This is a genomic window from Demequina soli (assembly GCF_000971195.1).
In the GTDB taxonomy this organism is placed as follows: Bacteria; Actinomycetota; Actinomycetes; order Actinomycetales; family Demequinaceae; genus Demequina; species Demequina soli.
This window is the reverse complement of the sequence record NZ_BBLZ01000002.1, coordinates 507315-687489: the sequence shown is the minus strand read 5'-3', so window position 1 is coordinate 687489 and position 180175 is coordinate 507315. Positions and strand designations below refer to the sequence as shown.

Below are 180175 nucleotides of genomic sequence, written 5' to 3'. Positions count from 1 at the left end.
CTTGTCCAGCCTACCCGATCTTCGCATTCTCACCAAATCGCCTTGTCGGCATCTGGTCAAGCGCGTCCTCTCGGGCGGCTCTCGATCTTACACCCTTTCGTCCGGTTTGTTGACCGCACTTCAGGTGGCTTCTCGAGCCTGTCACCTGGCGTTTCCCTCTCGGGCCCCGCCGCGGCGACCTGGAATAAGTTACACACTTGTTTCGGCGTTGTCCAACCGGATCGGCGATGACTTGGTTACCCCAGGTAACGGGCCGCACATCCGGCAGACTCCGGCTCCGCGACCCCTCAGCGCCCGTTCACACAGGTCTCGACGAGCCAGTCGAGGACCGTCTCCGCACGCAGGAGCACCGAGATGTGGCCGTCGTCGGGGAACAGCCGCCACTGCGCGCCCGGGATGGCCCGCGCGAGCCACTCGCCATGCGTGCACGGCACCACCCTGTCCCGCCCCCCGTGCGCGAGCAGCACCGGCACGCGCGCGGCATCGGCCGGATCGAATCCCCACGGGGAGACGTAGGCGAGGTCGTCGTCCACCATGCCGTCGGGGCCGTGCTCGAGCGCGGCGCTCACGATCTGGTCGAACCAGCTCCACTCCCCCGCCAGCGTCGCGTGGTCCTCAGGGATGAAGATCTCCGGGTCCCACTCCCGGGCGAGCTGCGCGCGTAGCGCGACCGGTCCGGAAGCTGCCGCCTCGAGCTCCCCGCGCCCTCCCGCGGCCATCCCCCCGTACCAGTCGAGCCCCTCGGCCCCCATGGGCGCCAGGCCGGCGATGCTCGCGCACGCGCGCACTCGTTGAGGTTGGAGCGCGGCACAGGCGAGCGCGTGCGGGCCGCCTCCCGAGTGCCCGACGACGGCGAAGCGCTCGATGCCCAACGTGTCCGCGACGGCGGCGACGTCCTCGGCGACGTCCGCCACGCATCGTCCCTCGCGGCGGGTCGAGCCGCCGTAGCCGGGCCGGTCGAGCGACACCCACCGGATGCCACGGTCGGTCGCGGGCCCCATGAGCGGGCCGGGCGGCTCACCGATGTTGGGGGTGCCGTGATGCCAGAACAGCACCAGCGACGCGTCCTCGGGCCCGTCGGTGTACCACCGCACCGCGCGGCCGCCGGGGCGGTCGAGCTCGCCGATGCGCATCATGAGCCGACGCTATCGCGGGTGCGGCGGCAAGGACCCGACCCTGCGCTTCCTGCACGCCGTGCGTCTTCACCACTGACAGGATGCAGTCCGAACAGGGGGGAGGAACCGTGAGCAGGTGGTCGGACACGCTCGACGCGCTGATGCGGGAGCGCGGCAGGGCCCTCTACGGGTACGCGTTCGTGCTCACGGGCAACGCGGCCGACGCCGACGACCTGCTCCAGGACGCCCTGGTGCGCGCGTTCAAGCGTGGCAAGGGCCCCGAGGACGTCACGGCCGCCCACGCGTACGTGAAGCGCGCGATCCAGACGACGTTCATCGACACGCATAGGCGCGCGAACGTCCGGCCCCGTCGCGACTCTCGTGAGGCGGACCGGGTGATCGCCGACCCCACGCAGGCGAGCGCCACCCGCGACGCCCTGCTCGAGGCGGTGCTGTCGCTGCCGCCGCGCGAGCGCACGTGCCTCGTCATGCGCTACTTCGACGGCCTCGCATCTCCCGCGATCGCCGCCGAGCTGGGCATCTCCCCCGGCACGGTCCGCGGCTACCTCGCGAGCGCCGTCGAGACCCTGCGCCGCACGCACGGCGACTTCGGGCTGGACCCGACCGACGCCCTGGAGGGCGGAGACGAGCACGTGGTGATCCTCACGAAGGGAGGCACGCGATGAGCAACGAGCTGATGGAGTCCCTCGCCCGCCAGGCGGAGTCCGGCGGCGCACTGTACGACACCCGCCCGGTGGACGATGCGGTGGTCGCCCCGGCACGGCGCCGGGTGCGCCGCGCCCGCACGATGCGCGCCGTCGGCACGGTGGGCGTCACGGCGCTCGTGCTCGCGGGCGTGACGGCGGCCGCGCTGCAGTGGGACGGCGGCCGCCACCACGTGGCGCCGGCCCTCCCGACACAGGATGCGACGCCCGCGCTGCGGGCCGACGACCTCCTGCACGGCATGTCGACGCGCGTCCGCGGCGAGACCAGCACCGCGCAGGCGGCGACCGTCTGCTACCTCGCCGACGGCAAGAACCCGTGGGTCGAGGACAACTACAAGGTCAGCACCACGGTCTTCGACAACTGCCCGGCCATGTGGATCGGGACGAGCCACCTCATCGAGCTCGAGTCCACGACGGTCGTGGTGGGCGGCGGAGGGTCGATCCGGGTCGAGTACCTGGTCACCAACACGTCGTCGGATCCGCTGATGATCGACCCCGTCGGCTCGACGGTCGCGCTGCTGACCGCACCGGACGCGGTGGTCACGCTCCCGTCCACCGCGGACGGGCAGTACGTCGGGACGTCGCTGTGGCAGAGCGACACCACGCGCTCGGCCGAGATGGGCGGCGACAGCGGCCCGATCCGGCTCGAGCCGGGCGCCCACTACGAGGGCGCGACCACGTACACGGCACAGGTCCTGCGGGGCTCGGACGCGAACGACATCGCGCAGCGGTTCTCCGCCGGCGAGCTCGACGCCACCGTGACGGTCCAGTTGCGCATCGCGCCCGACGGCACGCCGGGCACGCGCGAGCTGTTCCTCGAGGCGAGCGAGACCCTCGCCGCGAGCGGCACCGTCACCCCGTCGTCGTGGGTGTTCGACGGGCTCGAGCCGCGCACCCCGGGCGAGACGCGCGACGACGCGCAGGCGGCGCTCGACTGCCGCGTCGGCGGCGACCAGAACCCGCGCACCCAGGAGCCGCTCGACGCCGACACGCTCGGGACCTCGCCCACGTGCGACGCGGTGTGGATCCCCGGCGGCAAGGAGCTCCGCCTGAGCTCCCTCGACTTCGCCGTGAATGGCACGAGCCGCACGCTCGAGGTCTCGTGGACCCTCGAGAACGCCACCGCTGCGGCGCTGTCGCTCGACCGCGCGTCGACCGCGCTCCTCATGGAGACGGACCCGAGCACCCCCGCGGGCGAGAGCACATGGTTCCAGGCGGACACCGCGGGCGGCGTCTCCGGCGACACCCTCTGGCAGAGCCACACGACGCGCCATGGGTTCCTCACCAACCTCACGGCCGCGGACGGACAGCTGATGCCCGGCGGCACCCTCGAGGGCACGCACACCTTCGAGGGCTATGACGCCCCGCCGGACGGCGCCACCTACTCGGTCCTCATCCGGGTCGCGCGCGACGACGACGCCAACGGCGACCGCGAGCTCCTCCTCGAGGTGCCTTGGGAGGGTTGACGCCCTCCGCATGACCCTTCGCCGCTTCGGTGGGACCATCGAAGCGGCGAAGGGTACGGCCGTGAACCGCTGGGCAAGGACGCTCGACGCGACGACGCGCGCACACGGCGCCGCCCTGCTCGCCTACGCGACCGTGCTGACGGGCGACGAGCGGGCCGCCGCCGCGATGGTCGAGGACGCCCTCGTGGCCACCTTCGGCAGCGGGCGTGCGCCCGAGACCCCGGACGATGCGCTGGCGGCGGTGCGGCGCAGGGTCCAGCGGGCGGCGGTGCGCCGCACCCAGGCGGGGTGGGACGCGGAGCCCGCCGACGCATCGTCCACCGGCGAGGCCCTGCGCACCCTCACGGCCCGCGAGCGCGCGCTGCTGGTGATGCGTTATCGCGATGGGCTGGCCGTTCCGGCGATCGCGGCCGCGGCCGGGCTCCACGAGCGCGCGGTGCGCGAGGGGCTCGAGAGCGCGGTCGAGCGGATCGTCGCGGCGCGGCCCGAGGCGGGGCTGAGCGTCGAGGACGCGCTCGCGGGCGGACTGCTCGAGACCAGCGATGTCGAGGTCGGGCCGTGAGCGCGGAGCTGCGGGACGCGTTCGAGGAGGAGGCCGCTCACGCCTCGGCGGGCGAGGTCGACGGCATCCGGGAGCGCGCGGTCGTGCGGGTGCGACGGCGGCGCCGGCTCGGCGCCGGGGCCTATGCCCTCGCGGGGCTCGCGCTCGCCGGGCTGGCGGCCGCGACCATCGTGCACGCGGACGCGGGGGACCCGGCACGCGTGGCCGCGTCCTCCACGCACGCGGCGCCCGTGGCGCGCACGGCCCACCCGACGGTGCTGCACTCGCAGGACCTCGTGGGCACGGGCGTGCCGCGCGAGCGCGACCAGTACCCGGGTTTCATCGCGCAGCCCGCGATCGTGTGCACCGGGCCCGCGCGGACCGACGCCCTCGCGCCGTGCCCCGCGGTGTGGGTGGGCGACCGCGCGCTGCTGCGGATCGATCCGGGACGGTCGACCGTGACGGCCTACCGCGCGGGCGGCCACGCGCGCGTCGCTATCGATTGGACCGCGACCAACGTGGGCACCACCGCGCTCGCGCTCGAGGCCGACGACGCGGTCGCGGCGCTTCTCACCCACCCCACCCGGAATGCGGGCACGGAGCGCATCGTCGCGCATGGCACCTACCGCGGCGGGTCGCTGTGGGTGGCGGACGACTCGCGCCTCGCCCGCCACGTGGACGCGCTGTCGCGCACCGTCGTGGCCGCGGGCGACACGGTGAGCGGCACCGCGGTCTTCGACGCCGACCAGCCCGTCGCGGGCGCGCCGCCGGACGCCGTGTGGGACACGGTCACCGCGGCGGCGCGGGCGACCCTCACCCTGGAGATCGGGGTCGCGCCCGCCGGGTCGAGCCCGGGCTACGCGTTGATGCTCGAGACCTCCATGTCGCTGTCGATCCCGCCGCTGGGGGTCTCCGCCGACACCCTCGTGCCCTCGTGGTCGCCGCGCACCCGCGGCGAGGCGGCGCCCACGGACGCCCAGGCGGCGCTGCTGTGCGACGTGCCGCGGGGCATGCGCTCCTCGGCGTACGAGAACTACCACGTGCCCCTGCGCGCCGAGCAGGTGGCGTGCGAGCCCGGGTGGGTCGCGGGCCCGGTGGTGGTCGACGATGGCACGCTCCGGGTGATCCCGGGCACGCCCGAGCCGTCGGTCGAGTGGAGCGCGCGCAACGCGACCGGCCGCACGCTGCTGGTCGCGCGGACCGCGCTCATGCTCGAGCCGAGGCCCGCGGGTGTCCGGCGGACCGGCGACACGCTGTCGCTGCTCGGCTCGGTCGTCGTCACCCCCAGCAGCGCGTGGCTGCGCGACGGGCGGCGCCTCGCGTGGCTGAGCAACGTCACGTTCGACATGTCCGTGGCCGGCGGCACGCGCCTCGCCGGTCAGGACGCGCTCTATCCCGGGCTGCTCAGCTCGGGGCAGATCGTGGACGTCGACGCCGTCGCCGCGGCGCTCGCATCACGCGGCGCGGCGACCGTGGTGACCGCGGTGCCCTTCCTCGCCGACCGCAGCCGCGTGCTCATCCTCGAGACGCCGCTCGTGCTGCCCTCGGGGCCCGGCGCCTCACCCGGCGCGTCGCCGTGACACGCCGTGCCGTGCGCGCTCGCGCGGCCCGTTCCGCCTGGCAGGATCCATGCAGGCGAAGGGGGACGCGGTGGGGGCACGGCAGCGGATGCTCGAGGCGACGATGCGCGCGCACGCGTCGGACCTGCTCGCGTACGGGCGCGTGCTGACCGGGTCCTCGTCGGGAGCGGTCGACCTGGTGGAGGCGGCCCTTGCCCGCGTGGTCGGTCGCGGGCCGCTGCCCGAGACGCCGGACGATGCGGCGGTCGCCGTGCGCGCGGCCCTGCGCCGGGCGGCGGTGCGGATGGATCGCGGACCCGTCGAGACGCCTGCCACCGACGACCCGGACGAGGCGGCCACGCTCGCGGCGCTGGCGACACTCGCGCCGCGCGAGCGCGCGGTCCTCGTCATGCGCTACCGCGACGGGCTCGCGGTGGACGCCATCGCGATCGAGACGAGCCTGCGCGCGGGCGCGGTGCGGGAGGCCCTCACGCGCGCGGTGGAGCAGCTGAGCGCCGCACGACCCGGCCTGGGCCTGCGGCTCGACGACGTGCTCGAGGGCGGCCTGTTCGAGAGCACGACCATCGCGATCGGCGGTGCCCGGTGAGCGCCGCGCTCGAGCGGGCGCTCGCGCGCGAGGCGGAGGCGGGGCGGGAACGCGCCGAGGCGGAGGCCGAGGCGCTCGTCGCGCGCGTCGGGACGCGGCTGCGCCGCCGGCGGATGCTCACGCTCGGCGGTGGCGCCGTCGCGGGCGTCGCGGCGATCGCGCTGGTCGCTTCCGTGCTCGGCGGGGCGGGCCGGACGGCGGATCCCGGCGCGGCGGACGGCGACGCGCCGGCGTCCGCGACGACCGTGACGCGCACGACCGAACCCTCGCAGGCCCGGTCGGAGGCGGGCGCGGCGGCGTACGGCGACATCCTGCTCGCCAATGCGCGGCCGCGGACACGTGGGCAGGAGGTCGGGGAGCCCGGGCAGGAGGCGCTCCTGTGTCCCGACACCCAGGAGAACGAGATGCTGGCGCCGTGCGACGCGCTGTGGGTCGGCGATGGCTCCGTCATCGCGATCGACCCGGCACAGACACGGGTCTGGGCGACGGAGGGCAAGGACAGCGCGGTGGTCCAGGTCGACTGGCGGATCACCAACAAGACCGCCACGCCGCTCACGCTCGAGCTCGCGGACACCACCGTCGCGCTGCTCGCTGACCCGGACGCCGCCCCGGGACGCATGTCCACCCTGGACCTGGGCACCTTTGCCGGCACGTCGCTGTGGGCCACCGACGCGACGCGGATCGCGCACAACTCCCCCATGATCTCGGCGATCAGCCTCGGGGCCGGCGAAGGCTTCGGCCAGAGCGCCACCTTCACCGCGACCCGTCCCGGCACCGGCACCGGCGCGGACGCGGACCCGCTGTGGGACATCGTGACCGGCGCCGCGGGGGCGACGCTCACCGTCCAGGTCGGGCTGATCCACACCGCGGACGGCTCCGGTCTCATCCTCGAGGCCTCGGCCCCGGTCGAGCTCGGGCGGACCGTGAGCGCAGATGAGCTCGCGGCGACCTGGATGCCGCGCGCGATCGGCGACGAGGCCCCCGAGGACAAGCAGGCGGCACTGCTCTGCGACGTCCCCGAGTCCGCCGAGGGATGGCAGGACGGCGAGGCGGACGTGCCGAACGAGGGGATCGAGCTCGGCTGTGACGCGGGATGGGTCGACGGGCCCGTCCTGGCGGCGACCGATGGCGCGCTCACCACGGGCGCGGACATTGCCGCGGTGTCGTGGGGCCTTGAGACCGCGGGGTCCTCGACCGTCCGCGTGGAGGGCCTGCGCGCGGTGCTGGAGGCGGAGCCCGAATCGATAGGCACCGCGCGCTGGCCGCTCGTGGCGACCGAGGACGCGGTCGCCACGCTATCGAGCGCGTGGCGCGACGACCGGTCGCGCAGCGCGTGGCTGGGCGGCGGCTTCTCGTGGAACACGACGCTGTTCCCCGACCTCATGATCGGGACGTCGTCGACGGTGCGATCGAACGTTGACACCGTCGCGCAAGGTCTCAACCTTCCCGCACTCACCCGTGCTCTCGCCTCCGGCGAGGGTTCCGCGACGGTACAGGCGACCATGGCGTTCGTCGACGACCCCACGCGGGTGCTGATCCTCGAGGTGCCGGTGGAGCTCGGCGCCGGCTGAGGCGTCAGTCGACCTGGCGGCCGTTGAGCTCCGCGCGGTGCTCCTGCCAGCCCGGCAGGTAGCGGTCCATCACGGCGTAGAAGCCGGCGCCGTGGTTGGGCTCGATGAGGTGGGCGAGCTCGTGCACCACCACGTACTCGACCAGGTGGTAGTCCTTGCGGCCCAGCTCCACCGAGAAGGTCACGGACCGCTTGACCTTGTTGCAGCTGCCCCATCGGGTCCGCATGATGCGCATCTGCCAGGTCGGATGCGGCACGCCCATGCGCGGTACCCACTCGTCGAGCAGCGCGGTCAGGATGGGACGCAGCGCGCGGCGAAGCGCGTCGGCCTCCGGCCCGGGCGCGAGAGGCGCCGGCAGCACGACGGCCTCCGCCTGGCGCGCCGCGATCCACGACGCCTTCGAGCGCACCCACGCGTCGATGTCCCGCTGCGGCATCCTCAGCGGCGCGCTCACGCGCACCTCCCCCGACCCGTGCGCGACCGTCATCCGCACGTTCTTCATCCGCTTCCGGGTGAGCGTGTAGTCGGGGATCGGGCCGGGCATGCGACCACTGTAGGCGCGCCCTCCGACGCTCCCCACGCATCGTCCCCAACCCTGGACACACCGCGTGCGTACTACCCGGCATGACAGGTGGAGGAACCCGATGAGCGCCTGGGCGACGATGCTCGACAGGCTGGTCCGCGAGCGCGGGCCGGCGCTGTTCGGGTACGCGTACGTCCTCGCGGGCGACCGCGACCACGCGGAGGACCTGCTGCAGGACGCGCTCGTGCGGACGTTCCGGTCGGGGCGGGCTCTCGGCTCGCTCGACTCGGCGCACGCCTACGTCAAGCGCGCGATCACGACGGCGTTCGTCGACTCGGGCCGGCGCGCGAAGGCGCGACCGCTCGCGGCGGGTGTGGATGTCCGGGACCGGCCTGACCTGGCCCGCGTCCCCGACCCGTCGGGCGCGGTGGACGATGCGCTGGACCTCCGGGCCGCCCTGCTCACCCTCGCGCCGCGCGAGCGGGCCTGCGTGGTGCTGCGCTACCTCGAGGACATGACCGTCGCGGGCGTGGCGTCCACGCTCGGGCTGGCCGAGGGCACCGTCAAGCGCTACCTGTCCGACGGCGTCGCGCGCCTCCGCGAGGCGGCCCCCGGCGTCGACTTCACCGAGATCGAGACCGCACCGGTTCACCCCCAGGGAGGCGCACGATGACCACCGCGCACGACATCCTTCGCGACCTCGAGCGCTCCGGCGCCCGCGAGTTCGAGACCACGGCGCTCGCCGGCGACCTGTCCCCCGTGACGCGCCGGGTGCGTCGTCAGCGCGCCGCGCGCGCGGGGGTCGGCTCCGTGGCGGGACTCGCCGTGCTGGGCGCGGGCACCTACGGCCTGCTCCGGGCCGGCGACCACGGCGCTGTCGCACCCGCCGTGGACTCACCGGCACCCAGCACGTCAGCTGCCCCGACCCCGGACGCCCCCGTGCGCGCGCTCGGCGTCACCGCGGGCGAGCGAGCCGAACGGGTCGCCGAGGCGCTCGCAGGCGCCTTCGACGTCACGCCCGAGGAGGCGACCGCGGCGCTGGTCGCCTCGCTGCCGCCCGAGGCCGACGGCCAGGTCGAGGGCTGGCTCGCGCCGGGCAGCTACGCGGGCACCTCGCTCGAGGGGGCCGCGAGCGCCATGGTGGGCGGGCAGGTCCAGCGCATGTCCGACGCCGTGGAGCAGCGCGCCCGATGGCAGCACATCCTCACGATCGCGTCGATCGTCGAGAATGAGGCGCCCGACGCCGCGGTCGGCGACTGGCGGATGCTCACCGGCCTCATCGAGAACCGGCTCGCCGCAGGGATGACGCTCGACCTCGAGTCGCCGCTGGTCTACGTCACGCACGCCGACGAGCGCACCGTGTCCGACGACGGCTTCGCGGTCGACAGCCCCTACAACACGTTCATGTACGAGGGCCTGCCGCCGACCCCCATCGGCAACCCGGCCGAGACCGCGATCGCGGCCGCGGCCGACCCCCTCGAGTCGAACGCGCTGTACGTCGTGCGCACGGACGCGGGAGGCCTGCTGTTCGCGGAGACGTTCCACGACTTCCAGCTGCTGCTGGTCGACCAGGGGCAGCTCGACCCGAGGGACGTGCTGCCCGAGTAGGCCTCAGCCCTCGGGCGCGGGCACCACCTCGGTGGTCCAGCCGTGCGGGTCCTCCGCGCGGCCGTACTGGATCGCGGTGAGGCGCTCGAGGACGGACCGGGCGACCGACGCATCGTCCCCGTCCCGCTCGGGCACCGCGATGTCGAAGTCGTCGGAGACCAGGCGGGCGATCGGGGTGACCACGGCGGCGGTGCCGCACGCGAACAGCTCGACGATCTCGCCGATCTCGAGTCCCGCGATGATCTCCGCGAGCGCGACGTCGCGCTCCTCGACGGCGCGGCCCTCGTCGCGCAGGAGCGTGAGGATCGAGTCGCGGGTCACGCCCGCGAGGATGGTGCCGGACAGGCGCGGGGTGAGGATCGAGCCGTCGGCGCGCACGGCGATGAGGTTCATGCCGCCGAGCTCCTCGACGTAGGTGTCCTCCTTCGCGTCGAGGAACAGCACCTGGCCGCAGCCGTGCTCCTTGGCCTCCTTCTGCGGGAGCATGCTGGCCGCGTAGTTGCCGCCCGTCTTGGCCTCGCCGGTGCCGCCCGGGTTGGCGCGGTGGTAGCCGCGCGACACCCAGATCGACACGCCCTGCGTGCCGTCGCTCAGATACGCACCCACGGGCGACGCGGTCACGAGGAAGTCCACCTCGGCGGCCGGCTGGACCAGCAGGCTCGGCTCGGTCGCCATGACGAGCGGGCGCAGGTACAGGCTCGCGCCGGCGGTGGAGGGCACCCAGTTCCGGTCGGCCTCGACCACGCCGGTCACGGCGGCGAGGAAGTCCGCCTCGGACACGGTGGGCAGCGCGAGGCGCGCGCAGGACGCCGCGAGGCGCGCCGCGTTGGCCTCGGGGCGGAACAGGTGGATGGAGCCGTCCTCCCAGCGGTACGCCTTGAGACCCTCGAAGGCCTGCTGGGCGTAGTGAAGCACGGCCGCGCCCGGGTGCATGGGGATGGGGGCCAGGGGGACGATGCGGCGGTCGGCCCAGCCCTCGCCCTCACGCCACGTGGCGCGCGCCATGTGGTCGGTGAACACCTTGCCGAAGACGGGGTCCTCCATCGCGAGCCAGCGCTCCTCGTCCGTCGCGGGGCGACGGTTGGGGATGACGGTGAACGATGCGGTGGGCGCCTGCGTCTCCATGGGGCGAGCCTAGACCTCGGCGTCCGGGACCGGCACCGCCGGCGATCGCCGTGCGATGCCCTCCCCGAGCGCGCGATCGGCGAGGACCAGCGCGAGGACCAGCACCGACACGACCGCGACGGCGAGGCCGACGGCGTGCAGGCCCGCGTCGGTGGGCCGCTCCCCCACCGTCAGCGCGAGCACGGCCGAGGCCGCGATCGCGCCCATCTGGAGGGCGGTCCGGGACAGGCCCGCGGCGACACCCATCTGGTCGGGCGGCGCCTGCGTGTAGATGACGGCCTGGTTCGACACCGAGACGAGCCCCTGCGGCACGCCGAAGAGCGCGACGACAAGCAGGATCGCCCACAGCGGCGTCGAGACGTCGACGAGGGTGAGCAGCAGGCCGCCCGCGGCGGCGATCACCGCCGCGATGATGAGCGACCGGCGCACACGGGGGTGGCGGGCGACGCTCGCGTTGACCGCGAAGGCGACCACGACGGCGGGCAGCATCATGAGGCCGGCGGCATCGGAGCCGAGCCCGAGGACCTCCTGGTACCAGGGGCTCAGCGAGTACGTGATGAGGTAGACCGCGACGTAGCTGAGGAAGAAGCGCAGGTAGGTGCGGCTCAGCGGGCCGTTTGCCGCGAGCATCCGCACGTCGATGAACGGCCGGGCGGCGCGGCGCTCCCACCACACGAGGCCCGCGCCGAGCGCGAGGGCGAGCACGAGCACGCCCCACAGCGCGCGCTCGATGTCGAGGAGGAAGACGAGCGCCGCGGTGACGGTGGCAGCGAACAGCGCCATGCCGGGCAGGTCGAGCGCCCGGCGCAGCGGCACGCCGTCCTCGCGGCGCGACGGGCCGGGACGGCTGCGGTCGGAGGGCAGGAACAGGACGGCGAGCGTCGCGGCCGCGATCGCGACGGGCACGTTGACGAGGAAGATCGACTGCCACCCGAACCAGTGCACGAGCACGCCGCCGAGCACGGGCCCGACCGAGAGGCTCACGAGGCTCGCCTGCGACAGGCCCGCGAGGAGCGCGTGCGGCGGCTCACGACGCAACCGGGTCTGCTGCTCGGAGATCATCGTCATGACCGAGGGGTAGGCCGCCGAGGTCCCCAGCCCGATGAGCACGCGCGCCGCGAGCACGCCGCCGAAGGTCGGCGCCAGGGTCGGCACGATGCCGCCGAGCCCCGCGAGCGCGAGCCCGATGAGGTACGTCCGGCGCGGCCCGAACAGGTCGCCGAGACGCCCCCACGTCGGCTGGCCGATGGTGCTCGCGAGGTACAGGCCCGCGACGAGCCACAGCGCCGTCGCGGCGTCGACCCCGGTCGCACGGGCGATCGGCACGAGCGCGACGGCGATCATGGTGTTGTTGAGCGGGTTCATCGCCGGACCGATGAGCACGGGCACGGCGAAGCGCCACGAGAAGCCCACGCCGGTCGCACGCTCCGCGGGCGCGACCTCGACGCGGGTCACCTGTCCTCCCCCAGCCGCTCGAGCGCGGGCAGGGCGGCGAAGATCGCGGCGCGCTGCGCATCGTCCAGCCGCCCGTCGAGCAGCGCCTCGAGCGCCGCGTCGCGGCGCTCGCTCGCGTGGGCGAGGGTCGCGTGGCCCGCGTCGGTGAGCGCGAGGAGCTCGCGGCGGCCGTCGTCGGGGTCGGGGGTCTTGGACACGAGGTCCGCCGCGACGAGGTCGCGCACCACCTGGCCCATGGACTGGGGGCGCATCTGCTCGTAGGTCGCGAGGTCGGCGGTGGTGAGGGGGCCGCGCCGGTTGATGACGCGCATCGCGGACTCCTGCGCGCGGGACACGCCGGCGGCCGGGCTCGCGGTCTTGAGCAGGCGGTTGAGGCGCGCGATCGCGACGCGCAGGCGGTCGACGGGTTCCGGGGTCACCTTTCCACGGTAGAACTCAGAAGGTTACCTTGCAAGTTTTCCTGTCGTTTGTCGCAGTGTCGATCAGGCGCGCGCCTTGAGCGGCAACCGCGCCGCGATCTCCGCGACGTCGTCCAGGGTGCCGTCGGCGACGGACCACACCAGGTCGAATGCGTCGCGTTGCGTCATACGCACGCGGTACCCGTTGAAACCGACGAACACCACGGTCGCGAGCCATCCGATGCGCTTGTTGCCGTCCGCCAACGCATGGTTCTTCACGAGCGAGTGAAGGAGCGCGGCAGCCTTGAGCTCGAGCGACGGGTAGGCGTCCACCCCCATCAGCGTCGTGGCCGGCCGCGCCAGCGCAGACTCGAGCAGGCCCGCGTCGCGCACAGGGCCGAGCCCCGCGACGCGCACCATCTCCAAAAGCTCGTCGAGCTCGATGTAGTTCGTCACGCGCGATCACTCGCTGCCGAGGCGCGCCAAGGTCTCATCCCACTCGGCGAGGGCCTCGGCCGTCAGGGACGCCAGGCGATTGCGCCGACTCACCTTCTCGGCACGCTCGAGGACTGCGCGGCGGACGATCTCCTGACGCGACAGCCCCTCCTCGCGAACGAGAAGCTCGAGGGCCTCCTCGAGCACGGAGTCGGTGCGAAGTGTCATGGCCATACCCTCGACGGTATCACCGTGGTATCACGCGGGCAACGGCCTCCACAGCGACAGCGCCGTGCCCACCACCACCGCGAGCGCATGCGCCGCCACCAGCGCCCACGCGCCCAGGTCCGCATACAGCGGCAGTGCGGCGAGCAGCAGGAGCGTCCGTGCGACGACGGTCGGCGCCGGCGCGATGGGTCGGCTCGCGCGCGGCGACAGGTACACGCCCCACAGCGTCGCGACGGCGACCGGGAGGACCACGGCGAGCGCCCAGCTCGCCGGGCCGTCGAGCGCGGCCAGCGGCCACCAGACCATCGACGCGAGCAGCGACAGCTCCGCGAGGAACACGAGGGTCGCGCCGAGCCATCTCATGCGCTCAGGATCGCACCGCCCGCCGGACGGCGGCAGGGATCAGAGCTGGGTGCGCCCCGGGCGGGCGGCGGAGCCCGGCGCCTCGGGCGCCGGCGCGACCTCGCGCTGCGCGACGGGGGTGACGTTGGCGGCGGTGGCCTCGGCGAGGTCGGCGAGCGGGATCTCGTGGTCGATGCGGGCCCAGTTGCGCGCGAAGTCCGCCTCGATCTCGGCCTGCATGTCGCGCTCGATCGCCTTGGCGGCGCTCTTGCCGGCGTCGCCGCCCTCGTGACGCGCGGTCGCGAGCCGGGTCGCGGCGCCGAGCCGCAGGTCCCGCACGGTCCACCAGTGGTCGACGAAGGCATCGCGCGCGTCGTGCAGCAGCTGCTGTGCGCGGCGGAAGCGGACGATCTCGGCGACCAGCGCATCGTCCCCCGTCATGGCGGCATGCGCCTCGGGGTTGTCGATGCTCGGGATGACGTCGGCGGGCCGGGGGTCCTTGAGGACCGCCTGGCGCACGAGCTTGACCACGAGCTTGTGCTCGAGCGTCTGCGGAGTCTCGGCCATGACCGTGTCGATGCGCAGGTCGAGCGCGCGGCCGCGGACGGTCATGTCCTCGAGCGCGCGGCTGATCTCGAGCAGCATGTCGGTGGCCGGGACCGCCGAGCGCTGCCTCGAGGTGCCGCCCTGGAGGCGGACCACCTGCTCGCGCAGGCCGCGCGTGAGCTCGTCCGGCGGGACGAGCGAGGTGGGGTCCTTGGGCAGCGGCGGGATGAGCAGGTCGTGGGCGCTCGACAGCGCGACCGGCGCCTCCTCACGGAAGCGGCGGCGCCGGTGGCGGCGCTCCTCGACGCGGCGCGACAGGTCGAGGAAGCCTCCCACCGCCGCGCCGGCGAACAGCGCGACGATCAGGCCGGGGACCAGGAACGACCAGTCGATCGACATGCCTCGACCCTAGGCCAGCATGGGGGTCCGGACCAGGGACCCTGGGCGCAGCCGGGGTGTCGTCACATGTGCGGCGAGCGCATCGCGTCGAGGCGCAGCCAGGCGCGATGCTCGGCGAGCGTGACGAGGTGCTGGTGCACCATGGCGCCATCCTTGAGCGCGTCGTAGGACTCGCGGACGATGCGCTGGATCAGCGTGCGGTCGAACTCCAGGAAGTGCTCCTGCAGGTGGGTCACGGCGTCGTCGAGGGCCCGGTCGACATGCTCGTGGGCGTGCTCACGATCGAATCCGCTGGCCGGCGTGATGGTCATGGCGGTCTCCCTTCCGCGCCGTTGCGGAGGTCCCGGCGGACGGGTCGAAGCCCGTCGCGTTTACCTTTTGTTCATCTTCCCACCGCCGGAGCGGGCGGGGCAAGGCGTGTCACGCCCGCCCCGCCGCGCGGTCAGGCGACGGGCGCCACGCCCAGCTCGTCGAGCAGGGTGAGGATGCGGCCGCGGATCTCGTCGCGGATGGGGCGGACGGAGTCGATGCCCTGGCCGGCCGGGTCCTCGAGCTTCCAGTCCTCGTAGCGCTTGCCCGGGAAGTACGGGCACACGTCGCCGCAGCCCATGGTGATGACCACGTCGGAGGCCTCGACGGCGTCCGTGGTGAGCACCTTGGGGCGCTCCTCACGGATGTCGATGCCGTCCTCGAGCATCGCCTCGACCGCGACGGGGTTGATCTGGTCGGCCGGCATGGAGCCCGCCGAGCGGACCTCGACGGCGCCGCCCGAGAGGTGGCGCAGGTAGCCTGCGGCCATCTGGGAGCGGCCGGCGTTGTGGACGCACACGAACAGGGCGGAGGGCTTGGTGTCGGTCATGCGGATGCCTTTCGGGTCGGGGGAAGGGTGAGGTCGGGAAGGATCTCGGACAGCAGGTCCCGGACGCGGCCGTCGATGTCGTCGACGATCTCGGCCACGCCCTCGGCGGAGGCGAGCGCGGGGTCGCCCACCTGCCAGTCCTCGTAGCGCTTGCCCGGGTAGAAGGGGCACACGTCGCCGCAGCCCATGGTGATGACGACGTCGGAGGCGCGCACCGCGTCGTCGGTGAGGGGCTTGGGGAAGGCCCCCTCGCCGCCGCCGAGCGCGTCGAGGTGGGGCCGCACCGCGTCGTGCACCGACGCAGCGGGCATGGAGCCGGCCGACCGGACCACCACCCGCTCGCCCGCGTACCGGTGCAGCAGCGCGGCGGCGATCTGGGAGCGGCCGGCGTTCTGCACGCAGACGAACAGCACCTGCGGCGGGTGCGCGACGCCGACCTCGTCGACCTTACGCAGGTCCTCGAGGCGTTGGCGCGCGAAGTGGCGTGCCAGCGGCACCAGGTGGGCGCGGATGGTCGCGCCGCGCGCGAGGGAGGCGTAGGACTCGTGGACGATGCGCGCGACCAGCGTCGCGTCGAGGCCCGGGAACAGGGCGGCCAGTTCCGCGGAGACCCGGTCGAGCGCCTTGTCCACGTGCTCGAGGCCCTCGGCGTGGGGCCGGGGCGCCGCGTCCGCGACCGGCACGAGCGCGTCGAGCAACGCGCGCACGGCGGGCACGTACGGCTCGGCCACGCGGTAGTAGACCCACGTGCCGCGTCGCTCCGAGGCGACCAGGCCGGCGTCCTTGAGCGTCTTGAGGTGGTGCGAGACCGTCGGTCCGCTCACATCGGCGAGCTCATTGAGGTCGCACACGCAGGCCTCGCCGCCGGGAGCCGAGGCGATGAGGGCGATCATGCGCAGCCGCAGCGGCTCGGCGAACGCCTTGAGGACGGCCGCCGCGCGGTCGGCCTTGTCGGGCGCGACCGTGTGCGCCTCGATGCTGGTCGCGACGCAGCTCGAGTGCTCGGGGTGCGGCGCGGTGGCGGTGGACATGACCTCTCCCTCCGTGGGGATCCTCAGGCGGGCTCGCCGGCGAGCGCGACCTCGGCGTCGTCGATGGGCATGGCGGCCGCGAGGCCGTCGAGGTGGTGCTGGGCGTCGAGGGCGGCGGCGCAGCCCGACCCGGCGGCGGTGATGGCCTGCCGGTAACGGTTGTCGACGAGGTCGCCGCACGCGAACACGCCGTCGACGTTGGTCGCGGTGGTGCGGCCGATGACCTGGACGTAGCCGGCGTCGTCGGTGTCGATCACGCCCTTGACCAGCTCCGAACGGGGCTCGTGGCCGATCGCGACGAACAGGCCCGTCGCGGCCAGCGTCGACTCCTCGCCCGTGACGCGGTTGCGCACCTTCACGCCCGAGAGCTTGGCCTCGCCCTCGAGGCCGAGGACCTCGGAGTTCCACACGAACTCGATCTTCGGGTCCGCGGCGGCCCGGTCGGCCATGATCTTCGAGGCGCGCAGCTCGTCGCGACGGTGCACCAGGTACACCTTGGACGCGAAGCGGGTGAGGAACGTGGCCTCCTCGACGGCGGAGTCGCCGCCGCCGACCACCACGACGGTCTGGTCGCGGAAGAAGAACCCGTCGCACGTCGCGCACCAGGACACGCCCTTGCCCGACAGGCGCTTCTCGTCCTCCAGGCCCAGCTCGCGGTACGCGGAGCCCGTCGCGAGGATGACCGCGTGCGCCGAGAACTCCTTGCCCATGCCGGTCGTGACGGTCTTGACGGGACCCTCGAGGCTCATCGCGGTGACGTCGTCGAAGAGCACCTCGGCGCCGAACCGCTCGGCCTGCGCCTGCAGGGTCTCCATGAGCTCGGGGCCCTGGACGCCCTCGACGAAGCCGGGGAAGTTCTCCACCTCCGTCGTGTTCATCAGGGCACCGCCAGCGGTGATCGAGCCCGCCACGACCAGCGGGCTGAAGCCCGCCCGGGCGGCATAGATGGCGGCGGTGTACCCCGCAGGGCCGGACCCGACGATGATGAGCTGACGCTGATTCGACATGTTTCTATTTAGACAGACATCACATCAGAGCGCAAGGGGCGACACCGGATGTTCACCCGACCCGCGCATCGTCCCGCTACACGCGCGCGGAGAGCAGCTCCTTGACACGCGCGGCGGTGGGCACGAGGCCCGCGAGCACGACCTCCTCGTCGACGACGAGGCCGGGCGTGCGCATGATGCCGTAGGCGGCGATCTCGCCGTAGTCGGTGACCTTCTCCACCTGGGCGTCGAGGCCGAGGGCGTCGACGGCCTCGCGGGTCGCACGCTCGAGGTTGGCGCAGTTGGCGCAGCCGGGGCCGAGGATCTTGATGTGCATGGCGGTGCCCTTCTTTCAGAGGATGGCGTTGAACAGGTAGCCCACCGCGACGATGCCGAGGGCGACGACGCCCACGAAGATCGCGATGAGGCGGGGCTTGAGGACCCGCTTGAGCAGGATGGTCTCGGGCAGGCTGAGAGCGACGGTCGCCATCATGAAGGCGAGCAGCGTGCCCATGGGGACGCCCTTGGCGAACAGGACGTCGACGAGCGGGAGGATGCCGGCGGCGTTCGAGTACAGCGGGACGCCGAGGCCGACCGCGACGAGGACGCCGAGCGGGTTGTCGGCGCTCGCGTGCTGGGCGAACCACTCGGCGGGGACCCAGCCGTGGATCACGGCGCCGAGGCCGATGCCGACGAGCAGGTACGGCCAGATCTTGCGCAGGATCGCGCCGACCTCCTCGATGCCCATGCGGAGGCGGTCGTCCCACGTGAGCCCGTACGCGGGGTCGAGGGGCTTGCCGCGGAGCTTGGTCTCGAACACGAAGGGCTCGACGTAGCGCTCGAGCCTGAGGCGGCCGATGACCCAGCCCGCGACGATCGCGATGGTGAGGCCCGCGCCCACGTACAGCAGCGTGGGGCCGATCCCGAACAGGCCCAGGAGCAGGGCGATCGCGACCTCGTTGACCAGCGGGCTGGCGATGAGGAAGCTCATGGTGACTCCGAGCGGCACGCCGGCGGCGACGAAGCCGATGAAGGCCGGCACCGCCGAGCACGAGCAGAACGGCGTGACCACGCCGAGGCCCGCGGCGAGGACGTTGCCCACGCCCTCGCGCCTGCCGCCGAGCAGCGCGCGGGTGCGCTCGACGCTCATGAAGGAGCGGAGCACGGTGACGACGAAGATGATCCCGGTGAGCAGCAGCAGGATCTTGACGGAGTCGTAGAGGAAGAAGCGGACCGCTCCCCCGGCGCGCGAGTCGAGGTCGAGCCCCACGACGTCGCCGAGAAGCCAGTCCCAGAACGGCCCGTTCACGGCGTACAGCGCCCACCACGCGACGGCCGCGGCCGCGACGAGAGCCCAGCGCCGCATCCCCGCGCGGCGGGTGACGGCGGACGATGCGGCGGTCATCGCGCGCTCGTGAGCGCCAGGGTCGCGAGGGGTGCGGGGAGGGCCGCGCGGAGGCGGGCGAGCGCATCGTCCGCGAGCGCGTAGTCGATCCACCGGCCGCGGCGGGTGCCCTCGATCAGGCCCGCGTCGCGCAGCACCTTGAGGTGGTAGCTGAGCAGGTTCGCGGGGATCTCGGGCTCGGTGACGAGGTTGCACACGCACGACGGGCGCGCGGCGAGCTGGTCGACGATATGGAGGCGGATGGGGTCGGCGACGGCGGACAGCAGCGCGGCGTCCGCGGCGAACTGTTCAGGAAGTCTTGAACCGATCACTCTTGAAGTGTCGCGCCGGCGGGACGGCCCGAGCCGGGACCGTGGTCCCGGGGATCAGCCCAGGTCGATCGCGGAGCGCAGGGTGGTGAAGGCCTGACGGGCCTGCGTCGGGTCGATGCTGATCGCGGCGTCGGCGGGGGTGATCTGCCAGGCATGGTCGGGTGTGATCACGACCAGCGTGGCCAGGGGCTCGTACGTGAGGAACGCCTCCGAGTCCGGCGACCAGTGGAAGTCGTTCCACCCGTCACCGAGCGTGGGCCGGAGGTCCGTGGGCACCAGGTCGAAGCCCGTGCCGCCGAGCACGCTGCGTCCCTCCGCGTAGGGGTCGACCCAGATGCTGAAGCCGTCGTCGGTCTCTGTGACGGTGACGGCGCCGACGACGGGCTCGACGACGGTGATGCCCTGCGCGGCCGCGGCCTCGCGCGCCGCGGTGTCGTCGGCATTGGTCGCCACGCGCCACCACAGCACCGCCGCGATGGCGACGACGACGATGCCGACGAGCGCGATCCACGGGCGGTTCACGGGCTTGATCGGATCGGCACCCTCTCCGTGCTTGGTCACACCGGTGAGCAACGGATCCTGCGGCCCGACGCCCTGGTGCGCCGACGGCTGCTGGCCTGCGATCATCGCCTACCCCCCTGCTATCTCCCCTGATCGTAGGAGGGTGGCCGGGCGCGCGCATCGTCCGCGGGAAGGATCTACACCTGCTGGACGCGCTCCACGGTGGGGAGGATGAACTCGAGCTCGCGCTTGGTGGTGCGCTTGGTGTACGCGGGGGTGCCGCGCTCGACGCGCCAGGACTCGGAAAGCGGGCCGACGTCGACCACGTCGTAGCCGAGCACGTCGAGGAAGGACGAGACCATATGCTTGGCCGATGAGTCGTCCCCGGCGATCGGGAGCGCGCGGCGGTTGGAGGCGCCCGCCGGCTTGCCGTCCTGCGGGATCTCGGCGGCGAAGATGTTGTTGAACGCCTTCACCACGATCGCGTCAGGGATCAGGTCCTGGAGCAGCTCCGAGGTGGTGCTGAGGTTCGCGTCGAGGGCCTGGATGCGGCCGTCGCGCTGCGGGTAGTAGTTGTTGGCGTCGATGACGATCTTGTGCGCGAGCGCGCGGCGCGGCAACTCGCGGATCTTCTCGAGCGGGACGGCGACGAGCACCATGTGCGCGCCCTTGGCCGCGTCCTCCGCGGTGACCGCGGTGGCGTGGGGTCCGAGCTCCTCGACCAGATCCGCGAGGGTCGCGGGTCCGCGGGAGTTGGAGATGAGAACGTCGTAGCCGGCGCGGATGGCCGCGCGGGCGACGTTGGAGCCGATGCGGCCTGCGCCGATGATCCCGATTGTCGTCATAGGGGCGGAACTCCACGCGGGAGCCGGGTATTCCGGGGGCGGTCTACCTGGGGCTTCTTCGCCGGGTCCGGACGATGCGGCACCTACCAGTCCTCTGCCGAGTGGGAGACCTTGCCCTGCTTGCGACCGATGTCTGACCCCGGTGATGCGATGGCACCCATGAGCATCACGATCCTCGAAGGAAACGTGGCCGGCCAACGCCTCCGAACCCAACGATCCGAGCGCTCGCGATCAGCTAAGCTTGCGGGCATGCAGTCCGCCCCCGAACCCGCCTTCAGCTACGTGGACCTCTTCGCGGGCATCGGCGGCTTCCACGCGATGCTCGAGCACGCGGGCGGTCGGTGCGTGTACGTGTCTGAGATCGATCGCGCCGCTAGAGAGACATACACGAAGAACTGGGTGGACCCGCTTCCTGAGCCTGATCGCCCTGAGATCAACACCGACATCACCCTCGCCACACCGGAGTTCGGCGAGGTCACCGTGCCGGCGCACGAGGTTCTCGCCGCAGGCTTCCCGTGCCAACCTTTCTCGAAGTCAGGCATGCAGCGCGGCATGGACGAGGCGCGCGGCACCCTCTTCTGGAACATCGCACGGATCCTCGAGACACGCCGCCCGGCGGTCGTGCTGCTCGAGAACGTGCGCAACATCGCCGGGCCGCGGCACCGTCACGAGTGGGACGTCATCATCCGCACCTTGCGCGAGAACGGATACCGCGTCTCGGACAAGCCGACGGTGTTCTCACCCCACCTGCTGCCGCCCGAGATGGGCGGCACCCCGCAGGTGCGCGATCGCGTGTTCATCCTGGGCACGTACATCGGGCCCGAGCGCGTCGCGGAGGAGCTCGCTGCCGGGATTGAGATCGAGCCGCTGGTGCTCCGCGAGCCTGTCGATGGCTGGTCGCCCGACCGATGGGACACCGAATGGGTTCTCGACGACGACGCAACCATCGATCGTTTGGACGCCTACACCCTCACCGACGAGGAGAAGGCGTGGGTAAATGCCTGGGACGACCTGGTGAAGCGCCATAGGACTGCCACTGGCCAGAAGCTTCCGGGCTTCCCGCTCTGGGCCGACCATTGGGTCCCCGAGGCCGACCTCAACGAGAAGCTCCTCGACCTGCTGCCCTCGTGGAAGCGCGACTTCCTCGTGAAGAACGCCCGTTTCTATGACGCACACAGAACCCTGATCGACGAGTGGTTCGAGGACCACCCGGAATTCGAGGGATTCCCTGCAACGCGCCGCAAGCTGGAGTGGCAGGCACAGGACCTCGGATCTCTGTGGGACACCTTGATGCAGTTCCGTCCGTCGGGGATCCGCGCGAAGCCACCGACCTACCTGCCGGCGCTCGTCGCGATCACGCAAACCTCGATCTACGGTCCGCGTCGACGCCGGCTTACACCACATGAAGCCGCGAGGCTCCAGGGGCTGCCACTGGACTTCACCTTCCATACGCAGCCCGACAAGGCGTCGTACAAGCAGGTCGGCAACGGCGTAGCCGTGGGCGCCGCGTGGCACGTCTTCCGCACCCACGTCGAGGCGAACAAAGAGGATCTGCCGGACACCCTTGTGCGTGCGGTGCTCGGCGCACCCGCGTCGCCGCCGAGCTCGCTGCGAGCGACGGCTGCGGCGCGCGGCTGAGTTCAACTCGGAAGGAACCCGGCCTCCGTCAAGACTCGCCGCGCAGCATCGGGCAACCCAACGGTCGGGTTCAGATCCCCGTTCACCTGCTCGGGCAGGGTGATGCGGAACGAGAGCGAATCGACATCCAAGTTCTCGTACACCTCAAGATCCTCGGTCGAAGGCAGGCTGATCAACGGATCCGTCATGTCGTAGAGCCGCTCGAACGTCGTGGAGAAGCGGCGCATGAAGTGGGCCGACTCCTGCACGTTCTGCGCGGCGGTGGAGCCCCCTGCGGCCTGCCCGTAGGACTCCAGCGCCTCGATGAACGAGCCCCGCACCGCATCGTCCGAAATTGCGGCGCTGATGTGCTCGACGAGCGTCGCCAACGAGTCTCCGTAGGTAACCCCCGAGTCGAGCCAGGTCATGCCGATGCTCATCAGGTACAGGCCGGACTCGGGTTGGTCATCCACGGAGATGCCGAGCTCGATCTGGTGGAGCCCTTGTATGTGGTGCTTCGCAACCGACGCGGCCGTTGTCTTCGACTCGACTCCGACGGGACCGACCTGAAAGTCTCGGCTCGTGTGACCCGATCCCTTCCAAGCCCCCACTATCGCCGCCGCGGACTGAGGAGCCTGCGCGATCATCGCACGCAGAAACAGCAGCTCGCCGGCGAGGCCTACCAGGAACTGATTCCCCACACGCGCGCGTTGTAGCGCGAGGGCGATGATTGGCTCAGTCCGGGCGAATGCGGCGTCACGATGGTCCGCGATCCCGTTGTTCAGCAGTTCCGCGCAAATGAATGCCGCCACCTGATCGAAGTGCGGCGCCGCTGGCAGCAGCAAGCGCGATGCGTGCAGGACGGCACCACCACCCGTGGTCCACTCGTCGTGAGAGAGCGCTTCACGAACAACGCTGTTGGCCGCTGGCAGCGGGGCCCCCGCGATGAACACCTCAAGCCGCCCAGAGTCGTCTCGAGCGACTCCCACAGCGCCACCGGGTGCAGCCCAGATGAGCGTCCGCGCGTCTGGGCCCGCGGCACTCGGAAGTGCGACGACCTTCTGCCGAAGCAGCTCGTACTCCGGGGCAAGGTCGAACCCCAGCAAATCGTCAGTCGACATCTCGCCTCCTCGCCTGAACGAAGTCAGGGCCGCCTCGGGGGATCGAGTAGGCGACAGCGATCGTCGGCTCTTCGCCTGGGCGCTCGATCACGTGAAAGAGCACCAGGCCGTCGGCGCCCGCCGGTCTGCTTCGATCAACATTTGCCATGGGGACCTCGCTACGAGCCTCGTAGTCGAAGAAATCGTCGCCTCGCGGCCCGTTCTGGGACCCCCAAGCGGGATCAAGGCGCCGTTCAGACACCGCGCGCTGCATCGTCCCGACCGCGAACGGCAACTGCGATAGCGGCCCGGTCTCCACGATGGGACCGGGCCCGAACCTGACACCAACGGAGAACTCGACATTGCGCATCGCGCGTGCCGGCGCATCGAGCAACCTCCAGAGCCGCGGCGGTTCGTCGGTCGTGAACAACCCCGGAACTGCACGATTCAGGCACGCTTCCCAGTAGCGCAGATAGGCAGCCACGGCGTAGGGCGAAGCCTGGACATCGAGGTAGCCATCGTCGACTGTTGGCCCCCGGAACAGAGGCATCCGCGAGTCGCCAACGGGGATCCCTGCTACTCGAGCGACGGACGCCCATCGGCTTGCCTGGAAGCCCTCGCGATCGGCGCCGTGTCCGTGGTAGATCAGCCGATCAAGGAGTTCAGCGGTCGCGCCGAGTGAGAAGCGCCGCTCGAGCACCGCACCGCGCGGCGCAGCTGGCTCACCCACGAGAATCGACGGCTCGGACAGGAGCTCGGCTACGAGCTCCCGATTAGGCGAATCGTCGCGCGAGGCATTCACGTATGTGAAGAACGGTCGCTGTCCCGGAGAGAGGCTCACACCCCGGACATTTGCGATCTTGCCCGTCGCCAAGAAGTTGCGTCCTTGGAGGATCGCCGGGCTGGGGGGGCGGCCGCCCTCGTCCATTGCTCGGAGGATGTCAGATCGCAGGACTTCATCGTTCTCATGGAACTGCTTAAATAGCTCGATCTGCTCGGCACGCATGAAGATGCGACACAGGTCGATATAGCTGCCGCGGTAGCCGAACCACCTCTGCATCTGCATCTGGGTGTCGGCCAATGGATTCTGGGCAGAGCGGGTGAACACGGTGGTCAGCAACCCGTCCAGGGTGAGTCCACGCGACATCACGTTGCCGGAGACGAAGATCGTCGACTGGTTCGCCGGCGCCTTGTAGCCGCCGGCGGTCGCGGCGATCCCGAATTCAGGACGGTCGTCAGCGTTCTCGTCGCTGTTGATCACCGCGATTGTCGTAGCAGGAACGATGTCATTCAAGATGGACCGGCGCACCACCTCCCAGTCGGTAGTGCCGGGTACGTGCCGCGCACCGACGCCGAACTCAGCAGAGACCGCAGCCGCCGAACGGGCGTACTCCTCAAGCCAGCGGATCCACTCCTCGGGTCGGTCGTCCATATCCGCCGCGATGCCTTCGCTACGCAGATTGCGATCGGCGAGCGACGCGAAGTCAGCGGTGGAACCAGGTCCCATGCCAGCCGCCCATGCATAGATGCGTCCGGCCACCTCGAAGTGCTCGCCCATCGCGGATGCCGGGTTGACAAGCATCGTCGCGACCGCGGGCAGCGCGTCGCGCGCATCCTCGACGGTCTCGAATTCCATGTCCCGCGCGGCAGCAGGCGAGAGCCGTCCCTGCTGCCTGGCGTAGCGGATCGCGGACGCGACAAGGAACGCGCGCACACCGTCGACGAGCTCCGCATCGCTGTCGCCGCTGGGGACGCACATGGGAACTGCATCGAGTGCGCGGTAGTAGACGTCCCCACCGGTATAGAAGGCGTTGAGCCCCTCCGGCACCTTGTACGTGCTTGTGCGTGGCGTCATCGTGCCAGCGCTCCCTGGTCCCCGCAGGCCGATAACGAAGTCGCGAGGCGCGAGAGGATTCTCCTGGTCCTGGAGGAAGTTCGCCTGAGGCGTCGCGGTGTACGCGACGTACGTGGCGAAGAACTTGTCGTTGAACGTCTCGCCCGGCGTGCTGCGCGGTTCCCAGAGGTCGAGGATCCGACGCGGGACCTGCTTGACCTCCATCGTCAACGCCTCGCCTCCCGGCTCCTGCAACAGGTTGTCGATCGACGAGTCGTCGGCCTCATCATCTATCACGAGCAGATGGAAATTCCGGTCACTACCTGCGACCTCGGGAGCGATCGCACCGCGCATGATGCGTGCGACCTGTTCGAGGTGCGCGACGTTCTTCATCGCGACCGCGATGATCGGGCGCTTGACCTTCAAGGACGCCTTGGCGCGTGGTCGTTGCAGCACATAGAGTCCCGCGGGAGGCGGGATCGTCGCGCCAGGGTCCAAGACGCTCGGTGACGGCATGAGATCGCGGCGAGACATCCGATTCGGAAGCACGTCGATCTGCGCGATGAATCGCTCCAGCGTCTGGAGCCAAAGCGACCGCCGAGTCCCCGCGAGCACGACGATGCCGTCGACGCCGCTATCCAGCGCGAGCGCCGCGACCGCCATCATGGATGCCGTCTTGCCCGACTGCACCGCGCCCATCACGACTCCGGAGCGCTGCCGACATTCACCCCACGCCGCGGATCCTGGTTCCCCCGCGCCGAAGATCCCCTTCTCGACGATGTAGCGCGCGTCCGCCTCGATCACGGAACGACTTGTCGGCCCGATTCCGGAGGACGCGAGGACATCGGCGTATGCCGACCACCATGTGTGCGGCTTGGACTTGATGATCTCCACCGTGCCCAAGCCGTCCCCACCGGCTGCATCGACCATCAGTAAGGAAGCTCGGCGAGCGACAAGAGGTTGAGCAGGCCCGACTGCCCGAACCGATCGCTGAGCGCCGCATGGGCCGTCCGAGGCTCGACGTCAAAGACCTCGAGCAACGAAGCAACCACACGCGCCGTGTGCATCCACTGCTCTCGAGACTGCGTCTTCACCGGACGTTGCCACGCCTTCGAAGCGCTCGCTTCACGGATACGTTCCTCCACCTGCGGAAGCCTGTCCTCGATCGCGTCTTCGAGAACCGCCCTTACCGCCGCGAACCCGATCAACGTGCCAACCAGCTGCAGTTCCTGCCACTTGCCTTGCGCCTTGAACGCAGGCGCCCAGGACTCGTCCGAGGTCACCGCGTGCGCGTCGACCGCGTGGTCAAGGAGAAGCATCGCATCCAGGACGACAGCCTCGTCGTTGAGCTTGTTGCTCTTCTCTTCGCGCACAGTGTCGAACAGCAGATTGATATGCGCCGCGGTCGAGCGCGTGGTCGGGCCACCATCATCGGCCAAGAGCGCCGCCGCGACCCACGAGAGCAGCTTCGTCCTCTTGTAGCCCGCCTTGCCGAAGCCGTAGCCGTCCAGCGTCTCAGCCGTCGAGCTGAGGTCGTCCCACTCGTGGGCGAGGAAGGGCGCGACGATGTTCACATCGCCAGCGTCGCCCGCCGTGGCGAGCAGACCTCGCATGAGCGGCAGCTGGTGATAGCGCGCGTTGCGGATCTCCTCGGCATTGAGGTGCTTGCCCTGCTTGTTGTAGAGGCTGAACACCTCGTGCACCTGAGCGGGGGTGACCTCCTCGTAGACGATCACGGGGAGCTTGTAGTTGGTCTGCTCCTCGAACAGCGCCTCGACCCGCCGCTTCTGGCCAACGACGGTGATCTTCTCCTCCCGGATCTCCGAGTAGTACTTGCCGCGCAATGGTGCAAGATCTCCGCTCAACGGCTTCACGTCGCCCTTGCGAAGTGCGAACGGAAAGTACAGATTGCGTTCAACCTGGGCGGTGAGACTGTCCGGCTCGTGCTGCTTCCACAACTTCTTGAACGCCGGGTAGTCCCTCCGGAAAAGGACCTCGAGGCTTGACTCACCCCATTGCTCCGCCTTCGCACGCACGTGCGCGAGCGCGGTCGGGTGGTTGCCCGTGAACCTCAAGATCGACGTGAGGCGCTGTTTGCCGTCGACTGCCTCATAGCGCGTACCGTCGTCGTCGCTCTGCTGAAGCAGGATGATCGACGGGAGCGGGATCCCGCGGAGCACGGACTCGATGAGCAGCTGCGCGTCGCCGGTGGGCCAAACATCTGCTCGCTGGTACGAGGGGCTGAGCTCAAGCTCTTCGTAGTTCGCAAGACGTACGAACTGGTTGATGGGCCAGGTATCGGCGATCGCACGGATCGGTCCCGAGCCCTCGCTCGTCTCGTCATCCTTGATCTCGGCCCACGCTTCAGACCACTCCTGTGAGGCTGATCCCAGTGTGACGCCCCCCTCGGCCTCGCCTTCGAGTCGCTCATCGAACTGCGCGCGAAGTTCGACAGCCTTCTCGAGACGCCCCGTGAGCCGCGCCGCGACAGCCGTGGCGTCGGCGTCAGTGCCCGACAGCCCGAGCAACGCAACCAGGCTGATGTCGAATCCCTCGGCGGACATGACATCGAGGTCGCTGTCGAACGCAAGCCAGTCCTGAACAGAGGCGAGGTGCTCTCGCCATGAGCCGTCGTCGAACCGCACGGCGTCCGCGGCGATCTCCGTCGCGACGAACGAGACTCCGGCGGGCGCGGTACCCGCTGCCGACAGGCTCGCGATCAGCTCGGCGATGTTCTGCTTCGCCTCCGACGAGATCTCTTCCATGCTCAGCCTTTCCGGGCCTGGTACGTGAGGGCCGGGCGCAGGCGCCAGGCTCATCAGCTCATTGACAAGTTGTTCTTCGCGCGCGATGTCCCGTGCAACCAGGGCCTCGACCACACCGTCGACGAGGCGATTGAGCCCGAGCAACGTGATGGTGCCGCCAGTGCTGTGGCAGTCGTCATCCCACGCTACGCGCACGGCCTGCGCGAGGCGGCGGCCACACTCCGCCTTGCCGGGAATGGCGGTGACGTCGAGACCGATCGCGCCCGCAAGCGCCTCGAGAGCCGAACGCTTCTCCTTGGCACCCGGACCAAGAGGCTCGACGGGAGCCCCTCCCAGGTAGTACATGCGCGCAACGGCCTCCGCCTTGTTCGCGGCGCTCGCGTACTGCATCAGCCAGCATCCCCTCAGATCGCTGTTCGGACGACGTCCTAGTCTCCGCCCGCACTTCTCATCGAGGCTAGCGGTAAGCATGGTCTGCAGAGGGCACGCCACGTCCGGGACGGGCCGATACTGAGAGCTACAGCAACGCGGGCGCGGGGGACTACGCGCATCTCGATTGGACGAATGCAAATGCCCAGCCAGAGGCTTTCCTGGGCCTCCTCCCCCGGCGTCGCGCGCTCGATGCATGGCAACAAGATGCGCGACACCAAGCCCGAGCTCGCGGTCCGGCACCTGGTCCACGCGTCGGGCCTGCGCTACCGCGTCGCCGCGACCCCGATCAAGGGCGTCCGCCGCACGGCAGACCTGCTCTTTCGACCATCCAGGGTGGCTGTCTTCATCGACGGCTGCTTCTGGCATTCGTGCCCCTTTCACGCAACGAGCCCGCGAGTGAACGGCGACTACTGGCTCCCCAAGTTGCAGCGCAACCGCGAGCGCGACGCCGAGACCACGGCCACGCTCACGGAGGCCGGCTGGCTCGTGATGCGCTTCTGGGAGCACGAGGACCCGGCGCAGGTGGCAGCGACGATCGTCGCGACGGTCCGGGCGCGGCGCCCGCATGCCGCCGAATGACCATCTCGTTGCCACGCCTCGCGGCTGCGAGGCGTGGCAACGAGATGGCGTTCTTACCCGAGCCGGATGCAGTGCTCACACCTGCGGTAGCCACCGGTGCCGCTGGCACGGTTCCGCTGAGGGATCTGGCTGCCAGACACGCACGTGCTGTGATCATGGTAGACGTCGGGGTCGGACGGATTGGTCGAGTGGTAGGCGTATACCTTCATCGGAACTCCTTGCGCTAGCGGTGAACGGCGATCTGCCGACACACCAGGCACGTTACGACTGAGGTCCGACAGTCAAGCTCTGGCGTCGAGCCCCCGGCGCCGACGGCCCTGCACAACAACAGCGCCCGAGATGTCTAACCCCCGACCACGTTGGGGAGCACGTTGCCCTTCGCGTCGACCACCAGCCTGTCCCCGAGCGGCTTCTCGAGCGTGACGTCGACCATGTCGGCGCACATCGGCCCGGTCTCGTAGACCGTCGCCACGAGCGACAGGTACACCCGGTTCAGCTCTCCGTCCTCCGTGACCGTCACCTCGGGGTCGCCGTTGCACGACGGCGACATCACGCGCAGCGTTGTCGGGTCGAGCACCTCGACCTGCATGATCTGCTGCGTCCCGCGCCTGTGATCGGGCTTCAGCGCGACGTAGGCCAGCACGCCCGCGCCCACCGCGAGGACCAGGATGATCCCCCAGGTAGCGGCCAGCTTCGTGCCCATGCTCGCGATCGTACGCACCAAGCCTGCGCGACGCCAGGGAACCGCCCTACTGTGGCGGTATGGGCCGTCTCATCATCGAGCAGATCGTGTCCGTCGACGGGTTCGCCGCCGGTCGCGACGGCGAGCTCGACTTCATGCGCATCCCGCCCGGCGCCCACGTGCCGGACCCCGGGCAGACCACGATGCTCGAGGGAGTCGACGCGATCCTGCTGGGCCGCACCACGTACCGGTTGTTCGAGGCCTACTGGCCGGGCATGACCGTCGACGAGGACCCGATCGCGGACTTCATCAACCGGACCCCCAAGCACGTGGTGAGCAACACCCTCAGCCGTGCGCCGTGGGGCGACTACGCCTCGGCCACGGTGGAGACGGGTGAGCCGCGCGACTCGGTGCGGAGGCTGAAGCAGCGCTATCGCGGCGACATCATCGTGTGGGGCAGCCTGCAGCTCGCCGGGGCGCTGCTCCAGGCGGAGCTGGTCGACCGGGTGCGGCTGCGCATCGTCCCCGTGCTCATCGGGGAGGGCCGCACCGCGACGCCCGGCCTGCGCCACCCGCGCACGCTGCGCCTGACCGAGGTCGAGACCTTCCCCGGCGGGAGGCTCACGCTCGACTATGACGTCCTCTGAGGCGGCGTCGGCGTCCGCGGCCACGACTCGTGGCGTCGCGCTCCTCGCGCTGGCGATCGCGGTGGCCGGGATCGCGCAGATGGCGTTCGTCGGCGGCTACTACGCCGACAGGACCTCGCCCCTGGGGCACTGGTCCGACGCGTCCGCCCTGCTGCTCGGCGTCCTCACCGCGGCCCTCGTCGTGACCGTGGCGGTCACCGGCGGCCGACCGGTGCCACGCGTCGGCCTGACGCTCACCGCGCTGGCGGTGGCCGGGTGCGCCGTGGCCGTCAAGGGCTCGCTGCTCATCCTCACCGCGACCACCGACTGGTTCGCCGCCGGCGTGGTCGGCGGGGTCGGGTGGTCGCTGGCGGCACCGTGGATGTGGCGCGCATCGGCGGTGGACGATGCGCGGCGGCCCTTCGCCCCCGCGTCCCCCGCGCACGGGGTCGTCGGCCGGGTCACCGCGCTGGTCGTGGCGCTCGGGATCCTGGGCCTGCCGTTCGCGCTCAGCGGCGCGGACCCCTACGTCGCGGGCGTCGGCCTCGACGGCGCGGCCCCGTGGCCCGCCTCGGTCGCGTTGCTCGCGGGCGGGCTGGGCGCGCTCGCGCTGTGGCCGGCGTGGTGCGCGTGGTGGGGCGTCGCACTCCTCAGGCGCGCGCGCCGCGACGCCTGACGGCACGCGACCCCGGTGCGAGGAGGCACCGGGGTCGCGTGGTGGCCCATCCGGGCCGGAGATCAGAGGGTCAGTCGCAGTAGTCGCACAGGCCCGTCGACGGCAGGTTGGTGAAGCACGTCGCGCAGGTCGGGATGATCTCCTCGACGGGCTTGGCGACGGCGGCGAAGCCCTTGGCGGCGGCCTGATGCGCCGGCAGCTCGACCCAGTAGTTCTCGCCCTCCTCGGGGTGCACGGCGACGTAGCCGTGCGCGATGAACGCGACGGGGCGCGCGGCGCCTGCGGGCTCGAGCGCGATGAAGGCACGCGACTCGGGGATGTAGACGTGCTCGTAGCTCAGCCCGCGGACGGCGTCGAGGATCATCTCGACGTTCTCGGCCGGGGGACGGAAGTCGGCGAGTGCCGACTCGAGGGTGCGGAAGTACGTACGGGGTTCGATGTCCTGCGCGATTGTCACCGGAAAATCATTCCCTATCCGCAAAGCATCTGAGGCCACTTTGGTCCCGCCGGCGCGCATAACGCGCCTTCACCAGGGACGATGCGCCGCGCGAGGTCGCGCTCCGCGCCGCCATCGAGGCGCCCGCGCACCTTGATCGAATCTTGAGGTGATCCCGACGCGGCCCTGACGCGCGCTTGCGAGCCTGGAGCTCCCAGACGTCGTGCCGCCGCGAGGTCCCACCCCCGACCCGCGGCGGCACGCGACCACGAAGGAGTGTCCCCATGCCCCGCCGCCGCATCCGCACCGGCATCACCGTCAGCGCCACCCTCATGTCGCTCGCCCTCGCGGCGTGCTCGACCGACGCCGGCAGCACGTCGGCTCCGTCCGCCGACACGACCACGTCCACCATCCCCGCGCACAACGACGCGGACACCGACTTCGCCCAGATGATGATCGTGCACCACGAGGGCGCGATCGAGATGGCGCAGGTGGTGGTCGAGACGAGCGAGAGCGCGCAGATCGTGGAGCTCGGCGAGAGGATCCTCGCCGCCCAGCAGCCCGAGATCACCACGATGGAGCGCTGGCTCGCCCAATGGGACGAGGACAACCCTACCGAGGCCGACCACTCGATGATGGATCACGGCGGGATGACCATGGACGGCATGGACCAGGCGTCGGCGATGGCCTCGCTCGAGGACGTGCCGGCCGACGAGTTCGATGCGAGGTTCCTCGACCTGATGATCGCGCACCACGAGGGCGCGATCGAGATGGCCGAATCCGAGCTCGAGAACGGCGAGAACCCCGAGGCTCGCGCTCTCGCGACGGCGATCATCGACGCGCAGCAGGAGGAGATCGCGGAGATGAAGGCGCTCGCGGCAGACTCGGCGCTATGACCGTCGCGGTCCCGACCGTCACGGCGCGTCGGGACCGCCGCACGGCAGCTCGACCGTGAACGTCGCACCCCGACCGGGGCCGTCGCTCTCCGCCGCGACGCTCCCGCCGTGCGCCTGCGCGATGGCTCTCACGATGGCGAGGCCGATCCCGGATCCGCCGTGCGCGCGATCACGCGCGGCATCGACGCGGTAGAAGCGCTCGAACAGGTGCGGCAGGTCCCGTTCATGGATGCCGTCACCCGTGTCGGCGACGGCCAGGACGATGCGCCCGGGGCCCGCTCCGGCGGCCGTCACCGTGACGCCGCCTCCCGCGGGCGTGTGGGCGAGCGCGTTGTCGAGCAGGTTCCCGAGCACCTGGGCGAGCCGCGCGGGATCCGCGCGCACGGTCGGCAGCCCGTCCTCGACGTGTGCACGGAGGGAGACGCCACCGTCGTCGGCGCGCGGCCGGACCGCGAGCACGGCGAGGCGGACGGCCGCTCCCGGATCGACGTCACGCAGGTCGAGCGACAGCCCTCCGCCCTCCGCCCGGGTCACCGCGGCGAGATCCTCCGCGAGGCGCGCGAGACGCTCCCCCTGGGCGCGCAGGAGGCCGATGGTCTGCGGGTTCCACTCGGCCACGCCGTCCTCGATCGCCTCGAGATACGCGGTGAGGGTCGCGACCGGGGTGCGGAGCTCGTGGGCCACGTCCGACAGGAGGCGCGCCCGCAACGCCTCGCCGGCCTCGAGCCGGTCCGCCATGCCGTTGAACGCGTGCGCCATGGCGGCGAACTCGCCGCCGAGCCGCGGTTCCGGCACGCGCACGTCCATGCGCCCCGCCTCCAGCTCGCTCGCCGCGCCCGCGAGCGCGGACAGCGAGCCCCCGATGCGCCGCGTGAACGCGACGGCGACCGCGAGCGCGGCGAGCGTCCCGAGCGCGAGGCCGATCCCCAGCGCCAGCGCACCCGCCTCCCGGAACGCGATCTCCGCGTGGCCCGCCGCATCGTCCCCCGCGCTCGCGCCGGCCTGCACCAGGTGGTCGTGGAACACGATCGGCCCGATGAGGGCGGCGACCAGCCCCGCCGTGAGCGCGGCGGTCGCGAGCACGGCGACCAGCCCGAGCAGCAGCCGCGCCTGGAGCCCCGGACGCCTCATCACTCGCCGGAGCCGATGCGGTAGCCGACGCCGCGCACGGTGCGCACGAACCGCTGGAGGTCGGGCGTGTCGCCCAGCTTCTGGCGCACGTGCTGGACGTGCACGTCGACCAGGTGCGTGTCCCCCACCCACGCGCCTCCCCACACCACCTCGAGGAGCATGTCGCGCGAGAGCACGCGGCCCGGCCGCTCCGCGAGGGCGGCGAGGATGTCGAACTCGGTGCGGGTGAGCGGCACGGGTCGCCCCTGGAGCGACACCTCGCGGGCGGCCACGTCGATCTCGAGCGCACCGACGCGGATGGCGGGCGAGCCGTCAGCGTGAGCACCGGCACGGGTACGCGGCCGGCGCAGCATGGCGCGGACGCGCGCGACCAGCTCCCGCGGGCTGAAGGGCTTGGTGACGTAGTCGTCCGCTCCGGCGGACAGCCCGACCAGGGTGTCGACCTCCTCGGCGCGCGCCGTCACCATCACCACGTAGCAGTCGGAGAAGGTGCGCACCTGACGGCACACCTCGAGCCCGTCGAGACCGGGCAGCCCGATGTCGAGCACCATCACGTCGGGATCGAGCTCGCGGGCACGCCGCACCGCCGTCTCGCCATCCGCCGCCTGGGCGACCTCGAACCCGTCGCGCACGAGGTAGTCCGCGACCAGCGCGGCGAGCGCGGGCTCGTCCTCCACGACGAGCGCGCGGAACACGGGCGAGGGTGCTGACTCCATGGCTCCATTGTGGTGAGCGTCGCCCCGGGAGCGCCCGGCATCGTGCCCACGCACGGAAACCTTCATCGAATCTTGACGCGACCGCGACGGTACGTGCGGGACGCGGACGTCAGCCTGGACGGGACCCGTATCGGAAGGACCTCCCGTGCCCCCTGCCCCCGCCCTCACCCTGGTGCGCACCGCGACCTGCCACCTCTGCGACGATGCGCAGGACGTGCTCGACACGCTCCGGCGCGACGGGCGGATCCAGGTGATCACGCTGGACGTGGAGTCGCCCGTGGGACGCGCTCTGCTCGCGGAGCACCGCCCGGCGCTGTATCCCCTGGTGCTGGTCGACAACGAGTTCTTCAGCGCGGGCCGCCTGCCGCGCAAGAAGCTGGCCCGGCTCCTCGAGCGCGTCGCGAGCGACGCGATGCCGCCCGTCCGCTGACATGGGATCCGAGCTCCTCGTCACCGGAAGCATCCTCGCCGCCTTCTTCGCCGGCGGGGTGGCGTTGTTCGCGCCGTGCTGCATCGTGTTCCTCGCGCCCAGCTACCTCGCCGCGGCCGTCAAGAGCCGCCGGTGGCGCCTGCTGCCCCTGACGTTCACCTTCGCCGCCGGGCTCAGCGTGGTCCTGCTCCCCCTCACGCTCGGCGCGAGCCTCCTCGCCGGCGCCATCGCGAGGTATCACCTGGTGCTGTACTGGGCGGGCGGGCTGCTGATGATCGCCCTGGGCGTGCTCGCCCTCACGGGCCGCATGTGGTCGCTGCCGTCCTTCATCAAGGCGCCCGACACCTCGCGAGGCGACTCCGCGACGTTCTTCTCGCTGGGCGTGTTCTCCGGCATCGCGTCGAGCTGCTGCGCACCCGTCCTCGTGGGCGTGATGACGCTGTCCGCGCTGTCAGGGTCCGCCGCGGGCGGGCTCCTGCTCGGCCTGGCGTACGTCTTCGGCATGGTCTTCCCGCTGTTCGTGATGGCGCTCGTGTGGGACCGGACCGGCCTCGGCACACGTCCCCGCCGGGCACCGCGCCCGGTGCGCTGGACTATCGCGGGTCGCATCCTCACCACCACCCGCATGAACGTCGCCCTCGCCGCGACGTTCGTGATCATGGGCATCGCGGTCATCGCGCTCGCCGGATCGCCCGACATGACCGGCGGCACCGAGGCCCAGGCCGCGATCGCCGACTGGCTCACCGCGACCTTCGGCGCCGTCGAGAGGGCCCTGGCACCCGTGCCCGAGTGGGTGCAGGCCCTCGGGCTCCTCGCCGTCGCCGGCGTGTTCGTGTGGGCGACCCTCACGCGCCGTCCGTCCCGCCGCGAGACCCGAGCCCGCATCGTCCCCGACGCCGACGCCGGCACCGAACCCACGACGCCCCCGACCAGGAGCACCCGATGACCACCACCACCGCCCCCGCCCGCACCAACGTCCGCCGCATCGCCGCGATCGCGCTCGCCGTCGCCGCCGTGGCCGTGATCGCGTCGGCGCTGCTGTCGGCACGCCCACGGACGGACGACACGGTCGCCTCCGCCCCCGCGTTCACGCTCCCGCTGAGCACCGGCGGCGAGGTGTCGCTCGACGACTACGCGGGATCGCCCGTCATCCTCTACTTCAACGAGGGCGCCGGCTGCGACTCCTGCCTGGTCCAGATGGCCGCGATCGAGGACGACCCGGCGTTCGCCGACGCGGGCATCGAGGTGCTCCCGATCGTCATGAACAGCGCCGACCAGATCAACGCCGAGCGGGAGCGCCTCGAGGTCGCCACCCCGTTCGCGCTCGACGACGGCACCGTCTCGGAGGCGTACGGCATGCTCGGCACGGGGATGCACGCGGGGCTGCCGGGACACGGCTTCGTCCTCATCGACGGCGACGGGGTGCAGCGGTGGTCGGGCAGCTACCCCTCGATGTGGCTCGACCCCGCGGAGCTGTTCGACATCGTCGAGGGCGAGCTCGCGGCCGCGTAGCGGCCGCACCGGTCAGCGGGGGTCGCGGTAGCGCCACATCGCGAGCGACCCGAACACCGCGACCAGGCCCGCGCACCAGCCGAAGGTGATCCACAGCTCGACACCGGGCGAGGTGCCGTCCATGAGCGCTCGCAGCGCCGTGACCAGGTGCGACACCGGGTTGACGCTCACCCATGCCTGCAGCCATCCCGGCATGGTGGACGGGTCGACGAAGATGTTGGACCCGAACAGCAGCGGCATCATCACGAACCCCGCGACGCCCATGATCGCGCTCGGCGTGCGCAGGATCATCGACAGGAACGTCCAGATCCATCCGAGCGAGAACGCGAACACGAGCAGCACGAGCACCCCGAGCGTCACGCCCGCGACGCCACCCGCGGGCCGCCAGCCGATCGCCACGCACACGAGCGACGTGAGCACGGCCGCCACGCTGAAGCGCACCGCGTCACCCAGGAGCATCCCCACGAGCGGGCTGGGCCGCCAGATCGGCAACGACCGGAAGCGGTCGAACACCCCGCGGTCGATGTCGGTGCGCAGGTTCGCGCCCGTGTACATCGTGATGAACAGCACCGACTGCACCAGCACGCCCGGCGCGATGTACGCGATGTACGCGCTCACCGAGCCCGCGATCGCGCCACCGAACAGGTACGTGAACAGCAGCGTCATCACCACCGGGAACACCGTGACGTCGATGAGCTGCTCCGGCACGTGCTTGATCCGCAGCAGCGCCCGCCATCCGAACGTCAGCGAGGTCGACACGGCGCTCGGCCGCTTCGGCCGTCGGGCCACCGTGGTGAGGGACGATGCGATCGCCGCCGGGTCGGGCGCGGTCGCCTCCGTGCGGCGCGCGGTGGTCGTCATGCCGCCTCCTCCGCGCCGTCGCCCTCCTCCGCGCGGTGGCCGGTGAGCGCGAGGAACACCTCGTCGAGCGTCGGCTGGCCGAGCGCGAACTGGGCGAGCTCGATGCGCGCCTCCTCGAGCGCCGTGATCGCGCGCGTGACGCCGGCGCGTCCGTCGAGCGCGGCGACGAGCGCCTGCGGGTCGTGCGTGGGCTCGACCTCCACCCCGAGCTCGCGGGCGAGGATGGCCCGCGCCGCGTCCCGGTCGGCGCGATGCATCACGCGGACGTGGAGCGTGCCCGACCCGACCGACGCCTTGAGCTCGCTCGACGTACCCTCCGCGATGATCCGGCCGCGGTCGATGACGGAGATGCGGTCGGCGAGCTGGTCCGCCTCGTCGAGGTACTGGGTGGTGAGCATCACCGTGGTGCCGTGCCGCACGAGCGCTCGGACGATGTCCCACACCTCGTTGCGGGCGCGAGGGTCCAGGCCCGTCGTCGGCTCGTCCAGGAACAGCAGCTCGGGGCTGACCACCAGCGACGCGGCGATGTCGATGCGCCGCCGCATGCCGCCGCTGTACTTCTTCACGGGCCTGTTCGCCGCATCGTCCAGGGCGAACGCCTCGAGAAGCTCGTCCGCGCGGCTCGCGGCCGCGGCCCCGCCGAACCCGTACAGCTTCGCGATGAGGCGCAGGTTCTCACGTCCGGTGAGATCCTCGTCGACGGACGCGAACTGGCCGGTGAGGCTGACGCGGCTGCGGACCTCGTCGGCGTGGCGCTCGATGTCGTGGCCAAGCACGCGCGCGCGGCCGCCGTCGGGACGGATGAGGGTCGCCAGCATGCGGATCGCGGTGGTCTTGCCGGCACCGTTGGGGCCCAGGAAGCCGTGGACGCCGCCGCGCGGGATACGCAGGTCGATCCCGTCGACGGCGCGCGTCGCCCCGTAGACCTTGACCAGACCGTCGGTCTCGATCGCCAGATCCGCCATGCGAGGCCTCCCCTGCGTCGCGGCGAAAGGCTCAGCGTACGTCCGGCACGCCAGGGCCGGAACCCCTCACCGGGAGGTCTGCTCCCACCAGTCGGCGAGGAGCCGGGCATGCTCGCCGGGAGCGTCGAGCCACGGCTGATGCCCCGAGCGCTCCCGCACCACCACGGTCGAGCCCCGGGCGTGGGCCGCCCACGCGCGCACCCGCTCGGGCGACGCGAACGGGTCCAGGTCGCCCACCACCCACAGGCTCGGCGCCTGGATCGCCTCGAGGGTCTCCTTGCCCGCGACCCAGCCGGGGCGCAACCCTCGCCACGTCGCGACCCGCGCCATGAGCGCGAGCTCGTTCTTGAGGGTGTCGGTCGCGCGGTTGAGAGCGGTGCGCCACGCGATCTCGGGCTCGGTCAGGCGGCCCTGCGCGATGAGGTCCGCGTGGCCCATGAGGCGGAAGGAGCGCCGCAGCTCGGCCTCGCTCATGGGGTGCCGGGTGACGATCTGCGCGACGGGCCGCATGGAGCCCAGGCGGAGGGGCCGCGGCAGGTGCATGCCCTGGATCGCGGGCACGCCCTCGACCACGACCGAGCGGACCAGGTCGGGCAGGCGCGCGGCGGCCACGAGCACGGCCATGCCGCCGGCGGAGTTGCCGAGCAGGTCGACCGGGCCGCCCGCGAGCTCGCGGATGACGGCGGCCAGGTAGGTCGCGACGGAGACGCGCAGGTCCTCGGGGGTCATGTCCGTATAGTCGAGCGGGTCGCTCAGCGCGCAGCCGGGGCGGTCGACGACGATCGCGCGCACGCCCTCGAGCCGCGCGACCAGCGGGATGAAGACGTTGCCCGCCGTCGGGGTGCCGTGCACGAAGACGACCGGCCTGCCCTCGCCATGGACAAGCGTGCGGACGCGGATCCCGAGCTCCGCCACGTCGACCCACCGCTCCTCGGGCGCCATCCCGTAGGCCGCCCAGGCGGCGCGTTCCGCCTCCCTGTACAGCGCATCGTCCCGGTGCGAATGCGAGCGGAACCGCGACAGCGGCGCGAGGGTCATGCTGCACCTCCAAATGCGTGGGGGCCGACCTTCAGGATGCGCCCGCCGCCTCGGAGTCGCCAGGCCAGGAGGGGGTCGCGTCGCTCTCCGTTTTCACGTGGTTGCGAATCGCGCACGGCGGATTCGAGCGCGCGGGTGGACGATGCACGCGATCCGTGCGCGTCTGGCCCCCATGCCAGGGGGCCACGTGGGCGGATCGCCGCGCATCGCGGTCCGGAGGCATTCGCAACTACGTGAAAACGGAAAGCGTGGCGGCAGGGGCCGCCCGCTCCCCCGCCGGCGCCTACAGCGGGTGGGAGAGGCGGCGGATGAACTGCCTGGTGCGCTCGTGCTCGGGGGAGCCCAGGACCTGCGCGGGCGGGCCGGACTCGAGCACGCGGCCGCCGTCGACGAACGCGACGCGGCTCGCCACCTCGCGCGCAAACTGGAGCTCGTGCGTGACGACCACCATGGTCCAGCCCTCGCGCGCGAGGTCACGCATGAGCAGCAGCACCTCGCCGACGAGCTCGGGGTCGAGCGCGGACGTGGGCTCGTCGAACAGCAGCAGCTCGGGCCGCAGGGCGAGCGCGCGCACGATCCCGACGCGCTGCTGCTGGCCGCCCGAGAGCTGGTGGGGGTAGGCGTCGGCCTTGTCGGCCAGCCCGACCCGCTCGAGCAGCGCGCGGGCCTCCGCGCGCACCTCGTCCTTGTCGCGCCGCTGGACGACCACGGGCCCCTCGGCGACGTTCTCGAGGACCGTCTTGTGCGGGAACAGCTGGAACTGCTGGAACACCATCGCGGAGCGGTCGCGCAGCGCGTGCAGCGCCTTGGGCGCGGGGCGTGTCGTGAAGTCGACCCGAGCATCGTCCACCGCGACGGTCCCGGCGTCGGCGACCTCGAGGCCGTTGAGGCAGCGCAGGAGCGTGGTCTTGCCGGAGCCGGACGCGCCGATGACGGCGAGCACCTCGCCGCGCGCGACGTCGAGGTCGGCGTCGGCGAGCACGCGGGTGTCGCCGAAGCTCTTGGACAGGCCGCGGACGGTCAGCAGCGGGGTGCGGTCAGCGGGCGACATAGCGATCCAATCGGGTCTCGAGGCGGCCCTGAACGGCGGACAGCGCCAGGCAGATCACCCAGTACACGGCGGCGGCCTCGATGTAGACGAGCATGAACTCCTGGCTGAACGCAGCGATCTGCTGGGCCTCGCGGAACAGCTCGGTCACGAGCACCACGGACGCCAGCGACGTGTCCTTGACCAGGGAGATGAAGGTGTTGGACAGGGGCGGCACCGACACGCGCGCGGCCTGTGGCAGGACGATGCGCCGCAACGCCGTGCGGCGGTCCATGCCGATCATGTACGCCGCCTCCCACTGGCCCTTGGGCACGGACAGGATCGCGGCGCGCACGATCTCCGCCGCGTAGCCGCCCACGTTGAGCGAGAACGCGATGATGGCGCTGGGCCACGGGTCGATCGTGAGGCCGACGGACGGCAGCCCGTAGAAGATCACGAACAGCTGCACCAGCAGCGGGGTGCCGCGGATGACCGACACGTACGCGCGTGCCAGGCCGGACAGGAGGCGGTTGTCCGACAGGCGGGCCAGCGCCACCGCGACCGCGATGACGAGGCCCGCCACGAACGACACCGCCGCCAGGGGGATGGTGCCCGTGATCGCGCCGCCGACGAGCGGCCCGATCGAGTCGAGCGCCAGCCCCCAGTCGACGGATCCCATCAGGAGGCGACGGAGACGTCGGCGCCGAAGTACTTCTGCGAGAGCTCCGCGAGGGTGCCGTCGGCGGCGAGCTCGGCGAGGGCGTCGCTCGCCGCCGCGGCGAGGGCGTCGGAGCCGCCGCGGAACGCGAGGGCGGACTCGGCCACGTCGGCGCCCTCGGCCGCGACCTTCACGGCGTCCGAGCCCGTCGAGTTCACGTAGTCGAGGAACGTCAGCTTGTCGTTGATGGTCGCGTCGACGCGGCCCTGCTCGACCAGCGCGATCGACTGCGCCCAGCCGTCGACGGCCTCGATGGTCGCGCCGGCGGCCTTCGCCTCCTCGCCGTAGTTGCTGGTGAGCGACTGCGCGGCGGTCTTGCCGGCGAGGTCCTCGTACGAGTGGATGTCGTCGTTGCCCGCCTTCACCACCACCACGCCCGTCGAGTAGGTGTACGGCGTCGAGAACGTGTACTTCTCCTGGCGCTCGGGGCTGATGCCCACCTGGTTGGCGATCACGTCGAAGCGGCCGGCCTCGAGGCCCGCGAAGATCGCGTCCCATGCGGTCTCCTCGAACTGGACGTCGACGCCCAGCTTGTCGGCGACCGCGGTGATCACGTCGACGTCGTAGCCGGTCAGGTCGCCCGAGCCCTCGTCGTGGAAGGTGAAGGGGCGGTAGGTGCCCTCGGTGCCGACCACGAGCACGCCGGCCTCCTGGACGTCCGTGAGCGAGGTGTCGACCGCGGACGCGGCCGTGCTGGCCGCCGACGAAGCCTCGGTGTCGCCGCCGTCCGCGGAGCACGCCGTGAGCGCCATCGCGGTCGCGGCGGCGGTCAGGGCGAGGGGGACGATGCGGGTGCGGATCATGAGGGTGCCTTTCGGGGTGAGCACGGCCCGGGGCTGGCGCGGGGCGCGTGGCGCCGGGCGTCGTGCGAGGGGACCGCCCGCGATGCGGGCGTGGGTGATGCTCGGCTGCTGCCGATGCGGCGTCGGGTGCCGCGGTCCGCTCGGGGGCCTCTCAGGCCTCTCGCGAGGGGACGGTTCTCAGGCGCGACAACACGAGCGGGTGGCGGCCTGAGGCGCGCGCATTCGCATCGTGTCGGCGGAGATCATGGGATTGATGACACCACAACTGTTCGGATATGCCAAATCACCTGGTGCGGGCGCCCGCGTCAGCGCGAGTAGGTCGCCGTGAACCTCGCCTGCTCGATGATGGCGCCCTCGTAGGCGTGCAGGAACGCGTCGCGGGTCGGGGTGCCCTGGACCGGACGGCTCAGCGCGTAGACCCAGAAGTAGTAGCGGTGGTCGCCGTGGCCGTAGGGCGGGAACGGGCCCACGTAGCCGTGGCCCCCGTCGTCGTTGGGGCCGGGCCGGCCCGCCTCCGCGTCGATCTCACCCTCGAGAGGGGGCAGACCGTACAGCGTCCAGTGGGTGAACCCGTGCGCCATCGGCGCGTCGGGGTCGTGGCACACGATCGCGAGCTCGACCGCGTCCGCCGGGACGCCGGACACGCTCAGGCGCGGGGCATCCGCGCCGAACTCGCCGGCGAAGCGGTCGTCGATCCGCTCCCCCGCGGCGATGTCGGGGCTGGTCAGGGCAAGGTCCTTCACGGGCACGGGCGTCTCCTTCGAAGCGGGCTCCGTGACCCATCCTGCAGGCGCGACGCGCCCGACGCGAGGGGTCGGCCGAAGCCGACCCCCGCATCGTCCCCTCAGAGGATGCGGTGCATCCAGCCGTAGGTGTCCTCGGCGCGGCCGTACTGGATGTCCGTGAGGCGCTCGCGCACCGCGAGCGTGACCGGGCCGGCGTCGCCGGAGCCGACCGTGACCTCGAAGTCCTCGGCGCCGATGCGGCCGACCGGCGTGACCACCGCGGCGGTGCCGCACGCGAAGATCTCGGCGACCTCACCCGACTCGATGCCCTCGCGCAGCTCGGCGAGGGTGATGTCGCGCTCGACCACCTTGAGGTTCTGGTCCTCCAGCAGCTGGATGATCGAGGAGCGGGTGACCCCCTCGAGGATGTTGCCGTTGATGATCGGGGTGAGGACCGTGCCGTCCTTCTGGACGATGAAGACGTTCATGCCGCCCAGCTCCTCGAGCACCGCGTTGGTGCGGGCATCGAGGAAGAGCACCTGGTCGTAGCCGCGCTCGGACGCGCCGATCTGCGGGCGCAGGGCCGCGGCGTAGTTGCCGCCGCACTTGGCCGCGCCGGTGCCGCCGGGGCCCGCGCGGTGGAAGTCGCGCTCGACCCAGATGCTCACGGGCTTGACGCCGCCCGTGAAGTACGGGCCGGACGGGGACGCGATGAGCAGGTACTCGACGCGCTTCGAGGGGCGCAGGCCGAGGAAGATGTCGGTGCCGATGAGGAACGGGCGCAAGTAGAGCGACGTCTCGGGGGCGGTGGGGATCCACGCCTCGTCGAGCGCGACGAGCGCGTGGAGCGAGTCCATGAAGTCCTCGGTCGACAGCTCGGGCAGCGCGAGGCGCCAGGCGGAGCGCTGGAGGCGCTCGGCGTTCCTCTCGGGACGGAAGGTGCGCACGGAGCCGTCGGCCCAGCGGTACGCCTTGAGGCCCTCGAAGACCTCTTGCGCGTAGTGCAGCACGGAGGCGGCGGGGTCGAGCAGGAGCGGGCCGTAGGGCTCGACGCGGCGGTCGGTCCAGCCCTCGTCGGCGGTCCACGTGACGCGCGCCATGTGGTCGGTGAAGCGGGTGCCGAACGCGAGGTCCTTGAGACGCTCGGCGCGCTCGGCGTCCGTGGCCGGGTTGGGATTGCGGACGACGCGGAAGGCCTCCGTGGTGGACGATGCGGCGGTGTCGGTCACTTCTCAGCCTTCCTGTGCGGGGTATCGATATGAGGGTAGTGCTCGGGCGGGTTGCCCCGGCGCGCGTGGCGGCCCGCCGGGCGATTGGTACCAATCGCCACGAGATCCTGCGAACTCGTAGCGATTGGTACCAATGCGCGCGTTGCGGCTCGGGTCAGCCGCGGATGCGGGCGGCGAGGGCGTCGCCGACCTCGGCCGTGGTGCGCGGGCCCCAGCCCTCGGCGGACTTGGCCGCGGCATCGTCCGCCACGGCCTTCTCGACGCAGGCGGCGAGCTCGGCGTGGCCGAGGAAGTCGAGCATCATCGCGACGGACAGCACGGTGGCGGACGGGTCCGCCTTCTGCTGGCCGGCGATGTCGGGGGCGGAGCCGTGGACGGGCTCGAACATCGACGGGCCGGTCCTGTCGGGGTTGACGTTGCCGGACGCGGCGAGGCCGATGCCGCCGGAGATGGCCGCGGCTTCGTCGGTGAGGATGTCGCCGAAGAGGTTGTCCGTGACGATCACGTCGAAGTCCGCCGGGGCGGTCACGAGCTTGATGGTGGCCGCGTCGACGTGCAGGTAGTCCCACGTGACGTCGGGGAACTCGGGCGCGACGGCCTCGACCGTGCGGCGCCACAGGTGGCCCGCGTGGACGAGCACGTTGTGCTTGTGCACGAGCGTGACGTGCTTGCGCTCGCGCTTGGAGGCCACGTCGAAGGCGTAGCGCACCACGCGCTCGACGCCGTGACGGGTGTTGACGCTGACCTCGGTCGCGATCTCGTGCGGGGTGTCGACGCGCAGCGCGCCGCCGTTGCCCACGTACGGGCCCTCGGTGCCCTCGCGGACCACGACGAAGTCGACGTCGCCGGGGTTGCTCAGGGGCGACACCTCGCCCGGGTACAGGCGCGACGGGCGGAGGTTGACGTACTGATCGAGCTCGAAGCGGAGCTTGAGGAGCAGGCCGCGCTCGAGGACGCCGGACGGGACCGTGGGGTCGCCGATCGCGCCGAGCAGGATGACGTCGTGGCCCTTGATCGCCTCGAGGTCCGCGTCGGTCAGGGTCTCCCCCGTCGCGTGCCAGCGCTTCGCGCCGAGGTCGAACTCGGTGGTCTCGAACGTGATGTCGGTGCCCTCCGTCGCGGCGGCGAGGCACTTGAGCCCCTCCGCCACGACCTCCGGGCCGATGCCGTCGCCGGCGACCACCGCGAGGCGGTACGAGGTCATGGGATCTCCTCTTCGAAAGTCGTGTCGACCACTTATCCTAGGGGCGTTGTCCACCATGCGACAACCGCGTCTCGAAATGCGAGACGACCCCGAGGGCAGCGAAGGGGAGGCCCCGGAGGACCTCCCCTTCGCGTGGGATCAGGCGTGGATCAGCGCGCGGCCGAGCCGTCCACGTAGTCCTTGTCCTGGGTCGCGGCCGACCAGGAGAACAGGGCGCGGAGCTCCTTGCCCGTCTTCTCGATCGGGTGGGTCTCCTCCTTGGCGCGGAGCTCCTTGAACTCGACCGCGCCGTTGTCCTGGTCCGCGATGAAGCGGGTCGCGAAGGCGCCGGACTGGATGTCCGCGAGGACGGCCTGCATGTTGGCCTTGACGTCCGCGGTGATGACGCGCGGGCCGGAGACGTAGTCGCCGTACTCGGCGGTGTCGGAGATCGACCAGCGCTGCTTGGCGATGCCGCCCTCCCACATGAGGTCCACGATGAGCTTGAGCTCGTGCAGCACCTCGAAGTAGGCGATCTCGGGCTGGTAGCCGGCCTCGGTGAGGACCTCGAAGCCCGCCTGGACCAGGTGCGACATGCCGCCGCAGAGGACGGCCTGCTCGCCGAACAGGTCGGTCTCGGTCTCCTCGGTGAAGGTGGTCTTGATGACGCCGGCACGGGTGCCGCCGATCGCCGCCGCGTAGGACAGCGCGAGCGCCCAGGCGGTGCCCGACTCGTCGCGCTCGACGCCGATGATGTCCGGGATGCCGCGGCCCGCGACGTACTCGCGGCGCACCGTGTGGCCCGGGGCCTTCGGCGCGATGAGGATGACGTCGACACCCTCGGGGGCGTCGATGTAGCCGAAGCGGATGTTGAAGCCGTGCGCGAACGCGAGGGCCTTGCCCGCGGCGAGGTTGGGGGCGATCTCGTCGGCGTAGATGCCGCGCTGGTGCTGGTCCGGCGCGAGGATCATGATGACGTCGGCCCACGCGGTGGCGTCGGCGACGTTCTGGACGGTGAAGCCGTCCTCCTCGGCCTTCGCGATCGACTTCGAGCCGTCGCGCAGCGCGACGTGGACCTCGACGCCCGAGTCGCGCAGGTTCTGCGCGTGGGCGTGGCCCTGCGAGCCGTAGCCGACGATCGCGACCTTCTTGCCCTGGATGATCGAGAGGTCGGCGTCCTTCTCGTAGAACAGCTCAGCCATGCTTGGGTTCCCTTCGGGTTCTTTACTGACGAGTAGAAAAGCTTCGGTGAGGGACGATGCGGGGCTCACCCGCGCATCGTCCGGAGGCTCACGCGCTGACGACGCGATCGAGCGCGCGCTCCGTGATGGAGCGGGCGCCGCGGCCGATGGCGACGGTGCCGGACTGGACGATCTCGCGGACGTCGTGCGGCGCGAGGGCCGACAGCAGCGCCTCGAGCTTCTCGGGCGTGCCGACGGCCTCGATGACCACCGAGTCGGTGGACACGTCGACCACGTGAGCGCGGAACAGGTCCACGATCTGGAGGACGTCGGTGCGCTGACGCGCGTCGGCGCGCACCTTGACCAGCAGGAGGTCGCGCTGGACCGAGCGGCCCGGCTCGAGCTCCACGATCTTGAGGACGTGGACCAGCTTGTTGAGCTGCTTGGTGACCTGCTCGAGCGGGAGCTCGTCGACGTCGACGACCACGGTGATGCGCGAGATCTCCGGGTGCTCGGTCTGGCCCACGGCGAGCGAGTGGATGTTGAACGCGCGGCGCGAGAAGAGGCCGGCGACGCGCGCGAGCACGCCGGGCTTGTTCTCGACGAGCACGGACAGGGTGTGCTTGGTCATGGGTCAGTCCTCCCGGTCCCACTGGGGGGCGATCCCCTGGGCGTACTGGATCGAGTCGTTCGAGGTGCCCGAGGCGACCATCGGCCACACCATCGCGTCGCGCGAGACGGTGAAGTCGACCACCACGGGCTGGTCGTCGATCTCGTTGGCGCGCTTGATGGTCGCGTCCACGTCGGCGTCCGACTCGCAGCGCAGGCCCACGCAGCCCATCGCGTCCGCGAGCTTGACGAAGTCGGGCACGCGGCGGGTGCCGTGGCCCGTGTGCAGGTCGGTGTTGGAGTAACGGCCCTCGTAGAACAGGGTCTGCCACTGGCGCACCATGCCCAGGCTCGAGTTGTTGATCAGCGCGACCTTGATGGGGATCTCGTTGATCGCGCAGGTGACGAGCTCCTGGTTGGTCATCTGGAAGCAGCCGTCGCCGTCGATGGCCCACACCTGCTTGTCGGGCACGCCCACCTGGGCGCCCATCGCGGCGGGCACGGAGAAGCCCATGGTGCCGAGGCCGCCCGAGTTGATCCACGTGTTGGGGTGCTCGTACTTGATGAACTGGCTGGCCCACATCTGGTGCTGGCCGACGCCCGCCGTGTAGATGGTGCGGTCGGGGTCGTTGAGCTCGCCCAGGCGCTGGATCACGTACTGGGGGCTCGACAGGCCGTCCTTGGTGGGCGTGTAGCCGAGCGCGTAGGTGGTGCGCCAGTCGTCGAGCTGCGCCCACCACGCCTCAAGGTCGGGCCTGCCGTGCTGCTCGTGCTCCGCGGCCAGGGCCGGGACGAGCGCCTCGAAGACGTCCTTGAGGTCGCCCACGATCGGGACGTCGACGGCGCGGTTCTTGCCGATCTCGGCCGGGTCGACGTCCGCGTGGACGATGACGGCGTGCGGCGCGAAGCTGTCGAGGTTGCCGGTCACGCGGTCGTCGAAGCGGGCGCCGAGGGCGACGATGAGGTCGGCCTTCTGGAGCGCCGCGACGGCGGGCACGGTGCCGTGCATGCCCGGCATGCCGAGGTGCTGCGGGTGGCTGTCGGGCAGCGCGCCGCGGGCCATCAGCGTGGTGACGACGGCCGCGCCGGACAGGTCGGCGAGCTTGCGCAGCCCGGCCGATGCGCCGGAGCGGATCACGCCGCCGCCGACGTAGAGCACGGGGCGGCGCGCGGTCGCGAGCAGGCGGGCCGCCTCCTGCACCGTCTTCTGGTGCGGGCGGGCGCCTGCGTTGAAGCCCGGCAGGTCGATGCGCGACGGCCACTCGAACGTGGTGGTCGCCTGCTGCGCCGACTTCGCGATGTCGACGAGCACCGGGCCGGGACGGCCGTGGCTCGCGATGTAGAAGGCCTGCGCGATGGCGGCGGGGATCTCGGCCGCGTCGGTCACGAGCACGTTGTGCTTGGTGATCGGGGCCGTGATGCCGACGATGTCCGCCTCCTGGAAGGCGTCAGTGCCGATCATCGCCGCGCCGACCTGGCCGGTGATGGCGACCATGGGGATCGAGTCCATGTTCGCGTCCGCGATCGCGGTGACGAGGTTGGTCGCACCCGGACCGGAGGTCGCGATGCAGACGCCCACCTTGCCCGTCGCGTGGGCGTAGCCCTGCGCGGCGTGGCCGGCGCCCTGCTCGTGGCGCACCAGGATGTGGCGCAGCTTCTGCGAGTCCATGAGCGGGTCGTAGGTCGGGAGGATCGCGCCGCCCGGGAGGCCGAAGATGTCCGTCGCGCCCGCCGCCTCGAGCGAGCGGATGATCGACTGCGCGCCCGTCATCTCGACGCCGTTGAGCGCCGGATCCGGGTTCGACTGCGGCGTGGGGCGCGCGAGCGACGTCGCCGAGGTCGCCTGGCGGGCGATGCGCGAGGCGGGGACGCCCGGCTTGGCCTGGACCTGTGCCATCTTCTCTCCTGGTCGTTGAGGGAGGCGTTCCTTGCGTCCGCCTCGCATGAGAAAACCCCTCGGCCGGGTGGCGTCGGGGTCAGCGCGCGGACGGGATCGGGCTACCGGTCGCGGTCCGCGCGCCTGATAACTCGTACAAGGATCGTCTGCATGGATGCGACTCTACGCCCGGGTTCCGGCGGGTGTCACCATCCGGGCGGTGAATCTCACATCGTGGTTCACCATCTTGAATAGTGAGATACACCGGGGGCGGCGCCCTACCTACGCCACCGTAGCGTCAGCGGGGCCCGGCGACGCGTCACCAGACGAGGGTCGGGCTGTCGAGCGTGTCCCCCGTGCTGGCCGCCGCGAAGGCCGACGAGACGCGGGTCGCGTAGTCGACCACGGTCAGCGAAGCGCTGGTCAGCCAGCCGTCGCCCTCGCGCACCAGCGACACCGTCACGCCGTCGATGGCGAGCCCGGCGAGGATCGGCACGTCGGCGAAGCAGAGTTGATCGGCTTCCGCGCCATCCGGCGTGAAGCAGCCGGCGGCGTACGAGCCGGAGACCGGCTCAGCGACGCCGTCGTCGAAGGCGAAGCCGAACGCGCGCAGCTCGGCCGTCGCGAGGTCGCCGTCGACCGACACCGCGACGTCGGTGAGATCGAGCGCGAGGCTGGACGGCTTCCACCCGCCGTCGGCGTCGATGGCCGGCTCGCCATAGAGGGAGACGATGCGGCGCTCAGGCAGCGGCAGCACCTCCGCGAGCCTCGCCGTGTCCCCGCTCGCCATGAACGCCTCGAGGGCGTCGGCCGTGCCGGCCACCGCATCGTCCGGCGTGGCGAACTCGAGTGCGTCCACGACCTCGGTGCCGCGCTCGGCCGTCTCGAGGCCGGTCGCGGCGAACGCCTCCACGACGGTGAGCATGGGGCTGACGAACCAGCCGCCCTCCTCGACGGTCATGAACGTGATCGGCGACGCGTCGCCCGCCACCTCGCCCGAGGCGCGCAGGTCCGCGACGACGTCGGCGATGTCGACCTTCCACGGGAAGGTCTCGTCCACCCACATCTCGATGCCGGCGCGCGCGTCCGCCGTCTGCCGCTCGACCATTGCCTCGTCGTAGCCGAGCTGCTCCGCGCTCGCCGAGACGTTGGCCTCGACCTGCACCATGACGGCGTCGACGAACCGTGCCTTGTCGACATCGGCCTCGATCACGCCCCGCTCGACGCGCACCGCGGCCACCCCGTCAGCGATGTTCTCGGTCACGTACTCGAGACCGGACACGGAGATCGAGACGGTGTCGACGATGCCCGACAGGTCGATCTCGGCGGAGGGGCTGGCCTCGGGCGCGGGCACGCTTGCCTCGAGCACCTCGCGCATGCGTGCCCCGACCTCGAGGAGCAGATCCCGCTCCGACGGCGCGATCGCGGCGCCCATGGCGAGCAGGTCGCCGTCGACCGCACCCCCGACGAGCCGCTCGACGGCACCCTGGGGGCTGGCCGCGCCGTGCAGGAGGTTCGTGTAGAGATAGGCGGCTCCGGCGCCGAGCGCCAGGACGACCGCGCCCGAGGCGATCCCCGCGATCGCGAGCCCGCGCCGCCGCGGTCGCCGTGCGCCGGGGGACGCGACGTCCGTGGTCGCGGGCGCGGGGCCCGCGGGGACGAGCGCGGGACTCGCGGGTGCGGGCGCGGCGGGCACCGGCGCCGCCGGCACGTCCAGCGCGGGCGCCGTGGACGGCTCCGTCGACTCCGGCTCGGGACCCTCGGGATAGAAAACGGTCATGCGTCCCCCTCAGAACGTCCTCGGGCGACGCTGGGCACGCCCGCGGTGACTGCGCGATGCTCGCACTCCCGAGCCCCGCTCGGAACGTAACATGAGCCATCTACCTGGGCCTACACTCCACGCCGGGCGTGTCGCGGGCAAGCGTGCCACCCTCGGCCCGAGTGCTCAGCGGCCGAGTGGTCCGCCCGTGGGACCGAGGGTGCCGCCCATCTGGCTCGAGCGGTTCTCCGCGATGTGGTCCCGCGGGACGTAGCCCTCACCGGCGTCGCAGCGCGGGCAGTTGCGCGGGTGACGGCCGGTGCGGGCGCGGATCCGGTCCTCCCACTCGTGACCGAGCTCGTCCTTCCACCACACCTCGCGCCACGAGCGGGCGTCCACGTCCGCGGGGGTGAGATGGCCGTTCTTCACGGCGTTCCACTCCCCCGACAAGTCCGGGTACCGCTCCGCCAGCGACCTGCCCGCCCGTACACCCATGACCCCGCCTTCCTCAGCGATGTGAGCCTCCCCCGAACCTAGTCATCCCCGGTGAGGGGCGCATCGTCCCCGGGAAGGATTCGGAGCGGTCGCGCGTGAACGCGCGAGCGCCCCGCCCGGACGGACCGGACGGGGCGCTCGTGACGGAGAGCGGCGGCTCAGCTGAGGACGGCGCCCTTCGACGCCGAACCCACGAGCTTCTGGTACTTGCCCAGGACGCCCTTGGTGAAGCGCGCCGGGATGGGCTCCCAGCCCTCGCGGCGGGCGGCGAGCTCCTCGTCGGTGACGTGCAGCTCGAGGGTGCCGTGGGCGACGTCGAGCGTGATCTTGTCGCCGTCGCGCACGAACGCGATGGGGCCGCCGTCGACCGCCTCGGGGGCGATGTGACCGACGCACAGGCCGGTGGTGCCGCCGGAGAAGCGGCCGTCGGTGACGAGGAGGACGTCCTTGCCGAGGCCCGCGCCCTTGATGGCGGCGGTGATGGCGAGCATCTCGCGCATGCCGGGGCCGCCCTTGGGGCCCTCGTAGCGGATGACGACGCAGTCGCCCTTCTGGATCTCGCCGGCCTCGAGCGCGTCGAGCGCGGCACGCTCGCGGTCGAACACGCGGGCGGTGGCCTCGAAGACGTCGTCGTCGAAGCCGGCCGACTTCACCACGGCGCCCTCGGGAGCGAGCGAGCCCTTGAGGATGGTGATGCCGCCCGACTTGTGGATCGGGTTGTTGAGCGCGCGGACCACGCGGCCGTCGATCTTGGCGGGCTTGAGCTCGTCCATGTTCTCGGCGAGGGTCTTGCCGGTGACGGTCATGACGTCGCCGTGCATGAGGCCCGCGTCGAGCAGGGTCTTCATGACAGCCGGCACGCCGCCGACGCGGTCGACGTCGTTCATCACGAACTGGCCGAACGGCTTGAGGTCGCCCAGGTGCGGGACCTTCGCGGCGACGCGCGCGAAGTCGTCGAGCGAGAGGTCCACCTCGGCCTCGTTCGCGATGGCGAGGAGGTGGAGGACCGCGTTGGTCGAGCCGCCGAACGCCATGACCACGGCGATGGCGTTCTCGAACGCCTCCTTGGTCATGATGTCGCGCGCGGTGATGCCGAGGCGCAGCATGTTGACCACGGCCTCGCCCGACTTGTGCGCATAGTAGTCGCGGCGGCGGTCGGCCGACGGCGGGGCCGCGGAGCCGGGGATCGACATGCCGAGGGCCTCGCCCACGGACGCCATGGTGTTGGCGGTGTACATGCCGCCGCACGCGCCCTCGCCGGGGCAGATCGCCTTCTCGATCGCGAGGCGGTCCTCCTCGGACATGAGACCCGCGGCGCACGCGCCCACGGCCTCGAACGCGTCGATGATGGTGACGTCCTTCTCGGTGCCGTCCGACAGCTTGACGTGGCCCGGCATGATCGAGCCCGCGTAGAGGAACACGCTCGCGAGGTCCAGGCGCGCGGCGGCCATCAGCATGCCGGGGAGCGACTTGTCGCAGCCCGCCAGGAGGACGCTGCCGTCCAGGCGCTCCGCCATCATCACCGTCTCGACCGAGTCGGCGATGAGGTCGCGCGACACGAGCGAGAAGTGCATGCCCTCGTGACCCATCGAGATGCCGTCGGACACCGAGATGGTGCCGAACTCGAGCGGGTAGCCGCCGCCCGCGTGGACGCCGTTCTTCGACGCCGCCGCGAGGCGCTGCAGCGAGAGGTTGCAGGGGGTGATCTCGTTCCACGACGACGCGATGCCGATCTGCGGCTTCGCGAAGTCGTCGTCTCCGAGACCGACCGCGCGGAGCATGCCGCGGGACGCGGTCGCCTCCAGGCCATCCGTGACCTGGCGCGACCGGGGCTTGATGTCGGGAGTCTGCGTCATACGCGCGAGTCTAGGGCGCCACGGTGGGACACGATGCCCGCATCGTGGACAGTTGCGGCAAAGCAAGTTAAAGCCCTGGTAATCACGGGGGCCTCGGGACGATGCGCGGGCCCGGTCGAGTGTCGAACGGCCCGTTGACACAGGACGAAACGGGCGTACCGTGTCCCCTCGTGATCAGCCCGTGGGCGCGTCTCCGGCGCCTTCTCCTGGGAGCCCCGCTCCCCACCGACGCGCACGACGAGCAGCTGCTCCGCAAGCGCATGGCCCTCCCGATCTTCGCATCGGACCCGCTCTCCTCCGTCGCGTATGCGCCCCAGGAGATGCTCCTCATCCTCGCGGCCGGGGGCACCGCGTTCCTGGCGTACAGCGCGTGGGTCGCGGCCGCGGTCGTGCTCCTGCTCGTCATCGTCGTGGTGTCGACCCGCCAGCTGGTGCGCGCCTATCCCTCCGGCGGCGGCGACTACGAGGTAGCCGCCCGCAACCTCGGCGAGCGCGCCGGCCTGATCGTCGCATCGGCCCTGCTCATCGACTACGTGCTCACCGTCGCGGTGTCCGTGGCCTCGGGCGTGGACAACCTGATCTCCGCGTTCCCCGCGATGCACGAGTGGCGCGTCGAGATCGCGCTGGTGGTGGTCGGCCTGCTCATCGCGATGAACCTGCGCGGCGTCGCCGAGGCGTCGAAGATCTTCGCGGTGCCGACCTACCTGTTCATCGGGTCGATCGCGCTCATGGTGATCGTGGGAGCGCTGCGCGACGTGCTCGGCGTGCTGCCGGTCGCGGAGTCGGCGCAGTACGCGGTCGAGTACTCGCACCTGGGCGAGACGGCGCTCGTGCTCGTGCTGCTGCGCGCGTTCGCGTCGGGCTGCTCGGCGCTCACGGGCGTCGAGGCGATCGCCAACGGCGTGCAGGCGTTCCGCCGCCCCAAGGTCAAGAACGCGCAGGCGACGCTGGTCGCGATGGGCGCCGTCGCCATCGGGCTCTTCGTCGGCGTGACGTTCCTCGCGCTGCGCACCCACGTCCACTACCTCGCGGACCCCTGCGACCTGCACGGCCTGGCGCGGTGCGAGGGGTACGTGCAGCGCTCGGTCATGGCCCAGATCGCCTCGGCGGTGTTCGGCGGGCCTCATTCGATCGGGTTCTACCTCGTGCAGTTCACCACGGCCGTGGTGCTGTTCCTCGCGGCGAACACCGCCTTCAACGGCTTCCCGCTGCTGGGCTCCGTGCTCGCGAAGGACCGCTACGCGCCCAAGGCGCTGCTCGCGCGAGGCGACCGCCTGGTGTTCTCCAACGGCGTCCTCATCCTGGGCGCCGCCGCGTCGCTGCTGCTGCTCGTGTTCCGCGCGAACCTCACCATGTTGATCCAGCTGTACATCATCGGCGTCTTCGTGAGCTTCACGCTGGGCCAGACGGGCATGGTGGTCCACTGGACGCGCGAGATCCGGCTGTTCCGCCATCACGGGCACCCGACCCGCAGCCTCGAGATCAGCCGCGGCATCAACGCCGTCGGCGCGACCGCGACGGGCCTGGTCCTCATCGTGGTGACCATCACCAAGTTCACGCACGGCGCATGGCTGGTGTTCGCGCTGATGCCCGTGCTGTTCGTGGTGATGCGGCGCATCAACCGGTACTACGCGAACGTCGACGCGCAGGTCGCGCCCGACCCGCAGACGGTCTTCGGGGCGGCGGGAGACCACGCGATCGTGCTGGTCCACCGCGTGCACAAGCCCACGCTCAAGGCGCTCGACTACGCGATCGCCGCCAAGCACACCACGCTCGAGGCGGTGCACGTCGCGACCGACCCGAAGGCGGTCGCCGCGCTGCGGGACGCGTGGGACGAGCAGCGGATCCGCGTGCCGCTGACCATCGTCGGGTCGCCCTACCGCGACGTGTCGACGCCCCTGATCGAGCACATCCGCGCGCACCGCGAGCGGCACGGCTCCGAGGTGGTGTCGGTCTACATCCCGCAGTACATCTACGGGCACTGGTGGGAGGGGCTGCTGCACAACCGCAAGTCCGGCCGCGTCGCGGAGCGGCTCGCGCTGTGCCCGGGCGTCGCCGTCGTGCTCGTGCCGTGGCTGCTCGACTCGTCGAAGGCGCTCTACGAGCGTCCCGGCCGGCCCCTCATCGGTCTCGAGAGGCGCGGCCTCAGCGGCCTGCCGGTGGTGCGACGCAACAGCCCGTGAGGCCGGCGTGCGCACCGGCGGCGACGCTCAGGGGGCCTGCGGGATCTCCATGCCGGGCGCATCGTCCGGGCGCGCGATGAAGCCGTGGCGCGCGTAGAACGGGGCGCGGCCGCGGGCGGCGAAGAGCTGGACCTGGGTGACGCCGGCGGCGCGCGCCGCCTCGACCAGCAGGCGCAGGATCTCGGCACCCACGCCGGCGCCACGCGCGTCCTCGCGCACGATCATCTCGTTGACGTAGGCGTGCATCGCGCCGTCGGAGATCAGGCGGCCCACGCCGACGAGCGCGCCCGACGCGTCGCGCGCGCTGCTCACGGCCCAGCTGCCCGCGAGCGCGCGTGCGCACTGCTCCTCCGTGGGGGCGCCCCACCCGGTCGACAGGTACAGGGCGCGGAACTCCGCCGCCGTGGGCGCCTCGAGCGAGCAGTCCATGGCCCGACGGTACGCGACCGCGAAGGTTCACCCAGGGTTCACCGGGCCGCGCCCGTCTCGTCACCTTCGTCCCGATACGTTGAACACGGCCAGGTGCAGGCGGGATGGACCGCGCGACGCGCCGGCCGCCCCTTTCCACGCACGACCCGCGGCCGGGTGCGGTCGCACCCGAGCCATGGAGGTCCCCGTGTCATCAGCCACCCGTCCGCTCGCCCGCCGCGGCCTCGCCGTGGGGGCCGCCGTCGCCCTCGGGGCGGCCGCCGCATCCCCGGCCTACGCGGCGATCGTCGCCGGTCCTGCCTCGCTGTCCGCGCCCGACGCGGCCGTCGCGCTCACCCCGCTGGGCACGTACGAGACGGGCGTGTTCGACGCGTCCGCCGCCGAGATCGTGGCCTTCCACGCGCGCTCCCAGCAGCTCTACAGCGTCGACGCGAACGTCGGCGAGGTGAACGTGATCGACCAGTCCGACCCGTCCGCGCCGACCCTCGTGGGCACGCTCGCGGTGGCCGGCATCGTCGACGCGTCGGGCGCCGTCATCCCGGAGGGCTCCGAGGCGAACTCGGTCGCGGTGCGCGACGACGGCCTCGTGGTGGTCGCGGTCGAGTCCGCGACGAAGACGGACCGCGGCTGGCTCGCGTTCTTCGACACCGACGGCGACGCGCTCGGCGCCGTCCGCGTGGGCGCCCAGCCCGACATGGTGACCGTCACCCCGGACGGCCGCATGGCGGTCACCGCGGATGAGGGCGAGCCGAACGACGCCTACGACGTGGACCCCGAGGGCACGGTCAGCGTGGTGACGCTGCCGAAGAAGGTCGCCGTGCCGACGCAGGACGCGGTCCGCATCGCCGACTTCCACGCCTACGAGGGCGACGCGCTGCCCGACGGCGTCCGCGTGTTCGCGGGCATCGACGGGATCGACCACCCGGTGTCGCGCAACCTCGAGCCCGAGTACGTGGCGGTGGACGCCAAGTCGCGCACCGCGTACGTGACGCTGCAGGAGGCCGACGCGGTGGCCGTCGTGGATCTCGCCTCCGCGACCGTCGCGGACGTGTGGTCGCTGGGCGCCAAGGACCTCTCGATCGAGGGCAACGGCATCGACCCGTCGGACAAGGACGGCGCGATCGCGATCCAGACGGTGCCCGTGAAGGCGCTCTACCAGCCCGACTCCATCGCGACCTACACCTCGCGCGGCACCACCTACCTGGTCACCGCGAACGAGGGCGACAGCCGCGACGACTGGGGCGACTACGAGGAGTCGGTGCGCATCAAGGACCTCGGCAAGGACGGCGTCGCGCCGCTATGCCACGGCGTGCTGACGAGCGCGCAGCTGGGCAACGCGGCGCTCGGCCGCCTGACGGTGTCCAAGGCCTCCGGGCTGAGCGCGGACGGCTCCTGCTACGAGGACCTCTACGCGTTCGGCGGCCGGTCGTTCTCGATCTGGACCACCGACGGCACGCAGGTCTTCGACTCGGGCGACGACTTCGAGCGGATCACCGCGGAGACGCTGCCGGCGTACTTCAACTCGAGCAACGACGGCACCGAGATGGACAATCGCTCCGACAACAAGGGCCCGGAGCCCGAGGGCGTGACCATCGGCGAGATCCGCGGGCGCACCTACGCCTTCGTGGGGCTCGAGCGCATCGGCGGCGTGATGACCTACGACATCACCTCGCCCGCCGCCCCCTCCTTCGTCCAGTACGTCAACAACCGCGACTTCGCGGCCGACCCCGAGTCCTCCGCCGCGGGCGACCTCGGGCCTGAGGGCCTCGCATTCATCGCGGCGAAGGACTCGCCGACCGGCGAGGCCATGGTCGCCGTGGGCAACGAGGTCTCGGGCACCACGACGACGTTCTCGGTGACGCCCACCAAGCAGCACTGACCCACCCGCACGGAGCCCGGCGGCCGCGAGGCCGCCGGGCTCCGTCGCGTCCGGCGCATGGCCGATGCGCGCTTGACATTGACGCATCGTCAACTTCTACCGTGGACGGCATGGACCTCGACATCGCCGCCGTCGCCCGGCTCGCCGGCGTGACGAGCCGCACGCTGCGCCACTACGACGCGATCGGCCTGCTGGCACCCGCCGCGACCGGCCACGACGGCCGCCGGCGTTACGGGGACGCCGAGCTCCTGCGGCTCCAGCACATCCTGGTGCTGCGCGAGCTCGACGTGCCGCTCGACACCGTCGCGAGCATCGTCGACACCGACGACCCGACGCTCGTCGCCGCGCTCATGCGCGACCACCACGCCGCGCTGCTGGCCCGGCGCGACCGCTACGCCGCGCTCGCCGAGACTGTCGAGCGCACCCTCACGCGCCTCGAGAAGGGACTGCCCATGACCGCCGACGACATGTTCGACGGGTTCGACGGCGCACGCTACGAGCCCGAGGCGCGCGAACGCTGGGGGGACGATGCGGTGGACCGGTCGAACGCCGCGTGGCGCCGGCTCTCCCCCGAGGAGCAGCGCGCACACCTCGCGGAGCACGAGGCCGTGGCGGAGGCGCTCGGGCGCCAGGCCGGCACGGGCGCCGAGCCGGGCTCCCCCGAGGTGCAGGCGCTCGTGGCGCGCCATCACGCGTGGGTGTCGCTGTTCTGGACGCCGGGGCGCGAGGCCTACGCGGGGCTGGGGCGCATGTACGCCGAGGACCCACGGTTCCGCGCGACCTACGACAAGCACGGCGACGGGACAGCAGCGCTGCTGCGCGACGCGATCGCCGTCTTCGCGGAGACCCTGCCAGCGTAGGCCCGGGAATCAGGCGCGCACCAGGCGCGTTGCAGGCTCCGACCGCCTACGCTGGCGGCAGCAGTGCTCACGCCTCTCCGCCGTCGAGGAAGGACCGCGCATGCCGGTCATCGGTCTCCTGCTGGGCCACCTGCCCCAGGCGCGCACCACGCGCCTGCTGTCGTCGCTGCTGCATGCCGCCGCACCGGCCGGCACGACCGTCGTCGAGCTCGTGGCGACGGACCTGCCCCTGCACGCTCCCTACACGGATGCGCCGCTGCCGACGGCGGGCATCGAGTGGAAGCGGCGGATCGACGCCGTCGACGGGCTGCTCGTCGTCACCCCGACCCACGAGCGGTCCATCCCGGGCTCGCTCAAGCACCTCATCGACTGGGCGTCCGCATCGCCGTCGTCGCTCGCCGGCAAGCCCGTGGTGATCGCCGGCGCGGCCGCCCCGCGCGCGGGCACCTTCCTCGCCCTGGTGCGCCTGCGCAGCATCCTCGGCGAGGCGGGCGCGGCCCTCATGGGCCAGCCCGAGCGCACCCTCGCGGTCGAGGCCGCCGACTTCGCACCATCCGGCGCCTGCCGCGACGCGGAGCTCGACGCCGCGGCGCATGCGCTGCTCGGCGCGGCGGCCGGGTACATCGCGCACCTCGCGCGCGTGAACGAGTCGGGGCCGATCCCCCTCGCGGTGCCCACCGACCCGATCGCCGCCGTGAGGGCCGAGCACGCCGCCGCGCCCCTGAGCCCCGCCGCCGGCGTGCCCGCCTTCGTCGACACCGTCACCACCGCGGACCCGCTCGCGGCGACCGGCGACCCGGCATTCGCACTGGTCCGCACCGACTCCACCACGGGCGCCCCGGCGGCCTGAGCCCCGTGCGCCCGCGGCGCCCGCGCGCACGTCCCGGGCACCGCATCGTCCCCGGCGCGCCCGGGGGTTGGTTGATGCGTCATCATCTGGAATAGTTGACGCGTCATCGTCGTTGCGATGGCCGTCCGACGGCGTTGTCGGCGCCTCCACCCCCACTCTCAAGAGGAGACTCCCATGACCCGCATCGGCATCATCGTCGGCTCCATCGCCGACGCCTCCATCAACCGTCAGGTTGCCAACGTCCTCCCCGGCCTGGTCGCCGACGACGACGTCGAGTTCACCTTCCTCGAGTTCAAGGACCTCCCCTTCTACGACTACGCCCACGACGCGGACTACCCGCCGGTCGCGCGCGAGTGGAAGCAGGCCATCGAGGACGTCGACGGCGTCATCATCGTCACGCCCGAGTACTCGCGTTCCATCCCGGGCGTGCTGAAGAACGCGCTCGACTGGGCCGCGCGCCCGTGGGGCCAGGGCTCCTTCGGCGGCAAGCCCGTCGCGATCATGGGCGCATCGATCGGCGCCGCGGGCACCGCGGCCGCGCAGCAGCACCTGCGCGCGATCCTCGGCCACTACGACGCCCCGACCATGGGCCAGCCGGAGACGTTCTTCCAGTACCGCGCCGACAACTTCGGCGCCGACGGCACGCTCCAGGACGAGGCCGCGGCCGCCGTTCTTGGCGGCTTCGTGAACGCCGCGGTCGCTCACGTCAAGAAGCACGCGCTGGTCGCCGTCGCGTAACCGACCCCGACCGCTCGAAGGCCCCCGTCCGACGCTCGTCGGGCGGGGGCCTTCGTCGTGGCGCGAGCAGCCGTCAGCGCGGCCCGCCGACGCCGCCGTCGGGCGCGATCGCGGCGATGCGCGCGAGGTCGGCGTCGGTGAGCTCGATGTCCGCGGAGGCGACGTTCGCCGCGACGCGCGCGGGGTTGCGCGAGCCGGGGATGGGGACGATGTAGTCCCGCTGAGCGAGCAGCCAGGCGATCGCGAGCTGGGCGAGGGTCGCGCCCTTCTCCTCGGCGAGCGCGGTGAGCGCGTCGACGATCGCGACGTTGGCGTCGTAGTTCTCGGGCGCCCAGTACGGGATGCGCTGGCGGAAGTCGGTCGCCTCGTAGGCCGAGCGCGGCTGGACCGCGCCGGAGAGGAAGCCGCGCGCGAGCGGCGAGTAGGCGACCAGGCCGATGCCGAGCTCCTCGAGCACGGGCAGGAACGCCTCGGACTGGCGGGCGAAGACCGAGTACTCGGTCTGGAGCACCGAGATCGGGTGGACGGCGTGTGCGCGGCGCACGTTGTCGGGCGTCGTGTTGGACAGGCCGAGGTACCTCACCTTGCCGGCGTCGACGTACTCCTTCATGACGCCTACAACGTCCTCGACCGGCACGGCGGGGTCGTGGACGTGCTGGTAGAGCACGTCGATGTGGTCGACGCCGAGGTTGCGCAGGCTGTTGTCGACCACGTTGCGGACGTGGTCGGGCTGCGAGCTCGGGGCATAGGTGGGCGTGAAGCCGAACTTGGTGGCGATGGTGACCTGCTCGCGGATGGGAGCGAGCGCGGTGCCGAGCAGCTGCTCGCCGACGCCCCAGCCGTACATCTCGGCGGTGTCGAAGTGCGTGACGCCGAGGTCGTGCGCGGCGCGGATCGCGGCGATGGACTCGGTGTCGTCGCTCGGGCCGTAGCCGACCGCGGTACCCATCGCGCCGTAGCCGATGGCGGAGACGGTGAGGCCCTGACGGCCGAGGATGCGCTGTTCCATGGGGGTGTCCCTTCTCGAGTTGCTAGACGACATGATACGCCCAATCTGTCAGTCTCTGCCACTTATGGCGCGCTATGATGGATCTGTGAGCGAACTTGTCAAGCCCGTCGGGACACGCGCCATCGCGCGCGACGCCGTCCGCGCGCGCATCTCCGAGGTCGCGGTCGACCTCTTCGACACCCACGGGTTCGACGAGGTCACCGTCGAGCAGATCGCCGCCGCGGTCGGCGTGTCCACGCGCAGCGTCCACCGGTACTTCCCCGCCAAGGAGGACACCGTCGTCGCGGACCCCGCCGGATTGGGCGAGCGCGTGCGCGACGCGTTCGCGGCGCGCCCCGAGGACGAGCCGGTCTGGGACGGCCTGCTCGCGTCCTACGAGGCGCTGCTCGCCGCGCCGGGACGCGACGAGCAGCGCGGCAAGAAGGCGATGCGCGTGCTCGGCAGCACCCCCGCCCTCCGGGCGCGGAACCTCGAGAAGCACCTGCTCTGGGCCCGGCTCCTCACACCCCTCGTCGCGGCACGGCTCGGCGGCCGCGACGCTCCCCTGCGCGCCGAGGCCATCGTCCAGTCCTCGCTCGCCTGCTTCGACATCGCCCTCACGGCGTGGGCCGAGTCCGACGACGAGACCGGCGCCGACCTGCTCCGACGGACGTTCGCGGCGCTCCGACCGGCGGCGTGATCGCGCGCGACGGACGACAGGACCGGCAGGTACGGGTCCATCGACAGCGAGCCGAACACCGTCAGCGTGCCCAGGATGCCGGCGATCCACGCGCCCGACCCGCCGCGTCGGGATGCCGTCTGTCGCGCACCGGCCGCGGGGATCGCGGAGCTCACCAGGCCCACCAGGCGGGCTCGGATCCCTTGCGCTCACGGGTCTCGGGGTCGCGCTCGAGGCGCGCGGTGGCACCGAAGGGCCACGCACCCATCAGGACCAGGACGGCGGCGGACAGATCATTCATGACCTCAGGAAAGCCCCGGCTCGGTGATGGTGGGAGTCCCGCTGCTGACGTGCCCTGCCAGGGCATCCCACCCGCGCATCGCGGTCCCTATCCTGACGGGATGGACAACCATGGCGAGGTGCGCGAGTTCCTCATGTCACGCCGCGCACGCCTCGAACCCGAGGACGTCGGGCTGCCGCGTGGCGGCGACCGCCGGGTCCCCGGGCTGCGCCGCGGCGAGGTCGCGGCGCTCGCCGGCGTCAGCGTCGAGTACTACTCCCGCCTCGAGCGCGGCGCGATCGCCGGCGCATCCGAGGCCGTCCTCGACGGACTCGCGAGGGCGCTCCAGCTCGACCCCGCCGAACGCGACCACCTCCACCGCCTCGCCCGCCTCGGCGCACAGACATCCGGCCGCACCCGCGCCCGACGCACCGGCGAACGCCCGTGGGAGCCGGAGCCGAGCATGCGCTGGCTGCTGGACTCCATGACCGACGCCGCCGCGCTGATCGGCAACGGCCGCACCGACCTGCTCGCCTGGAACACCCTCGGCGGGGCGCTCATGTCCGACATGATCGCCACCGCCACCACCGAGCCGCCGAACTTCGCGCGCTACCTCTTCCTCGAACCCGGCGCACGCCGCTTCTACCCCGACTGGGACACCGTCGCCGCGGTCAACGTCGCACAGCTGCGCACCGAGGCCGGACGCGACCCCCACAGCAAGCCCCTGCATGACCTGGTGGGCGAGCTGTCGACCCGCAACGACCACTTCCGGGAGCTGTGGGGACGCCACGACGTCTGGCAGCACGGTGCGGGCGTCAAGCGCTTCCGCCACCACGAGGTCGGCAACCTCGAGCTCGCGTTCAACGGCCTCGACCTCGTTGGCCACGACGCCATCCAGATGACCGTGCTCACCGCCGCACCCGGATCCGCATCCCACGAGGCCCTCACCCTGCTCGGCACCCTCGCCACCACCCACCTCCACGCGCGCTGACTCGAGCGTCGCGCTCGCCACGTCACGCCGCCGCCGGCACCGCCTGCCCGATGCACGCGCGCCGCAGCACCACCACCGCCGCGAGCGCGGACAGCGCCTCCCCGAGCGGCAGCGCGATCCAGATCCCCGCGGGCCCCATGGCGCCGAGCCCCGCCACCAACGGGAGCCGGATCAGCAGGACCGTCCCGACCGACAGCCAATACGACGGTCGCGGCGACCCCACCGCCTGGAACAGCCCGGACGCGAGCGGCGCGATGCCCGCGAACGCGAAGCCGAGCGCGACGATCCTGAGCGCCAGCACGGTCGCCGGGTCCGCCGCGTCGGCCCCCAGGAGAAGCGTCACGATCGCCTCGGCGCCGAGCACCACCGCGAGCGACGCGAGCGCGCCGTAGCCGACGCTCGCGCGCAGCGCGAGCCGCGCCGCCAGCCCCGCGCGCGCGGGCATCCCCGCGCCGACGCTGTAGCTCACCACCGGCTGCGTGCCCTGGGTGATGCCCAGGTGCGGCATCGACACGAACGTCGTGACCCGCGCGCACACGGCGAAGGCCGCGAGCGCGGCCGTTCCGGCCACCGCCAGCGACGCGTTGACCACCGCCACGACCACGGTCGTGCCGACGCCCGCAAGGAAGGACGGCGCCCCGATCGCGAGCATCGTCCGCAGCGTGGGCGCGTGCGGGCGCAGGTCCGCCAGGCCGATGCGGTACGGCCGGTCGCGGCGGCCCAGGAAGAACCACAGCGCCAGGGCCGCGGAGACCGCCTGCCCACCGACGGTCCCCCATGCTGCGCCCGCGACACCGAGGTCGAAGCCCAGGATCAACAGCGGATCGAGCCCGATCTGGACGACGACGGCGCTCACCCAGATGAGCGTCGAGTAGCCGAGCCGCCCCTCGGCGCGCACGATCGCGGAGAACCCCGTCGAGACGATCGCGCCCGCGAGGATGACGGTGGCGCACGGCCGCGCGTACACCATCGTCGCGTCGGTCGCGCCGAGCATGCGCAGCAGCGGATCGAGGAACGTCAGCCCGAGCACCGTGGTCGCCGCCGCCACCGTCCAGAACAGCGCCATCGCGTTGCCGGTCGCGCGCGCCGCATCGTCCGGGCGCCCCGCGCCGAGCGCGCGGGACACGAGCGAGGCCGCTCCCACGCCGAGCGTGGTCGACACGGCCCCCACGATCAGCAGGAGCGGGGTCGCGAGGGAGACGGCCGCGAGCGCGGTCTCCCCCACCATGCGCGCGACGAACCACGCGTTGGTGAGCGCGTAGATCCCGTACACGCCGACCGACATGGTGGTGTGGGTGCACGACCACCAGAGGAGCCGCCCGAGCGGGCGCGTGCCGAGGTCCTCGGCGTGCGTGCGCGTCGCCCGGGCGCTCACCTCACACCCGGACGCGCCCGAGCGCCGCCATCACCTGGTCGAGCGAGCGACGGCCGAAGTCGTAGACCTCGGTGCTGGTGTGCCCGCGGAACTTGGTCTCGACCGTCATGATGACGGCGAGGTAGAGCGAGTAGAGGCGGCGGCGGGTGCGCTGCGCCTCGGTGAGCTCGGACAGGCCGAACCCGATCATGAAGTCGGTCGGGTCGTCGAAGCCCTCGAGGTCCAGGCCCGTCAGCCCTGCCTCCATGAGCGGGTCGCCGTAGATCGCGCGCTCGTGGTCGAGGATCGCGACGATGCGGCCGTCGCGGATCATCGAGTTCTTGGTCCACAGGTCCACCTCGATGAGCCGAGGCTCGGTGACCTCGTCGAGCACGTGGGCGTGCGCCGCGACCGTCGCGCGGATCTCGTCGGAGGACCACCCCAGGTCGACCTCGACCGCCTCGCCGTCGCGCAGCGTGGTCTCGATGATGTCGAGGAACGCCTCGCGCCAGGTCGCGAAGCCGGGCCCCTCGAGCGGCCCGAAGTGCGTCCCGGTCACGGCGTTGATCTCGCGGTTGAGCGCGCCGAGCTCGCGGTTGCCGGCCGCGACCACCTCGGGCGCGAGCTGCCCGTCTGCGGCGGCGAAGCCGAAGTTGTCGGCGTCGACGTGCTCCATGAAGAACAGGTCCGCGTCGACCACCTCGTGGGTGAGGTCGACCTGGTCGATGCGGGGCACGGGCACGTCGGTGAGCGTGGAGACCAGGCGCATCGCCTCGAGCTCGTTGCGCATCATGCCGACCTCGCGGGTGAGCACGGCGACGTCGGCGGGCGGCGCGACCTTCAGCACCACCACGCGTCCCGAGCGCAGCCGGATCCGGTAGGCGACGTTGAACCAGCCCTCGGTGATCTCGTCGGCGAAGCCGTCGCCGTCTGGCACCTCGTCGGCGCCGTAGGCGCGGGCGATGAGCGTGCGCAGGGTCTCCGTCGACTGACGGTTCTTGGTGAGGCTCTCCATCGAGACTCGTCCCTCCTTGGACGCGGGCGGCCGGCCCTCGTCGGCCGGCACGACCGTCAGCCTAGCGGCGCGCCCACCCCGCACCCGCACCGTCGGGCGCGCCTCCGGAATCTCCCGTCCCGGTTGCCGCGTTGGACGGCACATGGGTGTGTGGTGGATCCGGCGCGACGCGCGCCTCGCGGACAATCCGGCGCTGCTCGCCGCGCAGGAGGACGGCCCCGCGGCGGCCGTGTTCGCGTGGAGCCGCGGCGTCCACCTGTGGTCCGGCCGACGGCGCGCGCACCTGGCCCGCGTGCTGTGGAGCCTGCGCGAGGACACCGGCGGCGCGGTCGGGGTCCGGCGGGGCGACCCGGCCGACGTGGTCCTCGCGGTCGCGAGGGAGCACGATGCGCGGGTGGTCTTCGCGGCGCGCGAGGCCTCGCCCGCGGGCATCCGGGCGCAGGACGCCGTCGCGGCGGCGCTCGCCTCCGACGGGCGCGAGCTGCGGCTCGTCGGCACGCCGTACGCCGTCGCGCCGGGGCGCGTGGTCAAGACCGACGGCACCGAGTACAAGGTGTTCACGCCGTTCTCGCACGCCTGGCGCGAGCACGGTTGGCGCATCCCGGCCCCGGCCGCGGACCCCACGGCATTCCTCCCCACGACGTCCGACGTGAGCCTCGACCAGGAGGCCGCGCGCGGCGACGCCGACGACCCGCTCGCGGCGCGCCACGAGTTCCGCGAGGCGCGCATCCGCGAGGCGTGGGCGTCGTACGTCGAGACCGGCCTCGACCGCTATGCCGCCGAGCGCGACCGTCCCGACCTCGACTCGGTGTCGCACCTGTCCGTGCCCCTCGCGTATGGCCAGATCCACCCGCGCACGGTCCTCGCGGCGACCGGCGCGATCCGCGGCGAGGCGGCGCGCACGCTCGAGAGCGAGCTCGCGTGGCGCGAGTTCCATGCCGACGTGCTGTTCCGCCACCCGCAGGCCCAGCGCGCCTCCCTCACCGCCGTCATGCCCGACGACGCGTGGGCGGCGGGCCCCGAGGCCGACGCGGCGTTCATGGCCTGGCGCGACGGCCGCACCGGCTTCCCGCTGGTCGACGCCGGCATGCGTCAGCTCGCGGCGACGGGGACGATGCACAACCGCGTCCGCATGGTCGTCGCGAGCTTCCTGGTCAAGGACCTCCACCTGCCCTGGCAGCGCGGCGCGGAGCACTTCCGCAGGGCGCTGCTCGACTACGACCACGCGCAGAACCAGCTCAACTGGCAGTGGGTCGCGGGCACCGGGCGGGACGCGGCGCCGTTCTTCCGCATCTTCAACCCGACCGCCCAGGCCGACCGCTTCGACCCCGACCGCGACTACGTCCGCCGGTGGGTCTCCGAGGTCGACACGCCTGCCTACCCCACACCGATGCTCGATCACGCGGCCGAGCGCGAGGTCGCGCTCGCGGACCTGCGCCGCGGGAAGGCGGGGCGCGCGGGAAGGTGAGGGGCGCATCGTCCACAGGCGTCCAACTGTCACGCAGTTCTTTCCACACGGACACACGAACGTCACAAAGGGGACGTAACGTGAGTCGCGCCAGCGAGGGCGTCCCGCTTCGGACGCACGGCCCCGGCCGGACCGTCCTTCGGCCGTGGCGCGCTCCCGAACCCGCCGGGAGGCACGCATGAGTCCCGCATCCACCGAGTACCTGGGCTACGTGGGCCACCCCGAGCTGCCTCACGGGTACTACCCGTACATCGGCCGCCGGCCGGACCAGCGCAAGGACTGGCTGGCCGACGCGTCGGTCGCGACGGGCGTCGCGCTCGTGTTCCCCGCCGCCATCGTGCTGGGCCATGCGGCGCTGCGGGCGGCCCGGGCCGGCGAGGCCACCGCGGTCCGCCGGGCCCGGCTCGGGCTGGTGCTCGGCTACGGGGTCGCGGCGGCCGTCAACGTCGCGTACTTCGTGCTCGCCGCGAGGCACGCGATCCAGCCGGGCACCGCCGGCGCCTGACGCGGCCCGCGGGATCGCCGCCGAGGGGCGATCCCCCGCTGCCGCCATGTCCGATCACCGCCAGCGCGGCGGACGGCACATGCGTCACACTCGTGGGCATGTGGGACGACGAGACGCGCTACGCGGTGATCCGCGGGAAGGACGCCCGCTACGACGGGCAGTTCATCACGGCCGTCCTCACCACCGGCATCTACTGCCGCCCGTCGTGCCCCGCGCGCACCCCCGCGCGCGCCAACGTCGCCTTCTACCCGAGCGCCGCGGCCGCCCAGCGCGCCGGGTTCCGCTCGTGCCGCCGCTGCTTCCCGGACGATGCACCGGGCTCGCCGCGCTGGAAGGTCGGGTCGGACGTCGCCTCCCGGGCGATGCGGCTGATCGACGACGGCCTGGTCGAGCGCGAGGGCGTCGCGGGCCTCGCGCGGCGGCTCGGGTACACCGAGCGCCACGTGTCGCGCGTGCTGGTCGACGAGCTGGGCGCGAGCCCGCAGGCCCTCGCGATCGCGCACCGCCTCCACCACGCGCGCGCCCTTCTCGAGGGCACCGCGCTGCCGGTGTCCGAGGTGGCGTTCGCCGCGGGCTTCGGGTCGGTGCGGCAGTTCAACGACGCCGCCCGCGCGGCCTGGGCGCTCACGCCGGGAGAGGTGCGGCGCCGCGCGGGCGCCCCGGGCGTCGCGGCGGCCGGGACCACCCGGCTGACGCTGCGGCTGCGCTACCGCGCGCCCGCCTCGATCGAGCGCGCGCTGGCGTTCCTCGGCGCGCGCGCGATCGCCGGCGTGGAGGCCTGGGACGGCCGGACGTACGCGCGGACGATGCGCCTGCCGCACGGCGGCGCGACCGTGACGCTCGCGCCGGGGCCCGGGTGCGTCGCGGCGGAGCTCGCGCTCGAGGACGTGCGGGACCTCGCCGCGGCGGTCGCGCGGTGCCGGCGGCTGCTCGACCTCGACGCGGACCCGGCTGCGGTCGACTCGTCGCTCGTGGGGTCGGAGCTGCTCGCCCCCCTGGTGGCCGCCGCGCCGGGGCTGCGCGTGCCCGGCGCGGTGGAGCCGTTCGAGATGGTGGTGCGCGCGATCGTCGGCCAGCAGGTGAGCGTCGCGGGGGCGCGCAGGACGCTCGGGGTGCTGGTGGAGCGCTTCGGAGCGGAGCTGAGCGTCCCGCGAGAGGGGGGCCTCGAGGATCCGGGAGTGCTGAGCGTCCCCAACGGGGCGGGGCGGGCGTTCCCTTCCCCCGAGGCGCTGGCCGACGTCGACCCCGCGATGGGGCTCATGCCCCGGGCACGCTGGCGCGCCGTCTCCGCGGCGGCGCGCGGGCTGCTCGACGGCGACCTCGACCTCGGGCCGGGCGCCGACCGCGCCGAGGCGCGCGCGGCGCTGCTCGCGATCCCCGGGATCGGCCCGTGGACCGCCGAGTACGTCGCGCTGCGCGCGCTCGGCGACCCCGACGCGTTCCCCGCGGGGGACCTGGTGCTTCAGAAGGCGGCGGGGCTCGACGGCCGGGCCCTCGCCGCGACGGCGGAGGGGTGGCGCCCGTGGCGCGCCTACGCCGCGCTTCACCTCTGGACGGCCGTGACGGAAGGACGGACACCATGACCACGCTCGCGCGACGCGACATCCCCACGCCGCTCGGCCCGCTCACGCTCGTCGCGGACGACGACGCGATGCTGGGCGCGTACTTCGCCGACCACCGCCGGCGTCCCGCGCTGGACGCGCTCGGCGAGCCCGCCGCGCATCCGGTCCTCGACGCGTCCGAGGCCGCCTTCGCGGCCTACTTCGCGGGCGAGGCGGCGGACGTGCCCGTCGTCGACGTCGCCGCCGGGACGCCGTTCCAGCGCGAGGTGTGGACCGCGCTGCGGGCGATCCCCGCGGGCGAGACGTGGACGTACGCCCAGGTGGCGGCCGCGATCGGCCGCCCGACGGCGACGCGCGCGGTGGCCGCGGCGATCGGGCGCAACCCGTTGACCATCGCGGTGCCGTGCCACCGGGTGGTCGGTGCGGACGGGTCGCTCACGGGCTACGCGGGCGGGATCGAGCGCAAGAAGTGGCTCATAGGTCACGAATCGGTCACGATGCCTGCCCGCGGTGCATGATCCGGGTCTAGCCTGACGGGGATGAGGGAAGCGCGGGAGACCGTGCGGCGATCAGCTCATCGCTGAGGGGCGGTGCCTTCCCCGCGAAGGTCGAGGGGGGTCTACGCGGGGAAGGCGCCTTTCACCACCACGTTGACGGGCTCGTCGCCGCGCACGCGCGCCTCGATCTGGCGCCGCACCACGTCCGTGTACCGCCGGTTGGTCAGCCGCTCCACGCCCGCGACGTGCGGGACCACGATGCAGTTCGGCAGCGACCACAGCGGGTGGTCCTCGGGCAGCGGCTCGGGGTCGGTGACGTCGAGCGCGGCGCGCAGCCGCCCGGACGCGAGCTCGGCCACGAGCGCGTCCGTGTCGACCACCTTGCCGCGGCCCACGTTGACGAGCAGCGCATCGTCCCTCATGGCGGCGAGGAAGCGCGCGTCGACGAGGCGGTCCGTCGCGTCGGTGTGAGGCACGACGACGATGACGAGGTCGAAGCCGGGCAGGATCGCCGCGAGGTCGGCGACGGCGTGCACCACGGTGCCGTCCGGGGCCGTGCGCGCGGTGCGGGCGACGCCCTCGACGTGGACCTCGCTCGCGCGCAGCCGCACCGCGATCGCCTCGGCGATGCTGCCGTAGCCGACGATGAGGGCGCGCGAGTCGGCGAGCGACGGAGCCTCGAGGTCGGGCTCCCACACGCCGCGGCGCTGCGCGTCGAGGAACGCCGGCAGGCGGCGCTGCGAAGCGAGCGCGAGCAGCAGGGTCATCTCGGCCACGCGGGTGTCGTGGACGCCGCGGGCATTCGCGAGCGCGACGCCCGGCGGGACGAACGGCTCGGCGTGCTCGTAGCCGGCGGACGCGATCTGGATGAGCTCGAGGCCCGGGCACGCCGCGAGGCGGCCGAAGACGCGACGGCCCCCGGTCCAGTGCGGCAGGCACGCGATGGTGATGCGGTCGCGCTCGTCCTCGGGCGCGTCGGACTCGGCGGGGTTCCACACGATGACGCGGGCGCCGGGGCCCGGGTCGCCGAGCGCGTCGGCCACCTCCCGCGAGGGCAGGGCGACCGTGATCATGCGAGGGGCCGCAGCTCGACGCCGGCGGGGTCGCTCAGCAGGGGCGCGAAGGCCCGCTCCGCGGCGCCGATGAGCAGGCGATTGCCGCCGAGGGCGGCGCGCGCGACCACGATGTCGTCCGCCTCGGGACGGAACGCGAGCTCGCGCGCGCGTGCCGTGACGAGGTCGCGGCGCGCGTCGTAGAGCGCGCCGAGGTAGCCGCCGAGCAGCACGAGGTCGGGGTCGAACGCGCACTCGAGGTTCGCGATCGCGGTGGCGAGCGTGCCGGCGAGGGCGTCGAGCTCCGCGGCGTCGTGCGCGACGGCGTCGAGGCGCGGCGCGTTGAGCTCGGTCTCGAGGCACCCGGTGCGGCCGCACGAGCACACGTCCCCGTCGGATCGGATCATCATGTGGCCGAACTCGCCGCCGTAGCCGCGACCGCCGCGCAGCATGCGGCCGCCCACGAGCGCGGCGCCGCCGATGCCCGAGGCGGATCCGTTGAGGTAGACCACCGAGTCGACGCCGCGCGCGGCGCCGTAGCTCCACTCGGCGCGCAGGCCCATGTTGGCGTCGTTGCCCACCGTGGCGGGCAGCTCGAGCGCGTCCGTCAGCGCGGTCGCGAGCGCGAACGACCGCCACCCCAGGTGCGGCGCGTCGACGATGGTGTCGCCGTCGATGGCGACGAGGCCCGGCACGGCCGCGCCGATGCCGACGACGCGGGAGCCGGGCAGCTCGTCCGCGATCTCGCGGGCGGCCTCCCACGCGAACGCGAGCGCGTCGCGCGGGGTGGGCGGCGCATCGACCGAGGCGCGGCGGCGGGCGAGCACGGTGCCGTCGATGGCGACGGCGCCGAGCTCGATGGCGTCGACGTCGGGGTGGAGCGCGAGCGCGACCACCTCGCGCCGCGGCCGCACGATCAGGCTGGGGCGGCCGACGCCGCCGGTCTCGGCGGCGGCGTCCTCGGCCACGAGGTCGAGCGCCGCGAGCTCCGCGACCAGCCCGCCGATGGTCGAGCGGTTGAGGCCCGTCTCGCGCGTCAGCTGTGCGCGTGTGAGAGGCCCGCCGTAGTGCACGGCCCGGATGAGGGCGGACAGGTTGTGCCGCCGCGTGTGGTCGTTGCGGCTGCCGCGCGCCGTCGCGGGACGCACGGGCGCCGTCGCCGCCTCGCCGGCCTGCTCCTCGGTCATCGTTCCTCCTCCGTGCTGCACAGTATGCCGCCCCCTCCCCCGCGCCGACCGGCACCGCCCCGGCGCATCGTCCCGTCCCGCTTTGACGCGACCCCTCGCCGGGTATAAGTTTTCTTCGGGAACATTTTAACCCGACCCCTACGAGACGGAGCTGCGCGATGACGCTCACCCCCACCCCCGCCGACCACTTCACGTTCGGCCTCTGGACCATCGGCTGGTCGGCGGCCGACCCGTTCGGCACCGCGACCCGCGCGCCGCTCGACCCGGTCGAGGCGATCCACAAGCTCGCCGAGCTGGGTGCCTACGGCATGACGTTCCACGACGACGACCTCTTCCCGTTCGGCTCCACGGACGCCGAGCGCCGCGCCGCGATCGACGCGCTCAAGAAGGCGTGCGAGGAGACCGGGATGAAGATCCCGATGATCACCACGAACACCTTCACGCACCCCGTGTTCAAGGACGGCGGCGTCACGTCGAACGACCGCGAGGTCCGCCGCTTCACGCTTCGCAAGGTCCTGCGCAACATCGACCTCGCCGCCGAGCTGGGCGCGAAGACGTTTGTGATGTGGGGCGGCCGCGAGGGCGCCGAGTACGACTTCTCGAAGGACATCCGCGTCGCGCTCGACCGCTACCGCGAGGCCGCCAACATCTTCGGCCAGTACGTGATCGACCAGGGCTACGACATCAAGTTCGCGATCGAGCCCAAGCCGAACGAGCCCCGCGGCGACATCCTGCTCCCGACCGTCGGCCACGCGATGGCGTTCATCAACACGCTCGACCACCCCGAGATGGTGGGCCTCAACCCCGAGGTCGGCCACGAGCAGATGGCGGGCCTCAACTTCACCGCCGGCATCGCGCAGGCGCTGGACCACGGCAAGCTCTTCCACATCGATCTCAACGGCCAGCGCGGCATCAAGTACGACCAGGACCTCGTGTTCGGCCACGGCGACCTGCAGAACGCGTTCGCGCTGGTCGACCTGCTCGAGAACGGCGGCTCGAACGGCGGCCCGTCGTACACCGGCCCGCGCCACTTCGACTACAAGCCCTCGCGCACCGAGGACTTCGACGGCGTGTGGGAGTCCGCGAGGGCCAACATGCGCATGTACCTGGCCCTCAAGGAGCGCGCCGCGGCCTTCCGCGCCGACCCGGAGGTCCAGGAGGCCATCGCCGCCACCAAGCAGCACGAGCTCGCGCAGACCACGCTCGGCGAGGGCGAGTCCATCCAGGACCTGCTCGCGGACCGCTCCACGTACGAGGACTTCGACGCCGACGCCTACTACAACGGCAAGGGCTTCGGCTTCGTCCGCCTGCAGCAGCTCGCGGTCGAGCACCTCATGGGCGCCCGCTGACCCTCACCTCCCTTCCGCGTCCCGGTCGCCTCTCCTCCTTGGGGCGGCCGGGACGCGGCTCTCTCCTCCCCCGCTCTCTGTGAAAGGCCCGCGCATGACGCTCGTCGCCGGAGTCGACTCCTCCACCCAGTCCTGCAAGGTCGTCATCCGCGACCTCGACACGGGCGCCGTGGTCCGCCAGGGCCGCGCCTCGCACCCCGACGGCACGTCCGTCGACCCCGAGCGCTGGTGGGACGCGCTCCTCGCGGCCATCGCGGAGGCCGGCGGGCTCGCCGACGTCGCCGCGATCTCGGTGGGCGGCCAGCAGCACGGCATGGTCGCGCTGTCCGCCGCCGGCGAGGTGATCCGCGACGCGCTCCTGTGGAACGACACCCGCTCCGCCGGCGCCGCCGCCGACCTCATCGCCGAGATCGGGGCCGACGCCCTCGCCGAGCGCACGGGCCTCGTCCCGGTCGCCTCGTTCACCTCGACCAAGCTGCGCTGGCTGCGCGACGCCGAGCCCGACAACGCCGCGGCCGTCGCCGCCGTCGCCCTCCCCCACGACTGGCTGACCTGGCGCCTGCGCGGGTACGGACCCGCCGCATCGTCCCCGCTGGGCCCCGTGCTCGAGGAGCTCGCCACCGACCGCTCGGACGCTTCCGGCACCGGCTACTGGAGCGCCGTCACCGGCGAGTACGACCGCGACCTGCTCGCCGCCGCGCTCGGGCACGATGCGGTGGTCCCGCGCGTGCTCGGCCCCGGCGAGGCCGCGGGCACCGTCCACCCCGACCTCGCGGGCGCCGACGTCTGCCTCGTGGGACCCGGCGCCGGCGACAACGCCGCCGCGGGTCTGGGCCTGGGCGCCGCCGTGGGCGACGTCGTGATCTCCCTCGGCACCTCGGGCACGGTCTTCGCGGTCACCGAGACCTCCGTGCCGGACCCGACCGGCACCGTGGCGGGCTTCGCGTCCGCATCGGGCGAGTTCCTTCCCCTCGTGTGCACGCTCAACGCGGCACGCGTGCTCGACTCCTTCGCGCGCGTGCTCGGGGTCACCCATGACGAGCTCGGCGAGCTCGCCCTGGCCGCCGAGCCGGGCGCCGCCGGCGCCACGCTGGTCCCGTACTTCGAGGGCGAGCGCACGCCCAACCTCCCCTCGGCCACAGCGTCCCTCTCGGGTCTGACACTCGGGTCGATGACGCGGGAGAACCTCGCGCGGGCCGCGATCGAGGGCATGCTGTGCGCGCAGGCCGTCGGGCTCGACGCGATCCTCGCGCAGGGCGTGCAGGCCAAGCGCCTGCTGCTCGTGGGAGGCGCGGCGCAGAACCCGGCCGTGCAGGCGATCGCCGCGCAGGTGTTCGACGTGCCCGTCGAGATCCCCGAACCGGGCGAGTACGTGGCCGCGGGCGCCGCGGTCCAGGCCGCGTGGGCGCTGACGGGCTCGCGTCCGGAATGGCCGCTCGCTACGGTGGCCTCGCCGGCGAAGGACTCGCGCCCCGTCATCCGGGACGCGTACGACGCGGCGGCATCCGCATACGTGGCCTGACCGGGTCCGCATCCCCGGGCGGCCGCGGCCGCGCGTCGTGACGGAGCCCCCACGGTCCCCTCCTGTTCGGGGTCGTGGGGGCTTCGTGCCGCTACGCGCGCGTGTCGACGGGCTCCGCGGGGGCGGCCATGACCTCGACCGAGGGCTCGGCGGGGAAGATGATCTTGAAGACCGGGAAGTAGATGACGAGCTGCACGCCGCCGTTGATCATGGTGACGGCCAGGTTGTAGACCGCGGGATCCACCCACTCCTGGAGCAGCGGCACGTACAGGCTCATGAGGAAGCTGCACGCGATCGTGATGAGCACCAGCGCGAACGCGTACCAGGCGAGCTGGAACCACACGTTGCCGCGCGAGCGGAACACCACGTTGCGCTGCAGCGGGAAGTTGACGCCCTGCGAGATGACGAGCATCACCACGAACGCCACGAAGTAGCTCAGACCCCCGAGGGCGTCGCCGGTCACGGGGTAGTCGAACACGTACGTGTCGATCGGGCCCAGGCTCACGTGGAGGAACTGCGCCGGGACCGCGCCCCAGCCGGTGGCCTCGAAGAGCAGCACAGGGAGGAAGGTCAGCAGCAGGTACTGCAGCGCGGCCACCACGAACGAGAGCCCGGAGAACTTCACCATCTCCGCGACCAGCGCGTGCCCGGCCTCGAAGTCGCGCCACCTGCGGGCGGCCGTCTGGGGAAGCGTCATGGGCGGTCTCCTCGCATCCGTGGCGCACGCCGATCCGGCGTGGCGGGACCGACCCTAGCGCCGCGCGAGGCGCGCGCGGCGCCGGTCCTCACGACCTGTCGCCTGAGCGTCCCGAACTGTCGCGATCGGGACGCCCGGTCCGCGCCCTCAGTCCTCGAGCGAGGCGAAGTACTCCATCGCGGTCCGGGTCTTGGTCTGCTGCGGCGCGCCCAGGTCGACGCCGCGCGAGGCGAGGAACGCCTTGGTCTCCGCGGCGGCCGTGAACGCGTCGCCGGGCGCGCACTTGGTGGACAGCTCGAGGATCTGGGACCCGTCCGGATAGGCCCACAGCTCGGCCACGAGCCGGCGGCCGAGGTCCTCGGGCGAGAGCTTGAGCTTGAGGGTGGTGAGCGGGCCGAGCACCCGCAGGTCGTCCCAGCCGACACCGGCGGGCGCGTGCTCCTCGACCAGCGCGCGCTGCTCCTTGGTGAAGAGCTTGCGGATCGGTCGCTCCCGCAGCAGCACCTCGCGCACCCGCCGATCCTCGGCCGCGCCCTTCATGCTCGCCGAGCACACGAACCCGCCTGGCATGGCGTCGATCTCGACGCCGAACGACGGCGAGGCGCGCAGCTCGTCGCTCAGCCCGGACGGGTCGACGGGGCGCAGCTTGACCACCGCGTCCCCCGCCCTGCGCTGGACCCTCCGGGCCCGCAGGACCACGCCGGCCGAGCTGAGCGCGAGGTCGGCGGTGTCGAAGAAGGCGACCTGGCGCAGCTCCGCCTCGAGCGGGTCGATGCCGAGCCGGTCCACGACGCGCCTGCGGTCGGCGCCCGGCACGGTGGCCTTGAGCTCGACGGAGTCGGTGCCCGGCAGCAGCGCGAGGACCTCGCCGAGCTGCTCGGCGCTGAGCGCGGGGACCGGGGTGGCGCTGATCGATGCGGTGCTCATGAGGGTGCTCCCGTCGGCGGGCGTCGCCGTCGGCGCCGGCGCCTTCGTCAGGATACGGCCGCACCGCCCGGGCGCGCCGGGAGCGGCGGCGACGGACGCATCGTCCCTCGACGGGCGGCTGTCGGGGCGCGCGCGTAAGGTCGGCAAAGGGGCCGATGGCGGCCCATGAGGACCGTCCGAGGGGGCTCCCGTATGTCCGTCAGCTTCGTGCTCGAGGCCATCGTCGTGCTCGCCTGCATCGTGCTCGGCACGCGCGCGGGCGGCGTCGGCGTCGGCGTGTGGGGCGGCGTCGGCACGTTCGTGCTGATCTTCGTGTTCGGCGAGGCGCCGGGCGCGCCGCCGGCGTCCGCGATCGCGATCATCCTCGGCGTGGTCACGGCCGCCGCGCTCATGCAGGCGGCGGGCGGCATCGACTGGATGGTCGCGATGGCGGCGAAGGTGATCGAGAAGCGGCCCAAGCAGATCACCGTGATCGCGCCGCTCACGGCGTTCCTGTTCTGCGCGGGCGCCGGGACCGGCAACATCGTCTTCCCGCTGCTGCCCGTGGTCTACGACCTGTCCGTCAAGAACGGCATCCGGCCCGCGCGCCCCCTCACCGTCACGGTGGTGCAGTCCGGCATCGCGCTCGCCGCGTCGCCCGTGTCCGCGGCGATGGCGGCCATGCTGACGTTCACCGACGTCGCGCCGTACAACCTGGGCCTCGCGCAGATCCTCGCCATCACGTTCCCCGCGTGCGTCATCGGCATCGTGGTGACGTCGCTCGTGGTCAACCGCATGTGGCGCGACATGGACGACGACCCGGAGATCCAGGCGCGGATCGCGGCGGGCCAGGTGGCGGCGCTGCGGGACGATGCGCGGGGCAGCTCGACCGCGCACCTCACGTACACGGCGCGCGGGCGCAACGCCGCGATCACGTTCCTGCTGGGCGTGGTCGCGATCGTGATGTTCGGCATCTTCAAGGACCTGCGGCCCACGTACACCGTGGGCGGCGAGACGGTGCGCGTCGACATGACGTACACGATCGTGCTGGTCATGCTCGTGGTGAGCGCGGTCATCATCTTCGTGGGGCGCCCCAAGGTCGGCACGGTGCCCGACCAGTCGGTGTTCAAGGCCGGCATGGTCGCCGCGATCGCCCTGTTCGGCATCGCGTGGCTGACCGCGACGTTCATCGCGGCGCACGAGGAGTACATCGTGTCGACGGTCGGCTCGTGGGTCACCGACGTGCGCGTGATCTTCGCGCTCGCCGTGTTCCTGGTCGCGGCCATGACCACCAGCCAGTCGACGGCGACCAACACGATCGTCCCCATCGGTCTCGCGGCGGGCCTGCCCGCGGGCGTGGTCGCGGGCATGTGGGCCGGCGGCCTCGGCGGCGTCTACACGCTGCCGGCCAACGGCCCGCAGATCGCCGCCGCGAACTTCGACGAGACCGGGTCCACCAAGCTGGGCACCAAGCTGCTCGACCACAGCTTCTTCGTGCCCATGCTCATCCTCTCGGTCACCACTATCATCGCCGGGTTGGTCATCGGCGCGTTCTTCTGACCCCGTACACCCCCCTTTTCGGAAAGGCGACCCCTCATGTCCGCAGCGGAGATCCAGGAGAAGGTCCGGTCGCTCATGCCCGGCGTGATCGAGGACCTCAAGGAGCTCATCTCGATCCCCTCCATCGCGTTCCCCGGCTACCCCGAGGAGCCGATGCACCGGATGGCCGAGCGCACGCTCGAGCTGTTCCGCGAGGCCGGCTTCACCGACGCCCACTACGGCGACGTGCCGCACGGCTACCCGCCGATCTACGCCGAGCTGCCCGGGCCGGAGGGCGCGCCCGTGGTGGTCCTCTACGCCCACTACGACGTGCAGCCCGCGCCCGAGTCGCAGGGCTGGACCTCGGACCCGTTCCTTGCGACCGTCAAGGACGACGGCAGGATCTACGGCCGCGGCGCCGCCGACGACAAGTCGGGCCTCGCGACGCACCTCGGCACGCTGCGCGCGTTCGACGGCAAGCCGCCGGTCACCCTCCGCCTCATCCTCGAGGGCATGGAGGAGACCGAGAGCAACCTCGAGGAGTTCGTCGAGGCCAACCCCGACCTGTTCCAGTGCGACCTGTTCGTCATCTGCGACATGGGCAACCTGGTCTCCGGCGAGCCCGTGCTCACCACCGCGCTGCGCGGCGACGTCTCGTGCATCGTCACCGTGCGCACGCTCGAGCACCCGCTGCACTCCGGCGTCTTCGGCGGCGCCGCGCCAGACGCCATGATGGCGCTCGCGCGCCTGCTCAACACGCTCGTGGACGATGCGGGGGAGGTCGCGATCGAGGGCGTCACCACGGGCACGTGGTCGGGTGCCGTGCAGTCCGAGGAGAGCTTCCTCGAGGGCGTCCCGCTGCTGCCGGGGGTGTCGCTCATCGGCACCGGCACGGTCTCGGACCGCCTGTGGGCCAAGCCCTCCATCAACGCGATCGGCATCGACACGACCACGATCGCGGGCTCGTCCAACGTGATCCTGCCGCAGGCCAGCGCGAAGATCTCGATGCGCATCGTGCCCGGCGCGAAGGCCGAGGCGGAGCTCGACGCGCTCGTCGCGCACCTCGAGTCCCACGCGCCGTGGGGCGCCCAGGTCGAGGTCAAGCGCGTGAAGGCCGCGCCCGCGTTCCTGGTGCCCGGCGGCGGGCCCGGCGTGGAGGCGGCGCGCGAGGCGCTCGAGGAGGCGTTCGGGATGGCGTCGAGCGAGGTCGGGTCGGGAGGGTCGATCCCGCTGCTCCAGACCCTGCACGAGGCGTGCCCCGCCGCGGAGTTCGCTCTGTGGGGACCCGAGGACATGGAGCGGTCGCGCATCCACGCGTCGGACGAGTCGGTGGACCCGGCCGAGATCGAGCGGATGATCGTCGCGCAGGCGCTGCTGCTGGAGAAGCTCGCGGCGCGCTGACTCACTCCCCCGCTGCTGCGTCGGGTCGCAGGTCGACCCGGCGCAGCAGCTGGGCGTTCGCCGCGACGACGATGGTGGAGAGGCTCATCGCGATCGCCGCGACCGCGGGCGGCATGGTGATGCCCGCCCACTGCAGGGCCCCGGCCGCGACGGGGATCGCGACCGCGTTGTAGGCGGTCGCCCACACGAGGTTCTGCCGCATCTTGCGGTACGTCGCGTGCGAGAGCGTGATGACGCTCGCGACGGCGCGCGGGTCCGAGCCGGCGAGCACCACGCCGGCGGCCTCCATCGCGACGTCGGTGCCGGCGCCGATCGCGAGGCCCACGTCGGCGCGGGCCAGCGCGGGCGCATCGTTCACGCCGTCGCCCACCATCGCGACCCTGCGGCCCTTGGCCTGCAGCTCCGCGACGGCCCGGTCCTTGTCCTCGGGAAGGACCTCGGCGAAGACCTCGTCGATGCCGAGCTCGCCCGCGACCGCGCCGGCGACCGTGCGCGAGTCCCCCGTGATGAGGGCGACCTCGATGCCGCGCGCGTGGAGGGCGTCGACGGCCTGGCGCGACTCCTCGCGCACCGGGTCGGCGGTGGTGAAGGCGCCGACGACGACGCCGTCGACCACGACGTGCAGGACCGCGCCGCCGCTCTCGCGCCAGCCGGCCGCCGCATCGTGCAGGGTCGCGGGGGTCTCGGCCTCGAGGTGGTCGAGCAGGCTCGGCCCGCCGACCGCGACGTCCCTGCCGTCCACGCGGGCGCGCACGCCCCGGCCCGGGAGGGTCTCGACGGGGTCCACGTCCGGGACCGCGAGCTCGCGCTCGCGCGCGGCGGCGACCACCGCGCGGCCGATGGGGTGCTCGGACTCGGACTCGACGGCCGCGGCGAGCGCGAGGACCTCGTCCTCGGTCCAGCCGTCGACGGCCGCGAGGTCGGTGAGGGCGTGCTCGCCGCGGGTGAGGGTGCCGGTCTTGTCGAAGAGGACCGCGTCGACCGTGCGCATCGCCTCGAGCGCGGCGGGGTCCTTCACGAGGATCCCGCGGCGGGCGGATATCGACGTGGAGATCGCGACGACGAGCGGGATCGCGAGGCCGAGCGCGTGGGGGCACGCGATCACGAGGACCGCGACGGCGGCGGTGAGCCCGGCCGCGGGATCGCCGGCGGCGGCGTGGGCGACGAAGGTGATCGCCGCGGCCGCCAGGGCGATCCAGAAGAGCCATGCGGCGGCGCGGTCGGCGAGGCGGCGGGTGCCGGAGCGGCTCTCCTGCGCCTGCGCGACCATGCGCTGGATCCCGGCGAGCGCCGTGTCGTCGCCCGTCGCGGTCACCTCGACGCGCAGCGACCCGTCGGTGGCCACCGTGCCCGCGACCACCCGGTCGCCCTCCGCCTTCGCGACCGGCGCGGACTCGCCCGTGATCATCGACTCGTCGACGGCGGCCTCGCCGCGCGTGACGGCGCCGTCGGCGGGGATCCGCCCGCCGGGGCGGACGACGACGACGTCGCCCGTGCGCAGGTCCGCGATGCCCACGTGCTCGGTGCCGCCGTCGGGGGTGGTGCGCTCCGCATCGTCCGGGAGGAGCTCCGCGAGGGCGGCGAGGGCGCCCTGCGCCTGGCCGACCGCCTTCATCTCCTGCCAATGGCCCAGCAGCATCACCACGATCAGCGCGGCGAGCTCCCACCAGAAGCTCAGGTCCCCCACCCCGAACGTCGCCGCGAGGGACGCGCCGAAGGAGACGGTGATCGCGAGGCTGATGAGCGTCATCATGCCCGGCTTGCGCGCGGTGATCTCGTCGCGCCAGGCCATGGTGACGAACGGGCGTCCGCCCCACAGGAAGATCACGGTGCCGAGGACCGGCGGGATCCACGCGGTGCCCGGCAGGTCGTAGCCGAACCAGCCCTCGACCATCCCGCTCGTCGCGATCACGGGGAGCGCGAGCAGGAGGTTCCACCAGAACAGCCGCTTGAAGAGCATCGCGTGGCCGCTGTGGTCGGTGCCGTGATGGGCGTGGGAGCCGTGGGCCTGGTGAGCGTCGTGGGCCTCGTGGTGGGCGTGCTCGGCGTGCGTCATGGTGGCGGGGTCGTGCGACATGGGGACCTCCTCGGGAATGCCAACAACTCCCGACCGTATTCCTTCCACCCGGATGGAAGGTCAAGGCCTTTCGGCGCGCGGGGGCGTGACGGATCCGGCCTGGTGCGCGAGCATCGGACCATGGCCCACCCCGAGACGCCCGGGACCGGCGGCGCTCCGGCGACCCGCGCATCGTCCCCCCGCCGCCTGGGCCTGGCGCGCATGACGGGACGCGACCCGGGCGAGGCGCACCGCGCCGCCACCCCGCTCGAGCTGTTCTACGACCTCACGCTGGTGGTCGCGTTCGGCGCCGCGAGCGACGAGCTCGCCCACCTGCTCGCCGGCGGCGTGGTCGCGGGAGCGGTGCTCGGCTTCACGTTCGTGATGTTCGCGATCGTGTGGGCGTGGCTGAACTACACGTGGTTCGCCTCGGCGTACGACACCGACGACTGGGGCTTCCGACTGCTCACGATGGTGCAGATGATCGGCGTGCTCGTCATCGCGCTGGGAGCGTCCGACTTCCTATCATCCATCGCAGAGGGCGTGGGGCCGCACAACGAGGTGGTGATCGCCGGGTACGTGGTGATGCGCGTGTCGATGGTCGCGCTGTGGGTGCGCGCGGGTCGCGGCGACCCCGAGCGGCGGGCGACCTGCTACCGCTTCGCGGGCCTGACCGCGCTCGCACAGGTGGGGTGGGTGCTCACCGGGGTGCTGGACGCCGGGTTCGGGGTGGAGATCTCGCTCGCGACGGCGCTGATCCTGTTCGAGGTGCTCGCGCCCGCCATCGGCTCCGGGCGGCGCTCGCGGCTGCCGTGGCACCCGCACCACCTCGCGGAGCGGTTCGGGCTGCTCGCGATCATCGCGCTCGGCGAGGGCGTGCTGGGGACCACCGCGGCGATCCGCGCGGCCGTGGCGGAGACCGGATGGTCGGCCGATGCGGTGGTGGTCGCGGTCGCCGGCGTGCTCACCATCTTCGGGATGTGGTGGGCGTACTTCTCCGTGCCGTCGGCGCGGATCCTGGTCGCGCGGCGGCAGCGGTCGGGGCTGTTCGGGTACGGGCACATCCCGCTGTACGCCTCGATCGCGGCGGTCGGGGCGGGGCTCCACGTGTCGGCGCTCTACCTGGAGGACCACTCCGAGCTGTCGGAGCTGGGGACGCTGCTCGCCGTCGCCGTGCCGCTGACCGTCTACATCGCGCTCGCGTTCGTGGGGTACTCGCTGCTGGTGCGCGCCTTCGACGCGTTCCACCTGGTCCTCGCGGGCGCCTACGTGGTCCTCGCGGCGCTCGGGGTGGGGCTGGCCGCCGCCGGTGCGCCGCTGCCGGTCGCACTGCTCGCGCTGTCGCTCGCGCCGTGGACGTGGGCCGTGGGTTACGAGACGCTCGGGCGGCGGCACATGGAGGAGCACCTGGCGCGGCTGCGGTAGGCGCGCCCTGCCCACGACGCGGCGCTCGCCCCGCCTCATCGCGGGCCGATGTCCCCAGCCCCCGCCGCTCCACAACTTGTCCACATACCAGGGATGATGCGTCGGGGTGGCTGTCTGACCCCCGTGATGGACTGGTCTCATGGACGCGGAGGCACTGTTCGACTGCGAGCCCGGTGGCGGTGCCACCGGGTTCGCGGCGGCGTGCCTGGACGCACGGATCGCGGTCGGCACGATGCGCGCGTTCGCCGCGGCGGGCGGCTCGCCCGACGTGGTGGACCGGCTGCACGGCGCCGCGCGCGTGGCACGCGAGCTCGACCTGGTCCTCGCGCGCACCGCTAGGGACATCGAGGTGCAGTCCGACGCGCCCGGGGGTGGGCTCGCCAAGCTCCACGGGCACCGCAGCGCCGCCGACCTGGTCGCCGCCAGCATGGGCACCACCCGGGCGCAGGCCATCCGCCTGCTCGAGGTAGGACGGGCGCTCGAGGAGGTGGAGCAGGCGGACGGGCCCGAGCCTCCCGAGGACGACCCTCCCGTGCCCGACGACCCTCCCGATCCGGATGACCGCGACACCCCGCCCGAGGACGAGGACGAGGACAAGGACGACCCGCCGGCGCCGCCCAAGCCGCAGCCGCGCTATCCCATGGTCGCGGCAGCGCTGGCGGCGGCGGAGATCTCCGCGGACTGTGGCGCGCAGATCATCGCGATGCTCGACTCCCTGTCCGACGAGGTGACCCCGGAGCGCAAGCGCGAGGCCGAGGCGGAGCTCGTGAAGCGGGCCCGCGGGTTGGATGCGACCCGCTTCGCGCGCGTGGTGCGACGCTTCAAGGCTGCGATCGACGTTGCCGCGCACCAGCGCAGCCTGGCCCGCCTGCGACGGGCCAGGTTCGTGCGGATCTGGGAGAACCGGGCGGGGATGACGGTGATCAACGCCGAGCTCGACCCCGAGACCGCCGCTCCCGTGGTGGCGGCCCTGGGAGCAATCGTGGGCCACGACATGCACGCCAGCAAGGACCACCCCGGCACCGACACCCGCACGACGGATCAGATGCGTGCCGATGCCCTCGCCGCGATCTGCCGCCACGGCCTGTCCTGCGAGGCCTCGGACCTGCCGTTGGCGAACGTCACGGTCGTCATCCGCGTCGACGCCGAGTCCCTCGCCACCGGTGAGGGACTGGCCGAGATCGACGGCTGCACCACGCCCGTGGACATCCCGGCCGTGTTTCGCATGGCCCCCGACCCGTGCATCGTCCCCGTGACGCTCAGCGCGGCGGGAGCGGTGCTGAACTGGGGACGCGAGCGGCGACTGTTCACCCGCGCCCAGAAGAGGGCCTTGGCTGAACGGGACGGCGGATGTGCGTTCTGCGGGGCACCACCGGCGTGGACCGAGGCCCACCACATCGTCTTCTGGTCCCGTGGCGGCAGGACCGACCTCGACAACGGCGTGCTCCTATGCAGCCACTGCCACCATGTCATCCATGACCAGGGCTGGACCATCAACGCCAGCGCGACCGAGGTGTGGTTCATCCCACCCGCCAGCGTCGACCCCGCGCGCGCACCCCGCCAAGGCGGACGCGCCCGCTTCGGCGCACCCCGCCACTGGAGCCTGGCCGCCTACAGCCGCGCACGCACCCGCACCGTCGCCGACGACCGCGGCGGCCCGCCACCCCATCGAGAACCCGATGCCGCCTGACGTGAGGACTGGCGGCCCTCGCGGGGCGAAGCACGGCCCGGCAACTGACGATCGCGGCGACGACGGCGGCAGCGGGCACGGGCGCGGGCGCGGGCGCGGGCACGGACGCGGGCACGGGCGCGGGCGCGGGCGCGGGCACGGACGCGGGCACGGGCGCGGGCGGAAGGCGAGGCGTCAGGCAGGAAGGGCGCGCGGAACCGAGAGCGCAGCCTCAGGGCATCTCGGGCAGGACGAACGCCCAGCCCTCGGCGAGCCTCTCCGAGACCACCTCGATGACGGCGTCGACGGTGCCCGCGCGGTTGCCGCCGCCGTCGTGAAGCAGCACCAGCTCCCCGGGCACCATGGCGAGGCGCAGGCGTGAGGCGAGGACGGCGGGGTCCTGCTCGACCCAGTCCTCGACCGTGTTGACCACGTCGAGCGGCTGCATCCCCAGGCGCACCGCGACCGGCGCCGTCACGCCCCACGCACCGTTGGGGGCGCGCCAGTAGGGCACCGGGACCTCGTCGCCGACCGTGGCCTCGATGATCTCGAGGTTCTTGAGCAGGTCGTCGCGGACGTCGAGGGCGTTCCACTCCCCCATGGACTCGTACGAGGTCGAGTGGTTGCACAGCACGTGCCCGTCGGCGACGATGCGCCGCAGCACGTCCGCGCCCGAGGGGATGGGCGTGCCGTCGCCGGCGACGCCCGCGGGCCGCAGGATCTCCTCGCCGATGACGGCGAACACCGCCCGGATCCCCTTCTCGCGAAGGAAGTCGAGCAGGCGCATCGTGTCGAGGCCGTTGGGGCCGTCGTCGAACGTGAGGGCGCAGGCGGGGCCGGAGCGCGCGAGACCCCCGCTCGCGACGCGGCGAACGGGGGTCTCGCTGAGCATTCCTGGCGCTCCCGGGCTCAGCCCTCGACGCCGGCGCGCTGCAGGATGATCTCCCGCACGCGGCCTGCGTCGGCCTGGCCACGGGTGGCCTTCATGACCGCGCCCACGATCGCGCCGGCGGCCTGGAGCTTGCCATCCTGGATCTTGGCGAGGACGTCGGGCTGGGAGGCCAGCGCATCGTCCACGGCCTTCTCGAGAGCCGAGTCGTCGGAGACGACCTCGAGGCCGCGGGACTCGACCACCTCGGCGGGCGAGCCCTCGCCCGCGAGGACGCCCTCGAGCGCCTGGCGCGCGAGCTTGTCGTTGATCTTGCCCGCGTCGATGAGCCCCTGGAGCTCCGCGATCGCGGCCGGCGACACCGGGAGCGACGTGAGCGCGACCTCGCGGTCGTTCGCGACGCGCGACAGCTCACCCATCCACCACTTGCGGGCGGCCTGGGCCGTGGTGCCGACGGCGACGGTGGCGGCGATGAGGTCGAGCGCGTCGGCCGCGACGGCGTCGCGCATCTCGAGGTCCGAGAAGCCCCACTCCTCGCGCAGGCGCGCGCGCATCTTGGCGGGGTGCTCGGGGATGGTGCCCCGGAGCTCCTCCACCCACTCGCGCGACGGCTCGACGGGCAGCAGGTCCGGCTCCGGGAAGTAGCGGTAGTCCTCCGCCTCCTCCTTGGAGCGGCCCGGCGTGGTCGAGGAGGTGTCCTCGTGCCAGTGGCGGGTCTCCTGGACCACGGGCTGGCCCGCGAGCAGCAGCGCGGCCTGACGGCCGGCCTCGAAGCGCACCGCGCGCTCGATGGCGCGCAGCGAGTTGACGTTCTTGGTCTCGGAGCGCTTGCCGAAGGGGACGTCGTCCTGCGACTCGCCCGCGACGGCCTTGGGCCGCAGCGACAGGTTGACGTCGGCGCGCACCGAGCCCTGCTCCATGCGGCCGTCCGAGATGCCGAGCGCACGCACGATGTCACGGATGGTCGCCACGTAGGCGCGCGCCACCTCGGCGGTCCGGTCGCCCATGCCCGTGATGGGCTTGGTGACGATCTCCACCAGCGGCACGCCGCCGCGGTTGTAGTCGACCAGCGAGTAGTCGGCGCCCTGGATGCCGCCCGAGCCACCCACGTGGGTGTTCTTGCCGGCGTCCTCCTCCATGTGCGCGCGCTCGATGGCGACGGTCACGACGGTGCCGTCGTCGAGGACCACGTCGAGGGAGCCCTCGTAGCAGGTCGGCTCGTCGTACTGCGAGATCTGGTAGTCCTTCGACAGGTCCGGGTAGAAGTAGTTCTTCCGGGCGAAGCGCGAGGACTCGCGGATCGAGCAGCCCAGGGCCAGGCCCAGGCGGATCGCCGACTCGACGGCCTTCTGGTTGGTCACCGGCATCGCGCCCGGCAGGCCGAGGCAGACCGGGCAGACCTGGGTGTTGGGCTCGGCGCCGAACTCGTTGGCGCAGCCGCAGAACATCTTGGTCGCGGTGTTGAGCTCGACGTGGACCTCGATGCCGAAGACCGGGTCGAACTCCTCCATCGCCTGCTCGTACGTCATCGTGGTCACTCGGCCACCTCCAGCTCCGGGGCCTGCGCGGACAGCGGGCCGCCCCACTCGGCAGCGAGCGACGCCTCGAGGGCGGCGCCGATGCGGTACAGACGGGCGTCCTCGTGGGCCGGCGCCAGGATCTGGAAGCCGACCGGCAGGCCGTCCTCGGGCGCGAGGCCCGACGGGAGCGACATGCCGGGGATGCCCGCGAGGTTCGCCGGGATGGTCGCGATGTCGTTGAGGTACATCGCCAGCGGGTCGTCGATGCGCTCGCCGATCTTGAACGGCGTGGTCGGCGTCGTGGGCGACACGAGCACGTCGCAGCGCTCGAAGGCGGCGTCGAAGTCACGCTGGACCAGGGTCCGGACCTTCTGCGCCGAGCCGTAGTAGGCGTCGTAGTAGCCCGCCGACAGCGCGTAGGTGCCGAGGATGATGCGGCGCTTGACCTCGTCGCCGAAGCCCTCGGCGCGGGTCGCGAGCATCGTCTTCTCGACCGTGGTCTTCTCGACGCGGAGGCCGAAGCGCACCGAGTCGAACTTCGCGAGGTTGGAGGACGCCTCCGACGGGAGGATCACGTAGTACGCGGCGAGCGCGTACTCGAACGACGGGCACGAGACCTCGACGACCTCGGCGCCCATGTCGCGCAGCTTCGCGAGGGATTCCTCGAAGCGCTGCGTCACGCCGGCCTGGTAGCCGCCGTCGGCGCCGCTGAGCTCGCGCACGACGCCCACCTTCACGCCGGTGAGGTCCATCCGCGCGCCCTCGAGCGCGGCCTCGACCACGGCCGGGACGGGCTCGTCCAGCGAGGTGGCGTCCATCTCGTCGTGGCCGCCCATGACCTCGTGCAGGAGCGCCGTGTCGAGCACGGTGCGGCCGCACGGGCCCAGCTGGTCGAGCGACGACGCGAGCGCGATGGCGCCGAAGCGGGACACGCCGCCGTAGGTGGGCTTCACGCCCACCGTCGCGGTGACCGAGGCGGGCTGGCGGATCGAGCCGCCCGTGTCGGAGCCGATGGTGAGGGGCGCCTCGAAGGCCGCGAGCGCCGCCGCCGAGCCGCCGCCCGAGCCGCCGGGGATGCGGTCGAGGTCCCACGGGTTGCGGGTCGGACCGTAGCCCGAGTGCTCCGTCGAGGAGCCCATCGCGAACTCATCCATGTTGGTCTTGCCGAGGATCGGCATGCGGGCCTCGCGCACGCGGCGGGTCACCGTCGCGTCGTACGGCGGGATCCAGCCCTCGAGGATGCGCGAGCCGGCCGTCGTGGGCAGGCCCTTGGTGACGAGCACGTCCTTGATGCCGATCGGCACGCCGGCCAGGCGGGGCAGCGAGACCCCGGCGGCGCGGTCCGCGTCGACCGCGCGGGCGGTCTCGAGGGCACCCTCGGCGTCGATGTGGAGGAACGCGTGCACGGGGCCGTCCACAGCGGCGATGCGGTCGAGGTGCGCCTGCACCAGCTCCACGGAGGTGACCTCGCCGGCGGCGAGGGCGTCGGCCATCTGCGCGGCGGTCGCGCGGGTCCAGTCGGTCACGCTCACGCCTCCTCCCCCAGGATCTGCGGGACGCGGAAGCGCCCGTCCTCCGCGTCGGGGGCGGCGGCCAGCGCATCGTCCTGCGCGAGGGACGGGCGGACCACGTCCTCGCGGTGGATGTTGCTCATCGGGATCGGGTGGCTCGTCGCCGGGACGTCCTCGCCGGCGACCTCGGCCACCTTGGCGACGGCGTCGACGATCACGGCGAGCTGGCCCGACAGGCGGTCGAGATCCGCGTCGGTCATGTCGATGCGGGCGAGCGCCGCGAGGCGCGCCACATCGGATCGGTCAAGGGAAGACATGCGCCCGAGTCTAGTGGGCGGGCTCCCACGCGTACCCCAGCAGGCGCACGGCGCCCGCGGGCGGCTCCCCGCCCTCGAGGGGGACCCGCGTCACCGAGCCGTCCGCGTTGTCGACGACCACCCAGTCCAGCTCCTCGCGCCGCCGGAACCCCATGTGCTCGTACAGGCGGTGGGCGGCGTGCATCGTCTCCATCGTCGAGAGGACGATGCGCGGGGCACCCTGCTCGACCGCCCGGTCCATCGCTGCCTGGGTGAGCAGGCGGCCGATCCCGCGGCCGCGCTCGATGGGCGACACCGCGAGCATCCGGAGCTCGTACTCGCCGTCCTCCGCGAGCTCGATGAAAGGGCTGCCCGGCGGCACGAGCGTGATGGTGCCGACGATCGAGCCCTCGCCGCGCTCGCCGTCCATCATCGCGAGCAGCTCGGCGCCGGCCGCGCGGGCGGCGGCGTCGCGCAGCTGCGGCAGGTAGGGGTGGGCGTGGTCGACGAGCCCGTCCGCGAGGTACGCGAGCGCGGTGAGCTCGCCGATCTCCTGCAGCCGGGACTTCTCCTCGGGGGTGATGGCACGGACGGCTGATGTCACTGGGGCCCCTCGTTCGGGTCGATGGTGCGGTCCCACTGCGGGGTGGACGTCTCCGAGGGCGTGCCCTCGAGCGGATCCGGGTGCTGGCCGGTGGGGCCGCGGCCCGGATCCTCGTGAGGCGGGGGTGGCTGGCGGCGCGAGACCGCGACCACGATCGCGATCACGAGCACCACGAGCACCACGACGCCGGCGACCATGCCGATGACCATCGCGCTGTTCATGATGGCTCCTCCCTCCCCCTCCCGGCCAGACTACCCACGGGCTCCGACCGGCGGGAGGGGACGCGGCGCGTTTCAGGACAGCGCCGCGGGACCGCCCTCGAGCAGGCGCACGAAGGCCGCCTCGTCGAGCATCGGCACGCCCAGCTCCTCCGCCTTGGCGGCCTTGGAGCCCGCGTTCGCACCCAGGACCACGTAGTCGGTCTTCTTGGAGACGGACGATGCGGCCTTGCCTCCGCGCGAGATGATCGCCTCCTTCACGGAGTCGCGGGTGAAGGACTCGAGCGAGCCCGTGGCGACGATCGTGAGGCCCTCGAGGGTGCGCTCGACGGTCTCGTCACGCTCGTCCTCCATGCGCACGCCCGCGGCCGCCCAGCGGTCGACGATCTCACCGTGCCACGGCACCGTGAACCACTGCAGCACGGCGTCCGCGATGACCGGGCCCACGCCCTCGACCGCCGCGAGCTGCTCCTCCGAGGCGGCGCGGATGGCGTCCATCGAGCCGAAGGCGGTGGCCAGCCCACGGGAGGCGGTGGGGCCGACGTGACGGATGCTGAGCGCCACCACCACGCGCCACAGCGGCTGCGTGCGGGCCGCGGCGAGGTTCTCGAGAAGCTTGGCGCCGTTCGCGCTGAGGTCTCCCGCCTTGCGCTCGACACCCTTGACCTTGGAGTCCTTGTCGAGCACGAACAGCGGGACGCGCCTGAGGTCCTCCTCGGTGAGGGCGAACAGGCCGGCCTCGTTGGGCAGCACCCCGCTCTCCACGAGCGCGGCCGCGGCCTTCTCCCCCAGCACCTCGACGTCGAAGGCGCCGCGCGAGCCGATGAACGCGATGCGGTCCACGATCTGCGCGGGGCAGGACTCGGAGTTGGGGCAGCGGAGGTCCTTGTCGCCCTCCTTCTGCTCGACGAGGGGCGTGCCGCACGAGGGGCAGTCGGCGGGCATCGTCCACTCGCGCTCGTCGCCCGTGCGGGCCGCGACCACGGGGCCGACGATCTCGGGGATGACGTCGCCCGCCTTGCGCAGCACGACGGTGTCGCCGATGCGCACGCCCTTGCGCGCGACCTCGTGCGCGTTGTGCAGGGTCGCGTAGGTGACGGTCGAGCCGGCCACGAGCACGGGTGTCATGACGCCGTACGGGGTGACGCGGCCGGTGCGGCCCACGTCGACGCGGATGTCCTCGAGGGTGGTGTGGACCTCCTCGGGCGGGAACTTGTAGGCGATCGCCCAGCGCGGGGCGCGGCTCGTCGAGCCCAGGGCGCCCTGGGCGCCGCGGTCGTCGACCTTGAGGACGGCCCCGTCGATCTCGTGGACCATCGCGTGGCGCTTGTCCTCGAGCTCGCGCAGGTAGCCGGCGACGGCGTCGACACCGGTCACCACCCGTGCGTGCTCCGTGACGGGCAGCCCCCACGAGGCCAGCACCTCGTAGACGCCGTGCTGGCTGCCGATCGCCGGGTGGGGCGTGGCAGCGCCCCAGTCGAGCGCGCCGAGCGCGTACGTGGTGAGGTCGAGCGGACGCGTCGCGGTCACCGCGGGATCCTTCTGCCGCAGCGATCCGGCCGCCGTGTTGCGCGGGTTCGCGTAGGGCGCCTTGCCGTCCTCGAGCAGGCGCGCGTTGAGCTCCTCGAACGCCGCCACCGGGAGGAACACCTCGCCACGCACCTCGACGAGCGCCGGCACGTGGTCGCCGGCGAGCGTGCGGGGCACGCTCGCGATCGTGAGGACGTTCGCGGTGACGTCCTCGCCGGTGGTGCCGTCACCACGCGTCACGCCGCGCACGAGCGCGCCGTCCTCGTAGGTGAGCGACAGCGACAGGCCGTCGATCTTGGGTTCGCAGACCACCGCCTGCGGGCCGGCCTCCTTCTCCACGCGCGCGAGCCAGGCCTCGACGTCCTCGATCGAGAACGCGTTGTCGAGGCTCATCATCCGCTCGCGGTGCTTCACGGACGCGAAGCCCGTCGCGACGGCGCCGCCCACGGTCTGGGTGGGGCTGTCGGGCGTCGTGAGCTCGGGCCACCGGGCCTCGAGGTCGCGCAGCTCGCGCTCGAGGGCGTCGTAGTCGGCGTCCGAGACGGTCGGCTGGTCGAGCTCGTAGTAGGCGTGGCGGTGAGCCTCGATCTCCTGGACGAGCTCCTGGTGGCGGGCGCGGGGGTCGGTCACGGGACTATCCCACCACGGCGCGCCGACAGCGGGGGCCCGCCGCCGCATCGTCCCCCCCGCCGTCTAGCCTGAGGTGACCTTCCCCGAGGAGACCCCATGCCAGGAATGACGCTGATCGAGGGCGGCCACGTCGCCACCGTGGACGCCGCCGGGACCGAGTGGTCGCGCGGGTGGGTCGCGGTGCGCGGCAGCCGGATCGCGGCGCTGGGCGAGGGCGCAGCGCCGTCCGACGTGCGCGACGCCGCCGACACGCGCATCGACGCGCGGGGCGCCCTGGTCACCCCGGGCCTCATCAACACGCACCACCACCTCTACCAGTGGCTCACCCGGGGCTGGGCGCAGGACGCGATCCTCTTCGACTGGCTGGTCGCGCTGTACCCGACCTGGTCCCGCATCGACGAGGACACCGCCGGCGCCGCCGCCGCCGGTGCGATGGCCGTGCTCGCGCGCTCGGGCTGCTCGACCGTGGGCGACCACCACTACATCTTCCCGCGCGGCACCGGCGACATCGTCGGCGCGATCGCGCACGAGGCCGGCGCGCTGGGGCTGCGCCTGCACGCCACGCGCGGCTCGATGGACCTCGGCGAGTCTCAGGGCGGGCTGCCGCCGGACTTCGCGGTCGAGACCACGGACGATGCGCTGGCCGCCTCCGCGGAGGCCGTCACCCGGCATCACGACGCGTCGTTCGACGCGATGGTGCGGGTCGCGATCGCGCCCTGCTCGCCGTTCTCGGTCACCTCGGACCTGCTGCGCGAGTCCGCGACGCTGGCGCGCGACCTCGGCGTGCGGCTGCACACGCACGGCGCGGAGACGGTCGAGGAGGAGGCGTTCTGCCGGTCGCGGTTCGGGATGAGCCCGACCGACTACCTCGAGTCGCTCGGCTGGCTCGGCTCCGACGTGTGGATGGCGCACTGCGTCCACCTGTCCCCCGAGGACGTCGCGCGGTTCGCCGCGACGGGCACCGGGGTCGCGCACTGCCCGTCCTCGAACGGGCGCCTCGCGGCGGGGATCGCGCCGGTGCGGGCGCTGCTGGACGCCGGCGCGCCCGTGGGGCTCGGCGTCGACGGCGCCGCGTCGAACGAGCATGGCAGGCTCGGCTCCGAGATCCGCCAGGCGGCGCTGCTCGCGCGGCTGCGCGACGGGGCGGGCGCGATGCCCGTGCGCGACGCGCTGCGGGTCGCGACCATGGGTGGCGCCCGTGTGCTCGGGCGCGAGCGGGAGATCGGGTCGCTCGAGGCGGGCAAGCTCGCGGACATCGTGCTGTGGGAGCTCGGCGAGGTCGAGCACGCGGGCATCGCGGATCCCGTCGCCGCGCTGGGGCTGGGCTCGCTGCCGCGCGTGCGGCGCATGCTGGTCCAGGGACGCGACGTGGTGGTCGACGGTCTCCTGGTGAACGGCGACGAGCGCGTGATCGCCGGGCGCGTGGTGGAGGCGACCGAGCGGCTCAGGGGCTGAGCTACCGCGCCTGCTGCTTCACCACGAGCAGCCGGAACGCCTCCGGCGACCACCAGCGGTGACGCACGCCACCGGCGTAGTAGGCGGAGTCGCCCACGGCGAGAGCGTGCGCGCGACCGTCCGTCTCGACGGTGACGGCGCCCGCCAGCACGTACACGAACTCGTCCTCGGCGTGGACGAACGCCTCCCCCGCCTCGCGCGCGTCCGACTCGACGAGGATCGGCGCGAACGGCCGCGCGCCGCGCACGAGCGACACCGCGGTGCCGCGCGCGAACCCCTCGGGCGTGACCCGGCGCGAGCCGGCGCGCACCACCTCGACGCGCCGCGGCGCCGCCGCGGACTCGGTGGCGGCCACGAGCTCGACGGGGCTGGTCTCAAGGGCGACCGCGATCCTCCGCAGCGACTGCAGCGACAGGTTCGCGAGCCCCCGCTCCACCTGGGAGAGGAACGGGTGCGAGAGCCCGGTGGCCTCTGCGAGCCCCACCAGGGTGAGCCCGCGCGCCTTCCTGAGCTCCCGCATCCGCGCCCCCAGCCGCATGGCGGCCTCGTCGGCCTCGGTCGTCGGTACCGAGGCCACGCTCACACCTGCTTCGACGGGTGCATGCCCATCCGCACGAGGACGGTGTTCTCGAGGATCTGCACCAGGTTGTACAGGACCAGCGAGACTCCCGTCACGACGACCACGGACGCCCACAGCTCGTCGAACTTGGCGGACGTCGAGTAGCCGTTGATGACGCCGCCGATGCCCTCGCCGGTAGCGAGCCACTCGGCGAGCAGCGCGCCCGTGATCGCGCCCGGCACGGACACGCGCACCGCCGCGAAGAACGCCGGCAGCGACGCGGGCAGCGCGACCTTGGTGAGCTGCTTGAGCGGGCTGCCGCCGTACACCTGGACCACCTCGAGCGACTGCTGCGACGCCTGCTTGAGCCCGAACGCGATGTTCACGAGCGCCGGGAACAGCACGACGATGCCGCCCATCACCGCGACCGTCATGAACTCGCGGCCGAAGATCATGATGATCACGGGCGCGAACGCGATGAGGGGCACCGAGCGCAGCAGCAGCGCGAGCGGCATGACCGCGTGCTCGAAGCCCTTGGACAGGCGGAAGCCGATCGCGCCCAGGAGCGCGAGCAGCAGGCCGGCGGAGAAGCCGATGGCAGCGTCGCGCAGCGTGACCGCGAGGTTGGAGGCGATCTCGTCACGGTTGGCGGCCGCGTCCTCGTCGACGAAGAAGAAGGTCCATACGTCGGCGGGGCCCTTCGCCACGTAGGGCGACAGGTCCGACACCCACAGGACCACCTGCCACATCACCACGACAGCGACCAAGGTGAGCACGAAGGTGAGCAGCGAGGAGCCGAGCGACCTCAGGGTCGACCGGCGCGCCTGGCGGCGCACCTGCTCGGCGAGCTCGGTCACCTGCTGGGTGGGCTGCTGAGGCTGTTGCATGACCTCCATCAGGCGGCCGCTCCCTTCGCCCACGGCGTCGACAGCCGCGTGAGCAGCCCGACCGCCAGGTACAGCACCAGCGCGACGGCGCCCGACGCGAGCGCGAGGCCCCACACGCGCGGGGAGTTGAGGGACTGCTGCGCGATGATCATCGCCGGGCCGATGCCCGTCTCGACCTTGCCGAAGTACTCGCCGAGCACCGCGCCGAGGAAGGCTGCGGGGACGGCGATCTGCAGCGCGGTCAGCACGGCCGGCAGGGACGCGACCACGCGCACCTTGCGCAGCTGCGTGAGCCGCGACCCGCCGTAGACGTGGACGACGTCGAGGCTGGCCTTGTCCGCGGCGTGCAGGCCCAGCAGCGACCCGACGACGGTGGTGAAGAACACGGACAGCGCCGCGATGAACACCGCGGTGCCGGACGGATCGCCCTTCTTGGGCACCTCGAAGATGAGGACCGCGAGCGGCCCGATCGCCACGATGGGGATGCAGTACGTGATCACCGCGAGCTGCATGACCGGCCCCTCGAGCCGCGGCACCACCATGACGAGGCCCGCGAGCACGAGCGCGATGCCGTTGCCCCACAGGTAGCCCCGCAGCGCCTCGTTGAGCGTCACCGAGAAGTGCGTGACGTAGAAGTCCCACCCGACGTTGCCCCACTCGGCAACCACCTGGGCCGGGGTCGGGATGGCCTTGGTGTCGCCCGAGCCGACGTTCGCGAAGATCGTCACGGACGCGATCCACCAGAACGCGATCAGGCCGACGGCGCTCAGCGTCGCCGTCGCCCACGGGGGCAGGCGGCGTCCCATCACTCGTCCTCGATGGCCGCGCCGCCCGCGCCGAACAGGAGCTCCGACGCCTGGTCGACGTACGCGTGGAACTCGGGGCTGCGCTGGATCTCGGGGGTGCGCGGGCGCGGCAGGTCGATCGTCATGACCTCCTTGACGCGGCCCGGGCGCGGGCTCATCACGGCGACCTGGTCGGCGAGGAAGATCGCCTCGGAGATGCCGTGCGTGACGAGCAGCGTGGTCGCGGGCTTGGCCGCGAGGATGCGCATGAGCTCGAGGTTGAGGCGCTGACGCGTCATGTCGTCGAGCGCACCGAAGGGCTCGTCGAGCAGCAGCACCGACGGCTTGAGGACCAGCGCGCGCGCGATCGACACGCGCTGGCGCATGCCGCCCGACAGCTGAGAGGGCTTGGCCTTCTCGAAGCCCTTGAGCCCGACGAGCTCGATGAGCTCCTCGATGTAGTCGTGGTCGACCGGCTTGCCGGCCACCTCGAACGGCAGCTTGATGTTGTTGTAGACGGAGCGCCACGGCAGGAGCGCCGAGTCCTGGAACGCGATGCCCAGCTCGTTGTAGGCGCGCAGGTCCTTAGGGCTCCGCCCGTCGACGCGGGTGGTGCCGCTCGTGGGCTGCTCGAGCCCGGCGAGGATGCGCAGGATGGTCGACTTGCCGCAGCCGGACGGCCCGAGGAGGGCCAGGAACGATCCGCGGTCGGTGTGGAGGTTCGCGTCCTGCAACGCGGTGACGGTCTTGCTCCCGGAGGAGAAGACCTTGGACAGCCCGGAGATCTGCAGGCCGGTGCCCGGGGCGGTCTCGCCCCGGGCACCGGTCTCGGTGACGTCGGTCACTGGTGCTCCCGCAGATCAGCCCGCGTAGGCGACGAGCTCGGGGTGCTCCGCGTAGACCTCGTCGAGCAGGCTCATGTCGAACAGGTCCGATGCCTGGAGGTCGATGCCCGCACCCTTGAGCGACGCGAGCGTCGCGGCCTGCAGGTCGTCGGAGATGGTGAACAGGCCGTTCGCGGCGGTCTCGTCGGAGACGACGAGGTCCTCGGCCTGCGCGGTCGCGCCGGCGATCGAGTTGTCGGAGTTGAGCTCGAGGTCCTTGCCGTACTCCTCGTACGCGAGGCGCGCGCCCTCGGCCGGGTCGTTGACCGCGTCCGTCCAGCCCTTGATCTCGGCGACCAGGAACGCCTTGAGGGCGTCACGGTTGTCCGCGATCGACTGGTCCGTGACCGTGACGGTCTCGGCGACGAACGGCAGACCGTTGTCGGCGAACGGCAGGTTGACCGTGTCGTAGCCGGCCGCCTGCACCGTGATGGCCTCGTTGGTGAGGTAGGCGATGAAGCCGTCGACCTCGCCGTTGGTGAGCGGCGCGGGGTCGTACTGCACGGGGACGATCTCGACGTCCTTGTCCGTGAGGCCGTTGGCCGCGAGCAGCGCCTCGAAGAGCGCGGTGTTGGAGTCCTGGACGCCGATCTTCTTGCCGACCATGTCCTGGACCGTCTTGATGTCGCCGCCGTCGGCCAGCGACAGGACCGTGAAGGGGTTCTTCTGGTAGGTCGTGCCGATGATCTTGAGCGGCGCCTGCTCGGAGGCGACGGCGGAGCCGATCGACACCGCGTCGGACAGCGCCACGTCGGCGGTGCCGGACAGCAGCTCGGCGGCGCCGGTCGACGGGCCGGGCACCAGGTCGACCGAGCTGAAGCCGGCGTCCGTGTAGTAGCCCTTCGAGTCGGCGAAGAACTCGCCCGAGAACTCCTCGTTCTTGATCCAGGACAGCTGGACGGTGAGGTCGCCGTAGTCCGCGGCTGCCGCCGGGGCCTCCGAGCCGCCCGAGGCCGAGGCCGCGGGGTCGGCCGAGCCGGACGAGCACGCCGTGAGCGCGAGCGCCGCGACGCCTGCGAGGCCCGCGGCGGCGGCCCGACGGCCCGCCTTGCCGTTCATGAAACGCATGTCTTCTCCCTCTGATGGACGCGCGGTGCGGCGGGAGCCCGTCACGAGGCGATCGCCTTCCGCGTATTCCGGACACACGTCCGGCACGTCGGGACGACGTTATGGAATGTAGATTTCATGAACATGCGCGGTTGTGTTTCGCCCTCGTAAATTCCGGTTTTCTTGACCCGATCGTGACTTTCGGGCGTGGCAGACTCGCCCGGACGGCCCGGTTCGACAGGAGGCGCCATGGATCTCACCACGGTGGCTGCCCATCGCGTCGCGGCCTCCCGCGCGGACCTGGCCCTGGCGCCCGGCGAGCGCTTCCTCGCGGGCGGAACCTGGCTGTTCTCCGAACCCAACCGCGACGTCACGGGCCTCGTCGACGTCACGCGCCTGCCCGGGCCCGGGCTGGCGGTGAGCCGGGAGGGCCTGACGATCGGCCCCGGCTGCACCATCGCCGACCTGCTCGCGCTGCCACCCCACGTCGGGTGGGCCGCGCAGCCGCTGTTCGCCGACGCCGCGCACGCCCTGCTCGCGAGCTTCAAGATCTGGAACGAGGCGACCGTCGTCGGCAACATCTGCCGCGCCTACTCGGCCGCCGCGATGCTCGCCGCGTGCGTCACCCTCGACGCCGATGCCCTGATCTGGGGCGCCGACGGCGAGGACCGCATCGTCCCCGTGGCGAGCCTGCCCACCGGGAACGGCACCACGACCCTCGCGCACGGCGACCTGGTGCGCGAGGTGCGCATCGGCGCCGACGCCCTGCGCGCGCGCACCGCCCTGCGCAGGATCGCGCTCGCCGAGCTGGGCCGCTCGGGCGCCGTGGTGAGCGGCCGCGCGCACGCGGACGGGCGCACCGTCATCGTGATCACGGCGGCGACCCTCACGCCCACCGTGCTGCGGTACGCCGCTCCCCCGCCGCCCGACGTCGCACGGGACGATGCGCGGGCCGGGTCGGGCTTCTACACGGACGCCCTCGGCGCGGCGGACTGGCGCCGCCACGTCGCGGGCGTGCTGGCTGCCGAGGTCGCGGAGGAGCTCGCGTGAGGGTCGACGGCGAGGAGGTCGCGGGCGAGCCGGCACCGGGACAGGTGCTGCGCACCTACCTGCGCGAGCGCGGCGTCCACACCGTCAAGAAGGGCTGCGACGCCGGCGACTGCGGCGCGTGCACCGTCCTGGTCGACGGCGCTCCGGTCCACTCCTGCCTCTACCCCGCCGTGCGCGCCGAGGGCCGCGAGGTCACCACCGCGGGCGGCCTCGCCCCCGGCGACGACCTCCACCCCGTGCAGGACAGCTTCGCGCGCCATTTCGCGTTCCAGTGCGGCTTCTGCACGCCCGGCATGACCGTGACCGCGGCGACGCTCACGGAGGACGACCTCCCGAACCTCGACCGCCGCCTCAAGGGCAACCTGTGCCGGTGCACGGGATACCGGCCCATCCGGGAGGCCGTCGAGCACGCGGTGCGCGGCTGCGGCGGCGGCTGCGTGGGGTGCCCGTCGGCGGCGGGGGACGATGCGTCCGGCGGGGTGGGCGCCAGCACGGCGCCTCCCGCCGCGGCCCGGGTGGTGCAGGGTCGCGAGCCGTACACGTTCGACACCGAGGTGCCGGGCCTCACCCACCTCAAGGTGCTGGGAAGCCCCCACGCGCACGCGCGCATCGTCTCCATCGACGCGACCGCCGCCCTCGCCATCCCGGGCGTGCACGCGGTCCTCACGCACCAGGACGCGCCCGCGGCGCGGTTCTCGACCGCGCGCCACGCGAACCGGCTCGACGACCCCCGCGACACCCGGATCCTCGACGACGTGGTGCGCTTCCACGGGCAGCGCGTCGCGGCGGTGATCGCCGACACCCCCGCGCTCGCCGAGGCGGGCTGCGCCGCGCTGCGCGTCGAGTACGACGTCCTGCCCGCGGTCATGGACCCGGAGGAGGCGCGCTCGCCGGGCGCCCCGCTCGTGCACCCGGACCGCACCTCCGAGGACGGTGTGGCCGACGCCGGCCGCAACGTGATCGCGTCGTGGAAGGGCGGCTACGGCGACGTGGACGCGGGGCTCGCCGCGGCGGCGGCCACCGCGACCGGCACGTGGTCGAACGCGCGCGTGAGCCACGCGCAGCTCGAGACGCACGGATCGCTCGGGTGGATCGACGACGACGGGCGCCTCACCCTGCGCTCGAGCACCCAGGTGCCGTTCCTCACCCGCGACGAGCTCGCGGTGATCCTCGACCGGCCGCGCGAGTCCGTGCGGGTCCTCACCGCCCGGGTGGGCGGCGGCTTCGGCGGGAAGCAGGAGATCTTCACCGAGGACATCGTCGCCCTCGCGGTGCTCGCGACCGGGCGGCCCGTCGCGTACGAGATGACGCGCGAGGAGCAGTTCGTGCGCACCGCGACCCGGCATCCCTTCCGGGTGACGGCGACGCTGGGCGCGGACGCGGACGGCGTCCTCACCGCGATGGACATCGCGGTCCTCAGCAACACCGGCGCGTACGGCAACCACGCGATCGGGGTGATGTTCCACGGCTGCGCGGAGTCGCTCGAGGCGTACCGCTCCCCCGCCAAGCGGCTCGACGCCGAGGTGGTCTACACGCACACCACGCCCGCGGGCGCCTTCCGCGGGTACGGGCTCGGGCAGGTGATCTTCGCGGTCGAGTCCGCGCTCGACGAGCTCGCGCTCGCGCTCGGCATCGACCCGTTCGAGCTGCGCCGCCGCAACGCCGTCCGCGAGGGCGACACGCTCGGGGTGACGGAGCGGCGCCACCACGACGACCTCATCTTCGGCTCGTACGGCCTGGACCAGTGCCTCGACCTCGCGGAGGCGGCGCTCGCACGCGGCAACGGGGTGCGGGCGCCGGAGGGTTGGGCCGTGGGCGAGGGCATGGCGTTGTCGATGATCGCGACGATCCCCCCGCGCGGCCACCGCGGCACCGCGTCGGTCACCGCGTTCCCCGACGGGACGGCGCTCGTCGCGGCGGGCACCGTGGAGTTCGGCAACGGTACGCACACGGTGCTCGCGCAGATCGCCGCGTCGGCGCTGGGGATCGCGGTCGAGGCGGTGCGGCTGCGCACCTCCGACACCGACGCGACGGAGCACGACACGGGCGCGTTCGGCTCGACCGGCATCACCGTCGCGGGCAAGGCGGTCCACGCGGCGGCGACAACGCTCCGGGCGCGTCTCGACGCGGGCGAGGCGATCCCGCCGGAGGGGCTCACGGCCGACGGCGAGACGGACGGCAAGATCCGCTCGCTCGCCTTCAACGTGCACGCGTTCCGCGTCGCCGTCGACCTCGAGACCGGGACCGTGCGGATCCTCCAGTCGATCCAGGCGGCCGACGCGGGCGTGGTCCTCAACCCCGCCCAGTGCCGCGGCCAGGTCGAGGGCGGGGTCGCGCAGGGCATCGGCTCCGCGCTGTACGAGGAGGTCCTCATGGGCGAGCACGGCGCGCCCACCAACCCCGCCTTCCGCGTCTACCGGGTCCCCCAGATGGCGGACGTCCCGGAGACCGAGGTGTACTTCGCGGAGACCTCCGACACGCTCGGACCGCACGGCGCGAAGTCGATGTCGGAGTCGCCCTACAACCCGGTCGCCCCGGCGCTCGCGAACGCGATCAGGCGAGCGATCGGGGCGCGTCCCATGGAGCTGCCGATGACGAGGGACCGCGTGTGGCGCCTCGCGGCCTCCCGCACCGGTCGGGACACTCAGTCCTCAGGAATGGGCACCGACGACCCTGTTCGGGACGCTCAGTCCTCGGAGCCCCGATGAATGGCGCCCGCGAGCCCCGTCAGCGGCCTCCCGGTCGCGCCCGCGCGGTCGAGCAGCACCTCGGCGAGGATGGCCACCGCGGTCTCGGCAGGCGTCGACCCGCCCAGATCGAGCCCGATCGGCGAGCGCAGCCGCGCGAGCGCCTCGTCGCTCACGCCCGCCTCGCGCAGCCGCTCGCGGCGCCGCGCGTCCACCACCCGCGACCCCATCGCGCCCACGTACCCGGCGGGCGAGGCGAGCGCGACCTCGAGCGCGGGCACGTCGACGCGCTCGTCGTGCGTGAGCAGGCAGATCACTGTCTCCGCGGAGATGTCGAGCCCACGCAGGAACGCGTCGGGCCAGCCGACGTGCACCTCGTGCGCGGCGGGCAGGCGCTCGGGGGTCGCGAACACCGGCCGCGGGTCCACGACGATGACGCGGTAGCCGAGCGCCCGGCCCGCGGCCGCGAGCGCGGGGCTGAAGTCGACGGCGCCCACGATCACGAGACGGGGCGCGCGTGGGCGGACGATGCGGTGCCCGAGCGGCAGCGCGAGCGTCACCTCGCCGTCGGCGAGGGATGCCTCCAAGGCGGCCACCGCATCGTCCCCGGGCGCGAGCCGGAAGGCGACGACGTCGACCGCGCCGCCGCACGCGAGGCCGGGGCGGTACAGGCTGGGCTCGCCGCCGAGGGTCTGCGTCACGGGTCGCGGATCGGCGAGGCGGGACAGCGCGAGCTCGTACGCCTCGGACTCGAGGCAGCCGCCCGAGATGGCGCCGATCGCGCGGCCGTCCGCGGTCACGGCGATCGCCGAGCCGGGCGCGCGCGGCGTCGAGCCGTGCACGCCGGTCACCACCGCGACGCCGAGCGCCCCGCCCTCGTGCAGCACCCCCAGCGCCTCGCGCGCGATCTCGAACACGTCCGCCAGTCTGTCACCCCGCCCGGAGGGATCGCATGACCCACGACCTCGTCATCCGTGCGCCGCGCGCCGTCCTCCCGACGGGCACCGTGCCCGCATCGGTCCTGGTGGACGGCGGACGCATCGTCGCGGTCGGCCCGATAGACGCGCACGCGGCGGCCGCCCGCGAGGTGGTGCTCGCGCCCGACGAGGTGCTCATCCCGGGCGCCGTCGACACCCACGTTCACGTCAACGAGCCCGGCCGCACCGAGTGGGAGGGCTTCGACTCGGCGACGCGAGCGGCGCGCGCGGGCGGCGTCACCACCCTCATCGACATGCCGCTCAACTCGATCCCGCCGACGGTCTCGCCCGACGCCCTCGCGGTGAAGCGCGCCGCGGCGGAGGGCAAGGCGCACGTCAACGTGGGCTTCTGGGGCGGCGCGATCCCGGCCAGCCTCGGGGGCCTCCGCGGCCTGTGGGACGAGGGCGTCTTCGGGTTCAAGTGCTTCCTCGCGCCCTCCGGCGTCGACGAGTTCCCGCACCTCGACCGCGCGCAGCTGGTGATGGCGATGGACGAGATCGCGGGCTTCGGCGGCCTGCTCATCGTGCATGCCGAGGACCCGGCGGTGCTCGAGATGTACGACCACCCCGCCGGCCGCGACTACGGGGCCTTCATGGGCTCGCGACCCCAGGCCGCCGAGGCCGGCGCGATCGAGACCGTCATCACCGCCATGCGCGCGACCGGCGCGCGGACGCACATCCTCCACCTCTCGGCGGCGTCGGCGCTGCCGCTCATCGCGGAGGCGAAGGCCGAGGGGCTGCCGCTCACCGTCGAGACCTGCCCCCACTACCTCACGTTCGACGCCGACCACATCCCCGCGGGCGCCACCCAGTACAAGTGCTGCCCGCCGATCCGCAGCGAGGAGAACCGCGAGCGCCTGTGGGAGGCCCTCGCCGACGGCACCATCGACTTCGTCGCCTCCGACCACTCCCCCGCGACCGCGGACCTCAAGATGGCCGGCGGCGGCGACTTCTCGGTGGCGTGGGGCGGCATCGCCGGACTGCAGACGTCGCTCGCGGCCGTGTGGACCGGCGCGCGCACGCGCGGCTTCTCGTTGGACGATGCGGTGCGCTGGGTCTCGACCCGGCCCGCGGCCTGGGCGGGGCTCGCGTCCAAGGGCGCGATCGAGGCCGGACGCGACGCGGACCTCGTGGCGTTCGCGCCCGAGGAGCCGTGGGAGGTGCACGCCGGATCACTGGAGTACCGCAACCCCGTGAGCGCCTACGACGGACACGCGCTCGCCGGCCGCGTGCGGCGCGTGTGGCTCGCGGGCTCCGAGGAGGCCGAGGGGACGCTCGTCGCGCGACCGTGAGCCCTGGAAATGTCCGTGTAATCCAACTGTCCTAGCGTGCGACGAGGCACCCGACCCCGAGAGAGGCGACCATGGCGATCATCCTGGGCGACCACCAGTACGGCAAGGCGGAGAACCGCATCGTGCGCATCGTGCGCGACAGCCCCCGCCACGAGATCCGCGACGTCAACGTGAGCACCTGCCTGCGCGGGCGCTTCGACGACGCTCATCTCACGGGCGACCAGGGCGCCGTGCTCCCGACCGACACGCAGAAGCAGACGTCCTACGCGTTCGCGAAGACCGTGGGGCTCGCCTCCCTCGAGCGGTACGCGCTCGCGCTCGCGACGCACTTCGTCGCCGACGTCGAGCCGGTCGACCAGGCACGCGTCGAGCTGGAGGAGTACGCGTGGGAGCGCGTCTCCGTGGGCGGCGCGCCGCATGACTTCTCGTGGGTCCGCTCGGGCCAGGAGGTCCGCACCGTCGCGGTCACGGTCGAGGACGGCGCGACGTGGATCACCGGCGGGCTCAAGGACCTGGTGGTGCTCAAGTCCTCGGGCTCGGAGTTCCACGGCTTCCTCACCGACGAGTACACGGTCCTCGAGCCCACCTCCGACCGCATCATGGCGACCTCGCTCGTGGCCAGGTGGCGCTTCGGGTCGGTGGACGTCGAGACCTTCGACTTCGACGAGGCGTACGCCGAGATCAAGGCCGCACTGGTCGAGACCTTCGCGAGCTTCCACTCGCTCGCGCTGCAGCAGACCCTGTTCGAGATGGGCAGGGCCGCGCTCGAGGCCGTGCCCGAGCTGGTCGAGGTGCGCCTGTCCGCGCCCAACAAGCACCACTTCGCCTACGACCTCGCGCGCTTCGGGATCGCCAACGACAACGAGGTCTTCCACGCCGATGACCGCCCGTACGGCCTCATCCAGGCCTCGGTCACGCGGGACGATGCACCCGACGCCGGGCCCGCGTGGCAGCAGTACACGGGGCTCGTCTGAGCCCTCGAGGAGCGTCCCCCATGACCCACGTCTACCGCGCGCACATCTTCCACATCACCGGCAGCCCCTCGCAGGCCGACCTCGACGCGCACCTCGTGTCGCTGCCTGACGGCGCGCTCGTGGTGTCCGAGGACGGGGAGATCCTGTGGACCGGGCCGTTCGCGGAGCTCCCCACGATGTTCTGCGACGCGCCGGTCACGCGCGCCGACTACCTCCTGCCCGGGTTCGTCGACGCGCACGTCCACTACCCGCAGTCGTACGCGACCGCCGCGCACGGCGGCGGCCAGCTGCTCGAGTGGCTCGACCACTGCATCTTCCCCACCGAGGCGCAGTTCCAGGACGCCGGCTTCGCGGACCGCGCGGCCCGCTACTTCACACGCCGCCGCATCGCAGCGGGCACCACCGCGGCGATGGTCTTCGGATCCGCGTTCCCGGTCGCGCAGGACGCCCTCTACCGGGAGACGCTCAAGGCGGGCCTGCGCATCGTCTCCGGGCGCGGCGTCCAGACCGTCGGGCCGCCCGCGGCCGCCGCGCTGCTCACGTCCGAGGACGATGCGATCGCCCTGGTCGCGGACGAGATCGACCGCTGGCACGCCGTCGACACCGGCGACCCGCGCACGGCGCGGGTCCAGGTCGGGATCGTGCCGCGCTTCTCGCTGTCGGTGACGCAGCGCACGCTCGCCGCGCTGGGCGAGCTGTACGAGGAGGCGCAGCTCCACGGCGTCTACTTCCACTCGCATCTCAACGAGAACAACCGCAAGGGCGACGGCGAGATCGCCGCGGTGCTCGGCTCGTACGGCGTGGAGGCCTATCTCGACACGTACGACGGCCGCTTCCTGCCGGGCTCGCGCTCGGGCGGGCGCTCGCTCCTCGGACGCCGCTCCTCGCTCGCGCACGCCGTGCACTGCCAGCCGCGCGAGCTCGCGCGCCTCGCGGAGACGGGCACCTCGATCGCGCACTGCCCGACCTCGCAGCTGTTCCTGGGCTCGGGGACGATGCCGTGGCGGGCGACCGTCGAGACGGGCGTCAACGTGGCGCTGGGCTCGGACATCGGTGCGGGCGACGAGTGGCTGATCTCGCGCGTGGCCGGCGACGCCTACAAGGTGCACATCTCGGAGCTCGGGGACGCCGGCAGGGCGCTCAGCCCGGCCGAGCTGCTGTTCGCCGCGACGCTTGCGGGCGCGCGCGCGCTCGACATGGAGCACGCGTTCGGCAACCTCGACGTGGGCAAGGACGCCGACTTCCTGCTCATCGAGACGGCGCGGTGGGAGCCGCTCGAGGGCATGCTGTCGATGGGCATCCGCGCGGAGGACGAGCAGCAGGCCACCCTCGAGGAGCTGTTCACCCTCATGGTGGGGCTGCGTCAGCCCGCGATCGCGGGAGTCTACGTGCAGGGCCGACGCGCGGTGGCGCCGGAGCTGTAGCCGGCCTCAGCCCTTGACGTCCCCCCTCGTAGACGCCACTGTGGGGGCATGAACCCGATCGCGAGGCGCTGCGTCCGGTGGGCCGTCGCGCTGCTCATCCTCGGCGCCGTCATCACGATCGCGAATCCGCAGATCGTGCTGGTCAACACCAACTCCGCGTCGAACGGCGACATCGGGCTCGGCTTCCTCACGACCGTCCTCGCGGCGGTGCGCGCCGTATCCATCCCGATCGGCGCGACACTCGCGGGCGCGGCGGTCGTGATCCAGGCGCTCGCTCCCGACCGCGCGCCCGCGCCCGCGCCCGCGCCCGCGCCCGCGCCCGAAGGTTAGGTGACGCCCTGCGAGGTGCTCACTGCCCGGAGTCGGGCCATCCGGGCACTGAGCACCGCGCAGCACGACCGGGCTTCGAGTCGCGCTGCCCCGCGTGGAAGAATTCGCGCCATGGCTGTCGTAGGTGATCGGATCGCGGAGCGCGCCGCGGAGGACTTCGGGCGCGCGGCGCCGCGCGTGGTGAGCGCGCTGGAGCGGCTCGCGGTGAGCCCGGGCGCGGACCTCGAGCGCATCCAGGCCGCCGTGCTGCTGTCCGCCCGCCGCGACCTCAGCCTGTTCGAGGACGCCCTCGAGCACGCCGTCGAGGACTGGCGCGACCTGCTCGACCGCGCCGGACTCGCGGGCGCGGACTGGGCGGCGCGGCTCGACGACGAGCTCGGCAGGGTCTGAGCCGCGCGACTGGAGGGTACGAGCATGCGGTTGTCTGAACTCTTCAACATGTTGAAGAGTTCAGACAACCGCATGCTCGTCCCGCGCTCCGCACCCAGGTCCCGGGCGCATCGTCCCCGACACGACTAGCCTGGCAGTCGTGACTGCACCCATCGATCCCACCGCCACCTCCGCCTGGACCGAGCTGGCCGCCCACAAGGACTCGTTCACCCCGGATCTCCGTGGGTGGTTCGCCGCCGACGCCGAGCGCGTCGCGCGCATGTCCCTCCCGCTGGCCGACCTCCACGTCGACCTGTCGAAGAACCTCGTCACCGACGAGATCCTCGCGAGCCTCGTCAAGCTGGGCGCCGAGACCGGCGTGGCCGAGCGCTACGCCGCGATGCTCGCCGGCGAGCACATCAACACCACCGAGGACCGCGCCGTCCTCCACACCGCGCTGCGCCGCCCCGTCACCGAGGACCACCTCGTGGTGGACGGCCAGGACGTGGACGACGACGTGCACGCTGTCCTCGACCGCGAGGCCGCGTTCGCCGAGCGCGTCCGCTCGGGCGACTGGAAGGGCGTCACCGGCAAGAAGGTGACCCACGTCGTCAACATCGGCATCGGCGGCTCGGACCTCGGCCCGGTCATGGTCTACGAGGCCCTCGAGCCGTACGCGACCGCGGGCATCCAGGCGCGCTTCGTGTCGAACATCGACCCGACCGACATGGGCCAGAAGGTCAAGGGTCTCGACCCCGAGACCACGCTGTTCATCGTCGCGTCGAAGACCTTCACCACGCTCGAGACGCTCACCAACGCGCGCCTCGCCCGCGACTGGCTGTGGACCTCCCTCGCGGCGGCCGGCGTCCCCGTCGCGACCGAGGACGAGAAGGCCAACGCCGTCGCCCACCACTTCGTCGCCGTCTCGACCGCGCTCGACAAGGTCGCGGCCTTCGGCATCGACCCGGCCAACGCGTTCGGCTTCTGGGACTGGGTCGGCGGCCGCTACTCGGTCGACTCGGCCATCGGCCTGTCGCTCGAGATCGCGCTCGGCCCCGACGTCTTCGACGAGCTGCTCGCCGGCTTCCACGCCGTGGACCGCCACGTCGCGGAGACCCCGCTCGAGCGCAACGTCCCGTTCCTCATGGGCCTGCTCAACATCTGGTACGTCAACTTCCTGGGCTCGCAGTCGCACGCCGTGCTCCCCTACGCGCAGCAGCTGCACCGCTTCCCGGCGTACCTGCAGCAGCTCACGATGGAGTCCAACGGCAAGTCGGTCCGCTGGGACGGCACGCCCGTCACCACGGACACCGGCGAGATCTTCTGGGGCGAGCCCGGCACCAACGGCCAGCACGCGTTCTACCAGCTGATCCACCAGGGCACGCGCCTCATCCCCGCGGACTTCATCGCGGTGGTCAACCCCGCCTACGCCCTCGAGGACGGCGGCCAGGACGTCCACGCGCTGTTCCTCGCGAACTTCCTCGCGCAGACCAAGGCGCTCGCGTTCGGCAAGACCTCCGCCGAGGTCGAGGCCGAGGGCACCACCGGCGCCCTCATCCCCGCCCGCACCTTCAGCGGCAACAAGCCCACCACGTCCATCTTCGCGCCCGCGCTCACGCCGTCGGTCGTGGGCCAGCTGGTCGCGCTCTACGAGCACATCACCTTCGCGCAGGGCGTCGTGTGGGGCATCAACTCGTTCGACCAGTGGGGCGTGGAGCTGGGCAAGAAGCTCGCGCTCGAGATCGCACCGGCGATCGAGGGGGACGATGCGGCGCTCGCCGAGCAGGACGCGTCGACCCAGGCGCTCATCGCGTACTACCGGGCCAACCGGAAGTAGCACCTCGCTGAACGAAGGGGCCGGGATCCGTGTGGATCCCGGCCCCTTCGTCGTGTGCGGGCGGGCCCACCTGCGGCAGCGGCATCGGATCGTGCGGTTCACGGCCCGGCTCGAGCCCCATGGCAGCGTCTGGTGCGGCCCCACCATGACTCCCCGCCGCGTGGCCGCCGCGCCGACCGCACACGACACGATCCCCGGCCCGACGCGGGCGCGGGCGCGGGGATCGTGAGCGATCACGGCACGAGGCCGGCCGCAGGGGGTCAGGCGGTCGCGGCCTCGCGGGCTTCGCGAGCCTTCGACAGCGCGAGCGCGAAGGTCGACGTGGGCTGCGCGCCCGAGATCGCGAACGCGTTGTCGAACACGAAGAACGGCACGCCGGTCGCGCCGTAGGCGGCGGCCTGCGCGACGTCCGCCGCGACGGCGTCCTCGTACTCGTCGGACTCGACCACGCGGCGGGCATCCGCCTCGGGCAGCCCGGCCTCGACCGCGAGGCGCACCAGCGTGTTCGCGTCGTCCATGAGCGCGCCCTCGGTGAACTGCGCCTTCATGAACCGGTCCTTGAGGACGGGTCCCAGGCCCGCCGAGTGGGCCAGGTGCAGCAGGCGGTGCGCGTCGCGCGTGTTCGCCGTCATGTACCGGTCGAAGCGGTAGTCGATGCCCGCCTCGGCGCCCAGGCCCTCGAGGCGGCCGTTCATCTCGCGCACCTGCTCGACGGTGGTGTTGAACTTCTCGGCCAGCGCCTCCGAATGCGGCCGGTTGGCGCCCTTGGCCTGCGAGGGGTCCAGCTGGAAGCTGCGGTAGCGGATCGCCACGTCCTCACCCGAGGCGGCGATGGCCTCCTCGAGGCGCTTCTTGCCGAGGTAGCACCACGGGCAGGCGATGTCCGACCAGATGTCGATCTCGATAGTCATGCCGCAAGAACGTACACGAGAGCGCGACGATTCCTGACGCGTCAACTACCGCGGTACGTCGAGTACCCGAACGGGCTCAGCAGCAGGGGCACGTGGTAGTGCTCGTCGCCCGCGATGCCGAATGCGATGCGCACCTCGGGGTAGAACGTCGCGACGCCGCGGTCGGCGAACCACTCCCCCGTGGCGAACACCAGCTGATAGGTGCCGGCCGCGAGCGACTCGGGTCCGAGCGAGGACACGCGCCCGTCGGCATCGGTGACCCCTGACGCGAGCTCCTCCGCGCCGTGCAGCAGCCGGACGCCCATCCCGGCCGCGGGCCGGCCGTGCACCGAGTCGAGCACGTGCGTGGTGACGTGGCTCATGATCCCTCCCCGTACGTGGCGCGCAGCCGCAGCAGCGCGATCCCTCTCAGCTGGTCGGCCACCTCGGCGAGCTCGACCGCGGCGTCGTTGCCGAGCCTGCGCTGCGCCTCCGCCACGATCTCGCCACGCGACCGCCCCGCCGCGCGGATGAGGAACACCCTCCCGAAGCGGTCCTCGTACGCGGCGTTCAGCTCGGCGAGCCGGGCCGCGAGCGCCTCGTCCTCGGACGCCGAGGCGGACTGCTCCGCGCGCGAGAACCGGGCCTCCGCATCGTCCCCCTGCCGGCGTTCGCCGATGCGGGGGTGCGCCGCGAGCGCCTCCTCCACCTCGGCGGGCGTGAGGGGCGTGGCGGCGGCGACCGCCGCGCGCTCGAGCTCGAGGAGTGTCGGATACGCCCGCGAGGCCACGGACTCGGCCCAGCGCGACACCCGTAGGCACGCGAGCAGGTCGTCTCGGCGGGGCTCGATCATGGTTCCTCCCTAGGATGAACAGCATGGCAGACAGGCTTGTCGGCGTGGTGCTCGCCGCGGGCGCCGGCAGCAGGTTCGGCGGACCGAAGGCCCTGGCACGGGACGATGCGGGGGCCTGGCTCCCGCGCGCGTGCGACCTGCTCAGCGGGGCCGGCTGCGCGACGGTGATCGCGGTGCTGGGGGCGGGCGCGGAGGACGCGCGCCACCTGCTGCCCCCGGGCGCCCACCCGATCGTCGCCGACGCGTGGGCCAATGGCATCGGCACGAGCCTGCGGGCCGCGATCCTGGCCGCCCGGTCGCTGCACGCCGACGCGGTGCTGGTGACTCTCGTGGACCTGCCGGCCCTCGAGGCGGAGGCCGTGGCCCGGGTGGCCGCGCGGTGGACCGGCGACACGTCGGTGCTCGCGCGCGCGGTCGACGACGGCACGCCCGGCCATCCCGTGCTGATCGGGGCGGCGCACCTGGAGAGGCTGCTCGCGACGGTCGGGGGCCGGCGCGGCGCGGCGCACTACCTCGAGGCGCACCACGCCGAGGAGGTCGACTGCACGGGCCTCGGCGCCGCGACGGACGTCGACGAGGCCTGAGCTCAGGCCTCGATCTCGCCGCGGATCGCGACGTGCGTCGCGCCGCCCACCCAGACCTCGCCGTCCGCCTCGGCGATGGACACCCGCCCCGCACGCCCGAGCATCGTGCCCTGGGCCGCGACGTAGGGCGCCGACAGGCGGCCCGACCCGACCATCCATTGCGCGAGCGACGCGTTGAGCGAGCCGGTCACCGGGTCCTCGCGCATGCCGGAGCCGTCCGAGGTGAAGAACGCGCGGACCTCGACCGCCGTGTCCGCCCCCTGCGCCTGCGGGCCGACGACGCCGATGAACCACTCGCCGGGGTGGCGCGTCGCGTCGGGGGCGAGCGCGCGCACCTCCTCGGCGGACGCGAGCTCGATGCCCACCCAGCCCGGCCCGTTGTCGACCCACCGCGCCGCGACCACGCGATCGCGTCCGATCCCGAGGACCGCGCACACCTCGGCGAGGTACGCCTCGTCGACCTCACCCGTGCGCAGCGGCGCCGGGGCGGCGAACGCGAGCGCGTCGCCGTCGCGGCGGATCTCCACGAGGCCGACACCGCACTCCTGGACGACGCGACCGGCGTCGCGGGGAACGCCGCCCGCGTCGAGCCACGCGCGCGCCGTGCCGAGCGTGGGGTGGCCCGCGAAGGGCAGCTCGGCACGCAGCGTGAAGATGCGCACGCGGTAGTCGGCATCCGGCGTCGTGGGCGGCAGCACGAAGGTGCACTCGGAGAGGTTGGTCCACGACGAGATGTCGGCCATCTGTGCATCGGTGAGACCCTCAGCCTCGAGGATCACCGCGACGGGGTTGCCGGAGTAGGGGCCCGAGCCGAACACGTCGACCTGGCGGAAGGGGTGCGTCGTCATGGCCTCGACGCTAGCCGGGGCCCGGGGTGCCAGTCGCTGCGGGCGCGGCACCGGACGCGCAACGGTCAGGCGGGCGGCGGCGCGACGGGGCGCAGGTCGCCCTCGCGGTCGGGCGATCCCTGCGCGGCGAGCCCGCGACGGCCGATCGCGAGCAGCCGCCTCCACACGAAGTCGTTGGACTCGTTGGCGTCGGCCGCGAGCATGCCGGCGCCCAGGATGACGGCGATCAGGTCGCTCGGGAGCACGTCGGGCGCGAGCAGCCCGGCCGCCTGACCGTCCGCGACGAGCGCACGCAGCGACTCCGCGGTGGCGGCGGCGACCGGGTTCGTGGGCCTCATCCCGCCGTGGCGCGCGGCCAGCTGCGGATACGAACGGTGCCGCGCGAGCGTGCCGACCGCGACGCTGAAGAACTCGTCGAGCCGTGTGTCCATGTCAGGCTGCTCGCGCTGGAGCACCGCGACGATCGCGCGTTCGACGTGGTCGGACGCGATGTCGTGGAGCTCGACGAGCAGCTCGTCGCGGCTCGGGAAGTGGCGGTAGAACGTGGCCTCGCCCACCTGGGCACGCTCGGCGACCTGGCTCAGGGGCGCCTCGATGCCCTGCTCGTCGAACACGGCGAACGCCGCCTCGACCAGGCGCGCGTGGTACGCGCGGTAGTCGCCGCGCCCGGCGCGGGGACGGTCGGCGGCCGAGTCGCTCACCACGTCACGCTAGCGGCTGCCACCGCTGAGCGACAGCGAGGATCGCCGCCTCGAACGCGTCGATCGCGAGCGCGACGTCGCCCACCTCGACGGACTCGTCGGGCTGATGGCTGACGCCGCCGTTGCCGCACCGCACGAAGAGCATCGCGTAGGGCGCGAGCGCCGCGATCGCCATCGCGTCGTGACCCGCCTTGGACAGCAGCTCCATCGGCTCGCGGTCCCCGGTCGCGACGCTGATGCCGTGCTCGACCGCCTCGCTCAGGCGCCGCTCAGACGAGGTCGCGGGGGCGACGTGGCGCAACGACTCGGTGAACTGCAGGCGACGCGCGCCGGCGGCCTCGACCGCGAGCGCACGGATCCTCGCCCACGCGCGGTCGCGCTCCGCGTCCGTCGCGGCGCGCACGTCGAGGGAGAACTCGGCGCGCCCGGGGATGACGTTGGCGGCCCCCGGCGCGACCCGCATCTCGCCGACCGTGCCGACCACGCCCTCCGCCAGCGCGACCTGCTCGACCGCGAGCGCGGCCGTGGCGGCGCCCAGCAGCGCGTCGCGGCGGTGGCGCATCGGCACGCCGCCCGCGTGGCCCGCCTCGCCCTCCATCGCGAGGTCGAAGCGCTTGGCGCCCATGATCCCCGACACGACGCCGAGAGGGCGTCCCGCGTCCAGCAGCAGCGGGCCCTGCTCGATGTGCGCCTCGAGGTAGCCGACGACGCGCGCGGGGTCGAGGGCGGCGTCGCCCACCCGCGCGGGGTCGAGGCCGAACGCTGCCAGGGCGTCGCGCAGCGTCACGCCGTCGCCGTCGGCGAGGTCCAGCCAGGCCTCGTCCCACGTGCCCGCCACGGCGCACGAGCCCAGCAGGGTGCGTCCGAAGCGCACGCCCTCCTCGTCGGCGAATCCGATCACCTCGATGCCGAACGGCAGGCGCGCGCCGTGGGCGTGGAGGCGCCCCACGACGGCGATGGCGATCATGACGCCGAGGATGCCGTCGTAGCGACCCGCGTCGGGCACGGTGTCGAGGTGGGAGCCGAGCACGAGCACCGGGGCGTCCTCCGTGGCGCCCGGGTACGAGCCGCGGATGTTGCCCGCGGCGTCCTCCCACGCGCGCATGCCGGCGAGCTCGAGCCACTCCCCCGCCTGGGCGTTGGCGCGCGCGTGCTCGGGCGAGAGGTAGACGCGCTCGATGCCGCCCTCCATCGCGGAGACCCCTGCGAGCACGTCGCAGCGGCGCATCGCCTCGACGGCGTCCTCGAGCGCGCCGCCGGGGGCGGCGGCCGCGCGGCGGGCGCGCCTCACGCGGCCACCCCGGCCCCGGCGTACGCGTCGTACGCCGCGTCGACGCCCCCTCCGGCGGGCACGCCGTACCCCTGGTACCGCAGCACCGCCTCGAGCGCCGCGAGCGTGGTGAGGACCGCGTCCTTGCGCGCGTTCCATCCCATGGTGCCGATGCGCCACACCCGGCCCGCGAGCGGGCCGAACGAGGTCCCGATCTCGATCCCGAAGTCCGCGAGCAGCGCGCTCCGCACGGCCTCGCCGTCGACCTCCTCGGGGATCTCGACGGCGACCACGTTCGCCATCTTGTGCGCCGGGTCGCCGTACACGCGAAGGCCCATGCCCTCGAGGCCGGCGGCCATCGCCTCGCCGTGGAGCGCGTGTCGCCCCTGGTAGTGGCCCAGCCCCTCCTCGAGGACCAGCCGCGCGCACTCGCGCGCGCCGTAGAGCATCGTGGTCGCCTCGGTGTGGTGGTTGAGCCGGCGCGGGCCCCAGTAGTCGAAGATCATCGCGAGGTCGAAGTAGTTGGAGCGGATGGGGTGCGCGGTCGCGGGGTCGCCCGCCTCGCGGATGCCGGCCTCGATCGAGCGACGCCCCTCGATCACCTCGACTGCGCGCGGCGAGAACGTCGCGGGCGCGGAGCCCGACGGCCCGCCGAGGCACTTCTGCAGCCCCGCCGTCGCGGCGTCGACGCCCCACGCGTCGACGGGGAACGGGTTGCCGCCGAGCGTCGCGGTGACGTCCGCGTAGAGCAGGCAGTCGTAGCGGTCGCACAGCTCCCGCAGCCCGTCGAAGGGCTGCATCATCGTGGTCGACGTGTCGCCGTGGACCACGGCGAGCACGCGCGGCCGGGCCCGCTCCATCGCGGCCGCGATCGCCTCGAGCGGCACGACCTCGCCCCACGGCGCCTCGACCGTGTGGACCTCGGCGCCGCATCGTCCCGCGATCTCCGCGAGCAGGTGCCCGAAGCGCCCCATGATCGGCACGAGCACGCGATCGCCGGGCGACACGAGCGACACGAGCGCCGCCTCGATCGCGCCGCGTGCGGTCGCGTCGACCAGCAGCGTGTGCGCGTTGGCGGTGTCGAACACGCCCCGGTAGAGCTCCTGGACCTCGCCCATCGCGGCCGTCATGTAGGGGTCGTACTGCCCGACCAGCTGCGCCGACATCGCCTGCAGCACCCGCGGGTGCGCCGTGATGGGGCCGGGCCCCATGAGCAGGCGCGCGGGAGGGTCGATCGGGCCTGGCAGGGACATCGGGGCCTCCCCGGAATGTTGATGAGACCTACACAGTGTGCCCGAGCGATGTTTCGCCGGCGTTGCGCAGCGCGGCCTCGAGCGCGAGCCCCGCGTCGACCAGCGCGCGCTCCGATCCGCGCGGCCCGACGAGGCACATCCCTACCGGCCCGTCGGGCGTCTCGAGCAGCGGCACGGACAGCGCGGGGCGCCCCGTGAGGCCCGCGATCGCGGTCATGCTGAGGGTCGCGCGGCGGCGCTGCTCGAGCTCGGCGTCGCTCGCGTCGAGCGCGGGGGCGGACGATGCGGCGGCCGGGATGAGCAGGATCGCGTCGCCGAGCTCCATCTCGAGTCGGGCGGCGAGCAGCCCCGCGTCCGCGAGCGCGTCCTCCTCCTGCGCCGGGGTGACGTCGCGCGCGAGGTCGAAGCGCTCCTGGACGTCGGGCGCGAGCGCGCCGGGGTGGTCCTCCACCCAGGCGCCGTCGGCACGCCACGCCTCCGCCTGCTGGGTGACGCGGAACGCGGCCAGCAGGTCGTCGAGCGGCGGCACGTCGACCGGCGCGACGCGAGCCCCCGAGCCGTGCAGCGCCGCGAGCGCGGAGTCGAACGCGTCGCGGACGCCGGGGGTGCACGCCATCATCACGGCGGGCGCCGCGAGCAGGTCGCCCGAGGTGGGCGCCTCGGGCACCCCCGCGAGCCCGGCCTCGGCGACCCGGCGCATCGTCTCCCCGTCGCGGGTGAGCCAGCCGGCGGTGTCGTAGCGCGGCGCGAGCGGCGCGACGCGCGCGAGGCTGACCGCGCCGTGCGTGGGCCGCAGGCCCCACAGCCCCTGGTAGGAGGCGGGCACACGGATCGAGCCGGCGGTGTCCGTGCCGAGCCCGATGGTGGCCTGGCCGAGCGCGACCGCGGTCGCGGGGCCCGAGCTCGAGCCGCCGGGGATCGCGCCCGGCACGGCGGGGTTGGGCGGGGTGCCGTAGTCGGGGTTGAGGCCCGCGACGGAGTACGCGAACTGGTCCGTCTGGGCGATGCCGAGCACGCTCGCGCCCGCGTCGAGCAGCGCCTGGACGGCCGGCGCGGTCTCCGGCTCGATGGGCGCCTCGTCGAGGTAGGCGCGCACGCCGATGCCGATGCGCTGGCCCGCGATCGCGAAGAGGTCCTTGACCGCGACCGTCTCACCCGCCAGGGGCCCGTCGGGGGCGCCGGCGACGAGCGGCGTGCCGACGACTCGCCAGATGCGCGTGTCGAGCGCGGGCGCGGGCGCCGTCACGTGGGCGGCGGCGACGCGCCACGCTCCGTCGGCCCCGCGCCGCCACAGCTGCGTCACGAGGCCGCGCCCCCCGCGGGACGGGACGTTGACGGTGGTGACGAGCGCCGCATCGTCCCCCGCGAGGTGGATGCGGAGCTCGCGCACCTCGCGGGTGCCGGCGCCGCCGCGACGCGAGCGGAAGCCGGCGATGCGGTCGTGGCCGACGAGCAGCCCGTCGCGGTCGCCGCGCACGGTCGCGGGCCCGGGCTCGAAGGCGGCGGCGAGCGCCGCGACGTCGTCCTCCGCGAGCGCGGCCTCGTACGCGAGCACCGCCTCCACGAGCCCCTCGGGTGCGGCCGCGCCGCCCTCGACGATGATGGTCATCCGACCCCCTCGAAGTCGGCGCGCCGGATGCGCGCGTGGACGCCCGTGACCAGGTCGACCACCTGGGAGATCTCGAAGTCGGTGGCCGCGGACAGGTAGGCGTACGCGAGGTGCGGCGCCATGCCGTGGCGCGCGCCCAGCAGCGCGATGGCCTGCCGCACGCACGCGCGCATGGCCTCGTCGAGGTCGGCGTCGAGGCCCGTGGGCATGAGGTGGGTGGCGTCGACCGCGAGCGGCCCGGCGAGGTCGCCGAAGTCCCGCGCGGCCTCGCTCGCGTCGAGCAGGTCGAGCCGGATGCGGGCCCGCAGGGACGCCTCGAGCGCGGTGAGCGCGACCTCGCCGTTGCCCTGCGCGAAGTGGGGGTCGCCCACGTACGCGAGCGCGCCCGGCACCTGCACCGGCACGTACAGGGTCGCGCCGGCTGTGAGGTGGCGGATGTCGATGTTGCCGCCGTGGCGCCCGGGCGGCACGGAGTGCGCGGCCTCGTCGGTGTCGGTGGCGACGCCCATGATCCCGAGGAAGGGCGCGAGCGGGAAGGACACGGCGCGCTCGCCGCCCTCGGTCAGCGGCAGGCGGCCGGTCCACGTTCCCGCGGCGTCGGGCGCGATCGGCGTGAACACCGAGACCGTCCCCGGCGTCGCCGGCATCTCGCCCGGCAGGGCGCCGCGACCGTGGCGGTTGGAGATGACGCCGTACGGCACGCGCGGGGTCGCGTCGAGCAGGGTGATCGCGAGCAGGTCGCCGGGGCGCGCTCCGCGCACCTCGATGGGCCCGGTGACGAGGTGCGGGCCGTCGGCGTCGCCGCGCGTGCGGGTCGCGGCGATCGCGACCGCGTCGTCGAGCACCTCCTCCCGGGGGACGCCGTGGGCGCCGAAGAACGCGACGGGGTCCTGCCCCTGGTCCGGCAGGAGGCCCTCGTGGCTGACGGTGTCGACCGTGAGGTCGGTGCCCGGGTCGACGGCGAGGACGGGCGCGTCGCCGCGCTTGGGGAGCCGGCCCCAGCGCACGGCCGCGGGATCCGCGGGCAGGTACCGCGCATCGTCCACGCGCGCGCCGGGCTGCAGCGTTCCCTGGTAGTCGCCCACTCGGTCTCCCTCCCGTGGGTCACCCCACGGCGCGGCCTGGTCCTGCGCCGAGACTACAGCGGTCCCGGTGCGAGGCCTCGGAGCCCCGCTCGGACGGGTCCGCGCGCCGGACGCACGAGGGCCCCGGGGTCGCCCCCGAGGCCCTCGCTCGTTCCGGCCGGCCTCCCTCAGACGGCCGACCACCCGCCGTCCGACGGCAGGATCACGCCATTGAGGTTGACCCCGTCGTCCGAGAGCAGGAACGTGATGGAGGCCGCGAGCTGGTCCGCCGTGGTGGCGCCCGGCATGACGGCCATGCCGGTCATGACGCGCTCCTGGCCGAGCGGCGAGTCGAAGCTGGCCTCGATGTTGGTGATGACGCCGCCGGGGGCGACCGCGTTGGCACGGATGCCGGACGGGCCGTACATGAAGGCCGTGCTCTTGGTGAGGCCGACGACCGCGTGCTTGGACGCGGTGTAGGCGACGCCCGCGGCCGAGCCGCGCAGACCCGCCTCCGACGCGATGTTGACGATCGAGCCCTTGCCCGCCGCGAGCATCGCGGGGATGACCGCGCGACCCAGCTTCATCACGCCGGTGACGTTGACGGCGAAGACCCGCTCCCAGACCGCGTCGGAGACCTCGCCGAGCGGCGTCATGTTGTCCATGATGCCGGCGACGTTGGCGAGCGCGTCGATGCGGTCGCCCGCGGCCTCGAGCACGCGCGCGAGGTCCTCGTCCTTGGTGACGTCCGCGGTGACGGTGACGACGTCGAGGCCCTCGTGCTCCGCCTTCATCTCGGCGAGGCGCTCGGCGGAGATGTCGAGCGCGATGACGCGGCCGCCCTCGCGCGCGACGCGCGAGGCCGTGGCCCGGCCGATGCCCGAGCCGGCACCGGTGACGATGACCGTCTTGCCGGTGAAGCGGCCCTCGGTGACCTTCTCGACCCACTCGGGGGACTCGACGGCCGCGGGGGCCTCGACGGCGGGCTCCTCCACGGCGGGGGCGGCGGGCGCGCCGCCGGCGGCGCGACGCTCGGTCTCGGCGACCATGCCGTCGAGCATCTCCTGCGTGAAGCGGCCGCCGCTGAGCTTGATGAGCTTGTTCATCGAGAAGCGCTTGACGGGGCCGAGCGAGCGCTCGTTCTGGCCGCCTTCCGCGAGCATCTCGCGCATGACCTGTCCGGCGACGGGGTGGGCGAGCCAGTCGGCGACCTTGGTGTCGCCGGTGGGGACGGGCGTGGACATGGGGTTCCTCTCCATAGGGGTGGTGCGGGGGTGCGGGGCGGGCGACGATGCGTCGGCCGGCCCGCGGGGTCCGGGGTCCGGGGTCGTGGGCGGGTGCGTGGGGGCACGACGGCCTCGGATGAGGCCGCGTCGTCGTGACCCGCTCATGGATCGCTCCCACCGCTCCAACCGGACAGCATTGTCCGGATTTCCTCAGCCTATACATTCGACCCATGACGTCCAAGCCGAATCGCGGGCCGAGCGCCGCCGCCGAGAACCGCGCCGCGCTCGTCGCGGCCGCGCGCGAGGTCTTCGCGGAGCAGGGCGTCGACGGCCCCGTGTCCGCGATCGCGCGGCGCGCGGGCGTGGGCCAGGGCAGCCTCTACCGGCACTTCCCCACGCGCGAGTCCCTCGCCTTCGCCGTCTTCGACGAGAACATGGCGGCCATCGAGGCGCTGGCCGCGGACCCGGGCTCCACGCTGCGGGACGTCACCGATCTCATCACGCACCAGATCGAGGGCAACGCCGCCGTGATCGCGTACTTCGCGCGCGAGGAGGATCCACAGCTGCGCGCGCTCGAGCGCCGCATCGTCGCCGCGCTCGACCCGAAGGTGGCCGCGGCGCGCGCGACGGGGGTGCTCGGCGCGGGCACGTCCACCGAGGACGTCGCGTTGGCGGTCGGGATGCTCACGGCGCTCGTCACGCGCACGCCGCCGGAGGGCAGGCATGCGCGCGTCGAGGCGGCGTGGCGGGTGCTGCTGCGCGGCCTCGGCCCCGCCTGAGGCGCGCGGCCGCCGTCAGGCGGAGTCGCGCACGCGGCTCACGCGGAGTCGCGCACCACGAGCTCGGTCGGCAGGATGAGCTCGTGCGGCACGTCGGTCGCGCCCGACAGCACGCCGATGAGGATGTCCGCCATGTGCCAGCCCATCGCGCGGGATGGCTGACGCACGGTCGTGAGCTCGACGCCGGACCGCAGCGCCGCCGACGTGTCGTCGAAGCCGACGATCCTGACGTCCTCGGGGACCCGGATCCCGCGGTCGAGGAGGACGGGCACCGCCCCCGACGCCATGAGGTCGGACGCGATGAACACCCCGTCGACCGGCTCGCGCCAGTCGAGGATCTCGCGCATCGCGTTCGCGCCGCCGTGCAGCGTGAAGTCGCCGTCGACCACGGGGCCCGCTGCGACGCCCGCCTCGTCGAGCGCCTGACGCCACCCGGCGAGGCGGTCGATCGAGCTCTGCATGGTGAGCGGGCCCGCGATGGTCGCGATGCGGCGGCAGCCGGTCTCGATGAGTCGCCGGGTCGCGACGGCCGCGCCCTCGACGTTGTCGACATCCACCACGTACGTGTCCGCGCCGGCGATGCTCGACCGTCCGCCGTACACGACGGGCAGCGAGTCGGTGATCCGGCGCAGGAAGCGGTCGCTCGTGTGGTGGGACACCACGATCGCGCCGTCGACCGCGCCCCCGCCCAGGTAGCGCATCGTCTTCCCGCTCGGGTCGTGGTTCGCGATCATGAGGTTGAGCACGTAGTCGGAGGCCTCGAGGCGGGCGTCGATGCCCGCGACGATCTCCGCGAAGAACAGGTCGCCGAAGAACCGGTTGACGTCCTCGGGTGCGACGAGCGCGATCGCCTGCGACTGCTGGCTCACGAGCGACCGGGCGGCGCGGTTGGGCACGTAGCCCAGCTCCTGGACGGCGCGGCGCACCGCCTCGGCGATGGGGGGCGACACCGACGTCGACCCGTTCACCACGCGCGACACGGTCGCGCGGGACACGCCCGCGCGCGCGGCGACGAGCTCGAGCGTGGGCGCCGGGGTACGCCCCGCGGCGGTCATGAGTGGATCCTCACCGGCGGGCATGGGGTCATCCTGGTGGAGACGACCCCACGCCCGCCGTAGGCGCGCGGCATGGCCTGCCTAGCCCTTCACCGCTCCCGCCATGATGCCGGTGACCAGCTGACGGCCGGCGAACATGAACAGGAGGATCAGCGGCACCGTTGCCAGCAGGACGCCCGCGAGCACGAGCGAGTAGTCGACGAAGTAGTTCGCCTGCAGGATCGACAGGGACACCGGCAGCGTCGGGTTCTTCGAGTCGAGCACGATGTACGGCCACATGAAGTTGTTCCACTGCGTCACGAAGGTGAAGAGGAACAGCATGGCCGCCGCGGGCCGGGCCGCCGGCAGGCCCACGTGCCAGAACGTGCGGATCATCGAGCAGCCGTCGACGCGCGCCGCCTCGATGAGCTCGGTGGGCAGCGACTGCGAGATGTACTGGGTCATCCAGAACACGCCGAACGCGGTCACGAGGCCCGGCAGGATGACGGCGCCGAGGTGGCCGGTCCAGCCGAACTTCTGCATGAGGATGTACAGCGGCACGATGCCGAGCTGGACCGGGACGGCCATGGTCGCGACGACCGCGACCAGCATGGGGCCCGAGCCCTTGAAGCGCAGCTTCGCGAACGCGTAGCCGGCGAGGGTGGACAGGACGACCGTCGAGACCGCGGTGGACGTGGAGACGATGATCGAGTTGCCGAGCGCCTTCCAGAAGTTGACGGCCGGGTTGTTGATGACCACGGACGCGTTGTGCAGGAAGTTGCCGCCGGGCCACCACGACAGGTTCGGGTCGTTGGCGCTGTAGCGGTCGCCCGAGGCGATGAGGAACGACCAGTAGAACGGGAACAGCGAGGCGATCAGCACGATCGCGAGCGCGGCGTAGACGAACCAGCCCGGGCGCATCGTGCTCACGGCGGAGGCGCCGCCCTTGGCCTTCTTCTTGAGGGGCATGGTGATGGTGCTCACTTCTTCACCTTCTTCTTCGCCTTCTTCGGGGCCGCGTCGCCCGCGATGAACCGGCGCGTGATCGCGAAGTTCAGCAGGCCGAAGGCCACGATGATGAGGAACAGGATCCACGCGATCGCGGCGGCGCGACCGAAGTTGAAGTTCACCCAGCCCTCGTTGTACAGGTACAGCGTCACGGTCTCCCATTGGTGGTTCGAGCCACCGTTGCCGCGGGTGTCGTACATGCGCGGCTCGTCGAAGACCTGGAGTCCGCCGATCGTCGAGGTGATGATGACGAAGATCAGCGTGGGACGGATCTGGGGCAGCGTGACCGAGAAGAAGCGGCGCGCGGCGCCGGCTCCGTCGATCGCGGCGGCCTCGTACAGGTCGCGCGGGATCGCCTGCATCGCGGCGAGCAGGATCAGCGCGTTGTAGCCGGTCCAGCGGAAGTTCACCATGGTCGCGATCGCGATGTGGCTGGGGATCACGTCGACGTGCCACGCGATCTTGGGCAGCCCGAAGTCGTTGAGCCACGTGTTGATGAGGCCGTACTTGTCGCCGAACAGGTTGGAGAAGATCAGCGCGACCGCGACGGGCGCCACCACGTAGGGCAGCAGCACGCCCATGCGCCAGAACGTCTTGGCGCGGATGTTCTTGTCGAGCATCGCGGCGATGAAGGTGGCGGCGATGAGCTGCGGCACGGACGACAGCAGGAAGATCGAGAAGGTGTTGCGCAGCGACATCCAGAACTCGCGGTCCTGGAGCACGAAGGCGAAGTTGTCGAAGCCCGTCAGCGTTCCCTGGTTGCGCACGAGGTCCCAGTCCTGGAACGAGATGACGGCCGTGTAGACGATCGGGAAGAGACCCACGATCGCGAACACGATCCAGAACGGCGCGATGTACAGGTAGGGCGAGAGCTTGACGTCGAGCCGTCCGAGGCGCTGGCGCCACGTGAGCGGCGCGCGCCTCCGCTGCGGCTCGCGAGGCGAGGGGGCCTCGGTCTGCTGCTGGGTGGTGGTCATGAGGTGGATCCCTTGGTGCGGTGGTGACGGGCCCGACGGGTGCGGGCCGCCTCCACGAGGGAGACGGCCCGCACCGTGCGTCGTCTTAGCTGAGCGCCTTGACGTCGGACTGGAACTGCTTCCACGCCTCGTCGGCGCTCATCGTGCCGGTGTCGACGTTGCGAAGCGCGTTGACCATGGCGTCGTTGATCTGGAAGTAGTGCGAACCCTTGTAGGGCGAGACCGTCACAGCGGCCGCACGCTCGGTGTAGATCTTGCCCGCCTCAGCGTTGTTGAAGTACGGGCGCGTGTAGGTCTGCACGGCGTCGGAGTTCGCAGCCTCGGGCGAGCTCGGGAAGGCGCCGACGTTCTCGAACGCCTTGGCCTGCTGCTCGGGGGCGGTCAGCCAGTTCGCGAGGTCCTTCGCCGCGTCGACGTTGGCACCGTTGGCCGGGACGGTCAGGTACGAGCCGCCCCAGTTGCCGCCGCCGTTCGGGAACACGTTGGCGATGTCCCAGTGGCCGTCGGGGGCGTTGCCCTCGATGACGCCGAGGAACCAGGCCGGGCAGAGCGTGACGGCGTAGTCGCCGTTGGCCATGCCGGCCGCCCAGTCGTCGCCCCACTGCTGGAGGCCCGCGGAGAGGCCCTCGCCGGAGGCGGTGGTGAGCTGGTCGAAGATCGACTTGACCTCGGGGTTGTCGAGGGCGGTGATCGAGTCGTCGGACGGGTTCTCGTACGGCGCCTCGAGCTGGCCGATCATGCCCTGGAGCACGGCGGCGTTCTCCTCGTAGAAGGCCTTGCCGGTGGCGTCGTGGTACTGCTTGCCCAGGTCGAAGAACTTCGACCAGTCGCCGTCGAGCGCGGCCGCGACCTCGGTCGGGTCGGTCGGGAGGCCGGCCTCCTTGAAGGCGTCGACGTTGTAGCAGATGGCCTCGGGGCCGATGTCGGTGCCGTACGCGATGAGGCGGCCGTCCTTGTCGGTGGCGGCCTGGGTCTTCCAGTCGAGCCAGCGGCCGTCGAGCGACGGGTCCGAGATGTCGGCAAGGAGGTCCGAGTACTGCATGGCCTCGGGCAGCCAGTCGACCTCGATCGCCTCGACGTCCGCGAGGCCGCCGGGGCCGAGCTTCGTGAAGAAGTTCTCGCGTGCCGTGTTGGAGGTGTCCGCCACGTTGTACGTGATGGTCACGTTCGGGTGGGCGTCCATGTACTCCTGGATCAGGTCGTACTTGTAGTCCGCGCCGCCCTCGGACGAGGCCGAGTAGCCGAACTGGTTGAACGTCGCGAGGGTCAGGGTGACCGGGGCGTCGTTCGAGCCGCTGGTACCCGTGGTGGCGGTGTCAGAGCTGTTGTCGCTGCTCGTACCGCTGCAGCCTGCCAGGGCGATTGCCAGGGTCGCGGCGCCGGCCGCGATCCCGAACGTGGTCTTGCGTCGTGAGAGGCTCACGTTCACTCCTTTGTGTCCGTACTACTGGTGTGCTTGTTAGGCCCGCTGGCTATGCCGCGGTGATCATGAGAGCGCTCTCCGAGAGAGAGCGCTCTCACGCATCGGGTTCACAGTAGGGCTACCGGAAACCCGCGTCAAACCGTTTCGACGGGGGCGGCAACATTCGTGGCCGAAACGTTACGAACGGACACCCGGTGCCACGAGCGGCGCCGCGTCAGCGGACGATGGTCGCCTGGCCGAGGACCCGCGAGCCCCGGTAGATCACGAGCGACTGGCCGGCCGCGACGCCGCGCATCGGGCTCTCGAGCTCGACCGTGAGCCGGTCCCCCGCACGCGTCGCCAGGGCGGGCACCGGCGTCCCGTGGGCGCGTACCTGGGCCTCCACCGGCGTCGCCGCATCGGCCGGGACGTCGTCCGCGAGCCACACCACGGACTCGCCCGTGAGCGTGCGGACGCTCAGCAGGGTCTCCGGCCCCACCGTGACGACGTTGCGGGCCGTGTCGATCCCGGTGACGTACCGGGGCGCGCCATCGGCGGCGGGGCGCGGCAGCCGCAGCCCCTTGCGCTGGCCCACCGTGAACGCGTACGCGCCCGCATGGGCACCCACGACGGCGCCCGTCTCGTCGACGATCTCGCCCGGCTTCTCCCCCAGCTCGCGCGCGAGGAAGCCCTGGGTGTCGCCGTCGGCGACGAAGCAGATGTCGTACGAGTCGGGCTTGTTCGACACGCCGAGCCCGCGCGCGACGGCCTCGGCGCGCACCTCCGCCTTGGAGGCGACGGCGCCGAGCGGGAACATCGCCCGCGCGAGCCTGTCCGGCCCCATCACGGCGAGCACGTAGGACTGGTCCTTCGCGGCGTCGGCCGCGCGGTGGAGCTCGCGCGTCCCGTCCTCGCGCACGTCGATGCGCGCGTAGTGGCCGGTGCACACGGCGTCGAAGCCAAGCGCGATGCCGCGCTCGAGCAGCGTGTCGAACTTGATGTGCTCGTTGCAGCGCACGCACGGGTTGGGGGTGCGGCCCGCGGCGTACTCCGACAGGAAGTCGGCGACCACGGTGTCGTGGAACTCGTCGCTGAGGTCCCACACGTAGTACGGGATGCCCAGCACGTCGGCGGCGCGGCGGGCGTCGTTCGCGTCCTCGATCGAGCAGCAACCGCGCGAGCCGGTGCGGTGCTCGGCGCGGCTGCGGGACAGCGCCATGTGGACGCCGACCACGTCGTGGCCCGCATCCCTCGCGCGCGCGGCGGCGACGGCGGAGTCGACCCCTCCGGACAGGGCGGCGAGAACGCGCATGGGGGGACCTCCGGGTGACGGGACCCGACAAGTGTACGAGGCGGGCATGCGGGCACCGTGGCGTGGCATCCAGCAGCGGCATCGGATGGTGTGGGCTGAGCGCCGCCGGTGCGTCAACGGCATCCGATCGTGCGATCGTCGCCGGACCACCCACAGCACGAGATCGCACCAGGCGATGCCACAGGCGTCGAGGACACGCATGAATCGCACGATCCGATGCCGATCGAGCCGATCGATGCCGTGAGCTACCGCCGGCCGATGCGCCGCTCGAGCTCGGCGGCGTCGCGGCGCACCGCGGCGACGAGCCGCGCACGGCGGTCCTCGTCGGCACGGTCCGCGGCGAACGTCACCGCGATCGCGGCGACGGGCCACCCGGTGTGGTCCCGCACCGCGCACGCGACCGAGGCGAGGCCCGGCGTGACGTCGCCCTCCTCCCTGGCATGTCCGCGCGCCCGCGTGACCCGCACCAGCTCCTTGAGCTCGCGGTACGAGCGCGGCGAGCCCTCAGGCGCCCCGGCGAAGGCCGCGCGGCCCGGGTACGTCGCGCGCAGCTGCGCGTCTGGCAACGCCGCGAGGATGGCGCGGCCGGTGGCGGTCGCGAGCGCGGACAGCCGCACCCCGACGTCGGTGATGAGGGTGGGTCGGCGCGGCGCGCGCTCCTCGACGATGTACACGACGTCCCGGCCCTCGAGCACCGCGAGGTGACCCGACTCCCCCACCCGGTCGACGAGCCCCGCGATGATCGGCGCGCCCAGGCGCGACAGGGGCTGCTGGCGGGCGTATCCCGAGCCGAGCTCGTACGCGGCGACCCCGAGCCCGTAGCGGGACTCCTCGGGCAGGTGCACCACGTACCCGTGCGCGACCATCGCCCCGAGCTGCCGGTACAGCGACGCGCGCGGGATGCCGAGCGCCGCCGCGAGCGCGCCGGCCGCGACGGGGCCGCGCTGACGCGCGAGGTGCGTGAGGATCGCGAGGGCCTGCTCGACCGCGGGCGCCGCGGGACGCGCCTCCACCGTTTCCGCCATGTCACCAGTCTCACATATGAGACACGAGTGGCCGCCCAGCGCAGGCGCCGGCGCCGCATCGGCCGTTGGATGGTCGCCATGACCCTGACCGACACCTCCGCCCCCGCCGTGATCCTCGGCTCGGGCGCCCCGAGCCCCGCCGATCTCGTCGCCATCGCCCGCGACGACGCCCGCATCGTCCTCGACCCCGCCGCGCTCGCCGCGATGGCCGAGAGCCGGGCCGTCATCGAGGCGCTCGCGCAGGACCCGCAGCCCCACTACGGCGTGTCGACGGGCTTCGGCGCGCTCGCCACCACGTTCATCGACCGCGAGCGCCGGGCGCAGCTCCAGCTGAGCCTCATCCGCTCGCACGCCGCGGGCACCGGGCCCGAGGTCGAGCGCGAGGTGGTGCGCGCCCTCGCGACGCTGCGCCTGTCGACGCTGCTCACGGGCCGCACCGGGGCCCGCCCCGTCGTGGCCGAGACGTACGCCGCGATGCTCAACGCCGGCATCACTCCCGTGGTCCACGAGTACGGCTCGCTCGGCTGCAGCGGCGACCTCGCGCCGCTGTCGCACGTCGCGCTCGCCGCGATCGGCGAGGGCCCGGTGCGGGACGCGTCGGGCGCCCCGATGAACGCGGCGGAGGCGCTCGCCGCCGCCGGCATCGCGCCCATCGAGCTCGAGGAGAAGGAGGGGCTCGCCGTCATCAACGGCACCGACGGCATGCTCGGCCAGCTGGTCCTCGCGCTCGCCGACCTCGACCGGCTCGTCACCACCGCGGACGTGACCGCGGCGATGAGCGTCGAGGCGCTGCTCGGCTCCGACTCCCCCTTCGCCGCCGACCTCCAGGAGCTGCGCCCCCACCCGGGCGTCGCCGCCGCCGCCGCGAACATGCGCCGCGTGCTCGCCGGCTCGCCCGTGGTCGCGAGCCACCAGGGGCCCGAGTGCACGCGCGTCCAGGACGCCTACTCGCTGCGCTGCGCGCCCCAGGTGTCCGGCGCCGTGCGCGACACCATGGCGCACGCCCGCCTCGTGGCCGGCCGCGAGCTCGCCGCCGCGGTCGACAACCCCGTCGTCACGCCCGACGGCCGCGTCGAGTCGAACGGCTCGTTCCACGGCGCGCCCGTCGCGTACGTGCTCGACTTCCTCGCGATCGCCGTCGCGGACCTCGCGAGCATGGCCGAGCGCCGCATCGACCGCCTGCTCGACCCCGCCCGCAACCACGGCCTGCCGCCGTTCCTCGCGCACGAGGTCGGCGTCGACTCGGGCCTCATGATCGCCCAGTACACCGCGGCCGGCATCGTGTCGGAGCTCAAGCGCCTCGCCGCGCCGGCATCCGCCGACTCGATCCCGTCGTCGGCCATGCAGGAGGACCACGTGTCCATGGGCTGGCACGCGGCGCGCAAGCTCCGCACCGCGATCGACGGCCTCTCCCGCGTGCTCGGCATCGAGCTGCTCGCGGCCTCGCGCGGCCTCGCCCTGCGCGCGCCGCTCGCGCCCTCCGAGGCCACCGGCGCCGCCGCGGCCCTCGTCGCGGAGGCCGCCCGCCCCGGCGCCGACCGCTTCCTCGCCCCCGAGGTGGAGGCGGCCGCCCGCGCCGTCCGCTCGGGCGACGTCCTCCGCGCGGTCGAGGACCGCATCGGCCCCCTCACCCACGCGTAAGGAGCATCACCATGACCGAGACCCCCGTCCGCACCGTCCGCGCCGCCCGTGGCAGCGAGATCACCGCGAAGTCCTGGCAGACCGAGGCGCCCATGCGCATGCTGATGAACAACCTCGACCCCGAGGTCGCGGAGCGCCCCGAGGACCTCGTGGTCTACGGCGGCACCGGCCGCGCGGCACGCTCCTGGGAGGCGTACGACGCGATCGTCGCGACGCTGAAGGACCTCGAGGCGGACGAGACCCTGCTCGTCCAGTCGGGCAAGCCGGTCGGCGTGTTCCGCACCCACGAGTGGGCGCCGCGCGTGCTCATCGCGAACTCGAACCTCGTGGGCGACTGGGCGACCTGGCCCGAGTTCCGCCGCCTCGAGTCGCTCGGCCTCACGATGTACGGCCAGATGACCGCCGGATCGTGGATCTACATCGGCACGCAGGGCATCCTCCAGGGCACGTACGAGACCTTCGCCGCCGCGGCCCGCCAGCGCGCCGAGCGCGAGGGCCGCGACCCGCGCACCGCCTCGCTCCAGGGCACGCTCACCCTCACCGGCGGCGCCGGCGGCATGGGCGGCGCGCAGCCGCTCGCCGTCACGCTCAACGAGGGCGCGTGCCTCATCGTCGACGTCGACGCGAGCCGCCTCGAGCGCCGCGTCGCGCACGGCTACCTCGACGTGGTCGCCTCGGATCTGGACGATGCGGTGGCCCGGGCCGTCGCGGCCCGCACCGAGGGCGTGGCCCTGTCCGTGGGCGTCGTCGGCAACGCCGCCGAGGTCTTCCCCGAGCTGCTGCGCCGCGGGGTGCCGATCGACCTGGTCACCGACCAGACCTCGGCCCACGACCCGCTGTCGTACCTGCCGATCGGCTACACCGTCGACGAGTGGCACGCGCGCGCCGAGGCCGACCCCGAGGGCTTCACGCGCGACGCGCGCGCGGCCATGGCGCAGCACGTCGAGGCGATGGTGGGCTTCATGGACGCCGGCGCCGACGTGTTCGACTACGGCAACTCCATCCGCGCGGAGGCGCAGCTGGGCGGCTACGACCGCGCGTTCGCGTTCCCCGGCTTCGTGCCCGCGTACATCCGCCCCCAGTTCGAGGAGGGCCGCGGCCCGTTCCGCTGGGCCGCGCTCTCGGGCGACCCCGAGGACATCGCGAAGACCGACCGCGCGCTCATGGAGCTGTTCCCCGAGCACGAGTCGCTGCACCGCTGGCTCACGGCCGCGGGCGAGAAGGTCCACTTCGAGGGCCTGCCGGCGCGCATCTGCTGGCTCGGCTACCAGGAGCGTCACCTCGCGGGCCTCAAGTTCAACGAGATGGTGGCGTCGGGCGAGCTGTCCGCGCCGATCGTCATCGGCCGCGACCACCTCGACTCCGGCTCGGTCGCCTCGCCGTACCGCGAGACCGAGGCGATGAGGGACGGCTCCGACGCGATCGCCGACTGGCCGCTGCTCAACGCGCTGCTCAACACCGCCTCCGGAGCGACCTGGGTGTCGCTGCACCACGGCGGCGGCGTGGGCATCGGCCGCTCGATCCACGCCGGCCAGGTGGTGGTCGCCGACGGCACCGACCTCGCCGCGCAGAAGATCGAGCGCGTGCTGGTCAACGACCCGGGCACGGGCGTGATGCGCCACGTCGACGCCGGCTACGAGCACGCGAAGGACATCGCCCGCGAGCGCGGCCTGCGCGTGCCGATGCTGGACGCCTGATGCCGGTCCTCGACGCCCTCGAGTCGCTCGCCGAGCTCGCCCCGATCGGCGCGGACGACGTGCGCGGCGGCTGGTCGCGCCACCTGCTCGACGACGCCGACCGCCAGATGCGCGCGTGGTTCGTGCGCGCCGCATCGTCCCTGGGCCTCGATGTCGAGGAGGACGCGAACGCCAACCAGTGGGCCACGTGGGCGCCGGCGGGAGCCGAGGGCCCGGCCGTCGCGACGGGCAGCCACCTCGACTCGGTGCCCGGCGGCGGGCCGCTCGACGGCCCGCTCGGCGTGGTCTCGGCACTCGCGGCCGTGTCCCGCCTCATCGCCGAGGGCCACGCGCCCGCGCACCCGATCCGCATCGCGAACTTCGCGGAGGAGGAGGGCGCCCGGTTCGGGGTGCCGTGCCTGGGCTCGCAGCTGCTCGCGGGGGACATCGACACGGACCGCGTGCGGGGCCTCACCGACGCGTCGGGCGCCACGTACGTCGACGCGATGACGGCCGCCGGCCTCGACCCGGCGGCGATCGGCCGCGACGCCTCCCGGCTGGAGGACATGGCGCTCTACCTCGAGCTCCACGTCGAGCAGGGCCGCCAGCTCGCGCCGCTCGAGGCGCCCGTCGGCATCGCGACGAGCATCCTCGCGCACGGCCGCTGGCGCGTGACCGTCACGGGCAGGGGCGACCACGCCGGCGCCACCGAGCTCGACTCGCGGCGCGACCCCATGCTCGTGGCCGCCGCGACGGTGGAGGCCGCCCGCGGGCGCGCCCTCGCCGCCGCGCCGCCCACCCGCTCGCGCGCCACCGTCGGCAAGCTCCAGGTGGTCCCCGGCGGATCCAACGCGATCGCGTCCGAGGTGCGCCTGTGGATCGACGCGCGCGCCGAGCACGACGCCGACGTGCGGGTCCTGGTCGCGCGCATCGTCTCCGACGCGGAGGCCGCCGCGCGCGCCGAGGGCTGCGAGCTGACCGTCGCCGAGGAGTCCTTCTCCACCCGGGTCGAGTTCGACCCGGAGCTCGCGGACCGCATCGGCGCGGCGCTCGCGCCCACCTTCGGCGAGGTACCCCGCATCCCCACGGGCGCGGGCCACGACGCGGGCATCCTCGCGGCGCACCTGCCCACGGCGATGCTCTTCGTGCGCAACCCCGACGGCGTGTCGCACTCCCCGCACGAGGGCGCCTCGGACGCGGACATCCGCGCGGGCGTCGACGCCCTCACGGACGCACTGCGCGCCCTGACGGGCGACCGATGAGGATCGCGATCGGCTCGCTCGTCCTGCCCGAGGATGTCCGTCGCGACGTCCTCGTGGAGATGGACGATGCGGGCGTCGTGACCGCGGTCGGGTCCGGCTCCGCGGGGGCCGACCTCGCGGTCGACGTCGCCGCGCCGGCCTTCGCCAACACGCACAGCCACGCGTTCCATCGGCTCCTGCGCGGCCGCACCAACGGCGGCGGGGGCGACTTCTGGCGCTGGCGCGACGTGATGTACGGCGTCGCCGGCACGCTCGACCCGGACGGCCTGCGCGCCGCCGCCACCGCGGTGTACGCCGAGATGGTCGCCGCCGGCTACTCGGCCGTCGGCGAGTTCCACTACCTCCACCACGACCCCTCCGGCGCGGCCTACCCCGGCCACGCCATGGAGCTCGCGCTCGCCGAGGCGGCCGCGGAGGCCGGCATCCGCCTCACCCTGCTCGACACGGTCTACCTGCGCGGAGGATTCGGCACCGACCTCGTGGGGCCGCAGGTGCGGTTCTCCGACGGCACCATCGAGGCGTGGCACGCGCGCTGGCACGGCCTGCGCGACACGCTCGCCGCGGCGCACCCCGACGTGACGCTCGGCGCCGCGCTCCACTCGGTGCGCGCCGTCGACCCCGCCGACCTCGCGCGAGCGGCCGCCGGCCTGCCCGCCGACGTCCCCCTTCACGTCCACCTGTCGGAGCAGACCCGGGAGAACGAGGACTGCGTCGCCGCGACCGGCCTCACCCCGACCGCGCTGCTGGAGCGCGCGGGCGTGCTGTCGCCGCGCACCACGGCGGTCCACGCGACCCACCTCACGGATGCCGACGTCGCCGCCCTCGGCACCGCGCGCGTGTCCGTGTCGATGTGCCCCACCACCGAGGCGGACCTCGGCGACGGGCTCGGGCACTCCGAGGCGCTGCGCGACGCCGGCGCCCGGCTCACGATCGGCTCCGACCAGAACGTGGTGATCGACCCGTTCGACGAGCTCCGCCGCCTCGAGGGCGGCGCGCGCCTCGCGTCCCACCGCCGCGGCGTCCTCTCCCCCGCCCAGCTCTGGCGCGCGGGCACGGTCGACGGGCAGGCGTCGCTCGCCCCGCTCGGCGCCCCCGCGCAGGCGCTCGAGGTCGGCCGGCCGCTCGACCTCGCGATCCTCGACGCCCGCTCGCCGCGCACGGTCGGCGCCGACCTCCACGAGCTCGTGCTCGCCGCCTCCGCCGCCGACGTCCTGGGGACGGTCGTCCGGGGCCGGCACCGCGCATCGTCCACCCTGCGCGACCTCGCGGTCGCCGCCTACCCGCGAACGGAGGCCCGCGATGCCTAGCGAGGCGATCCTCAACATCGGCATGCTCGCCACCATGGACGAGGGCGAGGGCGTGATGGGCCTGCGCCGCGACGCCGCCGTGGTGATCGAGGACGGGCGCGTCGCGTGGGTCGGGGCATCGGACGATGCGCCCGCCGCCGACGCGTCCTTCGACGCCGCAGGTGCCGCCGTCATCCCCGGATTCGTCGACTCGCACACCCACGCGGTGTTCGCGGGCGACCGCGCCGCCGAGTTCGACGCCCGCATGTCCGGGGCGCGCTACACCGCGGGCGGCATCCGCTCGACGGTGGCCGCGACGCGTGCCGCCAGCGACGCCGAGCTCGAGGCGCACGCGCGCCGCCTGCTCGACGAGGCCCTGCGCCAGGGCACCACGACCGCCGAGATCAAGAGCGGCTACGGCCTCGACGTCGCGACCGAGACGCGCCTGCTCGAGGTCGCCGCCCGGCTCACCGACGAGGTGACGTTCCTGGGCGCCCACGTGGTCGCGCCCGAGCTCGCCGACCACCGCGCCGACTACGTCGACCTGGTCGCCGGCCCCATGCTCGACGCCGCCGCCCCGCTCGCGAGGTGGATCGACGTGTTCTGCGAGGAGGGCGCGTTCGACGTGGCCGAGACCCGCGAGATCCTCGAGGCGGGACGCGCGGCGGGCCTGGGCCTGCGCCTCCACGCGAACCAGCTGACGATGTCCGGCGCGGCCGCGCTCGGCGTCGAGATGGGCGCCGCGAGCATCGACCACTGCACGTTCCTGTCCGACGCCGACGTCGACGCGCTGGCGGGATCGGGCACAGTCGCGACGTTCGTGCCGGGTGCCGAGTTCTCGACGAGGCAGCCCTACCCGCGCGTCGAGCGGCTGCGCGACGCGGGCGTGACGTGGGCGCTCGCGTCCGACTGCAACCCCGGGTCGTCGTACACGACGTCGATGCCGTTCTGCATCGCACTGGCCGTGCGCGAGATGGGCGCGACCCCGGCGGAGGCGATCCGCGCGGCGACCGCCGGCGGGGCCGCGGCGCTGCGCCGCACGGACGTGGGCCGCATCACGGTGGGCGCCCGCGCCGACCTGGTGCTGCTCGACGCCCCCGACCCCGTGCACCTGGCGTACCGTCCCGGCGTGCCGCTCGTGTCGCGCGTGTGGCGTGACGGCGTGACCGCCTCCCGCTGGGAGAAGCGGGCCTCCTGAGACCCGCGGCGTCCCGGAGCACCGAGGGGGAGCTCCGGGGCGTCGTGCTCGGCTCATGGCCGCGAAGGAGGGGAGCCGGGCGCGTGCCCTCGACTCCGAGGCACGCACCCGGCCGGCGCGTGCGGGGCGAACCCCTCAGCGCCTCGTAGTCGGCTCCCGACACCCCCACGGACAAGGAACCACAGCCCGCGGTCTCCCAGGCGTCGAGCACCGACTCGCTTCATGCGCGAGGGACGACCCCCGCGCGACGTGTGGACCGCGGCGCGGGGACGAACCCCTGCCGCGGGGCTCGTCGTCGAGCCGTGCACCATGGTCGCACACGCGAGGGCGGGTGAGGCGTGACCTGCGTCCGCCTCACCTGCCCTTGCTCGCGCCTCAGCCGAGCAGGCGCTCGCGCAGCGCCGCGACGTCGGCGACGGTGCCGCCGTGCGCGAGGAACCACTCCTCCGCGCCGCCCGCGGCGTCCCACGCGTCGAGCACGCCCTCGATCGCAGGTGCGGGCGCGCTCATCATCTCCTTCATGAGCGCCTCGAGGTCGACACCCTCGGGCACCTCGGGCACCTCCCCCGACCACGACCGCTGCGAACGCGCGGCCACGCCGCCCATGTTGGCGTTCGTGGCCACGTAGTCCGCGACGATGCTGGCACGGTCCACGCCGACGAGGGCGAGCGCGAGCGCGACCGACACGCCCGTGCGGTCCTTGCCGGCGGTGCAGTGCACCAGCACCGGACCCACCTCGACCGCGAGCGCCGTGACGGTACGCACGATCGCGCGCGCCGGGGCGCCGACGATCATGCCCTGGTAGAGCTCGACGAGCGACGTGGTCATCTGCGCTGGCGAGAAGGCCGCGTCGCCGAGCACCGGGATCGCGTGGACCGTCGAGGCGCCGGCGAACGGGTGAGCGCCGGTGGACTCCCGAGGGTCGCGCAGGTCGATCACGGTCGCGGGCGGCCACGGCGCGAGGCCCTCGGGGGCATCGTCACCCGCATGCGGGGCGTCGGATCGGAACACCACCCCACCACGCAGGCCGGGGGCGGCGGTCGCGACGTCGCGCGCGTTCGCGAGTCCGTTGAGGGTCTCGGCGGTCATGGGCTCCTCCAGGGGCATCTCGGGCAGTCATCTAGATGACCTTGCGTCCCTCCGAGTGTAGGCAGGCACGGCCAACACCACGTGACGGGCGGGTGTCGTCTAGATGAATTCGCGGCGCCCGGCCTAGCCTGATCCCATGACGCTCGACCGGTCCCGCGCGACCCCGCTCCACGTCCAGGTCGAGGAGCGGCTCCTCGCCGACCTCGACGACGGCGCCTGGGCTCCGGGAGACCGCCTTCCCGCCGAACCGGACCTCGCCGCACGGTTCGGCGTCAACCGCCTCACCGTGCGCGAGGCGATCGCCTCCCTGCGCCGCGCGGGCCGGCTCGTCGCGCGCCAGGGGGCGGGGACGTTCGTCGCCGCCGCCCCGCTGCGCATCGACCTCGACGCGTCGGGCGCCCCGATCGGGCGCGGCGACGGCACCGCCGACCTGCGGGAGGAGGTGCTCGCCGTCGGCCGGGCCCGCCTGTCGGCAGCCGCGCGGCACGAGCTGGGCGTCGACGACGGCCTCGAGGTCGAGACGCTCACGCGGATCGCGGGCGCGCCCGTGATGCGCTCCGTCTACTCGCTCGCGACCACGCGCGAGCCCGACGACGCGCGGCGCCTGCTCGAGGGCCCGTGGGCCTCCGCGCGCCTCGGCGAGGTCGTCGGCGTCCCGCTCCGCACCGGCTGGCGCGCGTTCGATGCGGTCGCGGCGACCCGCCGCGAGGCCGAGCTGCTCGACGTCGAGCCCGGCGCCCCGCTGCTGCGGCGCAGCGGCGTCAACCTCGACGCCGCAGGGGCGGCGCGGACGTTCCACGCGCGTTCCTACCGCTCGGACCGCCTGCGCATCGTGCTGCGCTGAGCGATCGCCTCACCGCGCGCCGGACGCGGCGCGCGCACGCGCGACCGCGTCCGGCAGCGCCGCGAGGACCGCGTCGAGGTCCGCCTCGGCGGTGGTGCGCCCCATGCTCAGGCGCAGGGTGCACGCGGCGTCCTCGGCGGACCAGCCCATCGCCATCGCGACATGGCTCGACTGCACGACGCCCGCGGTGCACGCTGAGCCGGAGCTCGCCGCGATCCCCGCGGCGTCGAGCAGGAACAGCACGGACTCGGCGCGCGCGCCCGGGATCACGCAGTGGACGATGCCCGGTAGCCGGAGCGCGGGATCCCGCGGTCCGGTGACGGTCGCCTCGGGCACCGCCGTCCGGATCCCCGCGACCAGGCGGGACCGCAGCGCCTCGAGCCGGGCGCGCTCGGCGGACCGCTCCGCCACCGCCGCGTCGAGCGCGGCGGCGAACGCGGCCGCCCCGGGCGCGTCGAGCGTGCCCGACCGGACCGAGCGCTGCTGCCCTCCGCCGTGGGCGAGGCTCTCGAGGGGCAGCCCGCGGCGCGCCACGAGCGCGCCCACGCCGACCGGCCCGCCCACCTTGTGGGCCGAGACGGTCATGGCGGACAAGCCCGCCCGCCGGAAGGACACCTCGAGGTACGGGACGGCCTGGACCGCATCGGCGTGCACCGGCACGCCATGCGCGTCCGCGAGCGCGACCACGTCCGTCAGCGGCTGGACCGTGCCGACCTCGTTGTTCGCCCACATCACGGACACCAGGGAGGTCTCGTGGTCGAGCGCGGTGTCGAGCGCGTCGAGGTCGATCACCCCGGCGGCGTCGACCGCGATCTCGACGAGGTCCGCGTCGCCGCGCGCGTGAAGCCAGCGGGCGGCGTCGATCACGGCGTGGTGCTCGACGGCCGACACCACGAGGCGGCGCCGCGCCGGGTCCTCCGCGCATCGTCCCCAGTGCAGCCCCTTGACCGCGAGGTTGTCGGCCTCGGTGCCGCCCGACGTGAGGATCACCTCGGGGGCGTCGGCGCCGAGCGCCGCCGCGATGCGTTCGCGCGCGTCCTCGACGATCGCGCGGGCGCGCCGCCCGGCGGCGTGGAGGGACGAGGGGTTGCCGAGCTCGGCCGCCGCGGCGAGCCACGCCTCCCGAGCGGAGGCGCGCAGGGGCGTGGTCGCCGCGTGGTCGAGGTAGGTCACGCGCCCCAGTCTAGGAAGCGGACTTGAGCCCGAGGGCGTGGCCGTCCGCGTCGGCGACGACGGCGACCCGCAGGCCGCCGCCCACCTCGCGCGGGCCGTCCAGCACGCTTCCGCCGTCCTCGGCGGCGGCCGCGAGCGCGGCGTCGAGGTCCGCGACCGGCACGTAGGTGATCGGGCCGCCGGGCATGCCCGGCACGAGCCCGACCTCGATGCCGCCGACCGAGAAGCCCACGTAGTAGGCCTCGTCCACGTAGGGCTCGACGCCGAGCACCTTGGCGTAGTGGGCGGTCGCCGCGGGCAGGTCGGCGGCGGGGATGGAGATGTTGGGGTCGGTCATGACGTCCTCCTTGTCACATCGGCCGGGTCTCGGCCGTCGACACCCTGACGGTACGCACGAGAGGGTTGTGACATGGATCTGACGGGGATCTTCGAGACCGAGCGGGCGCGCCTGCGCGCCGTCGCGACGCGCCTGGTCGGCGCCGACGACGCGGACGACGCCGTCCAGGAGGCATGGCTGCGCGCGTCGCGCGCCGGGCTCGAGGGCATCGAGCGGCCGGCCGCGTGGCTCACGACCATCACGTCGCGCGTGTGCCTCGACATGCTCCGCGCCCGTCGCACCGTGCCGTCCGAGGTCGACGAGACGTGGGCCGAGCCCACACCCGGGCCCGAGGACGATGCGGTGGTCGCCGCCGCGGTCGAGGAGGCGCTCGCGCTCGTCCTCGACGCGCTCGAGCCCGCCTCGCGCGTCGCGTTCGTGCTCCACGACGTGTTCGCGATCCCGTTCGACCAGATCGCGGCCACGCTCGGCCGGTCGGTCGTGGCGACCCGGCAGCTCGCGTCGCGGGCGCGCGCCGCGGTCCGGGCGCAGGCCGCCGTCCCCGCCGGCGCATCGTCCCCCGCCGCGGTGGTGGACGCCTTCCAGGCCGCCGCGAGAGCCGGCGACCTCGCGCGGCTCGTCGAGACGCTCGCGCCGGACGTGGTGTGCCGCGCCGACGGGGCCGCCGCGGCGATGGGCGCCGCGGAGGTGCTCGCGGGCACGGACGCCGTCGCGCACCGCTTCCTGGGCGGCGCCAAGGCGGCGTTCCCCGCGACCATCGACGGCGCGCCGGGCATGGTGTGGCTGCACCGCGGCACGGTCGCCGTCGCGTTCGAGTTCACCGTGGTCGACGGTCGCGTCGCGGCGATCGACCTGCTCGGCGACCCGGACGTGCTCGCGGCCGCGGACATCGTGCGGGGCTGACCCCTGCCGCGCGGGCGCCGACACGCGACGACGGGGCCCGGCCATGCGGCCGAGCCCCGTCGCGTGAGGCGTCCGCCCGACGTGCGGCGACGCTCTCGCTCGCGCCGGCCGGATCCCGATGGGGGCTACGGGATCCGACCGGGCGCGAGGATCACTTCACGTGCCGCACGAGGGACGTGACCGAGGTGGTGAGGTAGCCGGCCTTGGAGACCGTGATCCGCACCTTGACCCAGTGGCCGCGGTCCGCCTTGCGAGGCGTGTACGTGGCGCTCGTGGCCCCCGCGATCACCTTGTTGTCCCGCATCCACTGATACGCGACCTGCGCGGGCTTGGGCGACCACACGGTGGTCGGGGCGGTCATCGGCGTGCCCACCATCGCGGTGCCCCGGATGGTCGGCCGATCGGGCCGCGCGAAGACCTTGGGCACCGCACGCGCGGCAGACGTCACCGTGACGGGGAGGTACCCGGCACGCTTCGCCGTCACCGCGACGCTCAGGCGAGCACCGCGGTCACCCGCGCGCACCTCGTACGTGCGGGCGGTCGCCCCCTTGATCGCGACGCCGTCGCGGTACCACTGGAAGTCGAACGCCTGCGCGGACGGCTTCCAGGTGCCAGGCCTCGCGGCGAGCGTGGAGCCCGCCTTGAGGGTTCCCACGATGAACGGGTGGCCCGTCGTGGTGAACTCGGTCGCCGCCGGCGCCTTCACGTCGATCGCGATCACGAAGGAGGTTCCGGTGACGTCGCCCTCGACCTCGAGCAGCTGCGTGCCCGAGAGCCCCGCGGGGATGGCGACGGTCGCCGAGGCGGTGCCGTTGTCGTCGAAGGTGCTGGTCGTGATGGTGTTGGTCACCGGGAAGGTGCCGAGGACCTCGCCACCCAGGCTGACCACCACGTTCGAGTCGTGGAGGTCGGACGGGCCGGTGAACATCAGCGAGCTGAGGTCGAACGAGAAGTCCTCGCCGGCCACGGCCTCGAGCGAGCCGGCGGTGACGCCGACCGCGTGCTGCGCGTAGTCGGTGCCGAGGCTGCCGAGCTGCGCGAGGTAGTCCACCATCGCGTCGAAGTCGACGCGGGCGGTGTCGGTGAGGTCGGTCCCCTGCGTGAAGGCGGTGAAGTTGTCACCACCGGTGGCGAGGAACGCGTTGGCGGCCACGGTGTACTCCGCCTCCGGGTCGATCGCCTCGCCGTCGAGCCACATCTGGAGGATGCGCTCGCCGCGAGCGGCGGTCGGGTCGTAGGTGTAATCGAAGCCGTCGGAGATGCCGAGCTTGAGGAACGGCCGCGACGATCCGTCGGGCTGCCACTGCTGCTCGAGCACCGCCTTGATGTCCGCACCGGTGAGGGTGAGGGTCGACAGCGTGTTGCCGAACGGCTGGACCGTGTTGGCCTGCTTGTACGACACGCTCGACGGGTACGCGCCCGTGCCGTTCGCGTCGCCCAGGAGGTCCGCACGCAGGCCGCCGGGGTTCATGAACGCGATCTGCGCGCCGTTGGCCCGCGTGGCCCACAGCTGCACGGTCGCGACCGCGTTGCCGAGGGTCGACTCCCCGCCTCGCGCCTCACCGTTGGACGAGGTCCGGGCACGGTAGAGGGGCGCGCTCAGGTCGCCGATGGACTGCGCACCCAGGACGGTGGCGTTCGCGTTGGCCGCGTCGACGATCGCCTGCACCGTCGGGTCGGCCGGGTACACGAGCGCGCAGCTCGAGGTGCACGCCGGGTCGACCTTCGCGGAGAGGTTGATCGTGTCGGTGTCGATGCCGGCGATCTCACCCGACTCGTTGTCGAACGTGAGGACCAGCTGGTCGAGGAACATGCCGTACTGGCCGGCCGAGACCACGGGGCGCTCGGTGACCGTGCGACCCTCCTCGATCCACTGCGGGACCGGGACCTTGTGGTCGTACGCGAGGTGCGTGTGGCCCGAGATCACCGCGTCGATGCTCGGCGAGAGCTCGGAGAGCATCTTGCCGAAGTTGTTCGACGTGTCGACCGCGTCCTCGTACCTGGTGGTCGGGGCGCCCTCGTGCACGAGCAGGACGATCGCATCGGCCCCCTCGCCCTCGAGCACGGCGGCCGAGCGGTTGGCCGCGACAGCCTCGTCCTCGAACGCGAGGCTCGAGATGCCGGCGGGCGACACGAGCGACGGGGTGGTGTCGGTCACGACGCCCACGAAGCCCACCTTGACGTCGTCCGACGGGTCGGCGGTGCCGTTGTCGAACTCCGCCATCCAGGTCTCGTCGAGGGCGGGCGAGCCGTCCGAGGCCATCCGCACGTTGGCGCCGAGGTAGGTCCACTGCGCGCCGCCGTACGGGTTGGTCTCGGCGTCGTAGTCGCCGAGCACGCGACCGACAAGGTCGTCGTAGCCCTGGTCGAACTCGTGGTTGCCCACCGCCGAGACATCGAGGCCCATCGCGTTGAACACGTCGATGGTCGGCTTGTCCTTGGCCACGAAGCTCTCGAAGGTCGAGGCTCCGATGAGGTCGCCCGCGGCCGCGAACACCGAGTTGGGGTACTGCGACTCGAGCTGCTTGACGGCTCCGGCCATCACGGCCGCGCCGGCCTGGCCGCTCGAGAGCGTCGGCAGGATGCGCCCGTGGAAGTCGTTGGTCCCGAGGATCTGGACCTTGGTGGTGCCCAGGTCGAGGCCGACGAGGACCGGGTCGTGGTCCGAGGTGCGGTACATGTCGGCCGCGTACAGGTCCTCGAGCTGCGCCGCGGACTTGTACTCGGTGTTGTAGTCGAGCACGGTCGGCTCGTCGGAGTTGATGTGGAGGTGCGCGGCGTCGGTCACCTGGCCCGCCATCGAGGCGGACGCGAAGGCGTAGTCGAGCGAGCCCCACTGGCCGTCGTAGACGTAGGAGTAGTCCTCGGCGAGCTCGGCGTAGCCGGCGTCGCGGAGCACCTGGATCGGGTCCTCCTGGCCGTACGAGTTGAGGTCGCCCATGACGATGTAGTCGTCGTCCTCGACGCCCGTGGGGTGGGTGTCGAGCCAGTTGACGACCGCCTGGGCCGCCGCGGTGCGCACGCCGTTCCAGCAGCTCTTGCCGTCGCCCTGGTCGCCGTTCGCGGTGTCGGAGGCCGCGGGGCACGAGCCCTTGGACTTCCAGTGGTTCTCGACCGCCGTGAAGGTCTGGCCCGTCGCCTTCTCCTCGAAGCTCTGCGCGATCGAGGGACGGTTGGCGTCGTCGTTGAACGTCGGGTCGACCGAGTCGTCCAGGATGGCGAGGTCGCCGACCTCGGACACGACCGCGGAGTCGTAGAGGAAGCCGACGCGGATGGTGTCGGTGCCCACCACGCCGGTGTCGACGTAGGACCACGAGTCCGTGCCGGTCGCGGCGTTCATCTGCTCGGCGAGGTACGCTGCCGGCTCGACGCCGGGCGTGTTCTCGAGCTCGGCGAGGCCGATGACGTCGGCGTCGAGCGCGACGAGCGCCTGGACGAGCTTGTCCGTCTGACGGTCGAGCTCCTCCTGGGAGTCGGCGCCCCGGCACTCCTGCTTCTCACCGTCGGGGCCGCAGACGGTGCCCGAGGCTGTGGTGAGGAAGTAGTTGAGGACGTTGAAGGCCGCGACCTTCACGTCGCCGCCGACCTCGGGGGCCGCGGTCGGGCGCGGGTTGGCGCTCTGGAAGTCGGGCGTCGCGGCCTCGGCGCTCACCGGGCGCACGCGCCAGGCGTTGCCCGAGGCCGAGTTCCCACCCCACGTGTAGGTGAGCACGCCGGTCAGGCCCGTCACGGTGTCGCCGCTGCGCAGCGGGTCCGCGACGTCGAGCGGCTGCCCGCCCAGACCCATCGGCGTGATGTTCTGGAGGTTGACCGCGTCGTCGACCTTGATCTTGTCAAGATCGTTGGCCTGCTGGAGCGCGATCGCGTCGGCGCCGGGCGCGACCACCGCGCTCGGCTGGTCGAGCTTGCCGTCGCCGGCGACCATGACCTCGTTGAACCGGCCGAGGAGGTAGGTCTCGGTGACCGTGAGGTCCTGCGCGAAGCTGACGAGCATGCCCTCGTAGCGCTCGGCGTGGGTCGCGTCGGGGAACGGCAGCGACACGGGCGTCGGGGCGACGCTCGCGCCGGTGTCGAGCACGTCGACCGAGCCGGCGGTGATCTGCGTCTGGCCCTGGTACTCCGAGACCTTGCCGGTCACGGCGACCACGTCGCCCACGGAGACGACGTCGACGTCGGGCTGGTAGACGAAGACGGCCTCGGAGGTGGCCGGGTCGCCGTCCTGGTCCTCGTCGCGCGACTGGACGTAGAAGCCGCGCAGCGCGCCCTCGGCGCTGGTGCCCTCGTAGTCGCCCACGACGACGCCCTCGACGGTGACCGTCGAGCCCGCGAGCGGGCTGGTGTCGGTGGTGCCCTGGACCGCGGAGATCGGGGTGACGAGCCCGACGGTGGAGAACGAGCTGACGAAGTCGGCCGCCATCGGGTCGGCCTCGCCGTCGCGGTCCTCGATGTCGATGCCGTCGATGGTGAGCTCGCACGTGGCGGCCTCGGGCAGCGCCTCGGCCGGGGTGACGGTGTAGGCCGCGCCCGAGCCCGTGTAGTCGATCGCGACGGGCTCGTCGTCGCACGTGAGCGTGAACGGGTCGCTCGCGATGACGTCCTCGGAGAACGTCACCACGATCGCGGCGTCGGTCGCGACGCCCGCGGCGCCGTCGGCCGGGACCACGCTCGTGACCGTCGGCGGGACGTCGGCCGGCGGCTCGCCCGAGCACGACGCGGTGTGCGAGCCGAGACCCGCGACCACGTCCTTGCCCGCGTCGGTCCACTGCGCGAGATCGAACGTGGTCGCTCCCGCGCACACGTCGGCGTTCCTGCGCAACGACACGTCGACGCCGTAGTCGGCACCCGTGCCGACGACGCCGAGCCTGTCGATGACCTCGCCCGAGTGCACGAGCTCGATCGGGTCGTTGCCGTTCCAGGCGATCGATCCGCTGGTCTGGTCGGCGAGCGCGGCGACGGCGTTCGTGCTCGAGGTGTTCGAGCTCGCCAGGACGAACACGTCACCGGGCGCGACGGTGCCGGCGAGGGTGATCGACGAGAAGGTGGTGTTCGCGTTCGCGTACATGCGGACCTGGTAGGCGGACAGGTCGACGGCCTCGCCGGTGCCGTTGTAGATCTCGACGGCCTTGTTGTAGCCGCTGCCCTCCACATACTCGGAGAAGAACAGGTCGGAGGCGGCGACGGCCGAGGCCGGCAACGCCGTGAGGACGGAGGCGCCGATGGCGCCCAGGACGGTGGCGGCGCCAGCTCTGCGCACGCTTCTGGGGGGTGTGATGGTCACCCGACACAGGCTAGGGATGGCAGTCGAACCGTTGGCTTCCGGCTGGTAAAACCTCCATTTCCAGTTGATGAACAGGTGGATAACATGCCCGCGACGCGGGGGCGCGTCCCTCGCGCGTCGCGCACCCTTCCCCCCGTGGCCGTCGCGGCGCTAGGTTGAGCACCAACGGCGAGGGGGCGGCGATGGACCAGAGCTTCAACGACGAGCTGGCGGCGCAGGCGAGGCTCCAGCAGGAGCAGCTGGCGCGCATGCACCACCAGCAGGCGATGGACGATGCGGCGCAGTCCGCCGGCCGGGGGCGCCCCTTCCCCGGCGGTCGCCACGGCGCCGGCGACCCGCTCGTGTCCCTGCCCGCGCGCTCGGGGCCCCTCGCGTGGGCCTTCTTCGCGGTGTGGGCCGTGATCTCGATCGCCGGGCTGGTGCTGTTCATCGTGGTGGCCGCCCACATCCTCGGCTCGTGGGACGACATGGGCTCGTCCGGGCCGACAACCGTCGAGATCGACGGCCAGACGGTGCCCCTGCCCTAGCGGGCCGCGGCCCGGGACCTCCGCGCGCTAGCGTGTCGGGGTACCTCGACGCGAAGGAGCTCCCATGGCCGTCTGGTTCATCACCGGCTGCTCGACCGGCATCGGCCGCGCGACCGCCGAGCGCGCGGCGGAGGCGGGCCACCGGGTGGTCGCGACCGCGCGCCGCCCGGAGACGCTCGACGCCCTGGTCGCCCGCTTCCCCGACACCGTCCTCGCGCTCCCGCTCGAGGTGAGGGACGATGCGGCGGTCGCCGCCGCCGTGGACGCGGCCCTCGCGCGGTTCGGCCGGGTCGACGTGCTCGTCAACAACGCGGGCATCGGCTACTTCTCGACGATCGAGGAATCCGAGCCGGCCGACGCGCACGAGGTCATGGACGCCAACTTCTGGGGCGCGGCCGCCGTCACGACGGCGCTGCTGCCCCACCTCCGCGCGCAGCGCTCGGGCCGCATCTTCACGGTGTCCTCGATCGCGGGCGTGCGCGGCTCCGCGGGGCTCGGGTACTACTGCGCCTCGAAGTTCGCGGTGTCGGGGTTCATGGAGGCGCTCGCCGCCGAGGTCGCGCACCTGGGGATCACGGTGACGCTGCTCGAGCCCGGCCCGATCCGCACGCTGTGGATCCCGAGCGGCGCGAAGAAGGAGGAGATCCTTCCCGACTACGAGGACGTGATGCGGCCCTTCTGGGACCGCATCCACGCGCTGCCCGGCCACCAGCCGGGCTCGCCGCGCGCGGCCGCCGAGGCGATGCTGCGCCTCGCGGAGGAGCCCGCGCCACCGCTCCACCTCATCGGCGGCGCGCACGCGGTCACCCAGACGCGGGCCAAGCTGGCGCGTCTGGGCGCCGAGGTCGACCGGTGGGAGGATCTCTCCCTCAGCATCGATGCGGAGGACTGACATGACAGGCATCCCCGGGGGCAGGAGCCTCCACGCGCTCGTGTTCGCGGTGCTCGAGCACGGCGTCGGGCAGGTCGCGAGGCCCGAGGGGCTCGCGACCTCGCTGATCGAGGAGACCGGCACCGGCGACCGGACCATCAAGACCTTCACGGGCGCCGGCGTCGAGACCACCGTGCGCGCGGCGCGCGACGCCGCGAAGCGCTCCACCGCCGAGCGGGTCGCGCTGCTGTGGGACGGCCAGCTCACGGGCGCGGACGGCGACGAGCACGCCGTCATGGTGCTCGCGCAGGAGCGCGGGCAGGACCGCACGCTCGTGTTCGCGCAGCGCTACACGTTCGAGGGGGTCACGGTCGAGCCCGTCGGCCGCCCGGGGTTCGTGGGCGATCGCGAGGCGCTGCTGGGCTGAGCCCGCGCCCCGCGCCCGCGGGTTCAGGACCCGCGGACCTCCTTGATGCGGGCGATCGCCTGCGGGATCACGTCGCCGAGGTCGCCCACGACGCCGAAGTCGGCGATCTCGAAGATCGGCGCGTCCGGGTCGATGTTGACCGCGACGATGGTGCCGGAGGCCTGCATGCCGCCCCGGTGGTGGACGGCTCCCGAGATGCCGCACGCCACGTACAGGGCGGGCGTGACGGTCGTGCCGGTCTGGCCGACCATGTGCTCGTGCGAGATCCAGCCCTCGTCGGTTGCGTCGCGGGACGCGCCCACGGCGCCGCCGAGCAGCTCCGCGAGCTCGCGCACGAGCGTGTAGTCGCCGTTGGTGCCGCGGCCGCCGGACACCACGACGGGCGCCTCCGCGAGCGGGACGCCGTCGGGCGCGGGCACGGGCTCGACGCCGGTGACCAGCTCGCGGGTCTCGGGCAGGTCCGCCGCCACCTCGACGAGCGTGGCCGCGCCGGGGGTCTCGCCCGGGCTCGCCTGCGTGGTGTTGGGCCGGATGCCGACGATCGCCTTGTCGGTCGCGATGCGCGTGCGCACGTTCCATGTCGCCGCGAACACGGTCTGGAGGGTCTCGACGTGGCCGTCGACCATCTCGGCGTCCGAGGCGTCGACCACGACGCCGGCGCCCGTGGCGAGCGCGAGCCGCGTCACGATCTCCTTGTTGACGAACGTCGAGATCACGAGCACCACGTCGGCATCCGCCGTGGCGGCACCCAGGGCGGCGGCGGCCGCCGCGGGCAGGCGCGCCGCGTCGCCCGCGTCGACGACCCGCACCTCCTCGGCGCCGTGGATCCCGAGCCGCGCGGCCTCGGCGGGCGCGGGCGCCGCGCCGATCCACACGGCGACGGGCGTGCCGAGCGTGCGGGCGAGCGTGAGCGCCTCGAACGTGGGCTGGGTGACGGAGCCGTCGCGGCTCTCGACCAGGACGGCGACCGTGCTCATGCGAGCCCCCTCTCGATGAGGAAGTCGGCGAGCGCGGCGCCGCCCTCCCCCGTGTCGGTGACGACGGTGCGGTTCTCGCGCGGCGGGCGCGGCGAGGCGTCGACCACCACGGTGCGCGCGGCCGCGGCGCCGACGGTCGCCGCGTCGACGCCGAGGTCCTCGAGCGTCCACGTGGTGACCGGCTTGGAGCGCGCCGCCATGATCAGCTTGAAGTTGGGGTAGCGCGGCGTGTTCGCCTCGTCGGTCACGGACACGACGGCGGGCAGCGGCGCGGACACGGTCTCGTGCGCGTCGGGCAGGTTGCGCACCACGGTCGCGGTGGCGCCGTCGATCGTGAGGCCCGACGCGAGCGTGAGCTGCGACCAGTCGAGCTCGGCCGCGAGCGCGGTGGGGAGCATCGACGTGAGGCCGTCGAGCGCCGCCATGCCGGTGATGACGAGGTCGAGCGGGGCCTCGTCGTGGACCTTGCGGACCGCCGCGGCGAGCACCTTCGCCGTGCCGAACACGTCGGAGCCGGCCACGCTCGCGTCCGCCACGTGGAGGGCGTGGTCGACGCCCAGCTGGAGGGCCTTGCGGACCGCCGCCACCGCATCGTCCCCACCCACGGTGAGGGCGTAGACCTCGCCCTCGCCGGCGGCCTCCCTGAGCTGCAGGGCCGCCTCGACGGCGTTCTCGTCGAGCTCGTTCATCGTGCCGTCGTCCCCGGTACGCGTCACGGCGCCGTCCGTGAAGGACCGCTGCGACTGCAGGTCGGGGACGAACTTCACCGTCACCAGGATGCGCATGCTGCACAGCCTAGCGGCGCCCGCGACGGCGCCGACGGCGGAAGCAACCGGGGCCCCGGGGCGTTGTGGGCTAACAATATGGACATGAACGCCGCCACGGTCGAGCCCTCCCCCAACCCGCAGCGCCTCGGCGTTCATCTGGCCGCGGGCGGTGCCACCGTCGCGGTGTACGCGGCGCACGCCACAGGGATGCACCTGTGCCTGTTCTCCGAGGACGGGCGCACCGAGACGCGCATCGCGCTGCGCGGCCCCCGCAACGGCATCTGGCACGGCTTCATCCCCGGCATCGAGGCGGGCCAGCGCTACGGCTTCCGCGCGTCGGGCCCGTGGAACCCGAAGCAGGGCCACCGCTACAACCCGGCGAAGCTGCTGCTCGACCCGTACGGGCGCGGGATCGAGGGCCGCGTGGCGCCGATGACGCAGCCGGGCTCGCGCGCCCTGCTGAGCTCGCGCGACGCGACGGACTCGGCGCCCCTCATGCCCCGGTCGGTGGTCACCGAGAAGCCCTCGGGCCCGTGGCAGACCCCGCACCCGCGCGTGCGCTGGACCGACACCGTGATCTACGAGACCCATGTCAAGGGGTTCACGCGGACGATGCCGGGCGTGCCCGAGGAGCTGCGCGGCACCTACGCGGGGCTCGCGCACCCCGCGGCGATCGACTACCTCACGTCGCTGGGCGTCACGGCGCTCGAGCTGCTGCCGATCCACGCCTTCGCGCCCGAGCCGCACCTCGAGCACGGCGGGCTCGACTCGTACTGGGGCTACTCGACGCTCGGGTTCTTCGCTCCTCACGCCGGGTACGCGACCGAGGCGGCGCGCGCCGCGGGCGCCCAGGCGGTGCAGGACGAGTTCTGCGGCATGGTCGACCTGCTGCACCAGGGCGGCCTCGAGGTGATCCTCGACGTGGTCTACAACCACACGTGCGAGGGCTCGAGCGCGGACCGCGTGCTGTCGTGGAAGGGGCTCGACAACCGCGTGTACTACCGCCACCAGCCGCACGCGCCGCAGCACTACGACGACACGACCGGCACCGGCAACACGCTCGACTTCTCGCACCCGCTCGTGACCAAGATGGCGCTCGACTCGCTGCGCTACTGGGCGACGGAGATGCACGTCGACGGCTTCCGCTTCGACCTCGCGGCCACGCTGGGGCGCACGATGCAGGGCTTCTCGAGCGACCACCCGTTCCTCGTGGGCCTCATCACGGACCCCGTGCTCAGCGGCCTCAAGCTCATCGCCGAGCCGTGGGACGTGGGGCTCGGCGGCTGGCAGGTGGGCAACTTCCCGCAGCCGATGGCGGAGTGGAACGACCGCTTCCGCGACTACACGCGCGCCTTCTGGCTCCAGTGGGGCGCGGCCGCGGGAGGCCAGCGCCACCACCCCACCGCTCCCGAGCTCGCGACCCGCATCGCGGGCTCGTCGGACCTGTTCGGCCACTCGGACCCGTACGGGATGCGGGGGCCCGTCTCGTCGGTCAACTTCATCACGGCGCATGACGGCTTCACCGCCCACGACCTCACGGCCTACAACCACAAGCACAACGAGGCCAACGGCGAGGACAACCGCGACGGCACCGACAACAACCGGTCCTTCAACCACGGCGTGGAGGGCGCCACGGACGACCCGGAGATCCTCCACGCGCGCCGCCGTTCCATGCGCAACATGCTCGGCACGCTGCTGGTGTCCGCGGGCACCCCGATGATCCTCGGCGGGGACGAGATCGGCCGCAGCCAGGGTGGCAACAACAACGCGTACTGCCAGGACAACGCGATCTCGTGGTTCGACTGGGACCTCGAGCAGTGGCAGGAGGACCTGCGCGCGTCGATCGCGGAGCTGCTGCGGCTGCGCCGCGAGCACCGCGTGCTGCGCCCCGGCCGGTTCTACGACGGCGTCGACGAGGACCCCACCGACCGGCTGTTCCGCGCCGACTCGGCCTGGTTCCGCAAGGACGGCGAGCACGAGGACGAGGACTGGTGGGAGGACCCCGAGACCCGCGTCGTGCAGTTCATGCGGTCGCTGTCCGACGCGCGGGAGGCCGATGCGCTGGTGGTGGTCAACGGCGCGGGGCACGCGGTCGACGTGACGATCCCCGAGGACCAGGGCGAGCCGTGGCGGCTCGCGTGGGACAGCGCGTGGGAGTCGCTCGCGGAGCGGCCCGACGCCGTCATCCAGCCGGGCGACCCGCAGACGATGGAGGCGCTGTCGCTGCGCCTGTACCTCTCCATCCCCGAGGGCTGACGGCGCTCACGACCGAGGGGCCTGGCCCCGGGGTGTCCCCCGGAGCCAGGCCCCTTGTCGCGCGTGCGGCGCCGCGTCAGCCCGCGGTGACCACCTGGCCCGGCTTCGCCGACACCTCGACGGGCGCCGACGTCACGGTGCGCGCGACGTACCCGGGCCGCGTGCCCGTGACGGCGACGCTGAGCACCGACGCGCGGTCGTTGCCCGTGACCCGGTAGGTGGCGCCGGTGGCGCCCGCGACGGGCTCGCCGTCGCGCATCCACTGGTAGGTGAGCGTCGCAGGCGACGGCTCCCAGGTGCCGGCGTCCGCGGTGAGCACCGAGCCCGCCTTCACCACGCCGGCGATGGCCGGCCGGGGCGCGGTCCCGAACTCGAGCGGCTTGCGCTCGAGCGTCGCGATCGCGTCCTCGACGAGACCCGTGGCGGCGTCGACCGCGGCCTGCGCCGGGGTCTCGGCGCCGAGGACCACGCGGCCCTTCTCGACCGCGAGGTCGAGGGCGGCGAGCGTGGAGTCGGTGTAGAGCGACCGGTCGAGGCCCCCGGCCGCCGCGAGGGCGGCCTCGAGCGCCGACGTGTCGGCCTCGGCGACGTCCACCCGTACGAGCGACAGGTCGTCGAGGTAGCCCCACGCGCCCGCGCCGGCGGTGCCGGCGAACGCGACCGTGAGGGTGCCGTCCTCGCCCACCTCGACGTCGGTGGACACCGGCACCCACTCGTTCCAGGCGCCGAACACGATCGGCGCGGACGCCTTCGCGACGGCGGAGGTCGCGGTGAGCGCGAGGTCGGCGGTGCCGCCGCCCTCGACGTAGCCCGCGAGGCGGTACGTGCCGGCGGCCAGGCCGGTGATGTCCTGGCTGGCGGACACCTCGAAGGGCGCGCCGGTGCCGTTCCACAGGTTGAGCGCGTAGGCGCCGGTACGGGGGCCGTTGCCGTTCACCCAGAAGGTGCCGACGCTCGAGTCGGGCCACGGGCTCGCGACGATGCTCCACGGGGAGGCGTCGGTCGAGCCGTTCTCGAAGCCGCCGTTGGGGAGCAGGGCGCGCGCGGTGACGGTGATGGTCGCCGTGGCCGTGCGGCCGTTCTCGGTCACGCCGGTCACGGTGTAGACGCCGGGGCCGTCGATCCAGTCCACCGAGTCGTGCCACACGACCGCGTCGGCGGTGGTCGAGTCGTCGTACGCGACGACCGTCACGGTGCCGGGCAGCGCGATCGCGTCGCCGTCGACCACGGAGAGCGTGACGGGGCTGACGGTCGGGTCCGGGATGGTGCCGTCGCCGGGCTCGAGGCCGTCGAGCGCGGCCTGCAGGGCGTCGGCGGCGGCGTCGACGGACGCCTGACCGGGCGCGGGCGAGCCGAGGATGAACCCGGCGCGGGCGACCGCCCGGTCGAGCGCGAGGAGCGTCACGGCCGAGGACGCGTCGCGGTCCACGTCGCCGGCCTCGGCCACCAGGGCCTCGAGCGCGGCGGTGTCGACCTCGACGACGGGGGTCTCTGCGACGAGCTCGAACGCGTCGATGGTGCCCCACGCGCCGGCGGACAGGTTGAACGTCGCCGAGACGGAGACGGTCGCGCCGTCGAGCACCGTGAGGGTGCCGGTGGTGGGCGACTGCCACTTGGCCCAGCCGTTGAGCGAGAACGGCGCGCTCACGCTCGCGATGCCGGAGGCCGCGGTGATGTACATCGCGTCCGACGCGCCCGCGTCGCCGCCCTGCACCTTCGCGCTGAGGCGGTAGGTGCCCGCGGGGACGTTCGGGATGTCCTGCGAGATCGTGAAGCTGTACGCGGTGCTCTTGTAGAAGTGCGTGGCGTAGGTGCCCGCGTACGGGTCGTCCGTGGCGTGGATCGTGTAGCCCGAGCCCGAGCCGACCCACGGGGACGTGCCGAGCTCGAAGCCGCCGTTGACGACGACGTTGGTGCCCGTCGCGTCGCCGCTCAGCACCGTCACCGTCGCGGTGGCGTCGAGGCCGGACGCGGTGGTGCCGGCGACCGTGTAGGTGCCGGGGCCCGTGATCCAGGAGGCCTTCGCCTGCCACGTCACGGACTGCTCCTCGGACGTGCCGTCGGTGTAGCGCACCGTGACCGTCGTCGGCAGGGCGACCGCGTCGCCGTCGGTGACGGTGATGCTGGGCGAGGTCACGCTGTCGACGGCGCGCGGGGCGACCGTGCCGTAGCGGGCGTAGTCGAACACGCGCAGCGACTCGAGCGGGGTGCCGTCGGCGGCGAACATCGCCTGGTTGTCCCAGCCGGAGCCGCCGTAGTTGGCGGCCGCGTCGGCGCTGTACTCGCCGGCGTAGGAGGACGCCCAGCCGGAGCCGTCCCGCTCCCACAGCTGCTGGTTCTGCGCGAGCTGGTCGGGCGGGCCCACGGGCAGCCACGCGGGCTCCCAGTAGAAGACGCCCAGGCCGGCGTCGCCGACGTCAGCCACCGCGGCCATGACGTCGCGCACCGCGAGCGCCTGGCCCTGCACGCTCGTCGAGTACTGGTCGTAGGCGGTGGTGATGTTGTTCTCGTAGCCGTCGCCGTCGTCGAGCGTGTACGCCCACGAGGTCTCGGCGACGATGACGTCCTTGCCGTACGTGTCGGCGATGTTCTTCAGCTGCGCCGTGAGGTTGGCCGTGGTGCCGTGCCAGTACGCGTAGTAGGAGGAGGCGAAGACGTCGTAGTCGATCTCGTCGCCGGTGTTCGCCACGCCGTCGGCGCCCTTCGCGAGCTTGTCCGCGTAGCCCGCGAACGTGCCCTTCTCGGGGTTGGTGAAGTGCACGGCGACCTTGGCGTCGGGCACCGTCGCGCGCACCGCGTCGGAGCCGGCCTTGAACAGCGCGCCCGACGCGGGCCAGTTCTCGCCCGCGAGCTGGAGGTTCGTGGTCTCGTTGCCGATCTGCACCATGCCGACGTCGACGCCCGCGTCCTCCATCTCCTGGAGGGTCGCGGCGGTGTAGTCGTAGAGCGCCGTCGCCTTCTGCGCGGCGCTCATGCCCACCCACGCCTTGGGGGCGGTCTGCTGGCCGGGGTGCGCCCAGAAGTCCGAGTAGTGGAAGTCGACGAAGACCTTCATGCCGGCCGCGGTGGCGCGCTGGCCGATCTCGGTCGCACGCGCGGCGTCGACGTCGCCGCCGCCGTAGCCGTGGCCGGAGGCGTCGTACGGGTCGTTCCACACGCGCACGCGGACGTAGTTGATCCCGGCCTCGGCCATCACGTCGAAGATGTCGGCCTGCTGGCCGTCGAAGTCCTTGAACGTCACGCCGCTCTCCTCGAGCGACAGGATCGACGAGACGTCGACGCCGTTCATGAAGTCGCTGGAGAGGTTCTCCACCTTGGGGACGGTGATGCCGGCGTCGACGGGCTCGTCGGTCGCCGCGGCGGCGACCCCCGATCCCGCGACGACGCCGCAGAGCGCGATGCCGGCCGCTGCGGCCGATGACCTGAGGTGCTGTCTCATGGTGCCTTCCCTGTGATCGACGTTGATCCGCCGGCGGGGTCCGGCGTCCCGGGCGCCGTCGTCGCGCCCGGTCGAGGGGGTGATCGTCGGGGCGCCGATGCGGTTCCGGGGCTGCGTTGCCCGTCCCGCGCGACTCTCCCTCGAATCGGGCGACCCAGTGGCCGCCGCGCCCACGCGCGCGGTCACCCCGCGCCTGTGAACGGTCCCAACGTTATCGTCAACATGCGGGCCCGAGCGCGCCGAACCCGTGCATTGTGACCGTACTGTGACCGGTATCACCTCCCGGCGGGACGATGCGCGCTCGGGTGCGCCGCGCATCGTCCCCGGGAGGCCAGAAAGGGCCCGGGATCGCCTGCGCGACCCCGGGCCCTCCCCTCTGGAAGGAGGCCCGTCAGCCCTTGACGGAGCCGGCGGTGAGGCCTCCCACGATGTAGCGCTGCAGCGCGAGGAACAGGATGAGCACCGGCAGCGCCGCGATGACCGTGCCGGCGGAGAAGATGCCCCAGCGCGCGGTCAGCTGGTCGGACACCCACTGGTACATGCCCACCGACAGCGTCCAGTTCTCCTGGGACACGAGGACGATCTTCGCGAGCACGTAGTCGCCGAAGGACGACACGAACGCGAGCAGGCCGACCACGGCGAGCACGGGGCGCACGAGCGGCATGATCATGCCCCAGAAGATCTGCGAGTGGCTCGCGCCGTCGATCTTCGCGGCCTCGTCCATCTCCGTCGGGATGGAGTTGAAGAAGCCGTACATGAGGAACGTGTTCGAGCCGAGCGCGGTGCCGAGGTAGACGCAGATGAGCGCGATCTTGGAGTTGATGCCGAGCGCCGGGACCACCTGCCCCAGCGAGATGAGCAGCAGGAAGATCGCGACGAACGCGACCGTCTGCGGGAACATCTGCAGGATGAGCAGGCCGGTGAGCGAGCTGCGGCGGCCCTTGAAGCGGAACCGCGAGAAGGCGTATGCGGCGGCGGCGCCCATGAGGACCGCGCCGATCGCGGCGGCGATGCCGATGATGAGGGTGTTGCCCACCCACGTCCAGAACAGCGTGTCGTTGAGGTTCTGGTAGTTGGCGAAGCTGATCGAGCTGAACAGCGTCGACGTGCCGGCGAGGCTGCCGCGCTCGTCGAGAGACGCCGACAGCACGAACACCAGCGGGAACGCGGCGTAGAAGATGATGAGCGCGGCGAAGGGGTACTTCCAGCCGACCTCGAGCCACCAGCGCGAGCGGCGCGTCGGCTTGCGGCGGTTGCCCTTGCTCGCGGCGGGCGCGGCGGGAGCGGTGGTGGCCATCAGAACTCCTCCAGCTTCTTGGTCTGACGGAAGGCGAGCCCGGAGACGATGCCCACGACGACGAACACGACGATCGACAGCGCTGCCGCGAGGCCGTAGTCGGCGCGACCGCCCTGGACGCCGGAGATCTGGTAGATCGCGGTGATGAGGATGTCGGTGGCGCCGAGCGGGACGCTCGTGTCGTCGAAGTTCGGCCCGCCGCCCGTGAGCATGTAGATGATCGTGAAGTTGTTGAAGTTGAACGCGAACGACGAGATCGCGAGCGGCGCGGTCGAGACCATCAGCAGCGGGAACGTGATCGACCGGAACTGGCGCCAGCGGCCCGCGCCGTCGATCTTCGCGGCCTCGGTGGTCTCGCCCGACAGCGACTGGAGCGCGCCGGTGCAGATGAGGAACCAGTACGGGTAGCTCAGCCACAGGTTGACGGCGAGCACCGAGAACCGGGCGAGCCACGGGTCGCCGAGCCAGTTGATGTCGGCGCCGAAGAAGAACCACTTGTTGATGACGCCGAACTCGGGGTTCAGCATGCCCTGCCACAGCAGCGCCGTGAGGAACGCGGGGAACGCGTACGGGAGGATGAACAGCGTGCGCAGGATCTTCTTGCCCTTGACGCGGTCGTCGTTGAACACGATCGCGAAGAGCAGGCCGAGCAGGAAGCTGGTCGCGACGGTGAGGAACGCGAAGGCGAACGTCCACGCGGCGACGCGCAGCAGCGGCTTGGCGTAGTCGGGGTTGGTGACGGCGGTGACGAAGTTGTCGGCGCCGATCGAGACATACCAGCCGGTCGCGAGGGTCGAGCCGTCGTCGCCGACGAACGTGCCGCGGTCGTTGGGCGTGTACACGACGCCCGACTCGGTGTCGGTCAGCGTGTCGGCCGCGGGGTCCCACACCATGGAGGACTTGTAGACCTTCGCGGTCGAGCCCTCGCGGGTCCGCAGCGAGCCGTCGTTGGCGTCCTCGGACACCGGCACGCGCAGGTCGGTGACCTCCTTGGCGAGGGCCTGGTCGCTGAGCAGGTCGCCGCGGGGGACGATCTCCCAGCCGGGCACCTCGGTCGGGCGGCCGCTGTCGTCGGCCTTGCCGCCGTCGACGGCCTCGAGCGGCTGGTCGGCCGTGCCGACCTCGACCGTGCCGTCCTCGGTGATGGCGAAGCCGAGCGTGTCGCCGTCGCGCACCACGGCGAGCGGGTACGACGGGGAGCCCGGCACCTCGCGCTCGGCCTGGATGAGCGCGGCCTCGACGGCCTGCTGCTTGGAGCCGTTGTGGCCAGCCCCGTAGTTGGTGGTCGCGACGTAGGCGGTGTAGCCCATCGCGAACACCTGGAAGACGAGGAGGAAGACGAGCCCGGGGTAGATGTACTTCAGCGGCAGCATGCGCTTGGAGAAGTACACCCAGTCGGCGACCACCAGGAACACGACCAGCGCGCCCAGGATCACCCACGCCTCGGCGTTCCACGCGGACATGATCGCGGAGACGCCGAAGGCGTTCACCACCATCATCAGCAGCAGCTTCACGAGGAAGCCCCAGCCCAGGCCGGTCCAGCTGCGCCCGTGCGACTCCGTCGCCGGGGTCGGCGCCTTCTCGGCGGTGTCGGTCGTCATGCTCTCTCCTGCTCCCATCTGATCCTGGGGTCCGGCGGAGGTCCGCCGACGCGGGGCGGGACGCTTCACGAGCGCCCCGCCCCGCGGGGTGGAACCTCTCAGCCCTGGAGGGCCGCGGTGAGGTCGGTGATCATCTTGTCCCAGGTCTTGACGGGGTCAGCACCCTTGATGATCTTGGACTCGGCGGCGTTCCAGTAGTCCCAGACGGAGCCCATCTGCGGGATGTTCGGCATCGGGACGCCCTGCTCGGCCGAGGCCTGGAAGCCGGCGATCGCGTCCGGGAACGGCGCGGTGGAGGTGTCGACGCCCTCGAACGCGGGGAGGCGCGGGTCGGCGTCGTAGAGCGCCTGCATGGCCTCCGGGGTCGCGATGTAGTTCGTGAGGAACTCGTTCGCGAGCAGCGCGTTGGCGGACTGCGACGAGACGTAGAAGCCCTGCACGCCCACGAACGGCGCGGCGGTCTCGCCACCGGCCGACGGGACCGGGTTCACCTTGAAGTTGACGTCGGTGTAGGAGCTGAGCGCCCACGGGCCGGCCACGGTGTAGGCGCACTTGCCCGAGTTGAAGAGCTCGTTGGCCGTCGCGTAGTCGATGGTGGTCGAGATGTAGCCCTTGCCCTTCTCGCCGTTCTCGCCGAGCCACTTGGCGAAGGCCTCGCCGTTGGCGCCGCCCATGCCCACCTCGGTGGTGTACGAGCCGGAGGCGTCCTGGACGAAGACGGGGGCGCCGAACGACGTCTGCAGCGGGTACATGGTGTAGCCGTCGCCGACCTCACCGTTGACGTTGATGCAGAACGGGTACTTGACGCCCGAGTCGACACCCTTCTGGATCATGTCGTCGAAGGTCGCGGGGGCGTCCTCGCCGACCAGGTCGGTGTTCTGGATGAGGGCGACGGCCTCGGTGGAGTACGGCATGCCGTAGACCTGGCCGTTGTAGCTCATCGCCTGCACGGCGACGCTCGAGAACTTGTCGGCGTTGGTGCCGAGGTCGACGGTGTTCACCACGCCGCCCTCGACGAAGGCGCCCAGCCAGTCGTGCGCGCCGATGGTGATGTCCGGGCCCTCGCCGGTGGGGACCTGGGCGAGGAAGTCGGAGCGGATGTCGTCGAAGTTCTTCACGACGAGCTCGACGGTCGCGCCGGTCTCGGCCTCGAACGTCTTCGCCGCCGCCTCGATGGCGGGCTGGCGGTTCTCGTCGGTCCAGATCGTGAGCTTGGCGCCCGAGGCGTCGATCGCGCTCGAGGTGTCCGAGGCGGCGGGCGACGACGTCATCGACGACTCGTCGCTCGACGTGCCGGACGAGCACGCGGCGAGGAGGGCGACCGAGGTCGCCACCACGGCGGCCATTCCGATCTTGTTACGCATGGGTGTTTCCTTCCAGAGTGGGGCCACATTGCGCGCCTCTGGTGAGATCGCGTCTCTGCGACAGGTTACTTCCGTGAGGGGTGTCCCGGCGGGGCGCCCCGTCCTTCAGCTGGGTTCGTTCGGTCTGGGAGAGGGGCCGGCGCAGTCCGGCCCCGCCCCGCGGGTCAGACCTCTCCACCTCCGGTGTCACGCGAGGTGCGGACGACGGCGACGCCGCCCCCCGGCACCTCGAGCTCGCCTTCGGTCTCGTCCCCCGTGAGCAGGTCGGTGCCCGCCACGGGAAGTCGAGCTGCGTCCGCGCCGTGGTTGACGGCGATGACGAAGTCCTGGGATGCGCCGCGACGCGTCACGACCTCGAGCGTCTCGGGCAGGCCCGAGGTCTCGATGCCGGCGTCGGCGTAGGCCGCGTCGAACACGGCCTTCAGCGCGTCCACGTCCAGGCGCGTGCCGACGTACCAGCCGACGCCCTGTCCGTGCGCGTTCCGGGTGATCGCGGGCTTGGCGGCGCCGGGACCGGAGACGTTCTCCGCGACCACCTCGGCGCCCGCGAGCGCGATGTCCTCCTGCCACACGTCCGACGGGAGCTCGACCTCGACGCCGTCGCGCGTCCAGCGCACGGTCGCGGTCTCGCCCTCGCGCAGCGGCAGGAACTCCTCGACGGTGAGGCCGAGCGCGTCCTTGAGGGGGGCGACGAAACCGCCCTCGTGGACCGCGTCGTGCTCGTCGACCACGCCTGAGAAGAAGTTGACGAGCAGCGTGCCGCCGTTCTCGACGTAGCGCGTGAGGTTGTCCGCCGCCTCCCGGGTGAGGAGGTACGAGGCGGGCGCCACCACGAGCTTGTACCGCGACAGGTCCTGGGCCGGGTGGGCGAAGTCGACGGTCACGTTGTCGCGCCACAGGCGCTCGTAGAACGCGCGCATGCGCTCACGGAACTGCACGTCGTCCGAGGGGCGCCACTCGAGATCCTGCGCCCACAGCGACTCCCAGTCGTAGAGGACGGCGGCCTCGGCCTGGACGAGCGAACCGCGCACGGCGGCCGCGTCCCGCAGGTGGCCGCCGAGCTCGACGACCTCGCGGAACACGCGGGACGACGCTCCGGCGTGGGGCAGCATCGCCGAGTGGAACTTCTCGGCACCGGAGCGGGAGGCGCGCCACTGGAAGAACATGATCGCGTCGGCGCCGCGCCCCAGGTGGGTGAGCGCGTTACGGCGCATCTCCCCCGGGCGCTTGGCGATGTTGCGGCCCTGCCAGTTGACGGCCGACGTGGAGTGCTCCATGAGGATCCACGGCTTGCCGCCCGCGACGGAGCGCGTGAGGTCGGCGGACAGCGCGAGCGCGACGTGCGCGTCGGGGTCGGGCGACCACAGGTAGTGGTCGTCGGACACGACGTCGACCAGCTCGGCCCACTTCCACAGGTCGGTGTTCCAGGACTGGTGGGCCATGAAGTTGGTGGTGATGGGCTGCTGGGCGTGGGCGCGGATCGCGTCGCGCTCGATGACGAAGCACTCGCGCAGCTGGTCGTCCGTGAAGCGGGCCCAGTCGAGCTTCATCGCGGGGTTCGCGATGGTGGGCGTCGCGGCCGGGGCGACCACGTGCTCCCAGTCGTCGTAGCGCTGGCCCCAGAACGCGGTGCCCCACGCGGCGTTGAGGCCCTCGAGCGTGCTGTAGCGCTCCTGCAGCCAGCGCCGCCACGAGGCGACCGCGCGCGGGCCGAAGTCCTCGGCCACGGGCACGCCGTACTCGTTGTGCACGTGCCACATCACGACGGCGGGGTGGTCGCCGTAGCGCTGGGCGAGCTCGCCGGCCATGCGGGCGATCGCCTCGCGGTACTCGGGGGACGCGTGCGAGGCCATGCCGCGCGAGCCGAAGCCCATCACGGTGCCGTTCTTGTCCGTCACGCGGGCGTCGGGGTACTGGTGGAAGAACCAGGCCGGCGGCGACACCGACGGGGTGCCGAGGTCGGCCGCGATGCCGTTCGCGTGGAGCAGGTCGAGCAGCTCGTCCATCCACGCGAAGTCGTACAGGCCCTCCTTGGGCTCGAGCATCGCCCACGAGAAGATCCCGACGGAGACGAGGTTCACGCCGGCCTCGCGCATGAGACGCACGTCGTCGTCCCACGTCTCGCGCGGCCACTGCTCGGGGTTGTAGTCGCCTCCGTAGGCGAGACCCTCGACGCGGGGCCAGCTCGCTGCTGCCGTCATGACACTCCTCCAGCCCCCGGAGGAGCCTTGCACTTCTGGCGACCGGCATCGGCCGCCCCCTGCTGGGACCGTTCACAGTTCTACATCGCAGGAACCGGGACCTGCAAATCCGTACCGCCCTCGTGACCCATTCGATACACGCCGTTATCGAACTGTGACCGCGCACAACCTCCCTTGGATGCAAGCGGTTACATCGTCCGTGCGGCACACACTACCCGCTCGCGCGCGCGGCGCAAGCCCGCGAAGGTCCCAACTCGGTCACGGATACCCCGGGGAGGACCCCCCGCACGGGCACGACGCAGGGCCGATGCGCCCCGCCGGGGGTGTGGCCCGGTATCCAAAGCGCCTCAGCACGAGTAGGTTCGGGGGCATGGCCCTCCACCCCGAGACGTCCGTCGGTCGCATCCCCATCGTGGGGGTCCAGCCCTCGCTCGAGGAGGGCAGGTGGCCCGCCCGCGCGGTGGTCGGCGAGGCGGTCCCCATCACCGCGACGATCTTCCGCGAGGGTCACGACGCCGAGGGCGCGACGGTCGTCATCACGCGGCCGGACGGCCGCCACGAGAAGATGCCCATGCCGCTCGACGACTGGGGCAACAGCCGCTACCGCGCCGCCTTCATCCCCAAGCACGAGGGCCTCCACACGTTCCGCGTCGAGGCCTGGTCCGACCCGGTCGCGACGTGGCTGCATGCGGCCGAGGTCAAGATCCACGCGGGCGTCGACGTCCAGCTCATGCTCGACGAGGGTGTGCTGGTCCTGTCCCGCGCGCTCCACGAGGTGCGCCACACGCCCGCCCGCAAGGCGCTCCTCGAGCAGGCGATCGCGTCCCTCCAGGACGGCAGGCTCGCGCCCGAGGCCCGCCTGGCCCCCGCATCGTCCCCCGAGCTCAAGGCCGCCGTCACCGCGGCGCCGCTGCGCGACTGGGTGAGCACCTCGCGCGAGTACCCGCTGCTCGTGCAGCGTGAGAAGGCCCTGGTGTCGGCCTGGTACGAGATCTTCCCGCGGTCCGAGGGGGCGCGTCACATCACGCGCACCGGACGCTGGCACTCGGGCACCTTCACCACCGCGGCGGCGCGCCTGCCAGCGATCGCGGCGATGGGCTTCGACGTCGTCTACCTCACGCCGATCCACCCGATCGGCACCACGCACCGCAAGGGCCGCAACAACTCGCTCAAGGCCGAGACCGGGGACCCGGGCAGCCCGTACGCGATCGGCGCGGCCGAGGGCGGGCACGACGCGATCCACCCCGACCTCGGGACGATGCGCGGCTTCCGGCAGTTCGTGAAGGCCGCCCGGTCCGTCGGCCTCGAGGTCGCGCTCGACATCGCCCTGCAGTGCTCCCCCGACCACCCGTGGGTCACCGAGCACCCCGAGTGGTTCACCACGCGGCTCGACGGCACCATCGCGTACGCGGAGAACCCGCCGAAGAAGTACCAGGACATCTACCCGCTCAACTTCGACAACGACCCCGAGGGCATCTACCGGGCCATCCGGGACATGCTGCAGGTGTGGATCGACGCGGGCGTGACGCTGTTCCGCGTCGACAACCCGCACACCAAGCCGCTGCCGTTCTGGGAGCGGCTGCTGGGCGAGATCGCCGCGGCGCACCCCGAGGTGATCTTCCTCGCGGAGGCGTTCACGCGCCCCGCGATGATGCACACGCTCGCGAAGATCGGCTTCCACCAGAGCTACACGTACTTCACGTGGCGCCAGAGCGCCGAGGAGATGGGCGAGTACCTCGAGGAGGTCTCGGGCGAGTCCTCCTTCTACATGCGCCCCAACTTCTGGCCCACCACGCACGACATCCTCACGCCCGACATGCAGCACGGCGGGCCCGCGCTGTGGCGGATGCGCGCCGTGCTCGCGGCAACCGGCGCGCCCTCCTACGGCATCTACACCGGCTACGAATTCGTGGAGAACGTGCCGCGGCCGGGCGTCGAGGAGCAGATCGACAACGAGAAGTACGAGTTCAAGGCGCGCGACTGGGCCGACGCCGACCGCCACGGCATCGCGTCGCTGCTGCGCACGCTCAACGACACGCGCCGCCGTCATGTCGCGCTGCGCCGACTGCGCGGGCTGCGCCTCCACGCCACGAGCAACCCCGAGATCCTGTGCTTCTCGCGCCACGTCCCGGCGGCCGAGTCCCCCACCGGCAAGGCCGACACGGTCATCGTGGTGGCGAGCTTCGACCCCCACCACGTGCAGTCCGGCGTGGTGACGCTCGACATGGATGCGCTCGGCCTCACGGACGATGCGCGCCTCATGGTGGACGATGTGGTCGGCGGCGCCACGTACACGTGGAGCCGCGACTTCTACGTCCGTCTCGACCCGGCGGTCTCGCTCACGCACGTCGCCGTCGTGAGGCCGTCCTGATGAACGTCCCCGTCCGATCCCTGGGAAGGTGCTGATGCCCCGCCGATTCGATCCCGCCGTGCTGGCCGACATCGCGCGCGGCACGCACCACGACCCCCATGCCGTGCTGGGCCCGCACCCGAGCGACGGCGTCGTGGTGATCCGCGTGCTGCGGCCGCTCGCCGACGCGGTGGAGATCGAGACGCTCGAGGGGCGCTTCCCCGCCGAGCACACCCACCACGGCGTCTGGCTCACCGAGATCCCCGGCGACGAGATCCCCGACTACCGGGTCCACACCACGTACGGCGAGGACGTCCACGTCGCCGACGACCCGTACCGGTTCCTGCCGCTGCTGGGCGACCTGGATCTCCACCTCATCCGGGAGGGCCGTCACGAGCGCCTGTGGCGCGTGCTGGGCGCGAACGTCCACCGCCTCGAGTCGGTGCTCGGCGAGGTCGTCGGCACCGACTTCGCCGTGTGGGCGCCCAACGCCCGCGCGGTGCGCGTCGTCGGCGAGTTCAACGGCTGGCAGGGATCGACGCACGCGATGCGCACCCTCGGCGCGTCGGGCATCTGGGAGCTGTTCGTGCCCGGCGTGGTCGCCGGCGCCGCCTACAAGTTCGAGATCCTCGACAAGAACGGCCACTGGCGCCAGAAGGCCGACCCGATGGCGCGCCGCACCGAGCTGCCCCCCGCCACCGCGTCGGTGGTCGAGGAGCCCGCCTACACGTGGGGCGACGACGCGTGGCTGGACGCCCGCGCATCGTCCCAGCCGCACCGCAGCGCGATGAGCGTCTACGAGGTGCACCTGGGCTCGTGGCGCCAGGGGCTCGGCTACCTCGAGCTGGCGGACCAGCTCACCGCGTACGTGGTCGAGATGGGCTTCACGCACGTCGAGTTCTTGCCGGTGATGGAGCACCCGTTCGGCGGCTCGTGGGGCTACCAGGTGTCGGGCTACTACGCGCCGACCGCGCGCTTCGGCTCGCCCGACGAGCTGCGCCACCTCATCGACACCCTGCACCAGGCTGGCGTGGGCGTCATCCTCGACTGGGTGCCCGGGCACTTCCCCAAGGACGAGTGGGCGCTGGGCCGCTTCGACGGCACCCCGCTGTACGAGCACCCGGACCCGCTGCGCGGCGAGCAACCCGACTGGGGCACGTTCATCTTCGACTTCGGGCGCGCCGAGGTGCGCAACTTCCTCGTCGCCAACGCCGTGTACTGGCTCAAGGAGTTCCACGCCGACGGCCTGCGGGTGGACGCCGTGGCCTCGATGCTCTACCTCGACTACTCGCGCGAGGCGGGCCAGTGGCGTCCCAACGTCCACGGCGGGCGGGAGAACCTCGACGCGATCGCGTTCCTGCAGGAGACCAACGCCACCGCCTACCGCAACGCCCCCGGCATCGTCATGATCGCCGAGGAGTCGACCGCGTGGCCGGGCGTGACCGCGCCCACCAACCAGGGCGGGCTGGGCTTCGGGCTCAAGTGGAACATGGGCTGGATGAACGACACGCTGCGGTACGCGGGCGAGGCGCCGGTCCACCGGTCCTACCACCACCACACGGTGACGTTCTCGCTCATGTACGCGTTCTCCGAGCACTTCATGCTGCCGCTGTCGCACGACGAGGTGGTGCACGGCAAGGGCTCGCTGGTCGACCGCTTCCCCGGCGACCACTGGCAGAAGATGGCGACCCTGCGCGCCCTGCTCGCCTACCAGTGGACCCACCCAGGCAAGCAGCTGCTGTTCATGGGCTGCGAGTTCGGCCAGTACGCCGAGTGGTCCGAGGGGCGCTCTCTCGACTGGTGGCACCTCGAGGACCGGCTCCACGAGGGCGTGCGCCGCATGCTCGCTGACCTCAACCGCCTCTACCGCGACACCCCGCCGCTGTACGAGCGCGACTCGGATGCCGGCGGGTTCCGGTGGATCGACGCCGACGACTCGCGCCACAACACGCTCGCCTACCTGCGCCTCGACGAGACCGGCGCGCCGGTCGCCGTGGTGGTCAACTTCGCGGGGGTGCCGCACGAGCGCTACGCGCTGCCGCTGCCGCGCGCCGGCGCGTGGGACGAGGTCTTCAACACGGACGCCGAGGCCTACGGCGGCTCGGGCGTGGGCAACCTCGGCCGCGTCGAGGCCACCGCACGCGAGGTGCACGGGTTCCCCGCTGTCGCGCAGATCAGGGTCCCGCCGCTCGGCGCGGTCATCCTGCGCCCCGCCGCCTCGTCCTGACGCTCCGCACGCTCCGCACGGTTCTCCCGGCGCCACGCCGGCAGGCGCTCCGCCAGGGCGGCCGCCGGCCGGCGCGTCGCGCGCCGGAACCGTGCCGAGCGAACCCGCCCGGCGCTCAGTAGAGCGCGGAGGCGAGCGCCTGACGCGCGCGCAGCACGCGCGGGTCGGCCGGGTCGGACACGTCGAACAGCTCGAGCAGGCGGGCCCGCACGCGCTCACGCTCGTCCCCCGCCGTCGCCCGCACCAGGTCGATGAGGCGCGCGAACGCGTCCTCGAGCTGGCCGCCGAGCATGTCCATGTCGGCGACCGCGAGCTGCGCGTCGACGTCGTCGGGCGCATCGGCCGCGGCCTTGCGCACGGCGTTGAGGTCGGCCGTCAGCGAGCGCGCCATGAGGCGCACCTGGGAGCGGCCGGCGCGGGCGTCCGCGTCCTTGGGGTTCTCCCGCAGCGCCTGGTCGTAGGCCGCCTCGGCCGCGGCGAGGTCGCCCCGGTCGATCGCGTCGTACGCCTCCTGGTGGAGCGGCGGCAGCGGGGGCTCCTCGGGCGCGGGGGCCTGGCCCTCCGGGGCGCCCTCGCCGAGCCCGGTCGCCGCACCCATCTGCTGGGCGGCGGCGATCACCTGGCCGAGCACCTCGTCGATCTGCTCGCGCGCGACGGCGCCCTGGAACAGCGGCGCGGGGCGCCCGCCGATGAGCGCGACCGCGGCGGGCACCGCGCGGACCTGGAACGCCTGCGCGATGGCGGGCTGCGCGTCCACGTCGCACGCCGCCGCGACGATGCCGCGCGCGGCCGCCGCCTCGCCCAGCGTCCGCGCGAGCTCCTCGCTCTGCGGGGACGCGGTCGAGATGAACGCGATCACGACGGGCCGCTGCATCGACTGCTGCGCGAGCTCCTGGAAGGCGGCCTCGTCGATCGTCGCGATGCCGGACTCGGCGCGTCGGGAGCGGGCCGCGAGCGCGGCGAGGTCGACGGCGCCGCGCATCGCGGCGGGGGTGTCGGTCATGGGTCTCCTTGTCGGGGAGGCCGGGCTACTTCGCCTCGACCTTGATGAGGTGGTGGTCGGCGGCCACGACGACGGGCTTCTCGTCGGCGTTCGCCGGGATGTGGATGACGATGAAGTCACGGTAGGTGTGCGTGACCTTGTCCTTGAGCTTGCCGTTCACGAGCGCCTTGTCCGCGTCGGAGATCGACACGGTCGCGCCGTTCTTGACCTTGAGCGACGACTTCACGGTGAGCGGCGTGAACACGAGCGCGCCGCCGTCCGCCGTCGCCATCGCGTAGGTGTCGCTCATGCGCGTGTCGATGAAGTCGGAGTACGAGCCGTCGCCCTTCTCTGCGGCCGCGTTGAGCACCTTCCGCGCCGCGAACAGGCGCTCCCGATAGGTGTCCTTCGCGAACTCGGGCGCCTTCTCGGACTTGTTGCCCTCGCGCAGCAGCTGCACGTAGTCCTCGACCACCTGCTTGGGCGACGGCGTGACCGTGTCCGTGTCGAGCGGCAGCTGCGCGGAGCCGACCGCGGTGCCCGGCATCGCGGGCAGGGTCGCGCCCGGCACCATGTGCGCCCACTCGACGAGCTGGTAGTCCGAGTTCACGTCCTCCTGGAGCCACATGGCCACCACGGGGGTCGCGCCGTCGGGGGCGGCGGTCACGCCGACCATGATGCGCGGGAACGTCTCGTCGGCGCTCACGTACACCGCTTGCATCGTCGAGGGGATCTCCTCGATCGCGGCCTTGTCGCCGGCCTTGGCCAGCTGGTACTCGACGCCGCGGATGCGGACGGCGGCGCCGCCGACGCGGGTGCCGAGCTTCTCGACGTCCTTGGCCTTGTCGGCGGCCTGGAGCTCCGCGAACGTCGCGGGGACGATGCGGTCGATCTGCGTCTGCGTGACCGCGGAGGTCTCCTGGGCGGGCGGGGCGTCGACCGCGGCCGGGACCGCCGGCGTGCAGCCGGCGAGCACGAGGAGGCCGGCCGCGGACGCGCCGATGATGGCTGCGTTCCTTCTCATGCGCGGTCCTCTCCCTCGTCGGTGCCCTCGGCGGGCGGCGCATCGTCCCCCTCGCCGGCGGCGTCCTGAACGTCCTGCACGGGGATCTCGCCCGTCGTGGGGGCCCACCTGCTCGCGGGATGCTCCTCGGCGACGGGGACCTCGCCCGTGGTCGGGTCGTCCTCGCCCGTCACGATCGGGATGCCGCCGGTCGCGGTGGCCGTCTCGCGGCGCTCGCGCCGGCTGCCGGGGGTTGCGGGCGCGGCCGTCTTGCGGCTCGCGACCGCCTCCTCGACCTTGGTGCCCGCGCCCCGGTGGTCGATGAGCAGCGAGATCAGCGCGATGAGCCCGACCACGGCGAGGATGCCGCCCCACCACTTGAGGGGCGCGATCCAGCCGTCGTTGACCACGCGGTCGATCGTCATGCTCACGTCCGTGAGCGGCGCGCCGTCGGCGGACTCCGCGACGATGGTGAGGCCCACGGGCAGCTTGTCGGTCTCGAGGGTGAGCGTGCCGTCGCCGTCCCACGAGTCGCGCCAGATGTCCGCGATCGCCGGCTGGGCGGAGGCGCTCGGCTCGGGCGACGCGGAGGCCGATGCCGCGGGCGACGACGACGCGTTCGCCGCGGGCGACGCCGACGCGGACGGTGAGGTCGAGGCGGAGGCCGACGCGGACGGCGACGCGCTCGGCTCGGATGCGGCGACGGGAGCGGTCGCGAGATCGTCCCAGGTCGGGACGCCCGTCACCTGGGTGGCGTCGCGCGAGGCGGCCCACGCCTCGGCGTCGGCGGTACGGGCGGAGTAGGCGACGATGCCGCCGTCGCCCTCGATGGTGATCGACCCGCCGGGCGCCATGGCGACCAGCTCGGGACCGATGACGAGGATGGGGGTGTCGAGCGCGGCGTGCGGGGTCCCGAAGGATGCCGGGCGCGTCGCATCGGCGATCAGCCCGCCGATGAGGAGGAGCAGCCCGAGCGCTCCCGCGATGAGCGCGGTGGTGCGCAAAGTCACGTGGTTCTCCGTTCGTCTCGCTGTTCACTCTACGAGACAAGGTCCGAACGAGGCTCCTCATGACTTTGTTCCGGGCGCCGCACGGGCACTACCCTGAGGGGCGAACGCGCGGCGTGCCACCCCCTGCGCGCGCGACCGAGGAGAGTCATGGCCGAAGAGAACCTGCCGTTCCCGCTTGCGATGCGCGGTTACGACCGCGAGGCGGTCGCCGCCCACATCGCACGGCTGGAGGACTCCGTCCGGGAGCAGGCGGCGCAGGCCGACGATGCTCGCCGCGAGGCCCAGCAGGTGCGCTCGTCGCTCGACGAGGCGCAGAAGGCGCTCCGCGAGAACGAGCAGCCCACCTACAAGGGCCTCGGCGCGCGCGTCGAGCAGCTGCTGCGCTCGGCCGAGGAGCAGTCCTCGGACGTCATCGCCCGCGCGAACACGCACGCGCAGGACACGGTGGCCCGCGCCAACGTCGCCGCCCAGCAGCTCCGCGCCCGCGCGGACAACGAGGTCGCGGAGATCCTGGCGCAGAGCCGCCGCGAGGCCGACGAGATCAAGACCCAGGCCGAGCACACGGCCGCCGGGCTGCGCGAGGCCGCCGAGCGCCAGGCCGGCGAGTCCGTCGAGCGCGCCCAGCGCGAGGCCGAGCGGATCCGCTCGGGCGCGGAAGCCGAGGCCGCCGAGGCCCGCGCGACCGGGGAGCGCGAGGCGCACACGCTGCGCGCCACCGTCGAGCGCGAGGCGACCGAGCTGCGCGTCACGAGCCAGCGTGAGGCCGCCGACCTGGTCGACGCCGCGCGCGCCGACTCCGAGCAGAAGCTCGCCCACGCGCACCAGGAGTCCAACCGCCTGCGCGACGAGGCCGCCGCGTTCCTCGCGGCGTCCCACACGGAGGCCGACGAGCTGACCGAGGCGACCCGCGTCGCCACGGAGCGCCTCAAGGCCGACGCCGCGCGCATCGTCGCCGAGTCCCGGGAGGAGGCCGCCGCCACCCGCAAGGCCGCCGAGGCCGCGGCGGGCCACTCGATCGCCGAGGCCGAGCGCGAGGCCGCGAACCTGCGCGCCGTCGCCGAGGCCGAGGCCTCGGACATGCGCATCTCCGCCGAGAGCGACGCCGCGACGCTGCGCAACGACGCCGCCGCCGCGCTGGCGCACGCGTCCGACGAGGCGCAGGAGCTGCGCGAGGGCGCCGAGCACGACGCCGCCGAGGCGCGCCGCGAGGCCGCCGAGGAGGTCGCCCACCTGCGCGCGCTCGCCGAGCGCGAGACCGGCCAGCAGCGCCGCGAGGCCGACGCGTACGTCGCCGACCTGCGGCACACGGCCGCCGAGGACGTCGCCCAGCTGCGCCACACCGCCGACCAGGAGGTCGCGGACGTCCGGGCGCTCGCCGCCCGCGAGACGGCCGAGCTGCGCACCGCCGCCCAGGCGGAGGCCACCGAGCTGCGCGACAGCGCGGAGGCGTACGCCGCCCAGCTGCGTCAGGAGACCGAGGCGTGGGTCGCTCACCTGCGTCAGGAGACCGAGGCGTGGGCGGCCACCGAGCGCCGCGACGCCGAGCAGCACGCCGCCCAGGTCCGCAAGGACGCCGACGCGTGGGCCGCTGCCGAGCGCCGCGACGCGGAGGAGTACGCCGCCCAGCTGCGCAAGGAGGTCGAGGCCTGGTCCGCCGCCGAGCGCCGCGACGCCGAGCAGTACGCCGCCCAGCTGCGCGCCGAGACCGAGACGTGGGCCGCCACCGAGCGCCGCGACGCCGAGCAGCACGCCGCACAGGTCCGCGCCGACGTCGAGGCCGAGGCCGCGGCGCTGCGCGACGAGGCCGCCGGCGAGGTGGCCGCCCTGCGATCGTCCGCCGCGATCGAGGTCGCGGCGCTGCGCGAGGCGACCGATGCGTGGGTCGCCGAGCAGCACGAGGACACCGACGCGTGGGTGACCGACCAGCGCCGCGCGACGGACGCGTGGGTCGCCGAGCAGCACGAGACCACCGACGACGCCGTCGCCGAGAAGCGCCGCGAGGTCGAGGCGTGGGCCACGCAGACCCGCCTCGAGGTCGAGGCATACGACGCCGACACGCGTCGCGAGGCCGACGCCTACGCGGGCGAGACCCGCCGCGAGGCCGACGGCTACTCCACCCGCGAGCGCCAGGCCGCCGAGGCCTACGCGGGCGAGCAGCACCGCGGCGCCGACGCGTACGCCGCGCAGCAGCGTCGCGAGGCCGACGCCTACTCGGCGCACCAGCGCCGCGAGGCGGACGCGTACGCCACGCACATCAAGGAGACCGCGGACGCCGAGGTCCTCCAGCTGCGCGACGCGACGGACGAGGAGCTCGCCGAGCTGCGCCGCACCGTCGAGGAGGAGACGGCCGCCCTGCGCGCCGACGCCGACGCCCAGCACAAGGACGCGCGCCGCCAGGCCGCCGACCTGCGCCGCGGCGCCGAGGAGGAGGCCGCCGCCCTGCGCGCCGCCGCCACCACCGAGTCGCTGCAGATGCGTCAGGCCGCCGAGTCTGACACCGCGGACCTACGCGCCACCGTCAACGCGGAGCTCGCCGAGCTGCGCTCGACGGCCGATGCCGAGTCCGCCCGCCTCATCCGCGAGGCCGAGTCGACCCTCGCCCGCGCCCAGCAGCAGTCCTCCGACCTGCGCGCCTCGAGCGAGCGCGACGCCAAGGACGCGATCGCGAACGCCCAGGCGGAGGCCAAGCGCCTCGTCGACACCGCCACCGTCGAGGCGACCCGCATGCGCGAGGAGGCCCAGGCCGAGGCCGAGGCCGCGCACGAGGACGCCCGTCGCACGCGCGAGGACCTCGAGCTCGAGGTGGTCACCACGCGCGAGCAGGCCGAGCGCGAGCTCACGCGCCGCCACGAGGAGGCCACGGCCGAGACCGCCGCGATGGTGGACGACGCGAAGCGCCGCACCGGCGAGGCCGAGGACCGGCTCGCCGCGACCCTCGAGCGCGCCGAGTCGGTGCGCCGCGAGGCCGAGGTGCACTCGCAGACGCTGCTCACCAACGCCCGCAACAACGCCGACGAGATCGTGTCCGAGGCGCGCGAGCACGCGGAGGCGATCATCTCCGAGGCCGTGAGCGACGCGGAGCGCGAGCGCACCATGGCCGCGCGCGAGGTCGACGAGCTCAACCGCCAGCGCGAGTCCATCACCACCTACCTCGACGACCTGCGAGGCCTGCTGGGCGCGGACCCGGTCGCGAACCTCGCCCGCGCGAGCCGCCTCCAGGCGGAGCACGAGTCCGAGGCCGCCGAGCGCTCCGACGCCTGATGGCCGACCGCGACGACCACCAGCGCCTGGCGGACGCGCTCGACCGCCGGCGCCGGGAGGAGTCGCGGGCAGCCGCGGTGCTGCTCGAGGCGTTCGCGCGCGACGCCGTCGCGGCGGGCGTGCGCCCCGAGACGCTCACCGCCCGCACCTACTCGGGCCAGTCACGGGTGCGCACCCAGGTGTCCGGCTGGTACCTCAAGCGGGACCGGTCGGTGGGCGTGGGCACGGACGGCCGCTTCTACGTGCTGTCGACGCCGGGGGGCCTCAGGGAGCGCCTGCGCGGCGCGACCCTGTCCCCGGGCGAGCCGCCGCTCGAGCTCGGGCGTGGGGGCCGCGACGGCGAGTCGCTGCCGCTGACCGAGGCGATCCGCCTGCGCCTCGAGGCCGGGAACGGCTGGGGCTGACGCCCGCACCGCTCGGGCGCGGCGCGCATCGTCCGCCGCCCGGACCCCACCACGGGGCCACGGGGACGCGAGGAGGGGCACCTCACGCCCCCCTCGTGGTGAGGTGCCCCCCTCACCTGGAATGGTGACACCGCGATGTGACGTGCGCCACAGGTGGCGGCAAGAATTCACACGCCGGTAACGCGCTCGCGGGACGCCCGTGGGGCGCCCGACGGGCCGCCGCGGGACGATGCGGCGCGCGTCAGGACGCGGCGACGCGCCCCAGCAGGTCCGCCACCAGGGCGGACACCCGCTCGGGGGCCTCGAACGCCGCCAGGTGGCCCACGCCCGCGAGCGCGACGGGCTCGACGCCGAGCGCCTCCGCCATGATGCTCGCCTCCGCGGCCCCGGTGATCGCGTCGAGCTCGCCGTACGCGACGAAGGCCGGCACGTCGATGGCCGCGAGCACGCCGGTGCGGTCGGGCCGCGCCGCCATGGCGCGCTGCCCCCACGCGATGCCGTCCCCGCCGTGGCGGGCGACGTTCGCGGCGACCGCGGCGACGAGCGCCTCGCGCCCCTCCCCCTGCGAGCCCACGAGCCCCTCCGCGGCGCCCCGCGGGTCGGGGTGGCCGGAAGCGCCGTCGACGGCGTCCGCGAGCGCGAGGCGGGCCTCACGGGCCTCCTCGGTGTCCTCGACGGACTTGGTGTCGACGAGCCCGAGGCCCGCGACCGCGTCCGCGTGGCGCTCGGCGACGGCCATCGCGATGTAGCCGCCCATCGAGCAGCCCACCCACACGGCCCTGTCGTGGCCCGTGACCTCGCGCATCGCGAGCACCGCGGCGTCCGCGATGAGCTCGAGCGACGGCTCCTCGTCGGGCAGCGGCATGTCGCCGATGCCGGGCACGTCGAACGTGATGATGTCGCCCGGGACGTCGGGCAGCGCGTCGATCAGCGGGTCCCATTGGGCGCGGTCGACGGGGAAGGCGTTGAGGAGGACGAGGGGCGTGCCGTCGGGGACGAGGCTCACGGGAGACTCCTTCATGCCTGGTGCGGTCGCTCGACTCATTCCACCATGGACGCGGGCACCGCGTGCGGCAGCGGCGCGCGGTCGGGCGCGACGCGCTCGACGATCGCCTCGTGGACGAGCGCCACGAACCGCTCCCCCACCCACAGGTGCTTCGCCTCGGGCACGGGGATGAGCTCGAGCTGGGTGAGGGGCGCGAAGCGCTCGCGCGCCTCGTCGGGCGTGAGGAAGTCGTCGTGCTCGGGCACGAGCGCGGTCACCGGGCGGCCGGTCGCGGCCCACGTGCGCAGATCCTCGTCCGTCGCGCGGTGCAGCGGCGGCGACAGCAGGATCGCGCCCTCGACGTCGAGGTCGGCGCCGTGCATGAGCGTGAGCTCGGTGCCGAAGCTCCAGCCCACCAGCCACCGGTTCGGCAGGCCGCGGCTGACGGCGAAGTCGACGGCGGCGCGCACGTCGGCGGCCTCCGTGATCCCCTCGCCGAACTCGCCCTCGCTGCGGCCGCGCGGGGACGAGGTGCCGCGCGTGTTGAAGCGCAGCACCGCGAGGCCCGCGAGCGCCGGCAGGCGCCACGCGGCCTTGCGGTAGACGTGGGAGTCCATGAAGCCGCCGTGCGTGGGCAGGGGGTGGAGCATGATGAGGGTGCCCGTGATGGGGCCCTCCGCGGGCAGTGCCAGCTCGCCGACGAGCGTGAGCCCGTCCTCGGTGCGCAGCTCGATGTCCTCACGGTCGGCCCTGAGCACGGTCATCGAGCGCAGCTCGACGAGGCCTTCGGCGGTCTCCTGAGTCATGGTGTCCTCTCGTCAGCGGGCGCGGCCGAACGACTGCCAGCAGCCCGTGTGCCAGTGGCGGCGCGACTCCGCCGCCGCATCGGCGCCCATGATGCCGTCCACGGGCCACGCCACGACGTGCTGGACCTCGCCCGAGATCTCGCCCTGGCAGCCGGGGCACACGAAGGTGCGGTCGGTGGGGCGCGGGATCGCGACGTAGAAGTCCTCGCCGCGCGGGCCCGTCTCGATGCGGGCCCGGTTGCCCCACACGCGGTCGACGTCGAGCTCCTGATGGGGCTGGCCGTACGGGCGCTTGGAGGAGCGACGACCGGAGGGCATGGGTCCCAGTCTACGGACCGATTGGCAATGACAGATGTGACGGGTGGGACTGACGGCGCTCCGCGCCGTCGTCCCCGCCCGTCACATCTGTCACAAATGTCATTGCCAGTCGTCAGTACGTGCGGGCCGGGGTCTCCAGCTCGGCCTCGAGGTCCACGATCGGCAGCGGGTCGCGGCGCGCGATGGTCGCGCGGTACCAGTACGCCGAGTCCTTCCAGCGGCGCTCCTGGGTCGCGTAGTCGACGCGCACGAGGCCGAAGCGCTTGGCATAGCCCTGCGCCCACTCGAAGTTGTCCATGAGGCTCCACGCCATGTAGCCGCGCACGTCGGCGCCCTCCGCCATCGCGGCCTCGACGGCGCGCAGGTGGTCGTGGAGGTAGGAGACGCGCTCGTCGTCGCGCACGCGGCCGTCGGCGTCGAGGACGTCGTCCCACGCGCCGCCGTTCTCCGTGACGTACAGCGGCTTCCCAGTCTCGTGATGGATCTTCATGAGGTGCGCGTGGAGCGCGCCCGGGTCCACGTTCCAGCCCATCGCGGTGACCTTGCCGGGCGGGGCCATGAACTCGATCTGCTCGTCGCCGGGCCACGGCGAGTTCGCGCCCGCCTTGTGGCCGTCCGCGAGCGTGGCGACCTCCGAGGCGGCCTGCGGCTTGTTCGCGTTGTGACGCACCACGTGGGACGCGTAGTAGTTCACGCCGAACCAGTCGACGGCGCCCTCCATCTCGTCGAGGTCGCCGGGCTTCACGAACGACCAGTCGGTCAGGTGGACCGTGTTCGCGCGCAGGATCGGCGGGTAGGTGCCGTGCGTGAACGGCTGGTGGAACATCGTGTTGGCGAGCGCGTCGATGTGCGCGGCGGCGGCGCGGTCCGCGGGGTTGGAGGGGTCCCACGGGCGCGGCGTGTGCGAGTTGTTGACGATCCCGACCTGGAGCTCGGGGCGCACGTCCTTGATCGCGCGGTAGGCGCGTGCGTGCGCGAGCAGCAGGTGGTGCGCGGCGGTGAGGCCCTCGACGTCGTCCGCGTGGCCGGGGGCGTGCGCGCCGGCGCCGTAGCCGACGAACGAGCTCACCCACGGCTCGTTGAACGTCGCCCACATCTCGATCGAGTCGCCGAGCTCCTCGACCATGCGCACCGCGTAGGGCACGAACGCGTCGACCGTCTCGCGGCTGAGCCAGCCGCCCCGATCCTCGAGCGCCTGCGGGAGGTCCCAGTGGTACAGCGTCGCGAGGGGCGTGATGCCCTTCTCCTTGAGACGGGCCACGAGCGCCTTGTAGAAGGCGATGCCCTCGGGGTTGAACTCCCCCGTGCCGGTCGGCTGCACGCGCGGCCACGAGATCGAGAAGCGGTACGCCTGGAGGCCCAGGTCGACCATCATCTCGATGTCGCGCTCCCAACGGTGATAGTGGTCGCACGCGACGTCGCCCGTGTCACCGCCGACGGTCTTGTCCGGCGTGTGCGAGAACGTGTCCCAGATGGACGGGCCGCGGCCGCCCTCGGTCGCGGCGCCCTCGATCTGGTAGGCGGCCGTGGCCGCGCCGAAGATGAAGCTCTCGGGGAAGGTCATGCGTCGAGGGTAGCCGAAACGTTTCGAGCGCCGCGCACGCCGGCACCCCCGATTCGCTGGGCACGGTACGACCCGCGACACGCCGCGTACCGCGACACGGCTCGGGGTCGGCCCGGCGTGGCGCGGACGGAACCGTGCGGAGCAAACATGCGGGGCAAGGGGGCCGCCGCATCGTCCCCCGGACGCGGCTCACCCCCGAGCGGGAGCCGCTCGGGGGTGGGTGACGATGCTCAGAACAGGCGGGAGGACAGGTCCTCATTGCCGCGCATGGCCTCGTAGTCGAGCAGCACGCAGCGGATGCCGCGGTCCTCGGCGAGGACGCGGGCCTGCGGCTTGATCTCCTGGGCCGCGAAGACGCCCTGCACGGGAGCGAGCAGGGGGTCGCGGTTCATGAGCTCGAGGTAGCGGGTCAGCTGCTCGACGCCGTCGATCTCGCCGCGACGCTTGATCTCGACCGCGACGGAGGCGCCCGCGGCGTCCCTCGCGAGGATGTCGACCGGGCCGATGGCGGTCATGTACTCGCGCCGGATCAGCGTGTGGCCGTCGCCCAGCAGGGTGATCTGCTCGGCGAGCAGCTCCTGCAGGTGCGCCTCCACGCCGTCCTTGATGAGGCCGGGGTCGACGCCGAGCTCGTGCTCGGTGTCGGACAGGATCTCGTGCAGCTCGATCTCGAGCCGGTCCTCGGTCTTGGCATGCTGGACCACCCAGACCTCGGTGACGCCGCGCCCCGCGGCCTCCTCCGTGACGGAGGAGGCGCGCAGGGTGCACGGCGGGCTCATCCAGTTGAGCGGCTTGTACGAGCCGCCGTCCGAATGGAGCAGGACCGAGCCGTCGGCCTTGACCATGATGGCCCGGGTCGCGAGCGGAAGATGCGCCGAGAGCCGCCCGGTGTACCGGGCCGCGCAGCGCGCGATCACCACCCGCATCAGTGTGCGGCCGTCTCCCCCGCCGCGGCCGCGGGAGCCGCGGGCTCCACGACCACCGTGACCACGTCGTGGTCGAAGGAGACGAAGCCCGCCTCGATGGCGAACTCGGCGTCGCCGTCGACCCCGCCACGGACCCGCACGGTGCCCGCCTTGAGGACGGACAGCACGGGCTCGTGGCCGGTGAGGAGGCCGATCTCGCCCTCCACGGTCGGGGCGATGAGACGCTCCGCCGTCCCCGACCAGAGGACCCGGTCGGGGGCGACGACGTCGATCGTGAGCGGACCGGCCATGATCAGCCGATCTCCTTCTGGATGCGGGCCCAGTTCTTCTCGAGGTCCTCGAGACCACCGATGTTGAAGAACGCCTGCTCGGAGATGTGGTCGTACTTGCCGTTCACGATGCCCGAGAAGGCCTCGACGGTCTCCGTGAGGGGGACGGTCGAGCCGGGCACGCCGGTGAACTGCGTGGCCATGTACGTGTTCTGCGAGAGGAACTGCTGGATCTTGCGCGCACGCGCGACGATGATCTTGTCCTCCTCGGAGAGCTCGTCCACACCGAGGATCGCGATGATGTCCTGCAGCTCCTTGTTGCGCTGGAGGATCGACTTGACGTCGTTCGCGGTGTCGTAGTGGTCGCGGCCCACGTAGCGCGGGTCGAGGATGCGCGACGTCGAGGTGAGCGGGTCGATCGCGGGGTACAGGCCGCGCGACGCGATCTCGCGCGACAGCTCCGTCGTCGCGTCGAGGTGCGCGAACGTGGTGGCCGGCGCCGGGTCGGTGTAGTCGTCCGCGGGGACGTAGATCGCCTGCAGCGAGGTGATCGAGTGGCCGCGGGTCGACGTGATGCGCTCCTGCAGCTGGCCCATCTCGTCCGCGAGGTTGGGCTGGTAGCCCACCGCGGAGGGCATGCGGCCGAGCAGCGTCGACACCTCGGAGCCCGCCTGCGTGAAGCGGAAGATGTTGTCGATGAACAGCAGCACGTCCTGCTTCTGGACGTCGCGGAAGTACTCCGCCATGGTCAGCGCCGACAGGGCGACGCGCAGACGCGTGCCCGGCGGCTCGTCCATCTGGCCGAACACGAGGGCGGTCTGCTTGATGACGCCCGACTCGGTCATCTCCTGGATGAGGTCGTTGCCCTCACGGGTCCGCTCGCCGACGCCCGCGAACACCGACACACCGTTGTGGTTGTTGGCGACGCGGTAGATCATCTCCTGGATGAGGACGGTCTTGCCGACGCCCGCACCGCCGAAGAGGCCGATCTTTCCACCCTGCACGTACGGCGTGAGGAGGTCGATCGACTTGATGCCGGTCTCGAACATCTGAGTCTTGGACTCGAGCTGGTCGAAGGCGGGCGCCTTGCGGTGGATGGGCCAGGTCTCGTTGACCTCGATCTTCTCGCCCGGCTCCGCGTTGAGGACCTCACCGGTCACGTTGAACACGTGGCCCTTGGTGATGTCGCCCACGGGGACGGAGATGGGCGCGCCGGTGTCGGTGACCTCGGCGCCGCGGACGAGGCCGTCCGTGGGCTTGAGGGCGATGGCGCGCACGAGGTTGTCGCCGAGGTGCTGGGCGACCTCGAGCGTCATGTGGAGCACGCCCTCGTCCTCACCCTGCGACGACAGGTCGATGTCGACCGTGAGCGCGTTGTAGATGTCCGGGATCGCGTCGGCAGGGAACTCGATGTCGACGACCGGGCCGACGACGCGCGAGACGCGACCGACGACGGGCGCGTCCGCGGCGGGGGCCGAGGTGGTCTCTGCGGTGGTGGTCATGGATCTCTCGCTTCTTGTCACGAGGCCGCGAGCGCATCGGCGCCCGAGACGATCTCGCTGATTTCCTGGGTGATCTCGGCCTGACGCGCCTGGTTGGCGAGCCTGGTGTAGTTGCGGATGATGTCCTCGGCGTTGGAGGTCGCCGTGTTCATCGCGCGCTGACGGCTGGCGAGCTCGGAGGCCGCGCAGTGCAGGAGGCTGCCGAAGATGCGCGACTCGATGTAGCGCGGCAGCAGGGCGTCGAGCACCTGCTCCGGCGACGGCTCGAAGTCGTACAGCGGCTGGACCTCGCCCTCCTCGGGCTCCTCGACGCCCTCGACGATCTCGAGCGGGAGCAGGCGAAGCACCTGAGCCTGCTGCGTCACCATCGAGACGAACCGCGTGCCGACGATGTAGATCTCGTCGACGCCGCCGTCCTCGGCGTCCGCCTGGAAGCGCGAGAACAGCGCACGGGCCATCTCGCGGGCGGTCTCGCGCGTCGGCGCGTCCGAGCCGCCGGTCCACTGGCCGGCGAGCTCGCGACGACGGAACGAGTAGTACGACACGGCTCGGCGACCGGCGGCGAACTGCACGATCTCCTTGCCGTCCGCCTCGAGGCGCCCGCGCAGGCGCTCCGCCTCACGGATGACGTTCGCCGAGTAGGCGCCCGCCATGCCGCGGTCGGCGCTGATGACCAGCACGGCCGCGCGACCGGTGTCGGTACGCGCGGTCGTCAGCGGGTGGTCGACGCCGGAGTGCGCCGCCACCGCGCTGATCGCGCGCGTGATGGCCCGCGTGTACGGGGTGGCCTGCTCCACACGGAGCCGGGCCTTCCCGATACGCGAGGCCGCGATGAGCTCCATCGCACGGAAGATCTTCTTGAGCGAGCTGGTCGCCCTGATCCTCTGGCGATAGACGCGCTGCTGTCCGGCCATCGGCTACTTCTTCTCCGTGACGATGCGCTCCTGCTCGACCTCGACGGCGGCGCCGTCGTCGACCGAGGAGTCCGTCGTGAGGGCCACACCCTCGCCCTCGAGGAAGGTCGAGACGTAGTCGTCCACGTGGCTGTGGAGCGCCTGCTCGTTCTCGTCCGAGAGCTGACCCGAGGACGCGATGTCCGTGAGGATCGACGTGTTGCGACGCAGGTGGTCGAGCAGCTCGCGCTCGAAGCGGAGCACGTCGCCCACGGCGATCTTGTCGAGCTTGCCCTTGGTGCCGGCCCAGATGGACACGACCTGCTCCTCGACCGGGTACGGCGAGTACTGGGGCTGCTTGAGCAGCTCCATGAGGCGCGCACCGCGGGTGAGCTGCTGACGCGACGCCGCGTCGAGGTCGGACGCGAACATCGCGAAGGCCTCGAGCGAGCGGTACTGGGCGAGGTCGATCTTCAGCGTGCCGGAGACCTTCTTCATCGCCTTGACCTGCGCCGAGCCGCCGACGCGGGACACCGAGATGCCGACGTCGACCGCGGGACGCTGGTTGGCGTTGAACAGGTCGGACTGGAGGAAGATCTGGCCGTCCGTGATGGAGATGACGTTGGTCGGGATGTACGCCGAGACGTCGTTCGCCTTGGTCTCGATGACGGGCAGACCCGTCATCGAGCCCGCGCCCAGCTCGTCCGACAGCTTCGCGCAACGCTCGAGCAGGCGGGAGTGCAGGTAGAACACGTCGCCGGGGTACGCCTCGCGGCCCGGCGGGCGGCGCAGGAGGAGCGACACGGCGCGGTAGGCCTCGGCCTGCTTGGACAGGTCGTCGAAGATGATGAGGACGTGCTTGCCGCCGTACATCCAGTGCTGGCCGATGGCCGAGCCGGTGTAGGGCGCGAGGTACTTGAAGCCGGCCGGGTCGGACGCGGGGGCCGCGACGATGGTCGTGTACTCGAGCGCGCCGGCCTCCTCGAGGGCGCCGCGCACGGAGGCGATGGTCGAGCCCTTCTGGCCGATGGCGACGTAGATGCAGCGGACCTGCTTGTTCGGGTCGCCCGAGTCCCAGTTGTCCTTCTGGTTGATGATCGTGTCGATCGCGATCGCGGTCTTGCCGGTCTGGCGGTCGCCGATGATCAGCTGGCGCTGGCCGCGGCCGATCGGGATCATCGCGTCGATCGCCTTGAGGCCCGTCTGGAGGGGCTCGTGGACCGACTTGCGGGCCATGACGCCGGGCGCCTGGAGCTCGAGGGCGCGGCGGCCCTCGGTCTCGATGTCGCCGAGGCCGTCGATGGGGTTGCCGAGCGGGTCGACGACGCGGCCGAGGTAGCCGTCGCCGACCGCGACGGAGAGGACCTCGCCGGTGCGGTGGACCGCCTGGCCCTCCTCGATGCCCGTGAACTCGCCCAGCACGACGACGCCGATCTCGCGGACGTCGAGGTTGAGCGCGAGGCCCAGCGTGCCGTCCTCGAAGCGCAGCAGCTCGTTGGCCATGCAGCCCGGCAGGCCCTCGACCTGCGCGATGCCGTCGCCGGCGAGGGTCACGCGACCCACCTCGTCCACCACGGCGCCCTTGGGCTCGTAGGACTTCACGTAGCTGTCGAGGGCAGCCCGGATCTCGTCGGGGCTGATCGTCAACTCTGCCATGCCATCTCTCCTGTCAAGGCCGCCGGGGCGGCCACTGGTGCGTCGGGGCTAACCGACAAGTCGTCGTCGTGTTTCGTCGAGTCGGGACAGGACGGTGCCGTCCACCACGGAGGACCCGACCTCGACTCGGATGCCGCCCAGGACCTCGGGGTCCACGGCGACGTTGATCTGGATCTCTCGCCCGTACGCCTCGGAGAGGATGCCCGCGAGGCGGGTGCGCTGAGCGGCGCTCAGCTCGACCGCCGCGGTCACGTGCGCGAGGACCTCGTTCCGGTGCTCGGCAGCGGACTCGAGGAGAGCGTCGATCGCCGGGATGAGCCGGCGGCCGCGCGGGTTGCCCACGACGCGGCGCAGGAGCGCCTCGGTGGTCGGCAGGAGCTTGCCGCCCAGCACGCCCTGGAGCAGCGCGAGGCGCGTCTCCTTGGTCGCGGAGCGGTTGCTCATGGCGGACAGGAGCTCGCGGTTCGACTGGAGCTCGCGCTCGACGCGGAACAGCTGCTCCTGGACGTCGTCCAGGGTGCCCTGCGCCTGCGCATAGGCGAAGATCGCGCGCTCGCCTGCGTCGTCGATCGCCTCGGCGAGGTCCTCCTCCGCCGACCAGCGGGATCCGGCGAACGACGCGAGGACGTCCTTGACCCTCGCGTCGTACGCCGAGAACACCGCACGGACCAGCCCGGCCTTGGCCTCGGCCGAACGGGCGGGATCGGTCAGCGCACGGCGGAGCGAGCCCGACGCGTCGACGGCGTCGACCGCGGCGAACAGCTGCTCGGCGAGGGTCAGGCCCTCCGCTCCGCTCGCGGTCACCACCGGCTCGAACTGACGGAGCACGGCGTCACGTGACGCCTGGCTCGTTCCACGCATGTGCCTAGCCCTCCGCCTTGACCGTCGACTCGAGGTCGTCGAGGAACGTGTCGATCACGCGCTGCTGACGCGCGTCGTCGGCGAGGGACTCGCCCACGATGCGGGACGCGAGCTCGGTCGCGAGCGTGCCCACCTCGGTGCGCAGCGAGACCACGGCCTGGTGACGCTCGGCCTCGATCTGGCGCTGAGCCGTCTCGACGATGCGCTCCGCGTCCGTGCCGGCGCGACGGCGCGCGTCGGCAAGGATCTGCGCCGCCTCGACGCGCGCGTCCTCACGGATGCGCGCGGCCTCGGCACGTGCCTCGGTCAGCTGAGCCGTGTACTCCTCGAGCGCCGCGGCGGCCTCGGCCTGAGCCTTCTCCGCCTTCTCGATGCCGCCCTGGATCAGGTCCGCACGCTCGTCGAGCACCTTCTGCAGCTTCGGCAGGAGGACCTTCGAGAAGACGACGACGATGATCGCGAAGATGACGAGCGACCACAGCAGGTCGTACGGCTCCGGCAGGATCAGGTCGACGCCCTGGACGCTCGAGCTCTCCTCCGCGAGAAGCAGAGTCTGGGCGATCATCACGCGAAGATGAAGCCGGTGACCAGGCCGAGGAGCGCGAGCACCTCGACGAACGCCACACCGATGAACATCGTGGCGCGGAGCTGGCCGGAGACCTCAGGCTGGCGCGCCATGCCCTCGATGGTCTTGCCGATGAGGACGCCCAGGCCGATGCCGGGGCCCACGGCGGCGAGGCCGTAGCCGATGGTCGCGACGTTGCCGGTGACCTCAGCGAGAGTGGTGGTGTCCACGTGGAGTTTCCTTCCGTTGATGCGCCGCCGCGGGTGGCGACGCAAGCCTTGTTTCCTAGTGCTCCGCCTCGAGCGCCATGTTGAGGTACACGGCGGAGAGCATGGTGAAGACGTACGCCTGGAGCAGGGCGACGAAGATCTCGAACAGCACGAACGCGAAGCCCGCGACGAACGTCACAGCGCCCATCGCCTTCATCGCGCCGGCGGCCTCGAAGAAGAAGTACTGGGTGGCCGCGAAGCACAGCACCAGCAGCAGGTGGCCCGAGATCATGTTCGCGGCGAGTCGCAGCGCGAGGGTCGCGGGCCGCAGGATGAACACCTGCAGGAACTCGATCGGGGTGAGAAGCAGGTAGATCGGCTTCGGCACGCCCGGGGGGAACAGGTTGTTCTTGAGGTAGCCGCCGAGCCCGTGCTTCTTGATGCCCTCCGACAGGTAGAGCACGTACACCCACACCGCCATGAGGATCGGCAGGCCGATGAGCGAGGTGCTCGCGATGTTGAGGAACGGGATCACGCCCGTGATGTTGAAGAACACGATCGCGAAGAACAGCGTCGTGAGGAACGGCATGAACCGCTTGCCCTCGTGGCCCATGACGGGCTCGACGATCTCGTCCTTGACGAAGTCGATGAGGAACTCGATGGCCGCCTGGAAGCGACCCGGGACCACCTTGGCGCGCGAGGCGACGAACCAGAACACCAGCAGCAGCGCCACGGCCGCGATGACGCGGACCAGCATGATGCGGTTGAACTCGAAGATGGTGCCGTCGCCGAAGATGGCGGGCGGGAAGAAGTCGGCGATCGACGGGGCGTGGAAGCCGTCCGAGCTGAACATGCGCTCGATGTAGCTCTGCGACTGTCCCGAGTCGGCGGCTTCAGCGCTGACGACCGCGGCCAAAAGGTTCCCCACGAAGTCTCCTGTGCGATGGCTTCTTGGGCGCGG

165 protein-coding genes are annotated in these 180175 nt (G+C 72.5%); 59 read left to right on the top strand and 106 right to left on the bottom strand.

Going from position 1 to position 180175, the window contains the following annotated elements:
* Positions 1 to 287 precede the first annotated feature (287 nt).
* Complete coding sequence (locus AOM04_RS06595) at positions 288 to 1136, bottom strand: alpha/beta fold hydrolase (protein ID WP_062463954.1); 849 nt, start codon at positions 1134 to 1136, stop codon at positions 288 to 290.
* 107 nt (positions 1137 to 1243) lie between these two features.
* On the opposite strand from AOM04_RS06595, the gene AOM04_RS06590 reads away from it, so the two are divergent.
* From AOM04_RS06590 to AOM04_RS06565, 6 genes are all read left to right on the top strand, one after another.
* Entirely contained in the window at positions 1244 to 1801 is a 558-nt protein-coding gene (locus AOM04_RS06590; RefSeq protein WP_062463953.1) for an RNA polymerase sigma factor, read from the top strand.
* Complete coding sequence (locus AOM04_RS06585; protein ID WP_062463952.1) at positions 1798 to 3306, top strand: hypothetical protein; 1509 nt, start codon at positions 1798 to 1800, stop codon at positions 3304 to 3306. The genes AOM04_RS06590 and AOM04_RS06585 overlap by 4 nt, the downstream gene beginning before the upstream one ends.
* Before the next feature lie 61 nt (positions 3307 to 3367).
* The gene (locus tag AOM04_RS06580; protein ID WP_062463951.1) at positions 3368 to 3868 is read left to right on the top strand and encodes a SigE family RNA polymerase sigma factor; all 501 of its coding nucleotides are present in this window, start codon (positions 3368 to 3370) and stop codon (positions 3866 to 3868) included.
* Positions 3865 to 5427: a hypothetical protein gene (locus AOM04_RS06575; RefSeq protein ID WP_062463949.1), complete on the top strand. Its 1563-nt coding sequence runs from the start codon at positions 3865 to 3867 to the stop codon at positions 5425 to 5427. The genes AOM04_RS06580 and AOM04_RS06575 overlap by 4 nt, the downstream gene beginning before the upstream one ends.
* A 70-nt stretch (positions 5428 to 5497) precedes the next feature.
* The gene (locus tag AOM04_RS06570; RefSeq protein ID WP_169816419.1) at positions 5498 to 6013 is read left to right on the top strand and encodes a sigma factor-like helix-turn-helix DNA-binding protein; all 516 of its coding nucleotides are present in this window, start codon (positions 5498 to 5500) and stop codon (positions 6011 to 6013) included.
* Positions 6010 to 7584: a hypothetical protein gene (locus AOM04_RS06565; protein WP_062463945.1), complete on the top strand. Its 1575-nt coding sequence runs from the start codon at positions 6010 to 6012 to the stop codon at positions 7582 to 7584. The genes AOM04_RS06570 and AOM04_RS06565 overlap by 4 nt, the downstream gene beginning before the upstream one ends.
* Before the next feature lie 4 nt (positions 7585 to 7588).
* On the opposite strand, the gene AOM04_RS06560 is transcribed toward AOM04_RS06565, so the two are convergent.
* Entirely contained in the window at positions 7589 to 8128 is a 540-nt protein-coding gene (locus tag AOM04_RS06560) for a M48 family metallopeptidase (protein ID WP_062463944.1), read from the bottom strand.
* Positions 8129 to 8228: 100 nt separating this feature from the next.
* On the opposite strand from AOM04_RS06560, the gene AOM04_RS06555 reads away from it, so the two are divergent.
* Both AOM04_RS06555 and AOM04_RS06550 read left to right on the top strand, forming a co-directional pair.
* Positions 8229 to 8780, top strand: a complete 552-nt coding sequence (locus tag AOM04_RS06555; protein WP_062463942.1) for a sigma-70 family RNA polymerase sigma factor — start codon at positions 8229 to 8231, stop codon at positions 8778 to 8780.
* Positions 8777 to 9715, top strand: coding sequence for an endolytic transglycosylase MltG (locus tag AOM04_RS06550; protein ID WP_062463940.1), 939 nt, complete (start codon positions 8777 to 8779; stop codon positions 9713 to 9715). Before AOM04_RS06555 ends, AOM04_RS06550 begins: the two co-directional genes overlap by 4 nt.
* 3 nt (positions 9716 to 9718) lie before the next feature.
* On the opposite strand, the gene AOM04_RS06545 is transcribed toward AOM04_RS06550, so the two are convergent.
* The 16 genes from AOM04_RS06545 to AOM04_RS06470 form a co-directional block, all read right to left on the bottom strand.
* Positions 9719 to 10840 carry a branched-chain amino acid aminotransferase gene (locus AOM04_RS06545; protein WP_062463937.1) on the bottom strand — a complete coding sequence of 374 codons (1122 nt, stop codon included), beginning with the start codon at positions 10838 to 10840 and terminating at the stop codon, positions 9719 to 9721.
* 9 nt (positions 10841 to 10849) lie between these two features.
* Positions 10850 to 12295, bottom strand: coding sequence for an MFS transporter (locus tag AOM04_RS06540; protein WP_062463935.1), 1446 nt, complete (start codon positions 12293 to 12295; stop codon positions 10850 to 10852).
* Positions 12292 to 12714 carry a MarR family winged helix-turn-helix transcriptional regulator gene (locus AOM04_RS06535; protein ID WP_062463933.1) on the bottom strand — a complete coding sequence of 141 codons (423 nt, stop codon included), beginning with the start codon at positions 12712 to 12714 and terminating at the stop codon, positions 12292 to 12294. The genes AOM04_RS06540 and AOM04_RS06535 overlap by 4 nt, the downstream gene beginning before the upstream one ends.
* A 63-nt stretch (positions 12715 to 12777) precedes the next feature.
* The gene (locus AOM04_RS06530) at positions 12778 to 13149 is read right to left on the bottom strand and encodes a type II toxin-antitoxin system death-on-curing family toxin (RefSeq protein ID WP_062463930.1); all 372 of its coding nucleotides are present in this window, start codon (positions 13147 to 13149) and stop codon (positions 12778 to 12780) included.
* Positions 13150 to 13155: 6 nt separating this feature from the next.
* The gene (locus tag AOM04_RS06525) at positions 13156 to 13356 is read right to left on the bottom strand and encodes a ribbon-helix-helix protein, CopG family (protein WP_228373641.1); all 201 of its coding nucleotides are present in this window, start codon (positions 13354 to 13356) and stop codon (positions 13156 to 13158) included.
* A 30-nt stretch (positions 13357 to 13386) separates the two neighbouring features.
* Positions 13387 to 13719: a DUF2568 domain-containing protein gene (locus AOM04_RS06520; RefSeq protein ID WP_062463927.1), complete on the bottom strand. Its 333-nt coding sequence runs from the start codon at positions 13717 to 13719 to the stop codon at positions 13387 to 13389.
* A gap of 39 nt (positions 13720 to 13758) precedes the next feature.
* Positions 13759 to 14643, bottom strand: a complete 885-nt coding sequence (locus tag AOM04_RS06515) for a hypothetical protein (RefSeq protein WP_062463925.1) — start codon at positions 14641 to 14643, stop codon at positions 13759 to 13761.
* 62 nt (positions 14644 to 14705) lie between these two features.
* A complete protein-coding gene (locus tag AOM04_RS06510) occupies positions 14706 to 14954 on the bottom strand; it encodes a three-helix bundle dimerization domain-containing protein (protein WP_062463923.1) in 249 nt (82 codons plus the stop codon).
* A gap of 131 nt (positions 14955 to 15085) precedes the next feature.
* Positions 15086 to 15502 (bottom strand): arsenate reductase ArsC, encoded by a 417-nt coding sequence (locus AOM04_RS06505; RefSeq protein ID WP_062463921.1) that lies wholly within the window; start codon positions 15500 to 15502, stop codon positions 15086 to 15088.
* Complete coding sequence (locus tag AOM04_RS06500; RefSeq protein ID WP_062463919.1) at positions 15499 to 16533, bottom strand: metalloregulator ArsR/SmtB family transcription factor; 1035 nt, start codon at positions 16531 to 16533, stop codon at positions 15499 to 15501. The genes AOM04_RS06505 and AOM04_RS06500 overlap by 4 nt, the downstream gene beginning before the upstream one ends.
* A 23-nt stretch (positions 16534 to 16556) precedes the next feature.
* On the bottom strand, positions 16557 to 17540 hold the full coding sequence (gene trxB / locus AOM04_RS06495) for a thioredoxin-disulfide reductase (protein ID WP_062463917.1): 984 nt from the start codon (positions 17538 to 17540) through the stop codon (positions 16557 to 16559).
* A 76-nt stretch (positions 17541 to 17616) separates the two neighbouring features.
* Complete coding sequence (locus tag AOM04_RS06490; protein ID WP_062463915.1) at positions 17617 to 17856, bottom strand: thioredoxin family protein; 240 nt, start codon at positions 17854 to 17856, stop codon at positions 17617 to 17619.
* Positions 17857 to 17871: 15 nt separating this feature from the next.
* Positions 17872 to 18924 (bottom strand): permease, encoded by a 1053-nt coding sequence (locus tag AOM04_RS06485; RefSeq protein WP_062463913.1) that lies wholly within the window; start codon positions 18922 to 18924, stop codon positions 17872 to 17874.
* Positions 18921 to 19235 (bottom strand): ArsR/SmtB family transcription factor, encoded by a 315-nt coding sequence (locus AOM04_RS06480; protein ID WP_228373640.1) that lies wholly within the window; start codon positions 19233 to 19235, stop codon positions 18921 to 18923. Before AOM04_RS06480 ends, AOM04_RS06485 begins: the two co-directional genes overlap by 4 nt.
* A 54-nt stretch (positions 19236 to 19289) precedes the next feature.
* Entirely contained in the window at positions 19290 to 19862 is a 573-nt protein-coding gene (locus AOM04_RS06475; protein WP_062463911.1) for a hypothetical protein, read from the bottom strand.
* A 71-nt stretch (positions 19863 to 19933) separates the two neighbouring features.
* Complete coding sequence (locus tag AOM04_RS06470; protein ID WP_062463909.1) at positions 19934 to 20581, bottom strand: NADPH-dependent F420 reductase; 648 nt, start codon at positions 20579 to 20581, stop codon at positions 19934 to 19936.
* Positions 20582 to 20740: 159 nt separating this feature from the next.
* Between AOM04_RS06470 and AOM04_RS06465 the strand changes: the two genes are divergently transcribed.
* Positions 20741 to 22219, top strand: a complete 1479-nt coding sequence (locus tag AOM04_RS06465; RefSeq protein ID WP_228373639.1) for a DNA cytosine methyltransferase — start codon at positions 20741 to 20743, stop codon at positions 22217 to 22219.
* Between the two features lie 2 nt (positions 22220 to 22221).
* Here AOM04_RS06465 and AOM04_RS06460 read toward each other — a convergent pair whose 3' ends face one another.
* From AOM04_RS06460 to AOM04_RS06450, 3 genes are read right to left on the bottom strand one after another with little or no spacing between them, the layout of a single operon-like run.
* Positions 22222 to 23319, bottom strand: a complete 1098-nt coding sequence (locus AOM04_RS06460) for a PD-(D/E)XK motif protein (RefSeq protein WP_062463905.1) — start codon at positions 23317 to 23319, stop codon at positions 22222 to 22224.
* Positions 23309 to 26062: a Z1 domain-containing protein gene (locus tag AOM04_RS06455; protein ID WP_062463903.1), complete on the bottom strand. Its 2754-nt coding sequence runs from the start codon at positions 26060 to 26062 to the stop codon at positions 23309 to 23311. The genes AOM04_RS06460 and AOM04_RS06455 overlap by 11 nt, the downstream gene beginning before the upstream one ends.
* A complete protein-coding gene (locus AOM04_RS06450) occupies positions 26062 to 28287 on the bottom strand; it encodes a DUF262 domain-containing protein (RefSeq protein ID WP_062463901.1) in 2226 nt (741 codons plus the stop codon). The genes AOM04_RS06455 and AOM04_RS06450 overlap by 1 nt, the downstream gene beginning before the upstream one ends.
* A gap of 180 nt (positions 28288 to 28467) precedes the next feature.
* Here AOM04_RS06450 and AOM04_RS06445 point away from each other — a divergent pair, with 180 nt between their 5' ends.
* Positions 28468 to 28908: a very short patch repair endonuclease gene (locus tag AOM04_RS06445; RefSeq protein WP_228373638.1), complete on the top strand. Its 441-nt coding sequence runs from the start codon at positions 28468 to 28470 to the stop codon at positions 28906 to 28908.
* A 343-nt stretch (positions 28909 to 29251) separates the two neighbouring features.
* On the opposite strand, the gene AOM04_RS06440 is transcribed toward AOM04_RS06445, so the two are convergent.
* Entirely contained in the window at positions 29252 to 29611 is a 360-nt protein-coding gene (locus AOM04_RS06440) for a hypothetical protein (RefSeq protein WP_062463897.1), read from the bottom strand.
* Between the two features lie 59 nt (positions 29612 to 29670).
* Here AOM04_RS06440 and AOM04_RS06435 point away from each other — a divergent pair, with 59 nt between their 5' ends.
* Together AOM04_RS06435 and AOM04_RS06430 are read left to right on the top strand one after the other, a co-directional pair.
* On the top strand, positions 29671 to 30237 hold the full coding sequence (locus tag AOM04_RS06435; RefSeq protein WP_062463895.1) for a dihydrofolate reductase family protein: 567 nt from the start codon (positions 29671 to 29673) through the stop codon (positions 30235 to 30237).
* Positions 30224 to 30892, top strand: coding sequence for a hypothetical protein (locus tag AOM04_RS06430; RefSeq protein ID WP_062463893.1), 669 nt, complete (start codon positions 30224 to 30226; stop codon positions 30890 to 30892). Before AOM04_RS06435 ends, AOM04_RS06430 begins: the two co-directional genes overlap by 14 nt.
* A 70-nt stretch (positions 30893 to 30962) precedes the next feature.
* Here AOM04_RS06430 and AOM04_RS06425 read toward each other — a convergent pair whose 3' ends face one another.
* On the bottom strand, positions 30963 to 31349 hold the full coding sequence (locus AOM04_RS06425; protein ID WP_062463892.1) for a hypothetical protein: 387 nt from the start codon (positions 31347 to 31349) through the stop codon (positions 30963 to 30965).
* Between the two features lie 263 nt (positions 31350 to 31612).
* Here AOM04_RS06425 and AOM04_RS06420 point away from each other — a divergent pair, with 263 nt between their 5' ends.
* On the top strand, positions 31613 to 32224 hold the full coding sequence (locus tag AOM04_RS06420) for a DUF305 domain-containing protein (RefSeq protein WP_062463890.1): 612 nt from the start codon (positions 31613 to 31615) through the stop codon (positions 32222 to 32224).
* A gap of 18 nt (positions 32225 to 32242) precedes the next feature.
* On the opposite strand, the gene AOM04_RS06415 is transcribed toward AOM04_RS06420, so the two are convergent.
* Positions 32243 to 33355: a sensor histidine kinase gene (locus AOM04_RS06415; protein WP_062463997.1), complete on the bottom strand. Its 1113-nt coding sequence runs from the start codon at positions 33353 to 33355 to the stop codon at positions 32243 to 32245.
* On the bottom strand, positions 33355 to 34071 hold the full coding sequence (locus tag AOM04_RS06410) for a response regulator (protein WP_062463888.1): 717 nt from the start codon (positions 34069 to 34071) through the stop codon (positions 33355 to 33357). The genes AOM04_RS06415 and AOM04_RS06410 overlap by 1 nt, the downstream gene beginning before the upstream one ends.
* Before the next feature lie 145 nt (positions 34072 to 34216).
* Between AOM04_RS06410 and AOM04_RS06405 the strand changes: the two genes are divergently transcribed.
* Genes AOM04_RS06405 through AOM04_RS06395 form a run of 3 tightly spaced genes read left to right on the top strand, consistent with a single transcriptional unit; the run spans position 34217 to position 36013 of the window.
* Entirely contained in the window at positions 34217 to 34501 is a 285-nt protein-coding gene (locus tag AOM04_RS06405) for a glutaredoxin family protein (RefSeq protein ID WP_062463886.1), read from the top strand.
* 1 nt (position 34502) lies between these two features.
* Positions 34503 to 35447, top strand: a complete 945-nt coding sequence (locus AOM04_RS06400) for a cytochrome c biogenesis CcdA family protein (protein WP_082104429.1) — start codon at positions 34503 to 34505, stop codon at positions 35445 to 35447.
* Entirely contained in the window at positions 35444 to 36013 is a 570-nt protein-coding gene (locus AOM04_RS06395; RefSeq protein WP_062463884.1) for a peroxiredoxin family protein, read from the top strand. The genes AOM04_RS06400 and AOM04_RS06395 overlap by 4 nt, the downstream gene beginning before the upstream one ends.
* A gap of 12 nt (positions 36014 to 36025) precedes the next feature.
* On the opposite strand, the gene AOM04_RS06390 is transcribed toward AOM04_RS06395, so the two are convergent.
* The 15 genes from AOM04_RS06390 to ilvD form a co-directional block, all read right to left on the bottom strand.
* Positions 36026 to 36874, bottom strand: coding sequence for an ABC transporter permease (locus AOM04_RS06390; RefSeq protein WP_062463882.1), 849 nt, complete (start codon positions 36872 to 36874; stop codon positions 36026 to 36028).
* Positions 36871 to 37839 (bottom strand): ATP-binding cassette domain-containing protein, encoded by a 969-nt coding sequence (locus tag AOM04_RS06385; protein ID WP_062463880.1) that lies wholly within the window; start codon positions 37837 to 37839, stop codon positions 36871 to 36873. Before AOM04_RS06385 ends, AOM04_RS06390 begins: the two co-directional genes overlap by 4 nt.
* Before the next feature lie 66 nt (positions 37840 to 37905).
* The gene (locus tag AOM04_RS06380) at positions 37906 to 38877 is read right to left on the bottom strand and encodes an alpha/beta fold hydrolase (RefSeq protein WP_062463878.1); all 972 of its coding nucleotides are present in this window, start codon (positions 38875 to 38877) and stop codon (positions 37906 to 37908) included.
* Positions 38878 to 39160: 283 nt separating this feature from the next.
* Positions 39161 to 39928, bottom strand: coding sequence for an amino acid ABC transporter ATP-binding protein (locus AOM04_RS06375; protein ID WP_082104428.1), 768 nt, complete (start codon positions 39926 to 39928; stop codon positions 39161 to 39163).
* Positions 39915 to 40583: an amino acid ABC transporter permease gene (locus AOM04_RS06370; RefSeq protein ID WP_062463876.1), complete on the bottom strand. Its 669-nt coding sequence runs from the start codon at positions 40581 to 40583 to the stop codon at positions 39915 to 39917. Before AOM04_RS06370 ends, AOM04_RS06375 begins: the two co-directional genes overlap by 14 nt.
* Complete coding sequence (locus tag AOM04_RS06365) at positions 40583 to 41425, bottom strand: transporter substrate-binding domain-containing protein (RefSeq protein ID WP_062463874.1); 843 nt, start codon at positions 41423 to 41425, stop codon at positions 40583 to 40585. The genes AOM04_RS06370 and AOM04_RS06365 overlap by 1 nt, the downstream gene beginning before the upstream one ends.
* Before the next feature lie 305 nt (positions 41426 to 41730).
* Positions 41731 to 42174 carry a YbhB/YbcL family Raf kinase inhibitor-like protein gene (locus AOM04_RS06360; protein ID WP_062463872.1) on the bottom strand — a complete coding sequence of 148 codons (444 nt, stop codon included), beginning with the start codon at positions 42172 to 42174 and terminating at the stop codon, positions 41731 to 41733.
* A gap of 95 nt (positions 42175 to 42269) precedes the next feature.
* On the bottom strand, positions 42270 to 43379 hold the full coding sequence (locus AOM04_RS06355) for a branched-chain amino acid aminotransferase (protein ID WP_062463870.1): 1110 nt from the start codon (positions 43377 to 43379) through the stop codon (positions 42270 to 42272).
* A 154-nt stretch (positions 43380 to 43533) separates the two neighbouring features.
* Entirely contained in the window at positions 43534 to 44583 is a 1050-nt protein-coding gene (locus tag AOM04_RS06350; RefSeq protein ID WP_062463868.1) for a 3-isopropylmalate dehydrogenase, read from the bottom strand.
* Positions 44584 to 44732: 149 nt separating this feature from the next.
* Positions 44733 to 45764, bottom strand: coding sequence for a ketol-acid reductoisomerase (gene ilvC / locus AOM04_RS06345; protein ID WP_062463866.1), 1032 nt, complete (start codon positions 45762 to 45764; stop codon positions 44733 to 44735).
* An 88-nt stretch (positions 45765 to 45852) separates the two neighbouring features.
* Positions 45853 to 46374, bottom strand: a complete 522-nt coding sequence (gene ilvN / locus AOM04_RS06340) for an acetolactate synthase small subunit (RefSeq protein WP_062463864.1) — start codon at positions 46372 to 46374, stop codon at positions 45853 to 45855.
* Positions 46375 to 46377: 3 nt separating this feature from the next.
* Positions 46378 to 48249 carry an acetolactate synthase large subunit gene (locus tag AOM04_RS06335; RefSeq protein ID WP_062463862.1) on the bottom strand — a complete coding sequence of 624 codons (1872 nt, stop codon included), beginning with the start codon at positions 48247 to 48249 and terminating at the stop codon, positions 46378 to 46380.
* Between the two features lie 298 nt (positions 48250 to 48547).
* Positions 48548 to 50008 (bottom strand): hypothetical protein, encoded by a 1461-nt coding sequence (locus tag AOM04_RS06330; RefSeq protein WP_062463861.1) that lies wholly within the window; start codon positions 50006 to 50008, stop codon positions 48548 to 48550.
* 165 nt (positions 50009 to 50173) lie between these two features.
* Positions 50174 to 50482 (bottom strand): zinc-ribbon domain-containing protein, encoded by a 309-nt coding sequence (locus AOM04_RS06325; protein WP_082104427.1) that lies wholly within the window; start codon positions 50480 to 50482, stop codon positions 50174 to 50176.
* 158 nt (positions 50483 to 50640) lie between these two features.
* Positions 50641 to 52338 carry a dihydroxy-acid dehydratase gene (ilvD, locus tag AOM04_RS06320; protein ID WP_062463857.1) on the bottom strand — a complete coding sequence of 566 codons (1698 nt, stop codon included), beginning with the start codon at positions 52336 to 52338 and terminating at the stop codon, positions 50641 to 50643.
* 260 nt (positions 52339 to 52598) lie between these two features.
* On the opposite strand from ilvD, the gene AOM04_RS06315 reads away from it, so the two are divergent.
* Positions 52599 to 54521, top strand: coding sequence for an APC family permease (locus AOM04_RS06315; RefSeq protein WP_228373654.1), 1923 nt, complete (start codon positions 52599 to 52601; stop codon positions 54519 to 54521).
* A 27-nt stretch (positions 54522 to 54548) separates the two neighbouring features.
* Here the strand turns inward: AOM04_RS06315 and AOM04_RS06310 are convergent, their stop codons facing one another.
* Positions 54549 to 54950, bottom strand: a complete 402-nt coding sequence (locus AOM04_RS06310; RefSeq protein ID WP_062463853.1) for a GNAT family N-acetyltransferase — start codon at positions 54948 to 54950, stop codon at positions 54549 to 54551.
* A gap of 187 nt (positions 54951 to 55137) precedes the next feature.
* Between AOM04_RS06310 and AOM04_RS06305 the strand changes: the two genes are divergently transcribed.
* From AOM04_RS06305 to AOM04_RS06290, 4 genes are all read left to right on the top strand, one after another.
* Positions 55138 to 56829 (top strand): choice-of-anchor I family protein, encoded by a 1692-nt coding sequence (locus AOM04_RS06305; RefSeq protein WP_228373637.1) that lies wholly within the window; start codon positions 55138 to 55140, stop codon positions 56827 to 56829.
* Positions 56830 to 56939: 110 nt separating this feature from the next.
* Positions 56940 to 57689: a MerR family transcriptional regulator gene (locus AOM04_RS06300; RefSeq protein WP_062463849.1), complete on the top strand. Its 750-nt coding sequence runs from the start codon at positions 56940 to 56942 to the stop codon at positions 57687 to 57689.
* Between the two features lie 100 nt (positions 57690 to 57789).
* Positions 57790 to 58539: an NADPH-dependent FMN reductase gene (locus tag AOM04_RS06295; RefSeq protein WP_062463847.1), complete on the top strand. Its 750-nt coding sequence runs from the start codon at positions 57790 to 57792 to the stop codon at positions 58537 to 58539.
* A 174-nt stretch (positions 58540 to 58713) separates the two neighbouring features.
* Positions 58714 to 59277, top strand: coding sequence for an NADPH-dependent FMN reductase (locus AOM04_RS06290; protein WP_062463845.1), 564 nt, complete (start codon positions 58714 to 58716; stop codon positions 59275 to 59277).
* A gap of 73 nt (positions 59278 to 59350) precedes the next feature.
* Here the strand turns inward: AOM04_RS06290 and AOM04_RS06285 are convergent, their stop codons facing one another.
* Positions 59351 to 60286 (bottom strand): aldo/keto reductase, encoded by a 936-nt coding sequence (locus tag AOM04_RS06285; protein ID WP_062463843.1) that lies wholly within the window; start codon positions 60284 to 60286, stop codon positions 59351 to 59353.
* 85 nt (positions 60287 to 60371) lie between these two features.
* Here AOM04_RS06285 and AOM04_RS06280 point away from each other — a divergent pair, with 85 nt between their 5' ends.
* Positions 60372 to 60965, top strand: coding sequence for a TetR family transcriptional regulator (locus AOM04_RS06280; protein ID WP_228373636.1), 594 nt, complete (start codon positions 60372 to 60374; stop codon positions 60963 to 60965).
* A 151-nt stretch (positions 60966 to 61116) separates the two neighbouring features.
* Here the strand turns inward: AOM04_RS06280 and AOM04_RS15055 are convergent, their stop codons facing one another.
* A complete protein-coding gene (locus AOM04_RS15055; protein ID WP_267127739.1) occupies positions 61117 to 61245 on the bottom strand; it encodes a hypothetical protein in 129 nt (42 codons plus the stop codon).
* A gap of 100 nt (positions 61246 to 61345) precedes the next feature.
* Between AOM04_RS15055 and AOM04_RS06275 the strand changes: the two genes are divergently transcribed.
* Complete coding sequence (locus tag AOM04_RS06275) at positions 61346 to 62215, top strand: helix-turn-helix transcriptional regulator (protein ID WP_062463839.1); 870 nt, start codon at positions 61346 to 61348, stop codon at positions 62213 to 62215.
* Between the two features lie 22 nt (positions 62216 to 62237).
* On the opposite strand, the gene AOM04_RS06270 is transcribed toward AOM04_RS06275, so the two are convergent.
* Both AOM04_RS06270 and AOM04_RS06265 read right to left on the bottom strand, forming a co-directional pair.
* Positions 62238 to 63590, bottom strand: coding sequence for an MATE family efflux transporter (locus AOM04_RS06270; protein ID WP_062463837.1), 1353 nt, complete (start codon positions 63588 to 63590; stop codon positions 62238 to 62240).
* Between the two features lies 1 nt (position 63591).
* Positions 63592 to 64635 carry a phosphotransferase family protein gene (locus tag AOM04_RS06265; protein WP_228373635.1) on the bottom strand — a complete coding sequence of 348 codons (1044 nt, stop codon included), beginning with the start codon at positions 64633 to 64635 and terminating at the stop codon, positions 63592 to 63594.
* Between the two features lie 91 nt (positions 64636 to 64726).
* On the opposite strand from AOM04_RS06265, the gene AOM04_RS06260 reads away from it, so the two are divergent.
* The 4 genes from AOM04_RS06260 (at position 64727) to AOM04_RS06245 (ending at position 68637) form a co-directional block, all read left to right on the top strand.
* Positions 64727 to 66052: a cryptochrome/photolyase family protein gene (locus tag AOM04_RS06260; protein WP_062463834.1), complete on the top strand. Its 1326-nt coding sequence runs from the start codon at positions 64727 to 64729 to the stop codon at positions 66050 to 66052.
* Positions 66053 to 66230: 178 nt separating this feature from the next.
* On the top strand, positions 66231 to 66557 hold the full coding sequence (locus AOM04_RS06255; protein ID WP_062463832.1) for a hypothetical protein: 327 nt from the start codon (positions 66231 to 66233) through the stop codon (positions 66555 to 66557).
* Positions 66558 to 66655: 98 nt separating this feature from the next.
* The gene (locus AOM04_RS06250; RefSeq protein ID WP_062463830.1) at positions 66656 to 68140 is read left to right on the top strand and encodes a DNA-3-methyladenine glycosylase 2 family protein; all 1485 of its coding nucleotides are present in this window, start codon (positions 66656 to 66658) and stop codon (positions 68138 to 68140) included.
* Complete coding sequence (locus AOM04_RS06245) at positions 68137 to 68637, top strand: methylated-DNA--[protein]-cysteine S-methyltransferase (protein ID WP_062463828.1); 501 nt, start codon at positions 68137 to 68139, stop codon at positions 68635 to 68637. The genes AOM04_RS06250 and AOM04_RS06245 overlap by 4 nt, the downstream gene beginning before the upstream one ends.
* Positions 68638 to 68738: 101 nt before the next feature.
* Here AOM04_RS06245 and AOM04_RS06240 read toward each other — a convergent pair whose 3' ends face one another.
* Both AOM04_RS06240 and AOM04_RS06235 read right to left on the bottom strand, forming a co-directional pair.
* Positions 68739 to 69689: a 2-hydroxyacid dehydrogenase gene (locus AOM04_RS06240; RefSeq protein ID WP_062463826.1), complete on the bottom strand. Its 951-nt coding sequence runs from the start codon at positions 69687 to 69689 to the stop codon at positions 68739 to 68741.
* On the bottom strand, positions 69686 to 70855 hold the full coding sequence (locus tag AOM04_RS06235; RefSeq protein WP_062463824.1) for an ROK family protein: 1170 nt from the start codon (positions 70853 to 70855) through the stop codon (positions 69686 to 69688). The genes AOM04_RS06240 and AOM04_RS06235 overlap by 4 nt, the downstream gene beginning before the upstream one ends.
* Before the next feature lie 158 nt (positions 70856 to 71013).
* Here AOM04_RS06235 and xylA point away from each other — a divergent pair, with 158 nt between their 5' ends.
* Positions 71014 to 72204, top strand: a complete 1191-nt coding sequence (gene xylA, locus AOM04_RS06230) for a xylose isomerase (protein ID WP_062463822.1) — start codon at positions 71014 to 71016, stop codon at positions 72202 to 72204.
* A gap of 94 nt (positions 72205 to 72298) precedes the next feature.
* On the top strand, positions 72299 to 73726 hold the full coding sequence (gene xylB / locus AOM04_RS06225; RefSeq protein ID WP_062463820.1) for a xylulokinase: 1428 nt from the start codon (positions 72299 to 72301) through the stop codon (positions 73724 to 73726).
* Between the two features lie 91 nt (positions 73727 to 73817).
* Here xylB and AOM04_RS06220 read toward each other — a convergent pair whose 3' ends face one another.
* Entirely contained in the window at positions 73818 to 74423 is a 606-nt protein-coding gene (locus AOM04_RS06220; protein ID WP_062463818.1) for a hypothetical protein, read from the bottom strand.
* 147 nt (positions 74424 to 74570) lie between these two features.
* Positions 74571 to 75350 carry a hypothetical protein gene (locus AOM04_RS06215; RefSeq protein WP_062463816.1) on the bottom strand — a complete coding sequence of 260 codons (780 nt, stop codon included), beginning with the start codon at positions 75348 to 75350 and terminating at the stop codon, positions 74571 to 74573.
* A gap of 192 nt (positions 75351 to 75542) precedes the next feature.
* Between AOM04_RS06215 and AOM04_RS06210 the strand changes: the two genes are divergently transcribed.
* Complete coding sequence (locus AOM04_RS06210; RefSeq protein ID WP_062463814.1) at positions 75543 to 76889, top strand: anaerobic C4-dicarboxylate transporter family protein; 1347 nt, start codon at positions 75543 to 75545, stop codon at positions 76887 to 76889.
* Positions 76890 to 76925: 36 nt separating this feature from the next.
* Positions 76926 to 78269: a M20/M25/M40 family metallo-hydrolase gene (locus AOM04_RS06205; RefSeq protein ID WP_062463812.1), complete on the top strand. Its 1344-nt coding sequence runs from the start codon at positions 76926 to 76928 to the stop codon at positions 78267 to 78269.
* 1 nt (position 78270) lies between these two features.
* Here the strand turns inward: AOM04_RS06205 and AOM04_RS06200 are convergent, their stop codons facing one another.
* Positions 78271 to 80346 carry a heavy metal translocating P-type ATPase gene (locus tag AOM04_RS06200; RefSeq protein WP_228373634.1) on the bottom strand — a complete coding sequence of 692 codons (2076 nt, stop codon included), beginning with the start codon at positions 80344 to 80346 and terminating at the stop codon, positions 78271 to 78273.
* Positions 80347 to 80466: 120 nt separating this feature from the next.
* On the opposite strand from AOM04_RS06200, the gene AOM04_RS06195 reads away from it, so the two are divergent.
* Both AOM04_RS06195 and AOM04_RS06190 read left to right on the top strand, forming a co-directional pair.
* Positions 80467 to 81750 carry a low temperature requirement protein A gene (locus tag AOM04_RS06195; RefSeq protein ID WP_228373633.1) on the top strand — a complete coding sequence of 428 codons (1284 nt, stop codon included), beginning with the start codon at positions 80467 to 80469 and terminating at the stop codon, positions 81748 to 81750.
* Positions 81751 to 81889: 139 nt separating this feature from the next.
* Complete coding sequence (locus AOM04_RS06190) at positions 81890 to 83440, top strand: HNH endonuclease (protein WP_062463810.1); 1551 nt, start codon at positions 81890 to 81892, stop codon at positions 83438 to 83440.
* Positions 83441 to 83651: 211 nt separating this feature from the next.
* On the opposite strand, the gene AOM04_RS06185 is transcribed toward AOM04_RS06190, so the two are convergent.
* The 7 genes from AOM04_RS06185 to ligA form a co-directional block, all read right to left on the bottom strand.
* Complete coding sequence (locus AOM04_RS06185; protein ID WP_062463808.1) at positions 83652 to 84311, bottom strand: polysaccharide deacetylase family protein; 660 nt, start codon at positions 84309 to 84311, stop codon at positions 83652 to 83654.
* Between the two features lie 17 nt (positions 84312 to 84328).
* The gene (gene gatB / locus AOM04_RS06180) at positions 84329 to 85837 is read right to left on the bottom strand and encodes an Asp-tRNA(Asn)/Glu-tRNA(Gln) amidotransferase subunit GatB (RefSeq protein WP_062463992.1); all 1509 of its coding nucleotides are present in this window, start codon (positions 85835 to 85837) and stop codon (positions 84329 to 84331) included.
* A 5-nt stretch (positions 85838 to 85842) separates the two neighbouring features.
* A complete protein-coding gene (gene gatA / locus AOM04_RS06175) occupies positions 85843 to 87354 on the bottom strand; it encodes an Asp-tRNA(Asn)/Glu-tRNA(Gln) amidotransferase subunit GatA (RefSeq protein ID WP_062463806.1) in 1512 nt (503 codons plus the stop codon).
* A gap of 2 nt (positions 87355 to 87356) precedes the next feature.
* Entirely contained in the window at positions 87357 to 87656 is a 300-nt protein-coding gene (gene gatC / locus AOM04_RS06170; RefSeq protein WP_062463804.1) for an Asp-tRNA(Asn)/Glu-tRNA(Gln) amidotransferase subunit GatC, read from the bottom strand.
* A 10-nt stretch (positions 87657 to 87666) separates the two neighbouring features.
* On the bottom strand, positions 87667 to 88239 hold the full coding sequence (locus AOM04_RS06165; RefSeq protein WP_228373632.1) for a GNAT family N-acetyltransferase: 573 nt from the start codon (positions 88237 to 88239) through the stop codon (positions 87667 to 87669).
* On the bottom strand, positions 88236 to 88460 hold the full coding sequence (locus tag AOM04_RS06160; protein ID WP_062463802.1) for a hypothetical protein: 225 nt from the start codon (positions 88458 to 88460) through the stop codon (positions 88236 to 88238). The genes AOM04_RS06165 and AOM04_RS06160 overlap by 4 nt, the downstream gene beginning before the upstream one ends.
* Positions 88461 to 88532: 72 nt before the next feature.
* Positions 88533 to 90665, bottom strand: a complete 2133-nt coding sequence (gene ligA / locus AOM04_RS06155; protein WP_062463800.1) for an NAD-dependent DNA ligase LigA — start codon at positions 90663 to 90665, stop codon at positions 88533 to 88535.
* Between the two features lie 48 nt (positions 90666 to 90713).
* Here ligA and AOM04_RS06150 point away from each other — a divergent pair, with 48 nt between their 5' ends.
* On the top strand, positions 90714 to 92072 hold the full coding sequence (locus AOM04_RS06150; RefSeq protein ID WP_062463798.1) for an 8-oxoguanine deaminase: 1359 nt from the start codon (positions 90714 to 90716) through the stop codon (positions 92070 to 92072).
* Between the two features lies 1 nt (position 92073).
* Here the strand turns inward: AOM04_RS06150 and AOM04_RS06145 are convergent, their stop codons facing one another.
* From AOM04_RS06145 to AOM04_RS06125, 5 genes are read right to left on the bottom strand one after another with little or no spacing between them, the layout of a single operon-like run.
* Complete coding sequence (locus tag AOM04_RS06145) at positions 92074 to 92649, bottom strand: helix-turn-helix domain-containing protein (RefSeq protein ID WP_228373631.1); 576 nt, start codon at positions 92647 to 92649, stop codon at positions 92074 to 92076.
* Positions 92650 to 92651: 2 nt separating this feature from the next.
* Entirely contained in the window at positions 92652 to 93527 is an 876-nt protein-coding gene (locus AOM04_RS06140) for an ABC transporter permease (protein ID WP_228373630.1), read from the bottom strand.
* Positions 93527 to 94324: an ABC transporter permease gene (locus AOM04_RS06135; protein ID WP_062463796.1), complete on the bottom strand. Its 798-nt coding sequence runs from the start codon at positions 94322 to 94324 to the stop codon at positions 93527 to 93529. The genes AOM04_RS06140 and AOM04_RS06135 overlap by 1 nt, the downstream gene beginning before the upstream one ends.
* A complete protein-coding gene (locus AOM04_RS06130) occupies positions 94324 to 95148 on the bottom strand; it encodes an ABC transporter ATP-binding protein (RefSeq protein WP_062463794.1) in 825 nt (274 codons plus the stop codon). The genes AOM04_RS06135 and AOM04_RS06130 overlap by 1 nt, the downstream gene beginning before the upstream one ends.
* Positions 95149 to 95163: 15 nt before the next feature.
* Complete coding sequence (locus AOM04_RS06125; protein ID WP_228373629.1) at positions 95164 to 96255, bottom strand: ABC transporter substrate-binding protein; 1092 nt, start codon at positions 96253 to 96255, stop codon at positions 95164 to 95166.
* 228 nt (positions 96256 to 96483) lie between these two features.
* Here AOM04_RS06125 and AOM04_RS14890 point away from each other — a divergent pair, with 228 nt between their 5' ends.
* Both AOM04_RS14890 and AOM04_RS06115 read left to right on the top strand, forming a co-directional pair.
* Positions 96484 to 97284 (top strand): FAD binding domain-containing protein, encoded by an 801-nt coding sequence (locus AOM04_RS14890; RefSeq protein WP_062463792.1) that lies wholly within the window; start codon positions 96484 to 96486, stop codon positions 97282 to 97284.
* Positions 97281 to 99992, top strand: coding sequence for a molybdopterin-dependent oxidoreductase (locus tag AOM04_RS06115; protein ID WP_156160634.1), 2712 nt, complete (start codon positions 97281 to 97283; stop codon positions 99990 to 99992). Before AOM04_RS14890 ends, AOM04_RS06115 begins: the two co-directional genes overlap by 4 nt.
* Here AOM04_RS06115 and AOM04_RS06110 read toward each other — a convergent pair.
* On the bottom strand, positions 99971 to 100888 hold the full coding sequence (locus AOM04_RS06110) for an XdhC family protein (RefSeq protein ID WP_062463789.1): 918 nt from the start codon (positions 100886 to 100888) through the stop codon (positions 99971 to 99973). The genes AOM04_RS06115 and AOM04_RS06110 overlap by 22 nt on opposite strands.
* Positions 100889 to 100923: 35 nt before the next feature.
* Here AOM04_RS06110 and allB point away from each other — a divergent pair, with 35 nt between their 5' ends.
* The 6 genes from allB (at position 100924) to pgi (ending at position 107174) form a co-directional block, all read left to right on the top strand.
* The gene (gene allB / locus AOM04_RS06105; protein WP_062463787.1) at positions 100924 to 102240 is read left to right on the top strand and encodes an allantoinase AllB; all 1317 of its coding nucleotides are present in this window, start codon (positions 100924 to 100926) and stop codon (positions 102238 to 102240) included.
* Between the two features lie 71 nt (positions 102241 to 102311).
* Positions 102312 to 103214: a factor-independent urate hydroxylase gene (gene pucL, locus AOM04_RS06100; RefSeq protein WP_062463785.1), complete on the top strand. Its 903-nt coding sequence runs from the start codon at positions 102312 to 102314 to the stop codon at positions 103212 to 103214.
* A 20-nt stretch (positions 103215 to 103234) separates the two neighbouring features.
* Entirely contained in the window at positions 103235 to 104638 is a 1404-nt protein-coding gene (locus AOM04_RS06095) for an amidohydrolase family protein (RefSeq protein ID WP_062463782.1), read from the top strand.
* A gap of 48 nt (positions 104639 to 104686) precedes the next feature.
* Positions 104687 to 104968, top strand: coding sequence for a hypothetical protein (locus AOM04_RS06090; RefSeq protein ID WP_062463780.1), 282 nt, complete (start codon positions 104687 to 104689; stop codon positions 104966 to 104968).
* A 111-nt stretch (positions 104969 to 105079) separates the two neighbouring features.
* Positions 105080 to 105358 (top strand): hypothetical protein, encoded by a 279-nt coding sequence (locus tag AOM04_RS06085; protein WP_062463778.1) that lies wholly within the window; start codon positions 105080 to 105082, stop codon positions 105356 to 105358.
* Between the two features lie 139 nt (positions 105359 to 105497).
* Positions 105498 to 107174, top strand: a complete 1677-nt coding sequence (gene pgi, locus AOM04_RS06080; protein ID WP_062463776.1) for a glucose-6-phosphate isomerase — start codon at positions 105498 to 105500, stop codon at positions 107172 to 107174.
* A gap of 260 nt (positions 107175 to 107434) precedes the next feature.
* On the opposite strand, the gene AOM04_RS06075 is transcribed toward pgi, so the two are convergent.
* The 3 genes from AOM04_RS06075 to uraD are packed head-to-tail and all read right to left on the bottom strand — an operon-like array spanning position 107435 to position 108917.
* Positions 107435 to 108085, bottom strand: a complete 651-nt coding sequence (locus AOM04_RS06075) for a DsbA family oxidoreductase (RefSeq protein ID WP_228373628.1) — start codon at positions 108083 to 108085, stop codon at positions 107435 to 107437.
* 41 nt (positions 108086 to 108126) lie between these two features.
* The gene (uraH, locus tag AOM04_RS06070) at positions 108127 to 108447 is read right to left on the bottom strand and encodes a hydroxyisourate hydrolase (protein ID WP_062463774.1); all 321 of its coding nucleotides are present in this window, start codon (positions 108445 to 108447) and stop codon (positions 108127 to 108129) included.
* Complete coding sequence (uraD, locus tag AOM04_RS06065; RefSeq protein ID WP_062463772.1) at positions 108444 to 108917, bottom strand: 2-oxo-4-hydroxy-4-carboxy-5-ureidoimidazoline decarboxylase; 474 nt, start codon at positions 108915 to 108917, stop codon at positions 108444 to 108446. Before uraD ends, uraH begins: the two co-directional genes overlap by 4 nt.
* Positions 108918 to 108940: 23 nt before the next feature.
* On the opposite strand from uraD, the gene AOM04_RS06060 reads away from it, so the two are divergent.
* Complete coding sequence (locus AOM04_RS06060; RefSeq protein ID WP_062463770.1) at positions 108941 to 109501, top strand: nucleotidyltransferase family protein; 561 nt, start codon at positions 108941 to 108943, stop codon at positions 109499 to 109501.
* A 2-nt stretch (positions 109502 to 109503) separates the two neighbouring features.
* Here the strand turns inward: AOM04_RS06060 and AOM04_RS06055 are convergent, their stop codons facing one another.
* The 7 genes from AOM04_RS06055 to AOM04_RS06025 all read right to left on the bottom strand — a co-directional run bounded on the left by AOM04_RS06055 (position 109504) and on the right by AOM04_RS06025 (position 117490).
* Positions 109504 to 110349: a PhzF family phenazine biosynthesis protein gene (locus tag AOM04_RS06055; RefSeq protein ID WP_062463768.1), complete on the bottom strand. Its 846-nt coding sequence runs from the start codon at positions 110347 to 110349 to the stop codon at positions 109504 to 109506.
* Between the two features lie 65 nt (positions 110350 to 110414).
* Positions 110415 to 111050 carry a TetR/AcrR family transcriptional regulator gene (locus AOM04_RS06050; protein ID WP_169816418.1) on the bottom strand — a complete coding sequence of 212 codons (636 nt, stop codon included), beginning with the start codon at positions 111048 to 111050 and terminating at the stop codon, positions 110415 to 110417.
* A gap of 4 nt (positions 111051 to 111054) precedes the next feature.
* Positions 111055 to 112341 (bottom strand): allantoate amidohydrolase, encoded by a 1287-nt coding sequence (locus AOM04_RS06045; RefSeq protein WP_228373627.1) that lies wholly within the window; start codon positions 112339 to 112341, stop codon positions 111055 to 111057.
* Positions 112338 to 113573: a pyridoxal-phosphate-dependent aminotransferase family protein gene (locus AOM04_RS06040; RefSeq protein WP_062463764.1), complete on the bottom strand. Its 1236-nt coding sequence runs from the start codon at positions 113571 to 113573 to the stop codon at positions 112338 to 112340. Before AOM04_RS06040 ends, AOM04_RS06045 begins: the two co-directional genes overlap by 4 nt.
* A 28-nt stretch (positions 113574 to 113601) precedes the next feature.
* A complete protein-coding gene (locus tag AOM04_RS06035; protein WP_062463762.1) occupies positions 113602 to 115182 on the bottom strand; it encodes an AtzH-like domain-containing protein in 1581 nt (526 codons plus the stop codon).
* Positions 115179 to 116267 carry an acetamidase/formamidase family protein gene (locus AOM04_RS06030; protein WP_062463760.1) on the bottom strand — a complete coding sequence of 363 codons (1089 nt, stop codon included), beginning with the start codon at positions 116265 to 116267 and terminating at the stop codon, positions 115179 to 115181. The genes AOM04_RS06035 and AOM04_RS06030 overlap by 4 nt, the downstream gene beginning before the upstream one ends.
* A gap of 167 nt (positions 116268 to 116434) precedes the next feature.
* Positions 116435 to 117490, bottom strand: coding sequence for an SDR family NAD(P)-dependent oxidoreductase (locus tag AOM04_RS06025; RefSeq protein WP_062463758.1), 1056 nt, complete (start codon positions 117488 to 117490; stop codon positions 116435 to 116437).
* A gap of 212 nt (positions 117491 to 117702) precedes the next feature.
* On the opposite strand from AOM04_RS06025, the gene AOM04_RS06020 reads away from it, so the two are divergent.
* Positions 117703 to 118251, top strand: a complete 549-nt coding sequence (locus tag AOM04_RS06020; protein ID WP_062463756.1) for a TetR family transcriptional regulator — start codon at positions 117703 to 117705, stop codon at positions 118249 to 118251.
* A gap of 38 nt (positions 118252 to 118289) precedes the next feature.
* On the opposite strand, the gene AOM04_RS06015 is transcribed toward AOM04_RS06020, so the two are convergent.
* From AOM04_RS06015 to AOM04_RS05990, 6 genes are all read right to left on the bottom strand, one after another.
* Positions 118290 to 119306, bottom strand: a complete 1017-nt coding sequence (locus AOM04_RS06015; protein ID WP_062463754.1) for a LacI family DNA-binding transcriptional regulator — start codon at positions 119304 to 119306, stop codon at positions 118290 to 118292.
* Positions 119307 to 119387: 81 nt separating this feature from the next.
* The gene (locus AOM04_RS06010; RefSeq protein WP_082104448.1) at positions 119388 to 120254 is read right to left on the bottom strand and encodes a carbohydrate ABC transporter permease; all 867 of its coding nucleotides are present in this window, start codon (positions 120252 to 120254) and stop codon (positions 119388 to 119390) included.
* Positions 120255 to 120265: 11 nt separating this feature from the next.
* Positions 120266 to 121270 carry a carbohydrate ABC transporter permease gene (locus tag AOM04_RS06005; protein ID WP_062463749.1) on the bottom strand — a complete coding sequence of 335 codons (1005 nt, stop codon included), beginning with the start codon at positions 121268 to 121270 and terminating at the stop codon, positions 120266 to 120268.
* Between the two features lie 85 nt (positions 121271 to 121355).
* Entirely contained in the window at positions 121356 to 122693 is a 1338-nt protein-coding gene (locus tag AOM04_RS06000) for an ABC transporter substrate-binding protein (protein ID WP_062463986.1), read from the bottom strand.
* A gap of 214 nt (positions 122694 to 122907) precedes the next feature.
* Complete coding sequence (gene mnmA / locus AOM04_RS05995) at positions 122908 to 123984, bottom strand: tRNA 2-thiouridine(34) synthase MnmA (protein WP_062463747.1); 1077 nt, start codon at positions 123982 to 123984, stop codon at positions 122908 to 122910.
* 245 nt (positions 123985 to 124229) lie between these two features.
* Positions 124230 to 125009 carry an IclR family transcriptional regulator gene (locus tag AOM04_RS05990; RefSeq protein ID WP_062463745.1) on the bottom strand — a complete coding sequence of 260 codons (780 nt, stop codon included), beginning with the start codon at positions 125007 to 125009 and terminating at the stop codon, positions 124230 to 124232.
* A 78-nt stretch (positions 125010 to 125087) separates the two neighbouring features.
* Between AOM04_RS05990 and hutH the strand changes: the two genes are divergently transcribed.
* From hutH to hutI, 5 genes are read left to right on the top strand one after another with little or no spacing between them, the layout of a single operon-like run.
* Positions 125088 to 126650, top strand: coding sequence for a histidine ammonia-lyase (hutH, locus tag AOM04_RS05985; RefSeq protein ID WP_062463985.1), 1563 nt, complete (start codon positions 125088 to 125090; stop codon positions 126648 to 126650).
* An 11-nt stretch (positions 126651 to 126661) separates the two neighbouring features.
* On the top strand, positions 126662 to 128347 hold the full coding sequence (gene hutU, locus AOM04_RS05980) for a urocanate hydratase (protein ID WP_062463743.1): 1686 nt from the start codon (positions 126662 to 126664) through the stop codon (positions 128345 to 128347).
* The gene (locus AOM04_RS05975; RefSeq protein WP_062463741.1) at positions 128347 to 129588 is read left to right on the top strand and encodes an allantoate amidohydrolase; all 1242 of its coding nucleotides are present in this window, start codon (positions 128347 to 128349) and stop codon (positions 129586 to 129588) included. Before hutU ends, AOM04_RS05975 begins: the two co-directional genes overlap by 1 nt.
* Complete coding sequence (locus tag AOM04_RS05970) at positions 129585 to 130895, top strand: formimidoylglutamate deiminase (RefSeq protein WP_062463739.1); 1311 nt, start codon at positions 129585 to 129587, stop codon at positions 130893 to 130895. Before AOM04_RS05975 ends, AOM04_RS05970 begins: the two co-directional genes overlap by 4 nt.
* Positions 130888 to 132072 carry an imidazolonepropionase gene (gene hutI / locus AOM04_RS05965; protein WP_062463736.1) on the top strand — a complete coding sequence of 395 codons (1185 nt, stop codon included), beginning with the start codon at positions 130888 to 130890 and terminating at the stop codon, positions 132070 to 132072. The genes AOM04_RS05970 and hutI overlap by 8 nt, the downstream gene beginning before the upstream one ends.
* Before the next feature lie 375 nt (positions 132073 to 132447).
* On the opposite strand, the gene AOM04_RS05960 is transcribed toward hutI, so the two are convergent.
* On the bottom strand, positions 132448 to 133161 hold the full coding sequence (locus AOM04_RS05960; RefSeq protein ID WP_169816417.1) for a tyrosine-protein phosphatase: 714 nt from the start codon (positions 133159 to 133161) through the stop codon (positions 132448 to 132450).
* 136 nt (positions 133162 to 133297) lie between these two features.
* Between AOM04_RS05960 and AOM04_RS05955 the strand changes: the two genes are divergently transcribed.
* Positions 133298 to 134005 carry a GntR family transcriptional regulator gene (locus AOM04_RS05955; RefSeq protein WP_062463732.1) on the top strand — a complete coding sequence of 236 codons (708 nt, stop codon included), beginning with the start codon at positions 133298 to 133300 and terminating at the stop codon, positions 134003 to 134005.
* Between the two features lie 9 nt (positions 134006 to 134014).
* Here the strand turns inward: AOM04_RS05955 and AOM04_RS05950 are convergent, their stop codons facing one another.
* Entirely contained in the window at positions 134015 to 135178 is a 1164-nt protein-coding gene (locus tag AOM04_RS05950; protein WP_062463730.1) for a cysteine desulfurase family protein, read from the bottom strand.
* Between the two features lie 10 nt (positions 135179 to 135188).
* The gene (locus AOM04_RS05945) at positions 135189 to 135515 is read right to left on the bottom strand and encodes a VOC family protein (protein WP_062463728.1); all 327 of its coding nucleotides are present in this window, start codon (positions 135513 to 135515) and stop codon (positions 135189 to 135191) included.
* Positions 135516 to 135587: 72 nt separating this feature from the next.
* Here AOM04_RS05945 and AOM04_RS05940 point away from each other — a divergent pair, with 72 nt between their 5' ends.
* Positions 135588 to 136418, top strand: a complete 831-nt coding sequence (locus AOM04_RS05940; RefSeq protein ID WP_062463726.1) for a sigma-70 family RNA polymerase sigma factor — start codon at positions 135588 to 135590, stop codon at positions 136416 to 136418.
* Between the two features lie 151 nt (positions 136419 to 136569).
* On the opposite strand, the gene AOM04_RS05935 is transcribed toward AOM04_RS05940, so the two are convergent.
* Positions 136570 to 141696, bottom strand: a complete 5127-nt coding sequence (locus tag AOM04_RS05935) for an ExeM/NucH family extracellular endonuclease (protein ID WP_082104423.1) — start codon at positions 141694 to 141696, stop codon at positions 136570 to 136572.
* Between the two features lie 182 nt (positions 141697 to 141878).
* Between AOM04_RS05935 and AOM04_RS05930 the strand changes: the two genes are divergently transcribed.
* The 3 genes from AOM04_RS05930 to AOM04_RS05920 all read left to right on the top strand — a co-directional run bounded on the left by AOM04_RS05930 (position 141879) and on the right by AOM04_RS05920 (position 143521).
* Positions 141879 to 142223 carry a hypothetical protein gene (locus AOM04_RS05930; protein ID WP_062463721.1) on the top strand — a complete coding sequence of 115 codons (345 nt, stop codon included), beginning with the start codon at positions 141879 to 141881 and terminating at the stop codon, positions 142221 to 142223.
* Positions 142224 to 142287: 64 nt separating this feature from the next.
* Entirely contained in the window at positions 142288 to 143115 is an 828-nt protein-coding gene (locus AOM04_RS05925) for an oxidoreductase (RefSeq protein WP_062463718.1), read from the top strand.
* Position 143116: 1 nt separating this feature from the next.
* Positions 143117 to 143521, top strand: coding sequence for a hypothetical protein (locus AOM04_RS05920; RefSeq protein WP_062463716.1), 405 nt, complete (start codon positions 143117 to 143119; stop codon positions 143519 to 143521).
* A gap of 23 nt (positions 143522 to 143544) precedes the next feature.
* Here the strand turns inward: AOM04_RS05920 and AOM04_RS05915 are convergent, their stop codons facing one another.
* Together AOM04_RS05915 and AOM04_RS05910 are read right to left on the bottom strand one after the other, a co-directional pair.
* On the bottom strand, positions 143545 to 144498 hold the full coding sequence (locus tag AOM04_RS05915; RefSeq protein WP_062463714.1) for an electron transfer flavoprotein subunit alpha/FixB family protein: 954 nt from the start codon (positions 144496 to 144498) through the stop codon (positions 143545 to 143547).
* Positions 144495 to 145283, bottom strand: coding sequence for an electron transfer flavoprotein subunit beta/FixA family protein (locus tag AOM04_RS05910; RefSeq protein WP_062463713.1), 789 nt, complete (start codon positions 145281 to 145283; stop codon positions 144495 to 144497). The genes AOM04_RS05915 and AOM04_RS05910 overlap by 4 nt, the downstream gene beginning before the upstream one ends.
* An 84-nt stretch (positions 145284 to 145367) precedes the next feature.
* Between AOM04_RS05910 and glgX the strand changes: the two genes are divergently transcribed.
* Positions 145368 to 147521: a glycogen debranching protein GlgX gene (gene glgX, locus AOM04_RS05905; RefSeq protein ID WP_062463711.1), complete on the top strand. Its 2154-nt coding sequence runs from the start codon at positions 145368 to 145370 to the stop codon at positions 147519 to 147521.
* 76 nt (positions 147522 to 147597) lie between these two features.
* Here glgX and AOM04_RS14500 read toward each other — a convergent pair whose 3' ends face one another.
* The 5 genes from AOM04_RS14500 to AOM04_RS05880 all read right to left on the bottom strand — a co-directional run bounded on the left by AOM04_RS14500 (position 147598) and on the right by AOM04_RS05880 (position 157423).
* Positions 147598 to 150960: a glycosyl hydrolase 53 family protein gene (locus AOM04_RS14500; RefSeq protein WP_156160631.1), complete on the bottom strand. Its 3363-nt coding sequence runs from the start codon at positions 150958 to 150960 to the stop codon at positions 147598 to 147600.
* A 391-nt stretch (positions 150961 to 151351) separates the two neighbouring features.
* Positions 151352 to 152257 carry a sugar ABC transporter permease gene (locus tag AOM04_RS05895; protein WP_062463709.1) on the bottom strand — a complete coding sequence of 302 codons (906 nt, stop codon included), beginning with the start codon at positions 152255 to 152257 and terminating at the stop codon, positions 151352 to 151354.
* Entirely contained in the window at positions 152257 to 153858 is a 1602-nt protein-coding gene (locus AOM04_RS05890) for an ABC transporter permease subunit (protein ID WP_228373626.1), read from the bottom strand. The genes AOM04_RS05895 and AOM04_RS05890 overlap by 1 nt, the downstream gene beginning before the upstream one ends.
* Positions 153859 to 153956: 98 nt before the next feature.
* On the bottom strand, positions 153957 to 155222 hold the full coding sequence (locus tag AOM04_RS05885; RefSeq protein WP_062463705.1) for a sugar ABC transporter substrate-binding protein: 1266 nt from the start codon (positions 155220 to 155222) through the stop codon (positions 153957 to 153959).
* A gap of 164 nt (positions 155223 to 155386) precedes the next feature.
* Positions 155387 to 157423 carry a beta-galactosidase gene (locus AOM04_RS05880; RefSeq protein WP_062463702.1) on the bottom strand — a complete coding sequence of 679 codons (2037 nt, stop codon included), beginning with the start codon at positions 157421 to 157423 and terminating at the stop codon, positions 155387 to 155389.
* Positions 157424 to 157793: 370 nt separating this feature from the next.
* Between AOM04_RS05880 and AOM04_RS05875 the strand changes: the two genes are divergently transcribed.
* Both AOM04_RS05875 and glgB read left to right on the top strand, forming a co-directional pair.
* Entirely contained in the window at positions 157794 to 159794 is a 2001-nt protein-coding gene (locus AOM04_RS05875) for a maltotransferase domain-containing protein (protein WP_062463700.1), read from the top strand.
* Between the two features lie 34 nt (positions 159795 to 159828).
* Positions 159829 to 162000 carry a 1,4-alpha-glucan branching protein GlgB gene (gene glgB, locus AOM04_RS05870; RefSeq protein ID WP_062463984.1) on the top strand — a complete coding sequence of 724 codons (2172 nt, stop codon included), beginning with the start codon at positions 159829 to 159831 and terminating at the stop codon, positions 161998 to 162000.
* Positions 162001 to 162115: 115 nt separating this feature from the next.
* Here glgB and AOM04_RS05865 read toward each other — a convergent pair whose 3' ends face one another.
* The 3 genes from AOM04_RS05865 to AOM04_RS14495 are packed head-to-tail and all read right to left on the bottom strand — an operon-like array spanning position 162116 to position 164995.
* Entirely contained in the window at positions 162116 to 163003 is an 888-nt protein-coding gene (locus tag AOM04_RS05865) for a co-chaperone YbbN (protein ID WP_062463698.1), read from the bottom strand.
* A gap of 25 nt (positions 163004 to 163028) precedes the next feature.
* Positions 163029 to 164006, bottom strand: coding sequence for a DUF8094 domain-containing protein (locus tag AOM04_RS05860; protein WP_062463696.1), 978 nt, complete (start codon positions 164004 to 164006; stop codon positions 163029 to 163031).
* Positions 164003 to 164995: a hypothetical protein gene (locus tag AOM04_RS14495; RefSeq protein WP_156160630.1), complete on the bottom strand. Its 993-nt coding sequence runs from the start codon at positions 164993 to 164995 to the stop codon at positions 164003 to 164005. The genes AOM04_RS05860 and AOM04_RS14495 overlap by 4 nt, the downstream gene beginning before the upstream one ends.
* 147 nt (positions 164996 to 165142) lie before the next feature.
* On the opposite strand from AOM04_RS14495, the gene AOM04_RS05850 reads away from it, so the two are divergent.
* Both AOM04_RS05850 and AOM04_RS05845 read left to right on the top strand, forming a co-directional pair.
* Positions 165143 to 168256 carry a hypothetical protein gene (locus tag AOM04_RS05850; protein WP_062463692.1) on the top strand — a complete coding sequence of 1038 codons (3114 nt, stop codon included), beginning with the start codon at positions 165143 to 165145 and terminating at the stop codon, positions 168254 to 168256.
* Positions 168256 to 168660 (top strand): hypothetical protein, encoded by a 405-nt coding sequence (locus AOM04_RS05845; RefSeq protein WP_062463689.1) that lies wholly within the window; start codon positions 168256 to 168258, stop codon positions 168658 to 168660. Before AOM04_RS05850 ends, AOM04_RS05845 begins: the two co-directional genes overlap by 1 nt.
* Before the next feature lie 241 nt (positions 168661 to 168901).
* On the opposite strand, the gene AOM04_RS05840 is transcribed toward AOM04_RS05845, so the two are convergent.
* From AOM04_RS05840 to atpB, 13 genes are all read right to left on the bottom strand, one after another.
* The gene (locus AOM04_RS05840; RefSeq protein ID WP_062463687.1) at positions 168902 to 169666 is read right to left on the bottom strand and encodes an alpha/beta fold hydrolase; all 765 of its coding nucleotides are present in this window, start codon (positions 169664 to 169666) and stop codon (positions 168902 to 168904) included.
* A 35-nt stretch (positions 169667 to 169701) separates the two neighbouring features.
* Positions 169702 to 170451: an alpha/beta hydrolase gene (locus tag AOM04_RS05835; RefSeq protein ID WP_062463685.1), complete on the bottom strand. Its 750-nt coding sequence runs from the start codon at positions 170449 to 170451 to the stop codon at positions 169702 to 169704.
* A gap of 12 nt (positions 170452 to 170463) precedes the next feature.
* Positions 170464 to 170769 (bottom strand): Rv1322 family protein, encoded by a 306-nt coding sequence (locus AOM04_RS05830; protein WP_062463683.1) that lies wholly within the window; start codon positions 170767 to 170769, stop codon positions 170464 to 170466.
* A gap of 112 nt (positions 170770 to 170881) precedes the next feature.
* Positions 170882 to 172333 carry a glycoside hydrolase family 1 protein gene (locus AOM04_RS05825; protein WP_062463681.1) on the bottom strand — a complete coding sequence of 484 codons (1452 nt, stop codon included), beginning with the start codon at positions 172331 to 172333 and terminating at the stop codon, positions 170882 to 170884.
* Between the two features lie 230 nt (positions 172334 to 172563).
* The gene (gene nucS, locus AOM04_RS05820) at positions 172564 to 173259 is read right to left on the bottom strand and encodes an endonuclease NucS (RefSeq protein WP_062463679.1); all 696 of its coding nucleotides are present in this window, start codon (positions 173257 to 173259) and stop codon (positions 172564 to 172566) included.
* On the bottom strand, positions 173259 to 173549 hold the full coding sequence (locus AOM04_RS05815; RefSeq protein ID WP_062463677.1) for a F0F1 ATP synthase subunit epsilon: 291 nt from the start codon (positions 173547 to 173549) through the stop codon (positions 173259 to 173261). The genes nucS and AOM04_RS05815 overlap by 1 nt, the downstream gene beginning before the upstream one ends.
* Positions 173550 to 173551: 2 nt before the next feature.
* Positions 173552 to 175030, bottom strand: a complete 1479-nt coding sequence (gene atpD, locus AOM04_RS05810; RefSeq protein WP_062463675.1) for a F0F1 ATP synthase subunit beta — start codon at positions 175028 to 175030, stop codon at positions 173552 to 173554.
* Positions 175031 to 175047: 17 nt separating this feature from the next.
* Positions 175048 to 175944: a F0F1 ATP synthase subunit gamma gene (locus AOM04_RS05805; protein WP_062463673.1), complete on the bottom strand. Its 897-nt coding sequence runs from the start codon at positions 175942 to 175944 to the stop codon at positions 175048 to 175050.
* Positions 175945 to 175947: 3 nt separating this feature from the next.
* On the bottom strand, positions 175948 to 177579 hold the full coding sequence (gene atpA / locus AOM04_RS05800; RefSeq protein WP_062463671.1) for a F0F1 ATP synthase subunit alpha: 1632 nt from the start codon (positions 177577 to 177579) through the stop codon (positions 175948 to 175950).
* 48 nt (positions 177580 to 177627) lie between these two features.
* Complete coding sequence (locus tag AOM04_RS05795) at positions 177628 to 178440, bottom strand: F0F1 ATP synthase subunit delta (RefSeq protein ID WP_082104419.1); 813 nt, start codon at positions 178438 to 178440, stop codon at positions 177628 to 177630.
* Between the two features lie 4 nt (positions 178441 to 178444).
* A complete protein-coding gene (locus AOM04_RS05790; protein WP_062463665.1) occupies positions 178445 to 179005 on the bottom strand; it encodes a F0F1 ATP synthase subunit B in 561 nt (186 codons plus the stop codon).
* Entirely contained in the window at positions 179005 to 179235 is a 231-nt protein-coding gene (gene atpE, locus AOM04_RS05785) for an ATP synthase F0 subunit C (protein WP_062463662.1), read from the bottom strand. The genes AOM04_RS05790 and atpE overlap by 1 nt, the downstream gene beginning before the upstream one ends.
* Positions 179236 to 179290: 55 nt before the next feature.
* A complete protein-coding gene (gene atpB / locus AOM04_RS05780; RefSeq protein ID WP_228373625.1) occupies positions 179291 to 180142 on the bottom strand; it encodes a F0F1 ATP synthase subunit A in 852 nt (283 codons plus the stop codon).
* Positions 180143 to 180175: the final 33 nt, after the last annotated feature.

Excerpts from the sequence above, each read along its gene's own strand:
- AOM04_RS06505 (WP_062463921.1), bottom strand. The coding sequence starts at position 15,502 with ATGACCGACACCAAGCCCTCCGCCCTGTTCGTGTGCGTCCACAACGCC.
- xylB (WP_062463820.1), top strand. The coding sequence starts at position 72,299 with ATGACGCTCGTCGCCGGAGTCGACTCCTCCACCCAGTCCTGCAAGGTC.
- AOM04_RS06255 (WP_062463832.1), top strand. The coding sequence starts at position 66,231 with ATGAGTCCCGCATCCACCGAGTACCTGGGCTACGTGGGCCACCCCGAG.
- AOM04_RS06125 (WP_228373629.1), bottom strand. The coding sequence starts at position 96,255 with ATGCGTTTCATGAACGGCAAGGCGGGCCGTCGGGCCGCCGCCGCGGGC.
- AOM04_RS06195 (WP_228373633.1), top strand. The coding sequence starts at position 80,467 with ATGGCCCACCCCGAGACGCCCGGGACCGGCGGCGCTCCGGCGACCCGC.
- allB (WP_062463787.1), top strand. The coding sequence starts at position 100,924 with ATGACCCACGACCTCGTCATCCGTGCGCCGCGCGCCGTCCTCCCGACG.
- AOM04_RS06150 (WP_062463798.1), top strand. The coding sequence starts at position 90,714 with ATGCCAGGAATGACGCTGATCGAGGGCGGCCACGTCGCCACCGTGGAC.
- AOM04_RS06500 (WP_062463919.1), bottom strand. The coding sequence starts at position 16,533 with ATGTCCACCGCCACCGCGCCGCACCCCGAGCACTCGAGCTGCGTCGCG.
- AOM04_RS06135 (WP_062463796.1), bottom strand. The coding sequence starts at position 94,324 with ATGGGACGCCGCCTGCCCCCGTGGGCGACGGCGACGCTGAGCGCCGTC.
- AOM04_RS06455 (WP_062463903.1), bottom strand. The coding sequence starts at position 26,062 with ATGGTCGATGCAGCCGGTGGGGACGGCTTGGGCACGGTGGAGATCATC.
- AOM04_RS06260 (WP_062463834.1), top strand. The coding sequence starts at position 64,727 with ATGGGTGTGTGGTGGATCCGGCGCGACGCGCGCCTCGCGGACAATCCG.
- AOM04_RS05825 (WP_062463681.1), bottom strand. The coding sequence starts at position 172,333 with ATGACCTTCCCCGAGAGCTTCATCTTCGGCGCGGCCACGGCCGCCTAC.
- AOM04_RS06290 (WP_062463845.1), top strand. The coding sequence starts at position 58,714 with ATGACCCGCATCGGCATCATCGTCGGCTCCATCGCCGACGCCTCCATC.
- AOM04_RS05860 (WP_062463696.1), bottom strand. The coding sequence starts at position 164,006 with ATGAGAAGGAACGCAGCCATCATCGGCGCGTCCGCGGCCGGCCTCCTC.
- AOM04_RS05880 (WP_062463702.1), bottom strand. The coding sequence starts at position 157,423 with ATGACGGCAGCAGCGAGCTGGCCCCGCGTCGAGGGTCTCGCCTACGGA.
- atpA (WP_062463671.1), bottom strand. The coding sequence starts at position 177,579 with ATGGCAGAGTTGACGATCAGCCCCGACGAGATCCGGGCTGCCCTCGAC.
- AOM04_RS05845 (WP_062463689.1), top strand. The coding sequence starts at position 168,256 with ATGGCCGACCGCGACGACCACCAGCGCCTGGCGGACGCGCTCGACCGC.
- AOM04_RS06220 (WP_062463818.1), bottom strand. The coding sequence starts at position 74,423 with ATGACGCTTCCCCAGACGGCCGCCCGCAGGTGGCGCGACTTCGAGGCC.
- glgB (WP_062463984.1), top strand. The coding sequence starts at position 159,829 with ATGCCCCGCCGATTCGATCCCGCCGTGCTGGCCGACATCGCGCGCGGC.
- AOM04_RS05970 (WP_062463739.1), top strand. The coding sequence starts at position 129,585 with ATGAGGATCGCGATCGGCTCGCTCGTCCTGCCCGAGGATGTCCGTCGC.
- AOM04_RS06190 (WP_062463810.1), top strand. The coding sequence starts at position 81,890 with ATGGACGCGGAGGCACTGTTCGACTGCGAGCCCGGTGGCGGTGCCACC.
- hutH (WP_062463985.1), top strand. The coding sequence starts at position 125,088 with ATGACCCTGACCGACACCTCCGCCCCCGCCGTGATCCTCGGCTCGGGC.
- AOM04_RS05925 (WP_062463718.1), top strand. The coding sequence starts at position 142,288 with ATGGCCGTCTGGTTCATCACCGGCTGCTCGACCGGCATCGGCCGCGCG.
- AOM04_RS06005 (WP_062463749.1), bottom strand. The coding sequence starts at position 121,270 with ATGACCACCACCCAGCAGCAGACCGAGGCCCCCTCGCCTCGCGAGCCG.
- AOM04_RS05940 (WP_062463726.1), top strand. The coding sequence starts at position 135,588 with ATGGATCTGACGGGGATCTTCGAGACCGAGCGGGCGCGCCTGCGCGCC.
- AOM04_RS06015 (WP_062463754.1), bottom strand. The coding sequence starts at position 119,306 with ATGACCGCCGCGGGGCGTACCCCGGCGCCCACGCTCGAGCTCGTCGCC.
- AOM04_RS05865 (WP_062463698.1), bottom strand. The coding sequence starts at position 163,003 with ATGACCGACACCCCCGCCGCGATGCGCGGCGCCGTCGACCTCGCCGCG.
- AOM04_RS06390 (WP_062463882.1), bottom strand. The coding sequence starts at position 36,874 with ATGACGACCACCGCGCGCCGCACGGAGGCGACCGCGCCCGACCCGGCG.
- AOM04_RS06295 (WP_062463847.1), top strand. The coding sequence starts at position 57,790 with ATGCCGGTCATCGGTCTCCTGCTGGGCCACCTGCCCCAGGCGCGCACC.
- hutU (WP_062463743.1), top strand. The coding sequence starts at position 126,662 with ATGACCGAGACCCCCGTCCGCACCGTCCGCGCCGCCCGTGGCAGCGAG.
- gatC (WP_062463804.1), bottom strand. The coding sequence starts at position 87,656 with ATGTCTTCCCTTGACCGATCCGATGTGGCGCGCCTCGCGGCGCTCGCC.
- ligA (WP_062463800.1), bottom strand. The coding sequence starts at position 90,665 with ATGCGGCGGCGGGCCCCCGCTGTCGGCGCGCCGTGGTGGGATAGTCCC.
- AOM04_RS06485 (WP_062463913.1), bottom strand. The coding sequence starts at position 18,924 with ATGACCGCCGCATCGTCCGCCGTCACCCGCCGCGCGGGGATGCGGCGC.
- AOM04_RS06440 (WP_062463897.1), bottom strand. The coding sequence starts at position 29,611 with ATGGGCACGAAGCTGGCCGCTACCTGGGGGATCATCCTGGTCCTCGCG.
- AOM04_RS06465 (WP_228373639.1), top strand. The coding sequence starts at position 20,741 with ATGAGCATCACGATCCTCGAAGGAAACGTGGCCGGCCAACGCCTCCGA.
- AOM04_RS05795 (WP_082104419.1), bottom strand. The coding sequence starts at position 178,440 with ATGCGTGGAACGAGCCAGGCGTCACGTGACGCCGTGCTCCGTCAGTTC.
- AOM04_RS06335 (WP_062463862.1), bottom strand. The coding sequence starts at position 48,249 with ATGGCACAGGTCCAGGCCAAGCCGGGCGTCCCCGCCTCGCGCATCGCC.
- AOM04_RS06210 (WP_062463814.1), top strand. The coding sequence starts at position 75,543 with ATGTCCGTCAGCTTCGTGCTCGAGGCCATCGTCGTGCTCGCCTGCATC.
- AOM04_RS06285 (WP_062463843.1), bottom strand. The coding sequence starts at position 60,286 with ATGGAACAGCGCATCCTCGGCCGTCAGGGCCTCACCGTCTCCGCCATC.
- AOM04_RS06365 (WP_062463874.1), bottom strand. The coding sequence starts at position 41,425 with ATGATCCGCACCCGCATCGTCCCCCTCGCCCTGACCGCCGCCGCGACC.
- AOM04_RS05895 (WP_062463709.1), bottom strand. The coding sequence starts at position 152,257 with ATGGCCACCACCGCTCCCGCCGCGCCCGCCGCGAGCAAGGGCAACCGC.
- uraD (WP_062463772.1), bottom strand. The coding sequence starts at position 108,917 with ATGATCGAGCCCCGCCGAGACGACCTGCTCGCGTGCCTACGGGTGTCG.
- AOM04_RS05815 (WP_062463677.1), bottom strand. The coding sequence starts at position 173,549 with ATGGCCGGTCCGCTCACGATCGACGTCGTCGCCCCCGACCGGGTCCTC.
- AOM04_RS06200 (WP_228373634.1), bottom strand. The coding sequence starts at position 80,346 with ATGTCGCACGACCCCGCCACCATGACGCACGCCGAGCACGCCCACCAC.
- AOM04_RS05955 (WP_062463732.1), top strand. The coding sequence starts at position 133,298 with ATGACGCTCGACCGGTCCCGCGCGACCCCGCTCCACGTCCAGGTCGAG.
- AOM04_RS06450 (WP_062463901.1), bottom strand. The coding sequence starts at position 28,287 with ATGCAGTACGCGAGCGCCGCGAACAAGGCGGAGGCCGTTGCGCGCATG.
- AOM04_RS05790 (WP_062463665.1), bottom strand. The coding sequence starts at position 179,005 with ATGATCGCCCAGACTCTGCTTCTCGCGGAGGAGAGCTCGAGCGTCCAG.
- AOM04_RS06245 (WP_062463828.1), top strand. The coding sequence starts at position 68,137 with ATGACCACGCTCGCGCGACGCGACATCCCCACGCCGCTCGGCCCGCTC.
- nucS (WP_062463679.1), bottom strand. The coding sequence starts at position 173,259 with ATGCGGGTGGTGATCGCGCGCTGCGCGGCCCGGTACACCGGGCGGCTC.
- AOM04_RS06095 (WP_062463782.1), top strand. The coding sequence starts at position 103,235 with ATGACCCACGTCTACCGCGCGCACATCTTCCACATCACCGGCAGCCCC.
- AOM04_RS06395 (WP_062463884.1), top strand. The coding sequence starts at position 35,444 with ATGACCACCACCACCGCCCCCGCCCGCACCAACGTCCGCCGCATCGCC.
- AOM04_RS05910 (WP_062463713.1), bottom strand. The coding sequence starts at position 145,283 with ATGCGCATCCTGGTGACGGTGAAGTTCGTCCCCGACCTGCAGTCGCAG.
- ilvC (WP_062463866.1), bottom strand. The coding sequence starts at position 45,764 with ATGGCTGAGCTGTTCTACGAGAAGGACGCCGACCTCTCGATCATCCAG.
- atpD (WP_062463675.1), bottom strand. The coding sequence starts at position 175,030 with ATGACCACCACCGCAGAGACCACCTCGGCCCCCGCCGCGGACGCGCCC.
- AOM04_RS06310 (WP_062463853.1), bottom strand. The coding sequence starts at position 54,950 with ATGGACTGCTCGCTCGAGGCGCCCACGGCGGCGGAGTTCCGCGCCCTG.
- AOM04_RS06545 (WP_062463937.1), bottom strand. The coding sequence starts at position 10,840 with ATGGAGACGCAGGCGCCCACCGCATCGTTCACCGTCATCCCCAACCGT.
- AOM04_RS06400 (WP_082104429.1), top strand. The coding sequence starts at position 34,503 with ATGGGATCCGAGCTCCTCGTCACCGGAAGCATCCTCGCCGCCTTCTTC.
- AOM04_RS06560 (WP_062463944.1), bottom strand. The coding sequence starts at position 8,128 with ATGCCCGGCCCGATCCCCGACTACACGCTCACCCGGAAGCGGATGAAG.
- AOM04_RS05945 (WP_062463728.1), bottom strand. The coding sequence starts at position 135,515 with ATGACCGACCCCAACATCTCCATCCCCGCCGCCGACCTGCCCGCGGCG.
- AOM04_RS05875 (WP_062463700.1), top strand. The coding sequence starts at position 157,794 with ATGGCCCTCCACCCCGAGACGTCCGTCGGTCGCATCCCCATCGTGGGG.
- AOM04_RS06085 (WP_062463778.1), top strand. The coding sequence starts at position 105,080 with ATGGCTGTCGTAGGTGATCGGATCGCGGAGCGCGCCGCGGAGGACTTC.
- ilvN (WP_062463864.1), bottom strand. The coding sequence starts at position 46,374 with ATGACCAAGCACACCCTGTCCGTGCTCGTCGAGAACAAGCCCGGCGTG.
- AOM04_RS06370 (WP_062463876.1), bottom strand. The coding sequence starts at position 40,583 with ATGGGATCCGTCGACTGGGGGCTGGCGCTCGACTCGATCGGGCCGCTC.
- AOM04_RS14890 (WP_062463792.1), top strand. The coding sequence starts at position 96,484 with ATGGATCTCACCACGGTGGCTGCCCATCGCGTCGCGGCCTCCCGCGCG.
- AOM04_RS05830 (WP_062463683.1), bottom strand. The coding sequence starts at position 170,769 with ATGCCCTCCGGTCGTCGCTCCTCCAAGCGCCCGTACGGCCAGCCCCAT.
- AOM04_RS06055 (WP_062463768.1), bottom strand. The coding sequence starts at position 110,349 with ATGACGACGCACCCCTTCCGCCAGGTCGACGTGTTCGGCTCGGGCCCC.
- AOM04_RS05975 (WP_062463741.1), top strand. The coding sequence starts at position 128,347 with ATGCCGGTCCTCGACGCCCTCGAGTCGCTCGCCGAGCTCGCCCCGATC.
- ilvD (WP_062463857.1), bottom strand. The coding sequence starts at position 52,338 with ATGACGCAGACTCCCGACATCAAGCCCCGGTCGCGCCAGGTCACGGAT.
- AOM04_RS06205 (WP_062463812.1), top strand. The coding sequence starts at position 76,926 with ATGTCCGCAGCGGAGATCCAGGAGAAGGTCCGGTCGCTCATGCCCGGC.
- AOM04_RS05835 (WP_062463685.1), bottom strand. The coding sequence starts at position 170,451 with ATGACTCAGGAGACCGCCGAAGGCCTCGTCGAGCTGCGCTCGATGACC.
- AOM04_RS06435 (WP_062463895.1), top strand. The coding sequence starts at position 29,671 with ATGGGCCGTCTCATCATCGAGCAGATCGTGTCCGTCGACGGGTTCGCC.
- AOM04_RS06410 (WP_062463888.1), bottom strand. The coding sequence starts at position 34,071 with ATGGAGTCAGCACCCTCGCCCGTGTTCCGCGCGCTCGTCGTGGAGGAC.
- AOM04_RS06595 (WP_062463954.1), bottom strand. The coding sequence starts at position 1,136 with ATGATGCGCATCGGCGAGCTCGACCGCCCCGGCGGCCGCGCGGTGCGG.
- AOM04_RS06380 (WP_062463878.1), bottom strand. The coding sequence starts at position 38,877 with ATGACCCTCGCGCCGCTGTCGCGGTTCCGCTCGCATTCGCACCGGGAC.
- AOM04_RS05930 (WP_062463721.1), top strand. The coding sequence starts at position 141,879 with ATGGACCAGAGCTTCAACGACGAGCTGGCGGCGCAGGCGAGGCTCCAG.
- AOM04_RS05990 (WP_062463745.1), bottom strand. The coding sequence starts at position 125,009 with ATGGCGGAAACGGTGGAGGCGCGTCCCGCGGCGCCCGCGGTCGAGCAG.
- AOM04_RS06520 (WP_062463927.1), bottom strand. The coding sequence starts at position 13,719 with ATGAGATGGCTCGGCGCGACCCTCGTGTTCCTCGCGGAGCTGTCGCTG.
- AOM04_RS06090 (WP_062463780.1), top strand. The coding sequence starts at position 104,687 with ATGAACCCGATCGCGAGGCGCTGCGTCCGGTGGGCCGTCGCGCTGCTC.
- AOM04_RS06010 (WP_082104448.1), bottom strand. The coding sequence starts at position 120,254 with ATGCCCCTCAAGAAGAAGGCCAAGGGCGGCGCCTCCGCCGTGAGCACG.
- mnmA (WP_062463747.1), bottom strand. The coding sequence starts at position 123,984 with ATGCGCGTTCTCGCCGCCCTGTCCGGAGGGGTCGACTCCGCCGTCGCC.
- AOM04_RS05890 (WP_228373626.1), bottom strand. The coding sequence starts at position 153,858 with ATGACGACCGACACCGCCGAGAAGGCGCCGACCCCGGCGACGGAGTCG.
- AOM04_RS06240 (WP_062463826.1), bottom strand. The coding sequence starts at position 69,689 with ATGATCACGGTCGCCCTGCCCTCGCGGGAGGTGGCCGACGCGCTCGGC.
- AOM04_RS05850 (WP_062463692.1), top strand. The coding sequence starts at position 165,143 with ATGGCCGAAGAGAACCTGCCGTTCCCGCTTGCGATGCGCGGTTACGAC.
- trxB (WP_062463917.1), bottom strand. The coding sequence starts at position 17,540 with ATGTCGAATCAGCGTCAGCTCATCATCGTCGGGTCCGGCCCTGCGGGG.
- AOM04_RS06445 (WP_228373638.1), top strand. The coding sequence starts at position 28,468 with ATGCCCAGCCAGAGGCTTTCCTGGGCCTCCTCCCCCGGCGTCGCGCGC.
- AOM04_RS06275 (WP_062463839.1), top strand. The coding sequence starts at position 61,346 with ATGGACAACCATGGCGAGGTGCGCGAGTTCCTCATGTCACGCCGCGCA.
- xylA (WP_062463822.1), top strand. The coding sequence starts at position 71,014 with ATGACGCTCACCCCCACCCCCGCCGACCACTTCACGTTCGGCCTCTGG.
- AOM04_RS06250 (WP_062463830.1), top strand. The coding sequence starts at position 66,656 with ATGTGGGACGACGAGACGCGCTACGCGGTGATCCGCGGGAAGGACGCC.
- AOM04_RS15055 (WP_267127739.1), bottom strand. The coding sequence starts at position 61,245 with ATGAATGATCTGTCCGCCGCCGTCCTGGTCCTGATGGGTGCGTGGCCC.
- AOM04_RS06215 (WP_062463816.1), bottom strand. The coding sequence starts at position 75,350 with ATGAGCACCGCATCGATCAGCGCCACCCCGGTCCCCGCGCTCAGCGCC.
- AOM04_RS06325 (WP_082104427.1), bottom strand. The coding sequence starts at position 50,482 with ATGGGTGTACGGGCGGGCAGGTCGCTGGCGGAGCGGTACCCGGACTTG.
- AOM04_RS06140 (WP_228373630.1), bottom strand. The coding sequence starts at position 93,527 with ATGGAGGTCATGCAACAGCCTCAGCAGCCCACCCAGCAGGTGACCGAG.
- uraH (WP_062463774.1), bottom strand. The coding sequence starts at position 108,447 with ATGAGCCACGTCACCACGCACGTGCTCGACTCGGTGCACGGCCGGCCC.
- AOM04_RS06430 (WP_062463893.1), top strand. The coding sequence starts at position 30,224 with ATGACGTCCTCTGAGGCGGCGTCGGCGTCCGCGGCCACGACTCGTGGC.
- AOM04_RS06555 (WP_062463942.1), top strand. The coding sequence starts at position 8,229 with ATGAGCGCCTGGGCGACGATGCTCGACAGGCTGGTCCGCGAGCGCGGG.
- AOM04_RS06060 (WP_062463770.1), top strand. The coding sequence starts at position 108,941 with ATGGCAGACAGGCTTGTCGGCGTGGTGCTCGCCGCGGGCGCCGGCAGC.
- AOM04_RS06510 (WP_062463923.1), bottom strand. The coding sequence starts at position 14,954 with ATGACCATCACGCCGGCCAGCGGATTCGATCGTGAGCACGCCCACGAG.
- AOM04_RS06420 (WP_062463890.1), top strand. The coding sequence starts at position 31,613 with ATGCCCCGCCGCCGCATCCGCACCGGCATCACCGTCAGCGCCACCCTC.
- glgX (WP_062463711.1), top strand. The coding sequence starts at position 145,368 with ATGAACGCCGCCACGGTCGAGCCCTCCCCCAACCCGCAGCGCCTCGGC.
- AOM04_RS06075 (WP_228373628.1), bottom strand. The coding sequence starts at position 108,085 with ATGACTATCGAGATCGACATCTGGTCGGACATCGCCTGCCCGTGGTGC.
- AOM04_RS06475 (WP_062463911.1), bottom strand. The coding sequence starts at position 19,862 with ATGATCGCAGGCCAGCAGCCGTCGGCGCACCAGGGCGTCGGGCCGCAG.
- AOM04_RS06035 (WP_062463762.1), bottom strand. The coding sequence starts at position 115,182 with ATGACCATCATCGTCGAGGGCGGCGCGGCCGCACCCGAGGGGCTCGTG.
- AOM04_RS06550 (WP_062463940.1), top strand. The coding sequence starts at position 8,777 with ATGACCACCGCGCACGACATCCTTCGCGACCTCGAGCGCTCCGGCGCC.
- pucL (WP_062463785.1), top strand. The coding sequence starts at position 102,312 with ATGGCGATCATCCTGGGCGACCACCAGTACGGCAAGGCGGAGAACCGC.
- AOM04_RS05915 (WP_062463714.1), bottom strand. The coding sequence starts at position 144,498 with ATGAGCACGGTCGCCGTCCTGGTCGAGAGCCGCGACGGCTCCGTCACC.
- AOM04_RS06415 (WP_062463997.1), bottom strand. The coding sequence starts at position 33,355 with ATGAGGCGTCCGGGGCTCCAGGCGCGGCTGCTGCTCGGGCTGGTCGCC.
- AOM04_RS06330 (WP_062463861.1), bottom strand. The coding sequence starts at position 50,008 with ATGACCGTTTTCTATCCCGAGGGTCCCGAGCCGGAGTCGACGGAGCCG.
- AOM04_RS06040 (WP_062463764.1), bottom strand. The coding sequence starts at position 113,573 with ATGTCCCTGCCAGGCCCGATCGACCCTCCCGCGCGCCTGCTCATGGGG.
- AOM04_RS06025 (WP_062463758.1), bottom strand. The coding sequence starts at position 117,490 with ATGTCCACGCCCGTCCCCACCGGCGACACCAAGGTCGCCGACTGGCTC.
- AOM04_RS05805 (WP_062463673.1), bottom strand. The coding sequence starts at position 175,944 with ATGGCCGGACAGCAGCGCGTCTATCGCCAGAGGATCAGGGCGACCAGC.
- AOM04_RS06470 (WP_062463909.1), bottom strand. The coding sequence starts at position 20,581 with ATGACGACAATCGGGATCATCGGCGCAGGCCGCATCGGCTCCAACGTC.
- AOM04_RS06350 (WP_062463868.1), bottom strand. The coding sequence starts at position 44,583 with ATGACCTCGTACCGCCTCGCGGTGGTCGCCGGCGACGGCATCGGCCCG.
- AOM04_RS06235 (WP_062463824.1), bottom strand. The coding sequence starts at position 70,855 with ATGACCGAGGAGCAGGCCGGCGAGGCGGCGACGGCGCCCGTGCGTCCC.
- AOM04_RS14500 (WP_156160631.1), bottom strand. The coding sequence starts at position 150,960 with ATGAGACAGCACCTCAGGTCATCGGCCGCAGCGGCCGGCATCGCGCTC.
- AOM04_RS06300 (WP_062463849.1), top strand. The coding sequence starts at position 56,940 with ATGGACCTCGACATCGCCGCCGTCGCCCGGCTCGCCGGCGTGACGAGC.
- AOM04_RS05920 (WP_062463716.1), top strand. The coding sequence starts at position 143,117 with ATGACAGGCATCCCCGGGGGCAGGAGCCTCCACGCGCTCGTGTTCGCG.
- AOM04_RS06160 (WP_062463802.1), bottom strand. The coding sequence starts at position 88,460 with ATGAACAGCGCGATGGTCATCGGCATGGTCGCCGGCGTCGTGGTGCTC.
- AOM04_RS05960 (WP_169816417.1), bottom strand. The coding sequence starts at position 133,161 with ATGACCGCCGAGACCCTCAACGGACTCGCGAACGCGCGCGACGTCGCG.
- AOM04_RS06515 (WP_062463925.1), bottom strand. The coding sequence starts at position 14,643 with ATGTCGATCGACTGGTCGTTCCTGGTCCCCGGCCTGATCGTCGCGCTG.
- AOM04_RS06375 (WP_082104428.1), bottom strand. The coding sequence starts at position 39,928 with ATGTCGCCCGCTGACCGCACCCCGCTGCTGACCGTCCGCGGCCTGTCC.
- AOM04_RS06185 (WP_062463808.1), bottom strand. The coding sequence starts at position 84,311 with ATGCTCAGCGAGACCCCCGTTCGCCGCGTCGCGAGCGGGGGTCTCGCG.
- AOM04_RS06460 (WP_062463905.1), bottom strand. The coding sequence starts at position 23,319 with ATGTCGACTGACGATTTGCTGGGGTTCGACCTTGCCCCGGAGTACGAG.
- AOM04_RS05885 (WP_062463705.1), bottom strand. The coding sequence starts at position 155,222 with ATGCGTAACAAGATCGGAATGGCCGCCGTGGTGGCGACCTCGGTCGCC.
- AOM04_RS06525 (WP_228373641.1), bottom strand. The coding sequence starts at position 13,356 with ATGACACTTCGCACCGACTCCGTGCTCGAGGAGGCCCTCGAGCTTCTC.
- AOM04_RS06020 (WP_062463756.1), top strand. The coding sequence starts at position 117,703 with ATGACGTCCAAGCCGAATCGCGGGCCGAGCGCCGCCGCCGAGAACCGC.
- AOM04_RS06315 (WP_228373654.1), top strand. The coding sequence starts at position 52,599 with ATGGCCCTCCCGATCTTCGCATCGGACCCGCTCTCCTCCGTCGCGTAT.
- hutI (WP_062463736.1), top strand. The coding sequence starts at position 130,888 with ATGCCTAGCGAGGCGATCCTCAACATCGGCATGCTCGCCACCATGGAC.
- AOM04_RS06385 (WP_062463880.1), bottom strand. The coding sequence starts at position 37,839 with ATGGCGGATCTGGCGATCGAGACCGACGGTCTGGTCAAGGTCTACGGG.
- AOM04_RS06585 (WP_062463952.1), top strand. The coding sequence starts at position 1,798 with ATGAGCAACGAGCTGATGGAGTCCCTCGCCCGCCAGGCGGAGTCCGGC.
- AOM04_RS06490 (WP_062463915.1), bottom strand. The coding sequence starts at position 17,856 with ATGCACATCAAGATCCTCGGCCCCGGCTGCGCCAACTGCGCCAACCTC.
- gatB (WP_062463992.1), bottom strand. The coding sequence starts at position 85,837 with ATGACGTACGAGCAGGCGATGGAGGAGTTCGACCCGGTCTTCGGCATC.